This window comes from Kitasatospora sp. NBC_01246 (assembly GCF_036226505.1).
In the GTDB taxonomy this organism is placed as follows: Bacteria; Actinomycetota; Actinomycetes; order Streptomycetales; family Streptomycetaceae; genus Kitasatospora.
Map to the genome: position 1 here is coordinate 7,862,982 of NZ_CP108484.1, position 230,686 is coordinate 8,093,667.

Annotated in this window: 186 protein-coding genes, 4 pseudogenes and 1 riboswitch (2 of these 191 only partly in view); of the genes and pseudogenes, 110 read left to right on the forward strand and 80 right to left on the reverse strand. The window is 75.2% G+C overall.

Going from position 1 to position 230,686, the window contains the following annotated elements; all coding sequences use genetic code 11:
- The 11 genes from OG618_RS33070 to OG618_RS33120 form a co-directional block, all read right to left on the reverse strand.
- A protein-coding gene (locus OG618_RS33070) for an alpha-ketoacid dehydrogenase subunit beta (RefSeq protein WP_329491290.1) crosses the window boundary here: on the reverse strand, positions 1-551 show its 5' portion. 412 nt of this gene lie to the left of the window's left edge; the window shows 551 of its 963 coding nt (coding positions 1-551); the start codon lies at positions 549-551; its stop codon lies off the left edge, out of view.
- Positions 548-1,597 carry a thiamine pyrophosphate-dependent dehydrogenase E1 component subunit alpha gene (locus OG618_RS33075; protein WP_329491291.1) on the reverse strand — a complete coding sequence of 350 codons (1,050 nt, stop codon included), beginning with the start codon at positions 1,595-1,597 and terminating at the stop codon, positions 548-550. Before OG618_RS33075 ends, OG618_RS33070 begins: the two co-directional genes overlap by 4 nt.
- Complete coding sequence (locus OG618_RS33080; protein ID WP_329491292.1) at positions 1,594-2,508, reverse strand: phytanoyl-CoA dioxygenase family protein; 915 nt, start codon at positions 2,506-2,508, stop codon at positions 1,594-1,596. The genes OG618_RS33075 and OG618_RS33080 overlap by 4 nt, the downstream gene beginning before the upstream one ends.
- Positions 2,509-2,540: 32 nt before the next feature.
- The gene (gene hppD, locus OG618_RS33085) at positions 2,541-3,623 is read right to left on the reverse strand and encodes a 4-hydroxyphenylpyruvate dioxygenase (RefSeq protein WP_329491293.1); all 1,083 of its coding nucleotides are present in this window, start codon (positions 3,621-3,623) and stop codon (positions 2,541-2,543) included.
- Positions 3,624-3,736: 113 nt separating this feature from the next.
- Positions 3,737-5,002 (reverse strand): beta-ketoacyl-[acyl-carrier-protein] synthase family protein, encoded by a 1,266-nt coding sequence (locus OG618_RS33090; protein WP_329491294.1) that lies wholly within the window; start codon positions 5,000-5,002, stop codon positions 3,737-3,739.
- A complete protein-coding gene (locus OG618_RS33095; protein WP_329491295.1) occupies positions 4,999-6,618 on the reverse strand; it encodes a class I adenylate-forming enzyme family protein in 1,620 nt (539 codons plus the stop codon). Before OG618_RS33095 ends, OG618_RS33090 begins: the two co-directional genes overlap by 4 nt.
- A 138-nt stretch (positions 6,619-6,756) precedes the next feature.
- Positions 6,757-7,266 (reverse strand): beta-ketoacyl synthase N-terminal-like domain-containing protein, encoded by a 510-nt coding sequence (locus tag OG618_RS33100; RefSeq protein WP_329491296.1) that lies wholly within the window; start codon positions 7,264-7,266, stop codon positions 6,757-6,759.
- Positions 7,263-8,423, reverse strand: a complete 1,161-nt coding sequence (locus OG618_RS33105) for a beta-ketoacyl synthase N-terminal-like domain-containing protein (RefSeq protein WP_329491297.1) — start codon at positions 8,421-8,423, stop codon at positions 7,263-7,265. Before OG618_RS33105 ends, OG618_RS33100 begins: the two co-directional genes overlap by 4 nt.
- The gene (locus OG618_RS33110; protein ID WP_329491298.1) at positions 8,420-8,701 is read right to left on the reverse strand and encodes an acyl carrier protein; all 282 of its coding nucleotides are present in this window, start codon (positions 8,699-8,701) and stop codon (positions 8,420-8,422) included. Before OG618_RS33110 ends, OG618_RS33105 begins: the two co-directional genes overlap by 4 nt.
- A complete protein-coding gene (locus tag OG618_RS33115) occupies positions 8,698-8,973 on the reverse strand; it encodes an acyl carrier protein (RefSeq protein ID WP_329491299.1) in 276 nt (91 codons plus the stop codon). The genes OG618_RS33110 and OG618_RS33115 overlap by 4 nt, the downstream gene beginning before the upstream one ends.
- Before the next feature lie 136 nt (positions 8,974-9,109).
- Complete coding sequence (locus OG618_RS33120) at positions 9,110-10,546, reverse strand: class I adenylate-forming enzyme family protein (protein ID WP_329491300.1); 1,437 nt, start codon at positions 10,544-10,546, stop codon at positions 9,110-9,112.
- Between the two features lie 176 nt (positions 10,547-10,722).
- Here OG618_RS33120 and OG618_RS33125 point away from each other — a divergent pair, with 176 nt between their 5' ends.
- The 4 genes from OG618_RS33125 to OG618_RS33140 all read left to right on the forward strand — a co-directional run bounded on the left by OG618_RS33125 (position 10,723) and on the right by OG618_RS33140 (position 15,235).
- Positions 10,723-11,838 carry an alpha-hydroxy acid oxidase gene (locus tag OG618_RS33125; RefSeq protein ID WP_396487547.1) on the forward strand — a complete coding sequence of 372 codons (1,116 nt, stop codon included), beginning with the start codon at positions 10,723-10,725 and terminating at the stop codon, positions 11,836-11,838.
- 146 nt (positions 11,839-11,984) lie between these two features.
- Positions 11,985-12,758: a class I SAM-dependent methyltransferase gene (locus OG618_RS33130; protein ID WP_329491302.1), complete on the forward strand. Its 774-nt coding sequence runs from the start codon at positions 11,985-11,987 to the stop codon at positions 12,756-12,758.
- 201 nt (positions 12,759-12,959) lie between these two features.
- A complete protein-coding gene (locus tag OG618_RS33135; protein ID WP_329491303.1) occupies positions 12,960-13,898 on the forward strand; it encodes an alpha/beta hydrolase in 939 nt (312 codons plus the stop codon).
- Positions 13,895-15,235, forward strand: coding sequence for an aminotransferase-like domain-containing protein (locus tag OG618_RS33140; RefSeq protein ID WP_329491304.1), 1,341 nt, complete (start codon positions 13,895-13,897; stop codon positions 15,233-15,235). Before OG618_RS33135 ends, OG618_RS33140 begins: the two co-directional genes overlap by 4 nt.
- A 77-nt stretch (positions 15,236-15,312) precedes the next feature.
- On the opposite strand, the gene OG618_RS33145 is transcribed toward OG618_RS33140, so the two are convergent.
- From OG618_RS33145 to OG618_RS33160, 4 genes are all read right to left on the reverse strand, one after another.
- Positions 15,313-16,077 carry an ABC transporter permease gene (locus OG618_RS33145; RefSeq protein WP_329491305.1) on the reverse strand — a complete coding sequence of 255 codons (765 nt, stop codon included), beginning with the start codon at positions 16,075-16,077 and terminating at the stop codon, positions 15,313-15,315.
- A 23-nt stretch (positions 16,078-16,100) separates the two neighbouring features.
- The gene (locus tag OG618_RS33150; protein WP_329491306.1) at positions 16,101-17,057 is read right to left on the reverse strand and encodes an ATP-binding cassette domain-containing protein; all 957 of its coding nucleotides are present in this window, start codon (positions 17,055-17,057) and stop codon (positions 16,101-16,103) included.
- Positions 17,058-17,206: 149 nt separating this feature from the next.
- Positions 17,207-18,388: a glycosyltransferase gene (locus OG618_RS33155; RefSeq protein WP_329491307.1), complete on the reverse strand. Its 1,182-nt coding sequence runs from the start codon at positions 18,386-18,388 to the stop codon at positions 17,207-17,209.
- The gene (locus tag OG618_RS33160; RefSeq protein WP_329491308.1) at positions 18,385-18,687 is read right to left on the reverse strand and encodes a hypothetical protein; all 303 of its coding nucleotides are present in this window, start codon (positions 18,685-18,687) and stop codon (positions 18,385-18,387) included. Before OG618_RS33160 ends, OG618_RS33155 begins: the two co-directional genes overlap by 4 nt.
- Positions 18,688-18,784: 97 nt before the next feature.
- Here OG618_RS33160 and OG618_RS33165 point away from each other — a divergent pair, with 97 nt between their 5' ends.
- The 5 genes from OG618_RS33165 to OG618_RS33185 all read left to right on the forward strand — a co-directional run bounded on the left by OG618_RS33165 (position 18,785) and on the right by OG618_RS33185 (position 23,625).
- The gene (locus OG618_RS33165) at positions 18,785-19,717 is read left to right on the forward strand and encodes a 3-oxoacyl-[acyl-carrier-protein] synthase III C-terminal domain-containing protein (RefSeq protein WP_329491310.1); all 933 of its coding nucleotides are present in this window, start codon (positions 18,785-18,787) and stop codon (positions 19,715-19,717) included.
- Between the two features lie 110 nt (positions 19,718-19,827).
- The gene (locus OG618_RS33170) at positions 19,828-20,118 is read left to right on the forward strand and encodes an acyl carrier protein (RefSeq protein WP_329491311.1); all 291 of its coding nucleotides are present in this window, start codon (positions 19,828-19,830) and stop codon (positions 20,116-20,118) included.
- 4 nt (positions 20,119-20,122) lie between these two features.
- A complete protein-coding gene (locus OG618_RS33175) occupies positions 20,123-20,977 on the forward strand; it encodes a hypothetical protein (protein WP_329491312.1) in 855 nt (284 codons plus the stop codon).
- Complete coding sequence (locus OG618_RS33180) at positions 20,974-21,792, forward strand: 4'-phosphopantetheinyl transferase family protein (protein WP_329491313.1); 819 nt, start codon at positions 20,974-20,976, stop codon at positions 21,790-21,792. The genes OG618_RS33175 and OG618_RS33180 overlap by 4 nt, the downstream gene beginning before the upstream one ends.
- 111 nt (positions 21,793-21,903) lie before the next feature.
- Positions 21,904-23,625: a condensation domain-containing protein gene (locus tag OG618_RS33185; protein ID WP_329491314.1), complete on the forward strand. Its 1,722-nt coding sequence runs from the start codon at positions 21,904-21,906 to the stop codon at positions 23,623-23,625.
- Positions 23,626-23,720: 95 nt separating this feature from the next.
- On the opposite strand, the gene OG618_RS33190 is transcribed toward OG618_RS33185, so the two are convergent.
- Positions 23,721-24,506 (reverse strand): hypothetical protein, encoded by a 786-nt coding sequence (locus tag OG618_RS33190; RefSeq protein ID WP_329491315.1) that lies wholly within the window; start codon positions 24,504-24,506, stop codon positions 23,721-23,723.
- Positions 24,503-25,174, reverse strand: a complete 672-nt coding sequence (locus OG618_RS33195) for an RNA polymerase sigma factor (protein ID WP_329491316.1) — start codon at positions 25,172-25,174, stop codon at positions 24,503-24,505. The genes OG618_RS33190 and OG618_RS33195 overlap by 4 nt, the downstream gene beginning before the upstream one ends.
- A gap of 232 nt (positions 25,175-25,406) precedes the next feature.
- On the opposite strand from OG618_RS33195, the gene OG618_RS33200 reads away from it, so the two are divergent.
- From OG618_RS33200 to OG618_RS33215, 4 genes are all read left to right on the forward strand, one after another.
- Positions 25,407-26,258, forward strand: coding sequence for an SAM-dependent methyltransferase (locus OG618_RS33200; protein ID WP_329491317.1), 852 nt, complete (start codon positions 25,407-25,409; stop codon positions 26,256-26,258).
- 114 nt (positions 26,259-26,372) lie between these two features.
- Complete coding sequence (locus OG618_RS33205; RefSeq protein ID WP_329491318.1) at positions 26,373-27,260, forward strand: hypothetical protein; 888 nt, start codon at positions 26,373-26,375, stop codon at positions 27,258-27,260.
- Between the two features lie 75 nt (positions 27,261-27,335).
- Positions 27,336-28,139 carry an SDR family NAD(P)-dependent oxidoreductase gene (locus tag OG618_RS33210; protein ID WP_329491319.1) on the forward strand — a complete coding sequence of 268 codons (804 nt, stop codon included), beginning with the start codon at positions 27,336-27,338 and terminating at the stop codon, positions 28,137-28,139.
- A gap of 16 nt (positions 28,140-28,155) precedes the next feature.
- Positions 28,156-28,905, forward strand: a complete 750-nt coding sequence (locus tag OG618_RS33215) for a polysaccharide deacetylase family protein (protein WP_329491320.1) — start codon at positions 28,156-28,158, stop codon at positions 28,903-28,905.
- A 49-nt stretch (positions 28,906-28,954) separates the two neighbouring features.
- Here OG618_RS33215 and OG618_RS33220 read toward each other — a convergent pair whose 3' ends face one another.
- The 3 genes from OG618_RS33220 to OG618_RS33230 all read right to left on the reverse strand — a co-directional run bounded on the left by OG618_RS33220 (position 28,955) and on the right by OG618_RS33230 (position 32,324).
- Complete coding sequence (locus OG618_RS33220; protein WP_329491321.1) at positions 28,955-30,046, reverse strand: MGDG synthase family glycosyltransferase; 1,092 nt, start codon at positions 30,044-30,046, stop codon at positions 28,955-28,957.
- Between the two features lie 13 nt (positions 30,047-30,059).
- Complete coding sequence (locus OG618_RS33225) at positions 30,060-31,019, reverse strand: NAD-dependent epimerase/dehydratase family protein (RefSeq protein ID WP_329491322.1); 960 nt, start codon at positions 31,017-31,019, stop codon at positions 30,060-30,062.
- A 180-nt stretch (positions 31,020-31,199) separates the two neighbouring features.
- The gene (locus OG618_RS33230; RefSeq protein ID WP_329491323.1) at positions 31,200-32,324 is read right to left on the reverse strand and encodes a DegT/DnrJ/EryC1/StrS family aminotransferase; all 1,125 of its coding nucleotides are present in this window, start codon (positions 32,322-32,324) and stop codon (positions 31,200-31,202) included.
- 275 nt (positions 32,325-32,599) lie between these two features.
- Between OG618_RS33230 and OG618_RS33235 the strand changes: the two are divergent.
- The 7 genes and pseudogenes from OG618_RS33235 to OG618_RS33265 form a co-directional block, all read left to right on the forward strand.
- Positions 32,600-33,046, forward strand: a pseudogene (locus tag OG618_RS33235) (MMPL family transporter); the annotation flags it as partial.
- A pseudogene (locus OG618_RS33240) lies at positions 33,046-33,219 on the forward strand (response regulator transcription factor); the annotation flags it as partial. The pseudogenes OG618_RS33235 and OG618_RS33240, both read left to right, overlap by 1 nt.
- Positions 33,220-33,462: 243 nt before the next feature.
- On the forward strand, positions 33,463-34,308 hold the full coding sequence (locus tag OG618_RS33245) for an SAM-dependent methyltransferase (RefSeq protein WP_442906903.1): 846 nt from the start codon (positions 33,463-33,465) through the stop codon (positions 34,306-34,308).
- Between the two features lie 714 nt (positions 34,309-35,022).
- Entirely contained in the window at positions 35,023-36,138 is a 1,116-nt protein-coding gene (locus tag OG618_RS33250; protein ID WP_329491324.1) for an N-acetylglucosamine kinase, read from the forward strand.
- Positions 36,139-36,808: 670 nt separating this feature from the next.
- Positions 36,809-38,164, forward strand: coding sequence for a DUF6271 family protein (locus tag OG618_RS33255; protein ID WP_329491325.1), 1,356 nt, complete (start codon positions 36,809-36,811; stop codon positions 38,162-38,164).
- Positions 38,165-38,659 carry a GNAT family N-acetyltransferase gene (locus OG618_RS33260; protein ID WP_329491326.1) on the forward strand — a complete coding sequence of 165 codons (495 nt, stop codon included), beginning with the start codon at positions 38,165-38,167 and terminating at the stop codon, positions 38,657-38,659.
- Between the two features lie 241 nt (positions 38,660-38,900).
- Positions 38,901-41,123 (forward strand): serine/threonine-protein kinase, encoded by a 2,223-nt coding sequence (locus tag OG618_RS33265; protein WP_329491327.1) that lies wholly within the window; start codon positions 38,901-38,903, stop codon positions 41,121-41,123.
- 101 nt (positions 41,124-41,224) lie between these two features.
- Here the strand turns inward: OG618_RS33265 and OG618_RS33270 are convergent, their stop codons facing one another.
- Positions 41,225-41,467: an e9imm peptide gene (locus OG618_RS33270; RefSeq protein WP_329491328.1), complete on the reverse strand. Its 243-nt coding sequence runs from the start codon at positions 41,465-41,467 to the stop codon at positions 41,225-41,227.
- A 427-nt stretch (positions 41,468-41,894) separates the two neighbouring features.
- Between OG618_RS33270 and OG618_RS33275 the strand changes: the two genes are divergently transcribed.
- From OG618_RS33275 to OG618_RS33295, 5 genes are all read left to right on the forward strand, one after another.
- On the forward strand, positions 41,895-42,242 hold the full coding sequence (locus tag OG618_RS33275; protein ID WP_380390802.1) for a PRC-barrel domain-containing protein: 348 nt from the start codon (positions 41,895-41,897) through the stop codon (positions 42,240-42,242).
- Positions 42,243-42,343: 101 nt separating this feature from the next.
- The gene (locus tag OG618_RS33280; protein ID WP_329491330.1) at positions 42,344-42,610 is read left to right on the forward strand and encodes a metal-sensitive transcriptional regulator; all 267 of its coding nucleotides are present in this window, start codon (positions 42,344-42,346) and stop codon (positions 42,608-42,610) included.
- 82 nt (positions 42,611-42,692) lie between these two features.
- A complete protein-coding gene (locus OG618_RS33285; RefSeq protein WP_329491331.1) occupies positions 42,693-43,979 on the forward strand; it encodes a PP2C family protein-serine/threonine phosphatase in 1,287 nt (428 codons plus the stop codon).
- A gap of 316 nt (positions 43,980-44,295) precedes the next feature.
- Positions 44,296-45,624, forward strand: a complete 1,329-nt coding sequence (locus OG618_RS33290; RefSeq protein WP_329491332.1) for a cryptochrome/photolyase family protein — start codon at positions 44,296-44,298, stop codon at positions 45,622-45,624.
- A 167-nt stretch (positions 45,625-45,791) separates the two neighbouring features.
- Positions 45,792-46,205 (forward strand): SsgA family sporulation/cell division regulator, encoded by a 414-nt coding sequence (locus OG618_RS33295; RefSeq protein WP_329491333.1) that lies wholly within the window; start codon positions 45,792-45,794, stop codon positions 46,203-46,205.
- A 294-nt stretch (positions 46,206-46,499) separates the two neighbouring features.
- On the opposite strand, the gene OG618_RS33300 is transcribed toward OG618_RS33295, so the two are convergent.
- From OG618_RS33300 to OG618_RS33315, 4 genes are all read right to left on the reverse strand, one after another.
- On the reverse strand, positions 46,500-46,976 hold the full coding sequence (locus OG618_RS33300; protein WP_329491334.1) for an ATP-binding protein: 477 nt from the start codon (positions 46,974-46,976) through the stop codon (positions 46,500-46,502).
- Positions 46,977-47,119: 143 nt separating this feature from the next.
- Positions 47,120-47,512, reverse strand: coding sequence for an STAS domain-containing protein (locus OG618_RS33305; protein WP_329491335.1), 393 nt, complete (start codon positions 47,510-47,512; stop codon positions 47,120-47,122).
- 114 nt (positions 47,513-47,626) lie between these two features.
- Positions 47,627-48,571 carry a SigB/SigF/SigG family RNA polymerase sigma factor gene (locus OG618_RS33310; protein WP_442906904.1) on the reverse strand — a complete coding sequence of 315 codons (945 nt, stop codon included), beginning with the start codon at positions 48,569-48,571 and terminating at the stop codon, positions 47,627-47,629.
- Positions 48,572-48,672: 101 nt separating this feature from the next.
- The gene (locus OG618_RS33315) at positions 48,673-49,728 is read right to left on the reverse strand and encodes a mechanosensitive ion channel family protein (RefSeq protein ID WP_329491337.1); all 1,056 of its coding nucleotides are present in this window, start codon (positions 49,726-49,728) and stop codon (positions 48,673-48,675) included.
- Positions 49,729-50,014: 286 nt separating this feature from the next.
- On the opposite strand from OG618_RS33315, the gene OG618_RS33320 reads away from it, so the two are divergent.
- From OG618_RS33320 to OG618_RS33335, 4 genes are all read left to right on the forward strand, one after another.
- On the forward strand, positions 50,015-50,488 hold the full coding sequence (locus OG618_RS33320; RefSeq protein ID WP_329491338.1) for an SRPBCC family protein: 474 nt from the start codon (positions 50,015-50,017) through the stop codon (positions 50,486-50,488).
- Positions 50,489-50,770: 282 nt separating this feature from the next.
- Positions 50,771-52,216, forward strand: a complete 1,446-nt coding sequence (locus OG618_RS33325; protein ID WP_329491339.1) for an endonuclease/exonuclease/phosphatase family protein — start codon at positions 50,771-50,773, stop codon at positions 52,214-52,216.
- A 52-nt stretch (positions 52,217-52,268) separates the two neighbouring features.
- Positions 52,269-54,245: a phosphocholine-specific phospholipase C gene (locus tag OG618_RS33330; protein WP_329491340.1), complete on the forward strand. Its 1,977-nt coding sequence runs from the start codon at positions 52,269-52,271 to the stop codon at positions 54,243-54,245.
- A gap of 108 nt (positions 54,246-54,353) precedes the next feature.
- Positions 54,354-54,827, forward strand: a complete 474-nt coding sequence (locus OG618_RS33335) for a VOC family protein (protein WP_329491341.1) — start codon at positions 54,354-54,356, stop codon at positions 54,825-54,827.
- Between the two features lie 80 nt (positions 54,828-54,907).
- Here OG618_RS33335 and OG618_RS33340 read toward each other — a convergent pair whose 3' ends face one another.
- The 7 genes from OG618_RS33340 to OG618_RS33370 form a co-directional block, all read right to left on the reverse strand.
- Complete coding sequence (locus OG618_RS33340) at positions 54,908-56,164, reverse strand: FUSC family protein (protein ID WP_329491342.1); 1,257 nt, start codon at positions 56,162-56,164, stop codon at positions 54,908-54,910.
- Positions 56,165-56,262: 98 nt separating this feature from the next.
- Complete coding sequence (locus OG618_RS33345) at positions 56,263-57,006, reverse strand: polyprenol monophosphomannose synthase (protein WP_329491343.1); 744 nt, start codon at positions 57,004-57,006, stop codon at positions 56,263-56,265.
- A 253-nt stretch (positions 57,007-57,259) separates the two neighbouring features.
- Complete coding sequence (locus OG618_RS33350; RefSeq protein ID WP_329491344.1) at positions 57,260-57,529, reverse strand: GlsB/YeaQ/YmgE family stress response membrane protein; 270 nt, start codon at positions 57,527-57,529, stop codon at positions 57,260-57,262.
- A gap of 98 nt (positions 57,530-57,627) precedes the next feature.
- Entirely contained in the window at positions 57,628-58,806 is a 1,179-nt protein-coding gene (locus OG618_RS33355) for an ABC transporter ATP-binding protein (protein ID WP_329491345.1), read from the reverse strand.
- 49 nt (positions 58,807-58,855) lie between these two features.
- Positions 58,856-59,689, reverse strand: coding sequence for a carbohydrate ABC transporter permease (locus OG618_RS33360; RefSeq protein ID WP_329491346.1), 834 nt, complete (start codon positions 59,687-59,689; stop codon positions 58,856-58,858).
- Entirely contained in the window at positions 59,686-60,609 is a 924-nt protein-coding gene (locus tag OG618_RS33365; protein WP_329491347.1) for a carbohydrate ABC transporter permease, read from the reverse strand. Before OG618_RS33365 ends, OG618_RS33360 begins: the two co-directional genes overlap by 4 nt.
- Entirely contained in the window at positions 60,606-61,874 is a 1,269-nt protein-coding gene (locus OG618_RS33370; RefSeq protein ID WP_329491348.1) for an ABC transporter substrate-binding protein, read from the reverse strand. Before OG618_RS33370 ends, OG618_RS33365 begins: the two co-directional genes overlap by 4 nt.
- A gap of 343 nt (positions 61,875-62,217) precedes the next feature.
- On the opposite strand from OG618_RS33370, the gene OG618_RS33375 reads away from it, so the two are divergent.
- A complete protein-coding gene (locus tag OG618_RS33375) occupies positions 62,218-65,250 on the forward strand; it encodes a class I adenylate-forming enzyme family protein (protein ID WP_329492376.1) in 3,033 nt (1,010 codons plus the stop codon).
- A 276-nt stretch (positions 65,251-65,526) separates the two neighbouring features.
- Positions 65,527-66,219, forward strand: a complete 693-nt coding sequence (locus OG618_RS33380) for a DUF3152 domain-containing protein (protein WP_329491349.1) — start codon at positions 65,527-65,529, stop codon at positions 66,217-66,219.
- Between the two features lie 67 nt (positions 66,220-66,286).
- On the opposite strand, the gene OG618_RS33385 is transcribed toward OG618_RS33380, so the two are convergent.
- The 3 genes from OG618_RS33385 to OG618_RS33395 all read right to left on the reverse strand — a co-directional run bounded on the left by OG618_RS33385 (position 66,287) and on the right by OG618_RS33395 (position 78,585).
- Complete coding sequence (locus OG618_RS33385) at positions 66,287-69,505, reverse strand: amino acid adenylation domain-containing protein (protein WP_329491350.1); 3,219 nt, start codon at positions 69,503-69,505, stop codon at positions 66,287-66,289.
- Positions 69,502-75,174: a non-ribosomal peptide synthetase/MFS transporter gene (locus OG618_RS33390; RefSeq protein WP_329491351.1), complete on the reverse strand. Its 5,673-nt coding sequence runs from the start codon at positions 75,172-75,174 to the stop codon at positions 69,502-69,504. The genes OG618_RS33385 and OG618_RS33390 overlap by 4 nt, the downstream gene beginning before the upstream one ends.
- 102 nt (positions 75,175-75,276) lie before the next feature.
- A complete protein-coding gene (locus tag OG618_RS33395) occupies positions 75,277-78,585 on the reverse strand; it encodes a non-ribosomal peptide synthetase (RefSeq protein ID WP_329491352.1) in 3,309 nt (1,102 codons plus the stop codon).
- A 577-nt stretch (positions 78,586-79,162) separates the two neighbouring features.
- On the opposite strand from OG618_RS33395, the gene OG618_RS33400 reads away from it, so the two are divergent.
- From OG618_RS33400 to OG618_RS33420, 5 genes and pseudogenes are all read left to right on the forward strand, one after another.
- Positions 79,163-82,285: a phosphocholine-specific phospholipase C gene (locus tag OG618_RS33400; RefSeq protein ID WP_329491353.1), complete on the forward strand. Its 3,123-nt coding sequence runs from the start codon at positions 79,163-79,165 to the stop codon at positions 82,283-82,285.
- 250 nt (positions 82,286-82,535) lie between these two features.
- Positions 82,536-82,802 (forward strand): annotated as a pseudogene (locus OG618_RS33405) (DUF899 family protein); the annotation flags it as partial.
- Between the two features lie 199 nt (positions 82,803-83,001).
- Positions 83,002-83,397, forward strand: coding sequence for a hypothetical protein (locus tag OG618_RS33410; RefSeq protein WP_329491354.1), 396 nt, complete (start codon positions 83,002-83,004; stop codon positions 83,395-83,397).
- A 75-nt stretch (positions 83,398-83,472) separates the two neighbouring features.
- Positions 83,473-85,620: an MMPL family transporter gene (locus OG618_RS33415; RefSeq protein WP_329491355.1), complete on the forward strand. Its 2,148-nt coding sequence runs from the start codon at positions 83,473-83,475 to the stop codon at positions 85,618-85,620.
- A 46-nt stretch (positions 85,621-85,666) separates the two neighbouring features.
- The gene (locus tag OG618_RS33420; protein ID WP_329491356.1) at positions 85,667-86,206 is read left to right on the forward strand and encodes a MarR family winged helix-turn-helix transcriptional regulator; all 540 of its coding nucleotides are present in this window, start codon (positions 85,667-85,669) and stop codon (positions 86,204-86,206) included.
- 90 nt (positions 86,207-86,296) lie between these two features.
- Here the strand turns inward: OG618_RS33420 and OG618_RS33425 are convergent, their stop codons facing one another.
- The gene (locus OG618_RS33425; RefSeq protein ID WP_329491358.1) at positions 86,297-87,058 is read right to left on the reverse strand and encodes a TetR/AcrR family transcriptional regulator; all 762 of its coding nucleotides are present in this window, start codon (positions 87,056-87,058) and stop codon (positions 86,297-86,299) included.
- Positions 87,059-87,182: 124 nt separating this feature from the next.
- Between OG618_RS33425 and OG618_RS33430 the strand changes: the two genes are divergently transcribed.
- Positions 87,183-88,370 (forward strand): FAD-dependent monooxygenase, encoded by a 1,188-nt coding sequence (locus OG618_RS33430; RefSeq protein ID WP_329491359.1) that lies wholly within the window; start codon positions 87,183-87,185, stop codon positions 88,368-88,370.
- Here OG618_RS33430 and OG618_RS33435 read toward each other — a convergent pair.
- From OG618_RS33435 to OG618_RS33445, 3 genes are all read right to left on the reverse strand, one after another.
- The gene (locus tag OG618_RS33435; protein ID WP_329491360.1) at positions 88,343-89,110 is read right to left on the reverse strand and encodes a response regulator transcription factor; all 768 of its coding nucleotides are present in this window, start codon (positions 89,108-89,110) and stop codon (positions 88,343-88,345) included. The two genes, OG618_RS33430 and OG618_RS33435, sit on opposite strands and share 28 nt — an antisense overlap.
- 618 nt (positions 89,111-89,728) lie before the next feature.
- On the reverse strand, positions 89,729-90,982 hold the full coding sequence (locus tag OG618_RS33440; protein ID WP_329491361.1) for an MFS transporter: 1,254 nt from the start codon (positions 90,980-90,982) through the stop codon (positions 89,729-89,731).
- The gene (locus OG618_RS33445; protein WP_329491362.1) at positions 90,979-91,587 is read right to left on the reverse strand and encodes an SDR family oxidoreductase; all 609 of its coding nucleotides are present in this window, start codon (positions 91,585-91,587) and stop codon (positions 90,979-90,981) included. Before OG618_RS33445 ends, OG618_RS33440 begins: the two co-directional genes overlap by 4 nt.
- Before the next feature lie 179 nt (positions 91,588-91,766).
- On the opposite strand from OG618_RS33445, the gene OG618_RS33450 reads away from it, so the two are divergent.
- A complete protein-coding gene (locus OG618_RS33450) occupies positions 91,767-95,147 on the forward strand; it encodes an AfsR/SARP family transcriptional regulator (protein WP_329491364.1) in 3,381 nt (1,126 codons plus the stop codon).
- Positions 95,148-95,189: 42 nt separating this feature from the next.
- Here OG618_RS33450 and OG618_RS33455 read toward each other — a convergent pair whose 3' ends face one another.
- Positions 95,190-96,410 carry an LLM class flavin-dependent oxidoreductase gene (locus OG618_RS33455; protein WP_329491365.1) on the reverse strand — a complete coding sequence of 407 codons (1,221 nt, stop codon included), beginning with the start codon at positions 96,408-96,410 and terminating at the stop codon, positions 95,190-95,192.
- On the reverse strand, positions 96,407-97,765 hold the full coding sequence (locus OG618_RS33460; protein ID WP_329491366.1) for an NtaA/DmoA family FMN-dependent monooxygenase: 1,359 nt from the start codon (positions 97,763-97,765) through the stop codon (positions 96,407-96,409). Before OG618_RS33460 ends, OG618_RS33455 begins: the two co-directional genes overlap by 4 nt.
- 262 nt (positions 97,766-98,027) lie before the next feature.
- Between OG618_RS33460 and OG618_RS33465 the strand changes: the two genes are divergently transcribed.
- Positions 98,028-98,819, forward strand: coding sequence for a maleate cis-trans isomerase family protein (locus OG618_RS33465; RefSeq protein WP_329491367.1), 792 nt, complete (start codon positions 98,028-98,030; stop codon positions 98,817-98,819).
- 80 nt (positions 98,820-98,899) lie between these two features.
- On the opposite strand, the gene OG618_RS33470 is transcribed toward OG618_RS33465, so the two are convergent.
- Both OG618_RS33470 and OG618_RS33475 read right to left on the reverse strand, forming a co-directional pair.
- Positions 98,900-100,801 carry a hypothetical protein gene (locus tag OG618_RS33470; protein WP_329491368.1) on the reverse strand — a complete coding sequence of 634 codons (1,902 nt, stop codon included), beginning with the start codon at positions 100,799-100,801 and terminating at the stop codon, positions 98,900-98,902.
- 54 nt (positions 100,802-100,855) lie between these two features.
- The gene (locus OG618_RS33475) at positions 100,856-102,385 is read right to left on the reverse strand and encodes an SDR family oxidoreductase (RefSeq protein ID WP_329491369.1); all 1,530 of its coding nucleotides are present in this window, start codon (positions 102,383-102,385) and stop codon (positions 100,856-100,858) included.
- A 282-nt stretch (positions 102,386-102,667) separates the two neighbouring features.
- On the opposite strand from OG618_RS33475, the gene OG618_RS33480 reads away from it, so the two are divergent.
- Positions 102,668-103,390, forward strand: a complete 723-nt coding sequence (locus OG618_RS33480) for a CBS domain-containing protein (RefSeq protein ID WP_329491370.1) — start codon at positions 102,668-102,670, stop codon at positions 103,388-103,390.
- A 157-nt stretch (positions 103,391-103,547) separates the two neighbouring features.
- Entirely contained in the window at positions 103,548-104,198 is a 651-nt protein-coding gene (locus OG618_RS33485; protein WP_329491371.1) for a beta-glucanase, read from the forward strand.
- Between the two features lie 55 nt (positions 104,199-104,253).
- Here OG618_RS33485 and OG618_RS33490 read toward each other — a convergent pair whose 3' ends face one another.
- Complete coding sequence (locus OG618_RS33490; RefSeq protein ID WP_329491372.1) at positions 104,254-104,625, reverse strand: hypothetical protein; 372 nt, start codon at positions 104,623-104,625, stop codon at positions 104,254-104,256.
- A gap of 151 nt (positions 104,626-104,776) precedes the next feature.
- On the opposite strand from OG618_RS33490, the gene OG618_RS33495 reads away from it, so the two are divergent.
- Complete coding sequence (locus OG618_RS33495) at positions 104,777-105,130, forward strand: SHOCT domain-containing protein (RefSeq protein ID WP_329491373.1); 354 nt, start codon at positions 104,777-104,779, stop codon at positions 105,128-105,130.
- 93 nt (positions 105,131-105,223) lie between these two features.
- On the opposite strand, the gene OG618_RS33500 is transcribed toward OG618_RS33495, so the two are convergent.
- Positions 105,224-105,634 carry an organic hydroperoxide resistance protein gene (locus tag OG618_RS33500; RefSeq protein WP_329491374.1) on the reverse strand — a complete coding sequence of 137 codons (411 nt, stop codon included), beginning with the start codon at positions 105,632-105,634 and terminating at the stop codon, positions 105,224-105,226.
- Between the two features lie 259 nt (positions 105,635-105,893).
- Here OG618_RS33500 and OG618_RS33505 point away from each other — a divergent pair, with 259 nt between their 5' ends.
- Positions 105,894-106,376, forward strand: a complete 483-nt coding sequence (locus OG618_RS33505; protein ID WP_329492377.1) for a MarR family winged helix-turn-helix transcriptional regulator — start codon at positions 105,894-105,896, stop codon at positions 106,374-106,376.
- A gap of 83 nt (positions 106,377-106,459) precedes the next feature.
- A complete protein-coding gene (locus OG618_RS33510; protein WP_329491375.1) occupies positions 106,460-108,706 on the forward strand; it encodes a TnsA endonuclease N-terminal domain-containing protein in 2,247 nt (748 codons plus the stop codon).
- A 268-nt stretch (positions 108,707-108,974) separates the two neighbouring features.
- On the opposite strand, the gene OG618_RS33515 is transcribed toward OG618_RS33510, so the two are convergent.
- The 7 genes and pseudogenes from OG618_RS33515 to OG618_RS33545 form a co-directional block, all read right to left on the reverse strand.
- Positions 108,975-109,358: a VOC family protein gene (locus OG618_RS33515; protein ID WP_329491376.1), complete on the reverse strand. Its 384-nt coding sequence runs from the start codon at positions 109,356-109,358 to the stop codon at positions 108,975-108,977.
- A 127-nt stretch (positions 109,359-109,485) separates the two neighbouring features.
- On the reverse strand, positions 109,486-110,445 hold the full coding sequence (locus OG618_RS33520; protein ID WP_329491377.1) for an STM4011 family radical SAM protein: 960 nt from the start codon (positions 110,443-110,445) through the stop codon (positions 109,486-109,488).
- Positions 110,442-111,776 carry an STM4012 family radical SAM protein gene (locus OG618_RS33525; RefSeq protein WP_329491378.1) on the reverse strand — a complete coding sequence of 445 codons (1,335 nt, stop codon included), beginning with the start codon at positions 111,774-111,776 and terminating at the stop codon, positions 110,442-110,444. The genes OG618_RS33520 and OG618_RS33525 overlap by 4 nt, the downstream gene beginning before the upstream one ends.
- 155 nt (positions 111,777-111,931) lie before the next feature.
- Positions 111,932-112,726: pseudogene (locus tag OG618_RS33530) on the reverse strand (STM4013/SEN3800 family hydrolase); the annotation flags it as partial.
- Positions 112,727-112,800: 74 nt separating this feature from the next.
- Positions 112,801-114,048: an STM4014 family protein gene (locus OG618_RS33535; RefSeq protein ID WP_329491379.1), complete on the reverse strand. Its 1,248-nt coding sequence runs from the start codon at positions 114,046-114,048 to the stop codon at positions 112,801-112,803.
- A 15-nt stretch (positions 114,049-114,063) separates the two neighbouring features.
- The gene (locus tag OG618_RS33540; protein ID WP_329491380.1) at positions 114,064-115,005 is read right to left on the reverse strand and encodes an STM4015 family protein; all 942 of its coding nucleotides are present in this window, start codon (positions 115,003-115,005) and stop codon (positions 114,064-114,066) included.
- 91 nt (positions 115,006-115,096) lie between these two features.
- A complete protein-coding gene (locus OG618_RS33545) occupies positions 115,097-116,050 on the reverse strand; it encodes an STM4015 family protein (RefSeq protein WP_329491381.1) in 954 nt (317 codons plus the stop codon).
- A 154-nt stretch (positions 116,051-116,204) separates the two neighbouring features.
- Here OG618_RS33545 and OG618_RS33550 point away from each other — a divergent pair, with 154 nt between their 5' ends.
- The 3 genes from OG618_RS33550 to OG618_RS33560 all read left to right on the forward strand — a co-directional run bounded on the left by OG618_RS33550 (position 116,205) and on the right by OG618_RS33560 (position 118,381).
- Complete coding sequence (locus OG618_RS33550; protein ID WP_329491382.1) at positions 116,205-116,531, forward strand: hypothetical protein; 327 nt, start codon at positions 116,205-116,207, stop codon at positions 116,529-116,531.
- Between the two features lie 127 nt (positions 116,532-116,658).
- Positions 116,659-117,759: a DUF6745 domain-containing protein gene (locus tag OG618_RS33555; protein WP_329491383.1), complete on the forward strand. Its 1,101-nt coding sequence runs from the start codon at positions 116,659-116,661 to the stop codon at positions 117,757-117,759.
- A 52-nt stretch (positions 117,760-117,811) separates the two neighbouring features.
- Positions 117,812-118,381 (forward strand): MepB family protein, encoded by a 570-nt coding sequence (locus OG618_RS33560; protein ID WP_329491384.1) that lies wholly within the window; start codon positions 117,812-117,814, stop codon positions 118,379-118,381.
- A 56-nt stretch (positions 118,382-118,437) separates the two neighbouring features.
- Here OG618_RS33560 and OG618_RS33565 read toward each other — a convergent pair whose 3' ends face one another.
- Entirely contained in the window at positions 118,438-119,304 is an 867-nt protein-coding gene (locus tag OG618_RS33565) for an SDR family oxidoreductase (RefSeq protein WP_329491385.1), read from the reverse strand.
- Positions 119,305-119,462: 158 nt separating this feature from the next.
- On the opposite strand from OG618_RS33565, the gene OG618_RS33570 reads away from it, so the two are divergent.
- Positions 119,463-119,852: a winged helix-turn-helix transcriptional regulator gene (locus OG618_RS33570; RefSeq protein ID WP_329491386.1), complete on the forward strand. Its 390-nt coding sequence runs from the start codon at positions 119,463-119,465 to the stop codon at positions 119,850-119,852.
- A gap of 138 nt (positions 119,853-119,990) precedes the next feature.
- Here the strand turns inward: OG618_RS33570 and OG618_RS33575 are convergent, their stop codons facing one another.
- Positions 119,991-120,200, reverse strand: coding sequence for a hypothetical protein (locus OG618_RS33575; protein ID WP_329491387.1), 210 nt, complete (start codon positions 120,198-120,200; stop codon positions 119,991-119,993).
- Between the two features lie 219 nt (positions 120,201-120,419).
- Positions 120,420-121,871 (reverse strand): bifunctional phosphatase PAP2/diacylglycerol kinase family protein, encoded by a 1,452-nt coding sequence (locus OG618_RS33580; protein WP_329491388.1) that lies wholly within the window; start codon positions 121,869-121,871, stop codon positions 120,420-120,422.
- Between the two features lie 152 nt (positions 121,872-122,023).
- Between OG618_RS33580 and OG618_RS33585 the strand changes: the two genes are divergently transcribed.
- The 3 genes from OG618_RS33585 (at position 122,024) to OG618_RS33595 (ending at position 126,423) form a co-directional block, all read left to right on the forward strand.
- Positions 122,024-122,668 carry a lysophospholipid acyltransferase family protein gene (locus OG618_RS33585; RefSeq protein WP_329491389.1) on the forward strand — a complete coding sequence of 215 codons (645 nt, stop codon included), beginning with the start codon at positions 122,024-122,026 and terminating at the stop codon, positions 122,666-122,668.
- Positions 122,669-123,254: 586 nt separating this feature from the next.
- Positions 123,255-124,013 (forward strand): class I SAM-dependent methyltransferase, encoded by a 759-nt coding sequence (locus tag OG618_RS33590; protein WP_329491391.1) that lies wholly within the window; start codon positions 123,255-123,257, stop codon positions 124,011-124,013.
- 829 nt (positions 124,014-124,842) lie between these two features.
- Entirely contained in the window at positions 124,843-126,423 is a 1,581-nt protein-coding gene (locus OG618_RS33595; RefSeq protein ID WP_329491393.1) for a PE-PGRS family protein, read from the forward strand.
- A gap of 9 nt (positions 126,424-126,432) precedes the next feature.
- On the opposite strand, the gene dnaE is transcribed toward OG618_RS33595, so the two are convergent.
- Positions 126,433-129,990 (reverse strand): DNA polymerase III subunit alpha, encoded by a 3,558-nt coding sequence (gene dnaE / locus OG618_RS33600; protein WP_329491394.1) that lies wholly within the window; start codon positions 129,988-129,990, stop codon positions 126,433-126,435.
- Between the two features lie 380 nt (positions 129,991-130,370).
- Here dnaE and OG618_RS33605 point away from each other — a divergent pair, with 380 nt between their 5' ends.
- Complete coding sequence (locus OG618_RS33605; RefSeq protein WP_329491395.1) at positions 130,371-131,165, forward strand: metal-dependent hydrolase; 795 nt, start codon at positions 130,371-130,373, stop codon at positions 131,163-131,165.
- Between the two features lie 45 nt (positions 131,166-131,210).
- Here the strand turns inward: OG618_RS33605 and OG618_RS33610 are convergent, their stop codons facing one another.
- The gene (locus tag OG618_RS33610) at positions 131,211-132,572 is read right to left on the reverse strand and encodes an MFS transporter (protein ID WP_329491397.1); all 1,362 of its coding nucleotides are present in this window, start codon (positions 132,570-132,572) and stop codon (positions 131,211-131,213) included.
- A gap of 363 nt (positions 132,573-132,935) precedes the next feature.
- Here OG618_RS33610 and OG618_RS33615 point away from each other — a divergent pair, with 363 nt between their 5' ends.
- The 6 genes from OG618_RS33615 (at position 132,936) to OG618_RS33640 (ending at position 140,352) form a co-directional block, all read left to right on the forward strand.
- Positions 132,936-134,303 carry a hemolysin family protein gene (locus tag OG618_RS33615; protein ID WP_329492378.1) on the forward strand — a complete coding sequence of 456 codons (1,368 nt, stop codon included), beginning with the start codon at positions 132,936-132,938 and terminating at the stop codon, positions 134,301-134,303.
- Complete coding sequence (locus OG618_RS33620) at positions 134,300-135,325, forward strand: hemolysin family protein (RefSeq protein WP_329491398.1); 1,026 nt, start codon at positions 134,300-134,302, stop codon at positions 135,323-135,325. Before OG618_RS33615 ends, OG618_RS33620 begins: the two co-directional genes overlap by 4 nt.
- 254 nt (positions 135,326-135,579) lie before the next feature.
- A complete protein-coding gene (locus OG618_RS33625) occupies positions 135,580-136,491 on the forward strand; it encodes an ATP-grasp domain-containing protein (RefSeq protein WP_329491399.1) in 912 nt (303 codons plus the stop codon).
- Between the two features lie 78 nt (positions 136,492-136,569).
- A riboswitch (M-box (ykoK) riboswitch) is annotated at positions 136,570-136,743 on the forward strand.
- A 364-nt stretch (positions 136,744-137,107) separates the two neighbouring features.
- Positions 137,108-138,277 (forward strand): magnesium and cobalt transport protein CorA, encoded by a 1,170-nt coding sequence (locus OG618_RS33630; RefSeq protein ID WP_329491400.1) that lies wholly within the window; start codon positions 137,108-137,110, stop codon positions 138,275-138,277.
- Between the two features lie 258 nt (positions 138,278-138,535).
- Positions 138,536-139,609 carry a helix-turn-helix transcriptional regulator gene (locus OG618_RS33635; protein WP_329491401.1) on the forward strand — a complete coding sequence of 358 codons (1,074 nt, stop codon included), beginning with the start codon at positions 138,536-138,538 and terminating at the stop codon, positions 139,607-139,609.
- Positions 139,610-139,692: 83 nt separating this feature from the next.
- Positions 139,693-140,352, forward strand: coding sequence for a helix-turn-helix domain-containing protein (locus OG618_RS33640; RefSeq protein WP_329491402.1), 660 nt, complete (start codon positions 139,693-139,695; stop codon positions 140,350-140,352).
- Positions 140,353-140,507: 155 nt separating this feature from the next.
- Here the strand turns inward: OG618_RS33640 and OG618_RS33645 are convergent, their stop codons facing one another.
- A complete protein-coding gene (locus OG618_RS33645) occupies positions 140,508-141,335 on the reverse strand; it encodes an alpha/beta fold hydrolase (RefSeq protein WP_329491403.1) in 828 nt (275 codons plus the stop codon).
- Positions 141,336-141,689: 354 nt separating this feature from the next.
- On the opposite strand from OG618_RS33645, the gene OG618_RS33650 reads away from it, so the two are divergent.
- The 3 genes from OG618_RS33650 (at position 141,690) to OG618_RS33660 (ending at position 144,273) form a co-directional block, all read left to right on the forward strand.
- Positions 141,690-142,436, forward strand: a complete 747-nt coding sequence (locus OG618_RS33650) for a hypothetical protein (RefSeq protein ID WP_329491404.1) — start codon at positions 141,690-141,692, stop codon at positions 142,434-142,436.
- A gap of 330 nt (positions 142,437-142,766) precedes the next feature.
- Complete coding sequence (locus OG618_RS33655; protein WP_329491405.1) at positions 142,767-142,973, forward strand: hypothetical protein; 207 nt, start codon at positions 142,767-142,769, stop codon at positions 142,971-142,973.
- A gap of 106 nt (positions 142,974-143,079) precedes the next feature.
- A complete protein-coding gene (locus OG618_RS33660; RefSeq protein WP_329491406.1) occupies positions 143,080-144,273 on the forward strand; it encodes a trans-sulfuration enzyme family protein in 1,194 nt (397 codons plus the stop codon).
- A gap of 132 nt (positions 144,274-144,405) precedes the next feature.
- On the opposite strand, the gene OG618_RS33665 is transcribed toward OG618_RS33660, so the two are convergent.
- A complete protein-coding gene (locus OG618_RS33665; RefSeq protein ID WP_329491407.1) occupies positions 144,406-144,873 on the reverse strand; it encodes a MarR family winged helix-turn-helix transcriptional regulator in 468 nt (155 codons plus the stop codon).
- Positions 144,874-144,961: 88 nt separating this feature from the next.
- On the opposite strand from OG618_RS33665, the gene OG618_RS33670 reads away from it, so the two are divergent.
- Positions 144,962-145,807, forward strand: a complete 846-nt coding sequence (locus OG618_RS33670) for an SDR family NAD(P)-dependent oxidoreductase (protein WP_329491408.1) — start codon at positions 144,962-144,964, stop codon at positions 145,805-145,807.
- A 190-nt stretch (positions 145,808-145,997) separates the two neighbouring features.
- Positions 145,998-147,224: an ROK family transcriptional regulator gene (locus OG618_RS33675; protein ID WP_329491409.1), complete on the forward strand. Its 1,227-nt coding sequence runs from the start codon at positions 145,998-146,000 to the stop codon at positions 147,222-147,224.
- Positions 147,225-147,319: 95 nt separating this feature from the next.
- Here the strand turns inward: OG618_RS33675 and OG618_RS33680 are convergent, their stop codons facing one another.
- Entirely contained in the window at positions 147,320-148,729 is a 1,410-nt protein-coding gene (locus OG618_RS33680) for a lamin tail domain-containing protein (RefSeq protein ID WP_329491410.1), read from the reverse strand.
- A 450-nt stretch (positions 148,730-149,179) separates the two neighbouring features.
- On the opposite strand from OG618_RS33680, the gene OG618_RS33685 reads away from it, so the two are divergent.
- Positions 149,180-150,367, forward strand: a complete 1,188-nt coding sequence (locus OG618_RS33685; RefSeq protein WP_329491411.1) for a hypothetical protein — start codon at positions 149,180-149,182, stop codon at positions 150,365-150,367.
- 48 nt (positions 150,368-150,415) lie between these two features.
- Here OG618_RS33685 and OG618_RS33690 read toward each other — a convergent pair whose 3' ends face one another.
- The gene (locus OG618_RS33690) at positions 150,416-150,634 is read right to left on the reverse strand and encodes a hypothetical protein (RefSeq protein WP_329491412.1); all 219 of its coding nucleotides are present in this window, start codon (positions 150,632-150,634) and stop codon (positions 150,416-150,418) included.
- A gap of 214 nt (positions 150,635-150,848) precedes the next feature.
- Between OG618_RS33690 and OG618_RS33695 the strand changes: the two genes are divergently transcribed.
- Positions 150,849-151,658, forward strand: a complete 810-nt coding sequence (locus tag OG618_RS33695; RefSeq protein WP_329491413.1) for an arylamine N-acetyltransferase family protein — start codon at positions 150,849-150,851, stop codon at positions 151,656-151,658.
- A gap of 96 nt (positions 151,659-151,754) precedes the next feature.
- Here OG618_RS33695 and OG618_RS33700 read toward each other — a convergent pair whose 3' ends face one another.
- A complete protein-coding gene (locus OG618_RS33700) occupies positions 151,755-153,206 on the reverse strand; it encodes an APC family permease (RefSeq protein WP_329491414.1) in 1,452 nt (483 codons plus the stop codon).
- Between the two features lie 321 nt (positions 153,207-153,527).
- On the opposite strand from OG618_RS33700, the gene OG618_RS33705 reads away from it, so the two are divergent.
- The 4 genes from OG618_RS33705 (at position 153,528) to OG618_RS33720 (ending at position 159,594) form a co-directional block, all read left to right on the forward strand.
- Positions 153,528-154,571, forward strand: coding sequence for a chitinase (locus OG618_RS33705; RefSeq protein WP_329491415.1), 1,044 nt, complete (start codon positions 153,528-153,530; stop codon positions 154,569-154,571).
- A gap of 11 nt (positions 154,572-154,582) precedes the next feature.
- The gene (locus OG618_RS33710) at positions 154,583-156,238 is read left to right on the forward strand and encodes a glycosyl hydrolase family 8 (protein WP_329491416.1); all 1,656 of its coding nucleotides are present in this window, start codon (positions 154,583-154,585) and stop codon (positions 156,236-156,238) included.
- On the forward strand, positions 156,238-158,334 hold the full coding sequence (locus OG618_RS33715) for a PQQ-dependent sugar dehydrogenase (RefSeq protein WP_329491417.1): 2,097 nt from the start codon (positions 156,238-156,240) through the stop codon (positions 158,332-158,334). The genes OG618_RS33710 and OG618_RS33715 overlap by 1 nt, the downstream gene beginning before the upstream one ends.
- A 690-nt stretch (positions 158,335-159,024) precedes the next feature.
- Positions 159,025-159,594 carry a hypothetical protein gene (locus OG618_RS33720; protein WP_329491418.1) on the forward strand — a complete coding sequence of 190 codons (570 nt, stop codon included), beginning with the start codon at positions 159,025-159,027 and terminating at the stop codon, positions 159,592-159,594.
- A 143-nt stretch (positions 159,595-159,737) separates the two neighbouring features.
- Here the strand turns inward: OG618_RS33720 and OG618_RS33725 are convergent, their stop codons facing one another.
- Positions 159,738-160,682, reverse strand: coding sequence for a class I SAM-dependent methyltransferase (locus tag OG618_RS33725; protein ID WP_329492379.1), 945 nt, complete (start codon positions 160,680-160,682; stop codon positions 159,738-159,740).
- On the opposite strand from OG618_RS33725, the gene OG618_RS33730 reads away from it, so the two are divergent.
- The 4 genes from OG618_RS33730 (at position 160,650) to OG618_RS33745 (ending at position 167,257) form a co-directional block, all read left to right on the forward strand.
- A complete protein-coding gene (locus tag OG618_RS33730; RefSeq protein WP_329491419.1) occupies positions 160,650-161,900 on the forward strand; it encodes an AAA family ATPase in 1,251 nt (416 codons plus the stop codon). The two genes, OG618_RS33725 and OG618_RS33730, sit on opposite strands and share 33 nt — an antisense overlap.
- Entirely contained in the window at positions 161,897-162,424 is a 528-nt protein-coding gene (locus OG618_RS33735; RefSeq protein WP_329491420.1) for a bpX5 domain-containing protein, read from the forward strand. Before OG618_RS33730 ends, OG618_RS33735 begins: the two co-directional genes overlap by 4 nt.
- A 193-nt stretch (positions 162,425-162,617) precedes the next feature.
- Positions 162,618-164,294 (forward strand): hypothetical protein, encoded by a 1,677-nt coding sequence (locus tag OG618_RS33740; RefSeq protein ID WP_329491421.1) that lies wholly within the window; start codon positions 162,618-162,620, stop codon positions 164,292-164,294.
- A complete protein-coding gene (locus tag OG618_RS33745; RefSeq protein WP_329491422.1) occupies positions 164,291-167,257 on the forward strand; it encodes a bpX6 domain-containing protein in 2,967 nt (988 codons plus the stop codon). The genes OG618_RS33740 and OG618_RS33745 overlap by 4 nt, the downstream gene beginning before the upstream one ends.
- A gap of 215 nt (positions 167,258-167,472) precedes the next feature.
- Here OG618_RS33745 and OG618_RS33750 read toward each other — a convergent pair whose 3' ends face one another.
- Positions 167,473-168,384, reverse strand: a complete 912-nt coding sequence (locus tag OG618_RS33750) for a hypothetical protein (RefSeq protein WP_329491423.1) — start codon at positions 168,382-168,384, stop codon at positions 167,473-167,475.
- A complete protein-coding gene (locus OG618_RS33755; RefSeq protein ID WP_329491424.1) occupies positions 168,381-168,809 on the reverse strand; it encodes a hypothetical protein in 429 nt (142 codons plus the stop codon). The genes OG618_RS33750 and OG618_RS33755 overlap by 4 nt, the downstream gene beginning before the upstream one ends.
- 169 nt (positions 168,810-168,978) lie before the next feature.
- Here OG618_RS33755 and OG618_RS33760 point away from each other — a divergent pair, with 169 nt between their 5' ends.
- The 10 genes from OG618_RS33760 (at position 168,979) to pgm (ending at position 182,854) form a co-directional block, all read left to right on the forward strand.
- Positions 168,979-172,494, forward strand: coding sequence for a CHAT domain-containing protein (locus OG618_RS33760; RefSeq protein ID WP_329491425.1), 3,516 nt, complete (start codon positions 168,979-168,981; stop codon positions 172,492-172,494).
- 98 nt (positions 172,495-172,592) lie between these two features.
- Positions 172,593-173,813, forward strand: coding sequence for a tetratricopeptide repeat protein (locus OG618_RS33765; RefSeq protein ID WP_329491426.1), 1,221 nt, complete (start codon positions 172,593-172,595; stop codon positions 173,811-173,813).
- Positions 173,814-174,005: 192 nt separating this feature from the next.
- Positions 174,006-175,064, forward strand: a complete 1,059-nt coding sequence (locus OG618_RS33770) for a phosphatidylinositol-specific phospholipase C domain-containing protein (protein ID WP_329491427.1) — start codon at positions 174,006-174,008, stop codon at positions 175,062-175,064.
- An 86-nt stretch (positions 175,065-175,150) separates the two neighbouring features.
- Entirely contained in the window at positions 175,151-175,570 is a 420-nt protein-coding gene (locus tag OG618_RS33775) for a GNAT family N-acetyltransferase (RefSeq protein ID WP_329491429.1), read from the forward strand.
- 141 nt (positions 175,571-175,711) lie between these two features.
- Positions 175,712-176,773, forward strand: a complete 1,062-nt coding sequence (locus OG618_RS33780; protein ID WP_329491430.1) for a DUF4129 domain-containing protein — start codon at positions 175,712-175,714, stop codon at positions 176,771-176,773.
- Positions 176,770-177,387, forward strand: a complete 618-nt coding sequence (locus OG618_RS33785) for a hypothetical protein (RefSeq protein ID WP_329491431.1) — start codon at positions 176,770-176,772, stop codon at positions 177,385-177,387. The genes OG618_RS33780 and OG618_RS33785 overlap by 4 nt, the downstream gene beginning before the upstream one ends.
- 97 nt (positions 177,388-177,484) lie before the next feature.
- On the forward strand, positions 177,485-178,582 hold the full coding sequence (locus OG618_RS33790) for an AAA family ATPase (RefSeq protein ID WP_329491432.1): 1,098 nt from the start codon (positions 177,485-177,487) through the stop codon (positions 178,580-178,582).
- Entirely contained in the window at positions 178,579-180,153 is a 1,575-nt protein-coding gene (locus OG618_RS33795) for a DUF58 domain-containing protein (RefSeq protein WP_329491433.1), read from the forward strand. Before OG618_RS33790 ends, OG618_RS33795 begins: the two co-directional genes overlap by 4 nt.
- Positions 180,150-180,791, forward strand: a complete 642-nt coding sequence (locus tag OG618_RS33800) for a hypothetical protein (protein WP_329491434.1) — start codon at positions 180,150-180,152, stop codon at positions 180,789-180,791. Before OG618_RS33795 ends, OG618_RS33800 begins: the two co-directional genes overlap by 4 nt.
- A 413-nt stretch (positions 180,792-181,204) precedes the next feature.
- Positions 181,205-182,854 carry a phosphoglucomutase (alpha-D-glucose-1,6-bisphosphate-dependent) gene (gene pgm, locus OG618_RS33805; protein WP_329491435.1) on the forward strand — a complete coding sequence of 550 codons (1,650 nt, stop codon included), beginning with the start codon at positions 181,205-181,207 and terminating at the stop codon, positions 182,852-182,854.
- Between the two features lie 92 nt (positions 182,855-182,946).
- Here the strand turns inward: pgm and OG618_RS33810 are convergent, their stop codons facing one another.
- The gene (locus tag OG618_RS33810) at positions 182,947-183,792 is read right to left on the reverse strand and encodes a hypothetical protein (RefSeq protein WP_329491436.1); all 846 of its coding nucleotides are present in this window, start codon (positions 183,790-183,792) and stop codon (positions 182,947-182,949) included.
- A gap of 341 nt (positions 183,793-184,133) precedes the next feature.
- On the opposite strand from OG618_RS33810, the gene OG618_RS33815 reads away from it, so the two are divergent.
- On the forward strand, positions 184,134-185,786 hold the full coding sequence (locus tag OG618_RS33815; protein ID WP_329491437.1) for a phospholipase: 1,653 nt from the start codon (positions 184,134-184,136) through the stop codon (positions 185,784-185,786).
- Between the two features lie 85 nt (positions 185,787-185,871).
- Here the strand turns inward: OG618_RS33815 and OG618_RS33820 are convergent, their stop codons facing one another.
- On the reverse strand, positions 185,872-186,102 hold the full coding sequence (locus OG618_RS33820; RefSeq protein WP_329491438.1) for a hypothetical protein: 231 nt from the start codon (positions 186,100-186,102) through the stop codon (positions 185,872-185,874).
- Positions 186,103-186,377: 275 nt separating this feature from the next.
- On the reverse strand, positions 186,378-187,280 hold the full coding sequence (locus OG618_RS33825) for a LysR substrate-binding domain-containing protein (RefSeq protein ID WP_329491439.1): 903 nt from the start codon (positions 187,278-187,280) through the stop codon (positions 186,378-186,380).
- A 115-nt stretch (positions 187,281-187,395) separates the two neighbouring features.
- Here OG618_RS33825 and OG618_RS33830 point away from each other — a divergent pair, with 115 nt between their 5' ends.
- The 5 genes from OG618_RS33830 (at position 187,396) to OG618_RS33850 (ending at position 192,529) form a co-directional block, all read left to right on the forward strand.
- The gene (locus tag OG618_RS33830) at positions 187,396-188,322 is read left to right on the forward strand and encodes a pseudouridine-5'-phosphate glycosidase (protein ID WP_329491440.1); all 927 of its coding nucleotides are present in this window, start codon (positions 187,396-187,398) and stop codon (positions 188,320-188,322) included.
- Positions 188,323-188,327: 5 nt separating this feature from the next.
- Complete coding sequence (locus tag OG618_RS33835; protein ID WP_329491441.1) at positions 188,328-189,215, forward strand: carbohydrate kinase family protein; 888 nt, start codon at positions 188,328-188,330, stop codon at positions 189,213-189,215.
- Positions 189,216-189,262: 47 nt separating this feature from the next.
- Positions 189,263-189,565 (forward strand): hypothetical protein, encoded by a 303-nt coding sequence (locus tag OG618_RS33840; protein WP_329491442.1) that lies wholly within the window; start codon positions 189,263-189,265, stop codon positions 189,563-189,565.
- Between the two features lie 132 nt (positions 189,566-189,697).
- Positions 189,698-189,952: a hypothetical protein gene (locus tag OG618_RS33845; protein ID WP_329491443.1), complete on the forward strand. Its 255-nt coding sequence runs from the start codon at positions 189,698-189,700 to the stop codon at positions 189,950-189,952.
- A 156-nt stretch (positions 189,953-190,108) separates the two neighbouring features.
- On the forward strand, positions 190,109-192,529 hold the full coding sequence (locus OG618_RS33850; protein WP_329491444.1) for a PKD domain-containing protein: 2,421 nt from the start codon (positions 190,109-190,111) through the stop codon (positions 192,527-192,529).
- Positions 192,530-192,607: 78 nt separating this feature from the next.
- Here the strand turns inward: OG618_RS33850 and OG618_RS33855 are convergent, their stop codons facing one another.
- Together OG618_RS33855 and OG618_RS33860 are read right to left on the reverse strand one after the other, a co-directional pair.
- Positions 192,608-193,534: an aldo/keto reductase gene (locus tag OG618_RS33855; RefSeq protein WP_329491445.1), complete on the reverse strand. Its 927-nt coding sequence runs from the start codon at positions 193,532-193,534 to the stop codon at positions 192,608-192,610.
- Between the two features lies 1 nt (position 193,535).
- Positions 193,536-194,483, reverse strand: a complete 948-nt coding sequence (locus OG618_RS33860; RefSeq protein WP_329491446.1) for an NAD-dependent epimerase/dehydratase family protein — start codon at positions 194,481-194,483, stop codon at positions 193,536-193,538.
- 87 nt (positions 194,484-194,570) lie between these two features.
- Here OG618_RS33860 and OG618_RS33865 point away from each other — a divergent pair, with 87 nt between their 5' ends.
- Both OG618_RS33865 and OG618_RS33870 read left to right on the forward strand, forming a co-directional pair.
- The gene (locus OG618_RS33865) at positions 194,571-195,491 is read left to right on the forward strand and encodes a LysR family transcriptional regulator (protein ID WP_329491447.1); all 921 of its coding nucleotides are present in this window, start codon (positions 194,571-194,573) and stop codon (positions 195,489-195,491) included.
- 216 nt (positions 195,492-195,707) lie between these two features.
- Positions 195,708-196,100 carry a ribonuclease gene (locus OG618_RS33870; protein ID WP_329491448.1) on the forward strand — a complete coding sequence of 131 codons (393 nt, stop codon included), beginning with the start codon at positions 195,708-195,710 and terminating at the stop codon, positions 196,098-196,100.
- A gap of 373 nt (positions 196,101-196,473) precedes the next feature.
- On the opposite strand, the gene OG618_RS33875 is transcribed toward OG618_RS33870, so the two are convergent.
- From OG618_RS33875 to OG618_RS33885, 3 genes are read right to left on the reverse strand one after another with little or no spacing between them, the layout of a single operon-like run.
- A complete protein-coding gene (locus OG618_RS33875) occupies positions 196,474-198,543 on the reverse strand; it encodes a prolyl oligopeptidase family serine peptidase (protein WP_329491449.1) in 2,070 nt (689 codons plus the stop codon).
- Positions 198,536-199,978 (reverse strand): MFS transporter, encoded by a 1,443-nt coding sequence (locus tag OG618_RS33880; protein WP_329491450.1) that lies wholly within the window; start codon positions 199,976-199,978, stop codon positions 198,536-198,538. Before OG618_RS33880 ends, OG618_RS33875 begins: the two co-directional genes overlap by 8 nt.
- Before the next feature lie 16 nt (positions 199,979-199,994).
- On the reverse strand, positions 199,995-201,179 hold the full coding sequence (locus OG618_RS33885; protein WP_329491451.1) for a radical SAM protein: 1,185 nt from the start codon (positions 201,177-201,179) through the stop codon (positions 199,995-199,997).
- A gap of 273 nt (positions 201,180-201,452) precedes the next feature.
- Here OG618_RS33885 and OG618_RS33890 point away from each other — a divergent pair, with 273 nt between their 5' ends.
- Genes OG618_RS33890 through OG618_RS33905 form a run of 4 tightly spaced genes read left to right on the forward strand, consistent with a single transcriptional unit; the run spans position 201,453 to position 206,413 of the window.
- Positions 201,453-201,641, forward strand: coding sequence for a hypothetical protein (locus OG618_RS33890; RefSeq protein WP_329491452.1), 189 nt, complete (start codon positions 201,453-201,455; stop codon positions 201,639-201,641).
- 16 nt (positions 201,642-201,657) lie between these two features.
- On the forward strand, positions 201,658-204,822 hold the full coding sequence (locus OG618_RS33895) for an adenylate/guanylate cyclase domain-containing protein (RefSeq protein WP_329491453.1): 3,165 nt from the start codon (positions 201,658-201,660) through the stop codon (positions 204,820-204,822).
- Complete coding sequence (locus tag OG618_RS33900) at positions 204,819-205,745, forward strand: S8 family peptidase (RefSeq protein ID WP_329491454.1); 927 nt, start codon at positions 204,819-204,821, stop codon at positions 205,743-205,745. Before OG618_RS33895 ends, OG618_RS33900 begins: the two co-directional genes overlap by 4 nt.
- A gap of 32 nt (positions 205,746-205,777) precedes the next feature.
- Positions 205,778-206,413, forward strand: a complete 636-nt coding sequence (locus OG618_RS33905) for a GAF domain-containing protein (RefSeq protein WP_329492380.1) — start codon at positions 205,778-205,780, stop codon at positions 206,411-206,413.
- 84 nt (positions 206,414-206,497) lie between these two features.
- On the opposite strand, the gene OG618_RS33910 is transcribed toward OG618_RS33905, so the two are convergent.
- A complete protein-coding gene (locus OG618_RS33910; protein WP_329491455.1) occupies positions 206,498-208,315 on the reverse strand; it encodes an AfsR/SARP family transcriptional regulator in 1,818 nt (605 codons plus the stop codon).
- A 275-nt stretch (positions 208,316-208,590) separates the two neighbouring features.
- Between OG618_RS33910 and OG618_RS33915 the strand changes: the two genes are divergently transcribed.
- Both OG618_RS33915 and OG618_RS33920 read left to right on the forward strand, forming a co-directional pair.
- Positions 208,591-208,782, forward strand: a complete 192-nt coding sequence (locus tag OG618_RS33915) for a hypothetical protein (RefSeq protein ID WP_329491456.1) — start codon at positions 208,591-208,593, stop codon at positions 208,780-208,782.
- 140 nt (positions 208,783-208,922) lie between these two features.
- Positions 208,923-209,882, forward strand: a complete 960-nt coding sequence (locus OG618_RS33920) for a JmjC domain-containing protein (RefSeq protein ID WP_329491458.1) — start codon at positions 208,923-208,925, stop codon at positions 209,880-209,882.
- A gap of 120 nt (positions 209,883-210,002) precedes the next feature.
- Here the strand turns inward: OG618_RS33920 and OG618_RS33925 are convergent, their stop codons facing one another.
- Positions 210,003-210,557, reverse strand: coding sequence for a TetR/AcrR family transcriptional regulator (locus OG618_RS33925; protein WP_329491459.1), 555 nt, complete (start codon positions 210,555-210,557; stop codon positions 210,003-210,005).
- The gene (locus OG618_RS33930; RefSeq protein WP_329491460.1) at positions 210,554-210,916 is read right to left on the reverse strand and encodes a DUF1304 domain-containing protein; all 363 of its coding nucleotides are present in this window, start codon (positions 210,914-210,916) and stop codon (positions 210,554-210,556) included. The genes OG618_RS33925 and OG618_RS33930 overlap by 4 nt, the downstream gene beginning before the upstream one ends.
- 220 nt (positions 210,917-211,136) lie before the next feature.
- Between OG618_RS33930 and OG618_RS33935 the strand changes: the two genes are divergently transcribed.
- From OG618_RS33935 to OG618_RS33970, 8 genes are all read left to right on the forward strand, one after another.
- Positions 211,137-212,675, forward strand: coding sequence for a glycoside hydrolase family 64 protein (locus OG618_RS33935; RefSeq protein WP_329491461.1), 1,539 nt, complete (start codon positions 211,137-211,139; stop codon positions 212,673-212,675).
- 92 nt (positions 212,676-212,767) lie between these two features.
- Positions 212,768-214,225, forward strand: a complete 1,458-nt coding sequence (locus OG618_RS33940) for a glycoside hydrolase family 16 protein (protein ID WP_329491462.1) — start codon at positions 212,768-212,770, stop codon at positions 214,223-214,225.
- Positions 214,226-214,370: 145 nt separating this feature from the next.
- Positions 214,371-215,483 carry a LacI family DNA-binding transcriptional regulator gene (locus OG618_RS33945; RefSeq protein ID WP_329491463.1) on the forward strand — a complete coding sequence of 371 codons (1,113 nt, stop codon included), beginning with the start codon at positions 214,371-214,373 and terminating at the stop codon, positions 215,481-215,483.
- Positions 215,484-215,828: 345 nt separating this feature from the next.
- A complete protein-coding gene (locus OG618_RS33950; protein WP_329491464.1) occupies positions 215,829-217,115 on the forward strand; it encodes an ABC transporter substrate-binding protein in 1,287 nt (428 codons plus the stop codon).
- 23 nt (positions 217,116-217,138) lie between these two features.
- Positions 217,139-218,080, forward strand: coding sequence for a carbohydrate ABC transporter permease (locus OG618_RS33955; RefSeq protein WP_329491465.1), 942 nt, complete (start codon positions 217,139-217,141; stop codon positions 218,078-218,080).
- A gap of 5 nt (positions 218,081-218,085) precedes the next feature.
- Entirely contained in the window at positions 218,086-218,922 is an 837-nt protein-coding gene (locus tag OG618_RS33960; RefSeq protein ID WP_329491466.1) for a carbohydrate ABC transporter permease, read from the forward strand.
- A gap of 27 nt (positions 218,923-218,949) precedes the next feature.
- Positions 218,950-220,401, forward strand: a complete 1,452-nt coding sequence (locus tag OG618_RS33965) for a GH1 family beta-glucosidase (RefSeq protein ID WP_329491467.1) — start codon at positions 218,950-218,952, stop codon at positions 220,399-220,401.
- A 101-nt stretch (positions 220,402-220,502) separates the two neighbouring features.
- The gene (locus OG618_RS33970) at positions 220,503-221,510 is read left to right on the forward strand and encodes an LLM class flavin-dependent oxidoreductase (RefSeq protein WP_329491468.1); all 1,008 of its coding nucleotides are present in this window, start codon (positions 220,503-220,505) and stop codon (positions 221,508-221,510) included.
- Between the two features lie 39 nt (positions 221,511-221,549).
- On the opposite strand, the gene OG618_RS33975 is transcribed toward OG618_RS33970, so the two are convergent.
- Entirely contained in the window at positions 221,550-222,386 is an 837-nt protein-coding gene (locus OG618_RS33975) for a DUF1963 domain-containing protein (protein ID WP_329491469.1), read from the reverse strand.
- Positions 222,387-222,509: 123 nt separating this feature from the next.
- Between OG618_RS33975 and OG618_RS33980 the strand changes: the two genes are divergently transcribed.
- Positions 222,510-223,415 (forward strand): glutaminase, encoded by a 906-nt coding sequence (locus OG618_RS33980; RefSeq protein ID WP_329492381.1) that lies wholly within the window; start codon positions 222,510-222,512, stop codon positions 223,413-223,415.
- Between the two features lie 220 nt (positions 223,416-223,635).
- Entirely contained in the window at positions 223,636-225,033 is a 1,398-nt protein-coding gene (locus OG618_RS33985; RefSeq protein WP_329491470.1) for a M20/M25/M40 family metallo-hydrolase, read from the forward strand.
- 22 nt (positions 225,034-225,055) lie between these two features.
- Here OG618_RS33985 and OG618_RS33990 read toward each other — a convergent pair whose 3' ends face one another.
- The gene (locus tag OG618_RS33990) at positions 225,056-225,943 is read right to left on the reverse strand and encodes an NAD-dependent protein deacetylase (RefSeq protein WP_329491471.1); all 888 of its coding nucleotides are present in this window, start codon (positions 225,941-225,943) and stop codon (positions 225,056-225,058) included.
- A gap of 68 nt (positions 225,944-226,011) precedes the next feature.
- On the reverse strand, positions 226,012-227,175 hold the full coding sequence (locus OG618_RS33995) for a peptidoglycan recognition protein family protein (RefSeq protein ID WP_329491472.1): 1,164 nt from the start codon (positions 227,173-227,175) through the stop codon (positions 226,012-226,014).
- Positions 227,176-227,580: 405 nt separating this feature from the next.
- On the opposite strand from OG618_RS33995, the gene OG618_RS34000 reads away from it, so the two are divergent.
- The 3 genes from OG618_RS34000 to OG618_RS34010 all read left to right on the forward strand — a co-directional run bounded on the left by OG618_RS34000 (position 227,581) and on the right by OG618_RS34010 (position 230,155).
- Positions 227,581-229,233 carry an AMP-binding protein gene (locus tag OG618_RS34000; protein ID WP_329491473.1) on the forward strand — a complete coding sequence of 551 codons (1,653 nt, stop codon included), beginning with the start codon at positions 227,581-227,583 and terminating at the stop codon, positions 229,231-229,233.
- 127 nt (positions 229,234-229,360) lie between these two features.
- Positions 229,361-229,732, forward strand: a complete 372-nt coding sequence (locus OG618_RS34005) for a PRC-barrel domain containing protein (protein WP_329491474.1) — start codon at positions 229,361-229,363, stop codon at positions 229,730-229,732.
- 132 nt (positions 229,733-229,864) lie between these two features.
- A complete protein-coding gene (locus tag OG618_RS34010; protein ID WP_329491475.1) occupies positions 229,865-230,155 on the forward strand; it encodes a WhiB family transcriptional regulator in 291 nt (96 codons plus the stop codon).
- Here OG618_RS34010 and OG618_RS34015 read toward each other — a convergent pair.
- Positions 230,131-230,686: the 3' portion of a GlxA family transcriptional regulator gene (locus tag OG618_RS34015; RefSeq protein ID WP_329491476.1), read on the reverse strand. The gene runs 401 nt beyond the window's last position; only the last 556 of its 957 coding nucleotides appear in the window; the start codon falls outside the window, past its right edge; its stop codon occupies positions 230,131-230,133. The genes OG618_RS34010 and OG618_RS34015 overlap by 25 nt on opposite strands.

Genomic DNA, 230,686 nt, shown 5'->3' on the forward strand with positions numbered 1-230,686 from the left:
GCCCAGGTGACGGTCTCGCGCACGGCCAGCGCGGCGGCCGGCGCGAACACCACCACCGGGTCCGGGTCGCGCACGGCCGAGCGGAGCAGGCCGTACGCGTCGGTCGGCGTGGCGGGCACCACCGTCTTCACCCCGGCGTGCGCGAACAGGCTGTAGGGGTGGTCGGAGTGCTGGCCCGCCCAGCCGTCCCGGGAGCCGGATCCGGGGACCACACAGGTCAGCGGGACACTGGCCTGGCCGCCGGTCATCAGGGAGAACTTGTGCGCCTGGTTGACGAGTTGCTCGAAGACGAGGAACAGCAGCGAGGGGATCTGGAACTCGATCACCGGCCGCCGGCCGCTCAGCGCCGCGCCGATCGCCATCGCCGTGAAGGCCTGTTCGGAGAGCGGGGTGTCGACGATCCGCCCGGGCCCGAAGCGGTCGAGCAGCCCGAGGGTCGGACCGGCCAGGCCGGCGCCGATGTCCTCGCCGAACACGCAGACCGCGGGGTCCTCGGCCAACTCGTCGGCCAGTGCCCGGTTCAGCGCCTTGGTGTAGGAGAGTCTGGTCATCCCGTTGCTCCCGCCCGCGGCCGCCGTCCGTCGGCGTACAGATAGTCCAACGCGCCCTCCAGATCGGGCAGTTCGGAGGCGAGCGCGAATTGCTCGGCGGCCGCCAGCTCGGCCGCCACCGAGGCGTCGAGCTCGGCGGCGCGTACCTCGCCGATCGCGGCCGCGGCGCGCGGCAGCGGGTCGCGGGCCCGCCAGTCGGCCACCTCCTCCGGCGTGCGGTAGCGCAGCTTCATCCGGCGTTCCATGGTGTGGTGGCCCTCGAAGCGGTAGGTGCGGCACTCCAGGAAGCCCGGGCCGCCGCCGGACCGGGCCCGGGCGACGGCCTCCTCGGCCGCGGCCCGGACGGCCTCGGTGTCCATCCCGTCGACGGTGACGGCGGGGATGCCGAAGGCGGCCGCCCGGCCGACCGCGCTGCCCGCGACCGCGGTGGCGGCCGGCAGGGTGGTGGCGTAGCCGTTGTTCTCGCAGACGAAGACCACCGGCAGCCGCCACATCGCGGCCAGGTTGAACGACTCCAGCAGGACGCCCTGGTTGAGCGCGCCGTCACCGAAGAAGGAGACCGCCACCCGGTCGTCGCCGGCCTGCCGGGCCGCCCAGGCGGCGCCGACCGCGATCGGCGCACCGGCGCCGACGATGCCGTTGGCGCCCAGGATGCCCAGCGAGAGGTCGGCGGCGTGCATGGAGCCGCCCCGGCCCCGGTTCAACCCATCGACCCGGCCCGCCAGTTCGGCGAGCAGCCGACGGGGGTCGACACCCCGGGCGAGCACGTGGCCGTGCCCGCGGTGGGTGGAGGTGAGCCGGTCGCCCGGGCCCAGCGCGGCGCAGACGCCGACCGCCACGGCCTCCTGGCCGATGTAGGGGTGGATGCCGCCGGTGATCACCCCGGACTTCACCAGGGTGAGCGCCTGCTCCTCGAAGCCGCGGATCAGCCGCAGCATCCGGTACCGCTGCTCGGGGGTGCCCAGCGGCGCGGGCCCGGCGGCAACCGGCCGGGGGACCGGGCCCGCCGGGGCCGCCGTGGTGGCGGTGCCGCCGACCGCCGTCACGGGGTGCCCCGCCAGAGGGTCGGGCAGATGTCCGGGTCGGCGTAGTCCGGCCGGCCGTCGGCGGTGCGGCGGACCACCACGTCGTGGTTGTAGACCACCGTGCCGCCGTCCGGCCTGAGGTGGTGGCGGTACTCGTTCCCGCCGTCCTGGAGGTGCAGCGAGACGGCGCGGCGCGGTGCGTCGGACAGGTTGGCACCGCTGCCGTGGTAGGTGCGGCAGTGGTGGAAGCTGACGTGCCCGCGCGGGATCTCGATCGGGACCTTGCGCACCTGCTGCCCGTTGTGGTGCGCGTTGGCGGCCAGGATCGACTCCAGTTCGGAGCGGTCGCGGTGGGCGAAGTGCCGGGTGGAGTCCTCGCCGGAGTCCAGCTCGCGCCAGCGGTGGCTGCCGTCGATCATGGTGATCGTGCCGTTCTCCACCCCGCAGTCGTGGAACGGCAGGAAGGCCGTGAGCATCCGGTCGGAACTGGACGTCTGCCAGTAGTGCTTGTCGAAGTGCCAGGGCACCTGGTTGGTCGGCTCCTCGGGCACCGGCGGCTTGTAGATCAGCGTCGCCTGGAAGACCCGGATCTCCTCGGCCTCGGCCAGCAGCGCGGCGACGGCGCCCAGCAGCGGCTTGCGCAGGATCGCGCCGATGGCGTCGCTCTCGTAGTGCACGTAGTCGTTGTGCCGCTGGACCGGGCCGTGCTCCGGCGTCCAGGCGGCGAGGTTCGGCGGGCGGACGGCGAGTTCACGGTCGCGGTGACCCTCGTAGTACTTCTCGGTGGCGGCCTGCAGGGTGTCCAGCTCCTCGTCGCTGAACAGTCGGCGGGAGAGGTACCAGCCGTGTTCGAGGTAGCCCGCCACCTCCTCGGGGGTGGGCAGCAGTGCGCGCTCGGCCTCGGTGAGCCGGAACTCGGGTGCGGTGGTCATGCGGGGGCCTCCTTCTGCGGGGCGGGGGTTGCTCAGACGGAGGCGGTGGCGTTCGTCCGCTCGACGGCCTCGTACAGGGCCTTGATGTTCGCGGTGCCGAAGGTGCCCGCACCCTGGCGCTCGATCAGTTCCAGGAAGTAGGTCCGGCGCGGGTGGGTCGAGCGCAGGAAGATCTGGAAGAGCTGCCCGCCGTGGTCCTGGTCGACCAGCACGTCGAGTTCGCGCAGCGTGTCGACCGGGATGGCCGTCCCGCCGAGCCGCTCGGCCAGCGCGTCGTAGTAGGCGCCCGGGGTGGTGAGGAACTCCACCCCGCGTTCGCGGATGGTGCGCACGGCGGTGGCGATGTCGCCGGTGCGGAAGGCCAGGTGCTGGACGCCCGCGCCCTCGTTGTCGGCCAGGAAGGTGTCGATCTGGCCGGGCCGGCGGGAGGTGTCGGGCTCGATCAGGGTGAAGGTGACCTCGCCGGACGCGCTCTGCACCACGCTGGAGTCCATCGCCTGCTCGCCGACCTCGATGTACTCGCCGAAGATCCGGTGGAGGCCGAGCGCGGCCTCGCAGAACCGCACGGCGGGGGCGAGTTCGCCGGCCGGGACGCAGATCGCGGCGTGGTCCAGGGCGTCCAGCAGGGCGCCGGGGGCGGCCTCCGCCGCCGGGCCGGAGGCCGCCCCGGCGGCGGTGTCGGGGACGAACCGCAGGGCGACGTCGCCGAAGCCCGCCACCAGGCCGCCGGTCCGGTCCAGGACGCGGGCGCCGTGCCGCTCGGCGCGCTCCAGCGAGGCCTGCGGGTCGGTGCAGCCGAGCGCGATCACCCCGACGCCGTCGCCGTGCACGGCGACGAACCGGGCGACCGGGTGGGCGGGGTCGGCGGCGGAGACGAGGTGCAGCCGGATGTCGCCCTGGCGCAGCCGGACGGTGCGTACGCCGTCCGGCCCGGCGGCGGGCTCCCCGGGCGCCTGCTCCGCCGACGTCCGGGCGTCGGGCGTGCGGGCGTCGGGCGTCCGGGTGTCGGGCGTGCGTTCATCGGGCACGAAGCCGAAGTCGGCACGGAGGCCGGCTGCGGTCTTGTCGGCGTCCGCGCAGTGGAACTCGACATGGGTGATGGACTGGATGGACAACGGGTGCTCCCCGGGGGTGGCGAATGATGGGTGGCCGGGGCGCCGCGCCGGGCCGGGTCGGCTCCGGCGGGTGCCCCGGGGCAGGCCGGGGTGCGACCCCGGTGCCCGGTCGGTTACTTGACGGACCGGGTGGACGCCGGGCCGAAGACCAGGCTGAGGTTGTGCCCGCCGAAGGCGAAGGCGTTGCTCAGCGCGGCGCCCGGCGGTACGGACCGGGCCGCGCCGCGCACGTGGTCGAGCGCGCAGGCCGGATCGGGATCGGTCAGGTTGAGCGTCGGTGGCAGCGTCCCCCGGGCGACCGCGAGCGCGGTCACCACTGCCTCCAACGCCCCTGCGGCGCCCAGGAGATGGCCGGTCGCGCCCTTGGTGGAGCTGACCGCCGGACCGTGCTCGCCGAAGACCGCGCGCAGGGCGGCGGTCTCGGCGACATCGCCCAGTTTGGTGCCGGTGCCGTGCGCGTTGACGTAGCCGATGTCGGACGGCGCCAGACCCGCGTTGGCGATCGCGGCGCGCATCGCGTCGGCCGCGCCCGAGCCGTCCGGTCGCGGCATGGTCGGGTGGTGGGCGTCCGTCGAGGCGCCCCAGCCGGTGAGGTCGGCGTACCCGGCCGCGCCGCGGGCGTCCGCGTGCTCGGCCCGCTCCAGGACGAGGACGGCGCTGCCCTCGCCGAGGACGAAGCCGTTGCGGCGGGCGTCGAACGGCCGGCTGGCCTCGGTCGGATCGTCCCAGCCGGCCGACAGTGCACGGGCGTTGGTGAAGGCGGCGGCGATCGTCGGGTGCAGCGAGGACTCGCTGCCGCCGCAGACCACCACGTCGGCGTCGCCGGCCCGGATCAGCCGCAGCCCCTCGGCGACGGCCTGGGCGCCGGCCGCGCAAGCCGTCACGATGGCCGAACTGAAGCCCCGGATCCCGTGTTTGATGGCGATCCGGGCGGTGGCCATGTTGGAGAGCATGCCGGGCAGCAGGTACGGGCTGACGCCGGGCCGGCCGCGCTCCAGTCGGCGGTGCGACTGCTGCTCGAAGGTCTCCAGCCCGCCGCCGCCGGTGGCCAGCACCACGGCGGTGCGGTGCGGGTCGGCGTCCCGGCCGACCACCAGGCCGGCGTCGGCGAGCGCGTCGTCGGCGGCGGCGAGGGCGAGCAGCACGAACCGGTCCACGCACCTGGTCTCGGTGGGCGGCAGCACCTCGCGGCCCTCGACGGCGGGTGCCAGGCCGGCGGCGGTGAGCCAGCCGTGCGCGGCGTGGCCCTCGGGCAGCGCGCGGATGCCGGAGCGGCCGGCGGTGAGCGCCTCGAAGACCTCGGCCGGCTTCCGGCCGACCGGTGTGACCAGGCCGATCCCGGTGACCACGGCGCCCGGGCGGGCGGTGGCCGCGCTCATCGGGCGGCCACCGAGTCGAGGTAGCGGCGGCGCAGCAGCACCTTGCGGACCTTGCCGGTCGGCCCCAGCGGGATGTCGTCGCCCGCCACCACCAGGACCTGGCGGACGGTGGCCGCCGCGGCCTCGTCGAGGGCCGCGGTGACCGCCTTGGTGCGGTCGGCCGTCGGATCCGCGTCCGCGGTCAGGATCAGCAGGACGTCGGTGACCACCTGGTCGCCGTCCCGGACGGCGACCACCGTGCAGTCCGCCACGTCGGGGCAGGCGGCCAGTACCCGCTCCTCCGACATCGCGGTGAACAGCCGCTTGCCGTCGCCTAGTTCCACCGAGTCCACGGCGCGGTCGACGTGGTAGTAGTAGCCCTCCTCGTCCCGGTACATGAGGTCCCCGGTGAGGAAGCGGCCGCGGATCCGGGTGCGGAAGGTCTTGACCGAGTCGTTCCAGTAGCCGAGTGCCAGGGTGGGGGAGGCGGTGGCGAGTTCGCCGACCTCGCCCGTCCCGAGCGGCTCGCCGTCCGGGCCGACCAGCTCGCAGTCGACGAAGGCGTGCGGGCGGCCGACGCAGCGGCCGTAGCGTTCGGTGCCGGGTCCGTGGGTGATGAAGAAGTGCGAGTGGCCCATCTCGGTGGAGCCGAGGCCGTCCACGAACAGCGAGCCGGGCAGCCGGACCCGGCCCTCGCGGGTGACGGCTTCGCGGCTGCCGGCGGCGATCAGCCGGCGGATGTGCACCTCGTGCGCGCAGTCGCCGGTGTTCCACCAGAGCGCGACCGACGACAACTCGCGCTTCGCCAGGTCGTGGTGGGCCAGCTCGGCCCAGGTGGCGGCGAAGCCGATGACACCGGTGGGCCGGCGCTCCTCGATGGCGTCCAGCACACCGGCGCCGGCCTGCCGGGAGAGCAGGTCGAGCCGGGTGTGCGAGCTGAGCGCGAGGTTCACCGCGATCAGGGTGGCGGCGTGCGGCGCGGGCAGTGCGCTGAGCATCCGCTCCTGGCCCTGCGGGCGGGGCAGGCGCAGGCGGTGGCGGATCGCCGCGTACAGGCTCGCGTGGGAGTGGACGACGGCCTTGGGCATCCCGGTGGTGCCGGAGGAGTGGGTGATCGCCACCGGGTCGTCGGACCAGTGCCGGTAGGGGGCGGGGGCGGCGTCCGGGTCCCCCGAGCCGAGCGTGCCGACCTCCGGGAGCAGCGGGGCGCCCGGGTCGTGGCCGGCCAGCGCGGCGAGGTGCGGGGCGTCGGCGAGGATGCCGACGGCGCCGATCCGGGCGATGTAGCGGGCGGCGCGCTCCCCGTCCACGTTCGGGTTCAGCAGCGCCGGGATGGCGCCGAGCCGGGCCAGTGCGAGGAAGGAGAGCACATGGTCGGCGACGTCCGTCGCGTAGACCACCACCGGGTCGCGGCGGCTGACGCCGAGGCCGTGCAGGGCCGCGGCCCGGGCCCGGACGGCGCGGTCGAGTTCGCGCAGCGTGAAGGGCTGCCAGGCGGCATGGCCGTCCACCGGGGTGTCGAAGGCGAGCAGCGGTTCGTCCAGTCCGAGGCCCAGGGCCATCCGGTGGGTGAGGACGTTGCCGGCGCCGACGTCGGGGTCGTCCGCGAGAAGGGTGCGGATACTGCGGATGCTCACGGTGGTGAATCCCTCCCATGGTGCTGGGCGTACTTCGGCGGGGCGCGTCGGGTGCGCCGCTCGCTCGATGGCGGTGCGGGCGATACGGGGTGGCGGGGTACGGAGGCGGCGTGGTGTGCGGTGGCGGGGCGGCGCGGGTCAGCCGGCCGTGACCAGGACGGCGGCGGCCCGGTCCGTTCCCCCGGCGGACTCCGCCTGCTCGGCGGCGACGACGAGCACCTGGTCCGCGTCGCCGTCCGCGAGGAGCAGCGCCGCCAGGTCGAGCGCGTCCTGCGGCACCAGGCCGGGTACGGAGTCGGCCGGGCTGATCGACACCACCGGCCCGGTCAGGCCCCAGCGGGCGGCGATGTGTCCGAGCACGGCGTTCGGGTTGGACTGGAAGAACAGCAGGGGCGGCACCCGCCCCCCGGAGGCGGCGGCGTCGTCGATGGCGCGGGCGGTGGCGCGGTCGCCGCCCGCGCTGGCCAGCAGCAGGGCGGTCCGGCCGGGGGCCGGGGCGCTGCCGTGCCGGGCGCGCAGGCAGCGCTCGGCGGTCTCGGCGACCAGCGGATTGAAGGAGGAGGCGGTGAAGCCGGGGATCGGCGGGAGCGGCTCGTGGTGGCCCGGCTCCGGCCAGCGGGCTTCGGCGAGGACGCGCAGTGCGGTCACCGGGTCGCCACCAGGAGTGCGGTGTTGGCGCCGCCGAAGGCGGAGTTGAGCGTCAGCGCGTAGCGTGGCCGGTCGGCGCGCGGGCCGTCCAGCACGAGGTCCAGCCCGACGTCCGGGTCCGGGCCGAGCCAGCCGGCGTTCACCGGGAGCCGCCCGTCGCGCAACGCCCCGATGGTGACGGCGAGTTCGAGCAGGGCGGAGGCCTCCAGGGCGTGCCCGTGGACGGCTTTGCTGGAGCTCACCGGGAGCCGCCCGGCGTGCGCGCCGAACACCTGGTGCAGGGCATTGGCCTCGGCCCGGTCGGACAGCGGCGAACCGGTGCCGTTGGCGTTGACGTAGCCGACCTCGTCCGGGGCGAGGCCCGCCCGGGCGAGCGCGGCCCCGACGGCGCGGGCGACGCCGTCGCCGCTCGGCTCCGGGCGGCAGACGTGGTGGGCGTCCCCGGACCGGCCCCAGCCGGCCAGCCGGGCGAGCACGGGTGCGCCGCGCAGCTCGGCCCGCGGCTCCGCCTCGACGACCACGGCGGCGGCCGCGTCGCCGAGCAGGGTGCCGGTCCGGCCGGCGCTGAACGGGCGCAGCTCGCCGTCCCGGGCCAGCGCCCGGCCGGCGTCGAAGGCGGCGAAGACGCCCGGCTCCACCAGGTGGCCGGCGGCGACCAGCACCCGGGGGTGGCGGCCGGCGGCCACCAGGGCGGCGGCGTCGGCCACGGCGGTGCCGGCGGCGACGCAGGCACCGGTGTAGACGCGGGTGACGCCGGCGGTCCCCCAGGCGGCGGTGGCCCCGGCGGCGACGGCGGTGGTGACGGCCCGGGTGTGGAGGTCACTGTGCAGGGCGAGCAGGACGGGCATGCCCTCCCGGTCCGCCGCGGCCCGGCCGTCGCCGTCGGGGCCGTCACCGCCGCGCCCGGCGGGCAGGCCGGCCTGGCGGCAGGCCTGGTCCACGGCGGCGAGGACGGCGTCGGCCAGCGGCACCGGCTCGGCCAGCAGCGCGGCCCGGGTGGTCCGGCGCGCGGAGACGTCGAACCTGGTCACCGTGGTGAACGCGGTCTTGCCGAGGGCGGCCGCGTCGGTGAGCGCGTCCAGCCCGGTGCCGGCCGCGCTGAGCACGCCGACACCGGTGACCACGGGCCGGACGGCGGGCGGAGCGTGGCCGGTCATGACTGCGCGACCCCTGCGGTCCGTTCCGGCGGGGCGCCGGCGGCCGCCGCGAGGACGGCGGAGCGGAGCACCTCGACGGCGTCGTCCACCGTCCGGATCGCCTCGAAGCGTTCGTCGTCGAGATCCGGCTCGATGCCGTAGCGCTGCTCGAACTCGGCTATCAGCCACGTGAGTTCCAGGGAGCCGAGTTCCTCGGGGACGGTGTCGGCGGCGCGCTGCCCGAACGCCGCCAGGATCGTCAGTACCTCGGCCCGGTCGGGGAGGACGGGCTCGGTCACGCGGGGCTGCCGGAGGTGGCGGTGACGGCGGCGAAGCGCTTGGCGACGTCGGCGGTGAACTCGTCGAGCGTCATCAGCGCGGTGCTCTCCATCTCGTCGAAGTCGAACTTGATCCCGAACTCGTCCTCGACCTGGACCGAGAGGTCGGCCAGCGCGAGCGACTCCAGGTCGAGCCCGGCCGGGCCGAGGTCGGTGTCGCCGGTGACCTCGGAGACGTCGTACTGCATCTCGGTCAGGGCGGCGAGGACGAACTCGCGGATGCGGTCCTGCATGGTGTGCTCCTGTACTCGCGCGCAGCGGCGCGCGGATCGTCGGGGGAGAAGCAAGCGGCGGGGAGAAGCGGTGGGGAGTCGGGGACGCGGCGGTCCGGGTGCGGCGGGTCTGTCCGGTGCCTCCCGGCGGGGCCGGTCAGCGGGGCGGTTCGGCGGCGGTCGCCCGCAGGGCGGCCGGGTCGCGCAGCAGCTTTCCGGTGGCGGTGCGCGGGAGTTGCGGGAGGAAGGACAGCCGGCGGGGCCGCTTGTAGGCGGCGAGCCGCCGGGTCAGCCCGTCCCGGACCAGCGCGTGGTCGGCGTCCTGGTCGGCGGCGAGGTACGCCTCGATGGCGCCCTCGTCGAAGACCACGACGGCCTCGCGGACCTGGGGCAGGGTGGCCAGGATCAGTTCGACCTCGGTGAGGTCCACCTTCAGCCCGCCGATCGAGACCTGGGAGTCCCGCCGGCCCAGCACGGTGACCAGCCCGGTGGCCCGGTCCAGCTCCGCGGCGTCGCGGGTGTGCAGCCAGCCGTCCGACCACCGGGTCGGGTCGTCCAGCCCAGGGTACGGCGAGGCGGCCGTGCCCAGCTGCAACTCGCCTGCCACCAGGCGCAGTTCCATGCCGTGCACGGGACGCTTCGCCGGGTGCAGCGCGCCGTCCAGATCGGTGGCGATGACGCCGAGCTCGGTCATCCCGTACATGGTGCCCAGCGGTACGCCGTACCGGGCGGTGAAGGCCGCCGGCAGGCCCGGGCGGACCAGCTCCCCGGCCACCACCATCCGGCGCAGCCGTGGCAGCGCCGGGGGCGCGGCCACACCGGCCAGCAGTTCGGCGTGGAAGGGGACGCCGATCACGGTGGTCGGCCGTTCCCCCTCGTCGCCGACGGCGGCCAGGATACCCGCCGCCGTCATCCGCTCCGGCACGGTGAGCGGCGCGTGGGCGTACAGGCTGTTCAGCAGTCCGCCGACCAGTCCGAGCACGTGCACCATCGAGGAGAGCAGCAGCACCCGCTCGCCTTCGCCGGGGAAGTCCGCCAACCGCCGGTAGCAGTCGAGTTCACGGAGCAGGTCGCCGGCGGTGCGGGCGATGACCTTGGCCGGGCCGGTGGACCCGGAGCTGAGCTGGACCAGCGCGTGGCCGGTCCGGGCAGGTCGCCCGCCCGGTAGCCGGACGGCCATCGGCTCGACCTCGGAGAAGCCGCGCAGCGCCGCCGAGGGCCGGTGCTCGGACCCTACCAGCACCTGCGGGGTCAGCCGTTCGACCGCCAGGGCGATCTCGTGGTCGGTCAGCCGATGGTCCAGCAGGGTTACCTGGGCGCGCAGTTGCCAGCAGGCGAGCAGCGCGGCGACGAAGCCCAGGGAGGGCGGCAGTCGCAGCGCCGCGGTGCCGCCGGGGCCGAGGCCGGCCGCGGTCAGCCGTGCGGCCTGCTCGTCGACCAGGGCGCGCAGGGTGGCGCGGTCGACGGGTGTGCCGAAGCGCAGGCACTCCGCGTCCTCGGGGCCGGCCAGCAGGAACCGTGCCACCCAGTCGTCCGGGGCGTCGGCGTGCGGCGGTGAGGAGGGTGGAAGTGCGGGGAGGGAAATGCCGGTCAACGCCACTCCACGGAGAGGAGATTTGACATGGACGCCGTTCTCAAACCAATACGGTCAATTCCGTTGCCAGACCTTTGCACAGACGTTTGGTCAAATCAAGGTCTATACCAATCTGGTCCGTACCTTCTACGCTGCCGAAGCGGGACTGGTCCGAGCGCGGCCGTCCGGGAACGAGGATGCCCGTGGGACTACTCACGCTGGCCGGGATGGAGCGCGCGGCGCGCGCCCAACTACCACCGGAAATATGGGACTTCATCGAGGGTGGCAGTGGATCCGAACGCACCCTGGCGGCCAACCGGGAAATGTTCGGTCACTATGCACTGCGCCCCCGCACGCTGGTCGACGTCTCGACCTGCTCGACCGCCGTCCCGCTGCTCGGAACCGAGCTCCGGACGCCACTCGCAATTGCCCCGATGGCCTACCACCGGCTGGTCCATTCGGACGGGGAAACCGTGACCGCCCGGGCAGCCGGCCGGGCCGGCGCGGTGCTGGTCGCCGGAATCTTCGCCAGCCGCAGCCTGGAGTCCATCGCGGCCGCGGCGACCGGGCCGCTCTGGTTGCAGCTCTACTGGCTGCGCCGGCGCGACGCGCTCGCCGCCCTGATCGAGCGGGCCGAGGCGGCCGGCTTCGCCGCGCTCATGCTGACCGTGGACGCGCCCCGGATCGGCCGCCGGCTGCGGGACCTGCGCAACGGCTTCGCCGTTCCGCCGGACATCCGCGCCGTCAACCTCGACCCCGCGCTGATGGCCGCCAGCCACCGGGCCGACGCGGGCTCCTCCGGCATCGCCGAGCACGCCCTGGAGCAGTTCGACCCCAGCCTGACCTGGTCCGACCTGGCCTGGCTGCGGGCCCGCACCCGACTCCCGCTGGTCCTCAAGGGCATCCTGACCGCCGAGGACGCCCGGCTCGCCGCCGAACACGGGGTGGACGCCGTGGTGGTCTCCAACCACGGCGGCCGTCAACTGGACGGCGCGCTCCCGGCGCTGGCGGCGCTGCCCGAGGTGGTCGCCGCGCTCCCGCCGGAGGTCCCGGTGCTGCTCGACGGCGGCGTCCGCACCGGCACCGACATCGCCGTCGCCCTCGCGCTCGGCGCCCGGGCCGTCCTGGTCGGCCGCCCCGTGCTGTGGGGGCTCGCCGTCGACGGCGAGGCGGGAGTGGTCCGCGTCCTCGACCTGCTCCGCGACGAACTCGAGCACACGCTGGCCCTGCTGGGCCGGCCCACCCTCGCGGACCTGGACCGCAGCGCCCTCGCGCCCTGGCCCACCGCCCCCGCGCCCCGGCCCACCGCCTGACGGCGCGACCCCGGCCCCCGCCCCACCGCGCGGCCCCCGCCCATCCCCCCGCGCCCGGCCCACCGCCCCACCGCGCGGCCCCGCACCGAGCTCCGGACCGAAGTTCCGGGCCGAAGCACCGCACGCCCGACAGAGAGACCGACGACATGAAGAACCAGGACGCCTTCCCCGGCTGGGACTGGGACGACCCGGACGGCCTCGCCGTCCGCCTCGACGCGTTCAGCGCCGACGTCGCCACCTGCGAGAAGCTCGAACCGGCCGCCGGCGGCCTCCCGCGGGACCACCAGGGCTTCCGCGAACTCGGCATCACCGGAATCGAGTTCGCCGCCTTCCGGACGGCCCACCCGGAGGGCCTCGGCACTGACCTGACCGCCCTGCGCAGCCCCGGCGCCAGTACCGAACCCGGCACCCTCTACCGCGTCGACGGCGACCGCTGGTTCACCCAGCTCGACATCGGCCGCCCGCTGCCCTTCGCGGACGCCAGCGTGAACTGGGTCTACGCCGAGCACCTGATCGAGCACGTCACCATGCCGGTCGCGATCGGCTGGCTGCGCGAGGCCCGGCGGGTGCTGCGCCCCGGCGGCGTGCTGCGCGTCACCACCCCCGACCTGGCCCGCTACCTGGTCGGCTACGCGACCGACGACGGCTTCCTCACCAAGCACCGCCGGCGCCTCACCACCATGGGGTTCGGCCCGCCGATGCCGCCGCGCCCGGCCTTCCTGGTCAACCAGATCTTCCGGTACTACGGCCACCAGTGGATCTACGACCTGGACGAGCTGCGGCACGTCCTCACCCAGGCCGGCTTCGAGGCCGACGCGATCCGGCACTGCGCCTACCGGCAGGGCGTCCGCGCCGACGTCGCCGACCTCGACACCGCGTTCCGCACCGACGAGACGATCTACGTCGAGGCCGACCGCTAGGGAGTGTCGGCGAAGTCCCGCCTGATCCGACGCGACTTTGCCAGCACCCCCTAGGAGTTGTCCGACACCCCCCGCCGCGCTTTTGCGACGCGAACTGCTCGGACAAGCCCCAGGACTCCCCTCCGCGAACCTGTCCGGGCGTGACCGACCGGGCAGGCTCCGAGCAGGAGCGCCCGACCGCCGCCGTCCGATGGGATGACCATGCCCTTGCACCCCCAGGCCCAGGCCCTGCGCGAACGCCGTGCGCAGGCCGGCACACCCCCGCTCTACAGCCTCACCCCGGCCCAGGCCCGCGCCGCCGACCTCGCCGACATCCGGGCCGCCGCCGGCACCCCCGAGCCCGTCGCCGCCGTCGAGGAGCACCGGATCCCCGGCCCCGGCGGCGAGCTCGCCCTGCGGCTCTACCGCCCCGAGCCGGCCGGCCGGCCGCTGCCCGCGCTGCTCTACCTCTTCGGCGGCGGCTGGACCCTCGGCTCGCCCGACACCAGCGACGCGATCTGCCGCCGGCTGACCAACGCCGTCGGCTGCGTCACCGCCTCCGTCGGCTACCGCCTGGCCCCCGAGCACCCCTTCCCCGCGGCCGTCCACGACTGCCGCGCCGCCGCCCGCTGGCTGGCCGGGAACGCCGACGCCCTCGGTGTCGACCCGGCCCGGCTGGCCGTCGGCGGCGACAGCGCCGGGGGCAACCTGACCGCCGCCCTCACCCTGCTCGCCCGGGACGAGGGCGGCCCGGCCCTGCGCCACCAGCTGCTGGTCTACCCCAACACCGACCACCGCGCGGTCGCCGCCGCACCGCCGGAGCGGCACGACGACCCGCTGCTCTTCAACCGCCGCTCGGTGGCCTGGTACTGGGGCCACTACCTGGCCGATCCCGCCGACGGCGCCCACCCCTACGCCTCCCCGCTGCGCGCCCCGAGCCTGGCCGGGCTGCCGCCCGCCACCGTGATCACCGCGGAGTACGACCCGCTGTGCGAGGAGGGGGAGCACTACGCCGACGCGCTGCGGGCAGCCGGCGTCCCGGTCGAGTCCCGCCGGTTCGCGGGCATGCCGCACGGCTTCTTCGCCATGACGGGCGTCCTGGACGCGGCCGGCGAGGCCCAGCGGTACGCCGCCGATCGGCTGCGCGAGGCCCTGCGGTGACCGCCCTGCGCCCGCTCGCCCCGCCCGACGCCCCGGCCGTCGAGCCCCTCGCGCTGTCCGGACTGCACGCCTCGCTGTCGGATCCGCTGCTGGACGCGATGACCTTCCTCAACGAGGTCACCACCCGCTACCCCGGGGCCGTCTCCTTCGCCCCCGGCCGCCCCTACGAGGGCTTCTTCGAGCCGGAGGACGTCCACGGCCACCTGGACGCCTATCTGGACCACCTGGCGGCCCGCGGCCTCGACCGGGACGCCGTGCGCACCACGCTGTTCCAGTACGGCCCGACCAAGGGCGTCATCGCCGACCTGGTCGCCCGCACCCTGGCCAACGACGAGGGCCTCATCGTCGCCCCCGAGTCCCTGGTGCTCACCGTCGGCGCCCAGGAGGGCATGCTGCTGACGCTGCGCGCCCTCTGCGCCGGCCCGCAGGACGTCCTGCTGGTCAGTTCACCCTGCTACGTCGGCGTCACCGGCGCCGCCCGGCTGCTCGACCTGACGACCGTCCCGGTGCCCGAGGGCCCCGACGGCGGCCCCGACCCGCAGGCCGTCCGGGCAGCCGCCCGGGCCGTCCGGGCCGGGGGCGGGCGACCGCGGGCCCTCTACGTGGTGCCCGACTTCGCCAACCCCTCGGGCACCAGCATGCCCGTCGGCGCCCGGGCGAGGCTGCTGGAGACCACCGCCGCGGAGGGGCTGCTGGTCATCGAGGACAACCCGTACGGCTTCTTCGCCCGTGACCCCGGCGAGCGGCCGACCCTGAAGGCGCTGGACCGCCGCCGGCAGGTCGTCTACCTCGGCTCCTTCGCCAAGACCTGCTTCCCCGGCGCCCGGCTCGGCTACGTCGTCGCCGACCAGGAGGTGGCCGGCCCCGGCGGCCGGCGCTCGCTGCTCGCCGACGAGCTGGCGAAGCTGAAGAGCATGACGACGGTGAACACGCCCGCGCTCAGCCAGGCCGTCATCGGCGGCATGCTGCTGCGCCACGACTGCCGGCTGCGCGCCGCCAACGCCCGCGCGACGGCCTACTACGCGGCCAACATGACGGCGCTGCTGGGCGCCCTGGAGCGGGAGTTCCCGGCGGCGGAGCGCCGGCGGCTGGGCCTGTCCTGGAACGAGCCGGAGGGCGGCTTCTTCGCCGTGCTGACGGTGCCCTTCACGGCCGACGAAGCGGCCATGGAGCGGTGCGCCAGGGACTTCGGAGTGCTCTGGACGCCGATGGCGCCGTTCTACCCGGCGGGCGGGGGAGAGCACCGGCTCCGGCTCTCGGTCAGTTCGCTGACGGAGCACCAGATCGACGCCGGCGTCGCCCAGCTGGCCCGCTTCATCCGGGCGCAGGCCCGGTAGCGACACGGACGAGGGCGGGGCCGGGGCTTGAGGAAGCCCCGGCCCCGCCCTCGTACCGCACGGGGAACGCGCGGGGCTCAGCGCACCCGGGTCGAGAACAGGCGGGCCGACCAGTACACGGACACCACCGTCATCAGGACGACCACCAGCAGCCCCTGCCAGACCACGCTGTCCCCGACATGGCCGGAGAACAGCGCCCGCATGCCTTCCACGGCCCAGTAGAAGGGGTTCCACTTGGCCACGTTCTGCAGCCACACCGGCGCCAGCACCAGCGGCAGCAGGACGCCGGAGAGCAGCGCGATCGGCTGCGCGAGGGTGTTCACCACCGGCGCCATCGCCTCGTCGGCCGGGAGCACCAGCGCGATGCCGTAGGAGATCGCCGAGGTCATCAGGGCCAGCAGGCCGAGCAGCAGGTACGCCAGCAGCAGGTCCAGCGGTGCCACCCGCAGCCCGAACGGCAGCGCGATCAGGGTGATCAGGACGGCCTGGACGAGCAGCGCCACCGTCTCGCGCAGCGCCCGGCCGAGCAGCAGCGCCAGCCGGCTCACCGGGGTCACCCGGGACCGTTCGATGATCCCGGCCTTCAGCTCGCCGAGCAGGCTGAAGCCGGTGTACAGGCCGCCGAAGATGCAGAGCACCGCCAACAGGCCCGGTACGTAGATCTGGTAGGCGTCGGCGTAGGTGATCGCGCCCATCGGCGCCAGCACCGTCTTGAGCAGCGGGGCGAACAGCAGCAGGTAGAAGAGGGGCTGGATCAGCCCGACGGCGATCCAGATCGGGGTTCGCCACATGATCAGCAGCTGTCGCTGGAAGACCAGCCAGGTGTCGCGGGCGAGCTTCATGGGGGCCTCTCGGGGATCAGTGCTCAGGACTGCTCGATGGAACGGCCCGTCCGGGCCAGGAACACGTCGTCCAGGCTGGGCCGCTGCAGCTGCACGGTGCCGGGCACGACGCCCGCCCCGTCGAGGGCGCGCAGCAGTCGCGGGATCGCGGCCGCGCCGTCGTCGAGGTAGAGCCGCAGGTCGTCCTCGCCCTGGGTCTCCAGGCGGTGGAGGTACGGCTGTTCCCGCAGCGCCTTGGTGGCGCGTTCGGCCTCGCCGGCCGCCAGGCCGACCAGGACGACGTCGCCCGAGATCTCCCGCTTCAGGCTCTCCGGGGTCCCCTCGGCGACGACCTCGCCGTGGTCGACGATCGCCACCCGGTCGCAGAGCGCGTCGGCCTCCTCCAGGTAGTGCGTGGTCACCACGACGGTCAGGCCCTCGGCGTTCAGGCGGCGGATCTCCGCCCACACCTGCACCCGGCTGGCCGGGTCGAGCCCGACGGTGGGTTCGTCGAGGAAGAGCACCTGCGGCGCGTGGATGACGCCCAGTGCGATGTCCAGCCGGCGGCGCTGGCCGCCCGAGTAGGTGCGGCACGCGCGGTCGCCGAACTCGGTGAGCCCGAAGGCCTTCAGGGCCTCCTCGGCCCGCTGCTGGGCCAGGGTCTTGCGGGCGCCGTACATCCGGGCCTGCATCACCAGCTCCTCGCGGGCGGTGACGGCGTCGGCGGTGCCGCCGCCCTGGGCGACGTAGCCGATCCGCTGCCGGACTCCGGCCGGGTCGGTCAGCAGGTCGACGCCGGCGATCCGGACCGCACCGCCGTCCGGCCGGATGAGGGTGGCGAGCATGCGCAGGGTGGTCGTCTTACCGGCGCCGTTGGGCCCGAGAAAGCCGAAGATCTCGCCTGCGGCCACGTCCAGGTCGATGCCGCGGACGGCGTCGACGGCAGCCTGGCCGCGTTGTTTGGACGGATAGGACTTGCGAAGTCCTTTGGTCTCGATCAACCAGAACTCCCGTGCGGGGATGGATGTGCCACGTCGACGACGTCCAGCGCACACAGGGCTGGACGGTCCGTGCGGGGAAGGTGGCCGGGGCACCTGGGAAGCGGTGCTTCGCGCCACACTAGGGTCTGCGGCGCCCCGGATACAATGGCCTAGACCAATGGATTCGATCGTTCTGCCCCGGTTCCGACCAGCGCCTCCAGTCGGTCGGCCGCCGTCAGGGCCCCGCCGCCGGACCGCAGTTCGGCGCCTACCCGGGCGGCCGCCGCGCGGTGCTCCGGCGCGTCGAGGACGGTGCGCAGCGCGGCCGCCAGCCCCTCGGGCGTGACGCGCGCGAACGGCACCCGCAGCCCGGCGCCGGCCGCCGCCACCTGGGCCGCGACGAACGGCTGGTCGTGTCGGATGGGTGCGGTGACCAGCGGGATCCCGTGCGCCAGCGCCTCGCCGACGGTGTTCATCCCGCCGTGGCACAGCACCGCGTCCAGCGCTCCCCGCGCCATCAGCTCCAGCACCGGCGCCCGGTCCACGGCCACCGCGTGGCGCGGCAGTTCGGGCAGCAGGGCGGCGGGCGCGGCGATCACCGGCTGGACGTCGTCCCCGCACAGCGCTAGGGCCCGGACGGCCCGGGCGTGGAAGTCCGCGCCGAGGTCTCCGGCCAGCGTCCCCATGGTGACCAGGACCCGGCGCCGGCCCGGCTCCAGCCGTTCCCAGGGGAAGGCCGGGTCGGCCGGCCGTTCGGCGAGCACCGGCCCGACCAGGGCGTAGTGGGCCGGGAGCGGTGCCGGACCGGCCAGCGCGGGACCGGTCGTCGCCAGGACGAGGGCGGGGGAGAAGCGCGGGTCGGTGTACTCCTCCTCCGGCAGTCCGGCCCGTCGCCAGAGCCCGGTGAGCAGCCCGGTCATCCAGGCCTCGACCTTCGGCAGCGCCCGGAACGGCCGCCCCAGCTCCATCGCGCCCGGCGCCAGGCTGGCCCACGGCAGACCGTGCCGGTGAGCGACCAGCGCGCCCGCGGGCGTGTGCTGGTCGACCAGCAGCGCGTCCGGCCGGTACTCCCGCACCGCCGCGTCCAACGGCTTCGCGGTGAACCGCGCGTAGGGGACGATGAAGCCCTCCCAGAGCGAGCGCAGGGCGGCCAGTCCGTGCCCGCCCTGCGTCCGGAACGCCCGGGTGCCCGTCCCCAGGACGACCGCCCCGGGGCCGAGCAGCGGCCGCAGGACCGACTCGGTGCCGGTCCAGGCGACCTCGTGGCCGCGCGCGGCCAGCTCGCGGGCGATCCCCACGACCGGATTGACGTGTCCCGTCAACGGCGGTACCACCAGCAGGAATCGGCTCATCGGACGGGCTCCTCGGCGGGCAGCAGCCGCTGCACCTCGGCGACGGTCAGGGCTTCCAGCTCGGCCAGGTCCAGCCCGGCACGGTGTGCGGCGAGGCCGGCGGCTGCCCCGAAGTGCCCGCACAAAAGGGCATCGAGCACCGTCAGTTCGTACTCGTCCAGCAGCAGATCGGCGTCCAGTCGGGCCTGCGGGGTGACCAGCGCGGCCCACTCGGGCGGCGCGCCGGCGGCCCGGGCCAGCAGGGCTACCAGCTCCGGACGGACCTGGGCGGCGGAGGATTCGGGTTCGGAAGAGGTCATGGGGGCTCCACCTGCTCGACGGCACGGGGGCGAATTGAGACTGCGAAGGGCCCGAGATCACTTGTGCGACCCGTCGGGCGTCGGAATACTAGCCCGCGTGACAGCACTGGAGGCAGTGGCCGTCCACCTCCCCCACCACACCGTGCCCATTGAGGCAGTGGGCGAGCGGATCGGCCTGACCCCGCGTCAACTTCGACTCTTCCGCCGTTTCCACGGTCTGGACCAGCTGCGGCTGGACCCGGACGGGAAGCTGCCCGACCTGCTCGGCGCCGCCGTCGAGGCCTTACCGGAGCTGCGCGGACGCGAACGGCACGTCCGTTTCGTGATCCACGCCCGCAGCATGCCGGTGGCGGTGCCGTACCCGCTCAACCCCCTGCACGAGCTGCTCGGCCGGTACGGCCTGGCGCACGCCTCGGCCTTCACGGTGACCCACCACGCCTGTGCGGTGGGTCTGCTGGCCGTCGACCTGGCCGGCCGCCTGCTCGCCGGGCAGGACGACCCGGAGGCCCTGGCGCTGGTGCTGGCCGGCGAGAAGACCTTCACCAAGGACGCCCAGGTGGTGCCCGAGACCGGGATCTTCGCCGAGGGCGCGGCCGCCTGCCTGGTCCGGGCCACCGGCGAGCGCAATCGGGTGCTCTCCTACGCCGTCCGCCACCGCCCCGAGTTCGACGGCCGCCTGGCCGGGGACGCGGACCTGCTGGCGCGCTACCAGCGGGAGTACCCGGTGGTGATGATCGAGGCGGTCGAGGCCGCCCTCGACCAGGCAGGTCTGGACCTCTCGGACCTCGCCCTGGTGCTCCCGCACAACGTCAACCAGGCCTCCTGGCGGATGATCTGCCGACGGATCGGGTTCCCGGTGGAGAAGGTCGTGCTGGACAACGTGCGCTCCGTCGGGCACAGTTTCGCTGCAGACAGCCTCATCAATCTCCACACCGCCACCACGCGGGGGCTGCTCCACCGGGGCGACCGCTACCTGATCGCCGCCGCCGGTGTCGGAGCCACCTTCTCCGCCATGGCCGTCGAACACTGACGCATCGTCGTTTCGGCGCACCCGGGCGACGCATCGGCACGGCGAGGACGACCACCACGCCTCCGCCCGCCGACCCATTCACCTCTCACGCACGACGGGACGGGACATCCATGCCAGAACCCGCGGTCCAGACCACTGATGTCGAGCTGCGCGACCGGATCCTGCGGAGCATCGGCGAGCTGCTGCCGCGCGTCCTCAAGCGCGACCTCCCCGAGATCCCCGAGAACGCCTGCCTCTTCGACGACCTCGGCCTGACCTCGGCCGGCACCATCGAGCTGATCCTCGAAGTCGAGGAGACGCTGGACATCCAGGTCGACGTCGAGCAGATCGGCGAGGACGACCTGCGCTCGGTGACCAGCCTGGCCGACTACGTCGCCGGGCACATCATCCCCGAGGACTGACCGGGTGGCCGCCGATTCCGCGCCGCCGCTCGCCCTGGGCGTCACCCGGATCCTCGCGCGGTCCTTCGACGGCAGGTCGGAGACCTCGCTCGACCCGGACCTGCGGGTGTTCGTCACGGACCTGGTCCGGCCGTACGGCCTGCCGGTGCGGGAGGACCTCCTCGCCGAGGGCGTCGGCCACTCCTACGAGGAACTGGCGGAGGGCCTGCTGGCCGAGGCGCTCGCCGACGGCGTGCCGGTGGACCTGCTGATCCTCGCCTTCGACTCGCCCGACGTGCGCCCGGGGGCGCCCAGCTCGCTGGCGCTCAGCCGGTCCTGCCCGGGCACGCCGCTGGCCTTCGCCCTCTGCGACCAGGGGTCGGCGGTGGCCTTCAGCGCCCTGCGGGTGGCCGCCGAGTACCAGCGCACCGGGGCCTGCCGGCGGGCGGTGGTGGTACTGGCGGAACAGACCGCGCTGCACTACCGGCCGGCGGCGCCGGTCGACCTGCCCGAGCGGCACAGCGTCGTCGTGCTCGTCCTGGACGAGACCGCCGACGTGGAACTGACTGTGCGTCAGTTCTCCGCGCTCGACGGCCGGAAGGCGGCCGAGGTGGTCGGCGCGGAGGTCGGAACCCTCGGGGCCGACGCGGCCGTCCTGCTGGGCTCCGGCCTGGCGGCCGAGCCGGTCCCCGGGGTGGCCGCCGCGGCCGGTCTGCCGTTCGCCGGTCTGCCGTTCACCGGTCTGCCGTTCACCGGCCTCTGGGCGGAGCTGGCCGAGCGGCTGCCCGAGTGGCAGGAGAAGGGGCGGCCGGTGCTGGCCGCCGGTTTCGACCGCAGGCTGGGTGTGCTGAGCACCCTGACCCTTCGGGCCGGCCCGTGACGGCGGGGCCGGCCACCGACACCGCCTCCGCGTCCACCTCAACCTCCGATGTCGCCTCCACGTCCGACACCGCCTCCACGCCGGACACCGCCGACCGGGTCGACCTCTGGACCATCCCCACCGACCAGCCGGACGAGGTCGTCCGGAGCCTGCGAAGCCTGCTGGACCGTGACGAACTCGCCCGCGTCACCGGCCGGGGCCCCGCCCGCGATCCCGTGGCCGGCCGGCGGTTCACCGTGGTGCACGGCGTCGTCCGGCTGCTGGTGGCCGAACGCCTCGGCCTGCACCCCGCCGAACTCGCCTGGCGGTACGGCCCGCACGGCAAACCCGAACCGGCGGTGGGGCACGAGCGGGTCGGCGTCAGCTACTCCGGCTCCGGCGCCCTGGCCGTGCTGGCCCTGACCGCGGGGCGGCCGGTCGGTGTCGACGTCGAGGAGGTCCACGACGCCCGGGTGGCCACCCGGGTGGCCGAGCGCTACTTCCCGGGCGCCGAGGCGGAGTTCCTCGCCCGGTCGGCCTCGCCCGCCGTGCTGGCCGAGCGCTTCACCACCCTCTGGTGTCGCCGGGAGGCCTGCGTCAAAGCCTACGGCGGCCGACTGGTGCAGGGCTTCGGGCTGCCGTTGGCCGGCCCGGCCCCGCTGCGTCTGGCCCACCCGGGCACGCTCGGCGAGGGCCCCTGCCTGCTCGACGACGTCCCGGTGCCCGGGCCGTTCCGCGCCGCCGTGGCGGTGCTCGGGGAGCAGCCGTTCCGGCTGCGACGGCACCGCTGGAAAGCCTTGTCAGAGGCCTGCCAGCCTTTCTGGCACCGGAACTGACGGTCTGTCGGCGCGCCCAGAAATCTGGTCTGTACCACTTCGCCGGGCCGCTGATAGCGTCCCGACCCGCACTCCGCTCCAACCCCAGGCCGGCCGAAGGGCGCGTACGACGTGAGAGAGACCAGCCGGCGGATCACCGTCCGGTACAGCGGCGCGAGCAGCGGCTTCGGGCCGCTGACCCTCGGCCAGGACAACATGATCCGCTGCATCCGGCGGGACCGACCCGAGCAGATCAACAAGGAGTCCGTCTGGCCGGTCCCCGACGGGACGACCCTGACGGCCGCGCTCGACGCCGTGCGGCGGCTCGTCGAACGGCACGACTCGCTGCGGACGGTGTTCCCGCCCGGGCCGGGGCCGGACGCCTTCCCCGAGCGTCAGCTGGTCTGCGGCGAGGGCGAGTTCGGCGTCACCGTGGTGGACAGCCGGTCGACCGGCGGGGCGGCGGGGATCGACGCGCTCGCCGAGGAGCTGGGCCGCGCCGACGTCGCCGTCCCGTTCGACCTGGCGGCCGGGCCCCGGCTCCGGTTCACCCTGCTGACCGAGGACGACCACCCGCTCCGGCTGGTGGTGGTCGTCTGCCACGCGGGTGCGGACGGCGCCGCGACGACGCTGCTCATCGAGGACTGGTTCGCCCTCGCGGCCGGCAAGGAGCTCCCGCCCGTCACCGCCCGGACGCCGCTGGAGGTGGCCGCGGTGGAGCAGAGTGACCAGGGCCGGCGCAAGGCCGCCGCCGCGCTGCGGCACTGGCAGAAGGTCCTGTCCACCGCGCCGCAGGCCGCCTTCGCGGACTCCCGGATCACCGGCCCGCCGGACGGCGTCGCCGCCGTCGTCCTGCGCTCGCGGCAGGCCGCCGCCGACCTGCTCGCCACCGCGCGGCGCACCGGCGCGAGCCCCTCCGTCGTCCTGCTGGCGGCCTTCGCGGCCCTGGTGGCCCGCCGGGCCGGCCGCGGCGACCTGGTGATGTCGGCGCTCTCCGCGAACCGCCAGCGCGCCGCGATGGCCGACCACATCGGCACCCTCGCCCAGGACGCCCTGATCGCCCTGGACACCGACGCGGTCGACCTCGACGAGGTGATCGGCCGGGCCAAGGCGGCGTCGCTCGCCGGCTACTGGCACAGCACCCTCCCGGCGGGTGCCGTCTGGCAGCTGATCGAGGACGTCGCCCATCTGCGCGGCTCCCGCTTCGCCCGCCAGGTCGTGGTCAACGACCTGAGCATGACCATCCCCGAGGCGATGTCCGACGCCCGCCCGTCCCCGACGAGCGACCCCGAACTGACCTGGCTGCCGGACCAGCCGGTCGCCGTCCGGCTGATGTTGAACATCCTGCGGACCTCGAACAGCCTGGAGTTCGCACTGGTCGCCTGCCCGCAGGTGCTCGACCGCGAGGAGGCCGGCCGTTTCGCGCTGGCCCTGCCCGCGCTGCTCGAAGCCGCCGCCCGGGGGCCGGTCCCGCTCGCCGGTCTGCCCGCGCTGACCGGTCTGGGCGGCGCCGTCCGGACCGGTGCGTGGCAGCGGATCGAGAACTCCTGGGTGGACCTGGACGCCGTCCGGGCCCTGGTCGTCGACGCGCTCGGCACCGCCACCCGGGTCGACTTCGTCGACGGCCGTCTGATCGCCCGGATCGCCACCGACGACCCGGGTTTCACCCCGCTGGTCGCCCACCGCACGGTGATCGAGGCCCTGCCCGGCCGGGACACCGCGATGGCCCCGCAGCACTACGTGGTCCATGCCGCCGCCCACCCGGCCGGCCCGCCGTGCTGGGACGACGCGACGGTGGTGGCCGAGGGCTCCGGCCGGTGCCCGGAGATCGCCGGCCGCCTCGCCCCGCGCTGAGCGCCCGGGGCGGGCGCCGCCCTGCGCCCGCCCCGGGCGGAGATCGCCGGCCCGGGGACTCACCCGAACGGGGCCGGGCCGTCCCACCGCCCGGTTCACCCCTGCGCGCCGTCCCAGGAACAGGCCGAGGTCGCACCCGAGGTCAGCCCCCACGGGCTGGGTACGTCACCGCTCCGGTCCGGGTCGCCGTGGTCGTTGTCGCCGTGGCCCGGGGCGCCGTGGCCCGGATCGCCCTGGCGCGGCAGGCGGTCGATCACCTCGACCAGCGCCGGGGGCAGTTGCGGCGCCAGGCCCCGGTGGCAGCGCGAGAGCACGTCCCGCCGGACGTCGTCCGGCAGCAGCGGCCGGTCCACCCGCGGCGGGGTCGGTCCGCGCGGGCGCGCTCCCGGCGGGCCCAGGGCGGCGGCGAGCTGGTCGGACCAGGCACGCCAGTAGTCGGCGTCGTCGGTCTCGCCGTACCGCAGGTGGTACAGGTGCAGGCAGTACGCCGCCGTGCCGCTGCCCGATCCGGCGGCGAACCGCCACCAGAACTCGGCGCCCTCCTCGCGGCCGGTGGCGTAGAGCAGCGCGGCGAACACCTCCGCTCCCTCCGGCTGGATCCGCCGCGCGTTGACCAGCAGGTCCAGCCCCCGGGCCGCGTCCGGGGTACCCAGCACCAGGGCGACCACCAGGCCCAGCTCGAAGGCGGCCTGTTCGTGCTCGGACGGCAGGTGGGTGGGCGCGGCCGTGAGCCTGGCCAGGCGCAGCGCGGCGATTCGCTCGGCGTGCGGCCGTTCGGGCCGGGGGATGTGCGGCGTCGCCGTCCCGCCCTCGGCCGGTGGCACGGCCCCTGGTGGCGTGGCCGGTGCGGCGGGCGCCTCGGCCGGGGGCCGGGGGATCACTGTTCGCCTCCCCGGTCCGGCAGTTCGCGCACACCGAGCCGTCTGGCCAGCCGCTCGCGGGCGTGCCGGAGGTTGGAGTGGACGGTGGCGACGGGCCGGCCCAGATAAGCGCCGATCACCTTGACGTGCAGCCCGAGCAGGTACCGCAGGACGACCACGTCCCGCTGCCGGTCGGGGAGTTCGAGGATCGCCGCATAGAGCCGGACCTCGTCCGCCTCGCTGTGCAGCAGGCCGTTGGCGACGTCCTTGAACGCTCCGATGACGGCCTCGAAGGTGACCGCCTCCACTTCGACCCGCTCCTCGCCGGACACCCAGTCGGCGACATGACGGTTCGCCAGCCGCCAGGCGTACGCGGCCGGTTCCTCGAACCGCAGGACGTGGGCCCAGTGCCGGGCGAGGTCCTCCTTGACCGCCTCGACGATCAGCGCCGCGTCCGCGCGGTTGCCTATCCGGGTCAGGGCGAGGGCCCGCCAGGCCGGCTCATGGGTCTCGCAGAACGCCGAATAAGCGAGCTCCAGGCGGATGTTGGCGTACTCCGGGCCGCTGTACCCGTGCTCGTCGGCGTCTCCGTGGCCGTCCCCCCGGCGGCCGCCCCCGCCCCCGCCCGGGCCCGCCGGCGCCGGTCCTCCCCGGTGCCCGAGTACCCGGACACCCCTGTCGATCGTCATCGAACCTGCCTTCCAGCGCCGCCGACCGACCGCCGGCCGCCCGAGGGTGCGGGCCCCGTGCCCGCGGACCCCATTCCACCAGGTTTCGTCACCGCAGGCGTTTGTGCGAATACCGACAGTCATTGCGTCCGATCTACGGATCATCGGCTAGCGGAACTCCACGGGCCGGAAGGGCGGTTGACGGGCCGGTAGCGTGGGCAACGACGGGTGAGTCCTGCGGCGGGGGAGAGCGATGAGCCTTTACGACGGTGTCGACCTACGACTGAACGTGCCGCACTCGGCCCGGATGTACGACTACTTCCTGGGCGGCATCACCAACTTCGCCGCCGACCGCGAGGCGGCCGGCCAGGCGCTCGCCGCGCTCCCCTGGGTGCGCGCGACCGCGCGCGCCAACCGTGCCTTCATGCACCGCTCGACGCGCGCCCTCGCCGAGGCCGGCCTGGACCAGTTCCTCGACATCGGCACCGGCATCCCCACCTCGCCCAACCTGCACGAGATCGCCCAACAGGTGAACCCGCGGGCCCGGGTGGTCTACGTCGACAACGACCCGATCGTGCTCTCGCACGCCCAGGCCCTGCTCACCGGGGCCCGCGAGGGCCGCACCGCGTACGTCGAGGCCGAGCTGACCGAACCGGCGGCGCTGCTCGCCGCACCCGGTCTGCGGGACACCATCGACCTCGCCCGCCCGGTCGCCCTCTCCCTGAACGCCGTCCTGCACTTCGTCCCCGACGACCCCGAGGCGCCGGACGGCCCCGACGGCGCCGACGGCGCCGCGGGGCAGCGCGCCCACGCGATCGTCGAACACCTGAAGGCCGCCCTCGCGCCCGGCAGCGCCCTGGTGCTCTCCCACGTCACCGCCGACTTCGCGCCCGAGGAGATCGCCCGGCTGGCCGGCATCTACCGCGCCGCGGGCGCCCCCGGCCAGGCCCGCGCGCACCATGAGATCGCCCGGTTCTTCGACGGCTGGACGCTCCTCGCCCCCGGGCTCGTCCCCACCCCGCGCTGGCGCCCGGCCGGCCCCGAGGACACCGCCGTGTCCGACACCGAGGCCTCCCTCTACGCGGCCGTGGCCATCAAGCCGTGACACCGGCGCGCCGGCCCGCGCCGGTGCGGCGCCCGCCGTGCCCGCACCCCGTGCGGGTGCGCCCGCACGGGACCAGACTGGTCGTGGAGCCCGCCCCGAGGAGCGAGGAGAGTCATGCTGCTCGGACTCACCACCGCCCTGGTCGCGACCGTCTGCTTCGGCTTCGGCTCGGTCTTCCAGGCGCGCGGCGCGCGGTCGGCGCCGCGGTCGGACCGGGTGCGGGTCGGGCTGCTCGCCGCCCTGGCGCGCTCCTGGCAGTTCCTGCTCGGGACGGCGCTGGACATCGGCGGCTTCGTGCTGAGCGTCGTCGCGCTGCGCAGCCTGCCGCTCTTCCTGGTCCAGGCGGTCACCAACGCGGGTCTGGCGGTGACGGCGCTCGCCGCGGTCTGGCTGCTCGGCGCCCGGCTGCGGCGCGGCGACGTGGCCGCGATCGTGGCCGTGGTCGCCGGGCTCACCCTGCTGGCCCTCGGCTCCGGGCGGGAGGGCCGTGAGCACGCCGCGCCGGCCTTCCACTGGGCGCTGCTCGGGACCACCGTCCTGATGCTGCTGCTCACCCTGGTGCTGGCCCGCCGGGGCGGCGGCGCCGCGGCGGCCGGTCTGGGCCTCCTCGCCGGGGTCGGCTTCGGCGTGACCAGCCTGGCCGTCCGGGTGCTGGACGTCGGCGGGGTGGCCGACGTGCTGACCGACCCGGCGGCGTACGGGCTCGCCCTGGGCGGCCTCGGCGGCTACCTCGCGTACGCGCTCGCGCTGCAGCGGGGCACCGTGACGGCGGCGACGGCGGCCGGGACGGTGACCGAGACCTTCGGTCCGGCCCTGGTCGGCGTGGTCGCGCTGGGCGACGCGGCGCGGCCGGGCTACGCCTGGTGCGCGCTGGTCGGCTTCGCGGTGGCGGTCGGCGGCACCTTCGTGCTCTCCCGCTTCGGCGAGGTGGAGGCCGAGGTGCGGCCGGTCGCGGCGGCGGCCGACGGCCGGAGCGAGGCGGCCGCGATCCCACCCCGGTAGCCCGGACGGCGCCCCCGTGCGAAGGTGACTTGCCGGACAAAACGGACGGCCAGGTGTGGGAAGACGGGAGCAGCCATGGTGGACGAAGGCCGTCACCGGCCCCGGCGGCCGGACCGGCCCGGGGCCCCTGCCGCCGGGCCGCCGGTGGCGCTGGTCACCGGAGCCTCCTCCGGCATCGGCGCGGCGACCGCCGCCCGACTCGCGCCGTCCGGCTGGCAGCTGCTGCTCTCCGGTACCGACCGCACCCGGCTGGACGCGGTCGCCGCCCGCACCGGCGGCCGGGCCCTGCCCGAGGACCTCTCCAAGCCGGACGGCCCGCAGCGCCTCGCCGAGGCGGCCCTGGCCGCCGCCGGGCAGGTCGACGTCCTGATCGCCAGTGCCGGCCTCGGCTGGCGCGGCCCCTTCGCGCAGACCCCCACCGACACCCTGGACCGGATGATCGAGGTCAATCTGGCCGCCCCGCTGCGGCTGGTCCGCCTGCTGCTCCCCGGCATGCTGGAGCGCCGGCGCGGCCGGATCGTGCTCCTCGGCTCGATGGCCGGGCAGGTCGGCGTCCGCGACGAGGCGGCCTACTCGGCCACCAAGGCCGGGCTGGCGATGTTCGCCGAGAGCCTCTGGTACGAGCTGCGCGGCACCGGCGTCGGCGTCCGGATCGTCCTGCCGGGCGCGGTGGACACCCCCTTCTTCGCCCAGCGCGGCACCCCCTACCAGCGTGAACGACCTCGGCCGGTGACCGCCGAGCGGGTCGCCGAAGCCGTCGTCGGGGCGATCAGCACGTCCTGCGACCGGCCCTTCGTCCCGCGCTGGCTCGGCCTCGCCGCACGCGTCCACGGCGTCGCACCGGGGGTGTTCCGGCGCATGGCGTCCCGGTTCGGCTGACCCGGGACGGGCACCGATGGACCGGACGCGCACCGCCCGCCGGGCGGCCCTCACCGTGGCGGGCGCCGAGCTGCTCCACCTCGCCCCGGCCGCCGTCCGCCTGCCGCCCGTGCGCCGCACCCTCGCCCGGCGCACGGCCGGATACGGCGACGCGGACCGGCACGTCGCGCTGACCTTCGACGACGGCCCGGACCGGCGCAGCACCCCGTACGTCCTGGACGCGCTGGACGGCCTCGGTGTCCGGGCCACCTTCTTCCTGCTCGGCACGATGCTGGAGCGGGCCCCGGAGCTCGGCCGCGAGCTGGTGGCCCGGGGTCACGAGGTGGCCGTGCACGGCTGGTACCACCGCCCGCAGTGGTACCCGGCCCCCGCCCGCGACCTGCGCGAACTGCGCCGCGCCACGGCGGCGGTCACCGAACTCTGCGCGGTCCCTCCGTCCTGGTACCGCCCGCCGTACGGCGTCCTGGCGGCCGGCCCGGCGCTGGCCGCCCGCCGCCTCGGCCTGCGCACCGTGCTCTGGACGGCCTGGGGCCGGGACTGGACCGACGACGCCACCGGCGCCTCCGTGTACGCCACCGCCCGCCCCGGCCTGTCCGGCGGCGCCACCCTCCTGCTGCACGACTCGGACTGCACCTCCGCCCCCGACTCCTGGCGCGCCACCCTCGCCGCCCTCCCCCTGATCGCCGCCCACTGCCGCACCCACGGCCTCACCCTCGGCCCACTCCGCGACCACGCCGTCCCGCCCCGCACGGGTCGGACCGGCTAGGGAGTGTTGGCAGAGTCCCGCCCGATCAGGCGGGACTCTGCCAACACCCCTAGACCAGCCCGACCTGGGCCAGGGCTGCCGCGAAGCCGGTCCGCCAGCCCTCCGGGGAGGCGCCGGCCGAGGGGGGCGGGGCCGGGCGGTCCAGGGCGGCGAGGGCGGTGCGGACCACGTCGGCCGGTCGGGCGGAGGTGACGTCGGCGTGGCCCAGCTCCAGCTCGTGCTGGAGGTTGTCCCGGCCGTGGCCCTGGACGACGTCCAGCAGGAGCAGGCGGCGGCCGAGTGCCCGGGCCTCGCTGCAGGTGTCCCCGGAGCTGGTCACCACCAGGTCGGCGGCGGTCATCAGGGCGGGGATCCGCTCGGTGTAGCCGAACGGGTGCAGGCGCGGACGGTGGCCGGCGGCGTGGCGCAGCCGGCGCTCCAGCTCGCGGTTGCGCCCGGCCACGGCGAGCACGTGCGGCCCGGCGTCCGCCAGGTCGGCGGCGGTGCGGGCGAGCGGTCCGAGCCCCCAGGAGCCGGACATCAGCAGCACGCACCTGGCGTCGGGCGGCACCCCGAACTCGGCCCTGGCCGCCGCGCGGGTGGGCGGGTGGTAGAACGGCGCCCGCAGCGGCGCCGGCAGCACGGCGATCGCGGCCTCCGGCCGGTAGCGCCGCACCGCGCAGGCCGCGACCTCGGAGGTGACCAGGAAGAGGTCGGTGCCCTCCTGCACCCAGAGCCGGTGGGGTGTCACGTCGGTGCAGAGCACCAGGTGTCGGAAGGCCGGCCCGCCGGCCCGCCGGGGCAGCCGGTTCACCGCCGCGGTGGCGGTGGCGAACACCGACACCACCAGCTCCGGCCGTTGCCGCGCGACCAGCTCCCGCAGGGCCGGGACGAGCCTGGTCCGCGCAGCGGCGTCGGCGAGCAGGGCCGGCCGGGCGCCGGGGCGCAGCGCGGCGAAGTGGAAGGCGTCGTAGACGCCGGGCAGGTCGAGCAGCCGGCGGAAGACCGCCTCGCCGACCGCGCCAGCGCGCTGTCCGAGCAGCGCCATGGCGTCCACCGTGGCGGTGGTCCAGCCGCGCGCCCGCAGCGAGTCGGCGCAGGCCTGGGCCATCACGTCGTGGCCCTGCCCGAGCGAGCCGGAGACCAGCAGGGCGTGCGGCACCGGGGGCGCCGCCTCAGGAGCCGCCGGCCGCGCGGCCGGCGCCCGGGCCGCCCTCGTCGCGGTACCAGTCCGCGTAGCGCCGCACGCCGTCCGTGAAGGTGGTCTTCGGCGACCAGCCGAGCAGCCGCTTCGCCTGGGCGGCCGAGATGCGGCGGCCGTCGTAGTCGGCGGCCCGGGCCTCGATGTGCGAGATGGAGACCGGGCCGAGCAGCCGGTCGACGGTGTCGGCGATGTCCCGGACGGAGACGGCGGTGGAGCCCTCCAGGGCGAAGGTCTGGTCCTCGGCGGCGGGGGACAGGGCGCGCACGTGGGCGTCCGCGAGGTCCTCGACGTAGACGAAGTTGCGGCTCTGCCGGCCGTCGCCCGCGATGGTGATCGGCCGGCCGGCCAGCGCGGCCTGCACGAACCGGGCGACCACCAGCTCGTCCCGCATCCGCGGTCCGTACGGGATGCCGTAGCGCAGGATGGTGAAGTGCTGCCCGTACAGCTCCCGGTGGCTGTGCACCAGCATCTCGGCGGCCAGCTTGGTGGCGACGTACAGGTGCCCGCTGCGCTCCAGCTCGATGGGCACGTGCTCGTCCAGCTCCTGCGCACCGCCGTCCAGCTGGTCGTCGGTGAGGGCGGCGCCGTAGACCCAGACGGTGCTCGCCAGCACGGTGCGGCTGAGGCCGCTGCGGCGGGACGCCTCCAGGACGGCCTCGGTGCCGTCGATGTTCATCCGCACGGCCCGGACGGGGTCGGCGGCGACCTGCTCGACGTCGGCCATGGCGGCGAGGTGGAAGACCACCTCGCAGCCGTCCAGGGCGCTGGTGAGGGCGGTCAGGTCGAGGATGTCGATGCGGGAGTGCTCGGCGTCGGCGTTGAGGTACTTGTCGGTGGTGTCCACCGCGAGCACCTCGTGGCCGGCTGTGATCAGCCGGTCCACGACGTGTGAGCCGATGAATCCGCATCCCCCGGTGACGGCTACGCGCACGGTCTCTCTCCTTGTCCGGCCTTCGCCCGGACCGTCCGGTCCGGGGGCGTCCCGGTGGTTCCGGTGGTTCGGGGCTTCCTGGTGGTTCCGGTCATCGGGACCGGCCGACCCGTCCGGCGGCCCCGGCGGTCGCTGTGGTTCCGCCGGCCCTGGCGGCCCCGGTGCTCTCGGCCGTCCCGGTCATCCGGCGAGCCGCCGGTGGACGGCGGTGACCGCCTCGATCACCTGGTCGGTCTCGTCCTCGGTCATGTCGGAATGCACCGGCAGGCAGATCTGCCGGGCGCAGAGGTCCTCGGCGACCGGCAGCGGCCCGCGCCGGTAGGGGGCCAGCACCGGCTGGAGGTGCAGCGGCAGGTCGTACACCTCGCCGGAGAGCCGCACCCCGTGCTCCTCGGCCACCGCCCGCTTGAACGCGGCGCGGTCGACGCCGGCCGGCAGCAGGGCGACGTACTTGTAGTAGTTGCTGCGGCAGTCGACCGGCTCGACCGTCGGCCGCAGTCCGTCGAGCCCGGCGAGCGCCGCGTCGTACCGCTGGGCCACCCGGCGCCGGGTCTCCACGAACTCCTTGAGCCGGCGCAGGTGCACCGCGCCGACGACGGCGTTGAGCTCGCTCAGCCGCCACGAGGCGCCGAACCGGACGTGGTGGTTGGTGGTGAACGAGCCCTTGCCCTGGTCCCGGTGGATGCGTGCCTCGTCGCGCAGGTCGGACGACTCGGTGAGGATCATGCCGCCCTCGCCGCTGGTGGTGACCTTGGTCGGGTAGAACGAGAAGGCGCCGGCCAGGCCGAACGACCCGGCCGCGCGCCCGGCGTAGCTGCTGCCGTGCGCGTGGGCGGCGTCCTCGACCAGCGGGATGCCCCGGCGGTCGCAGATCGCGCGCAGCTCGTCGACCTCGGGGGTGATCAGGCCGCCGATGTGCACCAGTACCACGGCGGCGGTGTCCGGGGTGAGGGCCGCCTCCAGCGTCTCGGGGGAGAGCGCGAAGGTCGCCGGGTCGACGTCGGCGAGGACGGGGCGTCCGCCGGCGTGGACGACGGCGGCGGCGGTCGCGTAGAAGGTGACCGCCGGGACGACCACGTCGCGGTCACGGACGTCGACGGTGCGCAGGACGATCTCCAGCGCGGCCGTCCCGCTGGCGACGGCCACGGCGTGCGACGCGCCGTGCTCGGCCGCGAAGGCCTGCTCGAAGCGCTCCGTCCAGGGGCCGAGGGTCAGCGCACCGGTGGCGAGGATCTCCGCCACCGCATCCGCGACGGCCGCGCGGTCGCCCTCGTCGAACACGATGCGAGCGGCTGGAACGCCCATGAGGCCACCTCCGGCAGCAGGATGATCAGATCATCGAGCGGGTTCGTTTCCGGCCGGACCGGACAAATCGGTCGGGCCAGGCACATCACGCTACTTCGCCTGCCCGTTCCCGGCCCGTCGTCACCGACCGCCCGGGTGACTGCCCCGGTGACCGGGCGGTCACCGGACCGCCGGGGCCCGCCGGACCCCGCCGTCCGCCCCGGACCACCCCGGTGGAGGGCGGGCCGGGGAGCCGGAAGGCCCGGCGGCTGCTCCCCGCGGTGCAGCTGACGTACTCCGTGGTCTTCGCCGGGCTGACGGTCGTCATCGCGCCGGCCGGGCTCTCCGTGGTGGGCATCCCGATCCTCGCCGAGATGGGCAGGGCGGCCGCCGGTACGGTCGTGATCGCGGTCGTGATCGCCCTGACACTGGTCCCGGCCCTGCTCGGCTTCCTCGGCGACCGGGTGCTCCCGCGCCGGGCCCGGCGCGGGAGCACCCGGTGCCGTGTCGGCCGGCTGCGTGCCGTCGCCGACGGCACGACCGCCGGGAGCCCGGTGGCCCGGGCCGCCGCCGAAGCGGAGCGGCAGCCGGCCAACGGCGGCACCCGCTGGGCCCGCCTGGTGCTGCGCCGCCCGGTGGCCGTGCTGCTGACCGGTGTCGCGGGCCTCGGCGTCCTCGCCCTGCCCGCCCTCGATCTGCGGCTCGGGCTGCCGGGCGCGGAGTCCCAGCCGACCTCCACCACGGTCTGACCAACGAGGAGATCGCCGAGCGGATGTACGTCAGCCCGTTCACCGTCCGGACGCATGTGCACCGCGCGATGTCCAAGCTCGACGCCCGCGACCGGGCCCAACTGGTCGCCATCGCCTACCAGTCCGGCCTGGTCGCGGCCGCCCGCGCGGCACGCCCGCCGCGCTGAGCCCGGTCGCCCCGCTGTACCCGGCTCCGTGGAGCCCGTCGCGCCCGCGAGCCCGGGCGCGACGGGTTGACGGGGCACCACGGCTGCTGCGGCCGCCGGGCGTTGGGCACGCGACCGGCCCCGCGCTGTCCGGCCCCCGGCAGCCGCGCTGTCCGGGCGGCACCGTTACCATGCGCACGATGGCCCGCCAGCGGGGCGGCCGGAGCTGCTTCCCCGGGTGAGCGGGGAGCGGGAGGGGTGAGGATGTCAGGCATGGGGTGGATGTCAGGGAACCGGCAGGAGCGGCGCTGGCCGGGGGTGGACCTGCGGATGGACGTCCCGCACTCGGCCCGGGTGTACGACTACCTCATCGGCGGCAAGACCAACTTCGAGGCGGACCGGACCGCCGCCCACGCCTCGGTCAAGGCCTGGCCGGCCCTGCCGACCTCGATGCGGACCACCCGCACCTTCATGCAGCGGGTGGTCCGCCACCTCGCCGAGGAGCACAAGGTCCGCCAGTTCCTGGACATCGGCACCGGGATCCCGACCTCGCCCAACGTGCACGAGATCGCCCAGGGCATCGCCCCCGAGGCCCGCGTCGCCTACGTCGACAACGACCCGATCGTGCTGACCCACGCCCGCGCGCTGATGTCGAGCACCGAGGAGGGCCGGACCTCCTACATCGACGCCGACTTCCGCGACGTCGACTCGATCATCGGGGCCCCGCAACTGCGCGAGGTCCTGGACCTGGCGCAGCCGGTGGCGCTCTCGCTGATCGCGATCGTGCACTTCGTCCTCGACCAGGACGACCCGCAGGGCATCGTGCGGCGGTTCATGGACGAGCTGGCCCCGGGGAGCTTCCTGGCGCTGACCGTCTTCACCGGGGACACCGACCCGGTGGGTGTGGGCGGAGTCGGCCGCGAGTACAACGCGCGTGGGATTCCCCTGCAGATCCGCGACAAGGACGAGACGCTCGCCTTCTTCGACGGCTACGACCTGCTCGACCCGGGCGTGACCCTGGTCCACCAGTGGCGGCCGGACGCGGACGCGGCGCCGGTGCGCGACCAGGACATCGCGATGTACGGCGGCGTGGCCGTCAAGCGCGGCTGAACCGCCCGCCGCCACCGGGGCGGCCCAGCCGGTGCCCGCCGCACCCGTCCCCGCCGTTCCCGTGCCCGCGTCGAGGGCGGGCACGGGAACCGTCAGCCGCCCCCTGCGGTCCGGTGCCGGGAGGTGCCGGACCGGGCGGCCGGGCCGGGAGAGCCCGGACGCCGACATCTGCTCCTCGTAGGAGAGGAATCCCGGCGAGCGGTAGGAGGCGTGGTTGCGCTGTCCCTCCGGCGTCGACTCGTGGCCGGTGGAGAACCGGGCGAGCTCCACGCCCCGGCGGTAGTGCGCCGCGAGCCCGTCCTGGACGTAGCGGACGCGTTCGCCGTCGGAGACGGTCCCGGCCGACCGACGCGCCGCGTGCGGTGATGACCGGGTGAGCGTTGGCCGGACCGCGTCGTAGGGCTCGAACACTTCCTCGCAGTGGAACTCGACCTCGCGCGCGACGATCACACGTCCCCCGATCCGTGCGGCGGGGCCCTCCCGCCGTCCCGGGCGCATCGTTTGATGATCTTGGCCGCAGTGCAAGGCACCCGATACGTCCCCGAGGGGGCGGAGCGGACGACGGCGCCCCGGGACCTCCGGAGCGACGGCTGCCCGGCGGGGCGCGGTGGCACACTTCGGACAGGCCCCGGGGGTGACACCCCGCGGGGAAGCCGAGCCGGCTCGTACGGACGTCCCGTCGCGGGCACGAACAGCACCGAGCGGAGGGCCGCTGTGGACCGGATCGACCCCGCCGTACCGCGCCCCGTCGGCTCCACCGCGCCCCATCGCGGCCATCCCGGCCATCCCGGCCATCCCGGCCAGGTCGGCCAGGACTGTCGGGACGGCAGCTGGGTGGTCGGAATCGATGTCGGCGGCACCGGAGTCCGGCTCGCCCTGGCTCCCGGCGGGTGGCCCGCCGACCTCGCCGGCGCCCGGACCGACCGGATCGCGGCCCCGGCCCGGATCACCGCAGGAGGGCACGACGCGCAGGCGTTGCTGAGCCGTGTACTCCCCGCCCTGGGCACGCTGATCGCCGGCCTGCCGCCCGTCGCGCGGATCGGGGCGGTGGCCGTCGGGGCCACGGGCATGGCCCTGCTCGGCCGGGACCTCGCTCGCGAACTCCCCGTCCCGCTCGCCCGCGCGACGGGTGCGGACCGGTTGGTGCTGGCCGGCGACGCCGTCACCGCCCACGTGGGCGCCCTCGGACGTCGACCGGGTGTGGCCGTGGCCGCCGGGACCGGTCTGGTCGCGATCGGCGTCCACCCGGACACGGGCTGGCACCGGGCCGACGGATGGGGCCAACTGCTCGGCGACTGCGGCAGCGGCGGCTGGATCGGCCGGGCCGGCCTGGAGTCGGCCCTGCGCGCCCACGACGGCCGGACGGGCGGCTCGGCCGTACTGCTGGCGTCGGCGGAGCGCCGCTACGGCCCGGTGGCCGGCCTGCCCGCCGCCCTGCAGCCGCGCCCCGACCGGGCCGCCCTGCTGGCCGCCTTCGCCCCCGACGTGGTCGACGCGGCCGACGACGGCTGCCCCGTCGCGGGCGCGATCGTGCGGCGGGCGGGGGAGGAGATCGCGGACGCGGCCGCCGCAGCCGTCCGGGCCGTCGGGCTGCCCGACCCGCGGGTCGCCCTGACCGGGGGCCTGTTCGCCCTGGACCGCCTGCGTGGGGCGGCGCTGGCGGCGCTGACCGACCGCCTCCCGACGGCGCGCCCGCACCGCCCCGACGGGCCGCCACTGCTCGGCGCGCTGCGCCTGGCGGCGAGCGCCTCCGGCACCGCGCTGCCCTGGCCGGTCGATCCACCGCTGCTCGACGTCCGCACCCTGACGGACGGCCGGGGAGGACTCTGAGGCCCGGACCGGTCGGACGGACCGCGCCAACCGAACGCCCGGGCCCGGCCAACCCGGTGGTCGAGGGTGTACGGCCCCTCCCGAGGGCCGTCGCACGGCTCTGTGCCGCGGGCAGCGGCGGCTGCCCGATCGGGCAGCGTGCCCCCGTGGCCCGGAGCCGATCCAAGGAGGCGGTTGACACCGGAAGTTGGTCTAGTCCACCGTAGGGGAATGCCAGTCGGCGGCGCGGGGGCGCCTTGGCAGGAGTCCCCGTCGTGGGCATCAACTACCCAGCTGAAACGGTGAGTTGTGGCGGACCTGGCGTGTGGTCCACCGGTGTCCGGTCACGCCTTCGCCGTGCCCCGGCCCGTTCGGTCCTTCGGGCCCGTTCAGCCTGTCCGGCCGGTTCGGGTGGTGCCGGTGCCGGTGCCGGTGCCGGTGGTGGTGCCGGAGCCGCGCCCGCTGCCGACACCGGTGGGCGCCGGTCCGGCTGCCGCAAGGGGTACCTGATCGGCGTGGTGGCAAACGGACTCGACCTCTGGAGTGACCGGAACGGATGCCGGACGGCGCTGCGCCGGTCCACGGCGCGCCCAGCGCTTCGCCACCGCGCGCACCGGGTCTTCGGTCCACGCTCGGCCTCGCCCAACTCGCGGTGACAGCAAGACACCTGATGACCGAACGGAGAACTGGCATGCGCAGAATCTGTCTGGCCCTGCCCACCAACCGGGCCTGTGTCGAGACGATTTCGGCGATCGGCAAGGAGGCCGCGTACGCCGCCGAGCATTTCGAGGTCGAGGTGCACCTGGTCGTCCTGGACTCCTCGGACACGTCGACCTTCGCGGCGCACGCGCGCGCCGTGGCCGAACTGCCCGGGGCGGCGGGCGTGGTCGTGCACCACCTCGACGAGGCCCGGCAGCGGGAGTTCCTGGGGCGGGTGGTCGACGCCGCCGGCGTGGCCGAACCGGCCCGGCTGCTCGATCTGATGCTGCCCGACGCCGTCTCCTACGGTGCCTGCACCAACCGGGCGTTCCTGATCGCCGCCGCCCTCGGCTGCGACTCCGTCCACCGCCGGGACTCGGACAGCGACTACCAGGTCCTGGACGGGAAGCCGGTCTTCCCGATCCACCAGGAGCTGCTGTCGCTCGGGAAGCGGGCGGCCGACGCGGAGGCGGCCGTCACCAAGAGCGAGCTGGAGCCGGCGGACGCCGAGAAGCCGGTGTCACTGGTCGGCAGCTCCTTCATCGGTGAACTCTCCGTCGACGTCAGCGAGATCCGCGAGCTGGACCCGGCCCTCTACTACGACGTGGTCAGCCTCTGGGCGCCGCCCGTCTGGTCCGAGGAGGAGAAGCGGCAGCTGGTCGAGGCGTCGTTCACCGGGGGCGGGACGGACCCGTTCACCGCCGACGAGTCGGTGCTCGGTGCTCCCGACATCTGGCAGGTGGACATGTGCAACATCGGCTTCGATCACGAGGTCTACGAGCGCGTCCCGCTGCCGCCCGCGACCGAGACCATCGGCAGTGACTACTTCCTGCTGCACGTGGTCCTGGACGCCACCCTGCCCGGCGTGGTGCACAACCGGCACATCGTGAACTACTACACCCCGGGCCGCCGGAGCGGCGCCGGATTCACCGCCTACCAGCTGCGGTTCACCAAGTTCCTGCTGTCGATGCTCTACCTCTACCCCGTCTACGGCCGGATGATGGCGGCCGGCGGCGAGCTGCTCGACGAGCAGCACCACGTACGGGTCGACACGATCCTGGAGTTGGTCAGGGACAGCGCCGGGACGGACCGGGCGGAGAACGTCCACCGGCTGGACGTCCTCGACCGCTCGTACCGGCAACTGGGCGGGAAGTACGCGGAGTTCGCCGAGCACCTGACCCCGCTGCGGGAGCGCCTGCTCGACGAGGCCAAGGCGGACGTCGAGGACTTCGCGCGACTGATCGCCGCCTGGGGCCCGATGGTGGCGGCCGCCCGCACCGACGGCCTGACCGGCCCGGGCGGCAGCCCCGCCGGCGGAGCCGGTGCCACCGTCGGAGGGGCCGAGTAGATGACGGACGACATCAGCTTCCGCCTGCTGGCCGACGAGGACTGGGACGCCGTCGTGGCGCTGGAGTCCGACGCCTACGCGGCGGACGACCTCTCCGAGGGCCGGGAGGCGCTGCAGTCCAGGGCGCGTTCCTCACCCGACACCTGCTTCGTCCTGGAGCACGGGGGCAAGGTCGGCGGCTACCTGCTGAGCCTGCCCTACCCGCTCTACCAGTGCCCGGACCTGGGGCAGGTGGAGGAGGCCGACTTCCAGTCGCGCAACCTGCACGTGCACGACTTCGTCATCGCGGAGCCGCTGCGCGGCAAGGACGTGGCGCTCCGGTTCATCCGCCACATCCGCGAGGAGGCGCAGGAGCAGGGCTTCGAGCGGATCTCCATGGTGGCGGTCCGGCGCAGCGACATCCTGCTCGCCCTGCTGGGCTACCGCACCCACCGCGAGGTCGCCGTTCCGGCCTGCTACGGCAAGCGCGCGGTGTACATGTCCATGGAGATCTAGCCGCGCCCGCCGACCGGCGGTACGGCACGGGAGCCGGGAGCCGGGAGTCAGGAGGCAGGGCGAAGGGCACAGGAGGCAACGGACACCGGGCTCGCTCCAGCGGGCGGGCCGCCCGGCCGATGTTCTCCCCATGAGCACATGCCAGCCGCCCGTCGAGCGGCATGCCTCCTGGACCGAGCTCTTCTTCGACCTGGTCGTCGTCACCTCCGGCAGCCGGGTGCTGCGACTGGCGTAGGAGCGGATGGACCGCCTGATCAGGAAGCGGGGGACCGCGGAGCGCGTGCCGGTGGTCGAGGCGGCCTACGCCGACGTCCCGCACCTGGTGGAGCGGCTGGGCCTGTTCGTCATCATCGTGCCGGGCGAGGGGGTCATCCAGATCACGTCGGTGGCCGGGGCGTCCTGGCGGCGGATCCTGCGCTGGGCGCTGCCCCGCCTCGGGCTGACACTGCTGCTGGCCGGGTGGTCCGGCCACTTCGGCGTGGGGTGGCTGATCTGGGGGCTGACCGCGGCGGTGGCCTGGCAACTCCTGTGCGCGTCGGGCGTACCGGCCCGCCCGGCCCGGCGCCGTGGCGTGGGAAGGACGCCCGGGCCGCCGTCCGCCCGGGCCGTACTCGCCGTCCCCCCGGACCCCGTTCGCCGTTCGGCCGCAGTGATCGCGACGCGGCCTATACTCGGTCTGCTTGACCGGCGAACGGCACAACGGGGGGCGTTCATGGAGAGCTACACGGAGACTCCGCTGGGCCTGATCATCCTGGTCCTGGGCGGCGTCGCACTGGTCGTGCGGACGGTGTCCTTGCCGCTTCTGATGCGGGCTCAGCAGGCCACCCGCCATCGCGCGATCGGTCGCCTCGCGGGCCCGGGCGGGAGGGTGGCGGTGCCGTCGGGGCTGACCGCGGCGGCGGTCGGTGAACAGGTGCTCGTGCTGCTGAGCGCGGCCGGCCTGCTGGCCCTGCTGAACTCGACGATCGCTGACACCGACTTCGTCTACATGATGCCGTCGATCGTCTCGGAGAGCCCGCTGGCCATCGCCCAGGCCCTGGACGTCCACTTCTCCATCACCCAGCCGATCTACCTCATCCCGGCGGTGGTCGCCCTGCTCGGCTGGGTGTTCCTCTGGCTCCTGACGCAGCGCAACCTGCTGGTCGTCGGCATGCCCCCGGGGGCCGGGACGACCACCGGCAGTATCGTCCGGCTGATCGGCGGCTTCGTCCTCCGCGCGGTGCTCGGTGCACTGGTGCTGCCGATCGGGGTGGTCGAGGGTGCGCTGATGTTCCAGATCATCGCGCTCGTGACCAGCCGGCGCCCGCTGGCCGGCGGTGCCGGCCGCACGGCCCACGTCCCGCCGGATGCTCCGCCCGCCGCCCGGCCCGCGCCCTACCTGCCGATGCCCGCCGCCCCGGTCGACGCGCCGTGGTCCGTCCCCGCCCCACCGTCGACGCAGGTCGCGCCGGCTCCGCTGCACCTCGGGCGCGTCGAACCCGCCGGGCAGGCCGGACCCGCCTCACCCGCCTCACCCGTCGGGCACGTCCCGCACCAGGCGCTGTACCCGCACGAGCCGCGGACGATCGGCGGGTACCAACTGCTCGGCCGGATCGGGGCCGGCGGCATGGGGACGGTCTACCTGGCCCGTCGGGAGGGCTCGGCCACCCAGGTCGCGTTGAAGACGATCAACCCCGAACTCCTCGGGGAAGCCGACCTGTTGCGTCGCTTCGAGCGCGAGGCGGAGGTGCTGGCGATGGTCTCCGGCGCCTACACCGCCCGGGTGCTGGACGCCGGTGTGGACTCCGGGCGCCCCTACCTGGCCATGGAGCTGCTGGACGGCCGCCCGCTCGACGTCCATCTGCGCGAGCAGGGGCCGATCCGCTCCCCGGAGGCGCTGCGGGCCCTCGCGCTCGCGCTGGCCGTCGCGCTGCGCGGGGTGCACCGACTGGGGCTGGTGCACCGGGACCTCAAGCCCGCCAACATCATGCTGACGACGGCGGGGCCGCGGCTGCTCGACTTCGGCATCGCGGCGATCGTCGACGGCACCCGGCTGACCCGCACCGGCGGCGGCCCGGGGACGCTGACCTACATGGCGCCCGAACAGTTCGGCGACGGGCCGGTCGGCCCGGCGGCGGACGTCTGGGCCTGGGCCTGCTGCGTGGTGTGCGCGGCCCACGGGGGGAGTCCGTTCGCGGCCGCCAGCACGGGGGCGGTGATCCGCCGGATCGTCGACACCGGCCCGGAGCCGACGGCTCTGGCAGCCCTCGCCGCGCTCGACCCGGCGCTCGCGGCGGTGGTCGGCCGGGCGCTGACCGCGGACCCGCAGACCCGCCCCGGCGACGGTGGCGCACTGCTGGACCTGCTGACGACGCGCCACGGCCCGGGCAGCACCGAGCCCGACGCGGGCGCGCTGCGCGAGGAGATCACCCACGGCTGGCGCACCCTCGCCCTCCGGGCGGACCAGGACTTCCCCCGACAGTGACCGCCTCCCCGGTGCCGGAGCGGTAGCCGGAGTCCGCTCCGGTACCGGAGAAGACCAGGGCCCCGGCTCGGGCCGCCGAAAGGCTGACGGTCCTTGCCGTCCTACCCACGGCGGCGCACCGTCCGGCACACGGTGGCCGGCCGTCCGGCCGCGGGCTCGGGGCCCTCCCACAGGGCGAAGGGCCGGTACCCCAACGCCTGACCGACGACCTCGGGAGCCGTCGGCTGCCTTCCCTCGGGCCAGAAGATCAAGTCGCTGCCGTAGCCGCTCGGACAGCCGAGGGCCTTGCCCAACGCCACCAGCACCCCGCACGGCTCGGCATCGTCGGCACAGTCCGCGTCCATGATCCTCCGCACCCACGCAACGGCCGCTTCACGAGCCGTCTCCGTCACAGCCACTCCTTCCAAAGGGGGCCGAGCCCGGCGCGTCACCTGATCGGCCGGAAAGCTCCAGGGCGCCGGGCCGCTCCCACGGCCTCGCCGGTCCCCGCCCGAAGCGTGCCGCAGCGAGTGAAGGCCTGCGCCGGGCAGGCTCACCTGCTGGGGGCCTCGACGTGCACCCGCTCGGCCTCCCCGGAGGGCCGGCCGCGCGGGTGCACGTCGACGAGTGTCGGGGGCCGCCAGCCCGCGTACCCCTTCTCCGGCCGGTCGGGTGCCGCGGTGCTCGCCGGGCGCCCCGCCCCGTCGCGGCGCAGGATGGAGATCCCGGGTGCCCGACGACGGCACCGGCGACACGGGAGGCTGCGGTGAACGGGAGGCTGCGGTGATCGGAATGGCTGACATCAGGGAGTGGCGCGGCCACGCCGTGGTCGACGAGAAGGACCACCGGATCGGCACGCTGGAGTCGGTGTACGTGGAGACGGCCAGTGACCAGCCGTTCTTCGTGACCGTCACGGTCGGCCTGCCGTCCCGGCGGCGGCTGGTGTTCGTCCCGCTCGACGGCGCCGTGGTCGGGCCCGGCTACGTCCGGGTCGCGTTCGCCAAGGGCGTGGTCAAGCAGGCGCCCTCGATCGGCACCGACGACGTGCTGCCCGCCGAGGACGAACCGGCGGTCTTCGCGCACTACGCACTCGCCTACACCCCCGGCGCCGGCGGTGAGCGGCGGCTGGCCAGGCGCTGAGCGGCCCGGGGGAGGGGTGCGTACGGGTCGGCCGCGGCGGCCGCGATACCCCACGGGGTACGCTGGAGGCTCGGTCACGACGGCGGAAGGCGGCTCCCGGGATGCAGGTGGACGAGGAAGCGGTGGGCGCCGTCCTGAACCGGCTCCGCCGGGCCCAGGGGCAGCTGGCCGGTGTGATCGCGATGATCGAGGCAGGCCGGGACTGCAAGGACGTCGTCACCCAGTTGGCGGCGGTCTCCCGCGCCCTGGACCGTGCCGGATTCAAGATCGTGGCCAGCGGGATGCGCCAGTGCATGGCCGCCGCCGACGGGGATGCCCCGCCGATGAGCGAGGCGGAGCTGGAGAAGCTCTTCCTGACCCTCGCCTGAGGCCGGACGGCCCGGGCCCGGTCGCACGCCGTGACCGGCCGCGCCGATCGGCGGAGAATGGTCCCGGCGGAAGGTGGAGGCCATGGACGACATCGGCTTCGGCCGGGCGATGGAGGGCCTGCTGGCAGCCTCCCAGCGGATCGGCCCCGGTGAGCTCGCGACGGCCGTCCGGGACGCGGCCCGGGCGATGGGGCTCACCGACGCGCTGGTCCTGCTCGCCGACGTGCGGCAGGTGCAGCTCGCACCGCTGCTGCCTCCGGCGGCGGAGGGCACCGACGCTCCCACCGGGCCGGTCGTCGTGTCCGAGGTGCCCGATCTCCCCGGCTCGCCCCCGCACGCCGGCGCTCCGGCCCCCGAACGGTCGCCGAGCTGGGTGCTCCCGCTGGAGGGGAGCCCGGCGAGCCGGGCCTACTGCACGGGGGTGCCCCAGTCCGTGCCGGCCGAGGACGGGACCGGCCGGGTGCTGTGGCTGCCGATCGTCGACGGTGTCGAGCGGATCGGGGTGCTCCGCGTCGACGCGCCCCCGGACGCGGCCGTCGACATCGACCGCTGCCTGGCCCTGGCCTCGCTGGTGGGCCTGATCGTGGTGGCGAAACTGTCCTTCGTGGATGATCTGATCGACACCACCAGGGTCGTTCCGATGACCCTCCAGGCCGAACTGGCCTGGGCCTTCATGCCACCGCGCACGGTCGGCACCAGGCACGTGACGTCGACCGCGGTGCTGGAGCCCGCCTACGAGATCGGCGGCGACGCGTTCGACCACAGCTTCAGCGGGAGCCGGCTGCGGCTCACCGTCGTCGACGCGATGGGGCACGACCTCGCCTCGGGCGGGTCGTCGGCACTGGCGATCGCGGCCTGCCGGGCCGTCCGCCGAGCCGGGGGCGGGCTCGCGGACATCGCCGCCGTGATCGACCGGGAACTGGACCGGTGGTTCCCGGAGCGGCTGCTCACCGGGGTCTTCGCCGAGCTGGACACCTCGGACGGCAGGCTGAGCTGGGTGAACCGCGGGCACCCCGCGCCACTGCTGATCCGCCGCCAGCGGGTGGTACCGGCCGCGCTCGAACGGGCCGCCGAACTCCCCCTCGGGCTCGCCGGGTACGAGCGGATGCCCGGCACCGTCCACGAGGTCCTGCTGGAGCCGGGCGACCGCGTGCTCATCCACACCGACGGCGTCACCGAAGCACGTTCCGCCGCCGGCGAGCTGTTCGGCGAGGAACGGCTGACGGACATGATCGTCCGGGCCGCGGAGGCCGGGGAGGCCGCTCCGGAGGCACTGCGGCGGCTGATCCACGCATTGCTGGAGCGCCAGGACCACCGGCTCACCGACGACGCCACGATCGTCCTGGTGGAATGGCACCCTGCCCACTGATGCGGGGACCCCGCCCCGGCCGGCGACGCGGTGAGCCGCCCGCGGTTCCGTCCCGGATCCGGACCGGACGTGAATTCCCGGCGCGCCGTGCCCCGTTCGGCGCACCGGGGTGGGAGGCTCGTCTGTCCCCGCAGGGCAGCCGCCGACCGGCAACCGCCCCGCGCACCGAATGCCGAACACCAAACGCCGAACACCGCACCGCCGAACGCTGAACGCTGAACGCTGAACGCTGAACGCTGAACGCCGCACACCGCCTCCGCCGGACCGGCCGGACCCGCCCCACATCCACCCCACCACGACCCCCGGGCCACCACTGATGACCGTCTCCATCGCCCTGCTCACCCAGGATCTGCGCCTGCACGACAACCCCGTGCTCCGGGCCGCCGCCGAGGCCGCCGACGAGGTCGTGCCGCTGTTCGTCCTCGACCCCGAGGTCGACGCCGCCGGCTTCGCCCCGCCCAACCGGATGGCCTTCCTCGCCGACTGCCTCACCGACCTCGACGCCGCGCTGCGCCCGCTCGGCGGCAGGCTGCTGCTGCGCCGGGGCACCGCCGCCACCGAGACCGCCCGGCTGGCCACCGAGGTGGACGCCGTCTCGGTCCACGTCGCCGCCGGCGTGAGCGCCTTCGCCCACCGCCGCGAGCAGGCCCTGCGCGACGCCCTCGGCTCCCGTCTGCACGTCCACGACGGCGTGCTGACCGTGGCCGTACCGGGCGCGGTCAGACCCGCCGGCAAGGACCACTACGCCGTGTTCACCCCGTACTTCCGCACCTGGCAGCAGGCCCCGCGCCGGACGGTGCACCGCGCGCCCCGGGCGCTGCGCACGCCCGAGGGCCTCGCGAGCGAGCCCGTCCCGGCCGTCACGCCGGATTCGCCGGGGCTGCCGCCGGGCGGTGAGCGCCCCGGCCGCAAGCTCTGGCAGGGCTACGCCCTTGAGCGGTACGAGGAACTGCACGACGACCTCGCCGCCGACGGCACCTCGCGCCTCTCGCCCTACCTGCACTTCGGCTGCGTCTCCGCGGCCGAGCTGGTGGCGTCCGCCGAACGACGCGGCGGCAGCGGTGCGGAGGCGTTCGTCCGGCAGCTGGCCTGGCGGGACTTCCACCACCAGGTGCTCGCCGCCCGCCCGGAGGCGGCGCACGCCGACTACCGGTCCAAGGGGGACCACTGGCTGCCCGACGACGCGGAGTCCGAGGCCTGGCGCCGGGGCCGCACCGGCTTCCCCCTGGTGGACGCGGGCATGCGCCAACTCGCCCAGGAGGGCTGGATGCACAACCGGGCCCGGCTGGTGACGGCCTCGTTCCTGACCAAGACGCTCTACAAGGACTGGCGGACGGGCGCCGCCCACTTCCTGCGGCTGCTGGTGGACGGTGACTTGGCCAACAACCAGCTCAACTGGCAGTGGGTGGCCGGGACCGGTACGGACACCCGGCCCAACCGGGTGCTCAACCCGCTCGCCCAGGCGGACCGGCTCGACCCGGACGGGGCCTACGTCCGGCGCTGGGTCCCCGAGTTGGCCGACCTGCCCGGTCGCTCCGTGCACCGCCCGTGGCGGCTGGACCGCCCACCGGCCGACTACCCGGCACCGATCGTCGAGCCCGAGACGATCTCCGCCCGGCTCCGCCAAGCCCGCGGCCTCGACTGAGCCCCCGACCGAACCGTCGGTTCGGCGCCCCTCGCGGGCCCGTAGGGCGACATGACGAGCGGTCAAGTATACCGGCCGGAGGTGTTCGAGCGGTTCTGACACGCATGGTCCCCGCCGACGGGGGTAGCCGGGCGTGCACCACTGCCGCAACAGAAGGGGGGCGCACGGTGCCCGAGATCGTCGAGGACGTCATCGAGGCCTGTCTCGTCGGCCCGGAGCCCCGGCCGGTGCTCATGGGGCTCCGCTACGACCCGGCCGACCCGTTCGCGCTGTCGCTCGGTTTCGGGGCCGGTGCCTCGCTCGGACTGGAGGGTGCACTGTCCTGGACGGCGGCCCGCGAGCTGTTCGGGGAGGGGCTGCGCAAGCCGTCCGGTCTGGGGGACCTACGGGTCCGGCCGTGGGCTCCCGGCGTGATCGCCGTCGAGTTCCACGGCGACGGGGGCTGTGCCGTCCTGGTGTTGTCCTCCCGGGACATGGTGCACTTCCTCCGCCGGACGTACGAGGTGGTCGCCCCGGGGACGGAGCACCGGCTGCTCGACTGGCCGGACACGGTGGCGGGCCTGGTGGGGGAGACCGGCTGAGCGGAGCGCGACGACCGGGGGCGGTGGCGACCTCAGCACGAGGCTGCGTCGCCGCCCCCGGCCATGGGCGGGGTTCCGCCCGGAGCGGGCTTCGGGCGGAACCACCCGCGTCGGCCGGCGAGCTGCGGAGAGCCGGGTACGACGAACAGCCGACGCACGAGGATCGACCGGAGCACGACGAACACCACGGCCCGGGCGGGGAAACCGCCCGGGCCGTGGCCCATGTCCTGCTGACTCCCGAGTGCCCTGACCCCTGAGTGCCCTGACCCCCGAGAGCCCTGAAGCCTGAGCCGCTCAGCGCCCGGGAGCGAGCCGGGCGGCGTCGATCTCGACCCAGACCGCCTTGCCCTGCTCGTGGCGCTCGGCGCCCCAGCGGTCGGCGGCCCGCTGGATGATGAACAGGCCGTGGCCGCCGGGCAGCCCCGGCCGGTGCGGCAGGCGGGGCTCGGGGAGCGCGGACTCGCCGTCGCTCACCTCCACCCGGAGCCGGGCCGCGGACGCGTCCAGTACGAGTTCGAGCGGTCCGCCGCCGTGCATCATCGCGTTGGCCACCAGCTCGGCCACCAGCAGCACGACATCGTCCGCCACGTCCGGGTCCGCGCCGCTCTCCGGAGCCAGCCACGCCCAGTCGGCGAGCGCTTGCTGGGTGAAGGCACGCGAACGGGCCACCGGCTTGGGCAGGCCGGCCAGCCGCAGCCGCCGGCGTTGGCCGGCCTCCGGCAGCGTGGCTCCGGACCGGTTGTCGTCCAGGGTGCCCCGGCCCCTCGTCATATGCGGTTCACCCCTTCGTGCGGTTGCTGTGGCTCGTCGTCCGATCGGATTCCCGGGCAGCGCCAGGATATTCCTGTGACGGCCGTTCGACTGGTCGCCCGTGGTCATGGGCGGGCGGAGCGGGCCGGATCGCACGGTCGTGCTCAACGGACGAGCGCCGCGCCGACCGAGTCATGGATGGAGAACACGGCGCCGGCGCCGGTCAGTTCCAGGACGCGGGCGACCGGCGTGGCCACGGCCGCGAGGCGGAACTCCACCCCGGCGGCGGAGGCGGCCAGGCGGGTCTTCAACAACAGGTTCAGGCCGGAGGAGTCGCAGAAGCCGACGCCCTCCAGATCGACCACGACCAGGGGGGTGCCCTCGTCGACCAGGGAGGTCAGCGCCCGCTCGGCGGGCAGGAGGCTGTCGATGTCGAGATCACCCGCCACCGCGCAGACCGCCGCCTCGGCGTCGGCCCGCCTTATGTCCACGGTCAGCGCGTGCGGCAGAGTGCTCGCCGCCGCCGTGATCCGGTACTGCTCGTCCTCGACTGGCATCGTGGTTGTCTTTCCCCTCCAGAGAGTTCCCTTCGACCATACGCGGGGGAAAGCCCGCGGCCAAGGCGCACGCCCCACAGGAGGAGTGACGCCCCGGCCGCCGGGGTCGCTCGGTCAGTCCTGGTCCAGACCGGCGCGGAGCCGGCCGAGAATCCGGCTGAGCAGCCGGGAGACGTGCATCTGGGAGACGCCCAGCCGGGCGCCGATCTCGGACTGCGTGAGCTCTTCGGTGAAGCGCATCGAGAGGATCTGCCGGTCGCGCTCGGGCAGCGCGGCGATCAGGGGCTTCAGGGCGACCAGGCTCTCGATCTTCTCCAGCCGGCCGTCCTCCATGCCGAGCCGGTCGGCCAGGGAGCCCCGGGAGTCGTCGTCGGTGGACTCGGAGCCCAGGTCGAGCGACCCCACAGTGTGGCCGTTGGCGGCGGTCAGCCCCTCGGTCACCTCCTCCGGGGTGAGCGACAGGTGCTCGGCCAGCTCGGCGACGGTCGGGGCGCGGTCGAGCCGCTGGGTGAGCTGCTCCTGGGCCCTGGCCAGGGTCAGCCGCAGCTCCTGGAGGCGGCGCGGCACGTGGACCGCCCAGGTGGTGTCACGGAAGTGGCGGCGGATCTCCCCGAGCACCGTCGGCACCGCGAACGTGGTGAACTCCACACCGTGCCGGGAGTCGAAGCGGTCGATCGCCTTGATCAGGCCGACGATGCCCGCCTGGACCAGGTCCTCCTGCGGCTCGCGGCTGGAATTGAAGCGCCGGGCGGCGTAGCGGACCAGGGAGATGTTCAGCTCGATCAGCGTGGCCCGCACATAGGAGTACTCCCGGGTGCCCTCCTCCAGTGCGTCGAGCCGGGCCAGCAGGGTCCGGGTCAGTTCACGCGCGTCGGCGGGGGAGACCTCGCTCGGTTCGGCGATCTCGGGGAGCTCGGGAAGCTCGGTGATCTCCGTGGTCGTCGAGAGGCCGGAGAGACCGGGCGTTCCGGAGGTGGCTCCCAAAGGCCCGGCGCTCGGCCGGGCCTGGCCCTGAACGGGGAACACGGGGGTGAGGAGAGCATCACTGGACGGAGCCATGTCGGTCCTTTCATCGGTTCCGCGACGGTCTGTCCCTGTGTACCCGGGATCTTCGGACCGATTCCCCTTTGATGTGTGGTGATTCTGCAAAGAGGGTGTGATTACCCCGACATGTGAGCCTCGTCTCGTCCTGCGGCGCGGGCGACCGGCACCCGGGGCAGGGCGTGCGGATGGGTCTCGCACAGGTAGCCGACGAGGTGTTCGCGGACCTGGCAGCGCAGCTCGAACGCGGCGTCGGCGTCGGGCGCGGTCATCAGGGCCCGCACCACGATGGTGGTCGGTGTGGTGTCGACCACCTGGAGGGCGCTGCCCTCGCCGTCCCACAGCGAGCTCTTGGCGAGGAACGCCTCGAACTCCGCCCGCAGCTCGGGCACCGGGGTGCGGTGGTCCAGGTGGAACAGCGCGGTGCCGGTGATCTTGCTGGTGCGCCGCGACCAGTTCTCGAAGGGGCGGCCGGCGAAGTACGACATCGGCATCACCAGTCGCCGCTGGTCCCAGGTGGCGATCACCACCGAGGTGAGCGTGATCTCCTCAACCGTCCCCCACTCGCCGGCGACCACGACGACGTCGCCGATCCGGATCAGGTCGCCGAAGGCCATCTGGATGCCCGCGAACAGGTTGGCGAGGGTGCTCTGGGCCGCGATCCCGGCCACTACGCCGACCAGCCCGGCGGAGGCGAGCAGGCTGGTCCCGAGCCCCCGGACGGCGGGGAAGGTCATCAGCATCGCCCCGAGGGCGACCACGGCGACGGTGGCCTGGAAGATCCGGCCGAGCAGACCTGCCTGGGTCCGGGCCCGGCCCGCCCAGGCGGGGTTGCGCCGCCGCCCGGCGAGTTGCATCGCGCCGCTCGTCGCCAGGGCGATCAGCCGCGCGGCCAGCCAGGCGCAGGCGGCGATGGTCGCGAGCACCAGCAGATGCCGGACGGCGGCGTGCACGACCGGGGCGGTACGGGCCCACGGCTCCCCGGCGAGCATCAGTCCGCAGGCGGTGGCCGCGAGCAGGGGTGGCCGACAGGCACGGAGCAGGGTCGGTGTGGGACCGGTGTGCCCGCGTGCGGCGACCAGTCGTGCCACGGCCTCCGTGAGCAGGTTGAGGCCGTAGGCGGCGACGGCGGCCGAAGCGGCGACGACGATCAGGCGGACGAGGCTCCACCCCATGGTGTGCGGTTCCCTTCCTCGGGTCGGTCCCGCGGGGGCGGTCCGCGGGAATGGGTCCCGCCTGCCCCCGGCTCCGCCGCCCACACCCGCCCCGGCCCCTCCGCCCGCTCCCCGGCCTGCCCGGCGGCCGATCGTCCCCCCCGCCGCCGCCGGATCCGCGCTGGGCCGGCCGGGTGACGTCTGACGGATCGTCGGCCCGGGTGCATACCGGGGCGGGGCCGGGGCAGGCGCCCCTACGACCGACCGCCGGCCCGGCGGTCGGACCTCGGCGGAGAAGGGAAACGTGATGACACAGATCGAGGAGTCGGTCCTGGTCGACGTGCCGCTCGCGGTGGCGTACGAACAGTGGCGGAAGGTCGAGGACTTCCCGCGCTTCATGCGCGGCGTGGTCAGCATCGAGCGGCGTGGCGGGGAGCTCACCCACTGGGTGGTCGGCGTGGCCGGCGCGCACCGCGAGTTCGACGCCGCGACGACCGAGGTGGTGCCGGACGAGCGGGTGGCCTGGGCCGCGGTGGCCGGGGAGGTCCGGCAGTCGGGCGTGGTGACGTTCCACCGTCTCGGGGAGGACTGCACGCGGATCATGCTCCAGCTGGAGGTCGAACCGCAGGGTCTGCTGGAGCGGATCGGGGAGGCGCTCGGTTTCGTCGACCGTCAGGTCATCGACGACCTGCACGACTTCAAGGAGTTCGTCGAAGCCGCCCACGGCGGCCCGCCGAGCGCACCCCCGGGCGCCGACCCCGGCACGCCCCGGGCGGCCTGACCGCTCACCGGTCGGCACCGCCGCCCGTCCACCCACCCGCCAGCGCGCCCGATCGACGCCCGCCGCGCCGGCGGTCTGGTCAGGGCCGGAGTTCCCGCAGCGCCCGACACCGCGTCATGCGTCGTTCACGTGACGGTCGCCGACCTTGGGATGAATGGGGTCGCCCGCAGTTGTACAGCCAACTGCCGGCAACCCTCATCCCGATCTCCGTGACCAGCCGCGGACGGGCCCGGCCGTGCCCTCCCGCGGACCGGTCGCCCGGGCGCGGCGGACAGGACCACCGTGGCCGCAGGCAGCGCCCTGACGCTCAGCTCATCCGCCAACCCGGTCGAAGGCGACAGGCTCACCTTCCACTGGAGCACCGACGCCCCGGACGCCAAGAACTGGGTCGGCGTCTACGACGGCAGCAGGAAGCCCGGCACCGGCTCGTCGCTGCTCTGGAAGTACACCCCGGCCGCCGCGGGGGACGTGCAGCTCGACACCTCGGCGCTGACCGGCGGCCCGTACACCGCGTACCTGCTGGCCAAGGACGGCTACGGCGTCCTGGCGCAGACCGCGCCCTTCACCTTCCGGCCCAAGCCCGCCGTGGTCCGCCCGCACAGCGCGGTCGACGCGCTGACCACCGCGGCCGTGGCGCCCGGGGGCGCCGTCTCGGTCAAGCTCGGCGGTCTCTGGTCCCGGCCGGCCGGCAACCCGGCGGGCACCGCGGCGTTCCGCAAGATCAGCGGCCCGGCCTGGGCCTCCGTCGGCTCCGACGGCACGCTCACCGGGACCGCGCCCGCCACCGCGCCGAAGAACCCGGAGGTGGTGGTCGTCGGCGTGAAGGACAGCGCGGGCGCCACCGACACCGTCACCGTGCAGATCCCGGTGGCGGACCCGGCAGGGCCGCTGCGGCTGAAGGTGGCGAGCTGGAACCTCGCCGAGGCCGGCGCGGCCTTCACCGACGCGGTGGAGAAGCAGCTGCGGGTGGTGCTCGCCCAGGGCCTGGACGTGCTCGCCCTCCAGGAGACGGCCGGCAGCGCCGCCCAGAGCCTGGCCACCGCGCTCGGCTGGTACGCCTACCAGAGCGCGGGCAGCGTCGGCGTCCTCAGCCGCTACCCGCTGTCCGCCGTCACCCCGGTCACCGCCGGGCTGCCCGCGGCCGGTGTGACGGTGCAGCTGCCCGTCGGCCGGGGCGTCCGCTTCTGGGCCGCCCACCTGGACGAGGGGAACTACGGCCCCTACGCGGTGCAGGACGGCCAGAGCGCTGCCCAGGTGACCGCCGGGGAGAGCGCCTCCGCCCGCCTCCAGCAGGCCACGGCGCTCGCCGCGGCCGTCCGCGCCGAGGTCGCCGCGCACACCCCGGTGGTCCTCGCCGGCGCGCTCTCCTCGCCCTCGCACCTGGACTGGACGGCGGCCACCGCGGCCAGCCACGGCGGGGTAGGCCCGCTGAACTGGCCGGTCACGGTGGCCCTTCAGGAGGCCGGACTGACCGACAGCTTCCGTGCGGAGAACCGGAACCCGGCCAAGGCGCCCGGGGCCACCTGGTCGCCGGTCCGCAAGCAGCGGGGCAGCAAGCCGGAGCCGCAGGACCGGATCGACTACGTGCTGTACGCCGGCCCGCTGAAGCTGGTCGAGGCGCACACCCTGGTGGCCGACTGGCCCGCCACCGGGACCGACCCGGCCGCGATCGCCGCCAACCAGTGGCCCTCCGACAGCGCCGCCGCGGTCGCCACCTTCCAGCTCTGACGGCCTCCCGCCCCGTCCTGCTCCCTCCCCCGCCCCGAGAGGCCAGTTCGCCATGTCCGATCTCTCCCGTCGTTCCTTCGTCGGCGCCACCGCGGCCGCCGGCGCCGCCGCACTGACCGGCCTGCCCGCCGCGTCCGCGAGCGCCGCTCCCGCCGCCGGCCGGCCCACCGGCACCATCAAGGACGTCAAGCACGTCGTGGTGCTGATGCAGGAGAACCGCAGCTTCGACCACTACTTCGGCACCCTCAACGGCGTCCGCGGCTTCGGTGACAAGCAGGCCCTCCGGTTCCCGGACGGCACCGACGTGTTCCGCCAGCCCGACGCCGGGCGCGCCGACGGCGGCGCGATGCTGCCGTACCGGATGGACACGGCCAAGTACAACGCGCAGAACGCCGGCGGCCTCCCGCACGACTGGGCGACCGGTCACCAGGCGATCAACAACGGCGCGATGAACAAGTGGATCGCCGCCAAGGGCGAGCGCACCATGGGGTACTTCACCCGCGCCGACATCCCCTACCAGTACGCGCTGGCCGACGCGTTCACCCTCTGCGACGCCTACTTCACCTCGCTGGCCGGCCCGACCGACCCCAACCGGCTCTACCTGTGGACGGGCACCTCCGGCCCCGGACGGGACGGCACCACCGGCCCCTGGATCGACAACACCCCGGTGACCGACAACCCCGTCGCCGACTGGACGACCTACGCCGAGCGGCTGCAGGCGGCCGGCGTCTCCTGGCGGGTCTACCACAACCCCAGCAAGGACGACCGGACGGGCGACTACGACGACAACGCCCTGTCCTACTTCAAGCAGTTCCACAACTTCCCGAAGGACGACCCGCGTTACGTCAACGCGATGACCAGGTTCGACCCGGCGGCCTTCGACGCCCACTGCAAGGACGCCACCCTGCCGACCGTCTCCTGGCTGGTCGCGCCCTACCTGTTCAGCGAACACCCCAACGCCGGCCCGGCGTACGGCGCGCACTGGGTGAACCAGGCCCTCCAGTCGCTGATGTCCAACCCCGCCGTCTGGCAGCACACCGTCTTCCTCGTCATGTACGACGAGAACGACGGCTACTTCGACCACATGGTGCCGCCCACCCCCGAGGCCGGTACGCCCGAGGAGTTCACCCAGGGCCGCGCGATCGGCCTCGGCAACCGGGTGCCGCTCTGGGTCGCCTCCCCCTGGTCACGCGGCGGCTACGTCAACTCCCAGGTCTTCGACCACACCTCGGTCCTGCGCTTCATGGAACAGGTCACCGGGGTCGCCGAACCCAACATCTCCGCCTGGCGCCGGGCCGTCTGCGGCGACCTCACCAGCTGCTTCGACTTCGCGGCCCCGGACTTCTCGATACCGGAGCTGCCCGACACCGTGGCCCTGATGGCCAAGGCCGACGCGGGGGCGGCGCTCCCCGGCGTCGCGCTGCCCGCCGCCGGCACCCAGTCGATGCCCGTCCAGGAGCCCGGCGAGCGCCCGCACCGCCACCTGCCCTACCAGCCCTGGGCGGACGTCGAGGTGGACCGGAAGACCGGCAAGGTCACCTGCACGATGAGCAACGACGGCTCGGTCGCCTTCCCCTACACCGTCTACCCCAACATCGTCCTCCCGTTCGCCGGGACGCCGTACACGGTGGCGCCCGCTGCCACCGCCACCTACCTCTGGGACGCCGCCGCCACGCACGGCCGGTACGACTTCACCGTCCACGGCCCCGACGGCTTCGTCCGCCGCTTCGCCGGCACCGTCGTCCGGGACGGTGAGGACGGCCAGAACGACATCGGCGTGCCGATCGTGACGGCCGATCTGAGCGACTCCTCCCGGCTCACCCTCCAACTGGTCAACGACGGCCTGACCGACGTCGGCTTCACCGCGGTGCCCAACGACTTCGCGGGCACCGCGCAGACGGTCTGGGTCAAGCCCGGCAAGCAGGCCAACCTGGCCTGGCCGCTGGACAGGCAGGGCCGCTACGACGTCGTCGTGACGGCGGGCACCGGTCTGCGCTTCACCCAGCGGTACGCGGGCTGGGTGCACTGACCCCGGCGCCGCCGCCCGGGCCCGGGCGGGAACGGCCGGAGGCGCCGAACCGGTGACCTCCGGCCGTGGCTCGGCCGCCCGCCGCGGCCCGGCGGCTAGCGTCGGGCCATGCAGAAGATCACCACCTTCCTCTGGTTCGACGACCAGGCCGAAGAGGCCGCCCGCTTCTACACCTCGGTCTTCGCCAACTCCCGGATCACCGGCGTGACCCACTACGGCGAGAGCGGCCCCGGCGAGCCGGGCCGGGTCATGACCGTCACCTTCGAACTCGACGGTCAGCAGTTCGTCGCCCTCAACGGCGGTCCGGTGTTCCACTTCACCGAGGCCATCTCGCTCCAGGTCGACTGCGCCGACCAGCAGGAGGTCGACGACCTCTGGGCCAAGCTCACCGCCGACGGCGGCGCGGCCAGCGAGTGCGGCTGGCTCAAGGACCGCTACGGGCTCTCCTGGCAGATCGTCCCCCGCGTGCTGACCGAACTGATCGCGGACCCGGACCCGGCCAAGGCCGCCCGGGTGGTGGCGGCGATGCTGCGGATGCAGAAGATCGAGATCCAGCCGCTCCTCGACGCCGCCCGGGGCTGAGACCGCCTCCGCCGCGTCGGTCCTGAGGACCCCGGCCGACGTCGGGGCCCTCAGGACCGCTGCCCTCAGGCCCGACGCCCTCAGGCCCGCTGTTTGACCGCCCGCCGCCTCCGCAGCCGGCCCGGGTTCAGCCGCTCGCCCCGGGCCAGCCTCCGCAGCCGGGCGAACCGGGAGAACCGCTCCCGGTTCGCCACCGAGGCCCGGTCCAGTTCCTCCATCAGCCGCCGGCTGCGGTGCTCCAGATCGAGTTCGTCGAGGATCCGGTCCACCTCGGCCAGCAGCGAACCGTGCAGCTGCCAGGCCTCCGGGTGCTCCTGCACCCGGAGCAGCAGCAGATGGGCGACGTTCTCCCGGCTGGCCCAGGCGGCGGCCAGCTCGGAGGTCAGCCGCCGCTCGGCCTCCTCGGCGTTGCGGCTCACCTGGGTGGTGACCAGTACCGCGAAGCTCACCAGCGCCCCGCCGAGGTGGCTCAGCAGCTCCTCCAGCGCGACCGCGACGTCGGCCGGGAACAGCCGCTCGCCCGGGGCCCGCCGCTTGGCGAGGTCGGTGAGCGACCGGGCCAGCACCCGGATCACCACCACGCAGATCTCCAGCGTGTCCAGACCGGTCCGCAGCACCAGCCGGGAGAGCAGCCCCTCGCTGATCCGGGGGTTGAGCCGCAGGCTGTCCTCGGCCTGTCGCAGGGCGCCGTCGACGTCCGCGATGGCCTGGTCGAGCCGACGGGCCTCGTACAGCCGTTCGGCCGCGCGCTCCACGGGGGTGGGCTCGCCGAGCTCCTCGGCGATGCCGAGCAGCAGGTGCCGGGCCCGCCGGGCGAGGTCCTCGATCGACTCGCCCGCCGTGTCGATCCAGACCGGCGGGGCGAACAGCAGATTGAACAGCAGTCCGACGGTGGCGCCGATCAGCGTCTCCAGCACCCGGTCCCAGGCCTGTGAGGTCACCTGGCTCACGCCCAGGATGAGCATCGCGCTGATCGCCACCTCCTGGACGAACTCGTCCACCCGGACGAACCGCCCGATGATCAGCGAGGCCAGGATGATCATGCCCAGGCTCCACCAGGAGAGCCCGACCACCGAGCTGAAACCGATCGCGATCAGCACCCCGACGACCACCGAGTTGACCCGGCGGATGCTGGTGGTCAGCGTCGAGTAGACGGTGACCTGGACGACCAGCAGCGCCGTCAGGGGGGCGGTCAGCGGCGCCGGCTCGCTGCTCAGCCGGGTGGCCACCACGTACGAGAGCGTGGCGGCCACCGTGGCCCGGACCGTCTGGACGACGAAGGGTTGTCGGGCACTGCGGCGCAGCGTGGTGGCGAAGGTCTCCGGGAGTAGGGCCATGCCGCCCTTCTTTCCCCGTCCTGGCAGCTCACACTGCTGATCCACCGCACCGGCACTCGAAAGAGCCGCTCGTCCGGCCGACGGCGCCGGCTCCGGTGCTAGGGCCGGCGGCGCTGTTCGCGCAGCAGCTTCCAGGGTGCGAGCGCCGATTCGACCTGTACGCCGAGGCTCATCTTGGAGGTGCCCTGGACGCGTTCCTCGAACCGGATCGGCACCTCGCGGATCCGCATGCCCCGCTGGACGGCGCGGTAGTTCAGCTCCACCTGGAACGAGTACCCGTTGCTGTGCACCGAGGGCAGGTCGATCGCCCGCAGGGCCTGCGCGCGCCAGGCCTTGAACCCGGCGGTGGCGTCCTTGACGCCGAGGCCGAGGATGGTGTTGACGTAGAGGTTCGCCCAGGCCGACAGTGCCTTGCGGTGCCACGGCCACTCCTCGGCGGTCGAGCCGCCGGGCACGTAGCGCGAGCCGAGCACCACGGCGGTGCTCTCGTCGGCCAGCAGTGTCTCCACCATGACCGGGAGGACCGAGGCGGGGTGCGACAGGTCGGCGTCCATCTGCACCACCACGTCGGCGCCCTCCTCCAGGGCCCGGGTCATGCCCGCGACGTAGGCCCGGCCGAGGCCGTCCTTCTCGGTGCGGTGCAGCACGGAGACCGTGCCGGGCGCCCGGGCCGCGAGCCCGTCCGCGACCTCGCCGGTGCCGTCCGGGGAGTTGTCGTCGACCACCAGCAGGTGCAGACCGGGCAGCTTCAGGTCAGCGAGCAGCCCCGCGAGGACCGGCAGGTTCTCCCGCTCGTTGTACGTGGGTACGACGACAACGACCTTGGGGGAGGCCTCGACCATGTTCTGTCCCTCGCGCGATCCCCGGCCGGTGCCGCGCCGCCGGCGCCCGCAGCCGACCGGACAGGTGTCCACTTCGGTCGGGCGAGTCTAGCCGCGGTCGTACGTGCCCGGTCGCACCGCCCACCGGTGCTCCGGGCCGCGGCCGTCCGGCCGCCGGCCGGCACCCCGGTCCGGGACGTGTCGTCCTCGGCCGGGGTGCCGGGTGTGCCCTTCGGCTGCGGTGCCGGGTGCCTGCCGGCGGGCACCCGGGTGCCTACCGGCTGGGGTGCGATCTGCTCCAGGCGGGGGCGACCAGGGCGATCAGGCCGACGGCGAAGGCGAGCTGGAGGATGTGGCGGATCCAGTCGATGCCCGAGGTGTGCCGCACGCCGACCCAGCCGGCCACCGCGTTGCCCAGCCAGGCGCCCGCGGCGCCGAGCAGCATCGTCAGCCACCAGGGGATCGCCTGCGGGCCACGCAGGATCAGCTTGGCCAGGACACCCAGCACGAAACCGATGAGCAGAATCCACAGGAGCTGGAACATCGCATTCCACCTTTCGATGCGCGTTTCCCCATGATCGCCCGGATCACCCGCTTCGGCACGTCGGCGCGGGGCGCCCGGCGGCGGGCCCGGCCGGGCGCTCAGCGGTCGGCGTGGCTGAGGGCGGCCCCGGAGACCGGGTCGAAGACGTGCAGCCGGTCGGTGTCGATCCACAGCTCCAGCGGGCTGCCCTCGGCGGCCCGGGTGTCGGTGCCGATCCGGGCCACCACCTCGCGCCCGCGCGCGGTGGCGCCGGTGTCCCGCCGCTGCGCGGCCAGCTCCTCCAGCGCACCCGGGACGGCCGCCTCGCCCTCGACCGTGAAGTGCGCGAAGACGTCGGAGCCGACCGACTCCAGCACCTCGACCGCGACGGTGGCCGTCCGACCGCCGTGCGGGTGCTCCAGGAGGGCCGCGTCCTCGAAGTGCTCGGGCCGCAGCCCGACGACCACCTCGCGCGGCGCGTCCGCCGCGGTCAGCCGCTGCCGGAGCCGGTCGCTCACCGGCAGGTCGGCCAGCGCGGTGCGCAGCACGCCCTGCTCCAGGGTGGCGTCCAGGAAGTTCATCCCCGGTGAGCCGATGAACCCGGCGACGAACAGGTTGACCGGCTCGTCGTAGAGCTGCTGCGGCGCGCCGACCTGCTGGACGACGCCGCCGCGCAGCACCACCACGCGGTCGCCGAGCGTCATCGCCTCGACCTGGTCGTGCGTCACGTAGACGGTGGTGGTGCCCAGCCGGCGCTGGAGGCGGGAGATCTGGGTGCGCATCTGCACCCGGAGCTTGGCGTCCAGGTTGGAGAGCGGCTCGTCCATCAGGAAGGCCTTGGGGTCGCGGACGATCGCCCGGCCCATCGCGACCCGCTGGCGCTGGCCGCCGGAGAGGTTGGCGGGCCGGCGGTCCAGGTGCTCGGTCAGGTCGAGGATCCGGGCGGCCTCCTCGACCTTGGCGGCGATCACCGCCTTGTCGGTCTTCGCCAGCCGCAGGGCGAAGCCCATGTTCTCGCGGACGCTCATGTGCGGGTAGAGCGCGTAGCTCTGGAACACCATGGCGATGTCCCGGTCCTTGGGGGCGCGGTCGTTGACCACCTGGCCGTCGATCCGCAGGGTGCCCTCGGTGATGTCCTCCAGGCCCGCGATCATGTTGAGGGTGGTGGACTTCCCGCAGCCCGAGGGGCCGACCAGGATCACGAACTCGCCGTCCGCGACGGTCAGGTCGATGCCGTGGACGGCGACCGCGCCGTCCGGGTAGCGCTTGGTGATGCCGTCGAGGACGATCTCGGCCATGCCCTGCCTGCCTTCCTGGGACGTCTTCCTGCGGGGTGCTTTTCGGGGGTCAGCCCTTGACGGCGCCGGCGGTGAGGCCGGCCACGATGCGGCGCTGGAACAGCAGCACGAAGACCACGATCGGGATCGTGATCACCACGGCCGCCGCGGCGATCGAGCCGGTCGGCTGCTGGAACTGCGAGCTGCCGGTGAAGAACGCGATCGCCGCCGGGACGGTCCGTGCGGCGTTGGTGGAGGTCAGCGAGATGGCGAAGAGGAAGTCGTTCCAGCAGAAGATGAAGACCAGGATCCCGGTGGTGAACACCCCCGGCGCCGCCAGCGGCGCGATCACCAGCCGGAACGCCTGCGCGGGCGTCGCGCCGTCCACCTTCGCCGCCTTCTCCAGGTCCCACGGGATCTCCCGGAAGAACGCCGACAGGGTGTAGATCGCCAGCGGCAGCGAGAACGTCATGTACGGGATGATCAGGCCCGGCCAGGTGTCGAAGAGGCCCAGGACCCGCTCGATGTTGAACAGCGGCGAGACCAGCGAGATCGGCGGGAACATCGCGATCAGCAGCGACATCCCGATCAGCAGCCGCTTGCCCGGGAAGCGCAGGCGGGCCACCGCGTAGGCGGCCATGGTGCCGAGGACGACCGCGATGGTGGTGGCGATGACGGCGATGCCGATCGAGTTGACCAGCGCGCGGGTGAAGTCCGAGGTCTGGAAGATGCCGCGGTAGTTCTCCAGCGTCCACTTGCGCGGGACGAAGTCGCCGTCGTTCAACGTGCTCGGGTCCTTGAAGGAGAGCGCGGCGATCCACCAGACCGGGAACAGCGCGTAGAGCACCACCAGCAGGTTGACGACGCCCCAGCCGGCCGCCGCGCGCGTGCGTCGGGAGGTCATCGGCCCTCCGTCCCGCCACCGGGCGCCGAAGCGCCGAACACCTTGATGAAGACCAGCGCGATCGCCGCCACGCAGAGGAAGATCAGCACCGAGATCGCCGAGCCGATGCCCAGGTTGAGCGCGGTGAAGAGGTTGTCGTAGCCGAGGATCGACACCGAGCCGGTGTCGTTGGACCCGCCGGTCAGGACGTAGATGTTGTCGAAGACCCGGAACGCGTCGAGGGTGCGGAAGAGCAGGGCGACCAGGATGGCCGGCTTCATCAGCGGCAGGATCACCAGCCGCAGCCGCTGGCCGAAGGTCGCGCCGTCCACCATCGCGGCCCGGACGGTCTCCCCGGGGACGAGCGCCAGACCGGCCAGCAGCAGGAGCGCCATGAAGGGCGTGGTCTTCCACACCTCGGCCAGGATGATCAGTCCGATCGCCTGCCAGTGGTCGGTGAGCGGGGCGCTGCCCTCGGGCAGCAGCGCGGCCAGGTAGCCGGTGTCCGGCGTCCAGGCGTACTGCCAGGAGTAGGCGGCGACCACGGTGACGATCCCGTACGGCACCAGGACGGCGGTGCGCACCGTGCCCCGGCCGAACACCGCCCGGTGCATCACCAGCGCCAGGGCGAGCCCCAGCACCAGCTCGATGGCCACCGAGACGGCGGTGATCAGCACCGTCACCCAGAGCGCCTGCCACCAGAACGGGGAGGAGAGCACGGCGGCGTAGTTGCCGAACCAGACGAACTCCGCCTGCTGGGGGAAGCGCAGGTCGTAGCGCTGGAGGGAGAGGTAGACGGCGTAGCCGACCGGGTAGGCCGTCACGGCGGTCATCACCAGCACGGCCGGGGCGCAGAGCAGCCAGCCGAGCCGGCGCTCCTGGCGCGAGCCCTCGGACAGGCCCTTCGGGGCTGTCGCGGGGAGGGTGGGCGGCCTGGTCACGGGATCAGCCCCTTCGAGCCGAGCGCGTCCCTGAGCTGGCCGTTCAGCGCGGAGACGGTGCTCTCCGGCTGTACGGCGGACGGTGGGGAGAGCGCGTGCGAGATCGCGATCGAGACGTTCTGGTAGGCGGGCGTCTGCGGCCGGACGGAGGCGGAGTCCAGCGCCGCCAGCACGTCGGCGGCGAACGGGTAGCTGTCGGTCAGCTCGGCGGCGGTGTAGAGGCTGCGCAGCGACGGCGGCAGGCCGCCCTTGAGCGCGTTGGTCAGCTGGTTGTCGCGGTTGCGCAGGCAGAGGGTGGCCTCCTGGGCCAGCTCGGGGTGCCGGCTGTAGGCACCGACCGCGAGGTCGATCCCGCCGATGGTCACGCTCGCCGGGCGGTCCGGGAGGACGGCCGGGTAGGGCGCCCAGCGGAAGTGCGGGAACAGCTCGGGCTGGTCGGCCTTCATCGCCGGGTAGACGAACGGGTAGTTGAGCTCGAAGGCGGCGGAACCGGACTCCATCGCCAGCCGGTTCTGGTCCTCCATCTGGTTGGAGAGCGAGGGGTCGGCGGCGGGGGAGTGGGCGAGGTCCCGGATGACGCCGGCGGCGGTGACGGCCGGCGGCCCGAGCGAGGGGGCGGTCGCGTCGGGGGTGAGCACCGAACCGCCCGCGCTGGTCACCAGGGTGTTGAACCAGACCGTCAGGCCCTCGTACTGGGCGCCCTGGACCTCGACGAAGTGCGGTTTGCCGGCCTTGGCCAGCGCGTCGGCCATGCCGAGCATCTCGGCCCAGGTGCGCGGCGGGGTGGGGACCAGGTCGTCGCGGTACCAGAGCAGTTGGGTGTTGGAGTTGTACGGGACGGCGTACAGCCGGTCCTTCCAGGTCGCGGTCTTCAGCGCGGCGGCCAGGGTGTCCGCGCCGGCCCGCTCCTTGAGCGCGCCGGTCCACTCGCGGATCCAGCCGGCCTCGGCGAACTCGGGCGCCCAGGTGACGTCGAGGCCCATGATGTCCACCCCGGCGTCGTGCGCGGCGAGCCGGCGCACCAGCTGCTGGCGCTGGCCGTCGGCGGTGCGCGGCAGCTTGTTGTAGCGGATCGAGTAGCGCCCGCCGGAGTCGCGGCCGCAGGAGTCGGCGGCCTGCTGGAGGGCGCCGGAGTCGTCGGGGAAGTTGTACCAGTCGAGGGTGACCGGTCCGGCGCCCCCGTCGGCGCCGCTGCCGCAGGCGGCGAGGGCCAGGGTCAGCAAGTGGACCAGGACGAGTGCGGCCCGGTGACGTGGTCTCGGCACGGCTCTCCCTCCGGTGGCGGCCTGCGGGTGGTCACGCTAGGGCGCGCGGCGGGGGGCGGGGCGGGAGCTGACGGCGCGACACACCCGATACCCGCCGGGTGGGCTAGAGCTGGTCCGACCGCCGCCGCCGCGTGCGGCGGGAACGGTCGGACCGGGCCCGGCGCCGTTCCGCTTCGATCGGCGCCGGCCGGCCGACGGCTCTGGCGGGCCGGCCCGCACAGCCGCTACGGTCTGGACCATTCACCCGTTCGGCCGATCGGCCGCAGTCCCCGTCCAGGCCCTTCCGGGAGTCGTCATCAACACCCGATCCACCGTCAGCACCCCGCTCACCCTGCCCGATCTGCTGGACGACCGGGCGGCCCGGCACCCCGGACGGACCGCCCTGCTCGTCCCCGGAGGCGCGCCGCTGGACTACCGCCGGTGGCGCGAGCGCGCCGTCCGCGCCGCCCACGGACTCGCCCGCGCCGGGGTCCGGCCCGGGGACCGGGTGCTGCTGCTGTTCCCCAACCACGGCTGGGACGCGTACGCGGTGGCCTTCCTCGCGGTCCACTACGCGGGCGCGGCCGGGGTGGTGGTCCGCGAGGACCTCGGCCCGGAGGACACCGCGCGGCTCGCGACGGCGAGCGCGGTGCGCCTGGCGGTGGCCGGCCCGGCGGAGGACCCCCGGGCGGCCGCGGCCGGCGTGCCCTGCCTGCCGCTCGCCGCGCTGGAGGCGGTGACCGGCGCCCCCGACGAGCCGCCGCACCGGGCCCGCCCCGAGGACCTGGCCCAGGTGATCGGCACCTCCGGCACCACCGGGGCGCCCAAGGGCGTGCACGCCGCGCACGCCAGCCTCACCGCGGGGCAGCGGCTCGATCCCAGGCCCCGGCCGTACGCCCACTCGGCGCACGCCGTGCACGCCTTCCCGATCGGCACCAACGCGGCCCAGGTCGTCCTGGTCAACGCCCTGGTCGCGGCGCCCGCGACGATCTGCCTGCCGCGCTTCGACGCCGAGGAGTTCGGCCGGACCGTCGAGGAACACCGGGTCGGCACCGTCTTCCTGGTGCCCTCGATGGCCGTGGAACTGCTGAACTCCGGCGTGGCCCACCGCCGGGACCTCGGCAGCGTGCTGCTGGTCAGCTCCTCGGCGGCCGCGCTGCCCGCGCCGGTCGCGACGGCGCTCACCGCCGCGCTCCCCACCGCCACCGTCGTCAACACCTACACCTCCGCCGAGTCCTCCCCGGCCCAGATATCGGCCGTCGTGGACGCCCGCCGGCCGGGCTCGGTCGGCCGCCCGGCCAACCCGGCCGACCTGCGGCTGCTCGGCGCGGACGGGCACCCGGTGGAGCCCGGCGCCGTCGGCGAGGTCTGGCTGCGCCAGCCCGGGCCGCCGCGCGGCTACGTGGCCGGACCGGGCGAGTCGGCCGCCGTCTTCCGGGACGGCTGGGTGCGGATGGGCGACCTCGGCCGGCTCGACGCGGACGGCTACCTCTACCTGGTCGACCGGGAGAGCGACCTCATCAAGTCCGGTGCGCTGAAGGTCTCCACGCTGCGCATCGAGGACGTGCTGCACGCCCACCCGCAGGTCGCGGACGCGGCCGCGCTGGGCGTCCCGCACCCGGTGATGGGCGCCGTACCGGTCGCCGCCGTGGTGCCCGCCGCGGACGGCCTCGACCTCGACGAGCTGCGGCTGTTCCTGAGCGCCCGGCTCGGTCGCGCCGAACTGCCCGTCCGGATCCTGGTCACCGACCGCCTGCCGCGCAACCCCAGCGGCAAGGTGGTGAAGCACGAACTGCGGGCCCGGTTCACCGAATCGGCCGACCCTGCCCCCGGCACCCCGCCCGCCACCGACCGCGAGGTCGCCCTGGCCGGGCTCTGGCGGCGGGTGCTGGGCCGCCCGGTGCGGGCCGTCGAGGACGAGTTCTTCGCCCTCGGCGGGGACTCCTTCCGGGCCGTCCAGCTGGCCACCGCGATCTCCGCCGAGTTCGGCGTCACGGCGAGCACCGCCCTGGTCTTCGAACGGCCCTCGCTGCGCGCCCAGGCGGCCTGGCTCAAGGAGGCGCCGACGACGGCCCGGGAGCCGGGCCCACCGGCCGAGGAGGAGGTCTCGGACTTCCTCCGGGAGCTGCGCGCCCAGCCGCACGACCTCCCGCTCACCTCCCAGCAGGAGAACTTCCTGCGCTGGACGGCCGAGGCCGAGGGCCGCAACGTCGGATCGGTGGCCGTGATGTTCCGGGTCACCGAGCCGCTGCGCACCGACCTGCTGGCCGAGGCGCTGCACGAGGTGGCGCGCCGTCACCCGGCGCTGCGGACCCGGTTCGTCCCGGTACCGGGTGCCGGGCAGCCGGGGATCCGGCGCGCGGTGGTCGACGCGGACCCGGGCGTGGAGGTCGTCCCGGTCGAGGCCCCGGGCGAGAGCGACGACGAGGTCTCCGCCCGGCTGGTCGCCGTCCGGGACCGGCTGACCGACATCGCCGAGGGGCCGATGACCCGCCTCGCCGTGGTCACCCGGGGCCCGGACGACCACGCCGTGCTGCTCGCGGTGCACCACATGGTCGCCGACGGCTGGTCGATCGGGGTGCTGTTGCGCGAGCTGGGCGTGCTCTACTCGGCGCTGCGGCGCGGCCGGTCGGCGCCCGCCCCCCGGCCGGGACCCGAGTACCGGGAGCTCGTCGCCCGGTCCAACGCCCACTGGCCGGCCTCCCGCGCCCACTTCGCCCGCACCCTGGCCGGCGCGCCGCCGGCGGTGGAGCCGTTCCCGGGGCGGCGGTCCACCGAGGTCGTGCTGAGCGCGGCCCACCGGCTGGCCGTCGCGCCGGAGCGGGCCGCGGCCCTGCGGGCCCGCGCGGCCGAGGCGGGCGCGACGCCGTTCCAGGCGCTCGCGGCGGTCTGGCTGGGCCTGCTGGCGGAGCGCAGCGGCCAGGGCGACCTGGTGCTGATGACCCCGGTGCCGGGCCGGACCGAACCGGCGGCCGAGCGGGCCGTGGGCTGCTTCGTCCAGTCGCTGCTGCTGCGGATCGACGCGACGGGCGCACCCGGGTTCGCCGAACTGCTGGCCCGGGTCCGGACCGCCTCGACGGCCGCCCTGGACCACCAGCTCTACCCGTTCGCGGAGTTCAGCCCCCGGGTGCCGTTCGCCGCCTGGCTCCGCTACGAGAGCTGGAGCGCGCCGGCCCAGCTGCCCGGGCTGGCCTGCACCGCCTGGGAGGTGCCGCGCAGCGCGACCGTGCCGTACCCGATGCCGGGCGGGGACCGGCACGTGCCGGAGCTGGCGGCGGTCGAGCAGCCGGACGGCGGGCTGGTCTGCTGGCTGCGCTACAACGAGCACGCCTTCGCTCCGGAGACCGTCGCGGAGCTGGCGCAGGCCCTGGAGGCCCGCTTGCCGGAGGCCGGGTGAGGAGGAGGCGGAAGGGGTGCGTGCACGGGGTCGGCAGCGGGCGGAAGCGGCCGTTTTGAACCGGTCGTCCGTCGGCGTCCGTTCTTTCCTGCACAATCGTGCATACGTTCGTCCATTCGTACAGGAGTCTCGCCCCACCATGTCGCCGCAGACCTCGGACCGCCTCCGACCCGCCGCCACCGTCCTTCCGACGCCCCGGGTGCCACGGCCGGCGCTCCGGTGCGGCCGCCCCACGGCGGGGAGCGGCCGATGAGGGGCCTCGGGGGGCTCCGGCGCGTGTCCGCCGGAGCCAAGCTCTGGGCGGGCGGGCTCGCCGTGGTGCTGATCGGCGCCCTGACCGCCGGCCTGCTGTGGTGGAAGCCCTGGGCCCCGCCCGCCGCCAAGGCGCTGGACCCGATGGCGTTCACCACGGCCACCGGGGGCTCCCCGCTCTTCGGCAGCGGCGAGCACGTCTACCGTTACAAGGTCCGGGCCGAGAAGGGGCTCAAGGAGAGCCCCGAGCAGTTCGCCGCCGCGGTCGACGCCGTCCTCGGTGACGTCCGGCGCGGCTGGGCCGCCGACGGCACGCGCTCCTTCCAGCGGATGCCCGCCGACCCGGTGGACTTCACCGTCTACCTGGCGAGCCCGAAGACCACCGACCGGATATGCGGCCAGTACGGGCTGGACACCGGCGGGTCGGTGAACTGCGGGGTGGGCCACCAGGTGGTCATCAACGCCAAGCGCTGGAACGAGCTGACCGAGTTCTACACCGGCCAGCCGGAGCAGTACCACGCGCTCGCGGTCAACCACGAGGTCGGCCACATCCTCGGCCTCGGCCACGTCGACTGCCCCGGCCCGGGTCAGCCGGCGCCGGTGATGATGCAGCAGATCAAGGGCCTGCACGGGTGCGTCCCGAACGGCTGGCCCTACTCCGAGACCGGCACCCTGCTCACCGGTCCCCTCCTCCCGCCCGCCACCCCGGCCCCGTAGCCACCCGTGACGCCTGTCGCCCCACCGAACCTCCGGCGGGGCGACAGGCGTCACGCGTTCCGGACGTTCAGTCGGTGAGCCGGGCGGCGGCCTCCTCCTCGCTGAGGGCCTCGATCTCGGCGATCAGCAGGTCCTCGATCCGGGCGGCGAGGGCGGCGGCGGTGGAGAGTTCGAAGGCGTCGCGGATCGGGACGTCCAGGCCGACGGCGGCGCGGATCCGGGCGACCACGCGGGTGACCAGGAGGGAGTCGCCGCCGAGGGCGAAGAAGTCGTCGAGGACGCCGACCCGGGGGAGGCCCAGGACCTCCCCCCAGAGGTCGGTGACGAGCTGTTCGGCGTCGGTGCGCGGGGCCAGGTACTCGGCGGTGGCGGTCGGGTCGGGGGTGGGGAGGGCAGCGGTGTCGAGCTTGCCGTTGAGGGTCAGCGGCAGCCGGTCGAGGAGGACGACGGTGTCCGGGACGAGATAGGCGGGCAGCGACCGGGCCAGGTGCTCGCGCAGGGCGGCCGGTGCGGGTTCGGCGCCGGGGGCCGGGACGGCGTAGCCGACCAGGCGGCGGCCGGCGAGGACGACGGCGGCCGCTCCGGCCACCTCCGGGTGGCCGCTGAGGGCGGCCTCGATCTCGGCCGGTTCGATCCGGTACCCGCGCAGCTTGATCTGCTCGTCGGTGCGGCCCAGGTACTCCAACTGCCCGTCGGCGCGCCAGCGGGCCCGGTCGCCGGTGCGGTACATCCGCGCGCCGGGGCTCGTGCCGGTGAAGGGGTCGGGGCGGAAGGCGGCGTCGGTGAGGTCGGGGCGGCCCAGGTAGCCGCGGGCCAGGCCGGCGCCGCCGATGTGCAGCTCGCCCGCGGAGCCGCGCGGGAGCAGGGCGCCGTTCTCGTCGAGGACGTAGAGCCGGACGCCGGGGAGCGGGCGGCCGAGGGGCGGGCGCCGGGTGGTGTCCGGGGCGGTGAGGTCGGCGGCGGTGACGATCACGGTGGCCTCGGTCGGGCCGTAGGTGTTGACGAGCCGGACGGCGTCGCCGTGCCGCTCCCGCCAGCGGGCGACGGAGTCCGCGCGGGCCTCGGAGCCGCCGAGCACCACCAGCCGCAGGGCGGCCGGCCAGGGCGTCCGCCCGTCGAGGGAGACCAGTTCCTCCCAGTACGCCGTGGGCAGGTCGAGCACCGTGACAGACCGGCCGTGCGGGCCGCGGAGCAGCTCGGGCAGGGTGCGCCCGCCGCCCGGGAGCAGGACCACGCAGGCGCCGGCGGCGAGGGCGGGCCAGAGCTCCTCGGCGTGGGTGTCGAAGCCGATCGAGGCGAACTGGACGATCCGGTCACCGGGCGCCAGCCGGTAGCCGTCCGGGCCGGCCATCCAGTCGACCCGGGCGGCGAGGGCCGGGTGGTCGACGGCCACCGCCTTGGGGGTACCGGTGGAGCCGGAGGTGTAGAGGACGTACGCCAGCCCGGCCCGGTCCGCACCCGGGGAGGGCGCGGCGGCCGGGACGATCCGCGGGCCCGCGCCGCTCTCGGCGCCCTCGCCCTCACCGTCGCCCTCGCTGTCCTCGTCGGTGAGCAGCAGGACGGCGCCCGACTCGCGGAGCATCAGCCGCCGCCGCTCCTCGGGGTGGGCCGGGTCGATCGGCAGGTAGCCGGCCCCGGCCTTCCAGACCGCCAGCAGCGCGACCACCAGGTCGAGCGAGGGCGCCAGCCGGACCGCCACCAGCTGACCGGCGACGGGTCCGAGCCGGGCGGCCAGGTCGTCGGCCCGCCGGTCGAGTTCGGCGTAGGAGAGGGTGCGGCCGTCGCACTCCAGGGCCGGGGCGTCCGGCGCGGCGGCGACGCGTTCCGCGAAGCGGGGGAGCCACGGGCGCACCGGCCCGGTGCGGCCGGGCGCCGGTCCGGTGCCGAGCGCGAGGAGTTCGGCCTCCTCCTCCGGCCCGATCAGCCAGTCGCCGTGCAGCGGCAGCGCCGCGTCCTCGACGACGGCGGCGAGCAGGGCCCGGCAGCGGGCGCCGAGCGCGGCGACCGTCGTGTCGTCGAGGACCTCCCGGTCGAAGGCGAAGGAGAGCGTCAGACCGCCGTCCGGCGTCCGCCAGCTGTCGAGCAGCAGATCGGTCTTGGCGCGTTCGAAGCCGGAGTCCATCGAGGCGGTGCGCACCCCGGCCGGCAGGTCGGCGCCGCCGTCGCCGCCGGCCAGGTCGTACTGGCTCTGGTGGACGAACACCGCCTGGTAGAGCGGCGCGGCGCCGGCCTCGGCGGGCAGGTCCAGGTGGGTGGCGAGCCGCTCCACCGGTACCTCCTGGTGGCTCAGCGCGCCCAGGGCGGCCGTCCGCACCCGGTGCAGCACCGTCCGGAAGTCCGGCTCGCCGGTGAGGTCGGCGCGGATGATCCCGGTCCGGGCGAAGTAGCCGACCAGTGCCTCCTGGGCGGCCTCGGTCCGACCTGCCAGGGGGGTGCCCACCAGGAAGTCCCGGGTGCCGGTCCAGCGGGCCAGCACGCACTGGTAGGCGGCCAGCAGCACCATGAACGGGGTGCAGCGCTCGCGCCGGGCCAGTGCGTCCAGGGCCGCCGTGAGTCCGGGGCCGAGCTCGACCGGGGCGAAGCCGGCCGGATGCCGCGGGTGGTCCGGCCGCGGGTGGTCCAGCGGCAGCCGCAGCCGGCCGGTGCCGGCCAGCTTCTCGGCCCAGTAGCGGAACGCGGCCTCGGCGCCCCCGGCCGCCGCGCGCTCCCGCTCGGCGCGGGCGATGTCGCCGTACCGGAGGGCGAGCGGTGCCAGGCCGGCCGGCGCCTCGCCGGTCTCCTCCCGGTAGAGGGCGAGCAGTTCGCGCCAGAGGATCCGGAACGACCAGCCGTCCGAGACGATGTGGTGCACCACCACGGCCAGCGCGTGCTCGTCCGGCCCGGCGGAGACCAGGACGGCCCGCAGCGGCGGCCGCTCGGCCAGGTCGAAGGGCGCGTTGACGGCCGGCCGGCAGGCCTCGGTGAAGTCGCGCTCGCTCGCGCCGGGGGCCAGCTCGACCAGGGCGAGCGGGACCGGCGCGGGCGGCTCGACCAACTGGACGGGCGCCTCGCCGTCCAGGGCGAACCGGGTGCGCAGGGTCTCGTGGCGGGCCGTCAGCCGGTCCAGCGCGGCGCGCAGCGCGCCCTGGTCGAGCGGACCGCTCCAGCGCCGGCAGAGGTACATGGTGAAGCCCGTGTCGGCGGGGTTGAGTTGCTGGAGGAACCAGAGGCGCCGCTGCTCCTCGGTGAGCGGGTGGGCGGCCTCGGTCGGGCGGGCGGCGCCGGTCGTCTGGTCGGTGCTGGTCATCGGACGGCGGCCTCGGTTCCGGTACGGCGCGCGGGCGGGGTGTCGGCGGGCGCGGTGGTGGGGATGGCGGTGGGGGTGGGGGTGGGAGTCGGGGTGGGCTGGGCGGTCGTGGTGGCGCGGCCCGTCAGGGCGGCCAGGCCCACCAGGTCGTCGGGCTCGGCGTCGGGGACGTCGCGGTCGAAGTGGCGCAGCGCGGGAACGGCCAGGCAGGCCAGCACCAGCAGCACCATGGCCAGGCCGAACAGCAGGTAGAGCAGGCCGATGCCGCGCCCCTCGCCGGTGCCGATCAGCCGTCCGACGGTGCCGGCGAGCGCGCCGTCCTCGTCGACCCACGGCTGGACCAGGCGCGGCCCGAGCGGCGCCACCACGGCGAAGCCGACCGGCAGGGTGGACCAGGCGACCATGGTGTTCACCGCGATCACCCGGCCGTGGAACCGCAGCGGGACCTTGGTCTGCACGATCGTCGCGTAGACGCCGTTGACCAGGGCCAGTGCGTAGGCCATGCCGAAGGCGCCGAGCGCCACCGGCAGCACCGAGGGCCGCAGACCGGTCACCAGGCAGGCGCCGGCCAGCCCGAGGGTGGCGAACAGGACGCCGCGCAGCCGCAACCGCCGGGGCCCGCCCCAGACCAGCAGGGTCAGACCGCCCAGCACGGCGCCCAGGCCGGCGGCGACGGCGACCCACCCGGCCGCCGCGAGCGGGGCGAAGGAGAGCACCAGCGGGGTGGTGAGCAGGAACAGCGGGGAGAGGAAGATGTTGAGGACGGCGAAGAACAGCAGCATCGCGCGGAAGTGCCGGCTGCCCAGCGCGCGCCGGAACCCGGCCCGGATCTCGGCGGCGACGCTCTCCCGCCGCCGGGCCGCCATCACGTCCGGGAAGCGCACGGCCAGCGTGACGGCGGTGGCCACCACGTAACTCGCCACGTCGAGGGCGAGGATGCCGCCGAGGCCGAGCGCGGCGAGCAGTCCGACGGCGAACAGCGGCACCAGGAACTGGGCCAGCCCGAAGGCCATCTGGACGATGCCGTTGGCCCGGCCGAGGAACCGCTTCGGCACGAGCTGCGGGACGGCCGAGTTCCAGGCCAGCCGCTGGAAGGTGAGCGCCGTCGAGAGCACCGCGATCAGGACGTACGCGTGCCAGACCCGCAGGCCGTCGGCGAGGAACAGCAGCAGCATCACCGCCTGGGTCAGGCCGGCCGCGACGTCGCCGTACAGCATGATCCGGCGCCGGTCGCCGCGGTCCACGACGGCGCCGGCGATCGGCGCCGCCAGGATGCCGGGCACCAGCCCGCAGGCCGCCAGCAGGCCGAACTGGGCGAGGGAACCGGTGGTCAGGTAGATCCAGACCGGCAGGGCGAACTCGGTGAGCGCCGAGCCGATCATGGAGATCTGCTGCCCGGCGGCGACGCCGAGGAACCGCCGCATGGTCGGCCGTGCCGCCGCCGGGCTCTTCGCGCCGGCCGGGGTGCGCGCGCCGGGCGCGGCGGGGCGGGCGTCGGCGCTCTGCTCGGCGCCGTCCCGGGAGAGGCCGGCCAGCCACCAGGTGGCGCCGTCGGCCCGTTCGTGCCGCCGCTCCCGCCCCGCCGCGACCGAGCGGTGCACGGTGGTCAGGATCTCGGCGAGTTCGGCGGCCCGGTACTTGAGATAGAAGTGGCCGGCCTCGTCGAGCACCACCACACCGGTGGTGTCGCTGAGCCGGTGCCACTCCCGGTACCGCTCCTCGTAGAACTCGGTGGCCGGGTCCCGGTCGCCGCAGACCGCGATCACCGGTGCGGAGATCCGGCCGTCCTCGCTCTCGAAGAGCCGGGTGAAGTACCGCTCGGCCTCCTTCGTACCGGTCCGGCGGTTGCGCACCATCAGGCGCAGCTGCTCGGCGCCGACCTCGTCGGTGTCCAGACCGGCCGCCGCCAGGGCGTTGACCATGCCCTGGTCGCTGCGGAGCCGGTCGGCGATCCGCGCCCACCGCTCGCCGACGGCGGCGCCGCGCCCGCGCGGCCGGGCGAACGGGAAGATCCCGCCGAGGTGCACGGCCTCGATCTCCCGCCCGGCCGCCTCGACCAGGCGGGCGACCTCCACGGCGAGCCGGACCCCGACCCCGCAGTGGCCGTAGAGGACGATCCGCCCCTCGACGGTGTCGACGATCTCCTGGGCGCAGCGGGCGGCCACCTCGTCGATGTCCATCGCCTCCTCGCCCAGCTCGTGGCCGGGGACGGCCAGCGAGTGCAGCGCCCAGTCGGCGGGCAGCGCGTCGGCGAGCGGCTTGTAGATGAGCGCGCTGCCGCCGCCGTACGGGGTGCAGACGATGCTGGCGGTGGTCCGGCGGCCGGCCGGGGTGAGCCGGTGCAGCAGGCGGCGGGGGCCGCGGTCGGCGTCCGGGTCGCTGAGCAGGGCGGCGAGGCGCCGGACGGTGGGGTACTTGAAGAGGTCCATCACCCCGACCGGCGTGGGGAGTTCGGGGTAGGCCCGGCGCAGCCGGGCGACCACCTGGGTGGCGAGCAGCGAGTGCCCGCCGAGTTCGAAGAAGTCGTCCAGGGCGCCGACCCGGGGGACCCCCAGCAGTTCGGCCCAGAGCCCGGCGAGGAACCGCTCGGCCTCGTCCTGCGGTTCGACGAACTCGCCGGTGGCGGCGGGCTCCTCGGGCTCGGGCAGCGAGCGGCGGTCGACCTTGCCGTGGGCCAGCAGGGGGAGCCGGTCGAGGACGACGAAGCGGGCCGGCACCATGTAGTCGGGCAGCACCTCGGCGAGGGCCTCGCGCAGCTCGGCGGGCGCAGGCGCCGGGCCCCCGCCCGGGTGTTCGAGGTAGCCGACCAGCGCCTGCCGCAGTCCCTCGCCGCGCGCCAGCACCACGGCCTGGGTGATGCCGGGCAGGGCGGTGAGGGCGGCCTCGATCTCGCCCGGCTCCACCCGGTAGCCGCGCACCTTGATCTGGTCGTCGCCGCGTCCCAGGTAGTCGAGGGCGCCGTCGGGCCGCCAGCGCGCGAGGTCGCCGGTGCGGTAGAGCCGGTCACCGAGCGCGCCGAACGGGTCCTCGACGAAGCGCTCGGCGGTCAGGTCGGGGCGGCCCAGGTAGCCGCGGGCGAGCCGGTCGCCGCCCAGGTACAGCTCGCCGGTGACGCCCGGCGGCACGGGCTGCAGCGCCTCGTCGAGCACGTGGCAGCGGGCCCCGGCGAGCGGGGTGCCGATGGGGGTGCTCCCCGGACCGGCCGCGCCGGCGGTGACCTCGTGGACGGTGACGCCCACGGTCGCCTCGGTGGGGCCGTAGTGGTTGAACACCGCGCAGCGGTCCAGGGCGGCCAGGTCGGCGGCCCACGGCCAGGCCGAGGCCTCGCCGCCGAGCACCAGCGCCCGGCGGGGCAGCAGCCGCTCCAGCGGGGCGTCGGAGCCGAGCGCGGCCAGGTGCGAGGGGGTCATCTTGAGGTAGTCGAGCTCCAGGGCCTCGATCTGCTCGGCGAGTTCGGCGCCGGCGATCCGGCGGGGGAGCAGGTGGACCCGGCCGCCGCTGCTCAGCGCCAGGTAGAGCATCGTGATGCTGAAGTCGAAGGACAGCGACTGCAGCAGCCCGTAGCTCGCGCCGGGCTCGATCCGCAGCCGCTCGCGCACCCCGGCCAGGTAGTTGAGGATCTGCCGGTGCTGGACGGCGACGCCCTTGGGGGCGCCGGTCGAGCCCGAGGTGTAGATCACGTAGGCCAGGTGGTCCGGGCCGGCGGCCTCGTCCAGCGGTTCCGGATCGGGCGCGAGGGGCTCCGGGCCGGGCGGGTCCGCGTCGAGCAGCAGCTCGGCGCCGGTGTAGCCGGGGAAGCGCCCCCGCAGCGCGGTGTCGGTGACCAGCACCCGTACCTCGGCGTCGGCCACCAGGTGGGCGAGCCGGGCGGGCGGCTGCTCCGGGTCCAGCGGCAGGTAGGCACCGCCGGACTTGAGCACGCCGACCAGGGCCGCCGCCAGTTCGGGGGACTGCTCCAGGCAGACCGCGACCCGGTCGTCGGGCCGCACACCGAGCGCCCGCAGCCGCCGGGCGAGGCCGGTGGCCCGCTGCTCCAGCTCGCGGTAGTCGAGCGTGCGGTCCCCGAGGACCACGGCCGGGCGCTCCGGGTGGTCCCGGGCGGTGGCTGCGAGCAGCGCCGTCAGGGTGTCCGGCGCACCGGCGGTGGGGGGCAGCGGCGGGCCGGCGGCCCAGGTCTCCAGCACGTCCCGCCGTTCGCCGGGGGTGAGCAGCGGCAGCCGGGAGACCGGGCGGGCCGGGTCGGCCACTGCGGCGGCGAGGAGCAGTTCGAACCGCTCGACCAGGCGTCGGACGGTCGCGGCGTCGAAGAGGTCGGTGCGGTAGGTGAGCAGCCCGTACAGGCCGCCGTCGGACTTCTCCCGCAGGTAGAGCGCCAGGTCGGTGCGGGTGGTGGTGGCCTCGTGGCCGAAGCCCTCCCGGGCCGGAGCGCCACCGGGGCGGGCGTTGGTGCCGGTGCTGGTGCGGGTGCTGCTCGCGGTGCGGTCGCCGTAGTTCTGGAAGGCGAAGCTCACCTGGAAGACGGCCGACCGGCTGACGTCGCGCTCGATCTCCAGGTCGGCCACCATCTGCTCGAAGGGCACCTCCTGGTGGGTGTACGCGTCGAGGGTGGTCTCGCGGACCCGGCCGAGCAGCTCGGTGAAGGTCGGGTCGCCCTCCAGCCGGGCCCGGATCGGCAGGATGTTGACGAACAGCCCGACGACGTCCTCCAGTTCGCGGTGGAGGCGGCCCGCGACGGCCGAGCCGACGGCGAAGTCCCGCAAGCCGGTGTGCCGGCCCAGCAGGGTCTGCAGCGCGGCCATCAGCACCATGTACGCGGACGCGTTGGCGGAGCGGGCCAGGGCGTTGACGCCGCTGCCGAGGTCCGCACCCCAGTGGAACTCCAGGGCGGCGCCGTCGAAGGTCAGCACCGGGGGCCGCGGTCGGTCGGTGGGCAGGTCGAGGACGGGGACGTCGCGCAGCTCGGTCCGCCAGTAGGCGCGGGAGGCGGCCAGCGCGCCGCCGGTCAGCCGCTCGCGCTGCCAGTGCGCGTAGTCGCCGAACCGGACGGCCGGGGCCGCCAGGCTGTCCGGGGTGCCGTCGGCGTGCCGGGCGTAGAGCGCGTCCAGCTCGCGGTGGAGGATGTCCAGCGACCAGCCGTCGCTGACGATGTGGTGCATCACCAGCGCGAGCACGTGCTCGTCGGGTGCGATGCGGACCAGCAGGGCGCGCAGCAGCGGTCCGGCGGCCAGGTCGAAGGGCTCGGCCGCCAGGGCGCCGAGTTCGGCGGTGGCCCGCCCGGCCGGGTCCGGGTCGGCGGTGGCGTCGACGAACCGGGCCGCGCACGGGGCGGGTTCGGCGACGCGGACCTCGGCGGTGCCCTCGGGGGTGCCGGGGAAGGTCATCCGCAGCGCCTCGTGCCGCGCGACCAGGTCGGTCAGGGCGGCGTCCAGCGCGTCGCGGTCGAGCGGCCCGCGCAGCCGGCGGGCCGGGGCCAGCGTGTAGGCCGTGGAGCCGGGGGCGAACTGGTCCATGAACCAGAGCCGTTCCTGCCCGCTGGAGAGCGGCGGTGCGGTGCCGGGCGGTCTGGCCGGCACGGTTCTGGCGGGGGCGGAGGCGGTCCGCAGCCGCTGGGCGAGCAGGGCGCGCTTGGTCGCGGACAGCCCGGCCGTGGGGTCCTGGATGTCGGTCATCGGTGATCCATTTCGGCGCACGTCGGAGGTGGCGGTGCCCTCGGGGCGGGAGCGGCCGCGGGGTGAGCGGGCGGGCGCGGTGCAGCGCGCCCGCCCGGGAGGTCAACGCAGGTCGCGGACGGCCGCGGCGATGCCGAGCGGCGTCGGGGTGGCGAAGAAGACGTCGAAGTCGAGCTCGACGCCGAGCAGGTCGCGGATCCTGGCGGTGATCTGGATGATCGTCAGGGAGTGCCCGCCGAGGTCGAACAGGTCGTCCTCGGGGCCCAGGTCGGGCAGTCCGAGCACCTCGGCCCAGATCCCGAGCACGGCGTCGAGCACCTCGTCGTGCTCCTGCTGCCCGGCTGCTCCGGCCGCCCCGGTCGAGCCCCGGCTCGCGGCGTCGGTCGGGCGTGGGGGGACGGGCAGCGCACGGCGGTCCAGTTTGCCGTTCGGCGTCAGGGGCAGCCGGTCGAGCACCGCCAAGCGCTGCGGTACGGCGGCGGCCGGCAGCGTCAGCTGGAGGAACGCGCGCAGCTCGGCGGCGTCCGGCACGGCTGCCCCGGGCGCCGGGACGAGGTAACCGGCGACGAACGGCTCCGCGTCGCCGGCCGCTTCGTCCCGCCGGACGGCGGCGGCCGCCTCGGCGATCGCGGGGTGGGCCAGCAGCGCCGACTCGATCTCGCCGAGCTCGATCCGGTGGCCGCGGATCTTGACCTGGTCGTCGAGCCTGCCGAGGAACTCCAGTTCGCCGTCGGCGGTCCAGGCCACGAGGTCGCCGGTGCGGTAGAGCCGCTCGCCGGGCGCGCCGAACGGGTCCTCGACGAAGCGTTCGGCGGTCAGCCCGGGCCGGTCCAGGTAGCCCTCGGCGACCCCGTCGCCGCCGAGGTACAGCTCGCCCGGCACACCGATCGGGAGCGGCCGGCGCCGCCCGTCCAGCACGTACGCGCGGGTGTTGGCGATCGGTCGGCCGATCCGGACGGCCTCCGGTGCGGCCGGGACCTCGGCGCAGGTGGACCAGACGGTGGTCTCGGTCGGTCCGTAGACGTTGAGGAGCCGGTCGGTGCCCGCCCGCAGCTCGCGGGCCAGCGGCAGCGGCAGGGCCTCCCCGCCGACCAGGGCGGTCAGGCCGGGCGGCAGCGGTCCGGCGCCCAGCAGGACCCGCCAGCCCGAGGGGGTGGCCTGGGCGTGGGTGACGCCCTCGCGCTCCACCAGCGACCGCAGGCCCGGGCCGTCGACGGCGAGGCCGTCCGGCGCGAGCACCAGCCGCCCGCCGGTGACCAGCGGCAGCAGCAGTTCGAGCGCGGAGATGTCGAAGGAGAGCGAGGTGAGGCCGAGCCAGACGTCCCGGGGGCCCGAGCCGAGCCGGTCGGCGAAGCCGGAGAGCAGGTTGACCAGCGCGCGGTGGCCGATCTCGACGCCCTTGGGGCGGCCGGTCGAGCCGGAGGTGTAGAGCACGTAGGCGAGCCGGCCGGGCGCGGTCCGGGTGGCGGCCGGGTCGTCTGCCGGCGCGTCGTCCGCCGTGTCGCCCGCCGCGTGGGTGAGCCGCAGCAGCGTCGGGGCCGCGGCGGCCACCTCGGGGGCCGGCTCGCGGTCGGCCAGCAGCAGCGTGGCGCCGGAGTCCGCCAGGACGAGGGCGAGCCGTTCGGCCGGGTAACCGGGGTCGAGCGGCAGGTAGGCGGCGCCGACGGTGTGCACGGCGAGCAGCGCGGCCGGCAGGTCGGCGGTGCGGCCGAGGTGCAGAGCGACCAGGTCGTCCCGGCCGACGCCGGCCGTGGTCAGCGCGTTCGCCAGCCGGTCGGTGCGCCGCAGCAGCTCCCGGTACGTCAGGCGCTCGGCGCCGGCCACCACCGCGAGGGCCTCGGGCGTGGCGCCGGCGTGCTCGCGGACCAGGTCGAGCACCGTCCGGTCGGCGGGGTAGGCGTGCTCGGTGGCGTTCCAGGTGCTCGTGACGAGCCGTTGCTCGGTCTCGTCGAGCAGCGGCAGGTCCGCCAGGGCCGCTCCCGGGTCGGCCGTGGCGGCGGCGAGCAGGGCGGCGAGGTGTCCGGCGATGCGCCGGGCGGCGGCGGGGGAGAGGACGGCCGGGTCGTACTGGAGGGAGAAGCCGACGGCCCCGGCGTCCTCGACCGCCTGGAGGTGCAGCGTGTTGCGGGAGGCGTGCGGGAACACCGTCCAGTCGACCCGGGTGGTGCTGCCCGGGAACACCGGGTCGGCGGTGGTGCGGCGGCGGTAGCCGAACGAGGCGGGCGCCAGACCGGTCCGCGGCGTGAGCCCGGGCACGGCCGCGCCGAACGGGACGGCGCGGTGGGCCGAGACCAGGCGGACCTCGGCCCGGACGGCCCGGGCGTACTCCGCGAACGTCACCTCCTCCCCGGCGCCGGCCGGGGCGTGCACCGGCAGCTCGTTGACGAAGAGGCCGATGTCGTCGCGCCGTTCCGGACGGCGGGTGGCGAAGGGGACGGCGACCGGGACGGCCTCGCCGCCGTAGCGCCGCAGCAGGCCGTGCAGGCCGGCGAGCAGGAACTCGAAGACGGTGACCCCGCAGTCGCGCGCGGCGTCGACCAGGGCGGTCCGGCCGGCGCCGTCGAGCCGCCAGGTGACGGCCTCGCCCCGGCCGGCGTCGGTGGTGGCCCGGGGGCCGTGGGGCAGCACCGGGTCGGTGGCGGCGGCCCACCGGGGGCCGTGGAAGGCGGCCGCCCGGCGGACGGCCTCGGGCTCGGGTTCGATCCCGAGGGCGTCGCGCCGGTTGTCGGGGGCGGCGGGGTCGAGGGACGTGGGGTCGGAGGTCGCGGGGTCGGAGGTCGCGGGGTCGGCGGCGGGGGAGTCGGCGGCGGCCGGTCCGCCGGCTCGCGCGGCGGCGTAGGCGGTGGCGAGGTCGGCGGCCAGGACGTCCTTGGAGTGCCCGTCGAACACCGCGTGGTGGGCCACCACCAGCAGGTCGGCCGCCCCACCGGCCCGCCGGAGCAGGGTGAACCGGGCGAGCGGTCCGGCGGCGAGGTCGAACGGGAGGGCCAGTTCCTCGGCCAGTCGCTTGGCCAGGCCTTCGCCGCTGTCGGCCGTCGCGTCGACGACGGTGAGCGCGGGCGGCCGCCCCGCCGGGACCTCGCGGACCAGGCCGTCCGCCTCGACCAGCGCCGCCGCGAGCGCGGGGTGGCGGGTGACGGTGGCGGCGACGGCCCGTGCCAGGGCGTCGGCGTCGATCCGGTCGAAACGGAACCGCAGGGCGAGGTGGAAGGCCTCGGGGACGGCGGTCCGCCTGGTCGTCAGCCAGATCCCGTGCTGGGCGGGGGAGGCGGGGCGCCCGGCCCGGGCCGGAGTGTTCGCCGCTCTCGCGGGCTCCTCCTCCGCTGCGGCGGACGGGCCCGGTGTGAGGGAGGAGACTGGTGCCGCGGGCGAGCCTGGAGTGGCGGCGGAGTCGACGGGGGAGGCGGACATGGCGGGCTCGATTCGGGAGTCGGAGGCGGGGCTGCGGTGACCCGTCCGACCGGGTTCCGCCGCGACGGTGCGGCCCGGTGGAGGGCGCGGCCGTCGGATGCGGTCCGGGCCGCCCCGCGGACCGGTCGACAGGCCGCTGGAGCAAGGCCGACCCGACTCCCAGGTTCCCCCCTGATGCGTCAAGCGGTCCGATCTTCTCCCCCGTGGAAAGATCATTGGCCTGGACCTGTCGTGAGATTTCCACAGACCACATGCCTCGTCAAGGGTTGTTCACGACCCGGGCGGGGCGGTCCGACGGTTCGTCAACTATCTCCCACCACAAGCCGTCCCGGTGGCGGTCCTGAGGGCCGCCCCGACGGCGGGTTCGGACCGGGGGCGACGGCGGTCGGGGGCGGCTGCGCGGGCGGCGGCGGGAGGGATGGCAGGTGCAGTCAAGTTGTCTGTACAGCTCGGGGTTCTCTGTCCGTCATCGAAACGCCATCGAACCGGTCCACTTCCGTTGATCTCGGACGCCTATACATAACGGGTCTGGGTCGAAACGGAGGCCCAGCATCCGTGATCAAGGAGCCGTCCCCCGATGATTCCGATGCCCGAACTGTCGCGCCGCACCCTGCTCGGCGGCGCGGCGGCGGCCGCCGTGCTGTCCGCCCTCCCGCTCAGCGTGCGTGAGGCGCTCGCCGCGCCGGCCCGCCCCGGCAAGCTGGCGGACATCCAGCACGTCGTGGTGTTCATGCAGGAGAACCGCGCGTTCGACCACTACTTCGGTACGCTCCCCGGCGTGCGCGGCTTCGGCGACCGGACGGCGGTGCGCGGGGTCAACGGGCGCTCGGTGTTCCACCAGCCCGACCCGGGGCGCAAGGAGGGCCACCTGCTGCCGTTCCCGATGAACGCGGCCCACACCAACGCCTACCAGCAGGGCGCCCCGGCGTTCGGCTTCGTCGACTCGATGAACGCCTGGAACGACGGTCGCGCCGACGGTTCGGTCACCCGCCGCTCCGGCGGCTGGCTCGGCCAGGGCTACTACGAGCCCGCCGACATGCCCTTCTACAACGCGCTCGCCTCGGTCTTCACGACCTGTGACGCCTACTACGCGTCGGTGCAGTGCAACACCAACACCAATCGCGAGCACCTGATGACCGGGACCAGCGGCGGCACGGTGCGGGACACCCCGGTGACCGACAACACCGAGATCCCCGGCGGCTACGAGTGGACCACCTACGCCGAGCGGCTGCAGAAGGCCGGGATCAGCTGGAAGACCTACCAGGCGCTGGACAACTTCGACGACAACGCGCTCGCCTGGTTCACCCCCTTCGTCAAGGCCAAGCCGGGCGAGCCGCTCTACGAGCGCGGCCTGCGCGCGGTCGGTGACCCGGCGAAGAAGGACGACCCCTTCGCGATGGGCGACGCCCTCGTCGAGGCGTTCACCGCCGACGTCCAGGCCGACCGGCTGCCGCAGGTCTCCTGGCTGGTCGCGCCCGCCGCGCTCTCCGAGCACGCCAACTACGCCCCGCCGAACGGCGAGCACCTGACGGCCCGGCTGCTCGCCGCGCTCGCCGCTAAGCCGGAGGTGTGGGAGAAGACCGTCTTCATCCTCAACTACGACGAGCACGGCGGCTTCTTCGACCACCAGCTGCCGCCCGTCCCGCCGCTGGCCGCCGGGCGCGGCAAGTCGACCGTCCCGGTCGACGGCGAGGTCGTGGTCCGGGTCTCCAAGGGCGGCTCGACCTACCACCGGGTGGTCGGTCAGGACGGCAAGTACCGGGTGAAGGCCGCCGACGGCTCGCTCTCCTGGTCCGACACCCTGCCCGCGGGCGAGACCCTGGTCTCCGGCCCGTACCCGATGGGCCTGGGCGTGCGCGTCCCGATGATCGTCGTCTCGCCGTGGACGCGCGGCGGCGTGGTCGACTCCACGGTCTACGACCACACCTCGGTGCTGCGCCTGCTGGAGCAGCGCTTCGGCATCGAGGAGCCCAACATCAGCCCGTGGCGCAGAGCCGTGACCGGCGACCTCACCAACGTCTTCGACTTCTCCGGGCGCAACCCGGTCTGGCCGCAGCTGCCCGACACCAGCGGCAACCGGCAGAAGGTCGTCGACACCGGCAAGCTGCCCGCGCCCACGGTGCCCGATCCGCAGGCCTTCCCGCAGCAGCAGCGCGGCACCCGCACCGCCCGGATCAGCCCGTACGACCTGCTGGTCAAGCCGAAGCTCAAGGGCGACGAGCTGACCGTCGACTTCATCAACCAGGGCCGCCAGGCCGCCGTCTTCGCCGTCTACCCGGCGCCCGGCACCGCGCCGCGCCACTACACCGTGGGCGCCAAGAGCCGCCTCTCCGACGTCTGGACGGTCGGCCCCGAGGGCTACGACCTGCGGGTGCACGGCCCGAACGGCGCGCTTTGGCACCTGCGCGGGGACGCCGCCTCGGCGTACGAGATCTCGCTCTCCGAAGAGCAGAACGGCAAGGTGCTGGAGGTCGACGTGATCAACCGCACCCGCACCGCCCAGACCTTCCTGGTCGGCGACCTCGCCTACGGCGACGGGCTGCGCGAGGTGCGGGTCGCGGCGGGCGACGACCGGACCGTCAACGTCAAGGTCGGCCCGGAGGGATGGTACGACGTCGCGGTGGGCGTCCGCGGCGAGCTCGGCTTCCGCCGCCGGATCGCCGGGCGCTTCCCGTGGGACGGCGACCACCTGGTGACCGACCCGGCGATGGGCCTCGCCGACCCGCTGGCCCTGGACGTCACGCTCAAGGCCGCGTCCACCACGATCGACGAGGCGATCCTGCTGCCCGGCCGTCCGGCCCGGGTCGCCGCCCGGTTCACCGCGACCGCCGCGCTGACCGCGATCGAGGTCCAGCCGATCGTGCCGGCCGGCTGGGCGGTCACCGCCGTCACCCCGCCGCCCGCCTCGCTCGCCGCCGGTGCCGCCGCGACCGCCGAGTGGGACGTCACCCCGCCCGCCGTGCTGCCGGACGGCGCCACCCACCGGATCCTGGTCACCGCCCGCGCGGCGGCCGGCAGCCGCTTCGCGATCGCCGACGGCGAGATCGCGGCGCGCACCGCCCCCGTGATGGCCGGTCACCTGCTCGGCGAGGACTTCGAGTCGCTGGCCGGCTCCCTCCAGCCGCTGGCCGGCGTGCTCGGCTGGACGCCGCAGGCGCCGCAGGGCTGGTCGGTGGTGAACGCGCCGGCCATGCCGCAGGGCACCACCCGACTCCAGGGCTGGACGTTCCACACCAAGCGCGCCTGGTCCACCCCGGCCGGGCAGGACCGCGGCAACTTCAGCCGCGGCCTGGGCATCCTCGCGGTCGCCGACCCGGACGACTGGGACGACACCGGTTCGCCGTCCCGCAAGGGGGTCTTCGACTCCACCCTGGTCTCGCCCGCCGTCCAGCTGCCGGCCGGCGCGAGCACCCTCCACCTCGCCTTCGACTCGCACTACCGGCAGGAGGCCCCGCAGAAGGCGGCCGTCACCGCCGTCTTCGACAACGGCACCGAGACCCGGCTGGTCTACTACAGCAGCGACCCGACCGGTAACGACAACGCCGGCAAGGACGTCCAGAACGCCTTCGTCACCAAGCAGTTCGCCGTTCCGGCGGGTGCCCGCTCGGTGACCCTGAAGTTCCGGATGTACGACGCCGGCAACAACTGGTTCTGGGCCGTCGACCACGTCCGCCTCGACACCAGGCCGATCACGGGCTGACCCGGTAGATCCTGCCCGCGGCCCGCGTACCCCGAGGGGGTGCGCGGGCCGTTCGGTCGGGCCGGGGGCTTGTCGTCGGGCATGGGGTCGGGTCGGCGGGTCGGCGGGTCGGTGCGGCGGGTCGGGTCGCCGAGTCGGGGTGGCGGATTTCGGCCGGGCGCGCGCGTCCGGCCGGGTGTTGTCGGACCTCTCTGGTGTCGTAGGAGGGCGAACGCCGCCGCCCGGTCACCACGACCCCACGGAGGACACCATGACGACCACGTCGGACGATTCGACCCCCTCGCTGCCCGGGCGCCCGCCCGTGGTCGACCTGGCGACCTGGCAGGCCGCCCGGGACGAGCTGCTGGCCCGGGAGAAGGCCCACACCCGCGAGGCCGACGCCATCGCCGCGGCCCGGCGACGGCTGCCGATGGAGGAGCTCGACGGGACGGTCGAGGTCGTCGGCCCCGACGGCCCCGTCCCGTTCCTGGACCTGTTGCAGGGCCGCGACGAACTCGTGGCCTACCAGCACATGTGGACCCGCCCGGGGGCGACCCCGGAGGAAACCCTCGGCCGACACGGCCACCACTGAGGGCGGTGGGACTTCCGGCCCGGAGGCGCCGCGAGCCGCCCAGCCTTCCTCCCGGACCAACGGGCCGTCCACGAACCTCGCTCACCGACCTCGCTCACCCACCTCGCCCACCGACCTCGCCCACCGACTCAGGGAGATCCGCGCCATGAACTCTCGTCTGCTCCGGCTGACCGGCGCCGCCACCGCCGTCTACGGCCTCGCCGTGACCCGCCGGCCCGCCCTGCTGGCCGCCCCCTCCGGACTGACCGCCGCCGACGGCTCGCTGCCGCGCTCCACCGCGGCCTGTCTGCGCCCGCTCGCCTTCCGGGACGCCGCCTGCGGCCTGGCGATGGCCTTCGCACCCGACGACTCCGCGCTGCGCGCGGCCACCCTGGTGCGCATCGCCTCCGACCTGGGCGATGCCGCCCTGCTGGCCACCGCGCTGCCGGAGCGTCGGCACCGGGTGATGGCGGTGGCCGTCTCCGTCGGCTGGGGTGCGCTCTCGGTGGCCGGGCTGCTCGGGGGGAGTCGGAAGCGGTCGTGGGGCCGCCATACCTCTTGATGGTCAAGTCTCTCAATCATCGAGAGATATGATGCGGAGGTCCGTCACCTGCCCCCGCCCGAAGGGCGCTCCGCGATGCGCACCGGTCCAGCCGCTCCCCGCCCCGCCTCCCGGCGTCGAACCAGACTGCTGGTTCCGCTCGTCCTGCTGGCCGTCTGGCTCGGCCTGGGCGGCGCCTTCGGCTCCTACGCCGGGAAGCTCTCCGAGGTGGCCACCAACGACCGGGCCGCCTTCCTGCCCCGCAGCGCCGAGTCCACCGAGGTGGCCCGGCTCGGGGAGGACTTCCGGACGGCGGCCACGCTCCCGGTGATCGTCGTCTGGGAGAGTCGCACCGGAGCGGTCGGCGAGGCCCAGCGCGCCGCCGCCGGCCGGGCGCTGCAGGAGGCCTCGGCCGTCCCCGGTGCCACCGGCCGGGTGTCGCCCGCCGTGCCGTCCGAGGACGGCCGGGCGCTCCAGGGCGTCGTCCAGCTCCGCTCCGACCTCGGCCGGCAGACCGGGGACAGCGTCCGCGCCGTCCGCGAACTCGCCGACCAGGTCCCGGACACCACCGTCGGCCTGGCCGGTCCGGCGGCGGTCGCGGCCGACCTCGGCGGTGCCTTCGCCGGCATCGACGGACTGCTGCTCGGCGTGGCCCTCGGCGTGGTGCTGCTGATCCTCCTCGCCGTCTACCGCAGCCTGCTGCTGCCGCTGCTGGTGATCCTCGGCGCGGTGTTCGCCCTCGGAGTCTCCTGCGCGCTGGTCTACCTGCTCGCCGACCACGGCCTGGTCCGGGTGGACGGCCAGGTGCAGGGTCTGCTGTCGATCCTGGTGATCGGCGCGGCCACCGACTACGGACTGCTGCTCTCCGCCCGCTTCCGCGAGGAACTGCACCTCCACGGTGACCGGTTCGCGGCGATGCGCACCGCCTGGCGGCAGTCCGTCGAGCCGATCGCGGCCTCCGGGACGACGGTCGCCCTCGGCCTGCTCGTCCTGCTGCTCTCCGACCTCACCAACAACCGGGCGCTCGGCCCGGTCGGCGCGATCGGCATCGGCTGCGCGGTGCTCTCCGCGCTGACCTTCCTGCCGGCCGCGCTCGTCCTGCTCGGCCGCGCCGCCTACTGGCCGGCCCGGCCGGCCGCCGACGGGCGCGCCCCGGTGAACGCCGTCTGGCAGCGGGTGGCCGCCCTGGTCGGGAGCCGGCCGCGGGTCACCTGGGCCGCCGGCCTGGCCGTGCTCGCCGCGCTGGCCGCCTTCGCGCCGACCCTGGACTCGGGCGGCGTGCCGCAGAGCGAACTCTTCATCAAGGCCCAGCCCTCGGCGGCCGGGCAGGCGCTGCTCTCGAAGCACTTCCCCGGCGGCGCCGGCAACCCGGCCGTGGTGATCGCCGCCGCCGGGCGGGCCGAGGCGGTCGCCGCCGCGGCAGCCGTCCCCGGGGTGGCCGGCGTCCGTCCGTACACCGGCGGTGCGCCCGGCGGTGCCCCGGCGGAGGTGGACGGGCGGGTCCGGCTGGACGTCACGCTCGCCGACCCGGCCGACAGCGACGCGGCCATCGCCACCGTCCGGAGCCTGCGGCAGGCCGTGCACGCGGTGCCGGGCGGGGACGCGCTGGTCGGCGGCTACACCGCGCAGCAGTACGACACCCGGATCACGGCGGAGCGCGACCGGGCGCTGATCATGCCGGTCGTGCTGCTCTGCATCCTCGCCGTGCTCGTGGTGCTGCTGCGCTCGCTGCTCGCTCCGCTGCTGCTCGCCGGTACCGTCGCGCTGTCCTACCTGGCCACGCTCGGCGTCAGCGCGGTGGTCTTCGACCACGTCTTCGGCTTCTCCGCCATCGACCCCTCCGTGCCGCTGTACGGGTACGTGTTCCTGGTCGCGCTGGGGGTGGACTACAACATCTTCCTGATGACCAGGGTCCGTGAGGAGACGATGCGGGTCGGGACCCGGGAGGGGGTGCTGCGCGGGCTGACGGCCACCGGCGGGGTGATCACCTCGGCGGGGGTGGTGCTGGCCGCGACCTTCGCCGCGCTGGGTGTGATCCCGCTGGCCTTCATGGCCCAGATCGCGTTCATCGTCGCCTTCGGCGTGCTGCTGGACACCCTGCTGGTGCGCTCGCTGCTGGTGCCCGCGCTGGTCCGGGACCTGGGCGAGCGGGTCTGGTGGCCGGCCCGGCCGGGTCGTACGGCGGTCGGTACGGCGGCGCCCGAGCCGGTCGGCGAGCCCGCCCGAGGGTGCCCGGCCGGTTAGGCTGAACGGGTAACAGCGGGTGGAACACCGTAGGCGACCGGAGCGGATGACCTTGTCGGAGCAGGACCCGAGCACGCCCCCGCCCGCCCCGGCACCGTCCGACAGCCCGGCGTCTGCGGACCCGTCCGCGACCGTACCCTCCGACACCCCGGCGCTCGGGCGGCTCCTCCAGGCCCTCGCCTCCGAGATGAACCTGCTCGGGCACGGCTTCGCCGCCGCCAGCGGTCTGCACGCCACCGACGTCCAGGCGCTGCTCGCCGTGATGCGGGCCGAGCCCGGCCGGGGCGGGATCACCCCCGGCCGGCTCGGCGAGGAGCTGGCCCTTACCTCGGGGGCGGTCACCGCCGTACTGGACCGGCTGGAGCGGGCCGGACACATCCGCCGGACCAGGGACGCCGCCGACCGCCGGCAGGTCCTGGTGCACTACCTGCCCGGTGCCGGGCGGATGGCCGCCGAGTGGTTCGCGCCGGTGGCCCGGCGCACCGAGGCGGTGCGCGGCGAGTTCACCCCGGTGGAGCTGGCGGCAGTGGCCCGTTTCCTCGGCCGGATGACCACCGAGCTGGAGGACCTGCGCCACTCGCGCTGACTCGCGCTGACTCGCGCTGACCCGCGCTGACCCGCGCCGACCCGCGCCGACCCGCGCCACCGCTGACGTGGGCTGACGGTCGGACGCCCGTCAGCCCGTCAGCCCGTTCCGCCGGGCGATCAGGGCCGCCAGGCCGTCCAGGATGCGCTCCAGGCCGAACTCCAGCGCCCGGTCACGCCCGTCCCGCACGGCCATCGCCGCCGCGAGCGCCGGGAAGCGGTCGGCGTGCTCCTGGACCAGCCCGCCGACGACGGCCAGCAGCCGGGACTCCGGCTCCCCGCCCGGTCCGGCCGCGCGCGCCTGTGCGGTGATGCTGCGGACGTGGCCGGCCAGCAGGACGGCGGTGTCCATCCGCTCCGGCCCGGTCAGTCCGGTGCCGTCGAGGGCGGCCACCACCCGCTCCAGCCAGCCGAGTTCCTTCGGGCCGAGCACCCGGGGGCCGACGGTGGCGTCGATCAGCCAGGGGTGCGCGCCGAAGGTGGTGGCCAACTGGCCCGCCCAGGAGTGGAGTTCGGCGCGCCAGGCGGGCGAGGCGCCCGTCAGGTCCCGGTTCGCCGCCGGGGCCCCCGGTCCGGCCCCGGCCGGTTCGTCGATCGCCGTCTCGACCATCAGGGCCACCAGTTCGGCCTTGCCCGGCACATAGCGGTAGAGCGCCATCTTGGTGTAGTCGAGCAGGCCGGCCACCCGCTGCATGGAGACGGCGCCCAGTCCCTCCGCGTCCGCGATCCCGATCCCGGCCCGGGCGATCCGGTCCAGGCTGAGCGCCGGTTTGGGCCCGCGGGTCGGCTTCGGGGGCGGCCCCCAGAGCAGCCGTGCCGTCGCCTCGGCCCCGTCGCCGGATGTGCTGCTCAAGCTCCGCTCCCGTCCCGTTCCGGGTCGGCCCTTGCCGAACCGACCTAACTGTGTCTACCGTACACAGCAGCAATCAGTGTCCAGCGGACACAGTTTCTCGGCTCTCCCGGACGGAGTGGTTCACATGGGTACCAAAGTCCTCATCTCGGGCGCGAGCATCGCCGGCCCGGCACTGGCGTACTGGCTCGGGCAGTACGGCTTCGAGCCCACCGTCGTCGAGCTGGCTCCCGTCCTGCGCGGCGGCGGTCAGGCCGTCGACTTCCGCGGCGACGCGCACCTGACGGTGCTGCAACGGATGGGCCTGCTCGACGAGTTGCGCCGGATCGACACCGGTGGCAGCCCGATGGACTTCGTCGACCGGCACGGTCGGCGCCGGCTCCACCTGCCGGCGGACTTCGCCGGTGGCGAGGTCGAGGTGCCGCGCGGCGAACTGGCCCGGCTGCTCCACCGGCACAGCCTGCCGTCCACCGAGTACGTCTTCGGCGACACGGTGACCGCGCTGGAGGAGACGCCCGACGGCGTCCGGGTGGAGTTCCGCCACGGGTCGCCGCGCGAGTTCGGCCTGGTGGTCGGCGCGGACGGTCTGCACTCCACCGTCCGCCGGCTGGCCTTCGGCCCCGAGCAGCGCTTCGTCCGCCACCTCGGCTACTACGCCGCCACCTGGCAACTGCCCAACTACCTCGGTCTGCCGCCCGGTTCGGTCGGCCTCAACGTGCCCGGGCGGCTCGCCGCGGTCGGCGCGGACCACCGGGACCGGACCCGGGCCGGCGCCTTCTTCCTGTTCGCCTCACCCGAGCTGCCCTACGACCGGCACGACCAGGAGCAGCAGAAGGCGCTGCTCGCGGACGCCTTCGCGGGTCTCGGCTGGGAGGTGCCCCGACTGCTGGAGAGTCTGCGCGAGGCCCCGGAGCTGTACTTCGACTCGATCAGCCGGGCGGACGTCCCCGCCTGGTCCGCCGGCCGGATCGCCCTGGTCGGGGACGCCGCCTGCGGCGCGACCATCGGCGGCATGGGCACCGGTACCGCGATGGTCGCCGCGTACGTCCTGGCCGGCGAACTCGCCCGCGCCCGGGGCGACCACCGCACCGCCTTCGCCCGGTACGAGGACGCCGTGCGCGGCTACGCCGAGGGCTGCCAGCGGGGCGGCGACCGGACCGGGCCCTTCCTGGCGCCGGGCACGGCGGCCGGACTCCGGCTGCGCGACGGACTGTTGGGCCGGCGCTGGGTCCTGAACCGGATGCTGGAGCTGGGCCGGAAGGTCAGCAGCACGATCGCCCTGCCCGACTACCAGACCGAGTTCGCCACCCGCTGATCCTCGGCGGCCCCCTCGTGCGGGGCGGCCGGGGCGCCGGACGGGTCGCCGGGCGCCGGTCCCTTCGACCGTGCGGCGTGTCCCATCCGGTAGCCGATCCCGCGGACGGTGATGATCCACCGGCTGGAGCCGAGCTTCGCGCGCAGGGTGCTCACATGGGTGTCGATGGTGCGGCTGGCCTGCCCCCAGTCACTGCCCCACACCTTCGCCATCAACTCCTTGCGCGACACCACGGTCTCGGAGTTGGCGGCGAGGATGTAGAGCAGCTCGAACTCCTTCGACGTCACCTCGATCAGCCGGTCGCGCAGGCGCACTTCGCGGGTCCGCGGATCGATGTGCAGCGGGAGCAGCGAGATGGCCTCGGGCGCCGCCGGCCCGGAGCGGCGGGAGGACCGGCGGAGCACCGCGTCGATGCGGGCCCCCATCTCCCGGAAGCCCCAGGTCTGGGCGACGCAGTCGTCGGCTCCCGCCTTCAGGGCGAGCACCCGCTCCAACTCGTCGTCGCGACGGGTGAAGGCGATCAGTGGGACGTCGCTCTCGGTCCGCAGGCTCCGGCACACCTCGATGCCGTCGACGTCCGGCAGTTCCAGCGAGAGCAGCACCAGGTCGGCCTCGCGGTACGTGCGGAGGGCCTGTGCGCCGGTGCCCACGCTGCGGGCGACGAAGCCCTGCCGGCGCAGGTCGCGCACCATCGATTCGGCGGAGCTGATCTCCCGTTCCACCACGAGTACGGTCCTCATCTTCCCTGCTCCTCCTCCGGACGCCACGCCCCTCCGTGCCCACCCTCGTCCGCTCCCCGGGTCGCGGCCCGGGGCGTCGTTCGCACAACAAAAGTACCGCTTGGCACGGCAACCAGGCGGAACCCGGCCGACCGGCCGGATATCCGCTCCGACCTGCGGAGACACGCTGTGGAAATGCTCCCGGCACAGATCCGGCGAGGCTGCCCGCCCAGCCGCCGGCCGGCGGCCGCGGGCGTACCCGAGGTCCTTCGGCCGCTGGTCAGCGGGCTGTGGACGGGCGGGCGGCGGCTCCGGCCCGGGCGGGCACGGACGGCAGCCCCGGCGCTCGTGTCAACAGCTCATGAAATCTGCCGCGACACCCGGAACTTGGGCCGAACGGCGCGGCACGGCGGGGGAGCTGGTGCGCGGGTGCGCGGGTGCGGCGGGTGCGGCGGGTGCGCGGAGACGCGGAGAGGTGAGCGAGGAGGCCGGGGGAACGCCGGAAGCCACCGAAGGCCCGGGGGTCAGGTTGCCTTCGGTGGCCGTTCCGGGGAGGGCGGGATCACTGGACCCCGCCCGGTCGCGCTCCAGGAGATCAAGGAGCTCAAGGAGCTCCAGGAGGCCTGCGAGCCCGGGGGCCTAGGAGTCCTGGGGCGTGGGCCGCTTGGCGGGGAAGCCGTGGCTGCGGGCCACCAGGACCACCACGAGCACCGGCAGCAGGAGCAGCAGCACCGTCCAGGGGAAGGAGTCACTGCCGCTCACGTCGAGCAGGACACCGCCGATGATGCCGCCGGCGGCCATCGCGACGTTCCACAGCGTCACGAGCATGGTCTGGGCCGCGTCGGCCTGGTCACCGCCCGCGTCGGCCACCGCCGTCTGCAGCAGGGTCGGAATGCCGCCCCAGCCCAGACCCCACAGGGCGGCCGCGATGTACACCAGGGCCGTGGTGTCGGCGAGCACCGCGAGCAGCAGCGCGGCCACCGCGACGAGCAGGGTGCTGGCGACGGTGAGCGCGCGCAGCTTGGCGTGGATCTGCGAGCCGACGATCCAGATGCTCGCGAGCGAGGCGCCGCCGAAGACCAGCAGCACCAGGTCGGTGCTGTCGCCCAGGCCGTGGTCGTCGAGGAAGGTGGCGATGTAGGCGTACAGCACGGTGTGCGCCAGGACGAAGACGAGCGTCACGAAGAGCACGGGGGTCACCCCGGGCACCTTCAGCGCCCGCAGCATCTTCGGCCGCTCGCCGGCCTGCTGGCCGGGGTAGTCGGGCACGGTGGCGGAGATCCACACCAGCAGCAGGACGGTGAGACCGGTCATCACGAAGAACGGCACGCGCCAGTCGGTCTGGGTGCCGAGGAAGGTGCCGGCCGGGACGCCGAGCGAGAGCGCGACCGGGATGCCGGCCATCGCGATGGCGATCGCCTTGCCCTGAAGTGCCACGGGGGCCATCCGCCGTGCGTAGCCGGCGAGCAGCGCCCAGGCCAGACCGGCGGCGACACCCGCGACGAACCGCGCGACCATCGTCAGCCCGTAGATCGACGACACCGCCGTGACGGTGTTGGCCACGGCGAAGCCCGCCATGGCCGTCAGGAGCAGCCGCTTGCGCCGCCAGCCGGCGGTGGCCGAGGCGAGCGGGATCGCGGTCAGGGCGGTGCCGATCGCGTAGATCGTGACGGTCTGGCCGGTCGCGGACTCGCTCACGGCGAGGTCCGAGCTCATCGAGGGGAGCAGGCCGGCGGGGAGGGTCTCGGTGAGGCTGGTGATGAAGACGGCGGTGGCGAGGGCGATCAGGGCGAGCAGCGGAAGCTTCTGCGGTTCCTCGCCCCCCGCCGCCGCGGGGGGCGAGGAGCGGGTCTCCGCGCCGGGGGCGTCGGTGATGTCGGGTGAGGTGCTCATGGGGCGTGCTCCGGATGTTCCAGGGGACGGGGCGGACGGGTGGTGCGAAGAGGAGGTCGCGGGGCGGGCCAGGAGTGGCCCAGCCCGCCGTCGACGGGGAGCCGGGCGCCGGTGGTGAAGGTCGCGTCGGTGGCCAGGAAGAGCGCGGCGCGGGCGACCTCCTCGGCGGAGCCGAGCCGGCCGAGCGGTGGCAGCGCCGGGCCGCCCGCGGGCGCCGCCTCGATGCAGCCCGGTGCCACCGCGTTGACCCGGATGCCGCGCGAGACCAGTTCGGCGGCGAGCGCCCGCACGGCGTCGGAGGGCGGCGCCGGGGCGGTGAGCACCACCGCGCCGCCGTCCCGGAGGTACGGCAGCAGCGGGCGGACCCCCGCCACGGCGTCGGCGAACAGGAGGTCGGTGTCGTCGAGACCGGTACCGCCGTCCTCGGCGCGCTCGACGACGGTGGCGGTGGAGCCCAGCTCGGCCCTGGCCCGGGCGCGTTCCCCGGCGGTGCGGGCGGCCAGCAGGACCAGCGCCCCGCCCTCCACCAGGCGTTTGGCGATGGCCAGGCCGATGTCGGTGTCCTGGCCGAGGACGACGGCCCGGCGGCCCGCGTACCTGGTCATGTCGGTCACTCCTGCCCGCCGCTCGGCGACTCGGTGGTTCCGACCCTGCCCGAGGGCCCTTCCGGGCCGCTGCGGATCCGCTGAGGGTGCGCTGAGGGTGCGCTGACGGCCGGCTGACGGCCCGTCGAAGATCCCCCCGGGCCGGTCCGGTGCCACCGGGGCGCGGTACGGTGACCGACATGCGGTTTGGGGTACTGGGACCACTCGTGGTGTGGGGCGACGACGGCGAGGAGATCACCGTCCCCGAGGTCAAGGTCCGGGGACTCCTCGCCGACCTGCTGGCGCACGGCGGCGGTCCGGTCTCCGCCGACCGCCTCATCCAGGACCTGTGGGGCGATGAACCGCCCGGGAAACCCGAGGGCGCGCTCCAGGGCAAGGTCTCCCAGCTGCGCCGGGTGCTCGGCCGGGAGCGGGTGCTGCGCCAGGGCGCGGGCTACCGCCTCCGGCTGGACCGCGGTGCCGGCGAGCTGGATGCCGACCGCTTCGCCGCCCTGGTGGCCGACGCCGGTGGCGTCCGCGACCCGCGCGCCCGGGCGGAACTGCTGACCGAGGCCCTCGACCTGTGGCGGGGGCCGGCGTACGCGGACTTCGCCGACGAGGAGTTCGTCCGGTCGGCGGCGTGCCGCCTCGCCGAGCAGCGGCTCGCCGTCCTGGAGGACCAGGCCGAGGCGCGGCTCCTCGCCGGTGACCACGCGCTGCTCGCCGGCGAGCTCGCCGCCCTCGTCGCCGGGCACCCGCTGCGCGAGCGGCTGCGCGCCGTCCAGATGCGCGCCCTCTACCTCGCGGGCCGTCAGAGCGAGGCGCTCGCGAGCTACGAGGACCTCCGCGCCCGACTCGCCGAGGAGCTGGGCGTCGACCCGGCCCCCGCGCTGACCACCCTCCACCGGGCCGTCCTGCGCCAGGATCCCGGCCTGGAATACGGCCTGGACCCCGGCCCGGGCACCGCGCGGGCCGGTTCGGCACCGGCCGCCGCCTCGCTCACCGCGCCCGTAGACCCCGCCACCCCGACGCCCGCCCCACCCGTGGCCCCCGCCCCCGCCCCGCCCGCCGGCGAACACGCCAACCTGCCGGTCCCGCTGACCCGCCTGATCGGACGGGACGCGGCCGTCACCCAGGTGTCCCGGCTCCTGGACGACACCCGACTGGTGACCCTGGCCGGCGCCGGCGGCGTCGGCAAGACCCGGCTGGCCGTCGCGGCCGCCGCCGCGGTGGCCGCGCGGGAGCCGGCCGGGAACCGCCCCGACGGGATCTGGCTGGTGGAGTTCGCGGGGGTCCGCGGCGGCACCGCCGCCGACCTGGCCCAGGTCGTCGCCACCACGCTCGGCGTCCGGGACGACGCCCCCGCGCCGCCGGGCACGGGCGGCGGGGCGGGGCCCGCCTCGCCCGTCCACCGGCTCGCCACGGCGCTGCGGGACCGCCGCACCCTGCTGGTCCTGGACAACTGCGAGCACGTCGTCGACGCGGCGGCGGAACTCGCCGAGCTGCTCCTGCGCACCGCACCGGACCTGCGGGTGCTGGCCACCAGCCAGGAGCCGCTGGGCCTGACGGGCGAGGCGGTGTTCCTGGTCGAGCCGCTGCCGACCGACGACGCCGTGCGGCTGTTCAGCGAGCGCGCCGCCGCCCACGACCCCGGCTTCCCCCGCCACCCGGGCGGCGGCGACCTCGCCGACCGCGAGGCCGTCGCCGAGATCTGCCGCCGGCTGGACGGCATCCCGCTCGCCCTGGAACTCGCCGCCACCCGCGTGCGCACCCTGGGGGTCCGGGAGCTGGCGACCCGGCTGGGCGACCGGTTCCGGCTCCTGAGCTCCCGCCGCCGCGGCGCCCCCGCCCGCCAGCAGACCCTGCGCGCGGTGATCGACTGGAGCTGGGAGCTGCTCAGCGCACCCGAACGGATCGTGCTGCGCCGCCTGGCGGTGCACAGCGACGGCTGCGACCTGGACGCCGCGGAGGCCACCTGCGCGGGCGACGGCGTGACCCGCTACGAGGTCCTCGACCTGGTGACACGGCTCGTCGACCGCTCCCTGGTGGTCGTCGTCGACCAGCCCACCGGGCGGCGCTACCGCCTCCTGGAGTCCGTCGCCGCGTACGCCACCGAACGCCTGGACGAGATGGCGGACCTCGCCGCCGTGCGCGGCCGCCACCTGCGCCACTACCTCGCGCTCGCCGAGCGCGCCGAGCCCCGGCTGCGCGGCGCGGACCAGCGGCCCTGGCTCGCCCGGTTGGACGCCGAGGCGGGCAATCTGCGCGCGGCCCTCGACGAGGCGCTGCGCCGGACCGCGGAAGGGGACGGCGACGAGGCGGTCCGGCTGGCCACCGCCCTGGCCTGGTGGTGGCTGCTGCGCGGCCGGCTCACCGAGGGCCGCCGCAGCCTGGCCGCCGCGCTCGCCGCCGCTCCCCGGCCCAGCTCCGAACTCGCGCTCCTGCACGGCGCGTTCGCACTCCTCACCGGCGACCGCGCGGAGGCGCACGCGCTCGCCTGCACGGTCGCGTCGGCCGGGACGGTGCCCGACCCGGTGCGCCGCGCCCGGGCCCTGTGGCTCTGCGCGTACGGCCTGTTCAGCGCGGGCGAGGCCGCCGAGGGCGAGGAACTGAACGCGCGCGCCCTCGCGGTCTTCGCCGAGGAGGGCGATCAGTGGGGCACGGCCGCCGCACTCGGGCTGCGGGCCACCCTCGCCCTGGTCCGCGGCGACCTCGCCGGTCTCGGCCGCGACGGTCTGCGCAGTGCTGCGCTCTTCCGCGAACTGGGCGACGGCTGGGGCGAGTTGCAGACGGTCTCACCGCTCGCCGCGCTCGCCGAGATCAAGGGGGAGTATCCGGAGGCGGCCCGCCGCCAGCGTGAAGGGCTGCACATCGCGCGGGAGTTGGGGCTGGAGGCCGAGGTGTCGGCCCGGCTGTCCGGGCTGGGCCGGCTCGCCCTGCTGGCCCACGACTGGGAACGGGGCCGGGAGCTGCACGAACAGGCCCGCCGGATCGCCGCCGAACAGGGCTACAAGTACGGGGAGATCCACTCCGAGATGGGCCTCGCGCTCGGCGCCCGCCGTTCGGGGGACCTGGCCGCCGCCGAGGCCCATCTGGTGCACATCCGCGACGGCTACGCGGAGGTGTCCTCGGAGGCGGGCGACCACCTGCTCCTCGCGGAGCTCGGCTTCGTCGCCGAACTCCGGGGCGACGCCGACCTGGCGGCCGACCGGCACCTGAGCGGTTGGGCGGTCGCCCGCTCCCTCGACGAACCGCGCGCGCTCGCCCTCTCCCTGGAGGGCCTGGCCGGCGCGGCCGCGGTCGCCGGCCGGGGCGCGGCCGGGCGGCGCGGCGCCGAGTGCGCGGCCCTGCTGCTCGGCGCCGCGGACGCGGCACGCCGGGGTGTGGGGGCCCCGTTGCCGCCCGCCGAGCGCGGTGACACGGACCGGATCGCCGCGGCCGCCGTGGAGGTCCTGGGGGCGGCCGCCTTCGCGGCGGCGTTCGCACAGGGCGGCCGGCTCACCGCGGTGGAGGCGGTGCGCCGCGGCTGCGAGGCCCTCGGCCGACAGCCGGCGGGCGACCCCGCCTCGGCGCACCGCTGAGCAGGCCCGCCGCGGCGCACCCCTGAGTGCACCGGGCCGAGGTCAGACCCGCGCGTACCGGTTCACCGGCCGCTCCAACCCCAGGTGCCCGCGCAGCGTCGTCGCCGTGTAGGCCGTGCGGAAGGCACCCCGGCGCTGCAACTCCGGTACCAGGGCGCGGGTGATCGCTTCGAGGTCGTGCGGCAACGCCGCCGGGCGGAGCCGGAAGCCGTCCAGCCCGGCCGAGCGCCAGTCGAGCAGCAGATCGGCCAGAGCGGCCGCGGTGCCGGTGAACACCACCGCGTCCGAGGCGAGTTCGGCGCCTGCCAGCTCGTCCAGCCGGGCCTTGCGGTCGGCGGCGGCCGCCGGACTGTCGTCCAGCAGCACGACCAGGTCCGCGAACCGCCGCAGCGGCCTGGCCCGCAGGTCACGGCCGGTGGCGGCGACGGCCTCGTCGACCTGCGCGAGGATCCGTTCGAGGCCGGGGCGGTCGTGCGGGGTGACGAAGACGACGTCCGAGGCGCGGGCCGCGAACTCGTACGGCGTCGAGGCGTGGGCCAGGCTCGCGACCAGCGGCTGGCCCTGCGGCGGGCGCGGGGTGATCGCCGGCCCCCGGACGCTGAAGTGCTCGCCCTCGAAGTCGATGTGGTGCAGCTTGTCGCGGTCGATGAAGCGGCCGGTCGGCACGGACCGGATCTCCGCGTCGTCCTCCCAGCTGTCCCACAGCCGTCGTGCCACCTCGACCACGTCGGCGGCCTCCGCGAAGAGCGGGTGCAGCCGCTTGGCGATCAGCTCGGGGTCGCGGATGTCGTCGTCGGTGAGCTGCGGGGTGGTGCGGCGGCCGAAGTGGGCGGCGTCCGAGGCGCGGGAGGCGATCTGCGGCCGCCAGCCCGCCCGGCCGCGGGCGGCGTGGTCCAGGGTCGCGATGGCGGTCGCGAGGTGGAACGGTTCGGTGTGGGTGACGTTCGTGGTCGGTACCAGGCCGATGCGGTCGGTCAGCGGCGCGAGCAGGGCGGCCAGCAGAACGGCGTCGACGCTGCCCCGGACCCGGTCGGTGCGGTCGTCGGGGCGGTGGAAGGGCTCGGACTGCAGACCGAGGCCGTCCTCCAGGGTGACGAAGTCGAGCAGCCCCCGCTCGGCCTCGGCCACGAGGCCCGCCCAGTAGCCGGGGGTGAACAGCTCCGACGGCCTGGCGTCCGGGGCCCGCCAGGCGGCCGGGTGCCAGCCCGCGCCGTCGAGCGCGACGGCCAGGTGCAGCGGGGAGTCGGACGGGGTGGAGGTCACGAGGTCTCCTTCGGGGAGCCGAGGCCGAGATGGTCGCGGAGCGTCGTTCCGGTGTACTCCTCGCGGAACACGCCCTTCTCCTGGAGGAGCGGAACCACCCGGTCCACGAAGTCGCCCAGGCCGTCGGGCGTCAGGTGCGGTACGAGGACGAAGCCGTCGGCCGCCTCGCTCTGCACGAAGCGGTCGATCGTGTCGGCGACGGTCTGCGGGCTGCCGACGAAGTTCTGGCCGCCGTGGACCTCGATCATCAGTTGACGGATGCTCAGCCCGCGCTCCACGGCGATCTTGCGCCACCGCCGCGCCGTCTCCTCACGGCCCTTGCGGAACACCGAGTGCCCCCTCAGCAGGAGGGCGTCCGGCTCCGGCTCGATGTCGGGCAGTGGTCCGTCCGGGTCGTACGCCGAGAGGTCGCGGCCCCAGACGCCCTCCAGGTGGGCGATCGCGGTCTGCGGGCTCACCTGCGCGCGGGTGATCTCGTCCGCGTACGCGGTGGCCTCCTCGTCGGTGTCGGCCACCACGGCGGTCGCGGTGGGCAGGATCTTCAGGTCGTCCGGGCGCCGGCCGTACGCGGCGAGCCGGGACTTCACGTCCCGGTAGAACGCCCGGGCCTCGTCGGGCCGGTTGTACTTGCTGAAGATGACTTCGGCGTCGGAGGCGGCGAACTCCCGGCCCACGTCCGACTCCCCGGCCTGGATGATCACCGGATGGCCCTGCGGGCCGCGCGGGGTGGTGAACCGGCCCGCGATGTCGAAGTGCGTGCCGCGGTGGGCGAAGGTGCCGGCGCCGGGGCGCACGAACCGGCCGGCCGCCGCGTCGGCGGGTACGTCGCCGTCCGCCCAGCTGTCCCACAACTCGCGCGTGGTCTGCAGGAATTCGGCCGCCCTGGTGTAGCGGTCGGCCTCGGCGAGGAAGCCGCCGCGGCGGAAGTTCTCGCCGGTGAAGGCGTCGTAGCTGGTGACCACGTTCCAGGCCGCCCGGCCGCCGCTGAGCAGGTCCAGGCTCGCCAGCTTGCGGGCCACCTCGTAGGGCTCGTTGAAGGTGGTGTTGACGGTCGCGGCGAGCCCGAGCCGGTCGGTGACGGCGGCGAGCGCGGCGAGCACCGTCAGGTTGTCCGGACGGCCCACCACGTCCAAGTCGTAGACCTGGCCCTTGTGTTCGCGCAGCCGCAGCCCTTCGGCCAGGAAGAAGAAGTCGAACTTGCCGCGTTCCGCGGTCCGTGCGAGCCGGATGAAGGAGTCGATCGCGATCTGGCTCTCGGAACGGGGGTCCGACCAGACGGTCACGTTGTGGATGGCCGGCAGTTGCACGGCGAGGTGCACCTGCTTCCTTCCGGCGTGTTCTGCGGCGGCAGGCACGGGGCTTGCTCCTTCGGGGAAGGGCCGGCCCCAGGGAGGCCGGCCGCGTGGCCACGCGTGTGCGGTCCGGTCCACGGGGCGGCTGTGATCACCAGGGTTCACCGAACGGATGTGGCGGACAAGGGGATTCGGGTCAGGGATGTGTGGGGGAGTGTCAAGGAATGTCAATAACGGGAACGGCGTGCAAAGCGCTTGTGAGTGGTCTGTCGCTTAACGTCGGCGGATCTGTCCCCTGTCTCGGCGTTCGGCCTACTGTGCGGCCATGGATCTCTTCTCGCTGCCCAGACTCGGAGTCGTCGTCCCCCCGGAGAACCCCACGGCGGAGCCGGAGTTCAACCGCTTGATCGGTGCCGCCGTGCACGTGTACACCTCCCGCTTCCCCACCACGCCGGGGGTGGAGCTCCGGGAGATGCTGGAGACCTACAACCGGGTCCTTCCCGACACCCTCGACGGTTTCGGCGGCATGCGGCTGGACGCGGCCGTGGTCGCCTGCAGTGCCTCGCACTACCTGCTGGACCCGGCGGGCGACCGCGCCCTGTGCGAGGAGATGTCGAACCGCTCAGGGTTCCCGGTCAGTTCCTCGACGCAGGCGATCCTGGCCGCCTGCGAGGCGCTCGGGGTGAACCGGCTGACCCTGGTCTCGCCCTACCAGCCGTGGCTCACCGCGACCTCCCGCGCCTTCTGGGAGCGGGCCGGGCTCACGGTGGACGGCGTCGTCCTCGTGCCCGCCGGGACGGCCCCGGACGGGTCCGACCACTTCGACCCCTACGAGGTGACCACGGGCCGGATCCGCGAGCGAATACGGGCCCACCAGCAGGAGAACGGGATCCCCGACGACTCCGCGCTGCTGTTCACCGGGACCGGGATGGGGACGCTCGGCGCGCTCGCCGAGCTCGCGCGGGAGGACACCAGCGGGCGCCCGCTGCTCTCCTCGAACCTGGCGTCCGCCTGGTGGGCGCGCCGCGTGACGGGACGGCGGACCGGGTCCGGGACCGCCGGGGACGCGCACCCGCTGCTGCGACGCCTGGACGTCCGGGCCCGCTGGGCAGCCTGAGGCACCGTCGGGCGTCGGTGCGCCCGCGGCCGGCGGGCGCACCGGGGCGGCTGCCGAGGGGGAGGCTCCCGCGGCCGCCCTCACCGCAGTGGAGCGATCCGGGTGCCGCCGTCCAGTACCGCCTCCAGCGTGACGGCGGCCCGGCCGGGCCGCTCGACCGCCAGGGTGTGGTCCGGCGTGGCCCGGTCGGCCGACCAGTCCGGTCCCTTGGCCGTGATCCGGCCGACCCGCCGGCTGCCCGCGGCCAGCAGGAACTCGGTGCCCTGCGGCGAGCGCCACCACGTCCACCCCACCGTGTCCTGTTCGAACCGGCTGCACGCCCGGCCCGGCCCGCCGCCCGTGCGCTGCGGGCCCCGGGCGTTCGGCAGCAGCACGGCGGTCGCGGCGCTGCCCTCGCCGTTCCAGCGGTCGGCGCGCAGGCAGACCCAGGACGCCGCGCCCGCGTTCTGCGGCAGCTGCTGCACCGCGAAGGCCCAGAGGTTGAGCTGCTTGACACCGGGGGTGCCGTCCGGAACGGCGCAGCCCGCGCGGGCCCAGGCCAGCAGCGCGTCCTGGCCGACCGCCTCGCGGGGCTGCCGGGCCGGCTGGGTGCGGTCCGGCGGCGGGGTGTAGCTGAGGTGGGCGGGCACCAGCCCGCCGAGGTCGGCCAGCAGGAAGGAGTGCTTCTCGGCGATCGTGGAGGAGGAGCGCAACTGGAGCACGGTGGCGCCCAGGCAGTCCGCGAGCGCCCCCGAGGAGCGCGAACCGGGGGTGCTCGCGCCGGGTGCCGCGGCGGTCACGCCGTCCACGCGGTCCAGCGCCCTGGCGGGTACGTCCGGCTGGTCGATCCGACGGGTGTCGGCCGCGTCGATCCACGGGGCGAGCAGGTAGCGGGCGGTGGCCCCCTGACGGTGCAGCACCACCGCGCCGGCGGTGGTGACGGAGGAGTCGTCGGCCCGGGCGAGGTCCAGCCCGCCACCGGGTCCGTCGGTCCAGCGGGCGAGCCGCCCGCCGTCGTAGAGCACCACCACGGCCGCGCCGTCGACGGTGCCGGCGAACAGCAGCTGGGGCGGGCCCTGCGGCGGGGCGGCCGGGGTGCCCGGCTCGGGCCTGGTCCGCGGGCCGGGGCTCGACCAGGCGGCGAGCGCCCGGCCGAGCAGGGCGGTGTCGTCACGGCGGTCGCCGCGGGCGGGCCAGGCGGAGAAGTCGATCCGGGCGGTGTGCTGCCACTGGTCCGCTGCCACCCGGAGCAGCCGGGCCGGGTCGGGCGCCGTTCCGCCCGGCGGGACGGCGAGCGGACGGGCGGGCGCGCCGGCCGGGGCCGGGGCACCGGGGCCGGCCAGCGCGGCGGCGGTACCGGTGAGCGCGAGCGCGGCCACCGCGAGCGAGGCACCGAAGGCCCGGCGGCGGCGCAGCAGGTCGGTCGGCTGGACGCGCACCGCGCAGGGGTCGAAGGCCGACAGGCCGTGATCCGGTCCGGCGCAGAGCCGTGCGGCCTCGTCGACGGCCTGCCCGGGGTCGGTCGCACCGGCCTGAAGCAGCACCTCCGCGGCCTGCTCGGGCGTCAGCTCCTCCACGGCGAGCAGCGCGAACGCGGACCGGGCGGGTGCCCCCAGGGCGGCCAGTTCGCGGTCCAGTGCCGCGTCCCGCTCACCGCCGCCGGGGGTGAACAGCCGCAGCCCCCAGACCCGGGGCGTCCGCAGCCGGTCGGCGGGCCGCGGGTGCAGCGCGCCGCGCAGCACCCGCAGGCGCAGGGCGGCGTACAGCGGGTCCTCGTCCGTGCCGGCCGGCTCTCGCAGCCTGCTCCAACGGGACGGCAGGGCCCGCTGGACCGCGGCGTGCGCGGCGAGCACCCGGCTGTGGCGGTCCCGGTCGGCCGGCAGGGCCAGGTACGCGAGCCGGACCAGCCGGCGGTAGTGGCGGACCAGGGTCGCCTCGGCCCGGGCCACCGGACGCGCGCCCGCGCCCCGGGGCGGTGCGCCGCCGTCTATCCGTCCTGCCAAGGCGTTCTCCCCGGAGCCGTCTGTCGTGTGGTGGCGGACGGTCCAACGAGTCGATCATGTGATGGTTGCGCCGTCCGGGGCGGTGTTCCGGGATCCGGCGGCGCGTTCGGTGATCCGGCGCGCCATCCCGCCGAAGACGATGGCGTGGAACGGTGCCACCGACCACCAGTACGCGTGCCCGGCCAGCCCGTGTGGGTGGAACAGTGCCCGCTGCCGGTAGCGGCTGCCACCGAGGCCGTCCGGGGTGACGGACAGCTCCAGCCAGGCCAGCCCGGGCAGCCGCATCTCGGCGCGCAGCCGCAGCAGCCGCCCGGCCTCGATCTCCTCCACCCGCCAGAAGTCCAGCGAGTCGCCGACCCGTAGCCGGGCCGGGTCGCGCCGGCCCCGGCGCAGGCCGACGCCGCCGGCCAGCCGGTCGAGCCGGCCGCGCAGTGCCCAGGCGAGCGGGAAGGAGTACCAGCCGTTCTCGCCGCCGATGCCCTCCACCACCCGCCAGAGCGCGTCCGGCGGGGCGTCCACGTCGCGCTCCCGGACGTCCTGGTAGAGGCTGCCGCCGGCCCAGTCCGGGTCGGTGGGCAGCGGGTCGCTCGGCGCGCCGGGCAGGGTGGCGGAGGACCACCGGGTGGCCACTTCGGCGTCCCTGATCCGCCGCAGTGCCAGCCGGACCGCCTCGTCGAAGCCGGTCGGGCCCCCGGGCGGGTCGGGCACGTACTCGGCCAGGTCGTGCTCGCCTCGGACCACCTCGTGCCGCAGCGACTCCACCAGCGGGCGGGCGAGCGAGTTGGGGACGGGCGTCACCAGGCCGACCCAGTGGCTGGAGAGCCGGGGGGTGAGCACCGGCACCGGGACGATCAGCCGGCGCGGCAGCTCGGCGACGGCGGCGTAGCGCATCATCATCTCGCGGTAGGTGAGGACGTCCGGGCCGCCGATGTCGAAGGCCCGGTCCACCTCCGGCGGCAGCCGGGCCGCCGCGGTGAGGTAGTACAGGACGTCCCGGACGGCGATCGGCTGGATCCTGGTGTCGACCCAGTTCGGGGTCACCATCACGGGCAGCCGCTCGGTGAGGTAGCGCAGCATCTCGAACGAGGCCGAACCGGATCCGATGATCACCGCGGCCCGGAGTTCGGCGGTCGGCACCCCGCTCGCCCGCAGCCGGCGGCCGACCTCGGCGCGCGAGCGCAGGTGCGGGGACAGCTCGGCGGCCGGCACCCCGGCGGGGTTGATACCGCCGAGGTAGACGATCCGGCGGACCCCCTCCCGGGCCGCCGCCTCGCCGAAGGCCCGGGCGGCGGCCCGGTCGGTCGCCTCGAAGTCACGGCCGGTGCCCAGCGAGTGGACCAGGTAGTAGGCGACGTCGATGCCGGCGAAGGCCCCGGTCAGCGACTCCGGCCGGGTGACGTCCCCGGCGGTGGCCTCGACCGAGGCCCGCCAGGGGTGGTCGCGCAGCCGGCCAGGGTCGCGGACCAGGCAGCGGACGGAGTGCCCGGCGGCCAGCAGCTCGGGGACGAGCCGGCCGCCGATGTAGCCGGTGGCGCCCGTGACCAGGCAGCGCAGCGGGGCGTCGGGGGTGCTCGGTCCGGCCATGGTGCCTCCCAGAAAGCCGCGTCAGGGGTGCGGGGTTCGGTGCGGCGGCGCCGGCGGGCGGGCCGCACGCGCCCTCCGTCAGCTTCGCCGCCCGCAGTCCGGGCCGCCACAGCACCGGCCCGGCACCCGCCCGCGCGGGCCGCCGTCCGGAGCGGGCCGGGCTCGACGGCCGGGCGAGCGGACCGCACCGCCGTACGCTGTGAGGGGAGCGTCGGACGGCAGTGCCGTTGGTCCCGGGATGTCAGCCCCTTCGGCCCCTGGCCGGGGGCGCGGCCGGGAGGGATGCTCCAGATATCCGGCCGGACGGCGGTCGTCCGGCCGACATCGCTCGTGGACGAGGTGACCGGCGTGCTGCATGCCACCGTCGAATCAGTGATGACCAGTCCCGTGGTGCGGGTCGCGCCCGAGACCGGGTTCCGGGAGATCGTCGCCGTGCTGACCGAGTACGACATCACGGGGGTCCCGGTGGTGGACCCCGACGGGCGGCCCCTCGGCATCGTCTCCGAGGCGGACCTGCTGCTCACCCTGGCCGCCCAGGAGGACCCGGGCAGCCTGGTGCCGCCGCCCGAGCTGACCCGGACGGGGCCGGGCGGGGCCGTCACCGCCGCGGACCTGATGACCGGCCCCGCCGTCTGCATCACCCCCGGCACCAGTGTGGTGGCGGCCGCGCGGCTGATGAGCCGGCACGGGGTGAAGCGCCTGCCCGTGCTGGACGAGGACGGCCGGGTGTTCGGCATGGTGAGCCGGGGCGACCTGCTGCGCGTCTTCCTGCGCGAGGACCGGGTGATCCGCCGCGAGATCGTCGAGGAGGTGCTCGGCCGGATCGAGGGCGTGAGCCCGGCGGAGGTGGGCGTGGAGGTCGACCAGGGCCGGGTGGTGCTCAGCGGCAGCGTGCCGGCGCCGCACCTGGTGCCGATCGTGCTGAGCCTCTGCCGTTCGGTGGACGGCGTGGTGTCGGTGACGGACCGCCTCGGCAGCAGCGACGAGGCCGCCGTCGTCGGCTGACTCCGGTCCGGGCCGGCCACTGTCCCGTCGCGTCCCGCCGTCCTGACCACGGACCCGGAGCGTCCGCTTCGCATACTGCGGAGAGTATCGGGTAAGTCACTCCTTGTGTGCGGCGGCAGCGGGCCGCCGAACGCGCCGGGTGACCCGGGAGGCGGCCGTGGCAGTCGTGTTCGACGCGGATTTCACTTCGACCAGGCAGTGGGTGGCGGGCCGCAGCAGCGCCTATCCCCGGATGGGGCCGACCAACCGGGGCGATCACAAGCTGGACTTCCTGAGCCGCTCCTACTGCCCCGGTGGCGTGTTCGCCGCCGTCCGGCGGCACGGCGGCGACCTGTGGACGTGCAGCCTGCTCACCACCGAGGGCAGCCCGGAGGCGTTCCAGGTCCGCACCGGCGACGTGCTCACGGCACGGGTCACGCTCCCCGTCGAGACGGGCGCCTGGCCGGCCATCTGGACCTGGCGGGACGGCGGCAACGAGGTGGACGTCTTCGAGTACCACCCCGACCATCCGGACCTGCTGGAGGTCTCGAACCACGTTCGCGGCGGCTCCCGGTACTGGCACGGCGCCGACGCCGGGATAGCCCCCGGCGCCACCTTCGACCTGCGGGCGGTGCTGGGCGCGCGCTCGGTGGACTGGTTCGTCGGCGACACGCTCGTGCACGCGGACCGGCGCGGGGTCGGGCCGGACTTCCACGCCTACCTGATCGTCAACCTCTCGGTGGCGGACGGCACGTACCACGACCGGCCGTCGGCCACGGGCCCGGACCGGCTGAGCTGGACCTGCCACAGCCTGCGGATAGAGCGCTGACGAAGGCCGCGCGGCTGCCCCCGGGTCGGAGTCGCCAGCCCGGGGGCAGCGCGGTTCACCGGTCCGGCGGGAACGTCGCCGTGATCAGGCCGCGCGGGCCGGTGCGCTGGAACCAGACCACCCGGCGGTACGGGCCGATGTGGGCGGGGTGCGTCACGTACAGGTCGTCGCGCGGGGCGCCTTCGTTGCCAGGGGCGAGGGCGGCGTCGACGGCCTGGTCGGCGATGGTGGCCAGCAGCGCGTGCGCCGTGGCGGCGGCCGCTTCCGGGGCGATGGCGAGCGCGGTGAGCTCCGCCCACAGCCGGCTGGAGACGTAGAAGATCGGCGAGTGGCGCAGGGCCGGATGCAGGCGGCGGTCCTCGTAGCGGCGGAGCACCCCGGTCGCGACGAGCTGCTCGCGGTCGTCGGCCGGCGGGTGGTGGTCCATGGGCCGCAACGCTACCCCGACGGGCACGATCGGCGCGTCGCGAGCGTTTCTCAGACAATCCTCAGGTCCGCCGGAGCACCTGCGGGCGCAGGATGGTGATGAGGCGCCGATCACCTCGATGGGCCCTGCGGGGCCGGAGGAGGAGGCCGTGATGGGGCACTGGAACGGTCCGCGCCACGGGCACGGCCACGGTCACGTCCTGGGCGGCTGGGGCTACGGCCTGCTGGCCCTCCTGCTGCTGCTGGTCCTGGCGGTCCTCGTCCTGGCGGCCGTCGCGCTGGTCCGCCACCTGTCGCGGACCTCGCGGGGCGCGCGGCCGGTGCCGCCGGGCCCGTGGGCCGCGACCGCGGCCGGGCCGCCGCGCCGGGCGGTCTCGCCGACGGCCGAGCAGCTGCTCGCCGAGCGGTTCGCGCGCGGCGAGATCGACACGGAGGAGTACCGGCACCGCCTGGACGTCCTGCGGGACGCCGGCGGACCGGGTGAGGCCGCCGCGGGGGACGGGTGAGGCCGCCGCGGGGGAGCCGCCCGGCGGCGGATGACGCCGCAGGGCCCCGCCGACGGCGCGGCGGGGCCCTGACGTGCCGGGGGGCGGGGGCTGCTACTCGACGACGAGCTCCACCGGGATGTTGCCCCGGGTGGCGCGGGAGTAGGGGCAGACCTCGTGCGCCTGCTTGACCAGGAGCTCGCCGCCCTCGCCGGCCAGCGCGTCCGGCAGCTCGACCCGCAGGACGACCGCGAGGCCGAAGCCGGCGCCGTCCTTGCCCATCGAGACCTCGGCCGTGACCGAGACCTCGCTGGTGTCGACGCGGGCCTGTCGGCCGACCAGGCCCAGCGCGCTGGCGAAGCACGCCGCGTAGCCGGCCGCGAACAGCTGCTCGGGGTTGGTGCCCTGGCCACTGCCGCCGAGGGCGGGCGGCATCGCCAGCGCGAGGTCCAGCTGTCCGTCGGAGCTGACGGCGCGGCCCTCCCGGCCGTTCGCGGTGGCCACAGCGGTGTAGATCGCGTCCATGGGTCTGGTCCCTTTCGTCCTGCGTCCGTACTGCTTCTGTCCCCGGCGGCCGGTGGGGCCGCCTTCCGGGTACAAGTAGAGCACGCAATTCAATTGCGCACAACTCAATGGTGCGCACGGCCGCTATCATGGAGGCATGGCAACACCCCCCGAGACCGCCGCCGCCGACGCGCCGTCCGTCGACGCCCTGCCCGTCCACGCCGCTTCTGTCGATGCCGCTTCCGTCGATGCCGCCCGCCCCGGAGCGCCCGGCGCGGACCTGCTCCACGGCGAGCAGCCGCTCCGCGACGAGGACCTGCTCCGGCTCGACCAGCAGATCTGCTTCTCGCTGAACGCCGCCTCGCGCGCGTTCGGCGGCGTCTACCGCGTCCTGCTCAAGGACCTGGGGCTCACCTACCCCCAGTACCTGGTCATGCTGGTGCTCTGGGAGCACCGCGAGTTGCCCGTGAAGCGGATCGGCGAGCACCTGCGCCTGGACTCCGGGACTCTCTCGCCGCTGCTCAAGCGGCTGGAGGCGGCCGGCCTGGTCCGCCGGGAGCGCAGCCCCGAGGACGAGCGCTCCGTCACCGTCAGCCTCACCGACGCCGGGCGCGAGCTGCGCGACCGCGCCGGGCAGGTGCCGCGCAGGCTGCTCGCCGCCACCGGCCTGCCGGTCGAGGACCTCGCCGACCTGCGAGCCCTGCTCAACCGGGTGACCGGCGCGCTCGACTCCGCGCTCCTGGCCGACGGCGCCGAAGGCTGACCGGCCGGGCCCGCCGGTGCGGCGGCGTCCAGTCGGTGGCGGCAGGCATACTGGATCCCTCGTGAACGAACCCGGGGGGGAACGTGGAGGGTCCGCCACCCGCGTCGCGGCAGGGCCGCGCGTGGAGCGACGAGGAGACCGGGCGGCTTGTCGACGGCGTTCGGGAGGGTTTCGACCTGTCCGAACTGGCCGGGCGGCACGGCCGGACGACCGGGGCCATCGGCGCCCGGCTGGCCCGCCTCGTGCCCGAGGCCGAGCTGCCCGAGGCCGAGCTGGTCGAGGACAGTCCGGCTTCCGGCGGCGGACCGGTCTCCGGTGTCGCGCTGGTCGGGAGCGCCGAGCTGGAGTGGCTCCGAGCGCGCCTGGCCGCCGACCCGGACTATCCGTGGCGGAGCGTGTTCGACGCGCGCCGCCGTCCCCCACGCGGGCTGCGTCGGCGACGGGCCGCCGGCCACGCTCCGGCGGCCACCCCCGGGGAGCCTGCCCCGGCCGGGCCCACGCGCGGCGAGCCCGCCGCCGGGCCGCAGTGGTCGGCCCGGCTCGATGACGTGCGGGCCGAGTGGGAGCGGACGATCGGGCACCGGCTGCGGGCCGAGCGCCGGGCGGAGTTCGTCGCGCGTCCGGTCGTGGCGGACCTGGCGGTCGTGGCCGCCCCGCTGCGGCAGGCGGCCGCCCGACGGCTGTGGGAGGGCGAGGCGCGTCTGCTGCTGGACGACTGGCTCCTGGAGTGCCTCTGCCCCGGGGCGTCGAGGCTGACGACCGACTGGGCGCCGATCGCCGAGCGCGACCCCGACACGGTGCTGCTGCTCCGCGAGCTGGCCGCCGCCGCGGCGGCGGAGATACCCGCTGGGCGGAGCCGCGAGATCGTCTGCCGCCGCCTCGGGCTGCACGACGGACCGGCCGAGTCGTTGGCGGCGGTGGGGGAGGCGTTCGGGATCTCGCGGGAGCGGGTCCGCCAGCTCCAGGTGAAGGCGGTGCGCGGCATGGCGAGCACCGCCGCGCCGGCGACCCGGAGCCTGCGGACCCTGCTCGCCGGGCTGAGCCGGGTCGATGATCCACCGTGCCCCGACGGTTCGCCCGACGGCTCGCCCGCCGGGGACGGGCCGGATCCGCTGGACGGCTCCCGGACCGCCGGTGCAGCGGTGGCGGACCCCCCGGCGTCGGCCCGACTGCTCGACCTCGCGGAGGTGCTGCTGCCGGCGGTCCCGGTGCGGCAGGCCGCGCTGGTGATCGCCCAACTGGCCGGTGCTCGGAAGCTGCGCGCGGAGAACCTGGCGGCCGAGGCCGTGACCGTGCGCGCCCTTCGCCACGACGCCGCGCGTCGCGAACTGTCACGGCAGGGGCGGATCGAACGCGCCGCCCGACGCTGGGCCGCACTGGAGGCCGAAGTCAGCTGGTTCGGGGCGCCCCAGCCCGCCCCGCCGCGCGGGGAGCTGGCGGCCCTGCGGGACACGGCCGGGGAGGACGGGCGCTCCGGGTCCTGGCACTGCCCCAAGCTGGGCCGCGAGGTCGCCTACGAGTCGGAGACCGAGTGGCGGGTCGTCCAACTGCTCAGCTTCGCCCCGCAGATCGCGTACTACCAGGAACAGCCTCTGGCCATCGGCTACGACTTCGACGGTCGCCGGCGCACCTACTACCCGGACCTCCTCGTGGCCACCACCGACGGGCGCTGCGTCCTGATCGAGGTCAAACCGGTCTACGAGATGGCGACCGCCGTCAACGTCGCCAAGTACCGTGCGGTGGAGGCACTCTGCCGGGCCCGCGGGTGGGGTCTGGTGGCCACCGACGGCTGGAGGACCCGCAGACTCCTGGAGGACCGCCCGGTCGACGGCCGGTTGGAGGCCGCGCTGGACGAAGCGCTGGCGAGGGGCGGCGAACTGACCTGGCATCAGGTCAGGGCTGCCGCGGGGGCCCTGCCACTGAAGTCGCTGGACCTCGCCGCGCTGGTGCTCCGGCGCGGCTGGGTCTGGCGCACCCACCCCTACCGGCTGCGGAGCGGCGCGCCGGCGAGCGTTCCCGCCCTGCTGTCGGATCCGGCTCCGGCATCGGATTTCACTCCGGTGTCCGCCCCCGCCCCGGACGCCTCCGCCCCGGACGCCTCCGCGCCTCCGCCTCCGCCTCCGCCTCCGTCGCCGGGGACGGAGCCGATCCCCCTCTTTCCGGAGGTGTCCCCACGGCGGAGGGTCGTGCCCTCCCCGGCGGAGGTCGAGGCGGCCCGAACGGCGGCAGGCGGGTGGACCCGGGCCCAGCTCGCCGCCTGGGGAGTGGCCTGGCCGGCCCCGAAGGGGTGGAAGCAGCGCCTGGCGCAGGAATGGGCGGCCGGTAGGTAGCACCGGTGCGGTCCCCCGTGCGCCCGGGGCGGCGCGCCGGGTCCGCCCGGGTCCGCCCGGGCGGGTACGCCGGACCTCGTGGCCCCGGTGCCGGCAGTCGGCGGTACCGGCGCCATGGCACGGGCCCGGCCGCCTCGCCGGAGCCGGTCCACCGGCGAGGCGGCTGCGGCACGCCGACACCCGCGCCACCGTGGCGGTGGTGCCCGGCACGGTGGTACGAGCCGACGGTGCGGGCCGGGGGGCGGATGCTACCCGGCGGCCCGTGCGCTCACGCGGTCCGCTCGTTCAGGCAGATGATGTTCCCTTCGCTGTCCTTGAACCAGGCCGCGCGCATGCCCTCGGCCTCCACGACGCCGTCGACGGTCTTCAGACCCGGCATGTCGTACTCCTCGAACGTGACCCCGCGGCCGCGCAGCGTCGCCATCTCGCCGTCGAGGTCGGGGACCTTGAAGCTGGCCAGCGTGTGCGCGGCCTGCCCGGCGCTCGGCGTCTCGTACATGCCGAACTCCGTGCCGCCGCACTCGAAGCTGACGTCCTGCTCGTTCTCATCGGTGAGCTTCAGGCCGAGGGTGTCGGTGTAGAAGCGCTTCGCCCGGGCGAGATCCGCCGCCGGGATGATGGCCACCATCGGTGCGTCTCCAAGCATTGCCATCGCCTCCTCCCTCCAGGCTAGATACGCCGGGGCCGATCTGCCCAGGGCCGGCGGCGCCGGAAGCCCGGTGTGCCCGGAGGGTGGCGGCCCGCTACCGCGCGGGCGGCGGGCGGCCGGGTACGCCGCGTCACCAGGCGTGCGGCACCCGTTCCAGGACGCCTCCGGCGAAGAGGTCGTAGAGCGGCAGGGTCTCCAGGTGCACATAGCCGATGTGGCAGTCGCAGACCGGCAACGGGCAGGGCCGGGAGCGCAGTTGGCGCCGGTACGAGCCGTCGTAGAGGTTGCCCAGAACGCCCCGGACGAAGTGGCAGCGGCGGACGGTGCCGTCGCCGTCCACCGAGAGCACGGACTCCCCGGTGCGGCAGGGGCGGCCGGCGCTGGGGTGGGGGTGCCGGCTGTAGCCGAAGTGCGGGTCGAGCGCCGTCCAGTCGGCGGCCTCGGCGTCGCTGTAGGTGAGCCCCTCGGCGGCGTTGATCCAGAGGTAGACCGCCGGGTCCAGCGCGGCGCGGAGCCGGCGGGCCTCCGCGAGGTGCCCGGGTTGGCCGACCACGCCGACGCTGTACCGCACACCGAGCGCGTCGAGCTCGCGGCACTTGGCGAGGAACCGCCGGTGGTCGACCTGTCCGGGGTGGTACGTCACCCAGAGGGCCAGCGTGTCGGGGTCGGCCTCGGCGAGCCAGCCGGTTCGGCAGCTGAGGTTGGTCTGGATCGCCACCCGGCGCACGTGCGGCAGCCGGCTCAGCTCGACCAGCGCCCGCCGGTACCAGGACCGCACCAGGCCCTCGCCCCAAGGCGTGAAGAGCACGGACAGCGTGTCGCCGCTACCGGCCCGTCCGGCGGCCCAGCCGGTGAACCGCTCCAGCGCCGCCCGGTCGGCCCGCAACTGCTCCGGCGTGTCACGCCGCTTGGCGAACGGGCAGTACGGGCAGTCGTAGTCGCAGGAGGACAGCGGGCCCCGGTAGAGCAGGGTCAGGTCGACCCCGCCGTCGTCCGGCGCGGGCCGGGAGGCCGCCGAGGGTACGAGGTCGGAGCCGGGCCGGGCGTCGCCGGTGGCCGGCCGGGGCGCGGGCATGCCGAGGAAGGTCATTTCGCCTCGTACTCGGCCATCAGCCGGTGGACCTCGGGCGAGAACAGCATCGGACCGGCCGCGTCCGAGTGCGCCAGCCCCTCCGGCGAGAGCATCAGGCGCAGCTCGTCCTGCGCCAGCCAGCCCCGGGCCTCGAACGCGGCCAGCTCGGCCGGGAAGTCCTCGATGGGCGCGCTGCCGAAGCGGGCGCGGTAGTCCGCCAGCGGCATGCCCTCGGCCTGGAGCAGCGACTGGACGAGGTGCCGCCGGCGGGCCTCCTCCGGCGTCATGTACCGGCCGACCTCGGCGTGCCGGAAGTCGGTGGTGGCCACGTAGTCGTCGATGATGCCGCGCACCTCGGTGGCGTTCACCGCGTAGTCGAAGGAGTAGTGCAGCCGCGAGGTGTAGGAGCGGGCCCCGCAGCCGAGGCCGACCATGCCGTCGGTCTGGCAGGCGTACTCGCCGCTCCCGGCCTGCGGGGAGGCGGCGCGGCGGAACATCCGCATCGACACCTGCTGGTAGCCCCGGGCGAGCAGGTGGTCCCGGCCGGACCGGTAGAGCGCGAGCCGGCGGGCGTCCCAGGCGGCCGGGCTCTCCTGCTCGCCGCGCCGGGCCAGGCCGGTCAGCGGCCGGACGTACAGCGGGTAGAGGTACAGCTCCTCGGGCTCCCAGGCCAGCGCGGCGTCCAGCGAGCGCAGCCAGCCGGTCTCGGTCTGGCCGTCGATGCCGTAGATGAGGTCGATGTTGAGGACGGGGAACCCGGCGGCGCGGATCCGCCCCAGGGCGGCCTCGACCTCCGCGCGCTTCTGCGGGCGGACGGCGGAGCGGGCCTCCTCGTCGAGGAACGACTGCACGCCCAGGCTCAGCCGGGTGGCGCCGCGTGCGGCCAGCACCTCCAGGCGGTCGGCCGTGGCGGTGGCGGGGGAGGCCTCGACGGAGAGCGGGACCGCCCGCAGGTCGACGCCCGTCCGCCGCTCGGCGATGTCGCAGAGCCGCTCCAGCTCGCCGGCGGTGAGGTAGGTGGGCGTGCCGCCGCCGAACGCCGCCAGCGCGAACCGGGCGCCGTCGTCCAGGGCCTCGCGGACGGTGGCGGCCTGGCGGTCGAGCGCGTCCAGGTAGGCGGTGGTCAGCCCTTCGGGGCTGCCGATCCGGGTGAACAGGTTGCAGAAGCCGCAGCGGACCTCGCAGAAGGGGATGTGCAGGTAGAGCGAGAGCGCGTGCTGCGGCTCGCCGGCCCACAGCTCGCGCAGCGCGGGACGCTCCGGCAGCCGCCGGTAGGCGGTCTTGTGCGGGTAGGCGTAGACGTACGACCGGTAGGGCGAATCGGTCGTCGGGGCCGCGGCCGTGGTCATGCGGTCTCCTCGGCGGTGGCAGTGGCAGTGGCAGTGGCAGTGGCGGTGGCGGTGGCGGTGGCGGTGGCAGTGGCGGTGGCGGTGGCGGTGGCAGTGGCGGTGGCAGTGGCTGTCGGGCGGGTGGCTGCGGTCGGGGCGGGTGCCGGGCGGGCCGGGAGGGTGAAGTGCGCGTACGGTACCGTCCAGACCACCTCGTGGCCGATCCGGTGGCCGGTGTATCCGTCCTCGCCGTACGCCGTGCCGTGGTCGGAGCAGACGATCGCGAAGCACGGCCGGCGGGCGCTCATCGCCGCGAAGAGCCGGCCGATGTGGGCGTCCACGTACTCCAGGGCGGCGGCGTGGCTCTCCCGGGAGTCCCCGTCCTCGCGGGTGCCGCCCAGCAGGTGGAACCAGTTGGGCTGGTGCAGCGCCGAGACGTTGAGGAACAGGAACAGCGGCTGCCCGGCCGGCTGTTCGGCGGCGACCTGCTCGGCCCTGGCGACCTGCGCCTCGAAGGAGGTGGGGGAGGGGACGCCCATCTCCGGCGACCAGTGGCTCTCCTGGAACAGCCCGGGCAGCACCGAGCCGAGCGGGCCCTGCTTGTTGAAGAAGCCGACGCCGCCGATGCAGACCGTCCGGTACCCGTGCCCGGCGAGCGCGCCCGGCAGGTCGGGCGTGTCGAACACCCAGGTGCGCGGAGCGGTGCTCTCCGACCCGGCGAAGCGGGCGGCGAACAGCCGCGGGTGCGGACCGCCCGGAGCGGCGGGGGTGGGCAGGAAACCGGCCAGGATCGCCTGGTGCGCGGCGTAGGTGAAGCTGCCCGGGGAGTGTCGGCGCTCCCAGCGGCCACCGGGGAGGACGGCGGCGAGGTGCGGGATCCGCCCGGCCGCGGCCAGCTCCTCGGCGACGTCGAACCGCAGGGTGTCCAGGGTGACGAGGAGCAGGTCGTGGGTGCCCACGACGGCGTTCATGTCGGGCGCGGCGGCGGCCGCCGGCGGTGTCGCCGGCGCGGCCGGCGCGGGCGCCCGGTGGTCGTGCTGGTGGTTCATCGCGTGGGTTCCATCGGTTCCGTCGTCGGTGCGTCGTTCCTGGGCCCGGGCCGGTGGCCCGGGTGTCGTAGCGCGGAGATCTGGGCGGCGTAGGTGTCCAGGCCCTCGGCCGGGCCGCCGGGCAGGCCGGTCAGGTTCGGCAGGAGGTCGCCGAAGGCGTTCACCTCGCCGACCACGGCCCGGCGCCACCCGGCGGTGGGCAGGACGTCGACGCCGACCATCGGTGAACCGGGGAAGCAGGCCGCCGCCCGCTCGGCCGTCTCCAGCAGGCCCCGCCAGGCGTGGCCGGCGGCCTGCTGCGCCACGGCGAGGCTGCCGCGGGCGCCGCCGAGGTGGAGGTTGGTCATCGGCTGCGCGCTGGTGCGCACCACCACGTGGGTGGCCCGCCCGGCGATCACCACCACCCTGAGGTCGGCCGAGCGGCCCGCCTGGGCGGCCTTCGGGATCCACTGCTCGACGTGCAGCCCGTCCGGTGCCAGGCGGTCGACCAGCTCGGCCGCCTCCCGCTCGTCCCGGTAGCGGCGGACCCGCAGCGAATTGTGCAGCTGCCCGCCGGCCAGCTCGACCGAGGTGGTGGCGAGCACCTGCCCGCGCGGGCCGAACTCCAGCGCCACCACGCCGGATGCGGAGGAGCCGTGCGCGGGTTTGGCGAAGACCCGCCGCAGCCCGGCGGCCCGCAGCCGCTCCCGGAGGTCCGCCCAGCCGGTGATCCCGGCGCCGTCGAGCGCGCGCGGCACCGGCACCCCGGCGCCCGCCAGCAGTGCGTGCGCCCGCCGCTTGTCGAACATCACGGCGATCTCCTCAGGATCGCCGAGCAGCCGCACCCCCGGCACCCGGGCCACCGCGCGCAGGGCGTCCACCACCCCCGTGTACCAGGCCGCGCCGCCCTCCACCCTGGTCGGCGCGTACGAGGGGCCGAGGGCCGGGCCGCGCAGCAGCTCGTCCACGGCCGGGTCCTCGCCGGGCGACTCGATCCGCAGCAGGCTCCCCGCGGGCACGACGAACCGGCCGCGCAGGACGTCGATCCAGGGCAGCACGACCGGCTCGGGCAGGCCGGCCGCGCGGGCGGCGGCGGCGAACAGCGTCACCCGCCGGTGCCCGGGATTGCCGAGGACGGCCAGCGGCGCGTCCTCCCCGGCACCGGCCGGGGGCGCGGCCGGCCGGAGCGCCTGAGGCCTGGGCGCCTGCGGGGTGGCCGCCAAGCGGGAGGCCGGCTGCGGGGAGGCCGTCTGGGGGGTGCTCATCCGGACCGCGCCGGGCTACTCGGCGACCGCGACGTAGCGGTCCTCGGGGTCGTCCTCGTACTCCGCCTCGGCCTCGTCGAGGTCGAGCTCCACCCCCGGCAGGGCTTCGCGCAGCCGCTGCTGGAGCTCCTCGGAGAGGTAGTGGTGGTGCAGGTCGAGCAGCCGAAGATGGGTCAGCGGCTGGCCCTCCAGCAGGGCGGCGGCGCCCTCGTCGGACAGCACGCCCATCGAGAGGTCGAGCACCTCCAACTGCGCCACGACCGGCGCGTGCGCGACGGCGGCGGCGATCTCGTCCTGGTACTCGCTGTTGGCCAGGGCGAGGTGGCGCAGGGCCGGGAGCCGGGCGCCGTCGAGGAGGGGCGCCAGGTCGTCTATGGTCGAGTCGCCGCCGTACTCGTCCACCCCGAGCCAGAGCTCCAGCCGCTCCAGGGCGGGCAGTTCGGAGCCGGCCACGGCCCGCACCACCGTGCCGGGCAGCCCGCCCGCCTCGAACCGCAGGGCCTTCAGCCGGTCGTGCCGGAACGGCGCGAGCGCCAGCCCGCCGCCACCGCGCACCACCAGCTCGGTGAGCCGGGGGAAGGCCGCCGCCACCACGGTGACGTCGGACATCTCCAGCCAGGAGATCTCGCACTCCTCGGACGTCACGTCGGCGACGAAGAGCGCTTCGAGGGCGGGGAGCCGCCCGGCGTCACCGACGACCCGGGCCAGGGCGTCGGTCACCGGCCCGTAGCCGTCCGTCCACCAGGGGCCGATCAGCAGCGCCCGGACCTCGTCCGGGTCCACCGTGTCGAGGAAGGTGTTCCAGAGCGCGTCGAAGCCGGTTCCCGCGCCGTAGGGCACGGCGAGCCGCCACGCGGCGGCGCCCGGCGCCGGCCGGTCACCCGTGGCACCGGCCTCGCCGGAGAACTCCACCACGGGGAGCCCGTGGAACTCCCGCTGGTGCTGGTAGGCGTGCATACGGTCCCCTGTGCTGCGTGCGCTGCCGGTGAGCGGCAGGTGGTGAGTGGTGGGCGGCGAGCGGTGAAGGTGTGGGCGGGGCGGTGCCCGGTTATTCGGCGACCGCGACGTAGCGCCACCGGTCGTCCGGGCTCCCGGCCTCGGAGAGGTCGACGGCCACCTCGGGCAGGGCCGCCCGGAGCCGTTCCTGGAGCGCGTCGGTGAGGTAGTGGTGGTGCAGGTCGAGGGCCCGCAGATGGGTGAGCGGCTGGCCCTCCAGCAGGGCGGTGGCGCCCTGGTCGGTCAGGACGCCCATCGAGAGGTTGAGCGAGTCGAGCCGGGCGACGACCGGGGCGTGCGCGACGGCGGCGGCGATCTCGTCCTGGATCTCGCTGTTCTGCAGGCCGAGGTGGCGCAGCGCCGGGAACCGGGCGCCGTCGAGGAAGGGCGCCAGGTCGTCGAGGGAGGAGTCGCCGCCGTAGTTCTCGACCCCGAGCCAGAACTCCAGCCGCTCCAGCGCGGGGAAGTCGCTGGACGCGACCGCCCGCAGCACCGCGGCGGGCAGACCGCCCGACTCGAACCGCAGGGCCTTCAGGTGCTCGTGACGCAGCGCCTGGAGGGCGATCCCGTCGTCCTCGACCATGGAGCCCGCGGCGCCGCGCACCACCAGCTCGTCGAGCAGCGGGTACGTCGTCAGCACCGGCGTCACGTCGACCATGTTGATCCAGGAGATCTCGTTCTCCTCGTACGTGATGTCGCCGATGAACAGGGCGCGCAGGGCCGGCAGCCGGTCGGCGGCGGCGAGGATCGCGGCCAGCGGCCCGGTGAAGCTCTCCGGCCCGTCGGAGGACCACTCGCCGACCACCACGGCGGTGACCCGCTCGGTGTCGACCGCGTCGAGGAACTGCTGCCAGCGCTCGACGAACGACGTCGGCGAGTCGAACTCGATGCCGACCTTCCAGGCGACCGCCGCCGCCTCGGGCAGGCCGGTGCCGTCCTCGACCGCCTGGACGAAGTCGAGGACCGGGAGGCCGTGGAACTCTTCGATGTGCTTGCCGACCGTCATGCGCTGCTCCTCCGGGATGCGGGCCGAACAACTGTCTACCAGCCGGGTCCGACAAACCGGTCGTCGGGGCGGACCCGGGCGCGTTTGTCGGACCCCTGTTCTACGTTTCGGACCGTGAGATTCCGACGCCCGTCGGGTCGGTCAGGGAGGACTGATGTATCGCCAGGGTGACGTGCTGATCGTGCCGACGGCGGAGGCCGCGGTGCCCCCGCGGGTGCCGGCACTGGCCGCGCAGCCCCGGGACGCGCGGGGCCGGCTGGTGCTGGCGCTCGGCGAGGTCACCGGCCACGCGCACGCCGTGGTCGGCCCGGGGGAGCTGCGCCGGGAGGCCGGGCCGTTCGGCGCCGCCTGGCTGCACCTGCCCGAGGGCGGTCGGGTGGTGCACGAGGAGCACGCCGCGATACCGCTGCCCAAGGGCTGGTACCGGGTGGTGCGCCAGCGCGAGTACGTGCCGGGCGCGGTGCGCGTCGTCGCGGACTGACGAGGTCCGGGCGGGCGGGGCCCGCGGGCGGCGAGGCGGGCCGGGGGCCGGCGGCTCCCGGGGTGGTGGCGGTGGACGGAACGAGTGGGTCGGCCGGGCACGGGCCCGGCCGGGACGGGAGCAGGTGATGGTGACGGAGCAGACGGTCGGGCCGGCCGAGGTGACGGCCCGCTGGCGGGCGTGCGCGGCGGCCACCGGGGCGGCCGACCGGGTCGCGGTCGAGCGCGCGGTGCGGGCCGCCTACCGGGCGGCCGGGCTGGCCGAGCCGGCCGAGGTCCGCTGGTTCGGCTCGCCGCCGGCGGCGGCGCAGGCGGCCCTGGAGCTGCGGGCCGCCGGCGCGGTGAGCGTCCGCGAGGCCGTGCGGACGCTGCCGTGGGAGGCCGCCAGGCGGCGGGCCGTGGAGCGGGTCGGGCCGGCCGGGTGGGCGCCTCTCTGGTCGCTGACCGGCGGTGAGATCGGCCCGGTGACCAACGCGCTGGCCGGGCGGATCCGCGACGCGGTGCTCGACCGGCTCGCCCCCGAGCCCGACCTCGACGAGGTCGACCAGCCCGAGGCCGACGTGGCCCGCGCCCGTCGCACCGCCGTCCGGCTGGCGCTGCTGGACGCCGTCCGGGGCCAGCACGACGCGCCGTGGTTCGCCGCCTTCGAGGCGGCCGGCGTGCTCGCCGGTGCACCGGCGGAGCGGGCCGGGATCGACGCGCTGGCCGAGGTCGCGGGCGAGGCCGGCTGGTGGTGGCCGTACGAGGGCGTGGCCCTGGTCAGCGAGCGACCGGTCGCGCTGCACCGCGACGAGGCGGGCCGGCTCGACCGGGCCGACGGCCCGGCCCTGGGCTTCGCCGACGGCTTCGCCCTGCACGCCTGGCGCGGCATGCCCGTCCCGGCCGACTTCCTGTCCGGCCTCGGCGGCGTCACGGTCGAGCGGATCCGGACGGAGGAGAACGCCGAGCTGCGCCGCGTCCTACTGGAGCACTACGGCTACGAGCGGTACCTGGCGGACTCCGGCGCCGAGCCGCTGCACCGCGACGAGACCGGTGTGCTCTGGCGGATCCAACTCCCGGACGACGAGGCGGTGGTGATGGTCGAGGTGGTCAACTCCACCGCCGAGCCGGACGGCACCTTCCGCACCTACTGGCTGCGGGTCCCGCCGAGCACCCGTACGGCCCGGGCCGGGGTCGCCTGGACCTTCGGCATACCCGAGGCGGAGTACCACCCCCGGCGCGAGACCTGAGGGGTCGCCTGCCCGGCCCGGGCGGGCCGGGCGGCTGTGACAGGGTGAAGCCATGGCGACGAACGACGAGCACCCGGCCGGTCCCCGCGCGGGCCGCCCCGAACCGTGGTCGGACACCGACCAGGTCCCCGGCGATCTCCGTGCGGCGAAGGCACTCGTCTACGACCCCTGCGGGTTCACCTGCACCCGGCCGGTCCCCGAGGCCGAGAGCGCCGACTACGCCGCCCACGCCTTCACCCTGGACGGCCGCCCGGTCCGCTTCCGCGCGGCCAGGACGACCCCCGCCAAGGCCGGCCAGTTCGTCACGGTCTGGAAGAGGTCCCCGGGCGGGCCCATCCAGCCCTTCGACGCCACCGACCCCGTCGACCTCTTCGTCATCGGCACCCGCGACGGTCGCCACGCCGGCCAGTTCGTCCTGCCCATGGACGCCCTCCGCCGGCACGGTGTCGTCGCGGTGGGCGGTTCCGGCGGGAAGCGGGCCTTCCGCGTCTACCCGCCCTGGGCGACCACCACCAACCGGCAGGCCGGCAGCGCGCAGGCGTGGCAGCTGGAGCACTTCCTGCACCTGACCGAGGGCGGGCCCGTCGACCTCGCCCGGGCCCGGGAGCTCTACCGGCGGTAGCCGCGGCCGGGCCTCGACGGCCGGCCGCCCGACCGGCGGCCGCCCCCGACCGCCGGTCACTCGGCGGGGCTCGTCCGGTGGAAGGCGGCGGCGTTGCGCCGGGCCCAGTCGGCGAAGGTGCCGGCGGGGCGGCCGAGCAGGCGTTCCACGTCCGGGCTGACCTGCCGTTCGGCGTCGGTCGGTGCGCCGAGGATGTCGAGCGTGCCGTCGGCCACGTGCTCCGGCATGAAGGCCAGGAGGTGCGCCCGGGCGGCCTCGCGGCTCAGCTCGACGAAGGCGAGCGGCGCGCCGGTCGCCTCCCCGAGGGCGGCGGCCTGCTCGCGCGGGGAGACCGGCGCGGGCCCGGTCAGCACGTACGTCCCGCCGTGGTGCTGCCCGTCGCCGCGCAGCACGACGGCCGCCACGGCGGCGAGGTCCGCCGGGTCCACGGTCGGCAGGGCCACATCGCCGAACGGTGCCGGCACCGTCCCGCCGGTGCGGACCGGCTCCGCCCAGGCGAAGGCGTTGGAGTGGAAGCCGCTCGGCCGCAGGATCGTCCAGTCGAGCCCGGACTCCCGGACGGCCTGCTCGAAGGCCCCCAGCCGGGCGTGCGAGGGCGGCACCGGCCGGGTGCCCAGGATCTGGGAGGAGAGCAGCACCACGTGCCGCACACCCGCGGACCTGGCCACGTCGACCAGCGCGGCCGGGCTCTCACCGCCCGTCAGCAGCTCGCCGGAGAGGAGGAGGAACAGCGCCTCGGCGCCGTCCAGGGCGGTCCGCAGGCTCTCCGCGTCCGCGAGGTCGGCGCGGTGGTGTCGCACGCCGTCCGGCAGGGTGGCGTCCGCCGGCCGCCGGGACACCGCCGTCACCTGCTCGCCCGCCGCCGCCAGCGCCTGCACCAGCGGTCGTCCGACATTGCCCGTCGCACCCGTCACCACGATCATGTCCGTCCCTGTCCTTCGCACTTCGTTGTCGTCAATTCCCGCTGTTCGCAGGGAAGTTGCAGCCACTTGAGGGGATCCCTCGGTGGCGACAGGACGACGCTAACAGCCTGCGTACAGTAGGTACCTAGAGGAAAGTGACCCGGCTCGGAGGGGGCGGCATGAGCGAGATGGCCTGGGCGGCGGACGGAACGACCGATCCGGTGCGGGCGTGCCCGATCGGCCCGGTGGTCGACCTCGTGTTCAGCCGCTGGACCACCCCGGTGCTGTGGACGCTCCATGCGCACGGCCGCCAGCGCTACGTCGAACTGCAGCGGCGGGTGGCGGACATCAGCCCCAAGGTGCTCACCCAGCGGCTGCGCCAGCTGGAACGCGACGGGCTGGTCCGGCGGACGTACCACGCCGAAGTGCCGCCCCGCGTCGAGTACGAGATCACCGAACTCGGTGACAGTCTCGCCCCGCTCTTCGCCACCCTCGCCGACTGGTCCGCCGCCAATCTGGACCGCGTCGCGCAGGCCCGCGAGGAGTACGACAGCGCGCCGCCGCGCTGATCCTCAGTGGATCCGCCGGCGCCGCCGGGCGACCGCGAAGCGGGCCGACGGCACACCACCGCCCACGCCGGGGGCGCGGGCGGTGGTGGCGGTCCGGGCAGTACCGGTACGGCCCGGTGCCGGGCGGTTCTCGGAGGGTCAGGAGATCTCGTTGCCGTTGAACGAGCCGACCACGTTGTCGCCACCGGTGTTGAAGATGTCGGCCCCGGCGAGCTGGTTGCCGGTGCCGATGACCGTGATGGTCGTGGTGGTCACCTCGGGGCCGTCGGCGAACGCCTGGGTCGGGACGGCGGCGGCGGCGCCGATGGCGGCCAGGAGGACGGCGACGGTGCGGACGGTACGGTGCATGGCGTAACCCCTTCGTAGGCTAACTTGCTCTGCACACTAGGGACTCGGGGCGGGCACCGCCGGGGAATGTCACCCGAATGGTGCGCCTTGCGTGTCGCCCCCGGCCGGGACCGCGACCGGACCGCGGCCCGGCCCGGGGCTTTACCCAGAGTCCGGACCGCGGCCGCGGGTGGCGCCGTACGGTGGGCTGCCTCCGGCAGGCCCCCACGGCCCCGCGCGCTACGAGGGCGCGGGGCGGTACACCGTCAGGGCGTTCGGCGCCTTGCCCAGCCGCAGGGCACCGGCCGCCGGCAGGCTCTCGCCGTCCACCGCGATCCGGTCGGCGTCGCCGAGCGAGTCGAGGCCCAGGCCGGTCAGCCGGGCCGAGTGGTAGACCCGCGAACGCGACAGCGTGCCGGAGAGGAAGGCCGCCGCCAGCCTGGTCCGGGCGAACGGGCTGCCGCCGTCCACCACGCGGATGTCCAGCAGGCCGTCGGCCAGGCCGGTCCGCCGGGTGGGGGCGAAGCCCGGCGGGTCGTAGGCGCCGTTGCCCGCGAACAGCAGCCAGAGCCGCCGGCTGCGTCCGCCGGCCTCGACGGTGACCGGTTCGGCACTTCCCAGCGCCCGGGCGACGGCCACCGCCAGGGCCGGCCACTTGCCCAGCCGGCCCTCCAACGACTCGCGGAGCCGGACCAGTTCGGGGTAAACGCCGAGACTGAAGGTGTTCAGGAAGATCCGCCGCTCGGTGTCGTCGACGGCCAGGCCCAGGTCGACCCCGCAGGCGGAGCCGGCCTCCACGGCGCCCGCCGTCGCCTCCAGCGACTCGATCCCGAGGTCCAGCGCGAAGTGGTTGAGCGTGCCACCGGGGAAGACGGCCAGCGGCAGGTCGCGCTCGACCGCCAGGGAGGCGGCCAGGTTGACACTGCCGTCGCCGCCGCAGACCCCGAGCGCGCCGCCGTCCGCCGCCGCCCGGTCGGCCGCCTCGGCGAGCAGGGCGGGCAGGTCGTCGTCCGGTCCGCAGACCCGCACCTGCGCACGCGGCAGCAGCGTGCGCAGGACGGCCGCGGTGTCCTCCGGGCCGTCGGCGAGCAACGCCCCGCTCCCCGAACCGCTGTTGACCACCACCGAGAGCCCGGCCCCCTCGGTCAGCGCCGGCGCCGGCCGGGGCGGCGGGCCGGCGAGCGGCGGCCGGTCGTTCGTCCGGGGCCACCAGCGAAGCGTCAGGGCCGCCAGCCCCGAACCCAGCGCGAACCCGGCCAGCACGTCACCGGGGTAGTGCGCGCCGGTGTAGATCCGGGACGCCCCGACGGCGGCCGCCACCGGCGCCACCACGACGCCCAGCAGCGGCGCCTCGATCGCCACGGCCGTCGCGAACGCGGCGGCCGAGGCGGAGTGGCCGGACGGGAACGAACTCGTCACCGGTTGCCGCAGCAACTGCCGCACTACCGGCACCTGGTCCAGCAACGGGCGCGGACGGCGGGTCAGCTGCTTGGCGGCGATGTTGGCCACGGCCGAGGCCATCGCCAGCGACCCGACCCCGCGCAGCGCCGCCCGCCGCCCGGCCCGGCCGCCGACCGCCCCCAGCACGGCGGCCGTGCCCATCCAGAGCACCCCGTGGTCCGCGGCCCGGCTCAAGCGCCGTAGCCACGGCTGGGCATGGCGCAGGCGCGCCAGCGCCACTCGGTCGAACAAAGCCCTGTCCACTGCGTCGAGTCGCCTCATCCGGCGAGCCTAGTCGGGCTCCCGCAGATCTGCGCGGCATTGAGTACGGGTACTCAGGCGTGCCGGGCCGGAACGGCGAACACTGGTGGCAGCTCACCCGCCCACCGGAGGACCCACCAGCCATGCTCAGCCGAACCGCCGCCCTCCTCGTCCCCGCCTTCGGCTCCCTGCGGGTGAGCGCCGACCCCGAGGCCGTGCTCGCACCCGGGAGCATCGTCGCCGCCAACCACACCTCGCTCGCCGACCCCGCGATCGTGTTCGCCGCCCTGCACCGCCTCGGCGCGCGCCCGGTGGTGCTCGCGACGGCCGGCCTCTGGCGCGTCCCGCTGCTGGGGCGGCTGCTGCGCCACGAGGGGCACATCCCCGTCCACCGCGGCACCGAGCACGCCGCCGACGCCCTGGACCGGGCCGCCGACGCCCTCGCTGCCGGACACCTGGTCCTCATCTACGGCGAGGGCGGCCTGCCGCGCCGTTCCGACTCCGGCGAGCTGGCGCCCGGCCCGTTCCGCAGCGGCCTCGCCCGGCTGGCGGGGGCCACCGGCGCACCGGTGGTCCCGCTCGGCCAGGCGGGCGCCCGCCGCCTGAGCTCCGGCGGCGCGGTCAAGCAGTTCGCCGGCCTCACCACCGCCCCGGCGCGCCGCCCGGCCCTGCACGTCCACCTCGGCGCCCCACTGCACCTGGACGACGACCTCGCCACCGCGACCGCGACCGCCCGCCGCGCCGTCACGGCCGCCTGGGCCACCGCCGCCCGCAACGCCGCCGCCTGACGGGGAGCCGCGGCGCACCACCGCGTCGACCGGCCTCTGCGTCGACCGGGCGACCCGAGCGGGCCGGTCGGCCCCGGGACCGCAGCCGAGGAATCGGTCCGACGCCGGGCCGCAGCACCCGACCGCGGGGACGTCGCCCCGCCCGGTGACCAGCCGCGCGGACCTGTTCGGCCCCCTCCCACCGCCCGACCACCGGAGGGGGCCTCCTCGGCGACCAGCACCGGCGCACCCGCCGGAGCCCCACCCGCTGGCCCCCGCGACCGGGCCGAAGCCCTGCGACCCGGCCCGCCCGGCGCAGGTGGATCACCGCCACGCACTCCGTCGGCCGCCGGGGACACCGGGTGACTTCCCGGCCCGGCCCCGCGCGTCCGCCCCGGGCACCCCGCCGGGCCTGGGCGGCGATCCCGGCTCCGCGACCGCCGACGCTCTCGGGGCGGGGCGGCTCCTGTGTCGCCGATTCCTCCGCCGGCCCCTTCGACGAGGAGGCCGCCGGGCCGCGCCGGGACGGCCGGTGCTCCGCTCGGCAGCGGCCCCGCCTGCGGAAATCCGGTTGGCCGGGCCTGCCGGGGGCCGCGATGATGCGGTTATGTCGCGTACGTTCGAAGAGCTGATCGCCGAGGCCGAGGCCGTGTCCGTCGATGGCTGGGACTTCTCCTGGCTGGACGGGCGGGCCACCGAGCAGCGCCCCTCCTGGGGCTACCAACGCCTGCTGGGGGAGCGGCTGGCGGCGGCCTCGGCGGCGCTGGACATCCAGACGGGCGGCGGCGAGGTGCTGGCCGGCGCCGGTCCCCTGCCGCCCGCGATGGTCGCCACCGAGTCGTGGCCGCCCAACGTGGCCCGGGCGACCGGGCTGCTGCACCCGCTGGGAGCGATCGTGGTCGCGGACCCGGACGAACCCCCGCTGCCCTTCGCCGACGGGGCGTTCGACCTGGTGACCAGCCGTCACCCGGCGACGGTCTGGTGGGCGGAGATCGCCCGCGTGCTGCGGCCCGGTGGTACGTACTTCGCGCAGCACGTCGGCCCGGCCTCGGTGTTCGAGCTGGTCGAGTACTTCCTCGGCCCGCAGCCGGAGGCCCGCCTGGCGCGGCACCCCGACACCGAGAGCGCCGACGCCCGGGCCGCCGGGCTGGAGGTGACGGACCTGCGGTCCGAGCGGCTGCGGATGGAGTTCTTCGACATCGGCGCGGTCGTGTACTTCCTCCGGAAGGTGATCTGGATGGTGCCCGGCTTCACGGTCGCCGCCCATCGCGACCGGCTCCACGACCTGGACCGGCAGATCCGCGCCGAGGGTTCGTTCGTCGCCTACTCCGCACGCTTCCTCATCGAGGCCCGCAAACCGCTGTGACCTCGCGGCCGCCGTGTGTGTTCGCGGCTGGACGGGCAGCAGTTGCCGGGGGTGTTCGTCGCACTCCCGCCTTGAGGCCGTCCGCATGGACCCCCGGCCGGTCAGACTCTCCCGCACGGGTTCGTCGCCAACGACGGCCCCGGCACCACCGCGGGCCGGTTCACCGGGGTGATCCGGCTCCCCACCGGGACCCACGCCACCGAGCCGCGGCCGGTACGGGAGGTCCCGGGCCGCAATGCGGTCGGCCTTCCCGGGCGTCCTCGCGGACGCGAACTCCGGCTCGTGGCCCGCCGACCTGCCGGGCGGGCGGAGCGGACAAGGAGCCTGGCCTCCTTCGCCCTTCTCGAAAGGGTGGTCAGCACCGACGCACGTTTCCGCGGATCCGCACGACTCCGGTCGCCGGCGCGGGGACGGGGTCCCAGTGCCCCATCGCTGTCATCGGCGATCTCGCACGGCGAGGCCCGCTCTCCACCGACGCGGGTCACCGCGACGCGCTCGAAGCCATCCGTGCACTGCCCGCCGGCTCCTGCCCGCTTCCTTCGGCGGAGGGAGCTCAGGAGTTCATGGAGACCGGGGGGGACGAAGGATTCCCAGCGCGCCCGCGTGGCGCGGGAACGCGCCGAGCGGGTCGTTGTCGGGGGCGGCGGGGCGCAGCGGGCGGTGCGGCGGGCGGGGAAGCTGTTGGAGTGACGCATTCCCGCTCCGGGCCAGGGTCTCCCGGTCCGGAGCGGACAGGAAGTCGGGTGGGCCGACTTCCTGCTCCGTGGGCTGGGAGAGGATGGGCGGATGGGAACTGAGGCAGGGCTGGAGCGCGCAAGGGCGGGACGCCGTGGCTGATCCGGCGGCCCGGGCGGCCGGGGGTGAGACGCCCGAGGAGCGGGCCGCCGTGTGGGCGGCCGTCGCGGCGGGGGGTGACCAGGTCGGGGTGGACGACCGACTGGCCGATGCCTGGGCGGTCGGGCTGGCCCTCAATCCCGCCACCCCGCCCGAGGTCGTGGTGGGACTGCTGGCCCGGACGGCGGTGATGCCCTGGCCGGGGCTGCCCGCGGCCGTGGTCGAGGCGGCCGTGGGTCACCCGGACTGGGCCGTGCGGTGTGGCCTTGCGGAGTACCGGTCCGACCTCACGGGCAGCCAGTGGGCGCGCCTGCTCGACGAGCCGGACGGCCGGCGCCGGTGGCTGCTGACCTGGATGGCGGCGGACCGGCGGGTCGCGCTACCGGGCGGCGTGCTCCGGCGGCTCACCGCCGACCCGTCGGCGAGGGTCCGGGCCGAGGCGGCCCGCCTCCCCGGGATCGAGGGTCGGACGGCCGCCGCGCTGGCCGCCGACCCCGAGGCGGCGGTGCGTGCGGTCGCCTGTCGGTACGGCTGGCCGCACCTCGACGGCGCGGCCCGGCGTGCGCTGCTCGCCGATCCCGTCCGCAAGGTCGGGATGGAGGCCCTGCTGAACCTGCACCGCGAGCACCCGATGCCGCGGTCGGTGTTCGGCGCCGCGAGCCCCGGGGCGTCCGGGGCGCCCGACGGTTTCGGGGAGCGCGCGGTGGAGTCCTGCCGGCTGGTGCGCGACCTCGCCGAGGAGTTGGTCGGCGACGGTGATCCGGCCCGGCGCCGTGCGCTCGCCCGCAACCCCTACCTCGACCACGACCTGGTCGACCGGCTCGCCGACGACCCGGACGGGAGTGTCCGCTTCGAGGTGTCGGTCCGGCCCGAGCTCACCGAGGAGCGGCGCGCACGGGTCCGCATCGACCTCGACGGGGGCATTCACCGCCCGACCCTCGCGTGGGTCACGGCGCTCCACGGTGACCCCGACGCGATGCGCCGCCTGGCGGGCTCCTCCCATCCGCTGGTCCGGCGGAGCGTGGCCCGCGCCGGGCACCTGCCACCGGACGTGCTGGCGCTGCTGGCCCGGGACGAGGACCGGGTCGTGCGGCTGTTCCTCGCCGAGTCCTGCGACGACGCGCCGGCCGAGCTGCTGCTGGACGTGTGGCTGTGGTGGACCGGCAGCCTCAGCGTGCCCGACCGGCCTCACGGCCACCCGAACTTCCCCCGGGCGGGCCTCCTGCGGTACGCCGACGACCCGAACCCGCGGCTGCGCCGGCTCGCCCCCGACGATCCGGAGTCGACGGCCGAGCTGGTCGAGCGGCTCGGTTGGGACACCGCCGAGGAGGTGCGGTGCCGGGTCGCGTCGGACCCGCGGCTCTCCGCGGCGTCGGCGGTCCGGCTGCTCGACGACCCGGGGTCGGGGGTCCGTCATGCCGCCGCCCGCAATCCCCGGCTGCCCGCCGCCGTCCTGGTCGCCCTGCTGCGCGAGCCCGACACCGCGGCGGTCGCGGCCGGGAACCCCGGCCTGCCGGTCCAGGTGCTGCGCGCACTGGGCCGGCGGGCCGGGACGCCGGTCCGGCCGGAGGGCTGACGCGGCCCGCTACAGGGTGCCCGTCCAGGAGTTGGTGCCGAGCAGGGTCTTGATGTCCGAGGCGAGTCCGTTGTCGGGATTCACCAGGAAGCCGAGTTCGTAGAGGGTGTCCTTGTCCCAGTTGGTGGTCAGCAGCCGGACCGGGACGTCGCCGGGGTGGGCCTGGAGGGCGAGCTTCAGCTCGCCCACCACGGTCGGGGTGATCTTGCCGAGCGGCGCGGTGATCTGCACCGGCGGCTTGGTGCCGAGTTCGGCGGAGGAGACGTCGAGGGTGGTGATCTCCTGGCCGAAGATGCTCAGCGAGCCGTCGCGCTCATTGAGCCGGCCCCGGGCCGAGATGACGTTGTCCTCGACCATCTGATCGGCCATCAGGTTGTAGGTGGCGGGGAAGAAGAGCACCTCGACCGAGCCGTCGCGGTCGGCGAGGGTGATGATGGCCCAGGCGTTGCCCGCCTTGTTGATCCGCCGGTCGACGGCGGTGATCAGGCCGGCGAGGCGCACCTCGCCCTCGGTGCGGCCGGAGCCGAGGAGTTCGGCGATGGAGGTGTCGCGGTTGCGGGAGAGGATGTGCTCGGCGCCGTCCAGCGGGTGGCTGGAGACGTACAGGCCGAGCATCTCCCGTTCCAGGCTGAGCAGTTGCCGGCGCGGCCACTCCCGGTCGGTCAGTTCGAAGTCCAGCCCGATGGCCGGTGCGCCGCCGTCCCCGGTGTCCAGGGCGCCGAACAGGTCGTCCTGGCCGATCGCCTGCTGCTTCTTCAGGCCGGTGACGGCGTCGATCGCGCTCTCGTGGACGGTGCTGAGCGACAGGCGGGTGTGGCTGAGCGAGTCGAAGGCGCCCGCCTTGATCAGGGAGTCCACGGTGCGCTTGTTGCAGACCACCAGCTCGACCTTGTCCAGGAAGTCCGCGAAGGAGGCGTACTTGCCCTTCTCCTTGCGGGTCTTGACCAGGGACTCGATGACCGGCACGCCGACGTTGCGGACGGCCTTCAGGCCGAACCGGACGTCGCTGCCGACGGCGGTGAAGTCGACTACGGACTCGTTGACGTCGGGGGACAGGATCTTGATGCCCATCTGGCGGCACTCGGCGAGGTAGACCGCCATCTTGTCCTTGTCGTCCGCCACCGAGGTGAGCAGCGCCGCCATGTACTCGGCGGGGTAGTTGGCCTTGAGGTAGGCCGTCTGGTACGAGACCAGGCCGTAGGCGGCGGAGTGCGATTTGTTGAAGGCGTAGCCGGCGAACGGGACCAGCACGTCCCAGACCGCCTGGATGGCCTCGTCGGAGTAGCCGCGCTCCTTGCAGCCCGCGTGGAAGGGGACGAACTCCTTCTCCAGCACCTCCTTCTTCTTCTTGCCCATCGCGCGGCGGAGCAGGTCGGCCTGGCCGAGGCTGTAGCCGGCCAGCACCTGCGCGGCTCGCTGCACCTGCTCCTGGTAGACGATCAGACCGTAGGTGGGGCCGAGGACCTCGCTGAGCGGGGCCTCCAGCTCGGGGTGGATCGGGATGATCTCCTGCTGGCCGTTCTTGCGCAGCGCGTAGTTGGTGTGCGAGTTCATGCCCATCGGGCCCGGCCGGTACAGCGCCGAGACGGCGGAGATGTCGGCGAACTCGGTGGGCTTCATCAGCTTGAGCAGGGCGCGCATGGGGCCGCCGTCGAGCTGGAACACGCCCAGGGTGTCGCCGCGGGCGAGCAGTTGGTAGGTGGTGGGGTCGTCGAGCGCGATCTTCTCGATGTCGACGTCGATGCCCCGGTTGGCCTTGACGATCTTGATGCAGTGATCGATGATGCCCAGGTTCCGCAGACCCAGGAAGTCCATCTTGATCAGGCCCATGGCTTCGCACGACGGGTAGTCGAAGCCGGTGATGATCACGCCGTCCTTGTCCCGCATGTGCAGCGGGATCAGGTCGAGCAGCGGGGTCGAGGAGAGGATGACGGCGGCGGCGTGCACACCGGTGCCGCGGATCAGGCCCTCGATGCCCAGGCCGGTGTCGATGATCTTCTTGACGTCGGGCTCGTTCGCGTACAGCGAGCGGATCTCGGTGCCCTCGTTGTACCGCGGGTGCTTCTCGTTGAAGAGGTCCGCGAGCGGGACGCCCTTGCCCATGACGTCCGGCGGCATCGCCTTGGTGATCCGGTCGCCCATCGCGAACGGGTAGCCGAGGATGCGGTTGGCGTCCTTGACGGCGGCCTTGGCCTTGATCGTGCCGAAGGTGTTGACCTGCGCGGTGTAGGCGGAGCCGTACTTCTCGGTGACGTAGCGCACCATCTGGTCGCGCTGGCGGTCGTCGAAGTCGATGTCGACGTCCGGGGGGTTGATGCGCTCGGGGTTCAGGAACCGCTCGAACAGCAGGTCGTGCTCCAGCGGGTCCAGCTCGGTGATCCGGGTGAGGTAGGAGACCATCGAGCCGGCCGCCGAGCCTCGGCCCGGGCCGACCGGGATGCCGTTGTCGCGGGCGTACTGGCAGATGTCGGCGACCACGAGGAAGTAGGCGTCGAACCCCATCGGGGAGATGACGCCCATCTCCAGCTCGATCCGGTCCAGGACCTCCTGGCTCGGGTTGTCCCCGTAGCGGACCTTCAGCCCGGCGTCGATCTTCTTGCGCAGGAACGACGCCTGGGTCTCGCCCTCGGGGACGTCGAACTGCGGCATCCGGTCGACGTAGGTGAAGACGTCCTCGTACGACTCGACCCGCTCGGCGATCGCCAGCGTGTTGTCGCAGGCCTCCGGGAGCTCGCGGAACAGCTCGCGCATCTCGTCGGCGGTCTTGATGTAGTAGCCGGTGCCCTGGAACTTGAACCGGTTCGGGTCGTCCTTGTTCTTGCCCACGCCGACGCAGAGCAGGCTGTCGTGCGCGTCCGCCTGGTCGGCGGTGACGTAGTGCGAGTCGTTGGTCGCCAGCAGCGGGATGTTCAGCTGCTTGGCCAGGCGCAGCAGGTCCTGGCGGACGTCCTGCTCGATGGACAGGCCGTGGTCCATCAGCTCCAGGAAGTAGTTCTCCTTGCCGAAGATGTCCTGGTAGGCGCCGGCCGCCTTGACCGCCTCGTCGTACTGCCCGAGCCGCAGCCGGGTCTGCACCTCGCCCGAGGGGCAGCCGGTGGTGGCGATGATGCCGGTCGCGTTGGCCGCGATCAGCTCGCGGTCCATGCGGGGCTTCATGTAGTAGCCCTCCATCGACGCGAGCGAGGAGAGCTTGAAGAGGTTCCGCAGACCGGTCGCGTTCTGCGCCCACATGGTCATGTGGGTGTAGCGGCCGCCGCCCGAGACGTCCTTGCCGCCCTCGCCGTCGGAGCTCGCCGGGCGCTGGCCGCCGGGGGACCAGAACACCTGCTTCTTCAGGAAGCGCGAGGCCGGGGCGACGTAGGCCTCGATGCCGATGATCGGCTTCACGCCGGTCTTGGCGGCGGCGTGGAAGAACTCGTACGCGCCGAACATGTTGCCGTGGTCGCTCATCGCGATGGCCGGCATGCCCTGCCGCTCGGCCTCCGCGAAGAGCTTCCCGTTCTTCGCCGCTCCGTCCAGCATCGAGTACTCGGTGTGGACGTGCAGGTGTGCGAACGTGTCGGACACGGCGGTGGGCTCCTTGTCGGTGCGGCGCGGTGCTGCGCGCTTCGGTGCGTGCGGTGCGCTTCGCTGCGGGGCGCGAGGCGGTACGGGTGGGGCTCCGGCGGGCGCGGGCGGGGCGCGGTGCACGGGGCCGGTGGGGCTGGCGGTCCGGGGGCGTAAGCCGTCCAGGCTAGCGGGTCCCGGGCCCGGACTCGCGATCGCGGCGGCCGGTCCCGCCCGGGCGGCGTGTCGCGGGCGCGGTGCTTGACAGCGCCCTCGGCGGCGCACTGCCGACGGGGGCGGTCGGGTTCGACCCGGCGATGGGAGTGGATCTTGGACGGCTAGGCTGCTGCCCCGTCACGTCCTCGTGGAGGGCGCTTCGGAACGAGGGCGGGAGCCAGCTCATGATGGGACCGGCGCATGCGCTGTCGGGTGCGGCAGCGTGGCTGGGGGCGGGGGCGATCGCCGCGGGGCTGGGCGAGCCGATGCCCTGGCCGGTGCTGCTGGCGGGAACGCTGATCTGTGCGGGGGCCGCGCTGGCGCCGGATCTGGACCACAAGGCGGCGACGATATCCCGGGCGTTCGGGCCGGTGTCCCGGACGCTCTGCGAGGTGATCGACAAGCTCTCGTACGCGGCCTACCGGTCGACCCGGAAGAAGGGCGACCCGCGCCGCTCGGGCGGGCACCGGACGCTGACCCACACCTGGCTGTGGGCGGTGCTGTGCGGCGCCGGCGCGGCCGCGGTGGCGGTCTACGGCGGCCGCTGGGGCGTGCTGGCGGTGCTCTTCGTGCACATGGTGCTGGCGATCGAGGGGCTGCTCTGGCGCCACGCCCGGGTCTCCAGCGACGTGCTGGTCTGGCTGCTCGGGGCGACCAGCGCCTGGGTCCTGGCGGACGTCCTGGACAAGCCGGGGAACGGCTCGCAGTGGCTGTTCGACCAGCCCGGGCAGCAGTACCTGTGGATCGGCCTGCCGATCGCGCTCGGCTCGCTGGTGCACTGCCTCGGGGACGCGCTGACGGTCTCGGGCTGCCCGGTGTTCTGGCCGATCCCGATCGGGCGCAAGCGCTGGTACCCGGTGGGGCCGCCGAAGGGCATGCGGTTCCGGGCGGGCAGCTGGGTCGAGCTCAAGGTGCTCACGCCGGTGTTCATGGGCCTCGGCGGGGTCTGCGCGCTGGGGGCGCTCGGCTTCTTCGGCTGAGCCGTGCGGCCAAGGGTGCCCCAGACGTCCCGGGGTGCCCGGCCGTCAGCCGGGGCGGACGTCGCCGTGCGCCGGCCACCGGCGGTGGTACTGGTCGATGACGAAGCGGTGCCCGTGCCGCCAGCCGCCGGCGGCCGGGTGGGCGTCGCCGAGGTGGGGGTGGTCCGGCGGCAGGTCGGCGTGGACGTGGTCCAGCTCGGCGGCCTCCCGGGCGGGCCAGAGGGCGGTGGCGGCGGCCGCCGAGGCGAGCGCGACGGCGCCGAGGGCGGCGGCGGTGGCCGGGAGCCCCGCTCCGGCGGCCAGCCAGCCGGCCAGCGGGTAGGTCAGCAGCCAGCAGGAGTGGGAGAGCGAGAACTGCGCGGCGAAGGCGGCCGGCAGGTCGGCGTCGGCCGCGGAGCGGCGCAGCACCCGGCCGCCGGGGGTGAGGACCGCCGAGCAGGCCGCGCCGATCGCCGCCCAGGCGGTCAGCACGGCGCCCCAGGACCACGCGCTCGGGGCGGTGGCGGTGACGGCGGCGACGCCCGCCAGGACCACCGGCAGGGCGAAGGCGGCCGGCAGCATGACCGCCCGGTCGCCGATCCGCCCGAGCACGCGCGGCAGCAGCAGCGCGGCCAGGACGGAGCCCGCGCCGTACGCGCCGAGCGCGAGCGAGAGGGCGCCGGCCGGCCGGTGGAAGTGCTCGCGGACCAGGACGACGGTGTTGACGAAGACGATGGCGCCCGCGGCGGCGACGCCGAGGTCCAGGGCGAGCAGGGCCCGCAGCCGGGGAGTGGCCCAGAACAGCCGGGTGCCGAAGGCGGCCTTGGCGTAGACGCCTCCGGCGCGCTCGACGGGCGCCGGTTTGGGCAGGACGGCGGAGACCACCAGGGCCGCCGAGGCGAGGAAGCCGGCGGCGGTGCCCGCGAACAGCCAGCCGCTGGAGAGCAGGGCCAGCAGCCCGGCGGCGAGGGCCGGGCTGAACAGGCTCTCCAGGTCGTAGGCCAGCCGGGACAGCGACAGGGCCCGGGTGTAGTCGCGCTCGGCGGGCAGCACCTCCGGCAGGGTGGCCTGGAAGGTCGGCGTGAACGCGGCGGAGGCGGCCTGGAGGAGGAAGATCAGGGCGTAGACCTGCCAGACCTGGGTGACGAACGGCAGGGTGAGCGCGACGGCGGCCCGGGTGAGGTCCATGGCCACCATCAGGGCCCGGCGCGGGATCCGGTCCGCCAGCGCGCCGGCGAGCGGGGCGATGGTGACGTACGCCACCATCTTGATCGCCAGTGCGGTGCCGAGGACGGCCGAGGCGTGGTCGCCGGCGATGTCGTAGGCCAGCAGACTCAGCGCCACGGTGGCCAGACCGGTGCCGACCAGGGCGACGAGCTGGGCCGTGAACAGGCGGCGGTAGGTGCGGTTGCGCAGGATGGCCGGCATGCGGTGGTCCCGTCCCCGGTCGGCGTTGTGCGGGTACGCCCACCATCGTAACCAACATGTGCGTACCTGTGCACATGTTTCCGGCGGCGGGGGCCGTGCCGGCGGCGGTGACGGCCGCGGCGACGGCGGGGTTGGCCCAACGCGGCGGCGACCGCACAGGTGGCGGCCCTTACGGCACTCTGATTTGCCAACCCTTTACACTCCTGTAGAGCTGGTGACCCGTTCCCCCGGACCGGGCCGCCCGCCGACCGGCCACCCTCGTCGCAGTGAAGGAGTCGCGGACCCCGCGATGGACGAACCTCCCAGTTCTCACCGTGCTGTTCCCGTCAAGACGTGTTCGACCAACGGGGCGGGGGTGGCACGGTGACCGACGTCCTGCTGCTGCTCCTCGCCCTGGTGCTCACCGCCGCCTGCGCGGTCTTCGTCGCCGCGGAGTTCTCCCTGACCACCGTCGAGCGGGGCGCCCTCGAACGCGCCGCCGACGCCGGCGAGCGCGGCGCCCCCGTCGCGCTCAAGGCGGCCCGGCGCCTCACCTTCCAGCTCTCCGGCGCCCAGCTGGGCATCACCATCACCAGCCTGGTGATCGGCATGGTCGCCCAGCCGGCCGTGGCGGGGCTGCTGCGCGCACCGCTGGAGGCCCTGGGCCTGCCGAGCGGCGCGGTCAACACCGTCGGGATCCTGCTCGGGGTCCTGCTCTCCACCGTCGTGCTGATGGTCGCCGGCGAGCTCGTGCCCAAGAACTGGGCCATCTCGCGCCCGCTCGCCGTCGCGAAGGTGGTGGCCGGACCGCAGTACTACTTCTCGGCCGCCTTCTCGCCGCTGATCGGGCACCTCAACAACACCGCGAACCGGGTGGTGCGGCGCCTGGGCCTGGAGCCCGCCGAGCACCTCGCCTCCGCCCGGACGCCGCAGGAACTGGTCGCCCTCGCCCGGCACTCCGCGCGGGCCGGCGCGATAGAGCCCGACACCGCCGAACTCTTCGTCCGCTCGCTCAACCTGCGCGAGCTGACGGCGGAGAACGTGATGACCCCCCGGGTCGACGTCCGGGCCCTGGAGGAGCACGCCACGGCAGCCGACGTCGCCAACCTCACCCGGGCCACCGGGCTGTCCCGGTTCCCGGTCTACCGCGGCAACCTCGACCAGGTCGTCGGCGCCGTCCACATCAAGGACGCGCTCACCGTCCCCGCCGACCGGCGCCACCTGCACCCGGTGGCGAACCTGGTGACCGAGCCGCTGCTGGTGCCCGAGACGCTCACCGTCGACCGCCTGCTGGACCTGCTCCGCGGCGAGGAGACCATGGCGGTGGTGATCGACGAGTACGGCGGCACCGCCGGCATCGCCACCCTGGAGGACATCGTCGAGGAGGTCGTCGGCGAGGTCGTCGACGAGCACGACCCGGCCGAACTGCCCGACCTCATCGACCTCGGCGAGGGCCAGGACGGCCGCCACCGCTGGGACGCCGACGGCATCACCCGCACCGACCAGCTCGACACCGTCGGACTGCCCGACACCGAGGGGCCGTACGAGACCCTCGCCGGACTGATCGCCGACCACCTCGGCCGGATCCCCGTGCCCGGCGACGTCGTCGAGACCCACGGCTGGACCCTGCACGTCACGGCCGTCGCGCACCACGTCGCCGAACGCGTCCGGATCAGCGGCCCGGCACCCGACGCCGACCCGGACACCGGTGCCCCCGACAGCGCCGGACGCCGCCCGGAGGAGAACCGATGACCGCGATCCAGCTCGTCATCGGGCTGCTCACGCTGGTGACCAACGCCTTCTTCGTCGGCGGCGAGTTCGCCCTCATCTCGGTGCGGCGCAGCCAGATCGAACCGCGCGCGGAAGCCGGCGACCGGCGCGCCCGCACGGTGATCTGGGGTCTGGAGCACGTCTCCGCGATGCTGGCCACCGCCCAGCTCGGCATCACCGTCTCCTCGCTGGTGCTCGGCGCGGTCGCGGAACCCGCGATCGCCCACCTGCTGGAGCCCCCCCTGCACAGCGTCGGCGTGCCGGACGCCCTGATCCACTCGATCGCCTTCGTCGTCGCGCTGACCGTGGCGACCTACCTCCACATGCTGCTCGGCGAGATGATCCCCAAGAACATCGCCCTGGCCGCGCCGGAGAAGGCCGCCTACCTGCTGGTGCCGCCGCTGGTCGCGGTGACCCGCGCGGTACGGCCGATCGCCTTCTCCATCAACGCCTTCGCCAACCGGATCCTGCGCCTGCTGAAGGTCGAGCCCAAGGACGAGGTCGCCTCGGTGTTCACCGAGGAGGAGCTGGCCCGCATGGTCAAGGACTCCTCCGACGCCGAGCTGCTCAGCGACCGCGACACCGAGCTGTTGCGGGACGCCCTGGAGCTGGGCTCGCGCCCGGTCTCCGAGGTGGTCACCCCGCGCGAGGAGATCGTCTTCGCCGGCCCCGGCACCACGCCGGTCGAGCTGGAGCAGCTCGCCGCCCGGACGGGGTTCTCCCGCTTCCCGGTGCTGGACGCGGACCGGACGGTGCTCGGCTACCTGCACATCAAGGACGCCCTGGAGCAGGACGGCGCCCGCGACCGGCCGTTCCCGGCCCGCGCGCTGCGCCCGATCGCGCGCGTCCCCGAGTCCACCCCGCTGGACGACGTGCTGACCGCCATGCGCCGCTCCGGCACCCACCTGGCCGCCGCGATCGCCGCCGACGGCACCGCCTCCGGCCTGGTCACCATGGAGGACGTCCTCAAGGAGCTGGTCCGCCCGGCCCCCGCGCGGTCGTAGCAGCGGGCGGGACGCGCGCCCGCCGCCCGCACCCGTGACACGGCCCGCCCCGGACGCCACTGGGGCGGGCTGCGGGCTTTCCGGAGCCGCCGCGCGCCGGCGCGACCGGCGACCGCCCCTGCCGGCCCGACGGCCTGCCGGCCCGGCAGGGGCGGTTTCGGCCATCCGGGGCCGGAGCGGCGCAAGAGGCACCCTTGTCGCCGTAGGCCGGGCAGCTGTTCCATGGCGGTATGGTCCGAAGCGAGCTCGTTCTGATGACCGATCACAGCTCGACCGAGGGCAGCCGGGAGATCCTGTCGACCGCCGTGCGGGAACTCACCGGCCGGGCACCCGTCCTCCTCGACGCCCGGCACTTCATGACCGGCGGCACCGGCCGGATCTCCGGCTCCGGTGCTTCCGGCGCGGGCGGCGGCCTCCGGCTGGAGGTACCCGGCGAGGGCGTCGCCGTGACGGCCGGGGCGGTGATCGTCTACGAGATCCCGCCGCACCGGCGCCGCGACTTCGAGCAGTGCCAGCGCCTGCTCGGCGCCCACGGCGCCCGCTCGCTCGGCACCGACGTGGACGCCTGGCGGGTGGCCACCGAGAAGGACCGCACCGTCGAACGTTTCACCCGGGACGGCATCGCGCACATGCCCACCGTCGCTTTCTCCCGGCCCGCCCCGGGGGCCGTCGCCGAGGCCTTCGACCGGCTCGGCGGCGACGTCTGGGCCCGGCCGACCGTCGGGATGGGCGGCAACGACGTCTTCCACCTCACCACCGCTGCCCAACTCGCCGCCGCCGTCCGCTACTACGCCGAGGCGGGGGCCGACTGGCTGATCGCCCGCGACGCCCGGAACTTCACCGCGGACGGCCGGCGCCACCAGTACCGGGTGGTGGTCCTCGACGGACGCGTGGTGCGCGCCGTCGAGCACGTCCAGCCGGACCCGGACGCGCCCTGCAACGAGAGCCGGGGCGCTCTCTCGGCCGTCCTGCCGGAAAGTGAACTACCGGCCGGTCTGGCCGAGTTGGCGATCTCCGCGACCAAGTCGCTCGGCCTCCCGCTGGCCGGCGTCGACCTCGCGGCCGAGAGCGGCGGCGTGGTCTTCGAGGTGAACGTCCACCCGCAGTTCGGCACCGTCGGCGGCCTGGAGTCGACCGCCGTCCCGTACGTGGCCGCGCACCTCTAGCCGGGGCCGGGGCGCCACTCCGGTCGGGGCCCTGGTCGGAGGCACGGGCGCGAGGGTACTAGAATCGGGACAGTTGTGCAGGCACCTCGTTCGGTGAGGCGTCGCCACGGACACAGGCCACTGACCCCACGACGTCGAGAGACGCCCAGGTTCAGGACAGGTCTCCCCGGCCTAAGGGGTGACCCCAAGTGGCTGCACCCCCGGGTGCTACGCCGTGGCGTGCCAAAGCTCTGACGAGATCAGGGGTGCCCACCCGTCCCCGCAGGGCAGCCGTGCCCTCGGCCGTACGGCGTGGCTCGCTCCCTGATGGCCCGGTAACGGCGACCCGGGGTACGGGCGCCCCGACGGCGAGGAGGTGAGAGCTGTGGATCCCAGTAGTCCGGGCCGAAGTCGGCCCTGCCCCGGCACCGCCCCCTCTTCTCCTGGCCCCCGGCACCCCTCCTCCCGTACCGCCCCCGCTCCCCGCCGCCGCACCGCCCGTCGCTGACGACGGGCCACCGCGCGGCCGGGCGCCGTGCGCGGTGGAGGCCGGCCGGGCGCCTCCCCACCCGCCCCGGCTTCCCGCGACCGACGTCCAGGGAGCGCGGCGGACCCCGAACCGTGGAGGTACCCCGCCATGTCCGACTGGCGTGTGCGCGCCGTGCGCGCGAGCAAGCGTCCGTTCTCCCGCTCCGACAACACCGCCCCCGGCGGCGAGGTCCAGCCGGCGCCCGAGCACTCGATGGACCCCCGGCCCGACCAGCCGGTCGAGCCCGTGGCGCTGGAGCGCTCCGTCGTGGAGGCCGCCGTCTACCGCGACGGCCGCCGGGTCGAGCCGCCCGCCAGCCTCGCCGACATCTACCGCCAACTGCCCGCCAAGCCCGGCACGATGGCCTGGATCGGGCTGTTCCGGCCCGCCGAGGCCCAGCTGCTGGAGGCCGCCGAGCGGTTCAACCTGCACGAGCTCGCGGTCGAGGACGCCATCGTCGCCCACCAGCGGCCGAAGCTGGAGCGCTACGGCGACACGCTGTTCGTCGTGCTGCGCGCCGCCCGCTACCTGGACGACGTGGAGGAGGTCGACTTCGGCGAGGTCCACCTCTTCGTCGGCCCCGACTTCGTCCTCACCGTGCGCCACTCGCAGGCGCCCGACCTCTCCGCGGTGCGCCGCCGGCTGGAGGACGACCCGGAGCTGCTCGCCCTCGGCCCCGAGGCCGTGCTGTACGCGGTGCTGGACGCGGTGGTCGACGGCTACGCGCCGGTGATCGCCGGTCTCCAGCACGACATCGACGAGATCGAGACCGAGGTGTTCGGCGGCGACCCGCAGGTCTCCCGGCGCATCTACGAACTCTCCCGCGAGGTGATCGAGCTCCAGCGGGCCACCCGGCCGCTGCTGGAGATCATGAAGAGCCTGGAGGCGGGCTTCGGCAAGTACGGCACCGACGACGAGCTCCAGCGGTACCTGCGGGACGTCGCCGACCACGCCACCTACGCCGCCGAGCGGGTGGACGGCTTCCGGCAGATGCTGCAGAACATCCTCACCGTCAACGCGACCCTGGTGTCGCAGCGGCAGAACGAGGAGATGAAGCAGCTGGCCGAGGCCGGGCACATGCAGAACGACGAGATCAAGAAGATCTCCTCCTGGGCCGCCATCCTGTTCGCGCCGACCCTGATCGGGACCGTCTACGGCATGAACTTCGAGAAGATGCCCGAGCTCAAGTGGGCCTTCGGCTATCCGTTCGCGATCGGCCTGATGGCGCTGGTCTGCGTGAGCCTCTACTTCATCTTCAAGCGGCGCGACTGGCTGTAGCGGGGGAGCGGGGCGGGGATCCGACCCCGGGCGTACGGGTCCGGGGCTCTCGGCGTACGGGGTCGGCCGTTCCGGCGTACGGGGCCGGCACTCCGGGCGTACGGGCCCGGGGCTCCCGGCGTACGGGGCCGGCACTTCCGGCGTACGGGCCGGGACCTCCGGTGTAGGGGACCGGGCCGGTGCCATCCCTGCGGGGGATCCGGCACCCCGCCGATCGGCGCGCGCCCGGTGCTTGGTGTGCGTGCTAGCTTCCGGGCCATGGGATCACGTGGGTCACGCGCGGCCGCGGCGCAGCAGGCGATCGAGGGCGTAAGGGAGTTGGCCGGTGCGGGGCTGACGGCCGAGCAGGTGTTCCGGCGGGCCGACGAACTGCTGCGCGACGTCCTGGAGTACGACGCCGTCTGCTGGCACACCGCCGACCCGGCGACCGGTCTGGTCAACTCCGTGCTGAGTGACGACCTCAGCCTGGACTCCTTCGAGAACGCCGTCCGGCTGGAGGTGTGGGCCGACGACCCGGCCACCTTCCCCAGGATCCGCCGCAGCGGCGTCCGGGCCGAGACGCTCAGCCGGGCGACCCAGGGCCGCCCCGAGCGTGCCGCCCGCTTCCGCGAGCAGATCGCCCCGGCCGGGTTCGGCGACGAGCTGCGCGCGACCTTCGACGCGCACGGCGGGATGTGGGGCTGCGCCGCGTTCATGCGGGCGGCCGCCCGGGGGCACTTCCTCGGCCGCCACCGCGAGCTCGCCGACACCGCGGCCCGGCACCTGGGCCACGCGCTGCGGGCCTGCCACCTGCCGACGGGCGGCGGGGCGGACGCCGACGCGGGACCGGCCGTCGTGGTGCTGGGCCCGTCGAACCGGCTGGTCGCCCTCTCCGGTCCGGCCGAGGAACTGCTCGCCCGGCTGGCCGACCCGTCCCGCACCTCGCTGGGGCTGCCGACCGCCTTCGCGATGGCCGCCGAGCAGGCCCGCCGCACGGCGAGCGGGCTGCCGGTGCCCCAGGCGAAGATCCGCATCCAGTCCGGCGACGGCCGCTGGTACGTGCTGCACGGCTCGTCGCTGCAGGGCTCCGCGGCCGACGAGGTGACGGTGGTGGCGACGGCGGCCACCCCGGCCGACGCGATGCCGCTCTACCTCTCCGCGTACGGGCTGACCGCGCGCGAGCAGGAGGTCGCCCTGCTGCTGGTGCGCGGCTGCGACACCCGGGACGTCTCACGGCTGTTGACGATGAAGCCCTACACCGTGCAGGACCACCTCAAGTCGGTGTTCGCCAAGGCGGGAGTGGCCAGCCGCCGCGAGCTGATAGCCCGGATCATGCTCGGCGGCGGGCACTGAGCGGGGCGGCGGGGCGGGCGACGGGACCCGGTCGGCCGATGCCCGTTTGACAAATCCCCTTGCCGGAGCGGCAGATAGGAGCCATGGCCGACCACCCCCACGACAGCGTCCACCCCACCGCAGACCCCACCGCGGACCCCCGCGGCGCCGCCGGTGACGACCTCGCCGCGGTCCTGACCACGGTGGGCCCCCGCCTGCGGGCCCTGCGGCGCGAGCGCGGCAGCACCCTGGCCGGGCTGAGCGCGGCGACCGGGATCTCCCTCAGCACGCTGTCCCGCCTGGAGTCCGGTCAGCGCAAGCCGACCCTGGAACTGCTGCTCCCGCTCGCCCGGGAGTACCGGGTGCCGCTGGACGAACTGGTCGGCGCCCCGGCCACCGGCGACCCGCGGATCCACGCCCGCCCGTTCAAGCGCTACGGCCAGACCTTCATCCCGCTCACCCGACACCTCGGCGGGCTGCACGCCTACAAGCACATCATGCCGCCGGGCCACGGCGCCGGCCCCGAGCTCGAAACGCGGGTGCACGAGGGCCACGAGTGGGTCTACGTGCTCGCCGGGCGGCTGCGCCTGCTGCTCGGCTCGCAGGACCTCGTCCTCACCGCCGGGGAGGCCGCCGAGTTCGACACCAGGACCCCGCACGCGTTCGGCAACGCCGGGCCGAACGCGGTCGAGTTCCTCAGCCTGTTCGGCGCCCAGGGCGAACGCATCCACGTCCGGGCGAAGCCGGGAACCCCCGTTCGTTAGCTGTCCGCGGGGTGCCGATCGGGGCCCCGCGAGGCGGTGCGGAGGGGGCCGGGGACGAGTGTCGAGGCGAGCGCGGGGCGCGGCACGAGCGGCGGTCCGGCCGCGCCGCGGCCGTCCCCCCGGGGTCCGGGGGGACGGCCGCGGCGCGGGGGCACTCAGGACTTGAGGAACTCCAGGAGGTCGGCCTCGAAGGCGGTCCGGTACGCCCCGTGCAGACCGTGCGAGCCGCCCGGGTAGACCTTGAGGACGTTGTCCGGGACGAGCTTCGCCGCCTTCAGCGCGGCGGCCGCGATCGGGACGATCTGGTCGTCGTCACCGTGCGCGATCAGCGTGGGGACGTCGATGCGCCGCAGGTCCTCGGTGAAGTCCGTCTCGGAGAACTGCCGGACGCACTCGTACGCGCCGCGCGCGCCGACCTGCATGCCCCAGAGCCAGAACGCCCGGCGGATGCCCGCGGCGCCGACGAGGTCCGCGTCGGGGCGGTCGAACCCGTAGAAGGACTCGCTGAGCTCCCAGTAGAACTGCGAGCGGTTGCCGTCGACCCCGGCCCGGATGTCGTCGAACGCGGCGAGGGGCGTCCCCTCGGGATTGCCGGGGCCCTGCAGCATCAGCGGCGGGACGGCGCCGAGCAGGACGGCCTTGGCGGCCCGGGCCGACCCGTGCCGGCCGAGGTAGCGCGCCACCTCGCCGCCGCCGGTCGAATGGCCCACCAGGACGGCGTCACGCAGGTCCAACTGCTCGATCAGCTGGGCGAGGTCGTCGGCGTAGGTGTCCATGTCGTTACCGTGCCAGGGCTGGTCGGACCGGCCGTGGCCGCGCCGGTCGTGGGCGATCGCACGGAAGCCGTTCCCGGCGACCAGCCGCAGCTGTTCGTCCCACACGTCGGCGTTCAGCGGCCAGCCGTGACTGAAGACGACGGGGCGGCCGCTGCCCCAGTCCTTGTAGTGGATCCGGGTGCCGTCGCTGGTGGTGATGGTGGGCAAGGGGGCTCCTTCGCACGGGATGCGGGACGGGGAGGAGGTGGGGACAGGGCGGGGTCGGGGCTTCGGCTGTCCCCGGGGCGGGTCGGTCGTGCGGGTCGGGCGGCCCGGTGAGGCATGACCGCGCACTCCGCCGACGCTAGGCCCGGAGCGGGCCCGCCGCCCCGCGAAGGTGACGCTCCGTCAGCGTGTCGGCCGGGAACGTCGGCCGAACGGGTGACCGAGGACTGGTGCCGAGGCAGCCCGGGCCCGCCCGGCCGACGGTTCGGCGACGGCCCCCGGCCGGTGCTGGACAGCTGCCATCGCGCCTGGTGGGCAGCGGTCCGCCGGGCGTCCGGGCCGTCCTATGCTGGCGGGATGACCGAACTTCCCGGCTTCGCCGCGCTGCTGGCCCGACTGCTGGACCACCGGGGCCCGGAGCCCGCCGAGTCGGCCCGCCGGGCCGGCGTCACCGACGCCGAGCTGGCAGCGGTGCTGGACGGCGCCGCGCCGGATCCGGCGCTGCTGCGCCGACTCGCGCCCGCCCTCGGCCTGGACACCGCCGACCTGTTCGAGATCGCGGCGCTGCCGCTGCCGGCGGACCTCGCGCCGGCCGGCGGGATGGCCACCACCTCGATCGTCGGCGTGGTGCGGTTCGGCATGGCGCTGCCGGCCGACCGGCGGGCGGAACTGCGCTCCTTCGTCGCCTCGCTGCCGCCGGCCGACCGGCCGGGGCGGATCGAGGGGCTGCCCGCCTCGGCGCCGGACCCGGCCTCCGCCGGGAACCTGCTGATGCGGATGGTCGCCACCCGGAACCTCGGGTGGACCGGAACCACGAAGATCTTCCACCTGCTCACCGGCCGGTACTGGATGTCCGACGCGTACGGGCGGATCTCCTCCGGGGCGGACGCGCCCGCCCCGGACCTGGTCGCCGACTTCGCGCTCGTGCTGGGCATCCCGGCGGGCGACCTGGCGGCGCTCCTCGGGATGCCGCTGCCGCCGGAACTGCCCGGGCCGGACGCCGCCGTCGCGGACGCCGCCCTGCTGCTCCGGGGCCTGCGGCGGCTGGGCGTCGCGCAGCTGCGCGAGGCGGAGGACCTGGCGAGGGCCCTGCAGCCGTCCTGACCGGGGCGGGCGGGCGGTGGTGCGGTCGGCCGGTGGCCCGGGCGGCGGGCGGTGCGGCCCACCGATGATCCGGGCGGGCTCCGGCACGGATCCTCTACAGCGCTGTAGAGTCGTTCGGGTGGCGACTACGCCCGGTCGCGCGGCCGTCCCGTCGGGGAGCCGGCGACCGCACCGGAACGGGAGGGCGCAACCGTGGTGGAAGGTCGGGGCATGCCCGTACTCGAAGGCAGGCGCGAGGCACGGAACGGAACAGACCCGCGCGGAGCAGGACCGGGCGGACCGGGGTGGGGTGAACCCGGGCCGGGCGGACCGGAGCGGGGCGCGGGCCCGGTGGACACCGAGGTGGAGTGGGTCTACCAGCCGGTCGAGGTGCACTTCGACGACGACCGATGGGCCCTCGGGCGGATCAGCGGATGGTGGCAGGACGCGGGCGGGCGGCGCTGGTGCCGGCTGAGGGTGGCCCGGAGCGGTCACCCGGCCCGCTGGGAGCCGTTCGACCCGGCGCGGGTGGTTCTGCTGCCCGTCGGCGGACTCTGAAGCCCCGTCGGGGCGGTGCCGCCCGGGCCCGGACCGGGCCGCGGCAGGCCACTTGCCCGGGATTGGCCCTGGCCCCGGCGGGGCGGACCGGCCGAGGATGAGCGGTATGAGCGATTTCGACAGCGCGCTGCGCCCCGAGAGCCGGATCGTCCACCCGCCCGTCCCGGAGGTGACCGGCAGCCGCCCGATGGGAGTGCCGCTGCACCAGAGCCACCTGTTCGCGTTCGAGGACAACGACGCCCTGTCGCGCGCCTTCGCCGGACCGGACGAGGCCTTCCTCTACAACCGCTACGGCAATCCGACGGTCCGCTCGCTGGAGCAGGCGGTCGCCGGGCTGGAGGGCGGCGCGGGCGCGATCGCCACCGCCTCCGGCATGGGCGCGATCAACACCGTGCTGCTCGCACTGCTGAGCTCCGGCGACCACGTGATCGCCCAGCGGAGCCTGTACGGCGGCACCTTCGCGATGCTCGCCGACCTCGCCCGGCGCTGGGGCGTGGAGGTCACCCACGTCGGGGGCGACGACCCGGAGGAGGTGCGGGCCGCACTGCGCCCCAACACCCGCCTGCTGCACCTGGAGACGATCTCCAACCCGACCACCCGCGTCACCGACCTGCCCGGGCTGATCGGGGTCGCCCGGGAGGCCGGGGTGCTCAGCGTGGTGGACAACACCTTCGCCACCCCGCTGCTCTGCCGGCCGATCGAGCACGGCGCCGACATCGTGGTCCACTCGGCCACCAAGTACCTCGGCGGGCACTCCGACGTGCTGGCCGGGATCGCCGTCTTCGCCGACCCCGAACTCCACCGCACCGTCTGGCACTACGCGGTCGAACTGGGCGCCTCGGCCGACCCGCACAGCGCCTGGCTGACGCTGCGCGGCCTGCAGACCCTGGCCCTGCGGGTGCGCCGGCACTGCGAGAGCGCCCGGGAGCTGGCCGGCCGGCTGGCCGGTCACCCCGCCGTCACCGGCGTCCACTACCCGGGCCTGCCCGCCCACCCCGACCACGAACTCGCCCGCCGGCTGCTGCCGGAGGGCCACGGCGGGGTGCTCGCCTTCGACCTGGCCGGCGGCCGGGAGGCGGCCCGGGCCTTCACCGAGTCGGTCCGGCTGGCCTCGCTGGCCCCCTCGCTCGGGGGCGTGCACACCCTCGTCCTGCACCCGGCCAGCACCTCGCACCGCCAGCTCGACGACGCGGAACTGGCGGCGGCCGGCATCGGCCCGGGCACCGTCCGGGTCGCCGTGGGGATCGAGCATCCCGAGGACCTCTGGGCCGACCTGGACCAGGCGCTCGCCAAGCTGTGAGCCCGACGGCCGTGCGGCGGTGCGGCCGGGACGGCGATGTCGTCCTCGGCCGCCCCGGCGGCGGCCGGGCCGAGCGCGTGCGGCGCGGCGAAGTGCAGGTCGTCCGGCTCGCCGGCGGCGCGTGCGGCGCGGTCAGGCCCCGGGTGCGGGCGGCTGCTTGAGCTTGGCCCAGACGACCTCCAGGGCCGCGATGTCCGCGTCGTCGAGCCGGTCGTCGAAGGCCTCGGCCAGGACGGCGCGCCGGGTGGCGTCGGCGGCGGCGAAGAGCCGGCGGCCCTCGGGGGTCAGGGTGATCCGCACCGAGCGGGCGTCGACGGGGGAGGGGACGCGCTCGACCAGGCCGCGGGCCTGGAGCGAGTCGGCCACCCGGGAGACCTGGCTCCGGCTGAGCAGGGTCTTGGCGCCGAGGTCGGAGGCGGCCACCGGCTCCTCCTGCCCGTGCAGCCAGAGCATCACCTCGAACCAGGAGAGCGGCAGGTCGTGGGCCTTGCCGAGGGCCTGGTCGACCTTGGCACTGAGGGTGGTGCCGGCCCAGACGAGCCCGTAGAAGGCGTGGTCGCGGGCGGTGAGCTCGCCCAGGGAGAGTTCGGTACGCGCCATGCCGACACCCTACCTGTTTGCGTGTGCGCACACACGGATCTATGGTGTGTGTGCACGCACGCAAATCCGAGCCGTCGGGAGCACCCGCATGACCACCGCCCGCATCGCCCTGATCACCGGTACGTCCTCCGGCATCGGCCTGGCCGCCGCCGTGGCCGTCGCCCGCGCCGGGCACCACGTCGTCGCCACCATGCGTGACACCGGCCGCTCCGGCGCGCTGCTCGCCGCCGCCGAGGCGGCAGGCGTCGCCGACCGGATCGAGGTGGCCCGGCTGGACGTCACCGATCCGCGGTCGGTCGAGGCCTGCGTGGCCGGTGTGGTCGCCCGGCACGGGCGCCTCGACGCCGTCGTCAACAACGCCGGAGCCGGCTACGTGGGCACCGTCGAGCAGGACGGACTGAAGCCGGTCCGGGCCACGATGGAGGTCAACTTCTTCGGTGTCGTCGACGTCACCCGCGCCGCGCTGCCGCACCTGCGGGCCGTCGGCGGCCGGGTGGTCACCGTCACCAGCGTCGGCGGCGTGGTCGGGCAGCCCTTCAACGAGGCCTACTGCGCGGCCAAGTTCGCCGTCGAGGGCTTCATGGAGGCGCTGGCGCCGGTCGCCGCCACCGTCGGCGTCAAGGTCACCGTCGTCGAGCCGGGCGCGGTGGCCAGCGAGTTCGTCGCCAGCCAGGGCCTGGACATCCCCGCCCTGCTGGCCGCCGCCGGCCCCTACGCCCCCGCGCTGGACGCCTACGCCGCCCGCACCCGGGCGGCGTTCACCCGGGCGCAGACCCCGGAGCAGGCCGCCGAGTCGGTGGTGGAGGCGCTGACCGCCGAGCAGCCGCCGTTCCGGATGCAGACCTCCGAGACCGCCCGCGCCTTCGTCGGCGCCAAGCTCGCCGATCTGGACGGCTCCGCGGTGCAGGAGCTCACCGGTGGCTGGGTCGGCTGACCGCCGCCGGGGCGGCCCCCGCACCTCCTCTGGTTGAGGACATGCCAGGTCAGCGGGGTGCGGAGCGGCACCTGCCCCCGAGAGGTTCCAGCCGATGGACGGATTGACGACCGGTCATACTGGGCGAGGCCTGAGCGCAGGCCGCAGGCGCCGACGACGGCGCCGAGCACGCCCCAGACCGGAGGAACCGATGAGCCGCCACCTGCCGACCACCGTTCCGCCGGGCGCGACGCCGGCGCAGCCGTGGAACCGGCAGCGACTGCGGAGCAACAACGAATGGCTGCTGCTCGAACTGCTGCGCACCGGCGGTCCCTCCTCACGCGCCCAGCTCGCCCGGGACACCGGGCTGTCCAAGCCCACCGTCTCCGCCGCCCTGGCCGCGCTGGAGCAGGCCGGACTGGCCCGCGAGGCGGGCCGGTTCGTCCCCGAGCGCGGCCGGACGGCGGTGCTCTACGAGCCGGACCCGACGGCCGGCCACGTACTCGGCGTGGACATCGGCCGGGGCTGGCTCCGGGTCGCGGTGGCCGACCTCGCCGGGCGGATCGTCGCCCGCCGGGACGTGCCCAACAAGGGCCGCTCGGCCAACGCGGTGGCCGACGCCGTGGTCGCGGCCGCCCGGGAGACCGCCGCCGAGGCGGGGCTGGCGGCCGGCGACATCGTGCACGCGGTGATCGGCACCCCGGGTGTCTGGGACGAGCAGCGGCGCGGCGTGCGGTACGCGACCAGCCTGCCCGGCTGGGGCAGACGCGGTCTGTTCGACCGGATCGCGGCGGGGCTGGAGACCGCCGTCACCGTCGGCAACGACGCCAACCTCGCCGCCCTCGGCGAGTTCACCCTCGGCGCCGGGCGGGGCAGCCGGATGTTCGCCTACCTGCTGATCGGCACCGGCCTCGGCGTCGGCGTCCTCAAGGACGGCGAACTGCTCTCCGGCGCGCACGGCGCGGCCGGCGAGGTCGGTCTGGTGCCGCTGCCCCCCGGAGCCGACGGCGAGCCGGGCGGGACGATCGAGCAGGAGGCCGGGGCCGACGCGGTGGTCCGCACCGCACTGGGCCTCGGCATGCGCGGCCCGCTGACGGCCAAGCAGGTCTTCGACGCGGCCCGGGCCGGCGACCCGCTCGCCGCCCGCGCGGTCGAGCGCGAGGCCGAACAGCTCGCGTACGCGATCGCTGTGCTCGCGGCCGTGCTCGATCCGGACCTGGTGGTGCTCGGCGGCGGCGTCGGCGGCAGCGCCGACCTCCTGCTGGAACCGCTGGAGCGCGAGCTGCACCGCCTCACCCCGCTGCGCCCCAAGCTCGCTCCGAGCGGGCTGGGGGAGCAGGCCGTGCTGCTCGGCGCCGTCGCCACCGCCCTGGACACCGCGCGGCCCGAGGTCTTCGAGCGCCGCTCGGCCCTGGCGGACCACGGCGTGCCGCTCTGACGGACCGCGGCCCCGCCGCTCCGGCGGACCGGCCGACCGGACCATCGCGCCGTGGCCCCGGCCGGAGCGGCCCGGACCACGGCGGTGCCTCCCGGTCAGCAGCTGATGCTGCCCCGGCGCAGCGCGTGGCCGCCGGTGTTGCTGTCGTCGGCCCAGTAGACGGGCTTGGCGCCGGCGGTGCACTCCCCGGCGCCGGCCAGGGCGAAGCCCTCGTTGTTCAGGTTGGCCAGGCCGCTCGGCCGGTTGAACACCGCGGTGGTGACGAAGGTGCCGCCCGCGCCGACCTGCATCGTCCGGTGCTGGCCGTCGCAGGTGTCGTCGCACACCACCCAGAGCCGGGAGGCCTGCGGCTCCCACTGCAGCTCCATGACCCCGGCCATGCCGCTGCCGAGGGTGGCCACCTTGGTGAACGCCCCGCTGTCCTGGAGGACGAAGCCGTAGATCTGGCCGCCCTCGACGCCGACCAGGAACACCCCGCCCCCGTGCGCGCCGTACCCGGCCGGGTTGTAGGCCGCGTGGGTCGACTCGTCGGTGAACCCGGCGCCGGTCAGATAGCCGTCGGGGATCCAGGTGATGCCTTCGAGCCCGAGGTTGGAGCCCACCGACGGCAGGGCGGAGGTCAGGTTCCACTCCTTCGCGGCGGTCAGCGTGGTGCCCGTGCCGCTCACGTCGTACCGCAGGACGGAGAGCCTGCTGGTGCCGGAGGCGTCGCCGTTGCGCTCGCTCGCGACGAACACGCCCCCCGAGGCGCCGGCGCCGGTGAGGGTGACGCCCTCGCTGTCAGGGGTGCCGGAGCCGCCCGGGAAGCGCAGCTTCTTGCCGGCCGTCCAGCTGTTCGCGGTGTCCGGCTTCCACCCGCCGGACCCGTTCGGCACCAGCCGCCACAGCTTGCCGGAGTTCTGCGCCCCCCACAGCACGCCGCCCTCCTGGTAGAGACCGCTGAGGTCCGACCCGAAGACGTTGGAGGCGTCGGCGTTCGCCACCGTCCCGCTGCCCGGCCAGGCCACGGGCGAGGTGCCGCCGGTGCTGCCGCAGGCGTTCGCGGCCCCCAGGGTGAGCGCCGCCTTGCGGAAGGCGCCGGTGCCGTCGGGGCAGCGCGACCAGGACGGGGCGGAGTGCTCGCTCCAGCTGAAGCTGTCGACCAGGGTGCTGCCGTTCGGCAGGTACAGCCGTGCCTTGTCGGAGGAGCCCAGGCCGAACGCGCCGTGGACGTCGAAGGCGCGGAACCCGCCGGGGGCCAGCGTGGTGCCGGCGGCGATCGCGTACTTCGAGCCGTTGTCGTCGTCCTTGAGGATCCAGCCGGAGACGTCCACCGCGGTGGTGCCCTTGTTGTAGAGCTCGACGGAGTCGTCGACGTCCCCGGTGGTCACCACCTCGTTGATCCGGATGTCGTCGGTCGAGGCCGCGCGGGCGGGCGAGGCGCTCAGCAGCCCCGCCGGTCCGGCGGCGGCGACGAGGAGGAAGGCGAGGCTTCGGCGCCAGCGCGGTGCGCGCGATTCGGTCACGATGTCCGTCCCGGGATCGTCCTGTCAGGGTGTCACCACCCTTCCGCCACGGACCCAACGGGTGCCCGCCGCCGGGCGAGCGCCGTATGAACAGCGGACGAACCGCCGGGCGCGGCCCGGGTGGCGGGAGACCGGGTAGGCCGTACTTCCCACTGTTCCCCTCGCCGCCCCCGTGAACCGCCCCTCCCGCGGGCCCGGGCCCGCGGGAGGGGCGGTTCACGGGGGCGCCCGGGGCCGGTGGGGTCCGCCGTGGCGGGCAGCGGCGTCCGTGGGCATCCTCTCGATGTCCAAAACCCTTACACATCAAGGAATATGAGGTAGCGTCATGGGTTCGGCGCGACCGATCCGGAGGTCCGGCCGGCCGGGACAGGGGCGGGAGCGGCCGCGGCCCACCCGATCGGTTCGCCCCCTCGGCGGCACGGATTCGGCCTCGACCTGATGGGCCGGGCGGTGCCCGCCGGAGCGCTGTTCGCGCTCGCGGTGCACGCCTTCCGGGAGGCCGGCGACCGGCGCCGCGAGCTCGTCGCCCTCGGTCTGGTCGGGCGGGCCGGCGGTGTCCTGGGCCTGGGCTTCCTGGCCGAGGCGGCCGAGGGGCTGCTCGGTCTGGGCGACGAGCTCGCCGCCCACCTGGTGCTGGAGGAGGCCGCCGACGCGCTCGCGGAGGCCGGACAGCACGAGCAGGCGGCCGCCGTCCACCGTGCCGTCGCCGACTTCCGCGCCCGCTCCGGCGACCCGGCCGGCCGGGCCCGCGCCCTGACCGCGCTGGCTTCCTCCCTCGGACGGCTGGCGCGCCACGACGAGGCCGTGTCCCGGGCCGCCGAAGCTGTCGCCGCGGCCCGGGAGAGTGCTTCCCCGGCCGTCCTGTCGGCGGCGTTGAGCGGCCTCGGCAGGCCCCTGCACGACGGCGGGCGACCGCTGGAGGCCGTCGACCCGCTGCACGAGGCGGTGGCGCTGGCCGCCGAGCAGGACGACGCGTCCGCCGAGGTGTGGGCGCTGGCCCTGCTCGGCTCCGCCCTCACGGTGGCGGGCCGGCGCACGGAGGCCGCCGCCGCCCTCCGGCGTTCCCGGGCGGCCGTGCGGCGCGTCCAGGGAGCCGGTGTCGCGGGCCGCGGTCCACCCCGCCCGGCCGGATCGGCCGGCGGCGCCGCCGGTCACGGTGGTGGAGGCGACGGTGCCCCCCCCGGAGCCGTCCCGCCGGGCGCCGCCGCCCGAGGGCCGCGGTCGGGCGGCGGTGCGGCGTCCGAGAAGGGTTCGCACTTCCGGCGCGCGTCCACCGCCTACGCCCAGGTGACGGTCCTGCTGGCCGTCGCGGCCTGGGCCGCCTTCGCGCCGGGCGGGCCCTGGGCCACCGCGGCTGCCGTCGTCACCGGAGTGAGTGCGGTGCTCGCCCTGGTGGCCGGGCTGGCCTTCCGGAACGCCGGCGGCGCGGACGTCGCGACGCCGGCCCAGGTGGCGCTGCAGGCCGTCTGGACGCTCCTGACGGTGCCGGTGCTGCTGCTGCACGCGATCTCGCTGATGCGCGGTGAACTGTTCCTCACCGGGCCCGTGCCGAGCCTGGCCGGCTTCGTGGCCTACCTCGTCCTGGCCGCCCTGGTCCGCCGGGCCGGACGGTTCGGCGCGGTGGCCCTCGGCGTGTAGCGGCGAGGACCACCGCGCGCCGCCCGGGCCGCGGGCCCCGGCCCGCGCCTAGCCGACAGCCTGGTACCCACCGTCCTCGGCGCGGAAGATCTGCTTGGCCTTGGCGAGCAACTGGAGGTCACGGCGCACGGTGCGCGGGTCCGGGCGGGGCAGGTAGGTCTCGCGGGCCCGGTGCCAGTCCCAGGTGCCGCCGTCCTTCCGCATGATGTCCAGGAGCCGCTGCCGGCGCTCGATCGCCGAGGCGGGTGGGGTTTGGTCGTCGTTCATGGGTTCATTCTCTCGCATCGCGGTGCCGGGTCGGGACGGGGGCGTCCTGGGCGGCGGGAAACCGCGCGTAGTCGTCCGTGTTCCCGCCGTTCAGGGCCGGACCATGATCCTCCAGCCGGGACCGACCCGGCGGCAGAGCCTAGGCCGCTCGGCCGATCGCGACCGGGACCAGCGGCGGAGGCCGGCCGGACCGCTCGGTCCGTACCGTGGTGGAATGACTGTCGATCTGGAGAAGTACTTCGCCCGTATCGGATGGGAGGGCGAGTCCGCGCCCACCGCCGCGACCCTTCGCTCCCTGCACCGCGCGCACATCCTCGGCATCCCGTTCGAGAACCTCGACGTGGTCACCGGCTCGGTGCCGTCGCTGGATGTCGGTGAGCTCCAGGCGAAGCTCGTCGACAGCTCCCGCGGCGGCTACTGCTTCGAACACAGCTCCCTGTTCGCTGCGGTGCTGGACGAGTTGGGCTTCGGGGTCACCCGGCTGACCGGCCGGGTGCGGGTCGGCGCGCGTGCCGGGGAGGTCCGACCGCGGACCCATATGGTGCTGGCCGTCCAGGTGCCCGGCGAATCCGGCCGCCACCTCGTCGACGTCGGATTCGGGTCCATCGGCGGGCTGCTGGAGCCGCTCCCGATGATCCCCGGTGAAGCTCGCGAGGCTGCCGGGCGCACCCACCGGCTGGTCGTCGAGGAGGCGGACGGCCCCGCGCCCGTCTGGGTGCTGCAGGCGAGGACGGGCGAGGTCTGGGAGGACCAGCACGCCTTCACCCTGGACCCGGTCCCGGCGCCCGACCTCACGATGTCCAACTGGTTCGTGGCCACCTACCCGCGCTCGCCGTTCCGTCGGTTCTACCTCCAGCGCACCCGGACCGCCGATCACGTGCGGCTCGACGGGAAGACCTTCACCCACACCGACGCGGCGGGCACGACCACCGCCCGGGAGCTCGAAAGCCCCGAGGAACTGGTGGAGTTGCTGGCGTCCGAGTTCGGCATCAACCCGCCCCCGGGCGTCGCCGCGGCCTTCTGACCTCGCACCTCGGAGCTCGCCCCCCGGGACCACGGGGCACCGGTGCGGCGGCCCCGGAGCCGAAGCTCCGGGGCCGCCGCACCGTCGTCGGACGGGTCAGACCGTGGCGTCCGCCGTGGTGGTCGGCGTCAGGTACTCCTCGCGGATCTCGCGGGGGCCGAAGGGCCAGGTGCGTTCGGTGCGGGCCCAGAGGAGGAAGGCGCCGCAGCCCGCGACGACCCAGGCCAGCGACCACTCGACGGGGTGGAAGCCGGGCGCGTTGCGGTCCGCGTAGCCGTAGATGACCAGCCAGCCGACGGCCGCGACGATGCCGGGCGCCGGGTAGAGCCACATCCTGTACGGCCGGACGAGTCCGGGCTGGCGGCGGCGCAGGACGGTGACCGCGACGATCTGGGCGAGGGCCTGGACGATCACCATCACGGTGGTGAGCAGGTTGATCAGCAGGGTCAGCGGGGGGTGGTCGGTGCTGGCGCCGAGGTGGCGGCCGAGCAGGAAGCCTGCCGCGGTGAGTACGCCCATGGCGGCCAGGCCGAGGACGGGGAAGCCGTGCCTGGGGTGCAGCCGGCCGAAGGCCCGGAAGAAGACGCCGTCGCGTGCCGCGTCGTAGGGCACCCGGGAGCCGCCGAACAGGCCGGCGAGGACGGAGGCGAAGGCGGTGGCCAGGATCAATGCGGTGACCACCTGGGCGGCGCCCTTGCCCCAGGTGCTCTCCAGGACCGCCGAGGCGACCGACTTGGAGGCCACCGACTCCGGGTCGAGCATCGCGTGCCAGTCCATCGCGCCGAGGACGCCGATCTGCAGCAGCAGGTAGATGGTCATGATGCCGACGATGGACAGCACGATGGCGCGCGGCAGGACCCGGCCCGGGGCGCGGACCTCGGCGCCGACGTAGGCGGCGGTGTTGTACCCGAGGTAGTCGTAGATGCCGATGGTGAGGCCGGCCGCGAAGCCGATCCAGAACTGGCCGTGGGTGAGTTCGACGGCGTGCGCGGGCCAGTCGAAGGCGCGGCTCGGGCTGAAGTGGGTGTAGCAGGCCACGATCACGGCGAGCACCGAGAGGATCATCACCCCCCACATCACGGTGGTGAGCCGGGCGATGTTCTCGACCCGCCGCCAGAGCAGGAGCACCACCAGCGCGCAGAACGCGATCCCGACCAGATCGCCCTGGCCGCTCGTCATGCCGGGCCAGAGGTAGCCGAGGTACTGGACGAAGCCGACCACGCCGGTGGACATGATCAGCGGGATGAAGAGCATGGCCGTCCAGACGAAGAGGAACGGCATCAGTCGCCCGGTCCGGTACTGGAAGGCCTCGCGCAGGTAGACGTACGTCCCGCCGGCTCCCGGCAGGGAGGCGCCGAGTTCGGCCCAGACCAGGCCGTCGGCGAGGGCCAGGACGGCGCCGGCTATCCAGCCGATGACGGCCTGCGGGCCGCCGAAGGCCGCGACCATCAGCGGGATCGTGACGAAGGGGCCGATGCCGCACATCTGGCTCATGTTGAGCGCGGTGGCCTGGAAGAGGCCGATTCTTCGGGTAAGGCCGGGGGACACCGGGGCCTCCGAACGTGGGGGAGTGGGGCGCCGGGCGGGGTGCCGGGGGGTTCAAGTTAGGGAGCATTACTTATTTCGTCAAGCCGCTCGGGCGGCAAGGGGGTTACTCCGGTGACAGTTGGGAAACTTTCCTAACGAAAGCCATTGACCGCGCGCCGCGCCGCCCCGATTCTGTAGGCGCCCGCTGTGGTCGCCGCCGTCCGCCCCGAGTGCTCCGCTCCTCCCTCCGCCTCGCTCCCATCCGCTTCGCTCCCCCTCCGCCTCGCCCGTCTCCCCCTCGATCCGCCGTCACAGGCGGTGGATCGGCGAAAGTGAGTTGGCATGCCCATATCTATTGCAGTTCGTCCGACCGGGCCGTCGGTGGCCGCCGTCCTCGGCTCGGCCGCCCTGCTGCTGGCCCCGGCGACCACCGCGTCAGCCGCCCCGGCCGCGTCAGCCGCCCAAGCCGCCCCGGCCGCTCCCGCCCCGGCGGCGGCCGTGCCCGCGATGGCCGCCGCGCCGTACGAGTACCTGGGCTGGGGCAGCCCGCAGAAGCCCACCGACGTGATGAAGGCGACCGGGGTGAAGTGGTTCACCCTCGCGTTCGTCCTCTCCGACGGCGGCTGCAACCCCAAGTGGGACGGCAGCCGGGCGCTGACCGGTGGGTCCGACGAAGCGGCGATCAAGTCCATCCGGGCGGCCGGCGGTGACGTGGTGATCTCGGTCGGCGGCTGGAGCGGCAACAAGCTGGGCGAGAAGTGCTCCAGCGCGAGCGCGCTCGCCGGCGCGTACCAGAAGGTGATCGACGCCTACAAGCTCAAGGCGCTGGACATCGACATCGAGGACACCGAGTTCTCCAACGCGACGGTCCGTCAGCGCGTCGTCGACGCCCTGAAGATCGTCAAGTCCAAGAACCCGGGCATCGTCACCTACGTGACCATGGGCACCACCCCGAGCGGCCCGGACGCCACCGGGAAGGACCTGATCAAGCGCGGCGCGCAGGCCGGCCTCGCCAACGACGGCTGGGTGATCATGCCGTTCGACTTCGGCGGCCACACCGGCACGATGGGCCAGGCCTCGGTCAGCGCGCTGGAGGGCCTGAAGGCGGCGGTCAAGAGCGCCTACGGCTACGGCGACGACGCCGCGTACCGGCACATCGGCGTCTCCTCGATGAACGGGAAGACCGACGAGGCGGGCGAGACGGTCACCACCGCCGACTTCCGGACCATCCTCGGCTACGCGCAGCAGCACCACCTGGCCCGGTACGCCTTCTGGTCGGTCAACCGCGACCGCGCCTGCGGCTCCGGCACGGACGCCGACGCCTGCAGCGGCGTCGCGCAGTCCCCGTACGAGTTCACCAAGATCGTCGTCCAGTACCAGGGCTGAGGAGCATTCCGATGACACGACCGAGCACCAGACACCGCGGCCGCGCCGCGGCCCTGCTCGCGGGGGCCGGCCTGGCCGCCGGGCTGCTCGCGGCCCCGCCGGCCTCGGCCGCGCCGGTCCGCTACGAGGCGGAGGGCGCGGGCCTGTCGCAGGGCGTGGTGGAGTCCAACCACAGCGGCTACTCCGGCACCGGATTCGTCAACACCGACAACGCCACCGGCAGTTGGGTCGAGTTCACGGTCGACGCGGCGAGCGCGGGCAACGCCGTGCTCGGCATCCGCTACTCCAACGGGACCACCGCGAACCGCCCGGCGGCCGTGGCCGTCAACGGCGCCACGGTCGAGCCGGCCCGGGCCTTCCCGTCCACCGGGAGCTGGGACACCTGGGCGACCTCGACGCTGACCGTCCGGCTCACCGCCGGGGCCAACCGGATCCGTCTCACCTCCACCACCACCGGCGGCACGGCCAACCTGGACTACCTGGACGCCGACCTCGGCAGCGGCCCGGCCCCGGGCGGCCCCGCGGTGCCGTTCGGCAGCCACCGCTACCCGTACGCGGCCGGCACCCTCAAGCCCTCCGGCGCGCAGTCCGTGACCGACCAGCAGGTGATCGACAAGTACAACGCCTGGAAGGCCGCCTTCGTCCGGCAGAACTGCGGCAACGGCTGGTACGAGACCATCTCGCCGGACGCCGACCACCCGTACGTCGCCGAGGGCCAGGGCTACGGCATGGTGGTCACCGCGCTGATGGCCGGTGCGGACGCCAACGCGCGGACGGTCTTCGACGGCATGGTGAAGTTCGTGCTCGCCCACCCGTCGGTGAACAACGCCAACCTCCTCGCCGCCGAGCAGGACTCCTCCTGCCGCAGCGTCAACGGCTCCGACTCGGCGACCGACGGGGACCTGGACGTCGCGTACGGGCTGCTGCTCGCCGACCGGCAGTGGGGCAGCGGCGGGACGTACGACTACAAGGGCCTGGCCGTCAAGCACATCAACGCGATCAAGGCCAGTGAGGTCAACCCCACGACCCACCTGATGCGGCTCGGCGACTGGTCCACCTCGGGCGACTCCACCTACTTCATCACCCGCTCCTCGGACTGGATGATCGACCACTTCCGCGCCTTCCGGGCCGCGACCGGCGACACCACCTGGGACACCGTCCGCACCGCCCACCAGAACCTGATCACCAAGCAGCAGAGCGGCTACGCCCCGAACACCGGGCTGCTCGCCGACTTCGTGGTCAACACCAACGGCACCGCCAAGCCCGCCGCCGGCGAGGTGCTGGAGAGCCCCAACGACGGGGACTACAGCTGGAACGCCTGCCGCGACCCGTGGCGGATCGGCGCGGACGCCGTCACCAGCGGGGACGCCGCCTCGCTCGCCTCGGCGCGAAAGATCAACACCTGGATCAAGGGCAAGGCGGGCGGCGACCCGGCGAACATCGCCACCGGCTACAAGCTGAACGGCACGGTCTTCGAGAACGGCCGAGACATGGCCTTCACCGCGCCGTTCGTGGTCACCGCGATGACCGACCCGGGCTCGCAGGCCTGGCTGGACGCGCTCTGGGCCAAGCTGGCCGGCACCGCGATCGACCCGGGCCTCTACTACGGCGGCAGCGTGCAGCTGCAGTCGATGATCGTCGCCTCCGGAAACTACTGGGTGCCGTGATGACCGACACCGGACACCCGCGCACGACAGCCGCGGCGCACCGGCGGGCAGCGCTCGCCCGGGCCGGCGGAGCGGCGCTCGCCGCGGCCGCCCTGGTCCTGGGGGCCGTGGCGGCGCCGCCCGCGGCGACCGCCGCCACGGCGGCGAGCACCGACTACCAGGCCGAGGACGCCGTGCTCGCGCAGGCGAAGACGGCCACCAACCACACCGGGTACACCGGGACCGGCTTCGTCGACTACACCAACACCACCGGCTCCGCCGTCGAGTTCACGGTGAGCGCCACCGCGGCCGCGACCGCCTCGCTGGCCTTCCGGTACGCCAACGCCGGTACGGCGAACCGCCCGATGGACATCGCGGTCAACGGGAAGGTCGTCGCCGCCGGTGTCGCCTTCCCGCCCACCGCCGACTGGGACACCTGGGCGGAGAAGACCGTCGGCGTCGCCCTCGCCGCCGGCGCCAACCGGATCCGGGCCACCGCCACCACCGCCGACGGCGGCCCCAACCTCGACCGCCTCCGGGTGGGCGCGGCGGCCGACACCACCCCGCCGAGCCGTCCCGGTGCGCCGAGCTGCTCCGCCGTCGGGCCGAACGCTCTGACGCTGGGCTGGGGAGCCGCCGGCGACGACGTCGGCGTCACCGCCTACGACATCTACGAGCACGGCAACAAACTCGCCGAGGCCCCGGGCACCGCGACCTCCCGGCAGCTCACCGGGCTGGCCCCGGCCACCACCTACAACCTCACCGTGATCGCCCGGGACGCCTCCGGCAACGCCTCGCCGGCCAGCGTCGCCGTCGACTGCACCACCACGGCCGGCACCGACCCGGCGCCCGGCCGGCCGGGCACCCCGACCGTCTCGGCCGTCACCCCCACCGGCGCCACTCTGACCTGGGGCGCCGCGACGGACGACAAGGGCGTGGTCGGGTACGAGATCCGCAGCGGCTCCGCCGTCGTGAAGAGCGTCACCGGCACCCCGCCGGCCACCTCGGCGGCGGTCACCGGGCTCGCCTGCGACGCGCCGTTCACGCTCTCGGTGGTCGCCCGGGACACCGCGGGCAACTACTCGGCGCCGTCCGACCCCGTCTCCTTCACCACCGGCGCCTGCCCGGCCGACGGCGGCGTCCCGGGCTCCCCGAGCGCCCTCTCCACGGGGTGGACGATTCCCTGGGGCATCGCCTGGCTGCCGGACGGCACCACCTCGCTGGTCACCGAGCGGGACAGCTTCAAGGTCTTCCGGCTCACCACGGGCGGCGCCAAGGCGGTGGTCGGCACCGTGCCCAACGCCGTCACCACCGACGGGGAGGGCGGCCTGCTCGGCATCGCCGTCGACCCCGACTGGGCGGCCAACCACTACGTGTACCTCATGCACACCGCCGCCGAGGGCAACCGGATCGTGCGGATGACGTACAACGGCTCCACGCTGAGCGGCTACAAGGTGCTGCTCCAGGGCATCAAGAAGAACCGCTACCACAACGGCGGCCGGCTGGCCTTCGGCCCCGACGGGTACCTGTACGCGTCGACCGGTGACGCCCAGACGTCCTCGCTGGCCCAGGACAAGAACTCGCTCAACGGGAAGATCCTGCGGCTGACCACCGACGGCAAGCCGGCCCCCGGCAACCCGTTCGGCAACTACGTCTACAGCTACGGCCACCGCAACCCGCAGGGCCTGGCGTTCGACCGGGACGGACGGCTCTGGGAGGCGGAGTTCGGCGACTCGAAGCGGGACGAGCTCAACCTGGTCAAGCCCGGGGCCAACTACGGGTGGCCCACCTGCGAGGGCACCTGCGGGGTGGCCGGGATGACCGACCCCAAGGCGAGCTGGCCGGTCAACGAGGCCTCGCCGAGCGGGATCGCGATCGTGCGCAACGTGGTCTACATGGCGGCGCTGCGCGGTGAGCGGATGTGGCGCATCCCGATCGACGGGAACACCGAGAACGTCGGGACGCCGACCGCGTACTACGTCGGCGCCTACGGCCGGCTGCGGACGGTGTCCAAGGTGCCCGGGGCCGACCGGCTCTGGCTCACCACCACCAACGCCGACAACAACGGCGGGGCGGCCGACGGGGCCGACAAGGTCTTCACGATCTCGATCGGCTAGCGGCGCGGGGCGTCCGCAACGTGACGGCCCGGGCCCGGAGGAGTCTCCGGCCCGGGCCGTCACGGCCTGCGCGGGACGGGGCCGCCACGGCCGCCGCCCGCCGCCGACCAGCGGGCCGACCGCGACCGCCACCCCGATGGTCGCCCCGTACACGCCCATCGCGGTGCCCCGCTCGCGGCCGGGCGCGAACTCCTGGGCGACCAGGGCCAGCGACACCGCGAACATCACCGCGCCGTCGCCACGGAGACGGCGCGGAGGGTCCACCACTTGCGCTGCACGGCTGCCGGTCTCCTTCGCCCTGTCCTCGTACTCCCGCCCGTGGGAGAGACGACGACCCGCCCTTCGCCCGCCGACCGGGTTCGGTCGGGACGGCACCGACCGTACGCACCGCAGGGGTTCGAGGCCGGGCAAGCGCGGCTGGGCGGGCGGATACAGGACCTGTCCGGCGGAGACGGCGGCGCGCGGGCCGGACGGGCGTGGGGGCCGGTCGACCGTGGATGATCGGCGCTGGGTGATCGGCGCCGGGCGGCCCGGTTGCTCTCCGTGGTCGCAAGGTCTCGATCTGCCAACGAAGTGTGCGGGATGTGCTTGTGGCGTGTGGTCGCCCTGATTGAATCCCGAACATCTTTTCATCGGATCGGAGCGTCTCTCCTCATGTCTCCCCTCATGCCCTCACGCACGTCCGCACGAATGTCGTCCCGCACGGCTGCACGCGCGCGCGGCGACCGTCGCGGCCTGGCCGCCGTCGCCGGACTCGTCCTCACCGTCGGTCTCGCGCTGACCGGGTGCGACCCGACGCCGGCCGACGGCGCCACGACCGCCGCCTCCCCGCCCGCCGTCACGGCCCCGGCCGCACCCGTCGCCACCGTCCCGCCGGCCACCCCCGCACCGGTGGTCACCGCGCCCGAGCCCGCGCCGGTGGTGACCCCGTCGGCGGTGGCCACGCCGGTGCCGCCCGCGGAGCCCGCACCCGCGCCGACCACGGCCAAGCCCCAGTCGGCCGCGCCCAAGACGCAGCCGCCCGTCACCAAGGCCGCGCCGGAGCCCAAGGCGACCACCGCGAAGCCGCCGACGGACCCGGAGCCGACCGCGCAGCCCAAGGCGGCCGCCGGCGACTGCGAGATCCGCTCCAATGCCGGCAACTGCTACAAGGCGGGCCAGTTCTGCCGCGACGCCGACCTGGGCAAGAGCACCCACGAGGCCGGCGGCCGGGTGATCTACTGCCGCATGGTCAGCGGCAAGCCGCACTGGCAGGCCTGATCCGCCGGTCCGCACCGATGAGGCCCCCGCCCCGCCGACTCCCTCATCGGTGCGGCGGTGCCTCGAACCCCGCGCGACCGACCTCCGCCGAACCGCTGCCGACACCCCGCGTCAACGCCGCCGGCCGCGGTCCCACCGGACCGTCAACCCTGCGGGCGCCGTGCGCGGAACAGGACGTGGCCACTGTCGCCTTCGGGGACGAACTCCTCGTGCGACACCTCCAAGCCGGCACGCAGCAGCCAGGACCGGTTCGTCGCCGCGTCCGCGTGACTCCACCACATCGCGGCTCCGCCGCCGAGCCAGTTCTCGTCGGTCCCGGTCCAGGACTGATGCCCGGTGGTGGCCAGAAACCAGCCGCCCGGCCGCAGCCACGAGGCGATCCGCTCCAGCAGGGCGGGCTGTTCCTCGACCGGAATGTGGATCAGCGCGTAGAGGCAGACGACGGCGTCGAAGGTCTCCGAGGGGAACGCCAGGGTCGTGGCGTCCGCTCGGACGAACTCGGCCCCCGGTACCAGCTCCCGAGCCCGCTGGATCTGGACACCGCTGATGTCGACGCCCGTGACGAGGTGCCCTGCCGCGGCGAGCGACCGGGCCACGGGAACTCCGGTCCCGCACCCCACATCCAGTACCGCGCCCGCATCCGGAAGCCGACCGAGCAGATCCTCGATCCATGATCCGTACTTCGTCTCGCTGCCGAACGCGCGCTCGTACTGAACGGAGAGCAAGTCGTACCCGCGCCGGACCAAGTCCTTCGGATCTTCAGGATTCACAGGGGTGCACGGTAACGGCCCCCGGCACGCGGAGCGACACCATTTCGGCTGCCTCCGGGCTGGAGCCGGAGGCCACCGCAGGCCCCGCAGAGACCAACCCCGAGGAGCACGGATTCGCAGCCTGTCCGACACGGGCCTGCCGTGAGGCCCGAGAGTGAAGGAGCGGCCGGCCCGCATCACTCCGACAGCGGTGAGCAGCGAACCCGTGGGGGCTGGATGCCGCGGGCGGGCAGCCCGGAAACCGGTTGGTGGGCGCCGCGGAGCCGCCCGTAGACTCCGGTGCTCGTGACCGAGACCAGCGCCACCGCAACCGTCCATGCCGCCGACGCCGCCGACGCCGAGCTGATCGGGCACGCCGTGGCCGCCGCCGGGCAGGGCATGATCGACCGCGAGACCGTGGCCGAAGTGGTGGTCCTGTGCGCGGTGGCCGGCGAGCACCTGCTGGTCGTCGGCGCGCCGGGCACGGCCAAGTCCGAGGCGGTCCGCCGGATCGCGGGGCAGCTCGGCGGCCGCTACTTCGAGTACCTGCTCGGCCGGTTCACCGAGCCCAACGAGCTGTTCGGCCCGGTCGACCTGCGTCGACTGCGCGAGGGCCGGATCGAGTTCGAGACCGCCGGGATGCTTCCCGAGGCCGAGATCGCCTTCCTCGACGAGGTGTTCCTCGGCTCCACCGCCGTCCTCAACACCCTGCTCGGCCTGCTCAACGAGCGGGTCTTCCGGCGCGGCGGCACCGTGCTGCACAGCCCGCTGCGGGTCTGCGTGGGCGCGGCCAACCACCTGCCGGACGACCCGGCGCTCGCCGCCTTCGCGGACCGCTTCCTGGCCCGGGTCTTCGTCGAGCCGGTGGCGGACGCGCGGCTGGAGGAACTGCTGGAGGCCGGCCGCCGGCCGGCGGCGTCCCCACTCCACCCGGGCGGCCTCGCGGGTCCGCGCGACCTCGCCGGTTCGGGCGACCTCGCCGGTTCGGGCGATCCGATGGGCCCGACCGGCCTCGCGGCCGCGGCCGACCGGCTCGGCGCGCTCGACCGGCTGGCCGCCGCCGCCCGGGCCTGCGACCTCGACGAGGTCACCCCACTGGTCGCCGCCGCGCTGCGCCGGCTGCGCGCCGCGGGCGTGCCGATCAGCGACCGGCGGGCGGTCCGGTCGCAGAAGCTCGTCGCCGCGGCCGCCGTGCTCGACGGCCGGACGGCGGCCTCGGTCCGCGACCTGTGGGTGCTGCCGCTGGTCGCCCCCACCGCCGACGCCCAGGCGCAGGCCCGCGACACTCTCGCCGACCTGGTCGAGAAGGCCGCCAACCGCAGCCTGGTGCACGCCGCCGAGGAGCTGTCGCGCAGCTCGGCGGCCCGGGCCGAGCGGCTCGTCCGCACCGGTACGCAGCTGCTGGCCGCGCACCGCACCCTCCCCGAGGGGCGGGACTCCCGGCTGCGACTGGAGGCCGCGCTGCGGGAGATCGACGCCGGGTTCGACCCGGCCGACCTGTCCGGGGCCCTGGCCGGGATACGTGCCGAGCTGGTCGCGGCGGTCGCGCCCGCATGACCGGTACCGTCACCGCCCCGCCGTCCGGTTCGCTGCCCGCCCCGCTGCCCGGCTCGCCGTCCGTCCCGCCGTCCGTCCCGCTCCGCTGGGAGCGCCGCGAGCCGCCGTTGCCCGCCGCAGCCGTACTCGCCCTGGGCGCTGCCGTGGCCGCCCTGGCCGTGGCCGCGCGCGAACGGCTCGCCGGCGGTGCCCGGCTCGGCGTGGTCGCCGGCGACGGCGCGCTGCTGGTGCTCGGGGCCGAGGCCGACCTGCCCTGGGCGGACGGCGCCCGTTACCTGGGCCTCGACGCCGGTGTCCTGGTACCCACCACCGCGCGCCCCCGGCCCGCCGCGGCGCTCTGGCGCCGGGCCGTCGGTGCCGAGGGCGACCGCCGGCTCTGCGTCCTGCTCCCCGGGCACGCCCTGGTCGCCGACCCGCCGCCCCCCACCACCGACCCCGCCGCTCTGGACCCCTACACGGGCTCCACCGAGGACGCGTCCACCTCGGCGGCGCCGGACCCGGCCGCCGGGGGCGGCCCGCGATGACCGCCCGACCCACGGCCGTCCCGCCGGGCCACCCCGGGCCGGCCGCGCGAACCCGCCGTCGGCGTCCGGTCGCCGCCGCGGCAGGGTGCGGCTGCCTGTTCCCCGGTGTCGGGGCCGTGCCCGCTCCCGCGCCCACTCCCGCCGTCCGTCGCGCCCCGAGCGCCCCGGGCCCGTCCTGCGGGAGTGTCCTGCGATGACCGCCCGACTCCCCGCCGCGCTGGCCCCCTGGGCCGCCGGTCTGTCCGCGCTGACGCCGGAACTCGCCGTCGCGCTGGGCCCGTTGCTGCGCCGCCTGGATGCCCTGATCGGCGAGCGTGAGCCCGCCGTCGACGACCGCGGCACCCCGGACGGGCACGGCGGCCTCGCCCGGTCCGGTCGGCCCGACCAACTGCTGCCCTCCGAGTGGCTGCTGGCCGACGAAGCCCCCGACGAGTTCCTGCGCCGCCTGGCCGAGGGTGAACTCCTGCACCTGGCACCCGAGTTCCGCGCCCCGACGGTACGCGGCCGGATCGTCGCGCTGGCCGACACCGGCCCCGCCCAGGCGGGCGCCGGGCGGCTCGTCCAGCTCGCCGCCCTGCTGGTCCTGCACCGCCGGGCAGCCGCGCGCGGCACCGAACTGGTCGTCGGCATCCTGGGTGACCCGCCCGGCCAGTGGCTCACCGGGGACCTCCCGGAGCTGCTGCCGCGCTGGCTCGCCGCCCGCCGGCACACCGACCCGACGCCCGAGGACGTCCGGCGGGCCCGGCAGGGGCTGGACGACGCCGACCGGTCCTGGCTGCTCACCTCGCCCCGGCTGGCCGACCGGCTCGCCTCCCGCCAGCACGTGCTGGCGAGCGAGCCGAGCGGCTGGAGCGCCGACGGCGCCGTCCGCGTCACCGTGCGCCTCGCGCGGACGTCCGTCGAGCTGCCGCTGCCCCCGGCGCCGATCGCCGTCCGGGCGCTGCGCGGCGCCGAGTTCCGCCGGGCCGCGCCGACGGTGGTCGCCGTTCCGGTCGGGGCGACCGGGCGGGCGCAGCCGGTCTTCACCACCGACGCCCGCACCCTCCTGCTGAGGGGCCGGAACACCGCCACCCTGCTCGCGGCCAACCTGCCCGGTGCCGGGCCGGAGCACGACGGCGCGATCCGGACCCGCCGCCACCACCTGCACGGGCCGGTGGTCGCGGCGGGCCGGATCGGCCGGCGCCTGATCGCCCTCCACCTCAGGGGGGAGCGGCTCCTTCCGTACGTCAGTGGTCGCCCGCTCGGGGCGAGCGGCGAGTTCACCGTCGAGCTGGCCGCCCTCGGGCTCGACCGGGCCGTCCTGGAACCCGTGTGCACCGGCCCGCTCCGGCCGGTGCTGCGCGACGGCGACGACCTGCTCTGCCCGCTGGGCGGCCGGTGGTGGCGGATCGAGCGAGGCGGGAGCGCCCGCGACGACGGGCCGTTGGCCCCCGGCGCGGAGCAGCGCGGCTTCCAGCGGGTCCGCGAGCGGCGGCTGTTCCCGCACCCGCTGCTGCCCGAGGCGGAGCGGGCCCGGCACGTCGTGCACGGCGGCACCACCCAGGCCTGGTCCGAGGACGGCAGGAACTGGGTGGTGCAGCCCCGGCAGGGCGGCCGGGTACGGCTCTCGTTCCGGGAGCGGGCCGAGGTGGTCGGCCTGGTCCACCAGGGCGCGGTGCCGGCGCTGATCACCTGCACCCTCGACGGCCGGCAGGTGCGCAGCATCCGGCCGGACGGCACCCGCACGCTCGGCCGCTTCTCCGGCGGCGTCAACCCGGCCGCCGTCCACCCGACCCTGCCCCTGCTCGCCGCCGAACCGCGCCCGGGCCGGATCGTCATCGGCGACGCCAACACCGGCCGCGTCCTCTACCACCTCGGGAGCGACCAGTGAGCGCCACCGCCGCCGCCGCGTTCCGCGCCACCGTGGCCGCGGCCGGCTTCGTCCTGGACGTCCCGGTGATCGGCGCGGCCGAGGCCGCCGAGCGCGTCCTGGCCCACTGGGCGGACGGCGCCGAGCTGCGCGCGCTCCCGGACGGCCGCTGGCTGCTCGTCCTCGCCGAGCCGGTCGAGGCCCGGGCGGACCGCGCGCCCGGACTGCCCGTGCGGCGCCTGCCCGGCGGCGGGCTGGCCGCGGTCGGCGCCGAGGGCGCCCCGGTGCCGACGGGCCGGCTCGCCCTCCCCGTGGCGGGGGCGGTGGCGACGCACCCGATCGCCGAACTGCCGCCGCTGGACCCCTCGGACTGGCTCGACCCGGCCGGACTCACCCTCCACCGGCTCGCGCCGGTCGGTGCGGTGGCCGAGCCCGCGCCCGTCGTCGAGGACCTGCCCCGGCCCGCCCGGCCCGACCTGCGGGCGGCGGCCGGCGTCGGGGCCCGCTCCGAGCGCGCCCGCCGTCTGACCGAGGCGGCTCCGCCCGGCGGCGGCCGGCGGGTCCGCCTCCCGGGCCTGTCCCGGGCCGCCCGGTGGTTCGGCCGGCTTCGGCTGCCCCGCTGGGGGGACGGGTCCGGCCCGGTGGCGTTCATGGCGGCGGCCGTCCTCATCGTCGTCGTCGCCGTGTTCCTGGTCGTCCGGTTCGCCCAGCTGATCGTGGACCGCGGCTTCCACCCCGGCGGGGTCCTGTTCGCGGTGGCCGTCACCGCCCTCCTCGCCCGGGGCAGTTGGGCCGCCCGGGGCACGTCCGCCGGAACCGCCGGAACTGGCGGCTCCGCCGCGCGCCCGGCGGGCGGGCGGCCGGTCCGCGCCCGGCGGCCGCTGCTGCGGGGGCTGCTCGCCCGGCTCGTCGTGCGCAGCCCCGCCGGCCGGCTGGTCCACGGCCGCCACGCCCGCTACCTGCGGGAGCTGACCCGCGCCTTCGAGCAGCGCCGCTGGGACGACGCGCTGCGCGACGCGCTCCGGCTCGCCGGCGAATCCCGCCCCACCGAGCAGGGGTGGCTCTCGCTCGGCCTGCCCCGGCGCTTCGCGGGCGCGCTGCGGCCGACCCCGGTCACCGGCGGCCCGGCGGGCGTCTCGCCGATGTCCGGGCCGACCGTGCAGCAGCACCTGGCCGGTCTCTACCGGCAGGCCGCCACCGCGCTGGAGCAGGAGGGGCGGATCGACGAGGCGGCGTTCGTGCTCGCCGACCTGCTGGACGCCCCGGCCGAGGCGGTCGCCCTGCTGGACCGGCACGGCCGGACCGCTCAGGCCGCCGAACTCGCCGAGGGCCGTGGGCTGGCCGCCGATCTGGTGGTGCGGCTCTGGTGGCGGGCGGGTGAGCGCGGGCGGGCGGTCCGGACGGCGCACCGGCGGGCCGCCTTCGCCGACGCCGTCGAGCGGCTGAGCGCCGATGACCCGGGGGCCGGGCGTGAGCTGCGGGCCGCCTGGGTCGAGCACTGCCGCGCGGGCGGCGACCGACTGGGCGCGGTCGAAGCCGCCTGGCCGGACGAGGAGTTGCGGCCCTCGGTGGCCGCCGACCTGCGGGACGCGGTCGCGCTCGGCGGGCCGGCGCGCGGCCGGGCACTCGCCCACCTGCTGGCCCTCGGCGCGGGGGAGGCGACCCGGGCGCTCGCGCTGGCCGTCCTGGAGGACGCCGGCGACGACACCGGCACCACCGATGACGCCGGCGTCACCGACGCCGGCCGCGGCCGGGCGACCGGCCGGTCCGCGCTGGCCGGTGCGCTGGCCGGGCTGCCGGGCGCGGACCCGGCGAACGACCGCGAACTCGCCACGGCGGCGCTCCGCGCCGTGGTCCGCGACGGCGGCTTCGGCGGGGCCGGCGGCTCCGGCGCCCCGCTCGACCAGCGCACCGAGACCGCCCTGTTCGAGCAGCTGGCGAAGCGTGCCGACCCGCTGGTCGCGGCGGATCTGCCGCGACCGCGCCGGCCCGCCCGTCCCACGGCCGACGCCGGGCACGAGTGGGCCTTCGTGGACCGGCCCGGGACGCTCCCGGTCCTGGACGCGGCGCGGCTGGAGTCGGGCCTGCTGCTGGTGGCCTGCGGCCAGGCGGGGGTGCGACTGCTCGGGCCCGACGGCCGGGTGAAGGCCCGCTGGGACGTCCCGGCGGACGAACTCGTCCTGGCCGACCACGGCGGCGCCGCCCTGCTGGTGGCCCGGTACGGGCAGGTCCGCGAGATCTCCCGGCTGGACCTCGGCACCCGCGCCGTCCGGTACTGGGGCACGGTGCGGGTGCACGGGCTCGTGCCGTCCTTCGACGGCCGACAGCTGCTGACCCGGGACGAGGAGGGCATCGCCGTCCTCGACACCCTGGCCGCGCGCCCGACCGTGGTGTGGCGGGAGCTCGGTGGCGAGCAGCGGCCCGTCGGCCCGCTGGTGCGCACCCCCACGTCCTGCGCGTCCGTCGTCGCCTCCCGGCTGCCCGGGGGTGGCGTGCTGACGGAGCTGTGGCGCTGGGACCAGCCCGGCTGGGAGCTGCGCTCGCGCACCGCGCTGGAGGCCGACCTCCTCGGCGAGGGCACGGCGCTGCTGGCGACCGGCCGGCTGCTGACCGGCCAACCCGATCCGGCCCGGGGCAGCACCACACTGCGCTGGTCGACCGACCGGGAGCCGGTGGAACGACTCGTCGACGGCGTGGCGCCGGCCGGGCCGGTCGTCGACGGCGAGCACTGGGCCCTGACGCTCGCCCCGGCCGCCGACGGCACCGTCCGCGTCCCCACCGGCACCGCGAGCGAGGCGGACCCGCCGCGGACCCTGCTGCTCCCGAACGCGACGGCGGCGGGGCAGCCGGGTGCCGGTCTGCCGGCGGTGGGCCTGCGCCACCACGGCGGGGCACTGACGTTCTGGCACCGCTCCGGCCGGGTGCTCGCCACCACCGCCGACGGCTCGGCCGTCCTCGCCAACCTGCGGGTCACCACCGGGTGACCGCTGCTCGGCAGCCGAGCGGCGCGCGGTGGACCCCCACCGGGCGGAGCGGGCCGCTGGGCTGTCCGCCGGGGGCGCCGCCACGGGGCCCGTCGCCCCGGCGGGGACGGCCTCCCGGCCGCCGCCACCGGCCGGGGCGCCGGTGGAGCGCCGGTGGAGCGCCGCCGGAGCCCGGTGCCGGCTGCCGGGCGGCGGTGCGGGGCCTCGGCGGGCGGTCAGTCCACTTTGGCCAGGGCCCGGGAGAGGCGTTCGCCCGCCGCGCGGTCGAAGCCGTCGGGGCAGTCGATGCCCTGGGACTGCGCCAGTTCGCGGACGTGCAGGTCGGCGAGTGCCTCGGTGAGGTCGGCGAACGCCACCGCGGCGTCCCGCCCCCGGCGCAGGCCGAGGCCGACGGCGGCCGCGCCCGCCGGTGCGGCCGGCCACCACCAGAGGCCCAGCAACAGGTACCCGATGCCCCAGGCACAGAGCCGGGCGGCGGCGCCCAGCTGGAGGCGGGCGGTGTGCAGCTCCGCGCGGGTGCCGTCGGCGGCGAGCAGCCACAGATGGGGCCAGGCGGCCGCGAGGTCCAGGCGGTAGGCGCGCCAGAGGCGTTGGCCGGGGGCGGCCAGCCGGTCCCCGGTGCGGAACGGATGGCGCGGGCGGGCCGCCGCGACGCGGTTGCGTTCGGCGTAGCGGAGCTCCGCGGTGTCGGCCAGGTCGTCGGCGTCGGCCGCGCCGGCGATCCGGGCGCGGCCCGCCGCCAGCAGGGCCGACCGGTAGGCCTCGTCCGCCGTGCGCCAGCGGCGCAGCCGCCGGTCGGCGAGGCGGCGCAGCAGCGGGCCGCGCGCCTCGGCGCACCAGAGCAGTTCCACCCCGGTGCCCAGCGCCTGGGCGGCCGCCCCGATCGCGGCCGCGCCGACCAGGACGGCCAGGGCGACGACGGCGATCACGGCGGCGCTGTGCGAGCCGGGCGCGGCGGCCAGGTCGTCGAGTCGTGAGCGGAGCCGGCCGAGGTCGCCCCAGTGGCGCTGGCCGAGGACGCCGGCGGTGGTCAGGGCGGCGAGGTAGAGCAGGCCGGGGAGGGCGAGCAGCGCGACCCAGCGTTCGGCGATCCGGCCGCCCAGCGCGCCGAGGAAGGCGCTGGTCACCGGAGTCCGACCGCCCGCAGCGGCTGTCCGAACACCCGGCACTGCGACGCCTGCGCGGCGTCCGGCACCTCCACCCGGCCGCAGTGTCCGTGCGGGCAGGCCAGGACGTGCAGCGGCGGGTGGCCCGGGCCGGAGACCGGCAGGGCGCGGTAGGCGGGGCCGGGGCCGGGGGTCGTGCGGAAGGAGCCGAGCCCGGCGCTGTGCCCGGCCATCAGCAGCAGCTCCTCCAACTCGTCGAACACGTCGTCGAGTTCCGCCGCCGGTCGGCCGGCCCGCAGCTCAGCGGTGAGGTGTTCCACCAGGCGGTGCCCCGCCGGGCCGAGGTCGAGCGAGTCGGGTGCGGAGGTCAGCCGCCGGCAGAACTCCCCCAACCGCGCGTGCCCGGCCGTCGGACCGTCCGGCTCGCGGCTCGCCGTCTCGACCACCCGGCCCCCTTCATGGCGTCGTCCGCGGATCGTGGATCGTCGTCGCGGATCGTGGATCAGTATAACGACGGCCTTCTGACGGTACGTTCGCTAGGATATGGAGCGATTCCACCCGCCGAGGCGGGGAGTTGGAGCGGACCGGCCGATCGGCGCGACGGAGCGCCCGGGGGTGATCGTCTCGCAGGCGCGGCTTTCGGTGACGGGAGGCGGGGCGGATCCGGCCGCCGAACTCCTGCTGCACCACCTCGGAACGGGCGACCGGGCGGCGCTGGACCGGGCGGTCCGGACGACCCGGAAGTACCTGCGCACGGCGCCGCCGGGCGACCCGGCCCGGCCCGTCCGGGCGGGCAACCTCCTGGTGGCGCTCCTGGTGCGCTGGCAACTGCTCGGCGACCGGCGGGACCTGGACGCCCTGATCGAGCTCGGGGTCGAACGCGCGGCGGCCGAGCCGCCCGCGGCCCAGGACGTCCGGCTGCTCGCCCTCGGGTACCGGACCAGGTTCGACCTCGACCACCGGCCGGCGGATCTGGACGGCGCGGTGGCGATGTTCGCCCGCGCGGCCGGCCTGCCGCAGCAGCCGCCCACCGTGGGGGAGGCGCTGGCCGGCCTCGGCGCGGCACTGTCCGAGCGCTACCGGGCCGCCGGCCGCGAGCAGGACCTGACCCGGGCCGAGAGTGCCTACCGGCGGGCGCTGGACGGCCTGCCGTCCGACCCCGACGACCTCGTCGCCCTGCTGCTCGGTCTCGCCGAGGTGCTGCACTCCGGCTATGAACTCACCGGCGACACCGAGGCTCTGGAGGAGGCGCTGGGGCTGTGGCGCGAGGTGCCGGCCGTGGTCCCGGCGGGCCACGAAGGCCGGCTGCCGGCGCTGCACAACCTGGCCCAGGGCCTGCGGACCTGGTACGCCCTCACCGGTGACCCGGGCGACCGCGAGGAGATGCTCCGGGTGAACCGGGCCTCGCTGGCCGCGACGCCGGCCGGGCAGCCGGGCCACGGCGGCTGCCTGGCCGGGCTCGGGGTGGCCCTGCGGCTGGCCGCCGAGGCCACCGGCGACCTGGCGGTGCTGCGGGAGTCCGTCGACCTGCTGCGCCGCGCCGCGGCCGTGGCGGAGCGCGACGCCACCCGGCGCCCGCACCGGCTGAACAGCCTCGGCAACGCGCTGCACCGGCTGGCGCAGTGGACCGGTGACGTGGAACTCCTCGACGAGGCCGTCGAGGTGCTGCGCGAGGCGCTCGCCGGGGAGCGGCCCGGCACGAAGACCTTCGGCGAGATCCTCGCCAACCTCGCCGTCACCCTGCGGGAGCGCGGGTTCCAGACCGACGACCCGCAGGCCTTCCGGGAGGCGGCCGAGCTGGCCCGCCGGGCCGTCGACGAGGGACCGGTCCGGCCCGCCGACCGGGTCGACCGGCTGGCCAACCTCGGTGTGGTGCTGCAGAGCCGGCACGGTGCGACCGGCGAGCCGGCGGTGGCCGACGAGGCGATCGCGACGGCCCGCGAGGCCCTCGCGCTGACCCGGCCCGGCAGCCCGGCCCTGGGCGACCGGCTGAACCACCTCGCCAACGCGCTGCGGGCCCGGTTCGACGCGACCGGCGACCGGGCGGACCTGGACGAGGCCGTCGCCCTGCTGGAACGCGCCGTCGAGGAGAGCCCGTACGGCGACCCCCGGCTCGCCCTGGTGCTCTCCAATCTCGGCAACGCCCGGCTCGACCAGTACCGCACGACCGGGGACGGGGCGGCGCTGGAAGCGGCGGTGAGCGACCTCGGCCGGGCCGTCTGGGCCGACGCCGAGGGCACCGCGGCGCACGGCGGCTACCTGCGGTACTACGCCGACACCCTGCTGATCCTCCACCACCGGGACGGCGACCCGGGCGTGCTGCGGGCCGCCGAGGACGCCTACCGGCGGGCCGCGCGGACCGAGGCGATGCCGGCCCACGGCCGGGTCCTGGCCGCCTGGGAGTGGGGCGCCGCGGCGGCGACCGGCGAACGGTGGGAGGAGGCCCTGCACGGCTACGAGCTGGCCGTACGGCTGCTGCCGTTCGCCGCCTCGGGCCGGCTGGCCCGCGGTGACCAGGAGCGCAGCCTCTCCCGGGTGCACGGGCTGGCCGCCGAGGCCGCCGCCTGCGCCGTTCAGGCCGGGGACCTCGTCCTCGCCGTCCAGCTGCTGGAACAGGGCCGGGGCGTCCTGCTGGGCCGCACCATCGCCACCCGCGACGGCCTGGGCCGGCTGCGCCGCGCCCATCCCGCGGCCGCCGAGCGGTTCCGCGAGCTGATCGAGCGGATCGAGCGGATCGACGCCGACGCCCTGGAAGCCCCCGCCGCCCTGGACGCCGCCGACCCGGCCGACGGGGCGCCGGGGCTGTCCGGCACCACCGGCAGCCACCTGCGGCACACCCTGGCGGCGCGGTTCCAGCAGCTGGTGACGGAGATCCGCGCCCTGCCGGGCTTCGCGGACTTCTTCTCCCCGCCCTCCCCGGACCTCCTGGCGGCGGTCTCCCGGCGCGGGCCGGTGGTGCTCGCCTACTGCAGCGGGTACCGCAGCGACGCACTGGTCCTGTGGTCGGGTCAGGTCCTGCTGGTCCCGCTGCCCGGGGCCACTCCGGAGGCGGTGGACGAGCAGGTCCGCCGGCTGGAGGCGGCGCTGGCGGCGGCGGCCGACCCGGCGACCGACCGGGCGGCCCAGGTGGCGATCGGCGAGGTGCTCCGCTGGACCTGGGACCACGTCACCGGACCGGTGCTCGACCGGCTCGGCCTGTCCGGGGCGGCGGCGGACGGCCGGTGGCCCCGGGTCTGGTGGTCGCCGGGCGGCGCGCTCTCCGCCCTGCCGCTGCACGCGGCGGGCCACCACGGGGACGCGACGGGCCACGACGGCGGAGCGGGCCGGCCCGAGGCGGCGCCCGACGGGAGGCCCCGCACCGTGCTCGACCGGGTGGTCTCCTCCTACACCCCGACCGTCCGCGCGCTCGCGTACGCCCGCACCCGGGAGACCGGACCGGAACCGACCGGACCGGGCCCGGCCGGACCGTCGATGGGCGGACCGTCGGCGGGCGGGTCCGCGCCCGGCGGCCCCCCGGCCGCCGACGGCCTGCTCGCGGTGGCGCTGCCCGAGACCCCGGGGGCCCGCCCGCTCACCGGCGCCCGGCGCGAGGTCGAGCTGCTCCGCGGGCTGCTGCCCACCGAGCCGCTGATCGGCGAGGAGGCCACCCTGGCACGCGTCCTCGAAGCGCTGCCCCGCCACTCCCACGTGCACTTCGCCTGCCACGGCGTCAGCGAGCCGCGGGACCCGTCCAACGCCCGCCTCCTCGTCCACGACCACCGGACGGCGGCGCTGACGGTCCGCCGGATCGCCCGGCTGGACCTGCCCGCGGCCCGGCTCGCCGTCCTCTCGGCCTGCGAGACGGCCCGGGGCGCCGCGGACCTGGCCGACGAGGCGATCCACATCACCTCCGCCTTCCAGCTCGCCGGGTACGCCCATGCCGTCGGCACCCTCTGGCCGGTGCACGACCTGCTGGCGCTGCGGATGACCAGGCTGCTCTACCAGGGCCTGCGGGCCGGCCGGCCCGCCGGGGCGCCGGGGCTGGACACCGACCGGACGGCCGAGGCGCTCCACCACGCCGTCCGGCAGTGCCGGACGGCGTTCGCCACCAGTCCCGGCCTCTGGGCCGCCCATGTGCACGCCGGCGCCTGACCGGCCGGACCGCGATGACGAGACGACGAGACGACGAGACGACGAGACGACGAGACGACGAGACGACGAGACGACGAGACGACGAAGGAGGACCACCGATGAGCGGATGGTGGCGCAGGCGGGCCGAGCGTGCCGCGCGGGCCGACGGCACGGGCGGCCCCGCGCCGTCGGGACCGCCCGGCGAGGGCGCCGAGGACGGGCCGGCCGCCGCCGACGGGCTCCGGGAGCCGCGCTGGCAGCCGCCCGGGGCCACCATCACCGTCACCGAGGTGACGGAGGGCCGGCCGGAGCAGGAGATCGCCCGGGTCCGCGTCCAGCCGGTGGAGGTGGCCGAGTGGCGGGCGAACGCGGCCATCGAGAAGCTGGGCGCCGACCACCCCGAGACCCTGATCCTCCTGCGGGAGTACGCCCGGGTCCTGACGCACACCCCGGGCGGCGACGACCGCGCGGTCGAGCTCTACGAGTACGTCGCGGGCACCCAGCGCGCGGTGCTCGGCGCCCGCCACGAGGAGACCCTGCGGACCGACGCGGAGCTGGCGGACCTGCTGCACCACCTCGGCCGGGTCCAGCAGGCCGAGTCGCTCTGGCAGGCGAACTTCCGCGCCAGGGCGAAGACACTCGGCCGGGACCACCCGGACACCCTGCACAGCGCCGACGGGCTGGCCGCCGCTCTGGAGTCCCTGCGCCGCTCCGCGGAGGCCGAACCGCTGCTGCGCGACACGCTGGACCGCCGGACCAGGCTGCTGGGCGCGGACCACCCCGAGGTGCTGTCCGCCGTCAACCGGCACGCGGCCGCCTTGATCAACAGCGGCCGCCACCGGGCGGCCGAGCGGTCCCTGCGGGCCCTGGTACCCCGGCTCGAACAGCGCTACGGGCGTGACCACGAGCGCACCGTGGCGGCCCGCAGCAACCTCGCCGCCGCCCTGGTGCGGCTGGGCCGGCACGCCGAGGCGGAGCCGCAACTGCGGGCGGTGGCGGCCTCCTGGGAGTCGCTCGCCGGGCCGAACGCCGACGACACCCTCTCCGCCCGCAACAACCTGGCCGCCGTTCTGCACGGCATGGCGCGCTACCAGGAGGCCGTCCCCCTCCTGCGGGACATCCTGGCCCGGCGGATCGCCCTGCACGGGGACGGTCACCCCGTCACGGTGAGCTCCCGGGAGAACCTGGCCAACGTCCTGATCGACGCCGGCCTCCTCGCCGAGGCGGCCGGCCTGCTGACGCGCTGCGCCGCCGACTACAGCCGGATCCACGGCCCGGGCCACCCCCGTGTGCAGGTCGTCCGGGAGCAACTGGACTGGTTGCGCGAGAACCTGCGCTGACCGCTGACCGCTGACCGCTGACCGCTGACCGCTTCCCGCTTCCCGCCGGTCACCGTCGGCGGCGCCGCGGGATCGTCCCGCCCCCGTCATGGTGTTGTTGTGTCCCCTTCACATGAGGGATGCTCAGCCGCGGCATCCTTCCGAACGGCGGAAGCGACCGCCGACCGCGTTCTGACAAGGGGACAAGTCATCGTGACCGCACGCCGCGCCCTCGCCGGCACCATCGTCACCGGTCTGCTCGCCGCGGCCGCCGCCCTCCTCCCGGTGCAGTCGGCCGCCGCGAGCGGCCCCGGCGAGCTCCCGTTCGGCTCGGCCACCACCGTCGGGCTGCACAACACCTACGACCCGGCCGCGTTCGGCTACCTCGCCCAGGGCCTGGACACCGGCACCGGCATGATCGAGCTGGACGCCTGGACGGACACCGTGACCAAGGAGTGGAAGGTCAGCCACTCCAACCCGCTCGGCAACGCCAACAACTGCGTCAGCGCGAGCACGCCCGCCCAGCTCTACACCGGCGGTGCCAACAAGAACCTGGAGACCTGCCTGGACGACGTCCGGGTCTGGCTCGGCGCCCACCCCGGCGCCGGCCCGCTGGTGGTCAAGCTGGAGCTCAAGGCCGGGTTCGCCGCCAACCGCGGCATGGGCCCCGCCCAGCTCGACTCCCTGATCGCCGGCCACCTGGGCTCCGCCGTGCTGCGCCCGGCCGACCTGCTCGCCAGGCCGGGCGGCGGCTCGTACGCCACGGCGGACGACGCGGTCCGGGCCGGCAACTGGCCGACCAGGGCCTCGCTCGCCGGGCGGGTGCTGGTGTACGTGATCCCCGGATCGCTGGAGGAGGGCAACCCCTTCGACACCCTGCACACCGACGTCGAGTACGGGCGTCACCTGCGCGACCTGGCCGCGGCCGGGCGGATCGGCGACGCCCAGGTGTTCCCGGCCGTGCACGGCGCCGCGGCCGGCGATCCCCGCGCCAAGTACCCGGAGACGGCGATCCGCCCCTGGTTCGTGGTCTTCGACGGTGACGCCGCCGCCTACCTGGGCGGCATCGACACCGCCTGGTACGACAGCCGGCACTACCTGCTGACGATGACCGACGCGCAGAACGTCGCACCCGCGATCAGTGCCACCGACCCCACCGCCGACCAGGCCCGCGGCCGTACCGAGCAGCTCGCCCGGGCGCACGCGAGCATCGTCTCCAGCGACTGGCGCAAGCTCCCCGCCGTGCAGTCGCTCGCCCTGACGCGGGGCTGACGGCCCGTCCCGCCACCGCCGTCCCGCCCGCCGTCCCGACCCGCGCGTTCCGCCGGGAGGGGCGGCGGTGGCTTATTGTGTAATGCATGACTAGCGCGAGTGACCATTACGAGCTGCGGGCCGGTGTGCCGGACGTGGACACCTTCCGACGGCTGCGGACCGGTGCGGGGATGAGCGACCGGCCCGCCGCGGCGGTGGCGGCCGGGCTCCCCCACACCTGGCACGGGGTGACGGTGCACCTGGACGGCCGGGTGGTCGGGATGGGCCGGATCGTGGGCGACGGCGGGTCCGTCTTCCAGATCGCCGACGTCTGCGTCCTGCCCGAGCACCAGGGCCGCGGCCTCGGCGGGCGGATCATGGCCCTGCTGACCGCCGAACTGGAGAGCCGGGCCCCGGCGGGCGCCTACGTCTCGCTGATCGCCGACGGTGACGCCCGCCGGCTCTACGCCCGGTACGGCTTCCGGGAGACCGCCCCGCACTCGGTGGGCATGCACCGCCTGGTCTGAGCCCGTTCCCGGGGTCGGCGGCCGCCCGGGTGCGGAGGCCTCGGTGGCCCGCGACGCGGGGTGACAATACGACAGTTGGTGTGCGACGCTGCATCCTCGCGCGGAGCCGACCGCGCTGCGGGGGAACCGGGGGACGGCCGCGTGGACGACGAACTGCAGCCGAGCGGGCCCCGCCACGACGGGCGAAGCGGCCCGGACGACCGCGCGGGCGACACCGACCGCGCGGGCGGGTCGGCCGGCCGGACCGTGGGCGTCCTGGTCGCCCTCGTGGGCCTGCTCCTCGCGGCCTCGGCCCTGCGGCCGGACGGCGGTCTGCTCGGTGCGCCCGCCGCCACGGTGCCGGTGGAGGCCCTCGGACTCGTCCTGCTGCTCGTGCTCGGCTGGCTGTTCGTCATCGGCCGCTTCGCGCTGCGCTTTCGCGCGGAGGTCCGCCACCTCGACGGGCCGACGCCGTGGGCGGAGCGCCTGCGGGAGGCCACCGCGGTCCTGCTGCCCGGGGCCGCCGCCGCGGTGCCGGTGCTGCTGTTCGTCTTCCACGGGCGGGCGGTCAAGGACTCGGTCGATCCGCCGTCGCTGCCGCCGGTGCCGGACTTCACCCCGCCCCCGGCGTCGCCGCCGCCGGTCTGGCCCGACCCGGTGTCCGGCAAGAGCTGGCTCTCGACGGTGATCCCCGTGGTGTTCGGCGCGCTCGCCGTCGCCCTGGTGGTCGTCGTGGTGGTGGTCGCCGTCCTGCTGCTGCGGCGGCTGCGGATCGCCCGGCGGCCGCCGCCGGCGCGACTGCCCGCCGCGCCGGCCCGAGGTGAGGACGCCCTGGCCGCCGCGGTCGACACCGCCCGGCGCGCCCTCACCGGCGCCGACGCGCGGGCGGCGGTGATCGCCTGCTACGCCGCGATGGAGGCCTCGCTGGCGGCCTCCGGACTGTCCCGCCGGGCTCCCGAGAGCCCGACCGAACTGCTGGAGCGTGCGGTGACCGACGACCGCGTCGACCCCGTCCACGCGCGGGCGCTCACCGCGCTGTTCCGGGAGGCCCGGTACTCCACCCACCCGATGGACGAGACCCATGTGCGCCGGGCGCGGTCGGCCCTCGACGCGCTCGCCGAGCGACTGGCTGACCGGGCCGGGCCACCACCGGAGCCCGCGACGGCGGGGGCAGCCGGGGCAGCCGCCGCAGCCGGGTCGGCCGGTACCGGAGGCCACCGATGAGCGCCCGCCGGAACGGGCGACAGGCCGACCCTGCCGGCTCCTCCGCCGCCCCCGCCCCCGCAGCCGTGGACCCGAAGGGCCGGGCCGGTGGCGAGCTCGCCGCACCCGGCTCGGTCCGGCACAGCCTGATCGAGCTGACAGTGGCCGCCGTACTGGCCGAGGTCCTGTTCGCGCTGGTCGGCGGCGCGCCCGCGGCCGCCGCCGGAGCCGTCCTGCTGACCGCCACCGGGCTGGTCGCCGGCCGGTACGTGGCCGGTGCGGGCTTCCTCGACATCGGCCTGCGCGACCGGCAGCGCGTGATGGACTCCCGGGAGCCGGGCCTCGGCGACTGGCGCTGGACCGTCCGTCAGGGCCTCGACCCGAACGGCGACGCCCGGCCCTTGCGCGGCCGGCTCCGGCGGCTCTTCGCGGCGCGCCTGTCCGAGACCCACGGCGTCTCGCTCGACACCGACCGCGCCCGGGCCGCCGAACTGATCGGTCCCCGGCTGTGGCCGTGGATCGACCCGGACGCCGCGGACCCGGACGCGGCCCTCCCGGGCCCCGTCCTGCTCGCCCTCGTCGACCGGCTCGAATCCCTCCAGCCGCCCGGCCCCAGGCCGTCGAAGTCCGGGTAGCCGGCGCCGTCCCCGAGGGACGCCCAGCACCCGCCGTTTCCCCGCACCCCCGCCGGACCCGGTAGTTGGCCGGCCGACGCCGCCCTTCAGGAGAACCATGACCGCCGTTCCCCAGGCCCCCGTCCCGGACACCGAGCACGCCCCGGTGGCCGAGCAGTCCCCGGGGCGTCCGGCCGAGGCCCAGGTGCTGACGCCGCAGGAGGCCGGCCGCCGCGCCCGCGCGGTGGTCGAGGAGATCGAACGCGCCGTGGTCGGCAAGCCCGAGGCCCTCCGGCTGGTGATGCTGGGGGTGCTGGCCGGCGGCCACGTGCTGATCGAGGACCTCCCCGGGCTCGGCAAGACCCTGCTGGCCCGCTCCTTCGCCACCACCCTCGGCCTGGACTTCCGCCGGATCCAGTTCACCCCCGACCTGCTGCCCTCGGACGTCACCGGAGCGCCGTTCTACGACCGGCGCAGCGGCGAGATGGTCTTCCGCCCCGGGCCGCTCTTCACCCAGCTCCTGCTGGCCGACGAGATCAACCGCACCCCGCCGAAGACCCAGGCCGCGCTGCTGGAGGCGATGGCCGAGGGCCAGGTCTCCGTCGACGGCGCCACCCGCCGGCTGCCGCAGCCGTTCGTGGTGATCGCCACCGCCAACCCGATCGAGTACGAGGGCACCTACTCGCTGCCGGAGGCGCAGCTCGACCGCTTCCTGCTCCGGGTGCGGATGGGCTACCTCACCACCGGTCTGGAGGCCTCCATGCTCCGGGCCCGGCTGGACCGCGCGGTGCCGGAGCCGGTCCTGGAGACGGTCAGTAGTCCGGCCGAACTCCTCGCCATGCGGGCGGCGTTGGAGCGGGTCGAGGTCGACGACGACCTGGTCGACTATGTGATCGCGCTGGTCCACGCCACCCGCAACGACCCGCAGATCCAGGTCGGCGCCTCGCCCCGGGGCGGTCTCGCCCTGGTCCAGCTGGCCCGGGCCCGCGCGATGCTGGAGGGCCGCGACTACCTGACCCCGGAGGACGTCAAGGCGCTCGCCGTTCCGGCCCTGGCCCACCGCATCACCCTGACCCCGGAGTTGTGGGTGCGCCAGGTCGAGGCGGACGACGTGCTGGCGCACCTGGTCGCCGCCGTCCCGGCGCCGCAGACCCTGCCGCGCGCGGGCGGTGGGCCGGGGAGCGGCCCGGTGGACGCCCCGGACGCCGCCCGGTGAACCCCGAGCCCTCCGCCGCCGACCGGCCCGGGCAGCAGGCCCGCCGGCTCGCCGCCCAGAGCGCGGGACCCGGCGGGCGCCCGGTACGGCGGCTCGCCGGCCCGGCCGCCGGCCCCGGTGCGCGCCCCACCCGCGGCCGCCCGGCCCGGACCGCCCGGACCGGAGGGCCGACCGGTACGCGGTCCGGCCTGGGCGCCGGCCCGCGCACCGGCCCGGACACCGCCCGGCGGACTGCCACCCGGGGCCCGGAGCAGGCCGCCGCGCGCCTGGTCGCCCGCAGCGCCCGGGCCACCGCGGCCGGCCTGCCGAGCACCCCGCCCTCCCCGCACTGGCGCCCCGGCGAGCGGACCCTGCGCCTGCTCACCGTCGCCACCGTCGCGGCTGTCGCCGCGCTGGCCACCGGCCACGCCTGGCTGCTCGCGCTGGCCGCCGGCCCGGCCGTCCTGCTCGCCCTGGCGGCCCCGGGCACCGGCCGGCCGTCCCGGCTGGCCGCCGAGAACAGCGTCGAGCCGAGCCGCTGCCTGGAGGGCGAGCCGATCACCGTACGGGTCACCGTCCGCCACGACGGACGGATCGGCCGGCTCGACCCGGCCGTCGCCCTCGGCCCCGGCGTCGCCCTGACGGCGGTGACCGTCGGCGCCACCGAGGTCGACCTGGTGCTCCGAGCCGAACGCTGGGGCCGCTGGACCCTGGGCAGCGTCGACATCGACGTCTACGACGCCGGCGGTCTGGCCCGCCGGACGGTGCGCACCGACCTCGGCACGGTGGACGTCTTCCCGGTACCGAGCGCGGCCCGACTCACCCCGATCCCGGTACGGCTGCCCGAACGACTCGGCGAGCACACCACCGCGCACGAGGGCACCGGCGTCGAGGTCGTCGGAGTGCGCCCGCACGTGCCCGGTGAGCGCCAGCGGCGCATCCACTGGCCGTCGACCACCCGCCGCGACGCCGTCCAGATCAACCAGTTCGCGGCGGAGCGGGCCGCCGACGCGGTCGTCCTGCTGGACACGCTGGCCGACTTCCTGGACGCGGCCACCGGCCGGTCCAGCCTCGACGAGACGCTGCGCGCGGCCGGCGGTCTGACCCGCGCCTACCTGCGCCGGCACGACCGGGTCGGCCTGATCGCGGTCGGCGGGAAGCTGCGCTGGCTCGCCGCGGGCAGCGGGGACCGGCACTTCTACCGGATGGTGGAGAGCGTGCTGGAGGTCCGTCAGGACCGGGGCCACCGCGGCCCCCTGGTGCCCCGGCTCCCGGCGGCGGCGCTGCCCGGCCACGCGCTGGTGTACGCCTTCACCTCCCTCGCCGACCAGCGCATCCTGGACGTGCTCGGCCAGGTCCGCGACCGCGGCAACCCGCTGGTCGTGGTGGAGGTCCCGGCCGGCGAACCGGCGGTGGAGCCCGGTGACGAGATCGGCGCGGTGGCCCTGCGGCTCTGGCACGCCGAACGCGAGGCGATGCGCTCGGCGCTGCGCGCCCGCGGCATCCCGGTGGCCCGCTACACCCCGGGCGAGGCGCTCGACCTGGCGCTCGCGCCACTGCTGCGCCGCCGGATCGGGGGAGGAGCCCGATGACCACCGTCGACGACACCCCGACCGCCGCCCCGACCGCGGTCGCTGATTCGGTCGCTGCCGAGCCTGGGATCGCGCCCGCCGCCCGGTGGGTCGGGTGGGCCGAGCGGGCCGCGCTGCGCTGCACCGGCGTCGCGCTGGCGCTCACCGCCGCCGGGGTCGGCGGCACCGTCGACGGCGCGGTGGACCGGTTCGGCCCGGTCGCCGCGGTCGTCGCCGCGGTCTTCGCCCTCTGGGCCGCCCCGCCGCTGGACGAGCCGCCGCGCCGCCCGCACAGCTGGCCCGGTCGGCTCGCCGCGTCGCGCAGCACCGTGCTGGCGGCCGGGAGCGTGCTGCTGGCCGCGCTGGGCGAGCCCCCGTTCGGCGACATCGCGGCGGTGGCCGCGCTCCTGATCGGCTACCTGCTGCTGGTCGACGTCCTCGGCCCGCAGCGCGACCGCGTCCGGCCCGTGCACGCACTGGCCGCCCTCGCCGCGTCCGGCCTGGTCCTGTCCGTCGCCCTCGCGTCGACCGGCGCGGGGGAGTGGTCGCGCCCGATCGCCCTGGCCGGCCTGGCGGCCGCGGCCTGGGGCGTCACCCAGGCGCTCCGACCCCGGCCCGGCCCCCGGGCACGGCCGACGGAGCCGCACCCCGGCGACTGAGCGCCCGCGGGCCCGCGCCGGGTCGCCGGTCGCCCGGTGCCGGGGTGTTCCGCCGTCGCCGTGCGCGCCCCGGGACCGAGCCGGGTGGCCGTGTGCGGCGCTCCGGGCACCGGCCCGGGCCGGGCTGCGCCGCCTCCCCGACTCGCCCCGCCGGCGCCGCTCGCGCGGGGTGCTCCGGTGCCCGGGGTCGCCGGTCGCCCGGTGCCGGGGTGTTCCGCCGTCGCCGTGCGCGCCCCGGTCGTGCGCCCCCCGACTCGCCCCGCCGGGCGCCGCTCGTGCCGGATGCTCCGGTGCCCGGGGGTCGCCCCGTGTGGGCCGAAGGTCGCGCGCTGGCTACGATCGGTGAGCACGGGGCAGAAGGATGCGCCGGGCCGCGCGGCCGGCGCACGGCGAGGAACACTGTGGGAGAGACGATGGCACACGCACGGGCCGGGCAGCAGGCGCAGCCGGACGACCTGGTGGACGTGGCACGGTTGGTGACGGCGTACTACACGCTGCACCCGGACCCGGAGGAGCCGGGCCAGCGGGTGGCGTTCGGCACCTCGGGGCACCGCGGCTCCTCGCTGGACGCCGCGTTCAACGAGGACCACATCGCCGCCACCACGCAGGCGATCTGCGAGTACCGGGTGGCCCAGGGGACCACCGGCCCGCTCTTCCTCGGCGCGGACACCCACGCCCTGTCCGAGCCGGCCCGGGCGACCGCTGTCGAGGTGCTGGCGGCCAACGGCGTCACCGTCCTGCTGGACAGCTCCGACGGCTACACCCCCACCCCGGCCGTCTCGCACGCGATCCTGGCCCACAACCGGCGCCACCCGCAGGCGCTGGCCGACGGCATCGTGGTGACGCCCTCCCACAACCCGCCGCGCGACGGCGGGTTCAAGTACAACCCGCCGAGCGGCGGTCCGGCCGGTTCGGAGGCCACCGGCTGGATCCAGGACCGCGCCAACGCCCTGATCCGGGACGGCCTGCGGGGCGTCAAGCGGGTGCCCTACGCCCGTGCCCTGGCCGCCGCGACCACCGGCCGCCACGACTACCTCACCGCCTACACCGAGGACCTGGTCTCGGTGCTGGACCTCGACGCGGTGCGGGCGGCGGGCCTGCGGATCGGCGCCGACCCGCTGGGCGGGGCGTCGGTCGCCTACTGGGGCCGGATCGCCGAGACGCACCGGCTGGACCTGACCGTCGTCAACCCGGTCACCGACCCGACCTGGCGGTTCATGACGCTGGACTGGGACGGCAAGATCCGGATGGACTGCTCCTCGCCGGCCGCGATGGCCTCGCTGATCGAGCGCCGGGACCGGTTCGCGATCGCCACCGGCAACGACGCGGACGCCGACCGCCACGGCATCGTGACGCCGGACGGCGGCCTGATGAACCCGAACCACTACCTGGCCGTCGCCGTCGACTACCTGTACCGCCACCGCGCCGACTGGCCGGTGGACGCGGCGGTGGGCAAGACGCTGGTGTCCTCCTCGATGCTGGACCGGGTCGCCGCCGACCTCAAGCGGGACCTCGTCGAGGTGCCGGTCGGCTTCAAGTGGTTCGTCGACGGGCTGCTGGAGGGCTCGATCGCGTTCGGCGGGGAGGAGTCGGCCGGGGCGTCGTTCCTGCGCCGCGACGGCGGGGTGTGGACCACCGACAAGGACGGCATCCTGCTGGCCCTGCTGGCCTCGGAGATCACCGCGGTGACCGGCCGCACGCCCAGCGAGTACTACCGCGACCTCACCGACCGTTTCGGCGCCCCCGCCTACGCCCGGGTGGACGCCCCGGCCGACCGCGAGCAGAAGGCGCTGCTGGCCCGGCTGTCGCCGGAGCAGGTCCGCGCCGGCGACCTGGCGGGCGAGGCGGTCACCGCCGTCCTCACCGAGGCGCCCGGCAACGGCGCCGCGATCGGCGGGATCAAGGTCTGCACCGAGAACGCCTGGTTCGCGGCCCGCCCCTCGGGCACCGAGGACGTCTACAAGATCTACGCCGAGTCCTTCCACGGCGCCGACCACCTCGCCCGGGTCCAGGCCGAGGCGCGCGAACTGGTCAACGAGGTCCTCGCGGGCCCGGCGGCCTGACCTCCCGCTCCGCACCTGCCGTTCCGCACCTGCCGCTTCGCGGCGCCGGGCCCCGGCCCGGCGCCGCGGGGAGCCGGCGGCCCGTCCGGGGCTCAGGGCCCGGCGGTGGCGGGTTGCTCGGCGTCACCGAAGCGCGCCAGGGTCAGTGCGCCCAGGACCGCGGCGGCGAACCCGGCGACGGCGAGCGGCGTCGCGTCGTGACGGGTGTGGTCGCCGAGCAGCAGCACCCCGACGATCGCGGGGCCCAGGGTCTCGCCGAGCACCATCGCCGCCGTCGCGGCGGTGACCGACCCGCTCTGCATGGCCCAGGTGAGCGCGGTGAAGCCGCCCAGCCCGGCGACGGCGATCGCGTACGCCGAGGGTTCGCCGAACAGCTCCGGCAGCCGTGCCCCCGGCAGGACCCGGACCGCGACGCCCACCACCCCGAACTGCAGACCGGCCACCAGGCCGAGCAGCGGGGCGCGCCGCGCCCCGGCCAGGTGGACCACCGCCCACCCCACGGCTGTCAGGGCGACCGAGACGAGCAGCACGCCGAGGCGCAGCGGCTGGTCGCCGGACCCGCGGCCGTCGTGTCCGGCGGTGAGCGCGAGGACGCAGAGCCCGGCGCAGACCGAGGCCACCCCGATCCACTCGCTGCGCCGCAGCCGGATCCGCAGCACCCGGGACGCCCCCACGGCGGTGACGGCGAGGGCGGAGGCCAGGGCGGCCTCGACCTCGTAGAGCGGCAGCCGCTCCAGCGCGACCAGCTCGGCGGCGAACCCGAGCATGTCCATTCCGACACCCACCAGGAACGGCCACTGGCGGAACGCCCCGGCGAGCGCGGCGGCCTCGCCCGCGTGGTGGCCCACCGCGGCGCGGCGCGCGCCCACCGCCTGGAGGACGGTGGCCGAGCCGGTGAGGAGGGCGGCCAGGAGCGCCGCCAGCAGGCCGAGGAGCATGGGCCGACGCTACGGATCCGGGGCCGGGCGGGCACCCGGCTCGCCGGTCGCGGGGGCCGGATCGCCGCCGCCGTCACCCGCCCGGACGTGCCCCGGTGCGACCGGGACGGACGGTCGGCCCGCCGCGTCCCGCGAGCGCGTCCCGCCGCGTGACACCGCTGATCGACGTACCGTCACACATGCGCCTGACGATGTGTCGGCCGATCGGCGGGGGTCGACCGGCGGGTCTGTTTCCGGCCCGGTGACTGGTTGTCATGCGCAGATTCGACAGCAAGTTACTTTTCGGTAATCTCAGGGTGTCCCGCGGGTGAACCACCCGCCGCTCCCTGAAGGAACCTCACGTGCGCCTCCCCTGGTCCCGCCGGTCCGGCCGCCTCGTCCGCTCGGCCCTGGCCGTCGCCGCAGCCACCACCCTGTTCGCCGCCGTCCCGCCTCCGTCGGCCCTCGCGGCCCCCGCCGAGGGTGCCACCGCCGACGGCGGGACGGCCCACCTCGACGCCGTCGAGCGTGCGCTGCGCGAGGTGTCACCCGGTCTGGAGGGCTCGGTCTGGGAGCGCACCGAGGGCAACGCGCTGGCCGGCACCGCCGACGATCCGGCCGGCTGGCTGCTCCAGACGCCCGGCTGCTGGGGTGACGCCGGCTGCGCCGACCGCCGGGGCACCCGTGCGCTGCTGGCCAGGATGCAGGCGGACGTCGCCTCGGCCACCCGGACGGTCGACGTCTCCACCCTCGCGCCGTTCCCCAACGGCGGCTTCCAGGACGCGCTGGTGGCGGGGCTCAAGGCCTCGGTCGCGGCCGGCCACCGCCCCCAGGTGCGGATCCTGGTGGGCGCGGCGCCGCTCTACAACGCCAACGTCCTCCCCTCCCGCTACCGCGACGAGCTGCTGGCCAGGCTCGGCCCCGCGGCCGGCTCGGTGACGCTGAACGTCGCCTCGATGACCACCTCCCGCACGGCGTTCTCCTGGAACCACTCCAAGCTGCTGGTGGTCGACGGCCGGAGCGTGATCGCCGGTGGCATCAACGGGTGGAAGGACGACTACCTGGACACCGCGCACCCCGTCTCGGACGTCGACCTCGCCCTGACCGGCCCGGCCGCCACCTCGGCCGCGCGCTACCTGGACACCCTGTGGGCGTGGACCTGCGGCCGCACCGGCCTGTTCGACAACGCGTGGTTCGCCTCCTCCGACGGCGGTGCCTGCCGGCCCTCGATGGAGCGGGACACCAACCCCGCCGCGCCCGCCACCGGCAGCGTTCCGGTGATCGCCGTCGGCGGCCTGGGTGTCGGCGTCAAGGCCGCGGACCCCGCCTCGGCCTACCGGCCCGCCCCGGTCGCCGGGGTGTCCGAGACCCAGTGCGGTCCGCTGGCCCTGCACGACAACACCAACGCCGACCGCGACTACGAGACGGTCAATCCCGAGGAGAACGCCCTGCGCGCGCTCGTCGGCAGTGCGAGCAGCCACATCGAGATCTCCCAGCAGGACATGAACGGCACCTGCCCGCCGCTGCCGCGCTACGACGCCCGGCTCTACGACCTGCTGGCCGCCAAGCTGGTGGCCGGGGTCAAGGTGCGGATCGTGGTCAGCGACCCGGCGAACCGGGGCGCGGTCGGCAGCGGGGGCTACTCGCAGATCAAGTCGCTCTCCGAGGTCTCCGACGTGCTGCGGGCCCGGCTGACCCGGCTGACCGGCGACCCGGCGAAGGCGGGCGCCGCGCTCTGCGGCAACCTCCAGCTCGCGTCCTTCCGCGCCGCGCCGACCGCCACCTGGGCGGACGGGCACCCGTACGCGCTGCACCACAAGCTGGTCGCGGTCGACGGCTCGGCCTTCTACGTCGGGTCGAAGAACCTCTACCCGGCCTGGCTGCAGGACTTCGGCTACGTGGTCGAGGACAAGGGCGCGGCGGCCCAGCTGGACCGCGACCTGCTGGCGCCGGAGTGGACGTACTCGCAGGCCGCCGCGACCGTCGACTGGACGACCGGGCTCTGCCGGGCTTGATCCTCGGACCCCAGGACCACACCTGACGGTCGGTTCGCGCCCGCCCGCCCCCGCCCCGCCGGCGGGTGGCCCCGGCCCCGGGCGGTCAGCCGGCGTCCCGGTGCCCGGGCGCGCCCTCGGTCCACCGGTCCTGGACGGGCTCCCGGCCGCGGCAGGGGAGGTGCCGGTTCAGCGCGTCGCCGCAGTTGGCGGCCACCGCGCGGCGCAGCAGGGCGGTCAGCCGGGCGGTGACCGGGCGGACCAGCCCGAGCAGGAGGGCGATGGCCCGGCGGTCGAGGCGTTCGACGGCCGCGGCCAGGGCTCGGCCCCCGTGCACCAGAGCGGTACAGGTCAGGGCGGTGCGGCGGGCGGCATGGTGCGAGAGTCTGCGGAACCGGTTCACATGGATGCAACATTCCGGCCACCCGGCCGGTTCTGGCCGGTTTCCCCTCCCTGGTGGCGAACGATTCGGCACGCGCCTCCCCCGTACCCGGCCCGCCGTGGCGCACGCGGTGGCGCGTGCGCTGGCGCGACGGTGGCGCGAGCGGCGGCCGGCGGCTCTCCTCAGCCGCCCTGGAGCTCAGCCGTCCTGGAGCTCAGCCGTCCTGGAGGTCAGTCGCTCTGGAGCGTGCCCGCCTCCTGGCGGATCAGCTCGCGCAGCGCCGCCAGCCGGGGCCGGCCGTCGTCGAGCCGCCACTGCATCTCCAGCGGCAGGGTGGCCCGGCCGGCGAGCGGGACGGTGACCACCTCCTCGGTGAGGTGACCGGTCATCGAGCGGGGGACGAGCGAGAACGCCCGGTTCTGGGAGAGCAGGTAGAGCCGTGAGCCGACGATGCGCGGCGGGCTCACCAGGACCGGCGGCTCCACGCCGTGCTCGGAGCAGAGTCCGAGGACGTGGTCGTAGTAGCGCGGGTGCTGCTCGCGGGGCCAGAGCAGCAGCGGGAGGTCCCGCAGCTCGGACAGCCGGACGGCGTCGCGCCCGGCCAGCGGGTGGTCGCGGCCCAGCGCGACCCGGACGGGCTCGTCGGCGAGGGTCTCCCGCCGGTAGCCGGGCACCTCGTCGAGGAAGCGGCCCAGGCCGATGTCGGCCAGCTCGGCGGCCAGCGTCGAGGAGACGCGGCCGGTGTCGACGGCGAGCTCCGCGGTGTCCAGCGCGGGCAGTTCGCGCTCGGCCCGGCTGACCACGGCGGGCAGCAGCCGGTTCATCACGCTGGGGGAGGCGACGATCCGGGCGGTGCCCGTCCGCGCCTCCTCGTGCAGCCGGACCCGGGCGAGCAGGGCGGCGGCCTGGCCGAGGAGCCGGGCGCTCTCGTCGGCCATCACCTCGCCCGCCGGGGTGAGGACGACGGCCCGGCGGCTGCGGTCGAAGAGCTCGACGCCGACCGCCCGCTCCAGCCGGGCGACCTCCTGACTGACCGTCGGCTGCGAGATGTGCAGGCGCTCGGCGGCGCGGCCGAAGTGCAGACCGTCGGCGACCGCGAGGAAGACTTCGAGCTGACGCAAGGTGAATCCCATAGTCGAAACCCTATGGGAAGGCCCGGTACTCCTTCTGGATCCCGATGCGAACCGTCCCTAGGCTGACCGGAACTGCCACAGCGTGGTGGCACCCCAGAGAGAGTTCGTGCCTCCCATGAGCGGACTGCCCATCCGGATCTCCGACGACGTCGCCCGGGCCGTCGCCGACGGCGCGCCCGTCGTCGCCCTGGAGTCGACCATCTTCACGCACGGCCTTCCGCGGCCCCGCAACCTGGAGGTCGCGCTGGAGGCGGAGGATCGGTTGCGAGCCGCCGGGGTCGTCCCGGCGACGATCGGCGTCTTCGCCGGGGTGCCCACCGTGGGACTCGGCCCGGACCAGATCAAGGAACTGTCCGAGTCGGACGACCTGGACAAGGCGAGCCTGCGCGACCTGCCGGTGGTCGCCGCGCTGGGCCGGCACGGCGGGACGACCGTCGCGGCCACCGCCTTCCTCGCCCACCGGGCGGGGATCCGGGTCTTCTCCACCGGCGGGCTGGGCGGCGTGCACTTCGGCGCGGCCGAGAGCTTCGACGAGTCCGCCGACCTCACCACGCTGGCCGCCACGCCCGTCACCGTGATCAGCGCGGGCGTGAAGTCGATCCTGGACATCCGGGCCACCCTGGAGCGCTTCGAGACGCTCAACATCCCCGTCATCGGCTACCGGACGCGCCGGTACCCCGGCTTCTACGTCACCGACTCCGGGCACGAGATCGCCTACCGGGTGGACTCCCCGGAGGAGGCCGCGCGGATCATCGCGGCCCGGGACGGGCTGGAGCTGCCCCAGGCCGTGCTGATCGCCAACCCGGTGGACCCGGCCGAGCAGTTGCCGCCCCAGGAGCTCGACGCGCTGCTGACCAGGGCCTGGGCCGAGGCCGAGCGCCGGGGCATCACCGGCAACGCCTCGACGCCGTTCCTGCTCGACTTCATCCAGCGCGACACGCAGGGCCGCAGCCTGGACGTCAACGTCGCGGTCTACCGGGGCAACGTCCGACTCGGCGGCCGGATCGCCACCGCGCTGGCGGCGCTGCGGGGCGGGGAGTAGCGCCGGTGATCGAGGTGCTCGGGGTACTCGGCGACCTCGTCGAGGACGTCGTCGTCTGGGTCGACGGGCCGCTGCGGCACGGCACCGACTCCACGGCCAGGGTCTTCCGGCGGCGCGGCGGCAGCGCGGCGAACGTCGCGGGATTCGCCGCCGGGCAGTGGCCCGCACGGTTCCTCGGCTGCGTCGGCGACGACCCGGCGGGGGACGCTCTGGTCGCCGAACTGGCGGGCCACGGCGTCGACGTACGGGTCGTCAGGCGGGGGCAGACGGGCAGCATCGTCGTCCTCGTCGACGACGCCGGGGAGCGGACGATGCTCCCCGACCGGGGCGCGGCCACCCTGCTGGACACCGTGCCGGACGAGTGGCTCGCCGGTCTGACCCACCTGCACGTGCCCGCCTACTCCTTCGACGGGGAGCCGGTCGGGAGCGCGGCGGCCGACGCCCTGCGGCGGGTGCGCCGGGCGGGCGGCACCACCTCGCTCGACGCCTCCTCGACCGGCATGCTCGCCGGCTTCGGCCGGGAGCGCTTCCTCGCCCTGGCCGCCGAGTTGACGCCCACCCTGCTGTTCGCCAACCAGGAGGAGGCCGCTCTCCTCGGGCTTCTGGTGGAGGGCCGGCCCGGCCCGGAGCGGGCCCGGCTGGCGGGCACCACGGTGGTCACCAAGGCCGGCGCGGCGGCGACCACCGTGGACGCGCCCGGGCGGGCCCCCTTCGCGGTCCCCGTCCCGCCGGTCGGCGAGGTCCGCGACCTCACCGGCGCCGGCGACGCGTTCGCCGCGGGCTTCCTGGCCGGCTTCCTGGCCGAGGTCGGCCTGCGCGAGGCCACCGAGCGCGGCCACCGCTGCGCCGCCAGGGTGCTGGCCTCGCCCGGGGCGTCCTTCGGCCCCCGCTGACCCGCCCGCCGCCGGTCGGCGGGGGCGGCCCGGATACCATTCCCCCCGTGTCGGTCAACATAGAACTCGCCCTCTTCGTCGACGGCCTCACCGGCCGGGAGCAGGCGTGGGAGGTGGTGCACGCCCTCGCCGCCGTGCTGCGGGACGAGCGGATCGACGACGAGGTGCGGATCGGCGTGGGCGAGCTGGACGGGGAGTTCATCGTCTCGGGCGAGAGCGAGTACCCGCTGGTCATCACCCGCTTCTACGCCTGGCGGCCGGCGTTCGAGCGCGCCGTCACCGAGGCCGTCGGGAAGGTCGCGCCGCACGCCCGCCCGGCCGTCGAGTGGGGCTACCCGGACGAGCGCTGAGCGGACGGGCACGGGCTGACACGCCCACGGACGGCGCAGAGTCCGGCGCCGCGCACGGCCGGTCCGATAGGGATGGCTCGTCCATCGCCGATCCGCGATGGCTCCTCCCCCGCCGATCCGAAAGGCCGACCCATGCTCCTGCTCAGCCCGATGCCGAAGCCGCTCCGCCACGCCGTCCGCGCGGCCGGTGCCGTCCTGCTGCTCGCCGCTCCGCTGCTGGCCGCCCACCCGGCGGCCGCCGAAGGCCCGAAGACGCCCCAGGAGGCCGCCGTCTGCCGCGGCGTGGTGGGCACCCTGGTCGGCGGATCCCTGCTGTTCGGCCCGGGCGGCGTCAACGCGGTCTGCGCCGTCCAGCCCGAGAAGACCCCGGCCGACGACCTGTCCTGACCCCCGGCCCGGGGCCCGCCGCCGCAGCTCCGATACCGGGGTGCGGAGCTGCGGCGACGTCGTGGATACTGATCGCCGCGCAGGAGGGACGCCCTGGGTCTCTCGGCGTCCCCTGGATCGGCGCGCCACCAGAACGTCACACCAGGGGGATCAACTTTGTCGTTCCACCGTCGCGTTGGCATAGCCATCGCCGTCGCCTGCTCGGCCGGCGCGGGAACCGCGCTGCCTTCGGTCGCGCAGGCCGAGACCGCCGTGCTCTACGTGGACAACAGCACCACCGCGCACTGCTCGGACGCCGGGGTCGGCACCCAGGCCCAGCCGTACTGCGGCATCCAGGCCGCCGCGGACGCGGCCCAGCCGGGGCAGACCGTCCAGATCGCCCCGAACCGCACCTACCAGGGCATGATCACGGTCAGGCGCTCGGGCCTGCCCGGCAAGCCGATCGTCTTCAAGGCCGACATCCCCTACAAGGTCCCGGCGACGAGCGTCGAGGTCGGTCAGCAGGACGGGCCGGACGCACCCGGCTACGGCTTCCTCATCTCGGGCGTGCACGACGTCACCGTGACGGGCCTGCAGATCATGGCCCCGCAGGAGGGCGTGCTCGTCAAGGACTCCGAGCGGATCGTCCTGGACCGCACCATCGTGGGCGCGGGAAGCGGCGGCGCGGCCCAGCCGGGCCCGGCAGTCCGGATCACCGGCCACAGCGCCGGCGTCACGGTGAGCCGCAGCCAGATCGCCTCGGCCGGCCCGATCGGCGTGGCGGTCGAGGCCGGGGTGACGGGCACCGTCCTCACCACCAACCTGGTGACCGAGACGGACGGCCGGGGCGTGCTGGTCACCGACGCCCCCGGCACCGTCGTGGTCGGCAACACCTTCGGGCGGAACTGCCTGAGCGACATCGAACTCGCGGGCAACTCCTCCGGCGCGACCGTCGAGAACAACGTGCTGGCGAAACGCCCGGCGGACTGGTGCGGCGGCGTACCGGTCTCCTCGGTCGCGCTGACGGTGTCGGCGGGCTCGACCCAGGGCACCAAGGTCGACTACAACAGCGTCCAGCCCGCGCCGGGCGCGGCCGCCTACGCGTGGGGCGGCACCTCCTACGCCACGGCGGCGGCCTTCCGGGCCACCGGCCAGGGCGCCCACGACAACGGGGCCGACCCGGGCTTCTCCCAGTCGACCTCGGACTACCGGCCGATCGCGGTCGAGGGTCTGACGGACGCCGCCGACGCCTCGGCGCCCGGCGCCCTGGACACCGACCTCTACGGCGACCCGCGCGCCGACCACCCGAAGATCGCCAACACCGGTACCGGCAACGGCTACCAGGACCGCGGCGCCGTGGAACTGCAGGACACCATGAGCGTCATGGTGTCGGCGCTGCCCTACTCGACCACCGGGCACCCGCTGAACGCCCGGGCCACGGTCTGGTACACCCCCGGCTGGGCACCGGTCGGCGCCACCCTGGACTTCGGTGACGGCACCGCGCCGGTCCCGGTGAACTCGGGCAACATCACGATCGATCACGACTACCCGGCCGGCGGCAGTTACACGCTGACGCTCACCGCGACCAGCGAGACCGGCCTGGTCCGCACCTCCACCGGGACGGTGAAGCTGGCCCCGGTGGGCGAGCTCCGCCCGTCCTTCGGGGTGTACCAGCCCGATCGCACCGTCGCCCGGGTCACCGTCACGGACCGGACCGTCAGCCCCTGGCCGGTGGCCCGCTACGTCATCGACTTCGGTGACGGCACGGCCCCGGCCGTCAGCGAGGGACCGACCCCGCCGAGCGGTGTCACCCACGACTACGGCGTGGCCGGCACGTACACCGTCACCGAGACCGTCGTCGACGACCACGGCCGGACCGGCAGCACCGGGACCCAGCTGTACGTCGCCGGTCCGCAGGCCGGCGTGCCGTTCGCCGGCTACTTCGGCGGCCCCACCAGCCACGTCGGGCTCTTCGACAAGGGCCGTTGGGCGCTCTCCTACCAGAAGGCCTCCGGCCAGGCGAACCTGGTCTGGAGCCTCGGGGACCCGGGGGATGTTCCGGTGGTCGGCGCCTGGGACAACACCTGCCAGTGCCAGTCCGGGATCTACCGTCCGAGCACGGGCACCTTCGCCCTGCAGCACTCCGACAAGTCCGTCTCCACGGTCCAGTTCGGGGAGCCGGGCGACCTCCCGGTGGTCGGTGCCTGGGACCACAACGGCCACGACCAGCTGGCCATCTTCCGTCCGAGCACCAGCACCCTCGCGGTGCGGCACGACAACGGCAGCGTCTCCACCATGGGCTTCGGCGACCAGGGCGACCTTCCGGTGGTGGGTGACTGGGACGGCGTGCACCACGCCCAGTTCGGCGTCTTCCGCCCCGGGCGGAACGAGGGCGACCCGAACCTGTTCATCCTGCGGCACGACGACGGCAGCGTCTCCACCGCCGCCTACGGCGTCAAGGGCGACCTTCCGGTGGTCGGCGACTGGCTGGGCCGGGGCCGGACGACCTTCGGGATCTTCCGTCCGAGCAGCCACGTCTTCGCCCTGAGCAACGCCTACGGCGGGCAGGGCGACTCGGTCTTCACGATCTACGGCTGATCCGGGCAGGGCCGGCGGAGGGCCGGGGCGCGCAGCGACCGCGTGCCCCGGCCCTCCGCCGTTTCGACGGCCGGCGCCTCACCCGGTGGGCCCGGGCTGTGCCGGGCCGAACGGTGCGGCGAGTGAGCTGAGTTCGGAGAGTTCGGTGAGTTCGGCCGGGGTGAGGGTGAGGTCGGCGGCCGCGGCGGAGTCGCGGATGCTGGCGGACCGGCGGGCGCCCGGGATCGGGACGACGGCGGGGGACAGTGCGAGCAGCCAGGCCAGGCCGATCCGCTGGGGCGAGACGCCCCGCTCGGCGGCGATCCGGTGGAACGCGCCGGACGTGACGGCGACGTCGTCGGGGCCGTCGAGGACGCTGCGCGACAGCCCGCCGAGCGGACTCCACGGCAGGAAGGCCAGCCCCAGGCGCTCGCAGAGCCGCAGCTCCGGCTCGGCGCGGCGGACGGCGGGGGAGAAGCGGTTCTGCACCGAGACCAGGCCGGCGCCCAGGATGTCCCGCGCGACCAGGATCTGCCCCTCGTCGACGTTGGAGATCCCCGCGGCCCGGATCTTCCCGGCATCCAGCAGCTCGCGCAGGGCGCCCACCGACTCGGCCCACGGCACCCGGGGGTCGGGCTTGTGCAGCTGGTAGAGGTCGATCGCCGCCACGCCCAGGCGCCGCAGCGAGCCCTCGCAGGCCTGCCGCAGCCGGTCCGGGCGGCCGTCGACCGTCCAGGAGCCGTCACCGGGCCGGCCGCGCCCGCCCTTGGTGGCGACCAGCACGGCGGCGCGGTCGGCGGCGGTCCGGCTCGCCAGCGCGCGGGCCACCAGCCTTTCGTTGTGGCCGAGTTCGCCGGCGTGCCAGTGGTAGGAGTCGGCGGTGTCGATCAGGGTGACCCCGGCGTCGAGCGCGCTGTGCAGGGTGGCCAGGGCGGAGGCCTCGTCCGGGCGGCCCTCGACGGAGAGCGGCATCGCGCCCAGCCCGATCGCGCCGACGGCCGCGGCGCCGATGGTGCGCTGTCGCACGTCACACCTCCCTCGGGGAGAGGGCGGCGGCGTCCGCCACGGCGCCCGGCAGCCAGTCGGCCAGCGGGGAGAACCGCAGGCCGAGCGCGACGGCGCGCCGGTCGTCCATCGGGTACCAGCGGTCGAAGGAGAACGGCGAGGCGTCCTCGCCGGCCGTCACCCGGTAGCGGGCGGTGGTCCCCAGCCGGTCGGCGATCAGCTCGCAGAGCCGGACCACGTCGAGCGCGTCCGGCGAGCACGCGTTCACCGGACCGGCGTCGTCGGAGGCCGCCGACCGCACCAGCGCGGCGGCGATCTCCTCGTGGTGGACGAAGGACGTGGGCCGCGGCCTCGCGTGCACCGCGACCGGCCGCCCGGCCGCGATCAGCTCCGTGTAGTGCGCCAGCCGGCCGGTGAAGTCCCGCGCCCCGCCGCCCAGGACGTGGGCGCTGCGCACGCTCGCCCAGGAGAACGGCGGATCCTGCGCGAGCACCGCCTCGGCCTGCCGCTTCCCCTCGGCGTACCCGGTCGCCTCGTCGGTGCGCCGGGCGAGCGCCGCCGGATCGTGCCACGGCAGCTCCGACGGGACGGCCCGGAGCGGGTCGACGGCGGACTCGGGCACCGGAACTCCCTCGGTGGTGCGCACCAGGGGCGAGGTGGCCGGGTCGTACACCTCCATCGTCGAGGTCATCACGTACCGGCCGGTGCGGCCGGCGAACACCCGGCGGGCGACGGCCGCCTGGACGGGGGTGTAGAGCACCTGGTCGATCACCGCGTCGAAGTCGCGGCCGCCGAGCGCGGCGGCCAGCCCGGTCTCGTCGGACCGGTCGGCGCGGACGTGGTCGACCCCGGGCGGCGGCGGGGTCGAGCCGCGGTTGACGAGGGTGACGCGGGTACCGGAGTCCCGTAGCAGGGTGACCAGGTGCAGGCCGAAGTACCGGCTTCCGCCGATGACGCAGACGTTTCGCATGCCCCCACTCTGCTGCCGTACCGTCATCAGCGGAACTACCGACCTGCTGAACGAGTCATCAGCAGAGCTGTCGACCGAGGGAGCGCGATGATCGACGTACGGAGGCTCGGCGTGCTGCGGGCGGTCGCCGAGCACGGGAGCTTCAACCGGGCGGCCACCGCCCTGCGGCTCACGCCGTCCGCGGTGTCCCAGCAGGTCGCCGCGTTGGAGCGGGGCCTGGGCACGGCGGTCGTGGAGCGTTCCACCCGGGGTGTGCGGCTCACCGAGGCCGGACAGCTGCTGGTGGAGGCGGCCACCGCGGTCGCCGCCGAACTGCGCCACGCGCAGGAGCAGATCGGCCGGCTGGGCGCGGCCCGGCCCCGGCTCACCCTCGCCACCTTCACCAGCGGCGGGCGGCACCTCCTGCCGGCGGCGCTGACCCGGTTCGCCGCCGACCACCCGGAGGTCGAACTGCGCATCCTGGAACGGGAGCCCGAGGACAGCCTGCCGATGGTGCGCGAGGGGGTGGCCGACCTCGCGCTCGCCTACCACTTCGACGGCCCCCTGCCGGTGCTCCCCGGAGACCGCTCCGGCCTCGACTGGACCCCGCTGATGGACGATCCGCTCTCGGTGGTGCTGCCCGACGGGCACCGGCTGGCCGGTCGCGAGGCCCTGGACCTCGCCGAACTCGCCGAGGAACGCTGGGTGCTGGGCTGCCTGAAGACCGAGACCTTCCTGCGCCGGTACGCGGCCGTGGCCGGCTTCGAACTGCGCGTGGCGGGTTCCACGACCGACTACTTCTTCGCCCGCACCCTGGTCGCGGCCGGGGTCGGCGTCTCGCTGGTCCCGTCCGTCGCGCTCGACCCGGTGCTGCCCGGCACCCGGGTGGTGCCGGTGGTGGCGCCCCGCCCCGCCCGGCACTTCGGGATCGCCGTCGCCCGGGGCCGGCGCCCGTCGCCGTACGCCGAGTCGCTGGCCGCGCTGCTCCGGGAGGGGGCCGCGGCGGGCGGGCGCGGGGTCCGGGGCTGACCGACCGGATGAGGCTGACGGGGCCGACCGGGCCGACCGGGCCGTTCGGAGCTGTCCGGACGGCCCGGGCGCACGTTCGGCGCGCGGGCGTCCGTGCGCCGGGTTTCCGGCCGCCCGAGTACGGTTCAAGTCGCCCGTCCGTCCGGCGACTTACCCGCAGGTGAAGAGTTGGATCAGGCCTTCCGGTGCCGCTCCGTGCCTGGTCACACTGTTGTCATGACCCGCACTCTACGCGCGTGGAAGACGCGCGCCGCCGCCGTCACCGTCGTCGCCCTGCTGACCCTCGCCCCTGCCGTGACCGCCACCGAGGCCCACGCCACCGTGAGCGGCTCGGTGTGCCTCTCCGCGCTGCCGGCCGAGGCCGACCACACCCTCGACCTCATCGCGAGCAACGGCCCGTTCCCGTACTCCCAGGACGGCGTCGTCTTCCAGAACCGCGAGCGCGTCCTGCCGAGCAGGTCCACCGGCTACTACCACGAGTACACCGTGGTGACCCCCGGCTCGCCCACCCGCGGCGCCCGCCGCATCGTCACCGGCCAGGCGTACCGGGAGGACTACTACACCGGCGACCACTACGCGACCTTTCGGCTGATCAAGTTCACCTGCTGACCTGCTGACCTGCTGACCTGCTCACCCTGCTGACCGGCCCCTCACCCCGCTCCGCCGCCCTGCCCGGCCCCCGACGGACCCGTCGGGGGCCGGCCTGGTGGGCGCGCCCGGCCACCCGCCGCGCTCCGGCGCACGCCGGCCGCCGGCCCGGTTGTCGGCGATGATCCGCCGGAACACCGCCCCGAGGGCGGGCTCGTCGAACTCCTCGCCCTCGCGGACGGCGACCGTACGCGCGGTCGTGTCGTCGTGGCCGCCGGTGGTGGTCCCGCGCGGATCGGTCCCGTAGCCGGCCGTGGCGAAGCTCCTGCTGCCGCGGACGGGCCCGTCGTCGCGGGAGCGACGCCCGGGGTGAGCCGCGCTGCGGCCCCCCGGGTCAGAAGCCCGCCGGAAGGCCGAGGCGGTCGGCGAAGAAGGCGAGGAGGTCGGCGAAGAGCGCGGTGCGGCGGGAGGCGGCGCGGGCGCCGTGGCCCGCGCCGCGTTCCAGACGGAACAGGACCGGCTGCCCGCTGCCGGTCGCGGCCTGGAGGGCGGCCGTCATCTTGCGGGCGTGCAGCGGGTCCACCCGGCTGTCGCCGTCGAAGACGGCGAACAGGACGGCGGGGTAGCGGGTGTCGGCGCGGACGTGGTGGTACGGGGAGTAGGAGAGCAGCCGGGCGAGCTGCTCCGGATCGGCGGCCGTGCCGTACTCGCCCGTCCAGCTCGGCCCGAGGCCGGAGAGTTCGTAGCGCGCCATGTCGAGCAGGGGGGCCATGCAGACCACCGCCCCGAAGCTCGCGGGCCGCTGGGTCAGGGCGGCGCCCACCAGCAGGCCGCCGTTGGAGGCGCCCCAGATGCCGAGCTGTCCGGGGGTGGTCCAGCCGGTTGTCACCAGGTGGTCGGCGGCGGCGTGGAAGTCGTCGAAGGTGTTCTGCTTCCGGTCGAGCATCCCGTCGCGGTGCCACTGCTCGCCCTCCTCGCCGCCGCCGCGCACGTTGGCGACGGCGTAGACCCCGCCGGCCCGGACCCAGGCGAGGGCCTCCGGCGCGTACCCGGGCGTCAGCGACTGTCCGAAGCCGCCGTAGCCGGTGAGGATCGCCGGCCGGGGGCGGTCCGGGCCGCCGCGCCGGGCGAGCAGGAACATCCGGACGGTGGTGCCGTCCCGGGAGGTGAAGGCGAGTCGGCGGGTTTCGAGGCCGTCGGCCGGGTCGACGCCGGGCTCGGCCACGGCGGCCCCGGGGACGGGCCAGGGCGTCACCGCACCGGTGCGGGTGTCGTAGCAGAGCACGGCCGGGGGAGTGGCGAAGTCGGTGTGGACGAACCAGGCCCGGTGGGCGTCGGTGGCGGCGACCCGGACCTTGCCGACGGTGCCCAGCGGGGGGACGGGCACCGGGCCGAGCGGCCGGCCGTCGGCCAGGTCGTGCAGGGTGACCTCGCCGACGGCGTGCCGGGTGCGGACCACCAGGGCGAGCGGGCGGTCCGGATCGGGACCGTCGAGGATCGCGAAGTCCTCCAGGACGGCCTGCGGGTCCTCCGGGATCAGTTCGGTCCAGGTGTCCGGCGTGGGGGCGCCCGGGGTGGTGACCACGACCCGGCCCCGGGGCGCGTGCAGGTCGGTGGTGAGCCAGCAGCGGCCGTCCGGCGAGGTGCCGGGGCGCAGGTGCGGCTGGGACCGCGCGTCGAGGCCCTCCTGGAGCGGGCGCAGTCGGGGCCGGTCCGGCCGGTCCTCGGTCAGGTCGGCGATCCAGAGGTCCCGGCGGGGCACCGCGCCGGCGGCGGCGCCGACGACCAGCCAGCGGCCGTCCGCACTGATCCGCACGGTGTAGTGCTGGGTCTTCGCCCGGCCGGTGCCGAAGACCACCGCGTCCTGCTCGGGGTCGGCGCCGATCAGGTGCAGCTGGACCCGGCGGTGGTACTGGCCCTCGCCCGGGTGGAGCGCGGGGTGCAGCCGGCGGACGTAGTAGAAGCCGTCGGCGTCGGGCAGCCAGGCGACGGTGCTGCGGCGGACCCGGTCGATCGGGCCGTCCAGGACGCGGCCGGTGTCGACGTCCAGGACGAAGAGGGCGGCGTTCTCGGTGCCGCCGGACGCCACCTGGTAGGCGAGCCGGCGGCCGTCCCAGGACGGCTCCCACTCCTCCAGGGTGGTGCCGCCGGTCGGGTCGAGCAGCGCCGGATCCACCAGGACCCGGACGGCGCCGGAGGGTTCGACGACGACCAGCTCGGGGTGTTCGGCGCCGGGGAGCGAGCGGGTGAGGAACAGCCGCGCGCCGGCCGGGCGGGGGGCGGAGCGGGCACCGAGGCGTTCGGACAGCTCGGTGAGCCGGGCCTCGGCACTCGCGCGCGCCCGCCAGCCGTCGGCGGCGGCGCGGTAGCGGGCGTCCTGCTTCTCCGTCCACTCCTGGACGGCCGGGTCGTGGGCGTCCTCCAGCCAGCGGTACGGGTCGGGCGGTGGCGGGCCGTCAGTCATCCGAGCTCCTCCCGGGGTCGGTGCCGGCCGGGGCGGCGGTGGGTCCGGTGCCGGGCGCGGGGGCACGGCCGGGGGCGGGCGGGGCGGCGTGCGCGACGACGGCGGGTTCCGCCGGCTGCTCCGGGTCCGCCTCCGGGGCCGGGGCCGTCCGGGTGCCCGGGGCCGGTCCGGCCTTCGCGTCCAGGTCCGGGGTGGCCGGTGGCCCGGCCGCCGGCTGCGCGTCCCCGTCGGCCGCCGGCCCGGCGGCGAGCCGTTGGGTGGTCCGCAGCGGAATCCAGCCGCCCGCGGTGACCGCCGCCGTCAGCACCGCCATCACCGCCCAGGTGCCCGCCCCGCCGAGGCCCTGCAGCAGCGCGCCGGCCGCGACCGGGCCCAGCGCGGCCAGGCCGCTGAGCAGCAGGCCGGTGGCGGCGCTGACCCGGCCGATCAGGTGCCGGGGGGTCTGCCCGAACAGGGCGTGCCCGACCACCACGCCGGCGGCCGGCGAGAGCATCATCAGCAGCGTCAGCAGGGCGGCGACCACCCCGGGCGCGAAGGTCAGCGTGAACACCGCCAGCACCGCCGTCCAGCCCACCCCGATGCCGAGCAGGATGGTCGGCACGCTCAGCCGCTTGACGAACCACGGCGCCAGCAGGGAGCCGACGATCCCGCCGACGCCCGCGCAGGACAGCACGGGCCCGATCACCCAGCCGGAGGCCCCGTTCGCCCGCAGCTCCAGGATGACGATCACATCGATCGCGGCCGCGACCAGGTTGATGACGGCCGCGTACACCAGGATGACGAACAGCTCGCGCCGGCGGACCAGCCAGCGGATGCCCGCCGTCAGCCCGCGGTCCTCGGCCCGCGGCTCCGCGGCCGTGGGGCGGACGGCGATCCGCCAGATCAGGGCGGCCGACACGGCGTAGGAGAGCGCGTCCACGGCGAACGGCAGCATCCGGTCGGCGGCGTAGAGGACGCCGCCCAGCGCCGGACCGGCCAGGCTGACGGCGGCTTGGAGGGCCTGGCCCATGCCCAGCGCGTCGGCGAGGTCCTCCTTGGCGACGACGTCCCGGGTGAGCACGGTGTTGGCGGGCCCGAACATCGCGGTGGCGATGCCCTCCACCGCGGCCACCAGCAGCAGTTGGGCGTAGGACGGGGAGCCCCAGAGGGCGACCAGCGGGATGGTGGCCACCGCCACCAGGCGCACCAGGTCGGTCGTCAGCATGACCCGGCGCCGGTTCCACCGGTCCACCAGACCGCCCGCCGGGAGGCGGAAGCCGAGCCTGGTCACCAGGGCGACGGTGGCGACCGCCCCGGCCTGCGCCGCGTTGCCGCCCAGGCTCAGCACCAGCAGCGGGTAGGCGATCGTCGACATCGCCGAGCCCAGGTTCGACGTGAGGTCGGCGAGGAAGGACCGCCGGAAGTCGCGGTTGGTGCGCAGCACGCCAGCCAGCATGGCCGCCCCCTCCCGGCTACAGCCGGCCGGTGGCGTGCAGGTGGTCGAGGATCCGCGCGTCGACGTTGTCCTGGAAGCGCGTCATGACCTCGGTGTCGGCCTGCTCGTACTCGTAGCCGCAGGTCACCCAGCGGTCGGCCACCGAGCCGGTCTCCAGGTAGCCGTGGTCGACGTGTCCGACCTCGAAGCCCGGCTTGCCGGCCGACTGCCAGCTGCTGAACAGCGTGCCGTCGGCGTTGATCACGGCGCCCTCGCGGCCGCCGGGCTCGGAGCAGATCTGGCAGGTGGTCCGCATGCTCGGCTTGGCGAAGCGGTAGCCGCGTTCGAGCGCCTCGACCGCCCACTCGACGAAGCGGTCCTCCACCTGCCGGGCCCGCGCGAGGTCGTTGCGGTACCCGATCCCGGAGTCGCCGACCCAGGCGTAGGTGAACGTGCACCGGCTCGGGTCGACCTTGCCGTCGAGCTGGCCGAAGAGCGCGCCGATCCGGTCCACGTTGTGGTGGGAGACGTTCACCCGGAAGTTCCAGGAGAGCCGGGTGGCCTCGGTGGCCGCCGCCACGTTGGCGACGATGGTGTCGAAGGTGCCCCCGCCGGCGTGCGTGACCCGCGTCGCGTCGTGGTCCTCCCGGCTGCCGTCGAAGGTGATCTGTACCGCGCGCAGCCCGGCGGTGCCGAGCTGGACGGCCCGCCGCCCGGTCAGCAGCACGCCGTTGGTGGTCATGGCGGCGGTGGCGAGCCCCAGGGGCGTGCAGCGCTCCAGCAACTCCACGCAGCCGCGCGGGTTGAGCAGCGGCTCGCCGCCGAACAGCAGCAGGTAGAGCCGGTCCAGGCCGGCCTGCGCCATCCGCTCGGCGGTGAAGTCCACGATCCGGTCGATGGTCCGGGTGTTCAGCCGGCGGAGGTTGATCCGGGGCGGGCGGTGGCCGCCCTTCGGGTCCTGGCCGGTGTTCTGGAAGCAGTAGCCGCAGCCGAGGTTGCAGGCCGTGCTGGTCAGTACCGTCAGCGCGAAGGACTTCGCGGTCCGTTCCCGGTACGCGCCCGCGTCGCGCAGGAACTCGTCGATGTCCGGCCGCACCCGGCCGTCGGCCGCGACGTGCTCCGGTTTGAGCAGGGTCCACGTCCGGTTGCCGATGAACCACCAGCCGCGGTCGCTCCTGATCAGGCGGGGCGCGTCCACCTCGTCCAGCCGGGTGCCGATCATTGCTCTCCCTGGGGTCGGCGGGAAACGGCCGCCGTCGGCGGGCCCTGACAGCGCGAGGCTAGGCAGCCGTGGTTTGCCGCCGGTATGCGACAGGTTGACGGGCAGCTTCCGGCCGGGTCGGACGGCCGGGGCATCCACCGTCCGCCCGGGTGGGGCGACCGGGGCGCCGACGGGGGCATACCGGACGTAAACCGAACCCCAACTGGCCGCTCCTAGGCTCATGGCGACGACCAGAACGCCTGACCTCGACGTCATGGAAGAGGGCTGATCGACGTGCCCGAGCCGACCCCCGCCGACCTGCCCCCCGACCTGTCGGACGACCTGCTCGACGACCTGTCGGACCTGCCCGACACCCTCCCGGGCGCCGCGCCGGCCGACGACGAACCGGAGGTCGTCCTGCACTCCGCGGACGGGGACGACGGCGAAGCCCCCTGGTGCATAGGCAACATGACGGCGTACTGACCGGAGGGCCCGACCGATGAGCTGCCCGTCCTGCGCCACGGAACTCCCCGCGGACGCGCGATTCTGCGCCCGGTGCGGCACCCCGGTCACCCCCCCGACCCCGGCGGCCGAGGAACGCCGGGTCGTCACCGTGCTGTTCTGCGACCTCGTCGGATCGACCGAGCTGTCCGGCAAGCTCGACGTCGAGGTGCTCCGGTCGATCCTGCTGCGCTACTACGAACTGATGGAGCGTCAGATCGATTCCCGTGGCGGGATCGTGGAGAAGTTCATCGGCGACGCCGTGATGGCCGTCTTCGGCCTCACCGCGACGCAGGAGGACGACGCGCGCCGGGCGCTGGAGACGGCGGCGGACATGCTGACCGCCCTCGACGGCCTCAACACCCAGCTGGAGCGCGACCACCGGGTCCGGCTCGGGGTCAGGATCGGCGTGCACACCGGTGAGGTGGTCACCACGGCCGATCCGGCCAGGCGGCAGGCGCTGGTCTCCGGCGAGGTGGTCAACGTCGCCGCCCGGCTGGAGCAGGCCGCCGGCCCCGGCGAGATCCTGCTCAGCGCGCAGACCTGGCGGGCCTGCGGTTCCGGGCTGACCGTCGCCGAGGTCGGACCGGTCGAGCTGAAGGGCGTGGCCGGGCCGATCGAGGCCGGCCGCCTGCTGGGCCTCTCCGAGCCCGAGCGCGCGCCCCGCTCCGACGTGCCCTTCGTCGGCCGCGAACGCTACCTCAGCGAACTCGACCTGGCCTGGCGGCGGGTGGCCGAGGAGAGCGACGTCCACGTCCTCACCCTGCTCGGGGAGGCGGGCATCGGGAAGACCCGCCTGGTCGACGAATGGCTGCGCCGCTCGGCCCCCGCCGCGGAGGCGGTCGGCACCGGCCGCTGCCGGGCGGCCGGCACCGGCGGCTCGCTGCACGCGCTCGCCGAGTGCGTCGCCCCGCTGGCCGAGGAGGCCGGGCGGCACGCGCTCGACGGCTCGGCCACCGCCGCCGCGCTGGCCCTGCTGCGCACCGGGCTGCTGCTGGACGGCACCCCGGCCCCCTCCGAGGACGACACCTGCGCGGCGGTCGCCCACGTGCTCACGGTGCGCACCGGCGACCACCCGATGCTGCTCGTCGTCGACGACCTGCACTGGGCGGACCAGCCCTTCCTCGCCCTGCTCGACCGGCTGGTGGAGGACCTGCGCCGGCTGCCCGTCCTGGTGCTCTGCCTGGCCCGCCCCGAGCTGATGGACTCCTGCCCCGGCTGGGGAACGGGCCGGGCGAACTCGACCACGGTGACCGTCACCGGCCTCTCCCCGGCGGACTCCGCCGTCCTCGCCGCCCACCTGGTCGACCTCGCCCTGCACAGCCCGGCGGCCACCGAGCAGATCGTGGCCCAGGCCGACGGCAACCCGCTCTACCTGGAACAGCTCGCCGCGACGGTCGAGGAGGCGGGCGGCACCGAGGGCCTGCCGCCCAACCTGCACGCGCTGCTCGCCGCCCGGATCGACCGGCTGGACGAGGCGGACCGGACCGTGTTGCGCCAGGCCTCGGTGGTGGGGCGCGAGTTCGACGCCGAGGACCTCGGCGCCCTGGCCGGCGAGCCCGGGCTGCCGGCCGTGAGCACGGCGGTGCTGCGCACCCTGACCCGGCGCGGCCTGGTGAAGCCGATGCGCCGGCCGTTCGGTGCCGGCGCCGCCTACTGCTTCGTCAACGGCGTGACCCAGCGGGTCGCCTACGAGGGGCTCACCAAGGTCCGGCGCGGCGAACTCCATGAGCGCTACGCCGAGTACCTGCTGCGCGCCGGGCGCCCGGACGCGCTGGTCGGCACCCATCTGGAGCAGGCCTACCGGTACCGCAGTGCGGTCGGCCGCCGCACCGAGCGCAATCCGCTGCTGCGCCGGCGGGCGCTGCGCCACCTGGCCCGGGCCGGCGTCGGCGCGCTCGGCCGGGTCGACCTGCCGTGGGCGCTCACCCTCCTCCAGCGGGCCGCCGACCTCGCCGACCCGGGCGACCAGGGCCGGCCCGAGGTGCTGCAACGGCTGGGCGAGGTGCTGCTGGCACTCGGCCGCTCCGACGAGGCGCGCGAGGTGCTGGTCCGCGCCGTGGCGGAGGCCGGCGAGCACGGCGCGGCGGGAACGGCCGCCCACGCCCGGCTGCACCTCGCCGCGTCCGAACACGACGACGCCGAGCTGGAACGGGCGGCCGTCGACGGCCTGACGGTCTTCCGGGCCTGCGGCGACGAACTCGGCATGGCCCGCAGCCGCCTGGTGCTCGCCGGGTCCTGCCAGCGGCGCGGGCAGCACGGCGAGGCGGTGGCGGCGCTCGGCCACGCCCTCACCCACTCGCTCGCCGCGGCGGCCGACCGGGAGCTCGCCAACACCCTCGGTGCGACCGGGCTCTCGCTCTGGCACGGCCCGGAGCCGGCGCCGTCCGCCGCCGCCCGGTGCGAGGACCTGCTGGCCACCCACGGCGCCGACCGGCTGGCCGTGCGGGTCACGCTCGGGTTCCCGCTCACCGTGCTGCACGCCCTCCAGGGCCGGTCCGACCGGGCCGCCGAGTGCCTGGCCGACGTCCGGCGCGCGATGGCGGCGCTCGCCTACGGCGAGGGCGCGGTGTTCGGGCCGCTGCTCGACGGCACGCTCGCCGCGCTGGCGGACCGGCCGGAGCAGGCGCAGGCGGCCCTGCGCGAGGCGCTGGACGCGGCCCGGGCCCTCAACGCGGGCGGCCTGGTCCGCACCACCGCGCTCGAACTGGCCCGCGCCCAGCTCGCGGCGGGCCAGTGGCGCCGGGCCGCCGAGCTGGTGGAGGACCTGACGGTCGCCGACGCGCACCCGGTGGTGCAGGCCAACCGGTACGGCGTCCAGGCCAGGATCCGGGCGCTCGGCGGCGAGCATCCGCAGGCCCTCGCGCTGGCCCGGCGGGCCGTGCTGCTCGCCCACCGCACCGACTCGCCCGCCGACCAGGCGACCGCCTGCCTCGACCTCGCGTACACCCGTGCCCTGGTCGGCCGGCCGAAGCAGGCCCGGGCGGCGCTGCTGGCCGCGCGGCGCCGCTTCGAGGCGAAGGGGCACCTGGTCGGCGCGGCCCGGACCGGGCTGCTGGCGGAGGAGCTCGGCCTGGCCCGGGACCCCGGCCGGGAGCAGGACCGCGGGCCGGGCGGGGCGGACGGGCCGGGCGGGCCGGCGGGAGAGGGGAGCAGCCGATGACCGCCACCGGGACCGGTTCCGCCCCGGGTACCGCCGACCGGACCGCCGCCACCGGCCGGACCGGTACCGTCACCGACCGGACCGGTGGCGCCGACTGGACCAACACCGCCACCCGGGCCACCACGCTGACCTGGAACCTGCTCGACCGCCGCCCCGCCGACATCCCCGTCGCCACCTCCGAGACCGTGCCCGTCACGCCCGACTGGGCGTACGGCGGCGCGGACGGCAGCGGCGTCCGGGTCTGCGTCGTCGACAGCGGCGTCGAGGCGGGCCATCCGCTGGTCGGCGAGGTGGTCGCCTCGCACGCCGTGGTCGGGTGCGACGGCGGCCTGACGGTGGAACGGGTGGAGCCGATGGACACCTGCGGCCACGGCACGGCCTGCGCCAGCATCGTCCGGCGGGTGGCCCCCGGCTGCGAACTGCACAGCGTCCGGATCCTCGGCGAGAACGGCGGCGGGACGGGGGCCGCCCTGCTCGCCGGGCTGAGCTGGGCCATCGAGCAGCGCTTCGACGTGATCAACCTGAGCCTGTCGACCTCGCGCCCGCAGTTCAGCCAGGTGCTGCGCGAGATGGCCGACGACGCCTACTTCAACCGCTCGGTGATCGTCGCCTCGGCGCACAACTCCCGGATCGAGAGCTTCCCCTGGCGGTTCTCCTCGGTGATCTCGGTCGGCAGCCACGCCGAGGACGACTCGGACCTCGTGCTCTACAACCCGGACCCGCCGGTGGAGTTCTTCGCCCGGGGGCAGGCGGTGCAGGTCGCCGGGCCGAACGGCAGCACCACCCGCAACACCGGCAACAGCTTCGCGGCGCCGCACGTCACCGGACTGAGCGCGCTCATCCTCGGCAAGCACCCTCGTCTGACGAGCTTCGAGCTGAAGACGATCCTCTACCTGACGGCAGCCAACGTGCGGGGAGTGTGAGATCCATGGACCAGTCGGCGGACTCCACGGCGATGATCGCGGCGATCTCGGGCGCCCTGGCCGATCCCGGCCCGGACGACCGCGAACTGCTGTCCTCCATCGTGCGGGTGGCACGTTCGATCTTCGGCGCCGCCGCCAGCTCGATCTTCCTGTTCGACCGGGAGGAGGACCAGCTGGTCTTCGAGGCCGTCTCCGGGGAGGGCGAGGACTTCCTGGTCGGCACCAGGTTCCCGGCGCACCGGGGGATCGCAGGCTGGGTCGCCGACACCGGGGAGCCGGTGACGGTCGACGACCTGCGCGGCAGCGCGATCTTCGCCCAGGACCTCGCGGAGCGGACCCGCTACGTGCCGGACGCGATCATGGCGGCCCCGGTCGTCCACCGGGACGAGATCCTCGGCGTCATCCAGGTGCTCGACCCGCACCCGCAGTCCCGCTCCAGCCTGGCCGACCTGGACCTGCTGGTGGCCTTCGCCGGCCAGGCCGGGCTCGCCCTGCACGGCCTGGTCCGCAGCCGGGCGGCCCGCAGCGCGCTGGCCCTCGGCGGTGCGGAGTTCGAGCGGCTGGCCGGCATCGTCCAGGTCCTCGGCGCGCTGGCGCCCGAGCAGCGGGCCAGCGGGCTGCGGCTGGTCGAGTCCCTGCACGAGGTGCTCGCCGCGATGGCGCGCTGACCGGGCGGCGGGGCGGCGCGCTGGCCGGGTGGCGAGGCCGTCCCGGTCAGCGGCACCGGCCCGCCACCCGGTCTCGTCCAGGTGTCAGCAGCCGCCCGGCAGCGGACCCGGGCCGCGGTGCAGGGCGGCGGCGTACCGGTGGGCCAGCCTCGGCATGCGGTAGCGGACGGCGTGCGCCCGCACCTCGTCGTCCTCGGCCACCGTGACCAGATGGGCCTCGATGAGCTCCTCCACGATCCGCTCGGCCGGCTCCGCGAGGCCGCCCAGCGCCGCCAGCAGCACCGCCTGGTCGAAGGCCGGCCCCGGCAGGGCGCCGAGCGCGCCGAGCGCCGCCCGCTGCTGCGGATCCAGCCCCTGGTGGAACCGGCGGTAGCCGTCCTGGACGGAGCAGCCCCCGACCGAGAGCTCGTGGGGTCCGGCGGGCAGCCGGCCCAGCTGCTCCGCGTACTCGGACAGCGAGAGGTGCCGCAGCGTGGTGAGCTTGGCGGCCAGCGCGCGGACGACCAGCGGGGAGAGCCCGTACACCTCTTGAAGGCGGCGCAGCGTCCGGTCCGCGTCCACGAGCCGCCGCTCGTCGAGCACGCGCGCCAGGAGCTCGCGGGCCTCGCCGGGGGTGAACTCGTCGAGTTCGATGCGGTGGACGCACTCCAGGCCGCTGAGCCGGCGGGCCGAGGTGACCAGCGTGCGGGTCGGCCCGCGGCCCGGCAGCAGGCGGCGGACCTGGGACTCGCCGGTCGCGCCGTCGAGGACGAGGAGGACCTGCCGGTCGGCGATCCAGGACCGCCACAGGGCCAGCGCCGCGGTCTCCTCCCGGGGCGGGGTGAGGTCGAGACCGGTGCTCCGCAGCAGCTCGGTCAGCACCTCGTGCCAGTCGCGCGGGGTTCCGTCGGGGTGTCCCAGCGGGACGAAGACCTGGCCGTCCGCGAAGCGGTCGGCGATCCGGTGGCCGACGTGGACGGCCAGCGCCGTGGTGCCGACCCCCGGCGGGCCCGACACCGCCGTGACGTCGGTACATCGGGCCCCGCCGGTGAGGGCCGCCACCGCCGCCTCGACCTCGTCCCGGCGGCCGACGAAGTCCGCCAGGTCGCGGGGGAGTTGGGAGGGCCTGGCGTGCTCGTGCGGCCGGTCGCGGCCCGGCCGGGCCGATCCCCCGCCGGCCAGGATCGCCCGGTAGGTCTGCTGCAGCACGGGGCTGGGGTCGAGGCCGAGCTCCCGGGCGATGTACTGCCGGTGCTGTTCGAAGCAGGCGAGCGCCTGCCGCCGCCCGCCGACCTGGTCGAGCGCCGTCATGTGCAGCACGATCAGCCGCTCGCGGAACGGGTGCCGGGCGGTCAACTCGGCCAGCCGGTCCAGCAGTCCGAGCGCCCGGCCGGCCTCCACCTCCAGCTCGGCCCAGTCTTCGTACACCGCGAGGAAGCGGTCGGCGAGGCGCTCCGACTCGCGGGCCGCGAACGGGCTGCCGAGCAGGTCGACCAGGGGCCGGTCCTGCCAGAGCCGTACCGCCTCGCCGAACAGCGCCGACGCGCCGGCCGGGTGGCCCGCCCGCTGCGCCTGCCGCCCGGCCGCCGCGAGTTCGTCGAACCGCAGCAGGTCCGACTCCTCGGAGGTCACCGTCAGGGTGTAGCCGTACGGCACGTGGCCGATCCGGTCCCGCAGGACCTTGCGCAGGGCGGAGACGTACACCTGGAGGTTCTTGCGCGCCGTCCGGGGCTGGTCGCCGTCCCAGAGCGCGTCGATGAGCTGGTCGACCGACAGCACGGTGTTCGCCCGGCACAGCAGCGCGGCCAGGAGTAATCGCTGTTTGTACGGGCCGAGTTCGAGGAGGTCCTCGCCGGACCGGACCTGTAGCGGCCCGAGCATCGTGAAACGCAGCGTTCTTTCCGCACCGGTGTTCCCGGTCATATGGCCCCTCCCCCAGAGCGCGCCACGCATTGGGCACAGGTCGGGCCGGCCCGATCGGGGCCGGTCGCCTTCGTCTGTACTCCGACGGGTAGCTTCGCCGAGAAGAGGATGTCTGGCAAGGACGTGGTGAGCGATTGGTGAACAGCGGTGCCCGGGGGTCGAGTGGGACAGGACAAGCTGCCAGGAAGCCACGCACATACCGGAGTTCAACCGCCCGCTCCTAGCGTCGCACTGTGACGTCGGCCGACGTCCGAGCGCGAGCGAGAGGAGTTCCGATGTCCGACGAGGTGCAGGCACACAGCGTGGGCGGCGACGACGAGGACCTGGCGGGCTGCGGGATCCAGTTCAACGCCAGTGCCGTGGACGACGAGGTCCAGGCCCACAGCGTGGGCGAGGACGACGAGGACCTGGCGGGCTGCGGGATCCAGTTCAACGCCAGCGCCGCGGACGGCCCCGCCGGCGTCTAGCCCGACGCTTCGTCATCGGCCGACTCGCCGCCGGGCCGGACCACCCCGGCGGGACGAGGCCGGGCCGGTCTGTGCGGGTGCAACCGCGCAGGCCGGCCGTCGCCTTCCCGCCCGGCACCCGACCACCCTGTGAGGCCTCCGTGGACAGTCTGCTCCGGCTCGTGGACGACCTGCCGACGCTCGAAACCGCTTGGGAGCGCGAGCCGTTCGTCAGCACCGGGCTGGGCGACCTCGGTGACGTGTTCTCCCTGGAGACCGCCGAGCGGCTGATCCACAGCAGCCTGCCGATGAGCGCGGTACGGCTCTTCCGTGACGGCGAGCTGGTCCCACCGGAGCTCGTCCTGCGCAACCGGGGGAGCAACCCGCGGAGCCGCGAGAAGCTCGCCGACGGCACCAAGGTCGCCGAGCAGGTGGCCGGCGGCGCGACCCTGACCCTGGAGGAGCTCCAGAACCACAGCCCGGAGGTGGCGCGCTTCGCCGCCGAGGTGGCCCGCGAGACCGGCTACGAGGCCGACTGCACCGCCTTCCTGACGCCGCCTCGGGCCCGGGGGGCGGCGCCGCACTTCGACCTGGTGGGCATCTTCCTTCGGCAGCTCCACGGCTCCAAGCGCTGGCGGGTGAGCGCCCCCGTGCGGCGGCTGCCGAGCCGGGCCCGCCCGGTGGCCCCGTCCGAGGTCGGCGAACCGGTGCTCGACGTCGTCCTCAAGGAGGGCGAGTGCCTCTACCTGCCGCGCGGCTTCGTGCACGTCGGCGACACCACGGACGAGCCGTCGCTGCACCTGTCGATCGGCCTGCGCGGCGTCACCTGGGAGCGGGTCCTGCGCAGCCTGCTGGCCGGGGCTGGGGAGCGGTTCGAGCCGCTGCGCGAGGTGCTGCCGCCGGCCTTCTCGGACCTCGACCGGGAGGCCCTGTACCGCGAGCGCGTCGAGCTGCTGGCGAAGCACCTGGCGGACGCCGACTGGTCCCGGATCTCGCTGGACGGCCTGCGGGCCGAGCAGCCCCCGGCCGCGCCCGCCCCGGGCAGTCTGGCGGCCTCGCTGCGCCGGCCCGCCGCCGCGGAGCCGGCGCCCGAGGCCGCCGAGCCCCCGCCGGCCGCCTGACCGGTGCCTGTACCGCCGGCCGGCCGCCTGACCGGTGCCTGTACCGCCGGCCGGCCGCCTGACCGGTGCCTGTACCGCCCGCCGGCCGCCTGACCGGCGCCCGCACTGCCCGCGGGCCGGTCAGCCGAACGGGGTGCGGTGCAGCGAGATCAGCAGGCGCCAGCTGTGCGCGGCGAGTTCGTCGGCGGTGGCGGGCACCAGGGCGTGCAGCCAGTCCGCGAGCAGCGCCGTGAAGGTCGCCGCGACGGCGGTGGCGACCAGCTCGGCGTACGGCGCGCCGGCCAGCTCCCGCTCGGTGCGGCTGCGCTCCCGGAGTTCGCGGTGGAGCAGCTCGCCCAGCGGTCCGGCGCCGCCGGGCAGCAGCAGCGAGCGGTAGACCGCCGCGTGCCGCTCGACCTCCGTGAGGAACGCGCCGAGGGCGGGCGGCGGTGCGGCCGGGTCCGGGATGCCGCGCCAGGCGTGCAGGGCGTCCACGGCGTCCCGGACGACCTCCGCGCAGGCGTCCACCGCGAGCGCCCGAAGGTCCTCGTAGTGGAGGTAGAAGGTCGCCCGGCCGACGCCCGCGCGCCGGACCACGGCGGCCACGCCGACCTCGGCCAGCGGGCGCTCGGCGCACTCGGCGAGCAGGGCCTCGCGCAGCCGGGCGCGGGTGCGGTCGGCCCGTGCGTCGGTCATCCGGCGACCAGTACCGCGGCCAGCGCGAGCGCGCCGGGCAGGGCCTGGGCGAACAGGATCCGGCGGTTGGCGGTCGCCGCCCCGTACAGGCCCGCGACCACCACGCAGGACAGGAAGAAGACCTGGACGCGGAAGCCGGTCGGGTCCGCCGCGATCAGGCCCCAGACCAGGCCGGCGGCCAGGAAGCCGTTGTAGAGGCCCTGGTTGGCGGCCAGCGGCGCGGTGGCCCGGGCCGTCTCCGGGTCGAAGCCGGAGAGCTTCCGCCCGGGAGCCCGCTCCCAGAGGAACATCTCCAGCACCAGGATGTATCCGTGCAGTGCGGCCACCAGGCCCACCAGCGTGCTCGCGACGATGCCCATGACGGGGCCCCTTTCTGGACTGTCGTCCAGCAATTATAGACACATGTCCAGGAATTCGCCGCAGGCCTACCCTTCACAAGGTGAAGTCACAGAGCCCACAAGGAAGTTCCACCGCTTCGTCTCTTGACCGCCGTCCGGCGGGGCGAGACAGTGTGTCGACGCTTGAGAGCGCTCTCACACGGTTCCGCCGCCTTGCCACCGCCGAGGGAAAGGCATCCCCATGACGGCCACCCCACCCCTGCCCGGCCCCGCCCGCGGAGCCGCGCCCCGCCATCGAGCGCCCCGCCACCGCGGCGCCGTCGCGGTCCTCACCGTGCTCGCCCTGCTGCTCGCCGGTCTGTGGACGGCGGCCGGCGCGCGGGCGGCCGCCGACTACACCCAGTCGGCGGCCACGGTCGCCCCCGGCTCGGTCCTCTTCGCCTTCACCCCGGCCACGCCCGCCGCCCTGGTCGACGTCCACTACCGGCCCGCCGCCGACGGCCAGCAGAACGTCCGGATGACGGCGGGCGCGAGCCGGTGGGAGACGACCGCCACCGGCCTGGCGGCCGGGACCGTCCTGGAGTACTGGTTCACCTACGAGAAGGCCGGACCGCTCTACGACACCCCGCACTTCACGGTGACCGTCGGCGCGGGCGGCTCGACCGGCGGCGGGGCGACGGGCAGCTTCCCGCTCACCTTCGTGAACAACACCCGGGGAGCCTTCAGCGACGCCCAGGTCTACGTGACCGTGCTCGGCATGGTCACCCCCGGCCAGTGGTCCTACCTGCGGCCCGACGGCACGACGGCACACATCGACCACCGCGCCGCGCAGGCCCCGGGGCACCTGACCAAGAACGGCGTCGACTACCCGAACATGTCCTTCACGCTCGACCGGGCCGCCACCGTCCCCTCCCCGGCCGCCATCCGCGGCGGCCGCGTCTACATCTCGCTCGGCTCGCCGCTGTACATCCCCGTCTCGCCCGACGACCAGGGCTGGGGCGGGCCGGACCCGCGCAACCCCGCCGACCCGAACAACGACGTCTACTACGACTGGTACGAGTACACCTACGTCCAGGGCGAGGTCCCGTTCGGCGGCAACACCACCCAGGTGGACGGGTTCGGCTTCCCGATGACCGCCCGGCTGCGGCAGACCGCCAGCGGCTACGACTCCACCGAGGGCATCACCCGCACCCGCGCCGAGGTGATGGCCGGCTACGCGGCGGCCGTCGGGCCCGCCTTCCGCGCGCTGCAGGGCACCTACCGCATCACCGCCCCGCGGTCGTCCGCCCTGTTCCAGGCGGGCGGCGCGCAGCAGGGCTACCTCCAGCCGGCCATCGACCGGTTCTGGTCGGCCTTCAGCGCACGGCAGTTCACCCTCACCCGGCTCGGCGAGACGTTCACCGGGCGGGTCACCGGCGACACCCTGACCTTCACCAAGAACGGGGCCGGACCGTTCCACCTGGCCAAGCCCGCCTCGCCGGACGTGATGGCCTGCGCGGGCCCGCTCGCCGCGGGCGACGACACCGAGAAGCAGCTCGGCGCGGAGCTGTGCGCGGCCCTCCAGCGCGGCGTGGCGCTCACTCCGGCCGACTGGTACCGGCCCGCGGCCTACTACCGCGGCGCCGACGCCGCGAACGACTACGCGGGGTACCTGCACGGCATCAGCCTCGGCGGCCGCTCCTACGCCTTCCCCTACGACGACATCAACGACCAGTCGTCCGTCCAGATCCTCGGCAACGCGGCTCCGCCCACCGGGCTGACCCTCGGTATCGGCTGGTAGTCCGGGCCGGCGGGCGGGGCCGCGCGGCCCCGCCCCGGCGCTCCCACCGCACCGTCACCCCCACGACCGTCCCCCCACGGAGGTGCACCACCGTGTCCGGAACGAACACCCCGCCCGCGACCACCGCCACCCGCAGACGGCGCCCGCGCCGCGCACTGACCACCGTGCTGACCGCCGCCGGCGCGGCCACCGCGCTCTGCGCGGCGCTGCTCGGCACCGCCACGGCCGCCGTCCCGCCCGCGCCCGCCGGCTGGACCACCGTCTGGAGCGACGACTTCGGCGGCGCCGCCGACACCCTGCCGGCGGCCGCCGACTGGATCGTCGACACCGGCACCAGCTACCCCGGCGGCGCCGCCAACTGGGGCACCGGCGAGGTCCAGAGCTACACCGCGAACACCGCCAACCTCCGCCAGGACGGCGCCGGGAACCTGCGCATCACCCCGATCCGGGACGCCGCCGGCAACTGGACCTCCGGCCGGATCGAGACCAGGCGCAGCGACTTCGAACCGCCCGCCGGCGGGAAGCTGCGGATCGAGTCCCGGATCCAGATGCCGAACGTGACCGGCCCGGCCGCCGACGGCTACTGGCCGGCCTTCTGGACGCTGGGCGCGCCGTACCGCGGCAACTACTGGAACTGGCCGACCATCGGCGAGTTCGACCTGATGGAGAACGTCAACGGCGTCAACCAGGTCTGGGGGACCCTGCACTGCGGCGGCAACCCGGGCGGCCCGTGCAACGAGACCACCGGCCTCGGCGCCGTGCACGCCTGCCCGGGCTCGGCCTGCCAGGGCAACTTCCACACCTACGCGCTGGAGTGGGACCGCAGCGTCAGCCCGCAGCAGCTGCGCTGGTACGTCGACGGCGTGCAGTTCCACTCCGTCACCTCGGCCCAGATGGACGCCGCCACCTGGGACGCGGCCACCGCGCACGGGCACTTCATCCTGCTGAACGTCGCGATGGGCGGGGCCTTCCCCGACCCGGTAGCGGGTCACCGGACGCCCACCGCCGCGACCGCCTCCGGCGTGCCGATGCTGGTCGACTACGTCGCGGTCTACCGCTCGGGCGGCGGCACCACGCCGCCGACCACGCCGCCGCCGACCACCGCGCCGCCGACCACGCCGCCCCCCGGCGGCACCGGGAGCGCGTACGGCACCATCCAGGCCGAGGCCTACGGCGGGCAGTCGGGGACGGCCCGGGAGGCCACCACCGACAGCGGCGGCGGCCAGAACCTCGCCGCGCTCGCCAACGGCGACTGGGCGCTGTACCCGGGCGTCGACTTCGGGACGGCCCCGGCCCGGCAGTTCAAGGCGCGGGTGGCCTCGGGTGCGGCGGGCGGCGTCAGCGGACTGGTCGAGGTCCGCCTCGACAGCCGGACCGCCGCGCCGATCGGCTCCTTCGCCGTGGCCAACACGGGTGGCTGGCAGAGCTGGACGACCGTCCCGGCGAACATCGCCGCGACCACCGGCAGGCACGACGTCTACCTGACCTTCACCAGCGGGCAGCCGGCCGACTTCGTCAACGTCAACTGGTTCACGTTCAGCACCACCTGACCCGGGGTGCCGGGCGGTGGCGGGCGGTAGTCGCCCGCCACCGCTCCGGCGTGCCCGCCCGGGGGTTCTGGGAGCGCTCTCAGCGACGGGCGGCCGACCCGCTAGGCTCTGGGGACGAAGCGTTCACACGCGAGAGGAGCCCACGGTGCCGGAGCAGTCGCCGCGTCCGACGCTGGAGTCGGTCGCCGAACGGGCCGGGGTCTCCCGGGCCACGGCGTCGCGGGTGGTGAACGGCGGGGAGGGCGTCCGCGAGGCCCTGCGGGAGAAGGTCCGACGGGCCGTCGACGAGCTCGGCTACGTCCCGAACCCGGCCGCCCGGACGCTGGTCACCCGGCACAACCGGGCGGTCGCCGTGGTGGTGGCCGAGCCCGGCAGCCGGCTCTTCTCCGACCCGTTCTTCGCCCAGCAGCTGCGCGGCATCGGCCGCGAGCTGTCGGCCGCCGACCACCAGATGGTCCTGATGATGGTCGAGGACCAGCACGACTACGAGCGGGTCGGCCGCTACCTGGCCGGCGGGCACGTGGACGGCGCGCTGCTGTTCTCGCTGCACCAGCCGGACCCGCTGCCCGACATGGCGCGCAAGGTCGGGCTGCCCTTCGTGGTGGGCGGCCGGCCGGGCTGGCCGGGCGCCGAGTCCGACCACGACCTGGTCTACGTGGACAGCGACAACCGGGGCGGCGCCCGACTGGCGGTCGGCCACCTGCGGGCCCTCGGGCGCACGGTCATCGCCACCGTCACCGGCCCGCTCGACCAGACCTCCTCCATGGACCGGCTGGACGGCTACCGGGACGTGCTGCCCGACGGCGACCCGGCGCTGATCGCCGAGGGGGACTTCACCCCCGACGGCGGCGGCCGGGCGATGGCCGAACTGCTGGCCCGCCGGCCCGACCTGGACGCGGTGTTCGCGGCCTCCGACGCGATGGCCTCGGGCGCGCTGCGGGTGCTGCGCGAGGCCGGCCGTCGGGTGCCGGAGGACGTCGCCGTGGTGGGCTTCGACGACGTCGAGTCGATCGCGGCCTGGACGGAGCCGCCGCTGACGACGGTGCGTCAGGACATCGAGGAGATGGGCCGCTTGATGGCCGGGCTGCTGCTGCGCCGGCTCGCCGGTGCCGGTGCCGGTGCCGGTGCCGGTGCCGGTGCCGGTGCGCGGCCCGGGGCGGCCGGCGGAGCGGCGGGCGGCCTCCCGTCGGGTCTGCGCCCCGGGGGCCCCACCTCCGTGATCACCCCCACCCGGCTGGTCCTGCGCGCCTCGGCCTGACCGGTCTCGGTCTGACGGGCCGGACCTGACCGGCGGGCACCTGACCGGCCGGGGCCCCAGCGGTCGGGCGCTTCGCCGTCCCGCCCGGAGTAACCCTTTCCACCCCCGCGTTCAAGGCCTGAACGCCGGTCGACGATATCCCGGAGATTACGTTCGGGTTTCGGCCTCTTGACCATCGCGCCGCCCGCACGGCACTCTCCTCTCAACGCACTGAGAGCGCTCTCAAGAGCGCTCTCAGAACCCGTTCGACGCACCGCCCCGCGCCCCTCGTCCGCGCATCCCCACACCCCCCGCTCGCCCCGCGCCGCCCGAACCGCACCCCACCCGCCCCGCCAGGGAGTCCTCATGCGCCGCTCCGCCGCCGTGCTCGGCAGCACCGCCCTCGCCGCCACCCTCCTACTCACCGCCTGCGGCAGCTCCGCCGGATCGGCCGACGCCGCCGACGGCAAGGTGACCATCACCGTCGACCTCTTCGGCACCTTCGGCTTCAAGGAGAGCGGCCTCTACGAGGAGTACATGAAGCTGCACCCCAACGTCACGGTCAAGCAGACCGACACCCAGGACGAGGGCCAGTACTGGCAGGCCCTGCAGGCCAAGCTCGCGGGCGGCGGCGGCCTGGCCGACATCCAGGGGCTGGAGGTCGGCCGGGTGGCGAGCGTGCTGCAGAAGCAGGCCGACAAGTTCACCGACCTGAAGACCCTCGGGCTCGGCTCGGTCAACGACGAACTGGTGCCCTGGAAGGGCGCCGCGGTGAAGACCGCCGACGGCCGGGTCCTCGGGGCCGGTACCGACATCGGCCCGGAGGCGATCTGCTACCGCACCGACCTGTTCAAGGCGGCCGGCCTGCCCACCGACCGCACCGAGCTGGCCCAGCGCTGGTCGACCTGGCAGGGCTACCTGGACCTCGGCAAGCAGTACGTGGCCACGGCCGGCGCCGGCAACACCTGGACGGACAGTGCGGCCGGGCTCTTCACCGCCGAGGTCGGCCAGCAGAAGGTGCGCTACGCCGACGAGAGCGGCAAGCCGGTCTTCGACAGCAGCCAGGCCGTGCGGACCGCCTGGGCCGACGCCGGCCGGCTGGTCGCGGACGGGCTGAGTGCGAAGCTCCCGCAGTGGACCCCGGAGTGGAACAAGGCCTTCAGCACCGGGAAGTTCGCCACCCTGAGCTGCCCCGCCTGGATGCTCGGCTACATCAAGGGCCAGGCGGGCGAGGCCGGTTCGGGCAGCTGGGACATCGCCCCCGGCCCCGGCCGGACGGGCAACTGGGGCGGCTCCTACCTCACCGTGCCCAGGACGGCCAAGCACCCCAAGGAGGCCGCCGCGCTGATCGCCTGGCTGACCGCCAAGGAGCAGCAGACCACCCTCTTCAGGAAGCAGGGCTCCTTCCCGTCGTCCACCGGCGCGCAGGCCGCCATCAAGGACGTGACCGACCCGTACTTCAACAACGCGCCGATCGGCCGGATCTTCAGCGAGTCGGCGGCCGCCATGCCGGCCCAGGTGCTCGGCGTGGACGACGGCGTGATCGGCAAGGCCTTCACCGACGCCCTGGGCGAGGTCGAGCGGACCGGCACCGCCCCGGACGCGGCCTGGAAGCACGCGATGGACAACATCGCCAAGGCCAACGGAAACTGACGGGGTATCGGCAGACCACCACGATGGCCATCACCTCCGCCGCCCGCCTGCCCGCGGCCGACCCGGCGAAGCCCCGGGCCCGCCGGGCCGGCCGGCTCGCGCCCTACGGCTTCCTCGCCCCGTTCTTCGTCCTCTTCGCCGCCTTCGGGCTCTTCCCGCTGCTCTACACCGCCTATGTCTCGCTCCACCGGGTCGAGTTGCAGACCACCGACCGGATGGACTGGGTCGGCGCGCAGAACTACACCCGCCTGCTGGCGGACCCGTTCTTCTGGAACGCGCTGCGCAACACCTTCACCATCGGGGTGGTCTCTACCGTGCCCCAGCTGCTGATGGCACTGGGCCTGGCCCACCTGCTCAACTACCGGCTGCGCGGCCGGTCCTTCTACCGGGTTGCGATGCTGATGCCGTACGCGACCTCGGTGGCGGCCGCCACGCTGGTCTTCGCCCAGCTCTTCGGGCGGGACTACGGCCTGATCAACTGGGTGCTGGGCCAGGTCGGCCTGAGCCCGGTGGACTGGCAGGCGGGCACCTGGGCCTCGCAGTTCGGCGTCTCCGCGATCGTCACCTGGCGGTGGACGGGGTACAACGCGCTGATCTACCTGGCCGGCATGCAGGCGATCCCCGGCGAGCTCTACGAGTCGGCGGCGGTCGACGGGGCCTCCCGGTGGCAGCAGTTCCGCCACGTCACCGTCCCCGGCCTGCGCCCCACCATCGTCTTCACCGTGGTGGTGTCGACCATCGGCGCCACCCAGCTGTTCGGCGAACCGCTGCTCTACGAGGGGAACGCCGGCGGCGGGATCTCCCACCAGTACCAGACCCTCGGCCTCTACCTCTACGAGCAGGGCTGGAGCTTCTTCCACCTCGGGCGCGCGGCCGCGGTGGCCTGGGTGATGTTCCTGCTGATCGTCGTCCTCGCCCTGCTGAATGCGGCGATCGCCGCCCGGCGCAACCGTACGGACCGGTGACCCGCATGCGACCGAACCCGCGCTCCCCGCTGCACGGCGGCCCGCTCGTCCACGTGGTGCTGATCACCGCCACCCTGGTGTTCGCCTTCCCCTTCTACTGGACGCTGGTGGCCGCCAGCCGCTCCAACGCCGAACTCAGCTCGGCCTCACCGTCGCTGACCCCCGGACCGAACCTGCTGCACAACATCGGCGCGGCACTGGAGCAGGCGGCGATCGGCGACGCGCTGCTGAACTCGCTGATCGTCGCCGCCACCGTCACGGCCGGGGTGGTGCTCTCCTCGACGCTGGCCGGCTTCGCCTTCGCCAAACTGCGCTTCCGCGGCCGCGGCCTGCTGCTGGCGGTCACCGTCGCCACCATGATGATCCCGCCGCAGCTCGGCGTGATCCCGCTGTTCATGGTGATCGTCCGGCTCGACCTGCAGAACACCCTGCCGTCGGTGATCCTGCCCTCGCTGGTCTCGGCCTTCGGGGTGTTCTTCATGCGGCAGTACCTGGTCCAGGCGCTGCCGGACGAACTGGTCGAGGCCGGCCGCGTCGACGGCGCCTCGCTGCTGCGGATCTTCCGTTCGATCGTGCTCCCGGCCGCCCGCCCGGGCATGGCGGTGCTGGGCATGCTGACCTTCATGGCCACCTGGAACGACTTCTTCTGGCCGGTCGTCGCCCTCAGCTCGCAGAACCCCACCGTGCAGGTCGCGTTGAAGTCCCTGGGGCAGGGGTACGTTCCCGACCAGTCGATCGTCATGGCCGGCACCCTGATCGGCACGCTCCCCGTCCTGCTGGTCTTCGGCGTCCTCGGCCGGCAGATCGTCGGCGGCATCATGCAGGGCGCCGTCAAGGGCTGACCCCGACCCACACCACCGGAAGGTGACATGACCGACCACGCCCGACCCCTCGTGTTCCCCGCCGACTTCCTCTGGGGCGCGGCCACCGCCGCCTACCAGATCGAGGGCGCCGCCGGGGAGGACGGCCGCACCCCGTCCATCTGGGACACCTTCAGCCGGACGCCCGGCAAGGTCCGCAACGGCGACACCGGTGACATCGCGACCGACCACTACCACCGGTTCCGCGAGGACATCGCGCTGATGGCCGAACTCGGCCTGCCCGCCTACCGCTTCTCGATCGCCTGGCCGCGCGTCCAGCCCGGCGGCAGCGGCCCGGTCAACAAGGCCGGGCTCGACTTCTACGACCGGCTGGTCGACGGGCTGCTGGAGCACGGCATCACCCCGGTGGCCACGCTCTACCACTGGGACCTGCCGCAGGAACTGGAGACCCCGGCCGGTGGCGGCCCCGCCGCGGGCGGCGGCTGGACCGACCGGTCGACCGCCCGGCGCTTCGCCGAGTACGCGGCCCTGGCCGCCGCCCGGCTGGGCGACCGCGTCGACTCCTGGACCACCCTGAACGAGCCGTGGTGCAGCGCCTTCCTCGGCTACGGCAGCGGCGTCCACGCCCCCGGCCGCACCGACCCGGCCGCCGCCCTCACCGCCCACCACCACCTGCTGCTCGCCCACGGCCTCGCCGTCGGCGCGCTGCGCGCCGAACTCCCGGCCACGGCCCGGGTCTCGCTCACCCTCAACCTGGCGGCCGTGCGCCCGCACCGCGACGACCCGGCCGACCGCGAGGCCGCCCGGCGGATCGACGGGCTGGCCAACCGGATCTTCCTCGACCCGGTGTTCCACGGCCGCTACCCGGCCGACGTGCTCGCCGACACCGCCGGCGTCACCGACTGGTCCTTCGTCCGCGACGGCGACCTCGCCGAGATCTCCCGCCCCCTCGACGCGCTCGGCATCAACTACTACACCCCGACGGTGGTCGCCGCCGACGACCCGGCCGACCCGGCCCCGCGCCAGGACGGCCACGGCGGCGAGCGCTCCCCCTGGCCCGCCGACCACGGCATCCGGTTCCTGCCGGCCGAGGGCGAGCGCACCGCGATGGGGTGGCCGGTCGACGCCGAGGGCCTGTACGAGCTGCTCACCCGGCTCCGCGACGAGCTGCCCGGCCTGCCCCTGCTGATCACCGAGAACGGCGCCGCCTACGACGACTACGGCGACCCCTCGGGCGCGGTGCGCGACCCCGAGCGGATCGCCTACCTGCGGTCCCACCTGGCCGCCGTCCACCGCGCGATCGCCGCCGGCGCGCCCGTGCGCGGCTACTTCCTCTGGTCCCTGCTGGACAACTTCGAGTGGGCGTACGGCTACGGCAAGCGGTTCGGCATCGTCCACGTGGACTTCCCCTCCCAGCGCCGCACGCCCAAGGACAGCGCCCGCTGGTACGCGGAGGTGGTCCGCACCGGCGAGCTCCGCGCGGCCGACCCGCCGGCCTGAGCCCCGCCCGCCGTCCTGAGTCCGCGCCGTGACCGGGCGCCGGTGACCCCGGCGCCGGTGCGCCGGGAATGCGGTCCCGGACGGTGGTGGTTGCCGCTGAGGTGACTACTGCCGCGCCTGCGATCCGCCTCTCGGTGCTCGACCGTTCCCGGACGAGACGGGGGGAGGAGCCCGCGCGGGCGCTGCGGGACACGGTGGCGTTCGCCCGGCACGCCGAGCGGCTCGGCTACCACCGGTTCTGGGTGTCCGAGCACCACGGCGTCCCCGGCGTGGCCGGGTCGGCGCCCACTGTGCTCGCCGCGGCGGTGGCCTCGGCCACCGACCGGATCCGGGTCGGCACGGGCGGCGTGATGCTCCCTAACCACCAGCCGCTGGTCGTGGCCGAGCAGTTCGGGGTGCTCGCCGCGCTCTTCCCCGGCCGGATCGACATGGGGCTGGGCCGCTCGGTGGCCTTCACCGACGGCGTCCGGCGGGCGCTCGGCCGGGACAAGGACGCCGCGGACCGCTTCGGCGAGCAACTGGCCGAGCTGCTCGGCTACTTCGACGGGTCGGGGCGCACTCACCGGGACGTCCACGCCCGCCCCGCCGAGGGCCTGGACGTCCCGGCCTTCGTCCTGGCCACCGGCGCGGGCGCGGACATCGCCGCCGAGGCCGGGCTGCCGCTGGTCATCGGGGCCGTCCGCGGCGAGGACCGGATGCTGGCCGCGATCGACCGCTACCGCGCCCGGTTCCGCCCCTCCGCACAGGCGGCCCGGCCGTACGTGGTGGTCTCCGGCACGGTGGCGGTCGCCGGAACGGCCGAAGAGGCCGAGCGGCTGCTGGTCGCCGAGGCCTGGGCGAGCGCCCACGCCCGGACCCACGGCGAGTTCCCGCCGCTGGCCCCCGCCGAGGAGGTGCTCGGCCGGGAGATGGGCCCGCGCGAGCGCGCGGCCTACCAGCAGTCGCTGCGCGGCCACATCGCCGGGACCCCGCCGCAGGCCGCCGCCGAGCTCGCCGCGCTGGTGGCCCGCACCGGGGCCGACGAGTTCCTCGTCACCACCAGCACGTACGACCGCGCGGCGCTGTTCGACTCCTACCGCCTGCTCGCCGAGGCGGTCCGCCCGCGCTGACCGGCGCTCCGCCGGGGAGGCGGCCTCACCCCGGACCGGTCAGTGCTGGACGGTGACGGCCTCGACCCGGCTGAAGTCGGCGGCGGCCAGGTCCTCGTCGCGGATGACGTAGTAGAGCGGGCACCCGGTGAACTCCGGGCGGCCCGCCGCGAGCAGGATGCGCTCCGGACCGCGGCCGCGCGGCGGCACCACGTACTGGTCCGTCTCCGGATCGGGGCCGAGCAGCACCATCCAGGCACCGTGCCGCGGCGCGACGTCCAGGGCGGCGGACGGCAGCGCGGTCAGCCGGTCCACCGCCTCCTCCGGGAGGTCGACCGGGGGATCGTCGTGGAACCGCACGGCCTGCGCCAGCATGGCCTTGCCGGCGGCGTACAGCGGCGCGGGCGGCCCGGTGAACTCCCACGGCGGGGCGCCCCAGCCCGCCTCGGGATCGGCGAACGCCGGATCGGACGCCACGTCGTAGGGCGCGGTGCCCTCGGCGGTGGCGTCCGGGAAGTGCAGCACGGTGACGGCGTCCCGGCCGCCGAAGCCGTCGTGGCCGGGGAAGAAGAAGTAGAGCAGGCCGCGGGGCGGCAGCAGGTGGTTGGCGTCCGCCGGCGCGACCTCCGCCAGGTCGATCTGGGCGACGAAGCAGTCCGGCAGCGCGTCCGGCCCCGGCTCCGCCCCCGGCCAGACGAAGCCGGGCGGCACGGCCGGTACGCCGCCGCACCGGGAGAACGGCTCCGGCCCCCGGTGGCCGGCGGGGCGCGGGCCCAGGGCGATGCCGTGCTCGGCCAGCCCCATCAGCTCACCCTCCCAGGGGCCGAGGCCGGCGTCGCCGATCAGCCGTCGAAGCGTCCGGCCGTCGTCGGCGGTCACAGGATTGGGGCGCGTCATGGCGCCACTCTAGAAGCAGCCGCCGGCCCCCGGGATCGGGGCCCGGCCCCGACCCCGGGGGCCGGGTCGGCCCAGGCCGGCGGGGTGGCCGACAATGGCAGCGTGAACGACAAGGACTACCAGCTGCTCCTCCAGGAGGCGATGGAGGCGGCCCGGCGGGCGCCCGCCCGGGGGCGGGTCGCCGACTACATCCCGGCCCTCGCCCAGGCCGACCCGACGGCCTTCGGGATGGCCATCGCCACCGTGGACGGCGCGGTGTTCGGCGCCGGGGACTGGGAGCACCCGTTCTCGATCCAGTCGGTGTCGAAGCTGTTCACCCTGGCGCTGGCGCTGGCGCTGGCGGACGGCGGCGACGAGCTGTGGCGCGGGGTCGGCCGCGAGCCGTCCGGCAATCCGTTCAACTCGCTGGTCCAGCTGGAGTCCGAGAACGGCATCCCGCGCAACCCCTTCATCAACGCCGGCGCGCTGGTCGTCACCGACCGGCTGCTGAAGCTGACCGGCGACGCCGTCGGCGCGGTCCGGGACTTCCTGCGCGCGGAGTCCGGCAACCCGGCCGTCGCGGTGGACGACTCGGTGGCGTCCTCCGAGGCCCAGCACGGCCACCGCAACGCCGCGATGGCGCACTTCATGGCCAGCTACGGCAACCTGCGCAACCCGGTCGACAGCGTGCTCGCGCACTACTACGCGCACTGCGCGATCGAGGCGAGCTGCCGGGACCTCGCGCTGGCCGGGCTCTTCCTCGCCCGGCACGGGACCCGCGCCGACGGCTCGCGGCTGCTGTCGCGCAGCGAGGCCAAGCGGATCAACGCGGTGCTGCTCACCTGCGGCACCTACGACGCGGCGGGGGAGTTCGCCTACCGGGTGGGGCTGCCGGGCAAGAGCGGGGTCGGCGGCGGCGTGCTGGCGGTGCTGCCGGGCCGGGGCACGGTCTGCGTCTGGGGCCCGGGCCTGGACGCGGCCGGGAACTCGGTGCTGGGGGTCGCGGCCCTGGACGCGCTGACGACGGCCACGGGCTGGTCCGTCTTCTGACGCCGGGCACGCCGGGCACGCCGGGCGCGCCGGATCCGGTCGCACCGCCGGATCCCGCCGTGGCGCCGGATCCGTGCGCGTCGGCGGATCCGTTCGCGTCGGTGGCCGGAGTGAACGATCGGCCCCCGGGAGCGCCCGGTCCTGTGGTACTGATCGACGGGTACCGGTCACCGGGGGAGCGGCCGCCCGCTCGCCCGCCCAGCAGGGAGGAAGCCCCAGCATGGCGCCGCGCACCACCTCGCCCTCCCCGCCGCCCGCTCACGGCGCGCCTGACGGCCCGTCCGCGAACGCCCCGACCGGCCCCGGCGGTTCGTCGCCGCGGCCGTGGGACGAGGTGGTCGCCCTGGCGAGCGACCTGATCAGGTTCGACACCACCAACACCGCGGACGCGGGCGGGGTGGGCACCGAACGCCCGGCGGCCGAGTACGTGGCGGCCAAGCTGGCCGAGGTCGGCTACGACGTCACCTACGTCGAGGCCGGCGCCCCGGGCCGGGGCAACGTCGTCGTCCGGCTGCCCGGGGCGGACCGGGAGCGCGGCGCCCTGCTGGTCCACGGCCACCTGGACGTCGTCCCGGCGGACCCGGCCGAATGGCGCGTGCACCCGTTCTCGGGGGAGGTCGCCGACGGCTACCTGTGGGGCCGGGGCGCGGTCGACATGAAGGGCATGGTGGCCATGATGCTGGCCGTGGCCCGCGGTCACCGGCGCGACGGCGTCCTGCCGCCGCGCGACCTGGTCTTCGCCTTCGTCTCCGACGAGGAGGCGGGCGGCTTCCAGGGCGCCCGGTGGCTGGTCGACCACCGGCCGGAACTCTTCGAGGGCGTGACCGAGGCGGTCGGCGAGGTCGGCGGATTCTCCGTCAGCTTCGGTGACGCCACCCGGGCCTACCTGATCGGGACGGCGGAGAAGGGCGCGGTCTGGCTGCGCCTCAAGGCGCGGGGCACGGCCGGCCACGCCTCGCTGCTGCACGACGACAACCCGATCGCCAGGCTCGCCGCCGCCGTCACCCGGCTGGAGTCGCACCGGTTCCCCGTCGTCCTCACCCCCGCGGTGCGCGAACTGCTCGAAGGGGCCGCGGAGATCACCGGGGTGCCGTTCGACGAGAGCGACCCCGAGGCGGCGCTGGCCCGGTTCGGGCACGCGGCCCGGCTGATCGGGGCCAGCCTGCGCGACACCGCCAACACCACCCGCTTCGATGCCGGCCACAAGGCCAACGTGGTGCCCTCCACCGCCCACGCGGAGATCGACGCGCGGGTGATCCCGGGCCGGGAGGAGGCTTTCCGGGCCGAGGTCGCCGCGCTCCTGGGGCCCGGCATCGAGCAGGAGTGGAACAGCCTGCCGGCCGTCGAGACGGCCTTCGAGGGCCAACTGGTCGACGCCATGGCGCTGTCGCTGGCGGCCGAGGACCCGGGCTCCCGGGTGCTGCCCTACATGCTGTCCGCCGCCACCGACGCCAAGTCGTTCCAGCGCCTGGGCATCCGCACCTTCGGCTTCGCCCCGCTCCGGCTGCCCCCGGGACTGGACTTCGCCGCCCTGTTCCACGGGGTCGACGAACGGGTCCCGGTGGAGGCCCTGGAGTTCGGCACGCGCGTCCTGGACCGCTTCCTGCGCCACTGCTGACGCCGGGCGCCCGGGCGGTCCCTCAGGCCGGCGGCGCGGCGGCGAGCCGCTCGGTCAGCGCCGTCAGGGCCGGTCCGAGCGGGAGGTCGACCAGGATGTCGGCGCGGTCGTCGCCGCGCGTCGGGCCCTGGTTCACGATCGCGACGGGCTTCCCGGCCCGGGCGGCGTGCCGCACGAAGCGCAGACCGGACATGACCGCCAGCGACGAGCCGAGGACGAGCAGCCCGCGCGCCCCGTCGACCAGGTCGAAACAGTGCCGGACGCGCGGCGTGGGCACGCTCTCGCCGAAGAAGACCACATCGGGCTTGAGGATCCCGCCGCACGCCCCGCAGGCCACCACCCGGAAGGACGCCACCAGGGCGTCGGGCAGCTCGACGTCCCCGTCGGCGTTGCGCAGGGCGCCGTCCTCCGGAAAGGCGCCGTTCAGGGCGCGCAGGCGCCGGTCGAGGTCCTCCCGCGCGCTGCCCCGCCCGCAGCCGAGGCAGACCACCCGGTCGAGCCCGCCGTGCAGTTCCACCGCGTCCACGGTGCCGGCCGCCCGGTGCAGGCCGTCCACGTTCTGGGTGATCACCGCCGACACCAGGCCGCGGCGGTGCAGCTCCTCGACGGCCAGGTGCCCGGCGTTGGGGCGGGCCCCGGCGATCGAGCGCCACCCGGCGTGGCTGCGCGCCCAGTAGCGGCGCCGGGCCTCGGGACTCCCGACGAACTCCTGGTAGGTCATCGGCGTCCGGCGGCGCAGGCTACCGGTGGGGCCCCGGTAGTCGGGGATGCCCGACTCGGTGGACAGCCCCGCGCCGGTCAGCACCGCCACGCTCCGGCCGGCCAGCAGCCGGGCGACCTCGCCCAGGGCGTCGTCCGGCGGGTCGGCCGCGCCGACCGCCGGCGGCTCGGGCAGCGGATCCAGGGGCATGCCCACAGCCTAGCGACGGGGCCGGGGTGGTGCGGGGGGACACCACCGCACCGCCCCGGCCGGCCGGGTCAGTGCCCGGGGGTGGGGACGGCCGCCACGTCGGCGCGCAGCGCCGGCAGGTCCGCGTACATCGTGCCGCCGGGGCAGTCGGTGGCCAGCCAGTCGCGGTGGCCGCTGATCATCTCGACCGGCTTGGTCACGCCGTTGACCGGGTTCACGAAGGTGACGTGCGCCTGGGGGTCCAGGTTGTGCGCGCGGGTCAGCACGGCGAGCAGCGCGGTCAGCGACGTGCGGGCGGGGGCGGTCGGCGCCTGGCTGCTGAGGGTGCCCAGCAGGGCGATGCCGATGTTGCCCGAGTTGAAGCCGGCGGTGTGGAAGGCCGTCACGGCGTTCCCGGCCGCGTCGTGCGCCGGGATGCCGTCGTCGCCCGACCAGCGGCCCTCGTAGATCCGTCCGGCCTCGTCGATCAGGAAGTGGTAGCCGATGTCGCCCCAGTCGTTGGTGATCGCGTGGTACTCGTAGATCGCCCGCACGGTGGCCGCCGGGTCCGGGTCGGCGTTGGCGGTGTCGGTGTGGTGCACCGTCAGGGTCTGCAGCGGGTAGTACTTCGCGGGGGAGTTCTCCACGCCGTTCTTGAAGCGCTTGGACTCGTCGGCGCCCCAGGCCGCGCGGGAGAGGTACTCGACCCCGCAGAAGGTGACGGGCGTCGTCGGGGCGAGCGAGACCGTGCGGGCCGGGCCGTGCACGGTGTCGATGGCGGCGGAGCGGACGTTGGCGGCCCCGTCGGGCAGGCGCAGGTCGTAGCCGGGCGCGCCGTCGGCGGCGATCAGCGCGGTGGCGGTCCCGACCGTGCGGTCGGCGCCGTCCGGGCCGCCCGCGCAGCCGGCGGGCAGCGGCTGCCACGCCCCGCGGGTCGCGTCGTCGCGGTGCAGCCGGATGGCGGCGCCGCGGGCGGGGCCGTCCCAGCTGACGCCGACGTAGCGGATCGGGAAGTCCGCCCGCACGGTGGTGGCCTCGCGGCCCACCGCGGACAGCGCCCGGGTCTCGGGGACGCGGGCCGTCCGGGCAGCGAGCGGCCGGGCCCCACCCGCGCCGGTGCCCGCGGCGTTGCCGGCGCCGGTGCCGCTGCCGGCGGCGGCCGACGCGGCGGGGGTGACGGCGAGCGCGGCGGCGGTGGCACCGATCGCCGTGACGAGGGTGCGCCGGGTGACGGCGGGCTTCGGGTGGGGCATGGGCGGTCCTGTCTCGGGCGTGTGCGGGAACGGAGGGCCCGAGGATCGGCCCCGGATGCAGCGCCCCCCGCTGACAGAAGTTCAGTCAATGCCGAATGTACACAATTGACCGTGTCCATCCTGACGATCCTGGGTGATCTTTGCCCGAAAGTGCAGGTCGGGCCGGGGATCGGCGGCCGGGGGCAACCGTGCCGACCGCCGATCCCCGGCCCGTTCCCCGTGCCGTCGAGGCGGCCCCGGCCCTCTCGACCGCGGCGTCGAACCGGCCTGTCATGCGGTCCCCTCCGACGGGCCGCACGGGTGACGTCCCGTCATTGTCACGGGTGGGAAGGGGCGATGACGCCGGGCGCGGCCTTGCATAGACTCGGTCGCCATTCGTCCGGGCGAGTCCAGGAGAGTCAGCGCATGACCAACCCGTCCCCCAGTTCCGCCGTCGGCACCTCGGCCACGCCCCTGCTGGACGACACCATCGGCGCGAGCCTCGACCGCGCGGTCCGCGCCTTTCCCGGCCGGGAGGCCCTGGTCGACCTGCCGTCCGGCCGTCGGTGGACGTACCGGGAGCTGGCCGAGGAGGTGGACCGGGTCGCGCTGGGGCTGCTGACGCTCGGCGTCGGCCGGGGCGACCGGGTCGGGATCTGGGCGCCGAACTGCGCGGAGTGGGTGTTCACCCAGTACGCCACCGCGCGGATCGGCGCCGTCCTGGTGACCGTCAACCCCGGCTACCGGGTGCACGAACTGGAGTACGTCCTAAGGCAGTCGGGCATCCGCACGATCGTGGCCGCGGCCGCCTTCAAGACCTCCGACTACGCGGCCATGCTGGCCGAGACCGCCCCGCGCTGCCCCGCGCTGAAGGACGTCCTGCTGATCGGCTCGCCGGCCTGGAGCGACCTGCTCGCCCGGGCCGAGCACGCCGACCGCGGCCCGCTGCACGCCGCCGCCGCGGCGCTGGGCCCGGACGACCCGATCAACATCCAGTACACCTCGGGCACCACGGGCTTCCCGAAGGGCGCGACCCTGTCGCACCGCAACATCCTCAACAACGGCTTCTTCGTGGGCGAGTTGTGCGGTTACTCGGAACACGACCGGATCTGCGTACCGGTGCCGTTCTACCACTGCTTCGGGATGGTGATGGGAAACCTCGCCGCGCTCTCGCACGGCGCCTGCGTGGTGATCCCGGCCGCCGGGTTCGAGCCCGCGACCACCCTGCGCGCGGTGGCCGCCGAGCGCTGCACCTCGCTCTACGGCGTCCCGACCATGTTCATCGCCGAACTCAACGACCCGTCCTTCGCCGAGCACGACCTCTCCAGCCTGCGCACCGGGATCATGGCCGGGTCGCCGTGCCCCACCGAGGTGATGAAGCAGGTCGTCGAGCGGATGGGCATGCGCGACGTGTCGATCTGCTACGGCATGACCGAGACCTCCCCGGTGTCCGTCCAGACCCGGACGGAGGACCCGCTGGAGCGCCGGGTCTCCACCGTCGGACGGGTCGGCCCGCACCTCGAAGTGAAGGTCGTCGACCCGCGGACCGGCCGCACCGTGCCCCGCGGCACCCCCGGCGAACTGTGCACCCGCGGCTACTCGGTGATGATCGGCTACTGGGAGCAGCCCGACCGGACCGCCGAAGTCCTGGACGCCGACGGCTGGATGCACAGCGGCGACCTCGCGGTGATGGACGAGGAGGGCTACCTCACCATCACCGGGCGGATCAAGGACATGGTCATCCGCGGCGGCGAGAACATCTACCCGCGGGAGGTCGAGGAGTTCCTGCACACCCACCCGGACGTCCTGGACGCCCAGGTCATCGGCGTCCCCGACGCCACGTACGGCGAGGAGCTGATGGCCTGGATCCGGCTGCGCCCCGGTGCCCCCGAGCTGACGGCCGAGGGGCTGCGCGCCTTCTGCGCCGGCCGGATCGCGCACTACAAGGTCCCGCGCTACGTGCACCTCGTCGACGAGTTCCCGATGACCGTCACCGGAAAGATCCGGAAGGTCGAGATGCGCGAGCAGGCCGTCGTCCTGCTGAACCTCGCCGCGGCGGCCGCCGAGGGGCACGCCTGACGGACCCTCGGCCGGGATCGGACGGATGTCCGCCCCAAGGGTGTGGAGCGGCGCGTCCGGGGCAGCCGGGGTGCGAGGACGCGCCGCCCGGGACGGTCCGGGCGGCACCGAGCGGAAGGAATCCGGCATGAGCGACACGAGCGACATCGACATCTGGGCGTTCCGGTCGACCTCCGGCCACGTCGCCGACGGCGATCTGGTCGGCTTTCACGTGGAGGCGACCGACGGGCCGATCGGCAAGGTCGACCGGCACTCGCCGGAGGCCGGCTCGCAGTACCTCGTCGTCGACACCGGCCCGTGGATCTTCGGCCGCCAGGTCCTGCTGCCGGCGGGCACGGTGCTGCGCGTCGAGCAGGACGAGAAGAAGGTCTACGTCGACCGGACGAAGGACGAGATCAAGAACGGCCCGACGTTCGAGCCGATCGGGTACGACGAGGACATCGCCTACCTGGAGACCTTCGGCGCCTACTACGGCCCGTACTACGGCGGGCGGTACTGAGCGCTCCACCGCGCCGCACGCCCACCCGTCGCCATCCCGAACGAACCGCACGACACGTCTCGGTACCACCCGACACGTCTCGGTACCACCCGACACCACCCGACAACACTCCGAAGGGACGGAGTCAGCGCCATGACGAACATCGCACATCTGCCCGGGGCCCTCGACCACCGGTGGGACTGGCAGCGGCACGGTGCCTGCCGGTCCGCCGACAGCGGTCTCTTCTTCCACCCGGTCGGCGAACGCGGCGAGGCCCACGACTCGCGTGAGAGCGCCGCGAAGGAGGTCTGTGCCGGCTGCCCCGTACGGCGCGAGTGCCTGCGCTACGCCTTGGAGGCGCACGAGCGGTACGGGGTCTGGGGCGGCCTCGGCGAGGGCGATCGCCTGCGCCTGCGGCGTCAGGCCCGGAAGGTGCGCCGGTAGGCGCCCGGCGGCACGCCGATCGCGGAGTGCAGGTGCTGGCGCAGGGACGCGCCGGTGCCGAAGCCCACCCGCTCGGCGATCCGGTTGACCGGTAGGTCGCTGCTCTCCAGCAGGTGCCTGGCCAGGTCGACGCGCTGCTGGGTGAGCCACTGGCCCGGGCTCAGCCCGACCTCGGCCCGGAAGCGCCGGGTGAAGGTGCGCCGGCTCATGCCCGCGTGGCCGGCGAGGTCGGTCAGCTGGAGGGGCTCGTGCAGCCGGTCGAGGGCCCACGCCCGGGTGGCGGACGTCCCGGCGTCCGTGCTCTCCGGGACGGGCCGTTGTACGTACTGGGCCTGGCCCCCCTCGCGCTGCGGCGGGACGACGCAGCACCGGGCGACCAGATTGGCGACGGCGCTCCCGTGGTCGGAGCGGATCAGGTGCAGGATCAGGTCGATGCCGGCCGCGGCGCCGGCCGAGGTGAGGATCCGCCCGGTGTCGACGAACAGGACGTCGGGGGCGAGGTCGACCTCCGGGTAGAACCGCCGGAACCGG

Coding starts and splice junctions, on each gene's coding strand:
- OG618_RS33740 (WP_329491421.1), top strand. CDS start 162,618: ATGACCGCCCGACTCCCCGCCGCGCTGGCCCCCTGGGCCGCCGGTCTG.
- OG618_RS33340 (WP_329491342.1), bottom strand. CDS start 56,164: ATGGCCCTACTCCCGGAGACCTTCGCCACCACGCTGCGCCGCAGTGCC.
- OG618_RS33990 (WP_329491471.1), bottom strand. CDS start 225,943: ATGCCCCTGGATCCGCTGCCCGAGCCGCCGGCGGTCGGCGCGGCCGAC.
- OG618_RS33985 (WP_329491470.1), top strand. CDS start 223,636: ATGGCGCCGCGCACCACCTCGCCCTCCCCGCCGCCCGCTCACGGCGCG.
- OG618_RS33895 (WP_329491453.1), top strand. CDS start 201,658: ATGAGCTGCCCGTCCTGCGCCACGGAACTCCCCGCGGACGCGCGATTC.
- OG618_RS33875 (WP_329491449.1), bottom strand. CDS start 198,543: ATGACTGACGGCCCGCCACCGCCCGACCCGTACCGCTGGCTGGAGGAC.
- OG618_RS33860 (WP_329491446.1), bottom strand. CDS start 194,483: ATGCGAAACGTCTGCGTCATCGGCGGAAGCCGGTACTTCGGCCTGCAC.
- OG618_RS33630 (WP_329491400.1), top strand. CDS start 137,108: ATGTCCGACTGGCGTGTGCGCGCCGTGCGCGCGAGCAAGCGTCCGTTC.
- OG618_RS33385 (WP_329491350.1), bottom strand. CDS start 69,505: ATGACCAGCACCGACCAGACGACCGGCGCCGCCCGCCCGACCGAGGCC.
- OG618_RS33720 (WP_329491418.1), top strand. CDS start 159,025: ATGTCGTCCCGCACGGCTGCACGCGCGCGCGGCGACCGTCGCGGCCTG.
- OG618_RS33465 (WP_329491367.1), top strand. CDS start 98,028: ATGGATCTCTTCTCGCTGCCCAGACTCGGAGTCGTCGTCCCCCCGGAG.
- OG618_RS33515 (WP_329491376.1), bottom strand. CDS start 109,358: ATGGCAATGCTTGGAGACGCACCGATGGTGGCCATCATCCCGGCGGCG.
- OG618_RS33925 (WP_329491459.1), bottom strand. CDS start 210,557: ATGACCGACGCACGGGCCGACCGCACCCGCGCCCGGCTGCGCGAGGCC.
- OG618_RS33845 (WP_329491443.1), top strand. CDS start 189,698: ATGCTCCTGCTCAGCCCGATGCCGAAGCCGCTCCGCCACGCCGTCCGC.
- OG618_RS33260 (WP_329491326.1), top strand. CDS start 38,165: ATGACGGACGACATCAGCTTCCGCCTGCTGGCCGACGAGGACTGGGAC.
- OG618_RS33575 (WP_329491387.1), bottom strand. CDS start 120,200: ATGCACCGTACCGTCCGCACCGTCGCCGTCCTCCTGGCCGCCATCGGC.
- OG618_RS33500 (WP_329491374.1), bottom strand. CDS start 105,634: ATGGACGCGATCTACACCGCTGTGGCCACCGCGAACGGCCGGGAGGGC.
- OG618_RS33870 (WP_329491448.1), top strand. CDS start 195,708: ATGACCCGCACTCTACGCGCGTGGAAGACGCGCGCCGCCGCCGTCACC.
- OG618_RS33965 (WP_329491467.1), top strand. CDS start 218,950: ATGACCGACCACGCCCGACCCCTCGTGTTCCCCGCCGACTTCCTCTGG.
- OG618_RS33135 (WP_329491303.1), top strand. CDS start 12,960: ATGCCCTTGCACCCCCAGGCCCAGGCCCTGCGCGAACGCCGTGCGCAG.
- OG618_RS33910 (WP_329491455.1), bottom strand. CDS start 208,315: ATGACCGGGAACACCGGTGCGGAAAGAACGCTGCGTTTCACGATGCTC.
- OG618_RS33475 (WP_329491369.1), bottom strand. CDS start 102,385: ATGGCCGGACCGAGCACCCCCGACGCCCCGCTGCGCTGCCTGGTCACG.
- OG618_RS33090 (WP_329491294.1), bottom strand. CDS start 5,002: ATGAGCGCGGCCACCGCCCGCCCGGGCGCCGTGGTCACCGGGATCGGC.
- OG618_RS33585 (WP_329491389.1), top strand. CDS start 122,024: ATGCTCAGCCGAACCGCCGCCCTCCTCGTCCCCGCCTTCGGCTCCCTG.
- OG618_RS33390 (WP_329491351.1), bottom strand. CDS start 75,174: ATGACCGACATCCAGGACCCCACGGCCGGGCTGTCCGCGACCAAGCGC.
- OG618_RS33935 (WP_329491461.1), top strand. CDS start 211,137: ATGACGGCCACCCCACCCCTGCCCGGCCCCGCCCGCGGAGCCGCGCCC.
- OG618_RS33125 (WP_396487547.1), top strand. CDS start 10,723: ATGCCCGTGGGACTACTCACGCTGGCCGGGATGGAGCGCGCGGCGCGC.
- OG618_RS33255 (WP_329491325.1), top strand. CDS start 36,809: ATGCGCAGAATCTGTCTGGCCCTGCCCACCAACCGGGCCTGTGTCGAG.
- OG618_RS33490 (WP_329491372.1), bottom strand. CDS start 104,625: ATGGACCACCACCCGCCGGCCGACGACCGCGAGCAGCTCGTCGCGACC.
- OG618_RS33790 (WP_329491432.1), top strand. CDS start 177,485: ATGACCGCCGTTCCCCAGGCCCCCGTCCCGGACACCGAGCACGCCCCG.
- OG618_RS33650 (WP_329491404.1), top strand. CDS start 141,690: ATGACCGAACTTCCCGGCTTCGCCGCGCTGCTGGCCCGACTGCTGGAC.
- OG618_RS33335 (WP_329491341.1), top strand. CDS start 54,354: ATGCAGAAGATCACCACCTTCCTCTGGTTCGACGACCAGGCCGAAGAG.
- OG618_RS33675 (WP_329491409.1), top strand. CDS start 145,998: ATGAGCCGCCACCTGCCGACCACCGTTCCGCCGGGCGCGACGCCGGCG.
- OG618_RS33710 (WP_329491416.1), top strand. CDS start 154,583: ATGACACGACCGAGCACCAGACACCGCGGCCGCGCCGCGGCCCTGCTC.
- OG618_RS33590 (WP_329491391.1), top strand. CDS start 123,255: ATGTCGCGTACGTTCGAAGAGCTGATCGCCGAGGCCGAGGCCGTGTCC.
- OG618_RS33830 (WP_329491440.1), top strand. CDS start 187,396: ATGAGCGGACTGCCCATCCGGATCTCCGACGACGTCGCCCGGGCCGTC.
- OG618_RS33155 (WP_329491307.1), bottom strand. CDS start 18,388: ATGAGCCGATTCCTGCTGGTGGTACCGCCGTTGACGGGACACGTCAAT.
- OG618_RS33695 (WP_329491413.1), top strand. CDS start 150,849: ATGACTGTCGATCTGGAGAAGTACTTCGCCCGTATCGGATGGGAGGGC.
- OG618_RS33915 (WP_329491456.1), top strand. CDS start 208,591: ATGTCCGACGAGGTGCAGGCACACAGCGTGGGCGGCGACGACGAGGAC.
- OG618_RS33275 (WP_380390802.1), top strand. CDS start 41,895: ATGGCTGACATCAGGGAGTGGCGCGGCCACGCCGTGGTCGACGAGAAG.
- OG618_RS33330 (WP_329491340.1), top strand. CDS start 52,269: ATGTCCGATCTCTCCCGTCGTTCCTTCGTCGGCGCCACCGCGGCCGCC.
- OG618_RS33400 (WP_329491353.1), top strand. CDS start 79,163: ATGATTCCGATGCCCGAACTGTCGCGCCGCACCCTGCTCGGCGGCGCG.
- OG618_RS33995 (WP_329491472.1), bottom strand. CDS start 227,175: ATGCCCCACCCGAAGCCCGCCGTCACCCGGCGCACCCTCGTCACGGCG.
- OG618_RS33670 (WP_329491408.1), top strand. CDS start 144,962: ATGACCACCGCCCGCATCGCCCTGATCACCGGTACGTCCTCCGGCATC.
- OG618_RS33930 (WP_329491460.1), bottom strand. CDS start 210,916: ATGGGCATCGTCGCGAGCACGCTGGTGGGCCTGGTGGCCGCACTGCAC.
- OG618_RS33230 (WP_329491323.1), bottom strand. CDS start 32,324: ATGGGCGTTCCAGCCGCTCGCATCGTGTTCGACGAGGGCGACCGCGCG.
- OG618_RS33785 (WP_329491431.1), top strand. CDS start 176,770: ATGAGCGCCCGCCGGAACGGGCGACAGGCCGACCCTGCCGGCTCCTCC.
- OG618_RS33610 (WP_329491397.1), bottom strand. CDS start 132,572: ATGCCGGCCATCCTGCGCAACCGCACCTACCGCCGCCTGTTCACGGCC.
- OG618_RS33520 (WP_329491377.1), bottom strand. CDS start 110,445: ATGACCTTCCTCGGCATGCCCGCGCCCCGGCCGGCCACCGGCGACGCC.
- OG618_RS33420 (WP_329491356.1), top strand. CDS start 85,667: ATGACCTTGTCGGAGCAGGACCCGAGCACGCCCCCGCCCGCCCCGGCA.
- OG618_RS33215 (WP_329491320.1), top strand. CDS start 28,156: ATGGACCGGACGCGCACCGCCCGCCGGGCGGCCCTCACCGTGGCGGGC.
- OG618_RS33320 (WP_329491338.1), top strand. CDS start 50,015: ATGACACAGATCGAGGAGTCGGTCCTGGTCGACGTGCCGCTCGCGGTG.
- OG618_RS33800 (WP_329491434.1), top strand. CDS start 180,150: ATGACCACCGTCGACGACACCCCGACCGCCGCCCCGACCGCGGTCGCT.
- OG618_RS33440 (WP_329491361.1), bottom strand. CDS start 90,982: ATGAGCACCTCACCCGACATCACCGACGCCCCCGGCGCGGAGACCCGC.
- OG618_RS33605 (WP_329491395.1), top strand. CDS start 130,371: ATGATGGGACCGGCGCATGCGCTGTCGGGTGCGGCAGCGTGGCTGGGG.
- OG618_RS34010 (WP_329491475.1), top strand. CDS start 229,865: ATGACGAACATCGCACATCTGCCCGGGGCCCTCGACCACCGGTGGGAC.
- OG618_RS33265 (WP_329491327.1), top strand. CDS start 38,901: ATGGACCGCCTGATCAGGAAGCGGGGGACCGCGGAGCGCGTGCCGGTG.
- OG618_RS33735 (WP_329491420.1), top strand. CDS start 161,897: ATGACCGGTACCGTCACCGCCCCGCCGTCCGGTTCGCTGCCCGCCCCG.
- OG618_RS33445 (WP_329491362.1), bottom strand. CDS start 91,587: ATGACCAGGTACGCGGGCCGCCGGGCCGTCGTCCTCGGCCAGGACACC.
- OG618_RS33545 (WP_329491381.1), bottom strand. CDS start 116,050: ATGACGGTCGGCAAGCACATCGAAGAGTTCCACGGCCTCCCGGTCCTC.
- OG618_RS33960 (WP_329491466.1), top strand. CDS start 218,086: ATGCGACCGAACCCGCGCTCCCCGCTGCACGGCGGCCCGCTCGTCCAC.
- OG618_RS33825 (WP_329491439.1), bottom strand. CDS start 187,280: ATGGGATTCACCTTGCGTCAGCTCGAAGTCTTCCTCGCGGTCGCCGAC.
- OG618_RS33665 (WP_329491407.1), bottom strand. CDS start 144,873: ATGGCGCGTACCGAACTCTCCCTGGGCGAGCTCACCGCCCGCGACCAC.
- OG618_RS33865 (WP_329491447.1), top strand. CDS start 194,571: ATGATCGACGTACGGAGGCTCGGCGTGCTGCGGGCGGTCGCCGAGCAC.
- OG618_RS33975 (WP_329491469.1), bottom strand. CDS start 222,386: ATGACGCGCCCCAATCCTGTGACCGCCGACGACGGCCGGACGCTTCGA.
- OG618_RS33310 (WP_442906904.1), bottom strand. CDS start 48,571: ATGGCTCCGTCCAGTGATGCTCTCCTCACCCCCGTGTTCCCCGTTCAG.
- OG618_RS33430 (WP_329491359.1), top strand. CDS start 87,183: ATGGGTACCAAAGTCCTCATCTCGGGCGCGAGCATCGCCGGCCCGGCA.
- OG618_RS33205 (WP_329491318.1), top strand. CDS start 26,373: ATGCTGCTCGGACTCACCACCGCCCTGGTCGCGACCGTCTGCTTCGGC.
- OG618_RS33305 (WP_329491335.1), bottom strand. CDS start 47,512: ATGCCAGTCGAGGACGAGCAGTACCGGATCACGGCGGCGGCGAGCACT.
- OG618_RS33450 (WP_329491364.1), top strand. CDS start 91,767: ATGCGGTTTGGGGTACTGGGACCACTCGTGGTGTGGGGCGACGACGGC.
- OG618_RS33395 (WP_329491352.1), bottom strand. CDS start 78,585: ATGTCCGCCTCCCCCGTCGACTCCGCCGCCACTCCAGGCTCGCCCGCG.
- OG618_RS33525 (WP_329491378.1), bottom strand. CDS start 111,776: ATGACCACGGCCGCGGCCCCGACGACCGATTCGCCCTACCGGTCGTAC.
- OG618_RS33535 (WP_329491379.1), bottom strand. CDS start 114,048: ATGAGCACCCCCCAGACGGCCTCCCCGCAGCCGGCCTCCCGCTTGGCG.
- OG618_RS33360 (WP_329491346.1), bottom strand. CDS start 59,689: ATGACCTCCCGACGCACGCGCGCGGCGGCCGGCTGGGGCGTCGTCAAC.
- OG618_RS33550 (WP_329491382.1), top strand. CDS start 116,205: ATGTATCGCCAGGGTGACGTGCTGATCGTGCCGACGGCGGAGGCCGCG.
- OG618_RS33480 (WP_329491370.1), top strand. CDS start 102,668: ATGCTCCAGATATCCGGCCGGACGGCGGTCGTCCGGCCGACATCGCTC.
- OG618_RS33555 (WP_329491383.1), top strand. CDS start 116,659: ATGGTGACGGAGCAGACGGTCGGGCCGGCCGAGGTGACGGCCCGCTGG.
- OG618_RS33345 (WP_329491343.1), bottom strand. CDS start 57,006: ATGGTCGAGGCCTCCCCCAAGGTCGTTGTCGTCGTACCCACGTACAAC.
- OG618_RS33350 (WP_329491344.1), bottom strand. CDS start 57,529: ATGTTCCAGCTCCTGTGGATTCTGCTCATCGGTTTCGTGCTGGGTGTC.
- OG618_RS33115 (WP_329491299.1), bottom strand. CDS start 8,973: ATGCAGGACCGCATCCGCGAGTTCGTCCTCGCCGCCCTGACCGAGATG.
- OG618_RS33725 (WP_329492379.1), bottom strand. CDS start 160,682: ATGGACGGTTGCGGTGGCGCTGGTCTCGGTCACGAGCACCGGAGTCTA.
- OG618_RS33950 (WP_329491464.1), top strand. CDS start 215,829: ATGCGCCGCTCCGCCGCCGTGCTCGGCAGCACCGCCCTCGCCGCCACC.
- OG618_RS33415 (WP_329491355.1), top strand. CDS start 83,473: ATGCGCACCGGTCCAGCCGCTCCCCGCCCCGCCTCCCGGCGTCGAACC.
- OG618_RS33635 (WP_329491401.1), top strand. CDS start 138,536: ATGGGATCACGTGGGTCACGCGCGGCCGCGGCGCAGCAGGCGATCGAG.
- OG618_RS33620 (WP_329491398.1), top strand. CDS start 134,300: ATGACCGCGATCCAGCTCGTCATCGGGCTGCTCACGCTGGTGACCAAC.
- OG618_RS33195 (WP_329491316.1), bottom strand. CDS start 25,174: ATGACGATCGACAGGGGTGTCCGGGTACTCGGGCACCGGGGAGGACCG.
- OG618_RS34005 (WP_329491474.1), top strand. CDS start 229,361: ATGAGCGACACGAGCGACATCGACATCTGGGCGTTCCGGTCGACCTCC.
- OG618_RS33495 (WP_329491373.1), top strand. CDS start 104,777: ATGGGGCACTGGAACGGTCCGCGCCACGGGCACGGCCACGGTCACGTC.
- OG618_RS33775 (WP_329491429.1), top strand. CDS start 175,151: ATGACTAGCGCGAGTGACCATTACGAGCTGCGGGCCGGTGTGCCGGAC.
- OG618_RS33315 (WP_329491337.1), bottom strand. CDS start 49,728: ATGGGGTGGAGCCTCGTCCGCCTGATCGTCGTCGCCGCTTCGGCCGCC.
- OG618_RS33145 (WP_329491305.1), bottom strand. CDS start 16,077: ATGAAGCTCGCCCGCGACACCTGGCTGGTCTTCCAGCGACAGCTGCTG.
- OG618_RS33765 (WP_329491426.1), top strand. CDS start 172,593: ATGAGCGGATGGTGGCGCAGGCGGGCCGAGCGTGCCGCGCGGGCCGAC.
- OG618_RS33130 (WP_329491302.1), top strand. CDS start 11,985: ATGAAGAACCAGGACGCCTTCCCCGGCTGGGACTGGGACGACCCGGAC.
- OG618_RS33300 (WP_329491334.1), bottom strand. CDS start 46,976: ATGACGAGGGGCCGGGGCACCCTGGACGACAACCGGTCCGGAGCCACG.
- OG618_RS33290 (WP_329491332.1), top strand. CDS start 44,296: ATGACCGTCTCCATCGCCCTGCTCACCCAGGATCTGCGCCTGCACGAC.
- OG618_RS33625 (WP_329491399.1), top strand. CDS start 135,580: ATGACCGATCACAGCTCGACCGAGGGCAGCCGGGAGATCCTGTCGACC.
- OG618_RS33280 (WP_329491330.1), top strand. CDS start 42,344: ATGCAGGTGGACGAGGAAGCGGTGGGCGCCGTCCTGAACCGGCTCCGC.
- OG618_RS33885 (WP_329491451.1), bottom strand. CDS start 201,179: ATGATCGGCACCCGGCTGGACGAGGTGGACGCGCCCCGCCTGATCAGG.
- OG618_RS33570 (WP_329491386.1), top strand. CDS start 119,463: ATGAGCGAGATGGCCTGGGCGGCGGACGGAACGACCGATCCGGTGCGG.
- OG618_RS33270 (WP_329491328.1), bottom strand. CDS start 41,467: ATGGACGCGGACTGTGCCGACGATGCCGAGCCGTGCGGGGTGCTGGTG.
- OG618_RS33105 (WP_329491297.1), bottom strand. CDS start 8,423: ATGACCGGCCACGCTCCGCCCGCCGTCCGGCCCGTGGTCACCGGTGTC.
- OG618_RS33705 (WP_329491415.1), top strand. CDS start 153,528: ATGCCCATATCTATTGCAGTTCGTCCGACCGGGCCGTCGGTGGCCGCC.
- OG618_RS33955 (WP_329491465.1), top strand. CDS start 217,139: ATGGCCATCACCTCCGCCGCCCGCCTGCCCGCGGCCGACCCGGCGAAG.
- OG618_RS33245 (WP_442906903.1), top strand. CDS start 33,463: ATGTCAGGCATGGGGTGGATGTCAGGGAACCGGCAGGAGCGGCGCTGG.
- OG618_RS33810 (WP_329491436.1), bottom strand. CDS start 183,792: ATGCTCCTCGGCCTGCTGGCGGCGCTCCTGGCCGCCCTCCTCACCGGC.
- OG618_RS33540 (WP_329491380.1), bottom strand. CDS start 115,005: ATGCACGCCTACCAGCACCAGCGGGAGTTCCACGGGCTCCCCGTGGTG.
- OG618_RS33905 (WP_329492380.1), top strand. CDS start 205,778: ATGATCGCGGCGATCTCGGGCGCCCTGGCCGATCCCGGCCCGGACGAC.
- OG618_RS33660 (WP_329491406.1), top strand. CDS start 143,080: ATGAGCGATTTCGACAGCGCGCTGCGCCCCGAGAGCCGGATCGTCCAC.
- OG618_RS33210 (WP_329491319.1), top strand. CDS start 27,336: ATGGTGGACGAAGGCCGTCACCGGCCCCGGCGGCCGGACCGGCCCGGG.
- OG618_RS33435 (WP_329491360.1), bottom strand. CDS start 89,110: ATGAGGACCGTACTCGTGGTGGAACGGGAGATCAGCTCCGCCGAATCG.
- OG618_RS33285 (WP_329491331.1), top strand. CDS start 42,693: ATGGACGACATCGGCTTCGGCCGGGCGATGGAGGGCCTGCTGGCAGCC.
- pgm (WP_329491435.1), top strand. CDS start 181,205: ATGGCACACGCACGGGCCGGGCAGCAGGCGCAGCCGGACGACCTGGTG.
- OG618_RS33640 (WP_329491402.1), top strand. CDS start 139,693: ATGGCCGACCACCCCCACGACAGCGTCCACCCCACCGCAGACCCCACC.
- OG618_RS33560 (WP_329491384.1), top strand. CDS start 117,812: ATGGCGACGAACGACGAGCACCCGGCCGGTCCCCGCGCGGGCCGCCCC.
- OG618_RS33410 (WP_329491354.1), top strand. CDS start 83,002: ATGAACTCTCGTCTGCTCCGGCTGACCGGCGCCGCCACCGCCGTCTAC.
- OG618_RS33690 (WP_329491412.1), bottom strand. CDS start 150,634: ATGAACGACGACCAAACCCCACCCGCCTCGGCGATCGAGCGCCGGCAG.
- OG618_RS33880 (WP_329491450.1), bottom strand. CDS start 199,978: ATGCTGGCTGGCGTGCTGCGCACCAACCGCGACTTCCGGCGGTCCTTC.
- OG618_RS33565 (WP_329491385.1), bottom strand. CDS start 119,304: ATGATCGTGGTGACGGGTGCGACGGGCAATGTCGGACGACCGCTGGTG.
- OG618_RS33170 (WP_329491311.1), top strand. CDS start 19,828: ATGCCAGAACCCGCGGTCCAGACCACTGATGTCGAGCTGCGCGACCGG.
- OG618_RS33900 (WP_329491454.1), top strand. CDS start 204,819: ATGACCGCCACCGGGACCGGTTCCGCCCCGGGTACCGCCGACCGGACC.
- OG618_RS33160 (WP_329491308.1), bottom strand. CDS start 18,687: ATGACCTCTTCCGAACCCGAATCCTCCGCCGCCCAGGTCCGTCCGGAG.
- OG618_RS33080 (WP_329491292.1), bottom strand. CDS start 2,508: ATGACCACCGCACCCGAGTTCCGGCTCACCGAGGCCGAGCGCGCACTG.
- OG618_RS33715 (WP_329491417.1), top strand. CDS start 156,238: ATGACCGACACCGGACACCCGCGCACGACAGCCGCGGCGCACCGGCGG.
- OG618_RS34000 (WP_329491473.1), top strand. CDS start 227,581: ATGACCAACCCGTCCCCCAGTTCCGCCGTCGGCACCTCGGCCACGCCC.
- OG618_RS33355 (WP_329491345.1), bottom strand. CDS start 58,806: ATGGCCGAGATCGTCCTCGACGGCATCACCAAGCGCTACCCGGACGGC.
- OG618_RS33200 (WP_329491317.1), top strand. CDS start 25,407: ATGAGCCTTTACGACGGTGTCGACCTACGACTGAACGTGCCGCACTCG.